The organism is Carnobacterium sp. (genome assembly GCF_040274945.1).
Classification (GTDB): domain Bacteria; phylum Bacillota; class Bacilli; order Lactobacillales; family Carnobacteriaceae; genus Carnobacterium_B.
Genome location: NZ_JBEMAR010000001.1, coordinates 57,672 through 288,357 on the forward strand (window position 1 = coordinate 57,672; position 230,686 = coordinate 288,357).

The 230,686-nt window shown below is 35.3% G+C and carries 217 protein-coding genes, 1 other RNA gene, 1 riboswitch and 3 other annotated features (2 of these 222 only partly in view); of the genes, 25 read left to right on the forward strand and 193 right to left on the reverse strand.

Annotated features, from left to right (window positions below; genetic code table 11):
* Positions 1-218, forward strand: the final stretch of a protein-coding gene (locus ABS916_RS00295) for an endonuclease/exonuclease/phosphatase family protein (protein WP_350450025.1). Its footprint begins 604 nt before the window's first position; only the last 218 of its 822 coding nucleotides appear in the window; its start codon lies off the left edge, out of view; the stop codon is at positions 216-218.
* A 201-nt stretch (positions 219-419) separates the two neighbouring features.
* Here ABS916_RS00295 and addA read toward each other — a convergent pair whose 3' ends face one another.
* The 11 genes from addA to ABS916_RS00350 all read right to left on the reverse strand — a co-directional run bounded on the left by addA (position 420) and on the right by ABS916_RS00350 (position 16,748).
* On the reverse strand, positions 420-4,223 hold the full coding sequence (addA, locus tag ABS916_RS00300) for a helicase-exonuclease AddAB subunit AddA (protein WP_350450026.1): 3,804 nt from the start codon (positions 4,221-4,223) through the stop codon (positions 420-422).
* Positions 4,220-7,840 (reverse strand): PD-(D/E)XK nuclease family protein, encoded by a 3,621-nt coding sequence (locus ABS916_RS00305; RefSeq protein ID WP_350450027.1) that lies wholly within the window; start codon positions 7,838-7,840, stop codon positions 4,220-4,222. The genes addA and ABS916_RS00305 overlap by 4 nt, the downstream gene beginning before the upstream one ends.
* Positions 7,841-8,193: 353 nt before the next feature.
* Positions 8,194-8,454, reverse strand: a complete 261-nt coding sequence (locus ABS916_RS00310) for a DUF1294 domain-containing protein (protein WP_350450028.1) — start codon at positions 8,452-8,454, stop codon at positions 8,194-8,196.
* A gap of 2 nt (positions 8,455-8,456) precedes the next feature.
* Complete coding sequence (gene pepT / locus ABS916_RS00315; protein ID WP_350450029.1) at positions 8,457-9,692, reverse strand: peptidase T; 1,236 nt, start codon at positions 9,690-9,692, stop codon at positions 8,457-8,459.
* A 29-nt stretch (positions 9,693-9,721) separates the two neighbouring features.
* Positions 9,722-10,846, reverse strand: coding sequence for a Nif3-like dinuclear metal center hexameric protein (locus ABS916_RS00320; RefSeq protein ID WP_350450030.1), 1,125 nt, complete (start codon positions 10,844-10,846; stop codon positions 9,722-9,724).
* Entirely contained in the window at positions 10,843-11,547 is a 705-nt protein-coding gene (locus tag ABS916_RS00325; RefSeq protein ID WP_350450031.1) for a tRNA (adenine(22)-N(1))-methyltransferase, read from the reverse strand. Before ABS916_RS00325 ends, ABS916_RS00320 begins: the two co-directional genes overlap by 4 nt.
* A 32-nt stretch (positions 11,548-11,579) precedes the next feature.
* Positions 11,580-12,047 (reverse strand): hypothetical protein, encoded by a 468-nt coding sequence (locus ABS916_RS00330; protein WP_350450032.1) that lies wholly within the window; start codon positions 12,045-12,047, stop codon positions 11,580-11,582.
* A 121-nt stretch (positions 12,048-12,168) separates the two neighbouring features.
* Positions 12,169-13,290: an RNA polymerase sigma factor RpoD gene (rpoD, locus tag ABS916_RS00335; RefSeq protein ID WP_350450033.1), complete on the reverse strand. Its 1,122-nt coding sequence runs from the start codon at positions 13,288-13,290 to the stop codon at positions 12,169-12,171.
* A gap of 48 nt (positions 13,291-13,338) precedes the next feature.
* A complete protein-coding gene (dnaG, locus tag ABS916_RS00340; protein WP_350450372.1) occupies positions 13,339-15,192 on the reverse strand; it encodes a DNA primase in 1,854 nt (617 codons plus the stop codon).
* A 374-nt stretch (positions 15,193-15,566) separates the two neighbouring features.
* Positions 15,567-16,133 carry a hypothetical protein gene (locus tag ABS916_RS00345; protein WP_350450034.1) on the reverse strand — a complete coding sequence of 189 codons (567 nt, stop codon included), beginning with the start codon at positions 16,131-16,133 and terminating at the stop codon, positions 15,567-15,569.
* Positions 16,134-16,229: 96 nt separating this feature from the next.
* Entirely contained in the window at positions 16,230-16,748 is a 519-nt protein-coding gene (locus tag ABS916_RS00350; protein WP_350450035.1) for a transcription repressor NadR, read from the reverse strand.
* Between the two features lie 153 nt (positions 16,749-16,901).
* Between ABS916_RS00350 and ABS916_RS00355 the strand changes: the two genes are divergently transcribed.
* Positions 16,902-17,738 (forward strand): metallophosphoesterase, encoded by an 837-nt coding sequence (locus ABS916_RS00355; RefSeq protein WP_350450036.1) that lies wholly within the window; start codon positions 16,902-16,904, stop codon positions 17,736-17,738.
* Positions 17,739-17,797: 59 nt separating this feature from the next.
* Here the strand turns inward: ABS916_RS00355 and ABS916_RS00360 are convergent, their stop codons facing one another.
* The 14 genes from ABS916_RS00360 to ABS916_RS00425 form a co-directional block, all read right to left on the reverse strand.
* On the reverse strand, positions 17,798-19,513 hold the full coding sequence (locus ABS916_RS00360) for an ABC transporter ATP-binding protein (RefSeq protein ID WP_350450037.1): 1,716 nt from the start codon (positions 19,511-19,513) through the stop codon (positions 17,798-17,800).
* 46 nt (positions 19,514-19,559) lie between these two features.
* Positions 19,560-19,934, reverse strand: a complete 375-nt coding sequence (locus ABS916_RS00365) for a DUF488 domain-containing protein (RefSeq protein ID WP_350450038.1) — start codon at positions 19,932-19,934, stop codon at positions 19,560-19,562.
* 91 nt (positions 19,935-20,025) lie between these two features.
* Positions 20,026-22,110, reverse strand: coding sequence for a glycine--tRNA ligase subunit beta (gene glyS / locus ABS916_RS00370; RefSeq protein WP_350450039.1), 2,085 nt, complete (start codon positions 22,108-22,110; stop codon positions 20,026-20,028).
* A gap of 1 nt (position 22,111) precedes the next feature.
* Positions 22,112-23,023 (reverse strand): glycine--tRNA ligase subunit alpha, encoded by a 912-nt coding sequence (gene glyQ / locus ABS916_RS00375; RefSeq protein WP_035022930.1) that lies wholly within the window; start codon positions 23,021-23,023, stop codon positions 22,112-22,114.
* An 82-nt stretch (positions 23,024-23,105) separates the two neighbouring features.
* Positions 23,106-23,283: a binding site (T-box leader), on the reverse strand.
* A 39-nt stretch (positions 23,284-23,322) separates the two neighbouring features.
* Entirely contained in the window at positions 23,323-24,138 is an 816-nt protein-coding gene (gene recO / locus ABS916_RS00380) for a DNA repair protein RecO (protein WP_350450040.1), read from the reverse strand.
* Between the two features lie 85 nt (positions 24,139-24,223).
* Entirely contained in the window at positions 24,224-25,132 is a 909-nt protein-coding gene (gene era, locus ABS916_RS00385; RefSeq protein ID WP_350450041.1) for a GTPase Era, read from the reverse strand.
* Positions 25,132-25,536, reverse strand: coding sequence for a cytidine deaminase (locus ABS916_RS00390; RefSeq protein WP_350450373.1), 405 nt, complete (start codon positions 25,534-25,536; stop codon positions 25,132-25,134). Before ABS916_RS00390 ends, era begins: the two co-directional genes overlap by 1 nt.
* Before the next feature lie 21 nt (positions 25,537-25,557).
* Entirely contained in the window at positions 25,558-25,953 is a 396-nt protein-coding gene (locus ABS916_RS00395; protein WP_350450042.1) for a diacylglycerol kinase family protein, read from the reverse strand.
* A complete protein-coding gene (ybeY, locus tag ABS916_RS00400) occupies positions 25,937-26,413 on the reverse strand; it encodes an rRNA maturation RNase YbeY (protein WP_350450043.1) in 477 nt (158 codons plus the stop codon). The genes ABS916_RS00395 and ybeY overlap by 17 nt, the downstream gene beginning before the upstream one ends.
* A gap of 51 nt (positions 26,414-26,464) precedes the next feature.
* On the reverse strand, positions 26,465-28,594 hold the full coding sequence (locus tag ABS916_RS00405) for an HD family phosphohydrolase (protein ID WP_350450044.1): 2,130 nt from the start codon (positions 28,592-28,594) through the stop codon (positions 26,465-26,467).
* An 86-nt stretch (positions 28,595-28,680) separates the two neighbouring features.
* A complete protein-coding gene (locus ABS916_RS00410; protein WP_350450374.1) occupies positions 28,681-29,691 on the reverse strand; it encodes a PhoH family protein in 1,011 nt (336 codons plus the stop codon).
* Positions 29,692-29,873: 182 nt separating this feature from the next.
* A complete protein-coding gene (locus tag ABS916_RS00415; RefSeq protein ID WP_350450045.1) occupies positions 29,874-30,320 on the reverse strand; it encodes a GatB/YqeY domain-containing protein in 447 nt (148 codons plus the stop codon).
* Positions 30,321-30,355: 35 nt separating this feature from the next.
* A complete protein-coding gene (gene rpsU / locus ABS916_RS00420) occupies positions 30,356-30,529 on the reverse strand; it encodes a 30S ribosomal protein S21 (RefSeq protein WP_007725241.1) in 174 nt (57 codons plus the stop codon).
* A 177-nt stretch (positions 30,530-30,706) separates the two neighbouring features.
* Positions 30,707-31,129, reverse strand: coding sequence for a Fur family transcriptional regulator (locus ABS916_RS00425; RefSeq protein WP_274413432.1), 423 nt, complete (start codon positions 31,127-31,129; stop codon positions 30,707-30,709).
* Positions 31,130-31,292: 163 nt separating this feature from the next.
* On the opposite strand from ABS916_RS00425, the gene ABS916_RS00430 reads away from it, so the two are divergent.
* The gene (locus ABS916_RS00430) at positions 31,293-32,126 is read left to right on the forward strand and encodes a pyruvate, water dikinase regulatory protein (RefSeq protein WP_350450046.1); all 834 of its coding nucleotides are present in this window, start codon (positions 31,293-31,295) and stop codon (positions 32,124-32,126) included.
* A gap of 184 nt (positions 32,127-32,310) precedes the next feature.
* On the opposite strand, the gene truA is transcribed toward ABS916_RS00430, so the two are convergent.
* The 8 genes from truA to hisS all read right to left on the reverse strand — a co-directional run bounded on the left by truA (position 32,311) and on the right by hisS (position 41,057).
* Positions 32,311-33,051, reverse strand: a complete 741-nt coding sequence (gene truA, locus ABS916_RS00435; protein ID WP_350450047.1) for a tRNA pseudouridine(38-40) synthase TruA — start codon at positions 33,049-33,051, stop codon at positions 32,311-32,313.
* Between the two features lie 194 nt (positions 33,052-33,245).
* Complete coding sequence (locus tag ABS916_RS00440; RefSeq protein WP_350450048.1) at positions 33,246-34,076, reverse strand: TPM domain-containing protein; 831 nt, start codon at positions 34,074-34,076, stop codon at positions 33,246-33,248.
* Between the two features lie 32 nt (positions 34,077-34,108).
* Complete coding sequence (locus ABS916_RS00445; protein ID WP_350450049.1) at positions 34,109-34,696, reverse strand: LemA family protein; 588 nt, start codon at positions 34,694-34,696, stop codon at positions 34,109-34,111.
* A 241-nt stretch (positions 34,697-34,937) separates the two neighbouring features.
* A complete protein-coding gene (locus tag ABS916_RS00450) occupies positions 34,938-35,840 on the reverse strand; it encodes a deoxyribonuclease IV (RefSeq protein ID WP_350450050.1) in 903 nt (300 codons plus the stop codon).
* 88 nt (positions 35,841-35,928) lie between these two features.
* Positions 35,929-36,726 (reverse strand): RDD family protein, encoded by a 798-nt coding sequence (locus ABS916_RS00455; protein ID WP_350450051.1) that lies wholly within the window; start codon positions 36,724-36,726, stop codon positions 35,929-35,931.
* 1 nt (position 36,727) lies between these two features.
* Positions 36,728-37,765, reverse strand: a complete 1,038-nt coding sequence (gene sppA / locus ABS916_RS00460; RefSeq protein ID WP_350450052.1) for a signal peptide peptidase SppA — start codon at positions 37,763-37,765, stop codon at positions 36,728-36,730.
* Positions 37,766-37,929: 164 nt separating this feature from the next.
* Entirely contained in the window at positions 37,930-39,699 is a 1,770-nt protein-coding gene (gene aspS, locus ABS916_RS00465) for an aspartate--tRNA ligase (protein ID WP_350450053.1), read from the reverse strand.
* Positions 39,700-39,731: 32 nt separating this feature from the next.
* The gene (hisS, locus tag ABS916_RS00470) at positions 39,732-41,057 is read right to left on the reverse strand and encodes a histidine--tRNA ligase (RefSeq protein WP_350450054.1); all 1,326 of its coding nucleotides are present in this window, start codon (positions 41,055-41,057) and stop codon (positions 39,732-39,734) included.
* Between the two features lie 69 nt (positions 41,058-41,126).
* Positions 41,127-41,336 (reverse strand) — a binding site (T-box leader).
* Positions 41,337-41,539: 203 nt separating this feature from the next.
* Between hisS and ABS916_RS00475 the strand changes: the two genes are divergently transcribed.
* Entirely contained in the window at positions 41,540-42,856 is a 1,317-nt protein-coding gene (locus ABS916_RS00475) for an N-acetylmuramoyl-L-alanine amidase family protein (protein ID WP_350450055.1), read from the forward strand.
* 47 nt (positions 42,857-42,903) lie between these two features.
* On the opposite strand, the gene dtd is transcribed toward ABS916_RS00475, so the two are convergent.
* From dtd to ABS916_RS00540, 13 genes are all read right to left on the reverse strand, one after another.
* On the reverse strand, positions 42,904-43,350 hold the full coding sequence (gene dtd / locus ABS916_RS00480; protein ID WP_350450056.1) for a D-aminoacyl-tRNA deacylase: 447 nt from the start codon (positions 43,348-43,350) through the stop codon (positions 42,904-42,906).
* Positions 43,351-43,562: 212 nt separating this feature from the next.
* Entirely contained in the window at positions 43,563-45,773 is a 2,211-nt protein-coding gene (locus tag ABS916_RS00485; protein ID WP_502880566.1) for a RelA/SpoT family protein, read from the reverse strand.
* A 237-nt stretch (positions 45,774-46,010) separates the two neighbouring features.
* A complete protein-coding gene (deoC, locus tag ABS916_RS00490; protein ID WP_350450376.1) occupies positions 46,011-46,655 on the reverse strand; it encodes a deoxyribose-phosphate aldolase in 645 nt (214 codons plus the stop codon).
* An 84-nt stretch (positions 46,656-46,739) separates the two neighbouring features.
* Complete coding sequence (locus ABS916_RS00495) at positions 46,740-47,501, reverse strand: 16S rRNA (uracil(1498)-N(3))-methyltransferase (protein ID WP_350450057.1); 762 nt, start codon at positions 47,499-47,501, stop codon at positions 46,740-46,742.
* Complete coding sequence (gene prmA, locus ABS916_RS00500; RefSeq protein WP_350450058.1) at positions 47,502-48,455, reverse strand: 50S ribosomal protein L11 methyltransferase; 954 nt, start codon at positions 48,453-48,455, stop codon at positions 47,502-47,504.
* Positions 48,456-48,500: 45 nt separating this feature from the next.
* A complete protein-coding gene (locus ABS916_RS00505) occupies positions 48,501-48,995 on the reverse strand; it encodes a DUF3013 family protein (protein WP_350450059.1) in 495 nt (164 codons plus the stop codon).
* Positions 48,995-49,633, reverse strand: a complete 639-nt coding sequence (locus ABS916_RS00510) for a DNA-3-methyladenine glycosylase (RefSeq protein ID WP_350450060.1) — start codon at positions 49,631-49,633, stop codon at positions 48,995-48,997. Before ABS916_RS00510 ends, ABS916_RS00505 begins: the two co-directional genes overlap by 1 nt.
* 185 nt (positions 49,634-49,818) lie before the next feature.
* A complete protein-coding gene (locus ABS916_RS00515) occupies positions 49,819-50,307 on the reverse strand; it encodes a P-loop nucleotide/nucleoside kinase family protein (RefSeq protein WP_350450061.1) in 489 nt (162 codons plus the stop codon).
* A gap of 64 nt (positions 50,308-50,371) precedes the next feature.
* Entirely contained in the window at positions 50,372-51,253 is an 882-nt protein-coding gene (locus ABS916_RS00520) for an AAA family ATPase (RefSeq protein WP_350450062.1), read from the reverse strand.
* Between the two features lie 175 nt (positions 51,254-51,428).
* Complete coding sequence (locus ABS916_RS00525) at positions 51,429-53,300, reverse strand: ABC transporter ATP-binding protein (protein ID WP_350450377.1); 1,872 nt, start codon at positions 53,298-53,300, stop codon at positions 51,429-51,431.
* 4 nt (positions 53,301-53,304) lie between these two features.
* Positions 53,305-55,041, reverse strand: coding sequence for an ABC transporter ATP-binding protein (locus tag ABS916_RS00530; RefSeq protein ID WP_350450063.1), 1,737 nt, complete (start codon positions 55,039-55,041; stop codon positions 53,305-53,307).
* A gap of 17 nt (positions 55,042-55,058) precedes the next feature.
* Positions 55,059-55,505: a MarR family winged helix-turn-helix transcriptional regulator gene (locus ABS916_RS00535; protein ID WP_350450064.1), complete on the reverse strand. Its 447-nt coding sequence runs from the start codon at positions 55,503-55,505 to the stop codon at positions 55,059-55,061.
* A 209-nt stretch (positions 55,506-55,714) separates the two neighbouring features.
* Positions 55,715-56,695: an aldo/keto reductase gene (locus ABS916_RS00540; RefSeq protein ID WP_350450065.1), complete on the reverse strand. Its 981-nt coding sequence runs from the start codon at positions 56,693-56,695 to the stop codon at positions 55,715-55,717.
* A gap of 536 nt (positions 56,696-57,231) precedes the next feature.
* On the opposite strand from ABS916_RS00540, the gene ABS916_RS00545 reads away from it, so the two are divergent.
* From ABS916_RS00545 to ABS916_RS00560, 4 genes are all read left to right on the forward strand, one after another.
* Positions 57,232-58,530, forward strand: a complete 1,299-nt coding sequence (locus tag ABS916_RS00545; RefSeq protein WP_350450066.1) for a Y-family DNA polymerase — start codon at positions 57,232-57,234, stop codon at positions 58,528-58,530.
* A complete protein-coding gene (locus ABS916_RS00550) occupies positions 58,527-58,916 on the forward strand; it encodes a hypothetical protein (RefSeq protein WP_350450067.1) in 390 nt (129 codons plus the stop codon). Before ABS916_RS00545 ends, ABS916_RS00550 begins: the two co-directional genes overlap by 4 nt.
* Positions 58,913-59,224, forward strand: a complete 312-nt coding sequence (locus tag ABS916_RS00555) for an ssDNA-binding protein (RefSeq protein ID WP_350450068.1) — start codon at positions 58,913-58,915, stop codon at positions 59,222-59,224. Before ABS916_RS00550 ends, ABS916_RS00555 begins: the two co-directional genes overlap by 4 nt.
* 195 nt (positions 59,225-59,419) lie before the next feature.
* The gene (locus tag ABS916_RS00560; RefSeq protein WP_350450069.1) at positions 59,420-59,908 is read left to right on the forward strand and encodes a hypothetical protein; all 489 of its coding nucleotides are present in this window, start codon (positions 59,420-59,422) and stop codon (positions 59,906-59,908) included.
* Between the two features lie 151 nt (positions 59,909-60,059).
* On the opposite strand, the gene ABS916_RS00565 is transcribed toward ABS916_RS00560, so the two are convergent.
* On the reverse strand, positions 60,060-60,254 hold the full coding sequence (locus ABS916_RS00565) for a hypothetical protein (RefSeq protein ID WP_350450070.1): 195 nt from the start codon (positions 60,252-60,254) through the stop codon (positions 60,060-60,062).
* Positions 60,255-60,555: 301 nt separating this feature from the next.
* On the opposite strand from ABS916_RS00565, the gene ABS916_RS00570 reads away from it, so the two are divergent.
* Together ABS916_RS00570 and ABS916_RS00575 are read left to right on the forward strand one after the other, a co-directional pair.
* Positions 60,556-60,846, forward strand: coding sequence for a hypothetical protein (locus tag ABS916_RS00570; protein ID WP_350450071.1), 291 nt, complete (start codon positions 60,556-60,558; stop codon positions 60,844-60,846).
* Between the two features lie 426 nt (positions 60,847-61,272).
* Positions 61,273-61,572 carry a hypothetical protein gene (locus ABS916_RS00575; protein ID WP_350450072.1) on the forward strand — a complete coding sequence of 100 codons (300 nt, stop codon included), beginning with the start codon at positions 61,273-61,275 and terminating at the stop codon, positions 61,570-61,572.
* A gap of 120 nt (positions 61,573-61,692) precedes the next feature.
* Here the strand turns inward: ABS916_RS00575 and ABS916_RS00580 are convergent, their stop codons facing one another.
* From ABS916_RS00580 to ABS916_RS00600, 5 genes are all read right to left on the reverse strand, one after another.
* Positions 61,693-61,815: a putative metal homeostasis protein gene (locus ABS916_RS00580; protein WP_198022524.1), complete on the reverse strand. Its 123-nt coding sequence runs from the start codon at positions 61,813-61,815 to the stop codon at positions 61,693-61,695.
* A gap of 108 nt (positions 61,816-61,923) precedes the next feature.
* Positions 61,924-62,193, reverse strand: a complete 270-nt coding sequence (rpsN, locus tag ABS916_RS00585) for a 30S ribosomal protein S14 (RefSeq protein ID WP_350450378.1) — start codon at positions 62,191-62,193, stop codon at positions 61,924-61,926.
* 91 nt (positions 62,194-62,284) lie between these two features.
* Positions 62,285-63,190, reverse strand: coding sequence for an NAD(P)/FAD-dependent oxidoreductase (locus tag ABS916_RS00590; protein WP_350450073.1), 906 nt, complete (start codon positions 63,188-63,190; stop codon positions 62,285-62,287).
* Between the two features lie 159 nt (positions 63,191-63,349).
* Positions 63,350-63,499 (reverse strand): 50S ribosomal protein L33, encoded by a 150-nt coding sequence (gene rpmG / locus ABS916_RS00595; protein ID WP_350450074.1) that lies wholly within the window; start codon positions 63,497-63,499, stop codon positions 63,350-63,352.
* 357 nt (positions 63,500-63,856) lie between these two features.
* Positions 63,857-64,213: an SRPBCC domain-containing protein gene (locus tag ABS916_RS00600; RefSeq protein ID WP_350450075.1), complete on the reverse strand. Its 357-nt coding sequence runs from the start codon at positions 64,211-64,213 to the stop codon at positions 63,857-63,859.
* A gap of 582 nt (positions 64,214-64,795) precedes the next feature.
* Between ABS916_RS00600 and ABS916_RS00605 the strand changes: the two genes are divergently transcribed.
* Positions 64,796-65,008: a glycine zipper domain-containing protein gene (locus ABS916_RS00605; RefSeq protein WP_350450076.1), complete on the forward strand. Its 213-nt coding sequence runs from the start codon at positions 64,796-64,798 to the stop codon at positions 65,006-65,008.
* A 56-nt stretch (positions 65,009-65,064) separates the two neighbouring features.
* On the opposite strand, the gene ABS916_RS00610 is transcribed toward ABS916_RS00605, so the two are convergent.
* The 33 genes from ABS916_RS00610 to ABS916_RS00770 form a co-directional block, all read right to left on the reverse strand.
* Positions 65,065-65,232, reverse strand: a complete 168-nt coding sequence (locus tag ABS916_RS00610) for a hypothetical protein (protein WP_350450077.1) — start codon at positions 65,230-65,232, stop codon at positions 65,065-65,067.
* A 503-nt stretch (positions 65,233-65,735) separates the two neighbouring features.
* Positions 65,736-67,649, reverse strand: a complete 1,914-nt coding sequence (locus tag ABS916_RS00615; protein ID WP_350450078.1) for an FtsX-like permease family protein — start codon at positions 67,647-67,649, stop codon at positions 65,736-65,738.
* Positions 67,636-68,448 carry an ABC transporter ATP-binding protein gene (locus ABS916_RS00620; protein WP_350450079.1) on the reverse strand — a complete coding sequence of 271 codons (813 nt, stop codon included), beginning with the start codon at positions 68,446-68,448 and terminating at the stop codon, positions 67,636-67,638. The genes ABS916_RS00615 and ABS916_RS00620 overlap by 14 nt, the downstream gene beginning before the upstream one ends.
* A 100-nt stretch (positions 68,449-68,548) precedes the next feature.
* Positions 68,549-69,571, reverse strand: a complete 1,023-nt coding sequence (locus ABS916_RS00625; RefSeq protein WP_350450080.1) for a sensor histidine kinase — start codon at positions 69,569-69,571, stop codon at positions 68,549-68,551.
* 14 nt (positions 69,572-69,585) lie between these two features.
* On the reverse strand, positions 69,586-70,269 hold the full coding sequence (locus ABS916_RS00630; protein ID WP_350450081.1) for a response regulator transcription factor: 684 nt from the start codon (positions 70,267-70,269) through the stop codon (positions 69,586-69,588).
* Between the two features lie 167 nt (positions 70,270-70,436).
* Positions 70,437-70,760 (reverse strand): lipoprotein BA_5634 family protein, encoded by a 324-nt coding sequence (locus tag ABS916_RS00635; RefSeq protein WP_350450082.1) that lies wholly within the window; start codon positions 70,758-70,760, stop codon positions 70,437-70,439.
* Positions 70,735-71,112, reverse strand: coding sequence for a pyridoxamine 5'-phosphate oxidase family protein (locus ABS916_RS00640; protein WP_350450083.1), 378 nt, complete (start codon positions 71,110-71,112; stop codon positions 70,735-70,737). The genes ABS916_RS00635 and ABS916_RS00640 overlap by 26 nt, the downstream gene beginning before the upstream one ends.
* Positions 71,113-71,497: 385 nt before the next feature.
* Positions 71,498-73,321 carry a translation elongation factor 4 gene (gene lepA / locus ABS916_RS00645; RefSeq protein ID WP_350450084.1) on the reverse strand — a complete coding sequence of 608 codons (1,824 nt, stop codon included), beginning with the start codon at positions 73,319-73,321 and terminating at the stop codon, positions 71,498-71,500.
* A gap of 446 nt (positions 73,322-73,767) precedes the next feature.
* Complete coding sequence (dnaJ, locus tag ABS916_RS00650) at positions 73,768-74,925, reverse strand: molecular chaperone DnaJ (RefSeq protein ID WP_350450379.1); 1,158 nt, start codon at positions 74,923-74,925, stop codon at positions 73,768-73,770.
* 129 nt (positions 74,926-75,054) lie between these two features.
* On the reverse strand, positions 75,055-76,893 hold the full coding sequence (dnaK, locus tag ABS916_RS00655) for a molecular chaperone DnaK (protein WP_350450085.1): 1,839 nt from the start codon (positions 76,891-76,893) through the stop codon (positions 75,055-75,057).
* Positions 76,894-76,939: 46 nt separating this feature from the next.
* The gene (gene grpE / locus ABS916_RS00660; protein ID WP_350450086.1) at positions 76,940-77,497 is read right to left on the reverse strand and encodes a nucleotide exchange factor GrpE; all 558 of its coding nucleotides are present in this window, start codon (positions 77,495-77,497) and stop codon (positions 76,940-76,942) included.
* Positions 77,498-77,515: 18 nt separating this feature from the next.
* The gene (hrcA, locus tag ABS916_RS00665) at positions 77,516-78,553 is read right to left on the reverse strand and encodes a heat-inducible transcriptional repressor HrcA (RefSeq protein ID WP_350450087.1); all 1,038 of its coding nucleotides are present in this window, start codon (positions 78,551-78,553) and stop codon (positions 77,516-77,518) included.
* 219 nt (positions 78,554-78,772) lie between these two features.
* Positions 78,773-80,152: an argininosuccinate lyase gene (gene argH, locus ABS916_RS00670; RefSeq protein WP_350450088.1), complete on the reverse strand. Its 1,380-nt coding sequence runs from the start codon at positions 80,150-80,152 to the stop codon at positions 78,773-78,775.
* A gap of 41 nt (positions 80,153-80,193) precedes the next feature.
* On the reverse strand, positions 80,194-81,408 hold the full coding sequence (locus tag ABS916_RS00675) for an argininosuccinate synthase (protein ID WP_350450089.1): 1,215 nt from the start codon (positions 81,406-81,408) through the stop codon (positions 80,194-80,196).
* Positions 81,409-81,666: 258 nt separating this feature from the next.
* Complete coding sequence (gene ribF, locus ABS916_RS00680) at positions 81,667-82,644, reverse strand: riboflavin biosynthesis protein RibF (RefSeq protein ID WP_350450090.1); 978 nt, start codon at positions 82,642-82,644, stop codon at positions 81,667-81,669.
* A 15-nt stretch (positions 82,645-82,659) separates the two neighbouring features.
* A complete protein-coding gene (gene truB / locus ABS916_RS00685) occupies positions 82,660-83,580 on the reverse strand; it encodes a tRNA pseudouridine(55) synthase TruB (protein ID WP_350450091.1) in 921 nt (306 codons plus the stop codon).
* A 200-nt stretch (positions 83,581-83,780) separates the two neighbouring features.
* Positions 83,781-84,335: a DUF421 domain-containing protein gene (locus ABS916_RS00690; RefSeq protein ID WP_350450092.1), complete on the reverse strand. Its 555-nt coding sequence runs from the start codon at positions 84,333-84,335 to the stop codon at positions 83,781-83,783.
* Positions 84,336-84,517: 182 nt separating this feature from the next.
* Positions 84,518-84,865: a 30S ribosome-binding factor RbfA gene (gene rbfA, locus ABS916_RS00695; protein WP_350450093.1), complete on the reverse strand. Its 348-nt coding sequence runs from the start codon at positions 84,863-84,865 to the stop codon at positions 84,518-84,520.
* A 23-nt stretch (positions 84,866-84,888) separates the two neighbouring features.
* Positions 84,889-87,261 carry a translation initiation factor IF-2 gene (gene infB, locus ABS916_RS00700; RefSeq protein ID WP_350450094.1) on the reverse strand — a complete coding sequence of 791 codons (2,373 nt, stop codon included), beginning with the start codon at positions 87,259-87,261 and terminating at the stop codon, positions 84,889-84,891.
* A gap of 15 nt (positions 87,262-87,276) precedes the next feature.
* Positions 87,277-87,582 (reverse strand): YlxQ-related RNA-binding protein, encoded by a 306-nt coding sequence (locus tag ABS916_RS00705; RefSeq protein ID WP_350450095.1) that lies wholly within the window; start codon positions 87,580-87,582, stop codon positions 87,277-87,279.
* Positions 87,579-87,863, reverse strand: a complete 285-nt coding sequence (gene rnpM, locus ABS916_RS00710) for an RNase P modulator RnpM (RefSeq protein ID WP_350450096.1) — start codon at positions 87,861-87,863, stop codon at positions 87,579-87,581. The genes ABS916_RS00705 and rnpM overlap by 4 nt, the downstream gene beginning before the upstream one ends.
* Positions 87,864-87,878: 15 nt before the next feature.
* On the reverse strand, positions 87,879-89,156 hold the full coding sequence (gene nusA / locus ABS916_RS00715; protein ID WP_350450097.1) for a transcription termination factor NusA: 1,278 nt from the start codon (positions 89,154-89,156) through the stop codon (positions 87,879-87,881).
* A 36-nt stretch (positions 89,157-89,192) separates the two neighbouring features.
* A complete protein-coding gene (rimP, locus tag ABS916_RS00720) occupies positions 89,193-89,666 on the reverse strand; it encodes a ribosome maturation factor RimP (protein ID WP_350450098.1) in 474 nt (157 codons plus the stop codon).
* Between the two features lie 197 nt (positions 89,667-89,863).
* Positions 89,864-94,204, reverse strand: coding sequence for a PolC-type DNA polymerase III (locus ABS916_RS00725; RefSeq protein WP_350450099.1), 4,341 nt, complete (start codon positions 94,202-94,204; stop codon positions 89,864-89,866).
* Positions 94,205-94,338: 134 nt separating this feature from the next.
* On the reverse strand, positions 94,339-96,045 hold the full coding sequence (locus ABS916_RS00730) for a proline--tRNA ligase (RefSeq protein ID WP_350450100.1): 1,707 nt from the start codon (positions 96,043-96,045) through the stop codon (positions 94,339-94,341).
* Between the two features lie 59 nt (positions 96,046-96,104).
* On the reverse strand, positions 96,105-97,379 hold the full coding sequence (rseP, locus tag ABS916_RS00735) for an RIP metalloprotease RseP (protein ID WP_350450101.1): 1,275 nt from the start codon (positions 97,377-97,379) through the stop codon (positions 96,105-96,107).
* 185 nt (positions 97,380-97,564) lie between these two features.
* Entirely contained in the window at positions 97,565-98,350 is a 786-nt protein-coding gene (locus tag ABS916_RS00740) for a phosphatidate cytidylyltransferase (protein ID WP_350450102.1), read from the reverse strand.
* A gap of 21 nt (positions 98,351-98,371) precedes the next feature.
* The gene (uppS, locus tag ABS916_RS00745; RefSeq protein ID WP_502880567.1) at positions 98,372-99,178 is read right to left on the reverse strand and encodes an undecaprenyl pyrophosphate synthase; all 807 of its coding nucleotides are present in this window, start codon (positions 99,176-99,178) and stop codon (positions 98,372-98,374) included.
* 404 nt (positions 99,179-99,582) lie between these two features.
* Positions 99,583-100,140, reverse strand: a complete 558-nt coding sequence (gene frr / locus ABS916_RS00750) for a ribosome recycling factor (RefSeq protein ID WP_350450104.1) — start codon at positions 100,138-100,140, stop codon at positions 99,583-99,585.
* 2 nt (positions 100,141-100,142) lie between these two features.
* A complete protein-coding gene (pyrH, locus tag ABS916_RS00755; RefSeq protein WP_013710712.1) occupies positions 100,143-100,865 on the reverse strand; it encodes a UMP kinase in 723 nt (240 codons plus the stop codon).
* 237 nt (positions 100,866-101,102) lie between these two features.
* Positions 101,103-101,984: a translation elongation factor Ts gene (gene tsf, locus ABS916_RS00760; RefSeq protein ID WP_350450105.1), complete on the reverse strand. Its 882-nt coding sequence runs from the start codon at positions 101,982-101,984 to the stop codon at positions 101,103-101,105.
* A gap of 154 nt (positions 101,985-102,138) precedes the next feature.
* A complete protein-coding gene (gene rpsB / locus ABS916_RS00765) occupies positions 102,139-102,927 on the reverse strand; it encodes a 30S ribosomal protein S2 (protein ID WP_350450106.1) in 789 nt (262 codons plus the stop codon).
* A gap of 187 nt (positions 102,928-103,114) precedes the next feature.
* Positions 103,115-106,342, reverse strand: a complete 3,228-nt coding sequence (locus ABS916_RS00770; RefSeq protein WP_350450107.1) for a DEAD/DEAH box helicase — start codon at positions 106,340-106,342, stop codon at positions 103,115-103,117.
* A 269-nt stretch (positions 106,343-106,611) separates the two neighbouring features.
* Between ABS916_RS00770 and ABS916_RS00775 the strand changes: the two genes are divergently transcribed.
* A complete protein-coding gene (locus tag ABS916_RS00775) occupies positions 106,612-107,232 on the forward strand; it encodes a lysophospholipid acyltransferase family protein (RefSeq protein WP_350450108.1) in 621 nt (206 codons plus the stop codon).
* 94 nt (positions 107,233-107,326) lie between these two features.
* On the opposite strand, the gene ABS916_RS00780 is transcribed toward ABS916_RS00775, so the two are convergent.
* The 5 genes from ABS916_RS00780 to ABS916_RS00800 form a co-directional block, all read right to left on the reverse strand.
* Positions 107,327-109,135: an ABC transporter ATP-binding protein gene (locus ABS916_RS00780; protein ID WP_350450109.1), complete on the reverse strand. Its 1,809-nt coding sequence runs from the start codon at positions 109,133-109,135 to the stop codon at positions 107,327-107,329.
* Positions 109,135-110,886 (reverse strand): ABC transporter ATP-binding protein, encoded by a 1,752-nt coding sequence (locus ABS916_RS00785; RefSeq protein ID WP_350450110.1) that lies wholly within the window; start codon positions 110,884-110,886, stop codon positions 109,135-109,137. The genes ABS916_RS00780 and ABS916_RS00785 overlap by 1 nt, the downstream gene beginning before the upstream one ends.
* A 102-nt stretch (positions 110,887-110,988) precedes the next feature.
* Positions 110,989-111,225 carry a YneF family protein gene (locus tag ABS916_RS00790; RefSeq protein ID WP_013710705.1) on the reverse strand — a complete coding sequence of 79 codons (237 nt, stop codon included), beginning with the start codon at positions 111,223-111,225 and terminating at the stop codon, positions 110,989-110,991.
* 163 nt (positions 111,226-111,388) lie between these two features.
* A complete protein-coding gene (gene tkt, locus ABS916_RS00795; protein WP_350450111.1) occupies positions 111,389-113,392 on the reverse strand; it encodes a transketolase in 2,004 nt (667 codons plus the stop codon).
* A 133-nt stretch (positions 113,393-113,525) separates the two neighbouring features.
* Positions 113,526-113,765, reverse strand: a complete 240-nt coding sequence (locus tag ABS916_RS00800) for a DUF896 family protein (RefSeq protein WP_350450112.1) — start codon at positions 113,763-113,765, stop codon at positions 113,526-113,528.
* 161 nt (positions 113,766-113,926) lie between these two features.
* Here ABS916_RS00800 and lexA point away from each other — a divergent pair, with 161 nt between their 5' ends.
* Positions 113,927-114,550, forward strand: coding sequence for a transcriptional repressor LexA (lexA, locus tag ABS916_RS00805; RefSeq protein ID WP_350450113.1), 624 nt, complete (start codon positions 113,927-113,929; stop codon positions 114,548-114,550).
* A gap of 96 nt (positions 114,551-114,646) precedes the next feature.
* Here the strand turns inward: lexA and rnhB are convergent, their stop codons facing one another.
* The 14 genes from rnhB to ABS916_RS00875 form a co-directional block, all read right to left on the reverse strand.
* Positions 114,647-115,420 carry a ribonuclease HII gene (rnhB, locus tag ABS916_RS00810; RefSeq protein WP_350450114.1) on the reverse strand — a complete coding sequence of 258 codons (774 nt, stop codon included), beginning with the start codon at positions 115,418-115,420 and terminating at the stop codon, positions 114,647-114,649.
* Between the two features lies 1 nt (position 115,421).
* Complete coding sequence (ylqF, locus tag ABS916_RS00815; RefSeq protein WP_350450115.1) at positions 115,422-116,285, reverse strand: ribosome biogenesis GTPase YlqF; 864 nt, start codon at positions 116,283-116,285, stop codon at positions 115,422-115,424.
* Between the two features lie 71 nt (positions 116,286-116,356).
* The gene (gene lepB, locus ABS916_RS00820; protein WP_350450116.1) at positions 116,357-117,022 is read right to left on the reverse strand and encodes a signal peptidase I; all 666 of its coding nucleotides are present in this window, start codon (positions 117,020-117,022) and stop codon (positions 116,357-116,359) included.
* Between the two features lie 21 nt (positions 117,023-117,043).
* The gene (lepB, locus tag ABS916_RS00825) at positions 117,044-117,592 is read right to left on the reverse strand and encodes a signal peptidase I (RefSeq protein WP_350450117.1); all 549 of its coding nucleotides are present in this window, start codon (positions 117,590-117,592) and stop codon (positions 117,044-117,046) included.
* 159 nt (positions 117,593-117,751) lie between these two features.
* A complete protein-coding gene (locus ABS916_RS00830; RefSeq protein ID WP_350450118.1) occupies positions 117,752-119,245 on the reverse strand; it encodes a S41 family peptidase in 1,494 nt (497 codons plus the stop codon).
* Positions 119,246-119,331: 86 nt separating this feature from the next.
* Positions 119,332-120,042: a purine-nucleoside phosphorylase gene (gene deoD, locus ABS916_RS00835; protein WP_350450119.1), complete on the reverse strand. Its 711-nt coding sequence runs from the start codon at positions 120,040-120,042 to the stop codon at positions 119,332-119,334.
* A gap of 33 nt (positions 120,043-120,075) precedes the next feature.
* Positions 120,076-120,297, reverse strand: a complete 222-nt coding sequence (locus ABS916_RS00840; RefSeq protein ID WP_350450120.1) for a YozE family protein — start codon at positions 120,295-120,297, stop codon at positions 120,076-120,078.
* A gap of 4 nt (positions 120,298-120,301) precedes the next feature.
* Positions 120,302-120,817, reverse strand: a complete 516-nt coding sequence (msrA, locus tag ABS916_RS00845; protein WP_350450121.1) for a peptide-methionine (S)-S-oxide reductase MsrA — start codon at positions 120,815-120,817, stop codon at positions 120,302-120,304.
* 30 nt (positions 120,818-120,847) lie between these two features.
* Entirely contained in the window at positions 120,848-121,456 is a 609-nt protein-coding gene (locus ABS916_RS00850) for a YpmS family protein (RefSeq protein WP_350450122.1), read from the reverse strand.
* Positions 121,457-121,488: 32 nt separating this feature from the next.
* A complete protein-coding gene (locus ABS916_RS00855) occupies positions 121,489-122,325 on the reverse strand; it encodes an SGNH/GDSL hydrolase family protein (RefSeq protein ID WP_350450123.1) in 837 nt (278 codons plus the stop codon).
* Positions 122,326-122,412: 87 nt separating this feature from the next.
* On the reverse strand, positions 122,413-122,904 hold the full coding sequence (locus ABS916_RS00860; protein ID WP_035022726.1) for a dihydrofolate reductase: 492 nt from the start codon (positions 122,902-122,904) through the stop codon (positions 122,413-122,415).
* Between the two features lie 24 nt (positions 122,905-122,928).
* Positions 122,929-123,876: a thymidylate synthase gene (locus tag ABS916_RS00865; protein ID WP_350450124.1), complete on the reverse strand. Its 948-nt coding sequence runs from the start codon at positions 123,874-123,876 to the stop codon at positions 122,929-122,931.
* Positions 123,877-123,894: 18 nt separating this feature from the next.
* Entirely contained in the window at positions 123,895-125,796 is a 1,902-nt protein-coding gene (locus ABS916_RS00870; protein WP_350450125.1) for an ABC-F family ATP-binding cassette domain-containing protein, read from the reverse strand.
* Positions 125,797-125,885: 89 nt separating this feature from the next.
* A complete protein-coding gene (locus ABS916_RS00875) occupies positions 125,886-126,527 on the reverse strand; it encodes a uracil-DNA glycosylase (RefSeq protein WP_502880572.1) in 642 nt (213 codons plus the stop codon).
* 204 nt (positions 126,528-126,731) lie between these two features.
* On the opposite strand from ABS916_RS00875, the gene ABS916_RS00880 reads away from it, so the two are divergent.
* The gene (locus tag ABS916_RS00880; RefSeq protein ID WP_350450126.1) at positions 126,732-126,938 is read left to right on the forward strand and encodes a cold-shock protein; all 207 of its coding nucleotides are present in this window, start codon (positions 126,732-126,734) and stop codon (positions 126,936-126,938) included.
* A 73-nt stretch (positions 126,939-127,011) separates the two neighbouring features.
* Here the strand turns inward: ABS916_RS00880 and ABS916_RS00885 are convergent, their stop codons facing one another.
* A complete protein-coding gene (locus ABS916_RS00885; protein WP_350450127.1) occupies positions 127,012-127,509 on the reverse strand; it encodes an EbsA family protein in 498 nt (165 codons plus the stop codon).
* Positions 127,510-127,547: 38 nt separating this feature from the next.
* Between ABS916_RS00885 and ABS916_RS00890 the strand changes: the two genes are divergently transcribed.
* Complete coding sequence (locus ABS916_RS00890) at positions 127,548-127,955, forward strand: ribonuclease HI family protein (RefSeq protein WP_350450128.1); 408 nt, start codon at positions 127,548-127,550, stop codon at positions 127,953-127,955.
* A gap of 58 nt (positions 127,956-128,013) precedes the next feature.
* Here ABS916_RS00890 and ABS916_RS00895 read toward each other — a convergent pair whose 3' ends face one another.
* The 4 genes from ABS916_RS00895 to ABS916_RS00910 form a co-directional block, all read right to left on the reverse strand.
* A complete protein-coding gene (locus ABS916_RS00895; RefSeq protein WP_035024144.1) occupies positions 128,014-129,159 on the reverse strand; it encodes a THUMP domain-containing class I SAM-dependent RNA methyltransferase in 1,146 nt (381 codons plus the stop codon).
* An 87-nt stretch (positions 129,160-129,246) separates the two neighbouring features.
* An RNA gene (rnpB, locus tag ABS916_RS00900) (RNase P RNA component class B) lies at positions 129,247-129,622 on the reverse strand.
* Between the two features lie 44 nt (positions 129,623-129,666).
* On the reverse strand, positions 129,667-129,999 hold the full coding sequence (gpsB, locus tag ABS916_RS00905; RefSeq protein ID WP_035022704.1) for a cell division regulator GpsB: 333 nt from the start codon (positions 129,997-129,999) through the stop codon (positions 129,667-129,669).
* 160 nt (positions 130,000-130,159) lie between these two features.
* Positions 130,160-130,702: an SLOG family protein gene (locus tag ABS916_RS00910; protein WP_035022701.1), complete on the reverse strand. Its 543-nt coding sequence runs from the start codon at positions 130,700-130,702 to the stop codon at positions 130,160-130,162.
* Between the two features lie 71 nt (positions 130,703-130,773).
* On the opposite strand from ABS916_RS00910, the gene recU reads away from it, so the two are divergent.
* Positions 130,774-131,415 carry a Holliday junction resolvase RecU gene (gene recU / locus ABS916_RS00915; protein ID WP_350450129.1) on the forward strand — a complete coding sequence of 214 codons (642 nt, stop codon included), beginning with the start codon at positions 130,774-130,776 and terminating at the stop codon, positions 131,413-131,415.
* A gap of 71 nt (positions 131,416-131,486) precedes the next feature.
* A complete protein-coding gene (locus ABS916_RS00920; RefSeq protein ID WP_350450130.1) occupies positions 131,487-134,093 on the forward strand; it encodes a PBP1A family penicillin-binding protein in 2,607 nt (868 codons plus the stop codon).
* Between the two features lie 75 nt (positions 134,094-134,168).
* Here the strand turns inward: ABS916_RS00920 and nth are convergent, their stop codons facing one another.
* The 9 genes from nth to dapB all read right to left on the reverse strand — a co-directional run bounded on the left by nth (position 134,169) and on the right by dapB (position 144,046).
* On the reverse strand, positions 134,169-134,807 hold the full coding sequence (nth, locus tag ABS916_RS00925; RefSeq protein ID WP_350450131.1) for an endonuclease III: 639 nt from the start codon (positions 134,805-134,807) through the stop codon (positions 134,169-134,171).
* Positions 134,808-134,821: 14 nt separating this feature from the next.
* Entirely contained in the window at positions 134,822-135,538 is a 717-nt protein-coding gene (locus ABS916_RS00930; RefSeq protein ID WP_350450132.1) for a DnaD domain-containing protein, read from the reverse strand.
* A 103-nt stretch (positions 135,539-135,641) separates the two neighbouring features.
* A complete protein-coding gene (gene asnS, locus ABS916_RS00935; RefSeq protein WP_350450133.1) occupies positions 135,642-136,940 on the reverse strand; it encodes an asparagine--tRNA ligase in 1,299 nt (432 codons plus the stop codon).
* Between the two features lie 101 nt (positions 136,941-137,041).
* The gene (locus ABS916_RS00940) at positions 137,042-137,518 is read right to left on the reverse strand and encodes a cell wall elongation regulator TseB-like domain-containing protein (RefSeq protein ID WP_035024142.1); all 477 of its coding nucleotides are present in this window, start codon (positions 137,516-137,518) and stop codon (positions 137,042-137,044) included.
* 116 nt (positions 137,519-137,634) lie between these two features.
* Positions 137,635-140,463, reverse strand: coding sequence for an ATP-dependent DNA helicase DinG (gene dinG / locus ABS916_RS00945; protein ID WP_350450134.1), 2,829 nt, complete (start codon positions 140,461-140,463; stop codon positions 137,635-137,637).
* A gap of 129 nt (positions 140,464-140,592) precedes the next feature.
* On the reverse strand, positions 140,593-141,069 hold the full coding sequence (locus ABS916_RS00950) for a hypothetical protein (RefSeq protein ID WP_089974917.1): 477 nt from the start codon (positions 141,067-141,069) through the stop codon (positions 140,593-140,595).
* 206 nt (positions 141,070-141,275) lie between these two features.
* A complete protein-coding gene (locus ABS916_RS00955) occupies positions 141,276-141,878 on the reverse strand; it encodes a nitroreductase family protein (RefSeq protein WP_350450135.1) in 603 nt (200 codons plus the stop codon).
* Between the two features lie 174 nt (positions 141,879-142,052).
* The gene (locus ABS916_RS00960; protein ID WP_350450136.1) at positions 142,053-143,258 is read right to left on the reverse strand and encodes a CCA tRNA nucleotidyltransferase; all 1,206 of its coding nucleotides are present in this window, start codon (positions 143,256-143,258) and stop codon (positions 142,053-142,055) included.
* Positions 143,255-144,046: a 4-hydroxy-tetrahydrodipicolinate reductase gene (dapB, locus tag ABS916_RS00965; RefSeq protein ID WP_350450137.1), complete on the reverse strand. Its 792-nt coding sequence runs from the start codon at positions 144,044-144,046 to the stop codon at positions 143,255-143,257. The genes ABS916_RS00960 and dapB overlap by 4 nt, the downstream gene beginning before the upstream one ends.
* A gap of 207 nt (positions 144,047-144,253) precedes the next feature.
* On the opposite strand from dapB, the gene ABS916_RS00970 reads away from it, so the two are divergent.
* Positions 144,254-145,144: a YitT family protein gene (locus tag ABS916_RS00970; protein ID WP_350450138.1), complete on the forward strand. Its 891-nt coding sequence runs from the start codon at positions 144,254-144,256 to the stop codon at positions 145,142-145,144.
* Here the strand turns inward: ABS916_RS00970 and ABS916_RS00975 are convergent.
* Positions 145,141-145,716 (reverse strand): ReoY family proteolytic degradation factor, encoded by a 576-nt coding sequence (locus tag ABS916_RS00975; protein WP_350450139.1) that lies wholly within the window; start codon positions 145,714-145,716, stop codon positions 145,141-145,143. The genes ABS916_RS00970 and ABS916_RS00975 overlap by 4 nt on opposite strands.
* Positions 145,717-145,763: 47 nt before the next feature.
* Complete coding sequence (locus ABS916_RS00980; protein WP_350450140.1) at positions 145,764-147,029, reverse strand: tetratricopeptide repeat protein; 1,266 nt, start codon at positions 147,027-147,029, stop codon at positions 145,764-145,766.
* Between the two features lie 188 nt (positions 147,030-147,217).
* Here ABS916_RS00980 and ABS916_RS00985 point away from each other — a divergent pair, with 188 nt between their 5' ends.
* Complete coding sequence (locus tag ABS916_RS00985; protein ID WP_350450141.1) at positions 147,218-148,195, forward strand: GGDEF domain-containing protein; 978 nt, start codon at positions 147,218-147,220, stop codon at positions 148,193-148,195.
* A 243-nt stretch (positions 148,196-148,438) separates the two neighbouring features.
* The gene (locus tag ABS916_RS00990) at positions 148,439-148,660 is read left to right on the forward strand and encodes a glycine zipper domain-containing protein (protein ID WP_350450142.1); all 222 of its coding nucleotides are present in this window, start codon (positions 148,439-148,441) and stop codon (positions 148,658-148,660) included.
* 399 nt (positions 148,661-149,059) lie between these two features.
* Here ABS916_RS00990 and hbs read toward each other — a convergent pair whose 3' ends face one another.
* The 22 genes from hbs to dnaE all read right to left on the reverse strand — a co-directional run bounded on the left by hbs (position 149,060) and on the right by dnaE (position 174,891).
* On the reverse strand, positions 149,060-149,335 hold the full coding sequence (hbs, locus tag ABS916_RS00995) for a non-specific DNA-binding protein Hbs (protein WP_013710665.1): 276 nt from the start codon (positions 149,333-149,335) through the stop codon (positions 149,060-149,062).
* Between the two features lie 268 nt (positions 149,336-149,603).
* On the reverse strand, positions 149,604-150,917 hold the full coding sequence (gene der / locus ABS916_RS01000) for a ribosome biogenesis GTPase Der (protein ID WP_350450143.1): 1,314 nt from the start codon (positions 150,915-150,917) through the stop codon (positions 149,604-149,606).
* Between the two features lie 188 nt (positions 150,918-151,105).
* The gene (gene rpsA / locus ABS916_RS01005) at positions 151,106-152,326 is read right to left on the reverse strand and encodes a 30S ribosomal protein S1 (protein WP_350450144.1); all 1,221 of its coding nucleotides are present in this window, start codon (positions 152,324-152,326) and stop codon (positions 151,106-151,108) included.
* Between the two features lie 103 nt (positions 152,327-152,429).
* On the reverse strand, positions 152,430-153,107 hold the full coding sequence (cmk, locus tag ABS916_RS01010; RefSeq protein ID WP_350450145.1) for a (d)CMP kinase: 678 nt from the start codon (positions 153,105-153,107) through the stop codon (positions 152,430-152,432).
* A gap of 87 nt (positions 153,108-153,194) precedes the next feature.
* Positions 153,195-153,812, reverse strand: coding sequence for a LysM peptidoglycan-binding domain-containing protein (locus ABS916_RS01015; RefSeq protein ID WP_035022655.1), 618 nt, complete (start codon positions 153,810-153,812; stop codon positions 153,195-153,197).
* Positions 153,813-153,876: 64 nt separating this feature from the next.
* On the reverse strand, positions 153,877-155,322 hold the full coding sequence (locus tag ABS916_RS01020) for a RecQ family ATP-dependent DNA helicase (RefSeq protein WP_350450146.1): 1,446 nt from the start codon (positions 155,320-155,322) through the stop codon (positions 153,877-153,879).
* The gene (locus ABS916_RS01025; protein WP_350450147.1) at positions 155,315-156,385 is read right to left on the reverse strand and encodes a YpbB family protein; all 1,071 of its coding nucleotides are present in this window, start codon (positions 156,383-156,385) and stop codon (positions 155,315-155,317) included. The genes ABS916_RS01020 and ABS916_RS01025 overlap by 8 nt, the downstream gene beginning before the upstream one ends.
* A 184-nt stretch (positions 156,386-156,569) precedes the next feature.
* Positions 156,570-157,151 (reverse strand): ECF transporter S component, encoded by a 582-nt coding sequence (locus ABS916_RS01030; protein WP_350450148.1) that lies wholly within the window; start codon positions 157,149-157,151, stop codon positions 156,570-156,572.
* Between the two features lie 136 nt (positions 157,152-157,287).
* A riboswitch (FMN riboswitch) is annotated at positions 157,288-157,411 on the reverse strand.
* Between the two features lie 77 nt (positions 157,412-157,488).
* Positions 157,489-159,285 (reverse strand): sensor histidine kinase, encoded by a 1,797-nt coding sequence (locus tag ABS916_RS01035; RefSeq protein ID WP_350450149.1) that lies wholly within the window; start codon positions 159,283-159,285, stop codon positions 157,489-157,491.
* Between the two features lie 8 nt (positions 159,286-159,293).
* Positions 159,294-160,019: a response regulator transcription factor gene (locus ABS916_RS01040; RefSeq protein WP_350450150.1), complete on the reverse strand. Its 726-nt coding sequence runs from the start codon at positions 160,017-160,019 to the stop codon at positions 159,294-159,296.
* Between the two features lie 222 nt (positions 160,020-160,241).
* Positions 160,242-160,973 (reverse strand): pseudouridine synthase, encoded by a 732-nt coding sequence (locus tag ABS916_RS01045; RefSeq protein WP_350450151.1) that lies wholly within the window; start codon positions 160,971-160,973, stop codon positions 160,242-160,244.
* Between the two features lie 32 nt (positions 160,974-161,005).
* Positions 161,006-161,578, reverse strand: coding sequence for an SMC-Scp complex subunit ScpB (gene scpB, locus ABS916_RS01050; protein WP_350450152.1), 573 nt, complete (start codon positions 161,576-161,578; stop codon positions 161,006-161,008).
* Between the two features lies 1 nt (position 161,579).
* On the reverse strand, positions 161,580-162,353 hold the full coding sequence (locus tag ABS916_RS01055) for a segregation/condensation protein A (protein ID WP_350450153.1): 774 nt from the start codon (positions 162,351-162,353) through the stop codon (positions 161,580-161,582).
* Complete coding sequence (locus tag ABS916_RS01060) at positions 162,354-162,761, reverse strand: GNAT family N-acetyltransferase (protein ID WP_350450154.1); 408 nt, start codon at positions 162,759-162,761, stop codon at positions 162,354-162,356.
* Positions 162,762-162,813: 52 nt separating this feature from the next.
* Positions 162,814-164,127, reverse strand: a complete 1,314-nt coding sequence (gene lysA / locus ABS916_RS01065) for a diaminopimelate decarboxylase (protein WP_350450155.1) — start codon at positions 164,125-164,127, stop codon at positions 162,814-162,816.
* Between the two features lie 209 nt (positions 164,128-164,336).
* Positions 164,337-165,158: a purine-nucleoside phosphorylase gene (locus ABS916_RS01070; protein WP_350450156.1), complete on the reverse strand. Its 822-nt coding sequence runs from the start codon at positions 165,156-165,158 to the stop codon at positions 164,337-164,339.
* Between the two features lie 23 nt (positions 165,159-165,181).
* Positions 165,182-166,351, reverse strand: a complete 1,170-nt coding sequence (gene deoB / locus ABS916_RS01075) for a phosphopentomutase (RefSeq protein WP_350450157.1) — start codon at positions 166,349-166,351, stop codon at positions 165,182-165,184.
* A 92-nt stretch (positions 166,352-166,443) separates the two neighbouring features.
* The gene (xerD, locus tag ABS916_RS01080; RefSeq protein ID WP_350450158.1) at positions 166,444-167,334 is read right to left on the reverse strand and encodes a site-specific tyrosine recombinase XerD; all 891 of its coding nucleotides are present in this window, start codon (positions 167,332-167,334) and stop codon (positions 166,444-166,446) included.
* An 87-nt stretch (positions 167,335-167,421) separates the two neighbouring features.
* Positions 167,422-168,330 (reverse strand): CvfB family protein, encoded by a 909-nt coding sequence (locus ABS916_RS01085; RefSeq protein ID WP_350450159.1) that lies wholly within the window; start codon positions 168,328-168,330, stop codon positions 167,422-167,424.
* 225 nt (positions 168,331-168,555) lie between these two features.
* On the reverse strand, positions 168,556-170,313 hold the full coding sequence (gene pyk / locus ABS916_RS01090; RefSeq protein ID WP_350450160.1) for a pyruvate kinase: 1,758 nt from the start codon (positions 170,311-170,313) through the stop codon (positions 168,556-168,558).
* Positions 170,314-170,372: 59 nt separating this feature from the next.
* Complete coding sequence (gene pfkA, locus ABS916_RS01095; RefSeq protein WP_350450161.1) at positions 170,373-171,335, reverse strand: 6-phosphofructokinase; 963 nt, start codon at positions 171,333-171,335, stop codon at positions 170,373-170,375.
* A gap of 217 nt (positions 171,336-171,552) precedes the next feature.
* Positions 171,553-174,891, reverse strand: a complete 3,339-nt coding sequence (gene dnaE, locus ABS916_RS01100; RefSeq protein ID WP_350450162.1) for a DNA polymerase III subunit alpha — start codon at positions 174,889-174,891, stop codon at positions 171,553-171,555.
* Positions 174,892-175,088: 197 nt separating this feature from the next.
* On the opposite strand from dnaE, the gene ABS916_RS01105 reads away from it, so the two are divergent.
* Positions 175,089-175,277, forward strand: a complete 189-nt coding sequence (locus ABS916_RS01105) for a YjzD family protein (RefSeq protein ID WP_350450163.1) — start codon at positions 175,089-175,091, stop codon at positions 175,275-175,277.
* Positions 175,278-175,324: 47 nt separating this feature from the next.
* Here ABS916_RS01105 and clpB read toward each other — a convergent pair whose 3' ends face one another.
* From clpB to ABS916_RS01120, 3 genes are all read right to left on the reverse strand, one after another.
* Complete coding sequence (clpB, locus tag ABS916_RS01110) at positions 175,325-177,937, reverse strand: ATP-dependent chaperone ClpB (protein ID WP_350450164.1); 2,613 nt, start codon at positions 177,935-177,937, stop codon at positions 175,325-175,327.
* Positions 177,938-178,107: 170 nt separating this feature from the next.
* Positions 178,108-178,437, reverse strand: a complete 330-nt coding sequence (locus ABS916_RS01115; RefSeq protein WP_350450165.1) for a metal-sulfur cluster assembly factor — start codon at positions 178,435-178,437, stop codon at positions 178,108-178,110.
* Positions 178,438-178,522: 85 nt separating this feature from the next.
* Positions 178,523-179,284 carry a prolyl oligopeptidase family serine peptidase gene (locus ABS916_RS01120; RefSeq protein ID WP_350450166.1) on the reverse strand — a complete coding sequence of 254 codons (762 nt, stop codon included), beginning with the start codon at positions 179,282-179,284 and terminating at the stop codon, positions 178,523-178,525.
* A gap of 135 nt (positions 179,285-179,419) precedes the next feature.
* Here ABS916_RS01120 and ABS916_RS01125 point away from each other — a divergent pair, with 135 nt between their 5' ends.
* A complete protein-coding gene (locus ABS916_RS01125; RefSeq protein ID WP_350450167.1) occupies positions 179,420-180,232 on the forward strand; it encodes a Cof-type HAD-IIB family hydrolase in 813 nt (270 codons plus the stop codon).
* 68 nt (positions 180,233-180,300) lie between these two features.
* Here ABS916_RS01125 and ABS916_RS01130 read toward each other — a convergent pair whose 3' ends face one another.
* On the reverse strand, positions 180,301-181,197 hold the full coding sequence (locus ABS916_RS01130; protein ID WP_350450168.1) for a YitT family protein: 897 nt from the start codon (positions 181,195-181,197) through the stop codon (positions 180,301-180,303).
* Between the two features lie 166 nt (positions 181,198-181,363).
* Between ABS916_RS01130 and ABS916_RS01135 the strand changes: the two genes are divergently transcribed.
* Positions 181,364-181,855, forward strand: coding sequence for a YajQ family cyclic di-GMP-binding protein (locus tag ABS916_RS01135; RefSeq protein ID WP_350450169.1), 492 nt, complete (start codon positions 181,364-181,366; stop codon positions 181,853-181,855).
* A gap of 75 nt (positions 181,856-181,930) precedes the next feature.
* On the opposite strand, the gene ABS916_RS01140 is transcribed toward ABS916_RS01135, so the two are convergent.
* The 19 genes from ABS916_RS01140 to ABS916_RS01230 all read right to left on the reverse strand — a co-directional run bounded on the left by ABS916_RS01140 (position 181,931) and on the right by ABS916_RS01230 (position 201,802).
* Positions 181,931-182,353, reverse strand: a complete 423-nt coding sequence (locus ABS916_RS01140; RefSeq protein ID WP_089974836.1) for an OsmC family protein — start codon at positions 182,351-182,353, stop codon at positions 181,931-181,933.
* A 41-nt stretch (positions 182,354-182,394) separates the two neighbouring features.
* Positions 182,395-182,826 carry a hypothetical protein gene (locus ABS916_RS01145; RefSeq protein WP_035022582.1) on the reverse strand — a complete coding sequence of 144 codons (432 nt, stop codon included), beginning with the start codon at positions 182,824-182,826 and terminating at the stop codon, positions 182,395-182,397.
* A 138-nt stretch (positions 182,827-182,964) separates the two neighbouring features.
* Complete coding sequence (gene rplS, locus ABS916_RS01150; protein WP_013710634.1) at positions 182,965-183,312, reverse strand: 50S ribosomal protein L19; 348 nt, start codon at positions 183,310-183,312, stop codon at positions 182,965-182,967.
* Between the two features lie 168 nt (positions 183,313-183,480).
* Complete coding sequence (gene trmD, locus ABS916_RS01155; RefSeq protein ID WP_350450170.1) at positions 183,481-184,230, reverse strand: tRNA (guanosine(37)-N1)-methyltransferase TrmD; 750 nt, start codon at positions 184,228-184,230, stop codon at positions 183,481-183,483.
* Entirely contained in the window at positions 184,230-184,745 is a 516-nt protein-coding gene (gene rimM, locus ABS916_RS01160) for a ribosome maturation factor RimM (RefSeq protein WP_035022576.1), read from the reverse strand. Before rimM ends, trmD begins: the two co-directional genes overlap by 1 nt.
* Before the next feature lie 122 nt (positions 184,746-184,867).
* A complete protein-coding gene (gene khpA / locus ABS916_RS01165; protein ID WP_035022574.1) occupies positions 184,868-185,110 on the reverse strand; it encodes an RNA-binding protein KhpA in 243 nt (80 codons plus the stop codon).
* A 14-nt stretch (positions 185,111-185,124) separates the two neighbouring features.
* The gene (gene rpsP / locus ABS916_RS01170; RefSeq protein ID WP_013710630.1) at positions 185,125-185,397 is read right to left on the reverse strand and encodes a 30S ribosomal protein S16; all 273 of its coding nucleotides are present in this window, start codon (positions 185,395-185,397) and stop codon (positions 185,125-185,127) included.
* Between the two features lie 125 nt (positions 185,398-185,522).
* Positions 185,523-186,950 carry a signal recognition particle protein gene (gene ffh, locus ABS916_RS01175; RefSeq protein ID WP_350450171.1) on the reverse strand — a complete coding sequence of 476 codons (1,428 nt, stop codon included), beginning with the start codon at positions 186,948-186,950 and terminating at the stop codon, positions 185,523-185,525.
* 17 nt (positions 186,951-186,967) lie between these two features.
* Positions 186,968-187,312 carry a putative DNA-binding protein gene (locus ABS916_RS01180; protein WP_089974827.1) on the reverse strand — a complete coding sequence of 115 codons (345 nt, stop codon included), beginning with the start codon at positions 187,310-187,312 and terminating at the stop codon, positions 186,968-186,970.
* Between the two features lie 261 nt (positions 187,313-187,573).
* Positions 187,574-189,463 carry a PTS transporter subunit EIIC gene (locus ABS916_RS01185; RefSeq protein WP_350450172.1) on the reverse strand — a complete coding sequence of 630 codons (1,890 nt, stop codon included), beginning with the start codon at positions 189,461-189,463 and terminating at the stop codon, positions 187,574-187,576.
* 172 nt (positions 189,464-189,635) lie between these two features.
* A complete protein-coding gene (gene ftsY, locus ABS916_RS01190) occupies positions 189,636-190,634 on the reverse strand; it encodes a signal recognition particle-docking protein FtsY (protein ID WP_350450173.1) in 999 nt (332 codons plus the stop codon).
* Positions 190,635-190,666: 32 nt separating this feature from the next.
* A complete protein-coding gene (locus ABS916_RS01195; RefSeq protein WP_350450174.1) occupies positions 190,667-191,476 on the reverse strand; it encodes a Cof-type HAD-IIB family hydrolase in 810 nt (269 codons plus the stop codon).
* Between the two features lie 82 nt (positions 191,477-191,558).
* Complete coding sequence (gene smc, locus ABS916_RS01200) at positions 191,559-195,131, reverse strand: chromosome segregation protein SMC (RefSeq protein WP_350450175.1); 3,573 nt, start codon at positions 195,129-195,131, stop codon at positions 191,559-191,561.
* 24 nt (positions 195,132-195,155) lie between these two features.
* On the reverse strand, positions 195,156-195,851 hold the full coding sequence (gene rnc, locus ABS916_RS01205) for a ribonuclease III (RefSeq protein ID WP_350450176.1): 696 nt from the start codon (positions 195,849-195,851) through the stop codon (positions 195,156-195,158).
* A gap of 184 nt (positions 195,852-196,035) precedes the next feature.
* Positions 196,036-196,278 carry an acyl carrier protein gene (acpP, locus tag ABS916_RS01210; protein WP_350450177.1) on the reverse strand — a complete coding sequence of 81 codons (243 nt, stop codon included), beginning with the start codon at positions 196,276-196,278 and terminating at the stop codon, positions 196,036-196,038.
* A gap of 127 nt (positions 196,279-196,405) precedes the next feature.
* Positions 196,406-197,416 carry a phosphate acyltransferase PlsX gene (plsX, locus tag ABS916_RS01215; RefSeq protein ID WP_350450178.1) on the reverse strand — a complete coding sequence of 337 codons (1,011 nt, stop codon included), beginning with the start codon at positions 197,414-197,416 and terminating at the stop codon, positions 196,406-196,408.
* Between the two features lie 81 nt (positions 197,417-197,497).
* Positions 197,498-199,546, reverse strand: coding sequence for an ATP-dependent DNA helicase RecG (recG, locus tag ABS916_RS01220; RefSeq protein ID WP_350450179.1), 2,049 nt, complete (start codon positions 199,544-199,546; stop codon positions 197,498-197,500).
* A 152-nt stretch (positions 199,547-199,698) separates the two neighbouring features.
* Entirely contained in the window at positions 199,699-201,372 is a 1,674-nt protein-coding gene (locus ABS916_RS01225) for a DAK2 domain-containing protein (RefSeq protein ID WP_350450180.1), read from the reverse strand.
* Positions 201,373-201,439: 67 nt separating this feature from the next.
* Positions 201,440-201,802, reverse strand: a complete 363-nt coding sequence (locus tag ABS916_RS01230; protein ID WP_035022540.1) for an Asp23/Gls24 family envelope stress response protein — start codon at positions 201,800-201,802, stop codon at positions 201,440-201,442.
* 247 nt (positions 201,803-202,049) lie between these two features.
* Between ABS916_RS01230 and rpmB the strand changes: the two genes are divergently transcribed.
* On the forward strand, positions 202,050-202,238 hold the full coding sequence (rpmB, locus tag ABS916_RS01235) for a 50S ribosomal protein L28 (protein WP_035022537.1): 189 nt from the start codon (positions 202,050-202,052) through the stop codon (positions 202,236-202,238).
* A 62-nt stretch (positions 202,239-202,300) separates the two neighbouring features.
* Here the strand turns inward: rpmB and ABS916_RS01240 are convergent, their stop codons facing one another.
* The 23 genes from ABS916_RS01240 to ABS916_RS01350 all read right to left on the reverse strand — a co-directional run bounded on the left by ABS916_RS01240 (position 202,301) and on the right by ABS916_RS01350 (position 225,475).
* On the reverse strand, positions 202,301-202,948 hold the full coding sequence (locus ABS916_RS01240; protein WP_350450181.1) for a thiamine diphosphokinase: 648 nt from the start codon (positions 202,946-202,948) through the stop codon (positions 202,301-202,303).
* 1 nt (position 202,949) lies between these two features.
* Positions 202,950-203,600, reverse strand: coding sequence for a ribulose-phosphate 3-epimerase (gene rpe, locus ABS916_RS01245; protein WP_350450182.1), 651 nt, complete (start codon positions 203,598-203,600; stop codon positions 202,950-202,952).
* A gap of 10 nt (positions 203,601-203,610) precedes the next feature.
* Complete coding sequence (rsgA, locus tag ABS916_RS01250; RefSeq protein ID WP_350450183.1) at positions 203,611-204,513, reverse strand: ribosome small subunit-dependent GTPase A; 903 nt, start codon at positions 204,511-204,513, stop codon at positions 203,611-203,613.
* A gap of 147 nt (positions 204,514-204,660) precedes the next feature.
* Positions 204,661-206,652, reverse strand: a complete 1,992-nt coding sequence (pknB, locus tag ABS916_RS01255; protein ID WP_350450184.1) for a Stk1 family PASTA domain-containing Ser/Thr kinase — start codon at positions 206,650-206,652, stop codon at positions 204,661-204,663.
* Positions 206,639-207,400: a Stp1/IreP family PP2C-type Ser/Thr phosphatase gene (locus tag ABS916_RS01260; RefSeq protein WP_350450185.1), complete on the reverse strand. Its 762-nt coding sequence runs from the start codon at positions 207,398-207,400 to the stop codon at positions 206,639-206,641. Before ABS916_RS01260 ends, pknB begins: the two co-directional genes overlap by 14 nt.
* Positions 207,401-207,729: 329 nt before the next feature.
* A complete protein-coding gene (gene rsmB / locus ABS916_RS01265) occupies positions 207,730-209,106 on the reverse strand; it encodes a 16S rRNA (cytosine(967)-C(5))-methyltransferase RsmB (protein ID WP_350450186.1) in 1,377 nt (458 codons plus the stop codon).
* Positions 209,096-210,049, reverse strand: coding sequence for a methionyl-tRNA formyltransferase (gene fmt / locus ABS916_RS01270; protein ID WP_350450187.1), 954 nt, complete (start codon positions 210,047-210,049; stop codon positions 209,096-209,098). The genes rsmB and fmt overlap by 11 nt, the downstream gene beginning before the upstream one ends.
* Positions 210,046-210,540: a peptide deformylase gene (def, locus tag ABS916_RS01275; protein ID WP_350450188.1), complete on the reverse strand. Its 495-nt coding sequence runs from the start codon at positions 210,538-210,540 to the stop codon at positions 210,046-210,048. Before def ends, fmt begins: the two co-directional genes overlap by 4 nt.
* A gap of 48 nt (positions 210,541-210,588) precedes the next feature.
* Positions 210,589-213,003, reverse strand: a complete 2,415-nt coding sequence (gene priA, locus ABS916_RS01280; protein ID WP_350450189.1) for a primosomal protein N' — start codon at positions 213,001-213,003, stop codon at positions 210,589-210,591.
* Positions 213,004-213,017: 14 nt separating this feature from the next.
* A complete protein-coding gene (gene coaBC / locus ABS916_RS01285; RefSeq protein WP_350450190.1) occupies positions 213,018-214,223 on the reverse strand; it encodes a bifunctional phosphopantothenoylcysteine decarboxylase/phosphopantothenate--cysteine ligase CoaBC in 1,206 nt (401 codons plus the stop codon).
* A gap of 197 nt (positions 214,224-214,420) precedes the next feature.
* Positions 214,421-214,636, reverse strand: a complete 216-nt coding sequence (gene rpoZ / locus ABS916_RS01290; RefSeq protein ID WP_350450191.1) for a DNA-directed RNA polymerase subunit omega — start codon at positions 214,634-214,636, stop codon at positions 214,421-214,423.
* A gap of 4 nt (positions 214,637-214,640) precedes the next feature.
* Complete coding sequence (gene gmk, locus ABS916_RS01295) at positions 214,641-215,255, reverse strand: guanylate kinase (protein WP_013710605.1); 615 nt, start codon at positions 215,253-215,255, stop codon at positions 214,641-214,643.
* Between the two features lie 75 nt (positions 215,256-215,330).
* Positions 215,331-215,546 (reverse strand): YdbC family protein, encoded by a 216-nt coding sequence (locus tag ABS916_RS01300; protein WP_013710604.1) that lies wholly within the window; start codon positions 215,544-215,546, stop codon positions 215,331-215,333.
* Between the two features lie 221 nt (positions 215,547-215,767).
* Positions 215,768-216,394, reverse strand: coding sequence for a V-type ATP synthase subunit D (locus ABS916_RS01305; RefSeq protein ID WP_350450192.1), 627 nt, complete (start codon positions 216,392-216,394; stop codon positions 215,768-215,770).
* A gap of 6 nt (positions 216,395-216,400) precedes the next feature.
* Complete coding sequence (locus tag ABS916_RS01310) at positions 216,401-217,777, reverse strand: V-type ATP synthase subunit B (protein WP_035022498.1); 1,377 nt, start codon at positions 217,775-217,777, stop codon at positions 216,401-216,403.
* Positions 217,778-219,553, reverse strand: a complete 1,776-nt coding sequence (locus ABS916_RS01315; protein WP_350450193.1) for a V-type ATP synthase subunit A — start codon at positions 219,551-219,553, stop codon at positions 217,778-217,780.
* A 12-nt stretch (positions 219,554-219,565) separates the two neighbouring features.
* Complete coding sequence (locus ABS916_RS01320) at positions 219,566-219,877, reverse strand: V-type ATP synthase subunit F (RefSeq protein WP_013710600.1); 312 nt, start codon at positions 219,875-219,877, stop codon at positions 219,566-219,568.
* Complete coding sequence (locus tag ABS916_RS01325) at positions 219,867-220,871, reverse strand: V-type ATP synthase subunit C (RefSeq protein ID WP_350450194.1); 1,005 nt, start codon at positions 220,869-220,871, stop codon at positions 219,867-219,869. The genes ABS916_RS01320 and ABS916_RS01325 overlap by 11 nt, the downstream gene beginning before the upstream one ends.
* A gap of 15 nt (positions 220,872-220,886) precedes the next feature.
* Entirely contained in the window at positions 220,887-221,468 is a 582-nt protein-coding gene (locus ABS916_RS01330) for a V-type ATP synthase subunit E (RefSeq protein ID WP_350450195.1), read from the reverse strand.
* 48 nt (positions 221,469-221,516) lie between these two features.
* Positions 221,517-221,993, reverse strand: a complete 477-nt coding sequence (locus tag ABS916_RS01335) for a V-type ATP synthase subunit K (RefSeq protein WP_013710597.1) — start codon at positions 221,991-221,993, stop codon at positions 221,517-221,519.
* Positions 221,994-222,022: 29 nt separating this feature from the next.
* Entirely contained in the window at positions 222,023-223,984 is a 1,962-nt protein-coding gene (locus ABS916_RS01340; protein ID WP_350450196.1) for a V-type ATP synthase subunit I, read from the reverse strand.
* A complete protein-coding gene (locus ABS916_RS01345) occupies positions 223,971-224,297 on the reverse strand; it encodes a hypothetical protein (RefSeq protein WP_350450197.1) in 327 nt (108 codons plus the stop codon). Before ABS916_RS01345 ends, ABS916_RS01340 begins: the two co-directional genes overlap by 14 nt.
* Positions 224,298-224,343: 46 nt before the next feature.
* Positions 224,344-224,392, reverse strand: a sequence feature (sodium ion sensor (DUF1646 type); this cis-regulatory element may regulate processes involved in with the transportation of sodium ions).
* A 213-nt stretch (positions 224,393-224,605) separates the two neighbouring features.
* A complete protein-coding gene (locus ABS916_RS01350; protein ID WP_350450198.1) occupies positions 224,606-225,475 on the reverse strand; it encodes a DegV family protein in 870 nt (289 codons plus the stop codon).
* Positions 225,476-225,630: 155 nt separating this feature from the next.
* Between ABS916_RS01350 and ABS916_RS01355 the strand changes: the two genes are divergently transcribed.
* A complete protein-coding gene (locus ABS916_RS01355; RefSeq protein WP_350450199.1) occupies positions 225,631-225,957 on the forward strand; it encodes a hypothetical protein in 327 nt (108 codons plus the stop codon).
* 136 nt (positions 225,958-226,093) lie between these two features.
* Here the strand turns inward: ABS916_RS01355 and ABS916_RS01360 are convergent, their stop codons facing one another.
* The 5 genes from ABS916_RS01360 to cls form a co-directional block, all read right to left on the reverse strand.
* The gene (locus tag ABS916_RS01360; RefSeq protein WP_350450381.1) at positions 226,094-226,762 is read right to left on the reverse strand and encodes an ABC transporter permease; all 669 of its coding nucleotides are present in this window, start codon (positions 226,760-226,762) and stop codon (positions 226,094-226,096) included.
* A gap of 2 nt (positions 226,763-226,764) precedes the next feature.
* Entirely contained in the window at positions 226,765-227,709 is a 945-nt protein-coding gene (locus ABS916_RS01365) for an osmoprotectant ABC transporter substrate-binding protein (protein WP_350450200.1), read from the reverse strand.
* A gap of 13 nt (positions 227,710-227,722) precedes the next feature.
* On the reverse strand, positions 227,723-228,358 hold the full coding sequence (locus ABS916_RS01370; protein WP_350450201.1) for an ABC transporter permease: 636 nt from the start codon (positions 228,356-228,358) through the stop codon (positions 227,723-227,725).
* Between the two features lie 14 nt (positions 228,359-228,372).
* Positions 228,373-229,557 (reverse strand): betaine/proline/choline family ABC transporter ATP-binding protein, encoded by a 1,185-nt coding sequence (locus ABS916_RS01375; protein WP_350450202.1) that lies wholly within the window; start codon positions 229,555-229,557, stop codon positions 228,373-228,375.
* Positions 229,558-229,716: 159 nt separating this feature from the next.
* Positions 229,717-230,686, reverse strand: the 3' portion of a protein-coding gene (gene cls / locus ABS916_RS01380; RefSeq protein ID WP_350450203.1) for a cardiolipin synthase. It continues 482 nt past the right edge of the window; only the last 970 of its 1,452 coding nucleotides appear in the window; the start codon falls outside the window, past its right edge; the stop codon is at positions 229,717-229,719.

The following is a 230,686-nucleotide window of genomic DNA, read 5'->3' on the forward strand; positions in this document are numbered from 1 at the left end:
TCGATACCTATCATTTGGCAGAACAAAAGGACAATGGTTTTACAGTTGCAGAAGCTATAGATGGATGGGCAGAAAATCAAAGCGGGTTACGAATCGATTATATTTTTGCCAATCAACCGGTAAAAACAATTTCTTCTCGAGTGATTTTTAATAACATCAACGAACCGATCGTTTCTGATCACTTCGGGGTTGCCGTTGAGATAGCATCATCTATTTAAAAATTTTTGCCAATATTAACCCTTTTTTAAAACTTAAGAGTAACTTTTAGCCTTGAATAACTATAAAAAAAGACTGACTCAATAGTCGAGTACTCCTCGATTTTTTGAATCAGTCTTTTTTTAATTGTTCATATAGAAGCAGCTTATTTTTCTCTAATTATTCTGGATTTTGGGAATATTAAAGAGTCACTTGAATCTTGCTTATGATGGAACGGATACGATCTCTCCTGTATCTAATAGACACAGATAGGTTTCAGTAACTCTTTTATCTAAGATAGATTCTAATGCAGATCGATATAAATTCATTTGACCTTTGTACTTTTCTAACATTTTCTCTCCTGATTGTGGTCCGTAATGACTGACTCTATCTGTTTTGTAATCAAATAAAATAATGTGATCCTCTAACTCGATATAGCCGTCAATAATTCCGTGAATCAATATTTTATCTTCAGCGTCGCCATTCATATCTGTAAACAGTTTTTCAGCATCTAATAAAAGTGAGAATGGTTCTTCACGATGGACATCTTTCGAAAAATCAATGATCATTTTCCCTAGCGGTGTTGTAAAAAACTCCTCTACTTGTTCAACATTAACTTTTGCAGCAACGTCTTCTTTTAAGACGCCATTTTTTATCAACGAAGCAACTAGGATTTCCAGTGTTTCTTTGGTAGGAGCCGTGCTTAAATCAATAGCTTGCATCACGGAATGCGTTGCCGTTCCTATCTCTGCATTTGAAGGAGCGGTTAATTCAGCCATAAACAGTGGTCGATCTAGCGTTTCTTCAACATACCGGTTTCGATTTCTCGGTTGATTGATATCGATTTTAACCATTTGATCGCTTTCGGGCTCTTCAAATAACCGTTTGATTTCTGAAACCGATTGATAACTGGTTGTATGAGAAGCCCCTTCATGCTCGTAAATGTAATTCATCAATTCTAACGCTTTTTGGACGGTACTTTGTTTTGGTTCAGTCTCAGAGATTGTGTCTTGCAGCTGATTCAATTTCTCTAACCAGTTTTCATCCGTTCCATTGTCTTTTGAAATCAATTGTTCTTGAATCGCACTTTCATCATAAAAGTGGATACTAAAATGGGCAGAATGATTGGTAATGGCTCCATTTCTGGCACTGACAGCGATCTCCTCATTTTGACTTGAAGGATGACGAACAAGGGATAACCCGATCCACTTCATTAAACTACTAGCGGTAAACCGAATATCGGCTGGCAAAACGGTTGGATTGTGGGAACTAACGACACCCCATTCTTTCCATGCTGCTGCTTCATCTTTATACGAACCCACTAAAAACAATTTTTCTTCTGCACGTGTCAATGCTACATATAATTTTCGCATTTCTTCAGATAACAATTTCGTTTTCTTCTCCACTTTTAAAGCGATTTCCGGTAAAGAAGGGTATCGAATGCGACGGTCCAAATCTTTAAAGTCCGTCCCCACTCCATATTGTTCGTTAAAAATATAACTTTTTTTGATGTCTTGCAAATTAAATTTTTTCGTTAAATCTAATACAAAGACGACTGGAAACTCTAACCCTTTACTTGCATGGATCGTCATCACTCGAACAGCGTTCTCATCTTCAGATATAGCGGTAGGCTCTGCCAGATCTTTGTCTTTTTCTTGCATTTTTTCGATGAATCGTACAAATTGAAACAGCCCTTTAAAACTTGTTTTTTCATAGCTGGATGCACGCTCATATAAAGCGTGCAAATTAGCTTTGCGCTGTTTACCCGAACTCATTCCTCCAACATAGTCTAAAAAGCCTGTATCATCATAAATCGTCCATATTAGCGCGACTAAATGGTCTCGTCGAGCAATTTCACGCCATTTGTTCAAACGTGTTAAAAACACTTCGATTTTTCCATATAAATGTGATGTAAAACGACTAGCCTTTTCTACACCTGGGTAAGATTGATAGAACGTTTTTAAGGCATCAAAGTAATCCCCTGTTTTTTGGCTGATCCTAATTGAGGCCAATTCATTTTCATCTAACCCAACAAGCGGCGAACGCAACACTGCGGCCAAGGGAATATCTTGATAAGGGTTATCAATAACTTTCAGTAAAGACATCATGATCGTGATTTCAGTTGTTTGAAAGTAATTTTGCGTGTCATTTACTTGAAGTGGAATAGCCAATCGTTTGAACATTTCCATTAACACCAAGTTATTCTTTTTAGTCGGTGTCAACAAAACAATGTCTCGATAATTGATTGGCCGCGTTGTTTTAGCTCGTTTATCATAAATTGGAAATTGCGTTTGGATCAACTCTTGGATTTTTTGGCCGACCATCAATAATTCGCCTTCCGTTTTATCTTCAATCCGCATATCCCAATTAACCGACTCTGTTTCTTCTTCCTCATCTTCGGTATCATTGGTGCCTTTTTCGTAGATTAAAAGTTCCGGTTGGTGTTTTTGCAATTCTGGAAAACCCCTAAAGCCTTGCACGAGTTTAGCAGCTTCATCATAGTCCATTTGTCCGACTGCTTTATCCATTAGTTGTTCAAAGACTAAATTAGTAAATTGCAGCACTTCACCTCGTGAACGAAAGTTTTCAGCCAGTATAATTCGTTCACCTAATTCGTGATGTTCATACTGTTCGTATTTTTTTAAAAATAATCCTGGATCAGCTAAACGAAACGAATAAATAGATTGTTTCACATCCCCTACCATGAACAAGTTTCCTTGATCTGATTGGTCATGGGCCAACCAACGCAATATATTTTCTTGAAGTTGATTGATGTCTTGGTATTCATCAACCATGACTTCTTTAAATTTGTCTCGATAATGCTTCGAAGCTTCAGTTGGAATCCAGTTTTCCTCATTGAACTGAGCCAGAATTTGAAGAGTCAAATGTTCTAGATCATTAAAATCTAATAGGTTCCGTTCATCCTTGCGCTGGCGAAAAGCCTCCGTGAAGAGTTGTGTCACACGTGCCATTTCTTCAACCAAGGGAGCAGCACTTAACATTAAGTCGATTTGTTCTTGAGGGGAAGCAGAGAAATAATCATTAGCTAGTTCCTTAAAACGAGCTTTATACTGATCACGTAACCCCTTCATTTCCTCAGCGGTTTCTTTTATTGCTTCATCGGTTCCCTTTTTAATTGCTTTCCATCGAGCAAATTCAAAGTTTTTACAACAATTATACGCTGCTTGATAGTTGTGTTCGTTGATATGTGCTTGAATTTCTTGCAACGCAATCCATTCTCCGCGAACCAAATCGGTTTGGTTTTTTAGCTCTTCAGTGCTTTCACCTAGTTGAGCAGCAACTTGAGAAAGCTCGACCAGACTGTCTAATACCGATAAAATCTGAGGTTTTAACAGTTCTTTAAATAAAACACCCGTCGTTAAATCGTTATCTTCTACTTGGTATAAATAGGATAATTGTTCTAACCACACAGCAGGTCTAGGGTTAGCTCTTGAAAATTCGTACAATGAGAAAATCAAGTCTGTTAGCCCTGCATCGCTTCGATCATTAGAGTACGAAGCGGTCAAATCTTTAAAAAGGGAGTCTTCTTCTCCGTATAACTCTTCTCTTACTTCTTCCCAGACACTTTCCTTAAGTAAAAGAATCTCTGTTTCATCCGTCAATAGTCTAAAAATGGGATCTAAATTGATCAAATAATAATAACGACGGATCACTTGAAGGCAAAAAGCATGTAGCGTACTGATTGACGCTTGATGGATCAAGGTTACTTGTCGAGTAAGGTGTCTTTTTAATTCTAGGTCGCTTTCAGATGTGACTGCTTCTTGGATTGCAACTTGGATCCGAGCTTTCATTTCTTTCGCGGCTGCTTCTGTATACGTCACGATCAACATCTCATCGACATTGGTCCCAGATTTTATTTTTTCGATCACACGTTGGACAAGAACCGTTGTTTTACCTGAACCTGCTGAAGCAGACACCAGTATATTGTGGCCTTCTTCATAGATTGCCTGCCATTGTCCATCGGTAAAATGACTGTTTTCAGGTTTTAGTGGAAGTGGGTTCATCATTCTTCATCTTCCTCCTCTTCTTGCATTTTCTTAAGAATGTCTTCTCTTTTTAACGATTCCATCCGACGATAATTGTTTTCAGGCAACATCGCATCAAATTGTGAAACCGCACGTAATGGTCCATTAACGGTCGGAATAAACTGCCTTTTTTCATAGAAAGGATTTAATGTATTTACTCCTTCGACGATTTTATTTCCAGCATCAACAATCAGTTTTTGATTGTGTTGTCGTAACGCAGTCATTTCATCCAGCGTGACAAATTTGTTCGATTTTAAGGCTTCACTTTTCAATTGATTAAAGGGATACACAAGCGAAGCTTTTGTCGGTTCAATCGTTGGATCTAATGACAAGAGCATGTCTTCATCTTCAAGCAACAATCCATCCATTTTATAGGATTTTAACAACTCATTGATATACGCATCTTCATCTAAAAATGTTCCTTTTTTCATAAACGGATTGGATACATGCAAATAAAACGCGCCTGCAGGTTTAGCTTCATGTCCAATCAATCCAACAGCATTTTGAAGGGCCGTATCCAAGTACGTGATCATTTGCATGGCTAGACCATAATAAGCATCCTGATAATTGAATTTATGCGCGCTTGACTTGTAGTCTACTACACTCAGGTAATAATCGTCGCCTAAGTTCATAGCATCCACTCGATCGATTTTCCCACGTAAGTGTAGGGTTCCACCATTATTAAGTGGAAAAGATAATCCTTCAATGCCGGTTTGATTTGCAACTTGGCCAAATAAAACTTCTGTTTGAACATTTTTCATATTTGTCCGTCGGCTTTGATTGCCGATGACCCACACCATTTTTTTAATCGTTTGCCCTAGTTGGTCACGAATATACTTCATGCGATTTGAGGCATTTAAAATGGAGAACTTTGGTTTCCCATAAAGTTCTGTTAACACTCCTGACGTCAATTGTTCCAGCATGTCTTCCGTTAATTGATCAAAGCTGAGGTTCTTTTGAATAATCTGTTTAAACAAGTGATCCAACGCATCATGGAAGAATTCTCCCGTACCGGCTGGAGACAGCTCAAAGACATCTCGTTCTTGTAATTTCAATCCATAGGTCAAGAAATGGCCATAGTGATCTGCATAAAAAGCTTCTAAACGAGAAACAGATAAATAGAGATCTTTGCCATACAAGTCTGTTGCAATATCACTTTTCAAGGGTATAGGCAGGTTTTTCTTAACTAAACTAACCAGTAAATGGTTAAAATCGCGAGCCACTTGTTTATCTCGTTTAAAGAACGTATATAAATTTTGCCAAAATAAACTTAACTGACCTTTTTGGTCTTGCTCTTTGCGCAAAATCATCAACAGCTGACTGATCGTCGTTTTTTTCGTTCCAATAAAATCCATTAATTCTTTATCGGATGGATTTTCTAGTGATGTGACGTCCATCAATTTGGCTTGGATTGGAAGATGGAACGCTTTCGCTATCCTGTCCACATAAGGTGATAATTTTGGACCATTTTTTGTTTCATCGCTGGTCGGGTAACTAAAAATCAATTTCTCAGAAGAATCTAAAAAGGCTTGATAAGCAATAAACGGTTCAGAAGCCATAACCGCTTCAACAGTTGGTTTTAAATATTTTGTATCGTCTAGGAATTGTGAAAAGAAATCCCGGTCTTCTTCCGTTAAAATACTTTTATTTTCTGTTTTAGCCGGCAAGTGGGCATCTGTTACTCCCAGCATAAAGGTGACTTTGGCTGTTCCGATACGTGTTCCTTCAATACCTGAAAAAGTTACTTGATCAATACTTGGTGGAACCATACTGTAAGTCGCATTATCAAATCCAGTCATTAAGATCGCATAGAAACTATCCAAGTCGAACGGTTCTTCTCCCAAAACTTCTACATATTCATCTAAAAGCTGCAAAAATGTTTGCCATGTTTGTTCGTGTTTGCGAGCTTCTTCAAGATCATTGTCTTCAATCGCTTGATCTCTCCAAAAACCTATTTGATCTTTAACTCCAATAGTTTCCATAAATACATACAGTTCTTTTGCAGCATCTTTACTGGTTTGCGCTTTTTCTAATCGATTGAAAAATGGGACCAACAGTCCTGTCAGATCTGTTTTAATGGAATTAGCAATCTGTTCAATCCGCTGATCATTGTCCGACTGAAACTCGGCATCTTCATAGAAGTAACGCGTGTAGTGCCAAGGATCTGATTTAGTCCATTGATACCCCTCATAACCATAACACAATAACACATTTTCCGTTACATCTACTCGTTCTCTAAATTGTCGTGCACGTTGTACATGCTGATTCACCCGTTGTGCGCGTTCTTTTGAAAGAGCTTCTTCCCCTTCGCTTTTTGGAATCACTAACTCCGTTCTAAGAAGTCGCATCACATCTGCGTATCGCCAATTGCGTTTGTAAATGCTGACTAAAGAGTCAATCACTTCAATAAGCGGATGTTGATTCATCAATTCTGCACTATCAACGAATGACTCTATCTCGTGACTACTAAATAACGGCTCTATGATGGCTAAATAATCATCCATATTGCGAGTCAAGACTAAAATATCCTTATAACGGTAATTACCAGTGGAAACCAATTTACGAATTTCTTTGGCCACATGGGTGATTTCTGCTTGTTTATTCTCTGCAGCCCATATCTCGATGCAATTGCCCATCGCGTCAAGTCCGTCTACTCGCTCATTTTTTGCAGGAGTCAGTTGGCTAGTCTCAACCCAAAATTCTTCCAATTGATTTAATTCTCCACAGTATGCCTCATCAATTTCTTGGATCAGTTTGTCTTTGTAGACTGGAACATTATTTTGGCGTGCCAGTTGATACAATTTATAATAGGTTGCTCCCGATGTCTGAAACAAATTATGCATTTCTGGTTTTTCGACGGCATATGCTTTATCTGACGTCAGTGCGATCGTTACTTTTTTAGCAGCTTTCATTAAAGCCAAAATAAGCGCTTGTTCTTGAGCAGTAAATTGATAGTAACTCTCAATGTAAAACGTGGTTTGGGACAAATTCAACTCTTCCACTTTTTGAATCAGCGCGGATACGATATCTTCAGACTCGATATATTTATTCAGTAATGCTGCATCAAAAGCTTGATAAATCAAGGATAGATCTTGTAACTTCAATTTGAAATCGGCTTCTTTAGGTGAAGTACCTAGACTAAACATCATATGATCCAAATCTGCTTGTGCAATCCGTCCACTGCGCAATTCTAAAAACAGATCTGTCATTTGCTGAACAAATCCATCTTTGCGGACTTCACCGCGATAGATAGTCAACTCTTCTTCATGTTCGATCAATAGTTTACGGATCAGCATCGATAATCCTGTTGTGGTTAATTGCGGCTTAGCATAAATATCGGTGTCTTTTAACCAATACCATGCTAATCGTGTAAAACTGAATACTTGTAAATGCATCATGCCCATAATTGGTTTCTTTTCAAAATAAGGATAGTGACTAAGTTTTTCCAAAACGGTCATTTCAGCCTGAAATTTAATATGGTCCGGAACTAAATAAAAAATAGACTCTTCCGTTTGTTTCGTCAGGCTTTCTGCTATCTCATCCAGTAGTACCGAACGTTTGTCACGATTCGCACGGCCTAATACAAATTGCAATCCCATCGTATTTCGCACATCCTTTCATTCAACTTCTCTGTCTCTCATTTTAACATACGCAAAAAAATAACGAGAGAAGAAACTTAATCTAACATCAACATTCAATTTTTTCCTTTTCATGGAAGAGTGAGTGTTATTTTCTGCTTCACTTGTTCGTGAAACCACTTTTAACGGAAGAGTGACGCTCATTTGGTCTGTCACTCTTCCGTGTAGAGCCGTTTCATGGCAGAGTGACACTTATTTTATGCTTCACTCTTCCATGAACAAACATTTTGTCGTCGAATTTGTTAACCGAATAGCTTCTGGACTAATTTTCTAGACAAAAAAAGGCTGAGACAAATGTCCCAACCCACTATTTATTAACGATTAACATATACCAATAAGAAAACAGCAAAGGCCGCTCCTAAAGTATAGACCACCTTAAACGATCGCTTCATCGTTTTATGTCGAAATGCATTCATGCTTATCAGACCACCAAAGCCACCGCCAATGAGACCTAAAAGCAATAGTGTCTTTTCAGGAATTCTCCATTGTCTTTTTACGGCTTTTTGTTTATCTACATACATCAGCACAAACAAAAGGATATTGCATATAAGAAGATAACTCATTACAAAAATCATTCTTAAGCTCCTTTTAAAGCATTCAAGCGCGCGATTTCTACGATTACTGCCGTAGCTTTCTCCATGCTTTCAACAGCTACAAATTCATAACGGCCATGGAAATTTTCTCCACCAGCAAAAATGTTCGGCGTTGGCAGTCCCATAAAGGAAATTTTAGAACCATCTGTACCGCCACGAATAGGTTCGATGATTGGTTCAATAGACAGGTTTTTCATCGCTTCTTCAGCTAGATCCACTACAGTCATATCTTTTTCAATAATCTCACCCATATTGTAGTAAGAATCATTTAAGTCAATTGTGATTCGTTCGCTGCCATATTCTTTATTTAACGTAGCCGCTTGTTCTAGCATAAAGGCTTTGCGCGCTTCGAATTTTTCACGATCATGGTCACGAATAATATAAGTCAACGTTGCTTCATCTACTTCACCCGTTATTCCAACTAAATGGTAGAATCCTTCACGGCCTTCAGTTTTTTCAGGAACTTCATCTTGAGGCAATAACGCATCAAAAGCCATTCCAATTTTCACTGCATTTACCATTGTGTTTTTTGCAGTACCTGGATGAACATTTTTACCCTGAATCTTAACGATTGCTGAAGCTGCATTAAAACTTTCAAATTCTAATTCTCCAATAGGACCACCATCCATTGTATAAGCAAATGTGGCATTGAACCCCGGAACGTCAAATCGATCTGCTCCGATACCGATTTCTTCATCTGGTCCAAAACCAACACGAATATCGCCATGTTCAATTGAATCATCATTGATCAAAATTTCCATAGCTGTCATGATTTCGGCAATGCCCGCTTTATCGTCGGCTCCTAATAACGTTGTACCATCGGTTGTGATCAACGTTTGGCCAATGTAATTTTTTAGGTTAGGAAACTCTTTAGGGTCTAAAACGACCTGTTGTTCTTCATTTAAAACAATGGCTTCTCCATTGTATTGCTCATGGAATTGCGGGTTTACATTTTTCGCATTAAAATCAGCTGTATCCATATGAGCAATAAACCCAACAGTTGGCACTTTTTTAGCTGTGTTACTTGGCAATGTTGCAGTCACATATCCATTGGTTTCATTATAAGAAATATCACTTAAACCAATGTCTTCTAATTCTTTCATTAACGTCTTAGCAAATGCCACTTGGCTTTGCGTTGATGGAATAGTGGTGCTATTTTCATCAGAACGTGTTTCTGTTTTCACATAACGAATAAAACGAGGGACTAGATTTTCATACATAAGAGGTAACTTCCTTTCAACATCGTTTTTTAGATAAATTCATAAGGATCTGTATTTAATTCTGATAGAATGATGTCAAAATCCCATTCAAGATCAGATTTCCACTCCGTAAATAATTCAACCAATTTTGGTTTACATATGCTTTCAATGTGATGACCAGGATCGATGACGCTTAACCCGTCTGCTAACATATCATGAGCTGTATGGTAATAAACATCTCCAGTGATAAACACATCTGCATTTTTGCTTAAGGCATCTGGGTAATACCCCCCTGCATCCCCACCACAAACTGCAACACGTTGAATCAGTTTATCTTTATCCGGTGTTACGTAGCGTAAGCCCGATACACCAAACGTTTCTTTTACCTTTTGAGCAAACTCCTGAACAGTAACAGGCTCAGCTAAATTCCCTATCCTTCCAAGGCCATATTCATCAACAAAATTCTCAATTGTATACAAATCATACGGCGGCTCTTCATAAGGATGAGCTTCAAATAGGGCTTTTTCAATTGTTTGCGTTAGATGTTCAGGGAAAACAACTTCAATCCGAACTTCTGCTACATGTTCAGGTTCATCGATTTCTCCAATGGTTGGATTAGCATGATTAATGGGTGTGAAGCGTCCAATCCCCTCAAATGTATACGTACAATCTTTGTAATTCGGACCGATTTGACCCGCTCCTGCAGCGGTTAGCGCTTTTCGAACTTCTTCTTCATTTTCTTTTGGAACAAATACTGCAATCTTTTTATAAGCCAGTCTTTTCGTGACATGTAAAATCTCTGTTTCTGTTAAGTTCAACTCATCTGCTAACCACGTATTCATCCCATTTGTAGCAACATCTAAATTTGTATGCGCAGCATAAACGGTTATATCATTCTTCAAAAGATCCGCATACATCTTCGTTTGTGCATCATCTGTGGCCAAATTTTTAAGTGGGCGGAAAATAGGTGGATGATGTGCAAAGATAAAGTCAACGTGTTGTTCAATGGCTTCTTGGACCACTTCTGGACGAACATCTAGCGTCACCATCATTTTTTTTATGGGTTTTTTTAACGTTCCAACCGCTAAGCCAACCGGGTCTCCAGCTTCAGCTAAATATTTTGGAGCAAATGATTCAAATTTTTGGATAAATTCACTTCCATAAGTCTCAGTCATTTTAGCACCTCTTCTATTTTTTGAATTTCTGCTTGGATTTTTTGGATTTTAGTTGTTTGATCTGCACTTGAATGCGTTAAACTATCTAAAATATAACGGTTTTTTTCAAGTTCTTTTTGCCATTTCTTTTTAAAGATAGCAGAATTTTCCTCTTTTAAATGAAAACCAAACATTAAGTAAAGTTCAGTTACAGTTTGATTTAGTAATGGATCTTTCACGGCCACCATTACTTCATAAATTTTATTGTTTTCTTCAATGATTTCTTCAGCCGTAATCGTGTACTCATGATCGACCAACCATTCACGCAGGGTTCTTTCTCCTACGTTCGGCTGCAAGATCAAGCGTTCCTTGCCTGTCAAATGGCCTTTTTTTAATCCGTTGTCCAAGATAGAGGTAATTAAGGAACCTCCCATGCCACATATAGTAATCGCGGTTACATTATCTTCAGGAGAAAGGACTTCTAATCCATCCCCTAAACGTACACTGATTTGATCTGTTAAACCAAGACGTCGCACTTGGTTTTTTGCTGCTTGGAAAGGGCCTTCGACAACTTCTCCTGCAATAGCAAACGTAATGCGATTGTTACTCGCTAAAGCACAAGGCAGATATGCGTGGTCAGAACCGATATCGGCTAAACGATCACCCGGTTCGACATAAGACGCCGCTCTGCTTAAACGCAGCGATAATTGACTTTCGTCCATACTCATCACTTCTTTCTTTTCATGATCATTGTTTATCCTTGGAAGAACTCTTCATCCATTAAATAACCTTCTGCAGCATCTTTTGAATGAAAAACTCCTTCAACTTGATCGTTCGGTAAGGCAACGACCCATGTCGGATTATCATAGACTAAACGTAAAACATCGCCATTATTGTCAAACCATAATTCAGAATAGCCTTCTTCATATCCGTCAGCTGTTTTCTTTAAGTGAGCAATTGCTTGATCCACTAAAGAACGAATTGTCGCTTCATCTTCGTCTCTTACAGAAATGTAGCCTTTATCAGTTTCATCTTTAGGCAAATAACCTGCATAAATCAAAGCATTTCCATTCGGGTGAAGAAAGCGCACTGCCATTGTTTTAGGTACTGCACTGTCTTTAAAATGGTAATTCAAACGATTCATTGATACTTTTGTTGCCGTTAATTCTTCGTAGCTATCAAAAATAGCCTTTTTTTCTTCAAATGATAACATGTCATTCATCCCTTCATTCCTACATCGTCTATTATTATACCAGTTTTTTCTTTCATTCGTTGAGTTTTATCTCTCAATACGAAAGAAGGCCGTCCAAATAATGTTAATTTTGGACGACCTTCATCTATTTTTATTCTAAGAAGTCTTTTAATTGTTTTGAACGGCTAGGGTGACGTAATTTACGAAGTGCTTTAGCTTCGATTTGACGAATACGCTCGCGTGTTACACCAAATACTTTACCCACATCTTCAAGAGTACGATTGCGTCCATCATCTAAACCGAAGCGCAAACGGAGTACATTCTCTTCACGATCTGTAAGAGTGTCTAGTACATCCTCTAGTTGTTCTTTTAGCAATTCATAAGCAGCGTTTTCTGCTGGACTTGTCGCATCGTGATCTTCAATAAAGTCGCCTAAGTGAGAATCATCTTCTTCTCCAATAGGTGTTTCTAAAGAAACTGGCTCTTGTGCAATTTTTAGAATCTCACGTACTTTTTCAGTTGGAAGATCCATTTCTGCTCCGATTTCTTCAGGAGTTGGTTCGCGTCCTAAATCTTGTAGCAATTGACGTTGGATACGAATCAATTTATTGATTGTTTCAACCATATGCACTGGAATACGAATCGTACGTGCTTGGTCAGCAATCGCACGCGTAATAGCTTGACGAATCCACCAAGTCGCATAAGTTGAGAATTTAAATCCTTTTTTATAGTCGAATTTTTCAACAGCTTTCATCAATCCCATGTTTCCTTCTTGGATCAAATCTAAAAATTGCATACCGCGCCCAACATAACGTTTGGCAATACTAACAACTAAACGTAAGTTAGCTTCTGCAAGGCGTTGACGTGCTTCTTGGTCGCCTTCTTCTATTTTTATCGCTAGTTCGACTTCTTCAGCAGCCGTTAATAAATTCACTCGTCCAATTTCTTTCAAGTACATTCTAACGGGATCATTAATTTTAACTCCTGGAGGAGCCGTTAAGTCTTCCGGTTTTTCTGCTTCTCTTTCAGCTTTCATTTCTTTGAGTTTCAGTTGTCGAGCTGTTGGACCACCATCGTCTCCAACTACTCCAACACCTGCATCTTCAACCGTTTGGATCAATTGATCCATTTTTTCAGCATTTAAAGAAAAAGGAGTTGCTATTTTATTTGTTAACTCATCGTAATGAATAGTTCCCGCTGCTTTATACTCTTTGATCAAACTCTTTACTTCACTATCATACGCCTTTTTTGTTGTCAGTTTTTTTTCAGCCATTAAAAAGCCTCCTCTTTCAATCTTACTCGTACATATTATGAATCATTTTTATTTATTTTTCAATAACCGAGATAAATTAACTACTTCAATCATCAACACACGCAGCTGCTCTTTATCGCCTCGTCTGGATGCTTCTTTCAATGCATCTTGTTTTTCTTTCAATTGCAATTGAAGACCGGATTTCCTAGAGATTACGTCTAAATAATCTTCTATTTCTCTTGTCGAAACTTCGTTGCTTATCGACAACAGTTCAACTTCAACAATTAAATTTTTCAATTCCGGTTCTTTTACAAAATCAAGAAACGCATCGATCGTACCTTCATTAGCTGTATGTTCTCGGAAGCTTTCATACAAAATAAAGATCATTTGATACTCATCATGTACAAAATGAAATTCATCTGCAACATTTTTCAAAATAATCCACGCTTCTTCAAAATGAAATAACCGATTTAATAACAATCGCTCTGCGTGTTCAATATTAGTCGGTTTCCTTTTTTGGGTCTGCACTTGCGGGTAATTTGCCTCAGCAGGATGATTCTGCTGACTCTGCTGCTGTTTTTCTTTTGTTCGCTTATTACGAGACTCATGGAATTTCTGTTGAAACTGCTCTTTTAAAGAATCAATCGAAAGGTCAAATTCCGTTGCTAATTGCTTAAAATAAAGTTCACGTTCAACAGCTGAAGTGACGGAAAGCAGTTCGGATAATATCTTTTCAATGTATCCAAGTCGTTCACTCTCATTTGATAAATTAAGCGACTTACGGTAATAAGACATCTTGAACCCAAAAAGTGTTTCTCTTCCGTGAGCGATCAGTTCTTTAAAAGCATCTGCACCATTTTTTTTAATGTATTCATCGGGATCCATTCCTTCACCGAATCGAATGATATCAATATCAAAATTGGTCTCTGTCGCTAAAAGATCACTAGCTCTTTTGGTGGCTTCAATTCCAGCAGAATCTCCATCATAAGCAATTACGACATGATCTGTAGTTCGGTCAATCAAATGAATTTGTTCGTTGGTAAGACTGGTTCCCATTGAAGCAATTCCATTGGTTATACCGGCCTTCCAAGCTCCAATAACATCCATAAAGCCTTCAAACAAAATAACTTCTTTTTCTCGTCTGATTGAAGAACGTGCAAGATCAAAATTAAACAGAATGGTTCGTTTATTGAATAATTGGGTCTCCGGACTATTTAAATATTTTGGTGCACCCTCATCAGCATCTTGCTGAAAGATCCGACCTGAAAAAGCCACGGTTTTTCCTTGTTGATTGCGAATGGGAAAGATAATCCGATTGTAAAATCGATCAAGCAGTTCCCCACTATCTTTTTCAACAAACAAACCCGTTTTTTTTAATAATTCTTGCTCATAATTTTTTCCAACTAAATATTGATGAAGCATGGTTCGTTCTCGTGGAGCAAACCCGATATTAAACGTATCAATTACTTCACGAGTCAATCCTCTTTCAGTTAAATACTCTAAAGCTTCTTCTCCTATTGTGGTATTCAATAGAATATGATGAAATAATTCTGCACTTTCTTCATGGACACGGATCAGTTTTTCTTTAGCTGAGTCATTTGGCTGGTTTTTATGATCGTGGTCTTGTACCAAGGATTCATCTAATTCAAATTGACTCAATTCAGCTGTTTTAATGACGGCTTCTGGGAAAGTTAACCCATCGACTTCCATTAAAAAAGTAAAAACATTCCCACCACGTCCACAACTAAAACAGTGAAAAATTTGTTTCTCTTCTGTTACAGAAAATGAAGGAGTTCGCTCTTCGTGAAAAGGACAAAAACCAAAAAGATTTTTACCTTTCTTTTTTAATTGAACATACTGACTGACAACATCCACTATATTGGTTTCTTGTCGTACTTTATTGACCGTTTCTTCTGGAATCATTATCGCCAAGCTGTTCACCTCTTAATCAAAAAAATAAAGAACGTTAGGCTCTATCAGAAATTACATTTAGGCTCTAAAAGTCGCACTCAAATACTAGTGCGACTTTACTCTCAAAATCTATTCTCAGACAGAACTATACATGTTTTATAATAGCACACTCTCTATAAGAAAACAAATCTTTAAATTGATTATTTAAAGAGTCCCATATCGCCTTTAAATAACTATTATTACCAAAAAAATAATAAAAGTTATTTATTTTGCTCTAAGTTTATTTGCTAGCATCTTTTTATTACAGACAAACGTAAAATAAAACAATTGGTTTGGAACATCGCATAATGCGTTATTCCAAACCAATTGTTCACTTCATCGCTTTTTTATTTTAATTTTGCTACTGTTGCCGAGAATGTCGAGCGACTCATTAAAGATTTCCATACAACGTGTGCAAGTGTGAAATCAATCATACTGTGAACGATTGTACCTGCTCCTACCAATAGGAAAACCGATTGTAAGAAACCTTGCGTATAATAAGCAGTAGTCATCTCACCACCAAAATAAAAAACAGAAACTACAGCAACTTCACAACTAGCATGCAGCAAGCCGATTAAAAACGAAAAGAGTTGCGTTTTAGCAGTCGATTGCAAGATTGAAGGTTTTTTCAGGAGAACATAAGAACCTACTCCCGCAAAGACAACATGGGTTAAAGCTCTCAAAGCGATAATAATCGGGAAACCACCAAGCAAAAATCCAAGTGCCGTTCCCAAAGCTACAGTCAGTGCAATCATAGGCGAGATAAACATCGCAATGAAAATCGCCACATGACTGGCTAATGTAAAGGATGCGGGTTCCAAGACTAATTTAACTGGTGAAACCATTGGAATTAAAATACCTACAGCTACCAACAAAGCTGCAATCGTTAATTTATGAACTCTATTCGTTTTCATTTCAACAACTCCTATCATCAAATGCGCATTTACACGTGTCAAGACACGTTAGCAAATTTAATTATAGGTGTTTTCAAAAAGATGTCAAGACACCTTTTAATTTTTGTATAAAAAACCTAATGTATTGAGTTCTTTCTTGATTCGATCAAATGTTTTTTTGTCTGGACATGCTATTGTATGCAAATGAACACCATCGGTTAATTCAGATAGTAAGTTGGCTTGTTTATTTTCGATTGCTTCCATAAATTGATCTGCATCATATCGGGAAGAAATCATTAACCGCCCTTTTAATTCTCCATATATTGGGTGCTCAACGATAACATCAACCACTTCTCCTCCATTATCGACTACCGCATACAATTCAGTTTTTGTTTCTGCTGCACTATGCGAACTAGCTAATTGCCCAAGATATTTGTTCGTCATAGAAGCAGATTCCAACACGTAACCTTTTGGGGTAGCAATGACATCAACCCCGCTCGCTCTTAACAAAGCTACATCGCCCACAATAATTTGACGACTCACATTTAATCGAGCAGCCAGATTTCTTGCACTTATGGGTCTGTTTTCTTGTGATAAAATCGAAATAATACTGTCTCTTCTTTTCGTTGCCTCCATAAAAATCAGTCCTTTTCCATTAATGCGCTCGTTTTAATCTTATTATACCTTAACTGATCACGTTTGAAGACTTTAAACAAAACTTCTTATCTATATAGGAACTATTTCTAAATATGCTATACTTAAAAAAATGATTTCAGTTAGGAGATTCAAATGAAACTTTTTAAACTTAGTTTACTCATCCTAATCAGTTTAACTCTCGCTTTTTGTCTATATGGTTACTATCAAAACCGTTTATTAGACATTGAATACCAAACGATTGCACTGAATGATCTGCCCCCAGAATTAAATCAATTAAAAATCGTCCACGTATCGGATACCCACTTTGAAAAAAACCGCATCTCAATTGAAACATTGCTTTCTGAAATCGAACAAGCTCAACCAGATCTGATTTTCTTAACTGGAGATTTAATTGACCGCACAGCTGACTTAAGCAATGTACCGTTAGAAGAATTTGGCCGCTCCTTGAGTGCTCTTGCGCCAACTTATGCCGTATCGGGAAACCACGAAACGAGCAGCGGACAATTAGATGAATGGGATCAAGACATCAATCAAAGCGGAGTTAACTTATTAAACAATGAACAGATTACCATAGAATTTAATGGTGCTCAGCTAGCTTTGGTCGGGGTTAAAGATGAAGAGTATCCTATTGATGTGCCTATGATAAATCCTATAAAGGACATTCCCGTATTGTTACTCGCTCATCACCCTGAATATTTTGAAGACTATCTAACTTCTAACCCTCTTATTGAACCAGATATCACATTTAGCGGTCATGCTCATGGTGGCCAAATAAGAATCCCTCTTATCGGTCCGATGTACGCTCCTGGTCAGGGCTTTTTTCCTAAATACACCACAGGAATCTATAATAGCGAAGTAGACCCCTCAAAAAAATTAGTCGTGAGCCGAGGAATCGGAAATAGTCTATTTCCTTTTCGCATCAATAACAAACCCCATCTGTTAGTGATCACCCTTGAACGCACTAAATAAAAGAAACCACTTATAAGGAATCCTGTTACTTCCTCATAAGTGGTTTCCTTCTACCTATTTTATTGACTAAATTGTGCCTCATACAATCTCTTATACGGCCCATTTTTTGCTAATAATTCTTCGTGACTGCCTTGTTCGGCAATTCCTTCTTCATTTACCACGATAATGCGTGTCGCATGCTTGATCGTCGCTAAACGATGCGCAATAATCAACGTCGTACGGCCTTCTGCTAATGAGTTTAAAGATTCTTGAATCACTTGTTCTGTTTCAGTATCCAAAGCTGATGTCGCTTCATCTAAAATCAAAATCGGTGGATTCTTTAAAAACATACGTGCAATTGATAAGCGTTGTTTTTGACCACCAGATAATTTTACGCCTCTTTCTCCAATGATTGTATCCAGTCCTTCTGGCATCTCATCCACAACTTTTTCTAAATGAGCTAACTGGACTGCTTTGCGTATTTCTTCTTCACTAGCATCTAGTTTCCCATAGGCCACATTTTCTCTGATGCTCCCCGGAAAAAGGTACACGTCTTGTTGAACAACCCCGACTTGGTCTCGCAAAGACTGCATCGTCATATCTTGAATATTGATTCCATCAATCATTACTTCTCCTTCACTAACCTCATAAAAACGTGGCAATAAATTACAGATAGTCGTCTTCCCTGCGCCACTGGGGCCAACAAATGCCACCGTTTCACCTGCACGAATCGATAAATTGATTTTGTCCAACACTTTTTTAGATGAGTCGTACCAAAATGAAACTTGTTTGTACTCAATATCCCCTTTTAAGCGGTCGACTTCAATGGCATTTTCTTTATCTTGAATAGTAGGTTTTTTATCAAGTTCTTCTGTTAATCTCTTAAATCCTGCAATTCCTTTAGGATAACTCTCAATCATCGTGTTCACTTTTTCAATCGGACGAACAAATACATTGGATAATAAGATAAATCCTACAAAATCACCATAACTTATTTCACCTTGGATCGTATAATACGCTCCAAAAAATAAGGCAAATAAATTAATTAAACGAATCAGTAAATAATTATATGAAGAGCTGATTGCCATCATCTTATAGAATAAAATTTTTGATGATCGGTAAGCTTGATTAAGTAACTCAAATCTTCCGGCTTCATGTTCTTCATTTGCAAAGGCTTGAACCACACGTATCCCACTAACGGACGACTCAATACCTGCACTAAATTCGCCTAAATCATTAAAGATCTTTGTATTGATTTTGGTCATGCGCTTATTAAAAAATACTAGTGCAATTGTGATAAAAGGAATCATTACAAACGTTGCCAAAGCTAATTGAACGTGCACTGTTAACATCAATAAAAACGCCCCGCCTAAAGTAATGATGGTAATAAACACATCTTCGGGGCCATGGTGGGCAACTTCCGATATTTCGAATAAGTCCGTTGTCAAACGAGTCATTAACTTCCCTGTCTTTTGATTGTCATAATAACTGAACGGCTGCTCTTGCAAGTGTCCATATAATTCGCGACGCATATCTGTCTCGATATTCACACCCAGTTTGTGCCCGAAATAAACAACGACATACTGCAAATAAGTGTTTACAACATACAAAAACAATAAAGATAGCGAAACTGTAACAATCAATGTCCAATTTGCTGAAGGCAAAAGGTCATCGACTACTCGATTAACTACTAGCGGAAAAGACAATTCTAAAACAGCTGCAAGTATCGCACAGCTAAAATCTAAGATAAATAATTTTTTATACGGCTTATAATAACTAAAAAAACGATTTAACATAGAATCCTCCAATCTAGTTTAGCTCATTTGATTAATAAAATATTTTTTATGTACCTTGTTTAGTTTGAACATACTCCATCAAGATGACCACATGATTGTATTGTTCATCTTTAGCAGCGTAGATAAACGTCACCGGAGTGTGTTGCAATTGCTCAAAGATGTGCTGTTTAAACTTTTTCGCGTGTGAATTGGCTTCTAATTCAGCCCAATAAGCTTGTTTAAACGCATTAAACTTTTGCGGTTGATGGTTAAAAGCTTTGCGTATCGTTGGAGTTGGAGTAATCTCTTTTGCCCATTCTTTTATATAGGCTTCTTCTTTCGCTACTCCTCTTGGCCATAGTCGATCTACTAAAATACGGTACCCATCTTCTTTATCTACTTTTTCATAAATCCGTTTCATTCTTAAGGGATAGTTAAGCATAGCTGTTCACTCCTTTATCCAATTAAATAAAAACCCCACTAAGGAAAATTCTATCCTTAATGGAGTATAAAGTAAACTTATTTGCTAAAGGTTATTTAACAACTAATTTGTCTACACTTGCAAAAGATAACACAAAATCAGAAATCTGCATCAATAACGCTAATCGATTATTTCGAATAGCTTCATTGTCTGCCATAACCATATTTTCATTGAAAAAGGCTTCGATCAATGGTTGTAGCTGTTCAAAAGCTTCATAGCTCTGACTGCTGTTTTCTTGGCTAGACTCTGTTGCAATTGCAGCAAATGATTCATGCAAGTTTTTTTCAGATGGTGTTTCAAATAAAGCAGGATCTACTGATGCTTGTGTTTGATCAAGAAGTTGTTCCCCTTTAGCAGCTAAATTTAAGACACGAGTCAACGCTTCGATGGTTGGTTTAAAAACAGCATCAGATAAATGACCATTGATGATTCGACTAGCTTCGATCAATTTCAGTACATTATCTTGACGAGAATTTAAAGCCGCATCGATAACATCATGACGAATGCTCTCTGCCATTAATAATTGACGTACACGTGCTTTAATAAAATCAGCGACTTGTGGAGTGCTTGATTGGTAACCTTCTACCAAAGCGCTCTGTGTAATAACTGGAGCAGCTAAAATACCGTCTTTAATTGAATCCATAGGAAAAATCCAATTTTTTGATTCAATAATGCGTACAATACCGTATGTCTGACGTCTCAAGGCATATGGATCATTAGACCCAGTTGGAATCATTCCAACTGCGAAGAAACTCAAGACACTTTCTAGTTTATCGGCAATCGCTAACACGGCTCCGACAGACGATTGTGGAAGTTCTCCTTCACTTGAGATCGGCATATAGTGTTCTCTGATAGCAGCAGCTACAGTTGGATTTTCTCCTTGCATCAAGGCATACTTTTCGCCCATGATTCCTTGCAATTCTGGGAATTCTCCTACCATATTGGTTACCAAATCAAATTTATAAATTTCAGAAGCACGTTTTAAATCTGTTAACTCAGTCGTCGTTAAGCCAACTTGTTCTCCAATCAATTGAGCTATAGCTTGTACTCGGTTCATTTTTTCATAAATCGAACCAATTTTTTCATGAAAGGTTACTTGTTTTAAGCGGTCCACACAAGAAGCAATTGTTAATTTTTGATCTTCTTCAAAGAAGAATTGACCATCATCTAAACGGGCAGTCAATACTTTTTCATTTCCTTTTGCAACTGTCTCAATGTGTTCAGCATTACCATTACGAACAGAGATAAAGTAAGGCAAAATACTTCCTTCGCTGTCTTTCACTCCAAAATAACGCTGATGGTCTTTCATCGATGTAATCAATACTTCTTCCGGTAAATCGAGGTATTTTTTATCAAATGAACCATAAAAAGCAGTTGGGTATTCAATCAAATTGTTTACTTCTTCTAGTAATTTTTCATCAAATGTAACAGACCATTGATTTTCTTCCATCAACTCTTCAATTTGACTCACGATCATTTGTTTACGTTTGGCACTGTCCGCAATCACAAAAACATTTTCTAATGTTTTTTCATAGTCTAATGCACTAGTAAAAGTGACATCTTGTCCTAAAAAGCGGTGTCCGCGTGAGGTATTTGACGTTTGAACATCCAAGATTTCAAAAGGAATTACTTCTTCATCCAACATCGCAGTCAACCAATGAAATGGGCGAATGTATTTAAAGGAGTGGCTGCCCCAATGCATGCTTACTGGGAAAGTCATAGAGGTAATCACTTCATCTAACCCAACTAAAATTTCTTTAACGGTTTTACCTGAAATAAATTTATCTACATAAACATACTCAACGTCTTTAATTGATTTGAAATAAATGTCCTCAGTCGTTGCCCCTTGTCCACGCGCAAATCCTATAGCTGCTTTACTCCAATTTCCCTCAGCATCTTGAGCTATTTTTTTAGCAGGGCCTTTTACAGATTCTTCAATGTCTTCTTGTTTTTCGGAAATATCCTTCACAATGACCGCTAGACGACGTGGCGTTGAGAAAGGAATCACTTCTCCATGTGCTAATCTATTTTCTTTTAAAAAGGCAGCTACTTTTTGTGTTAATTGTTTGCTGCTTGGGGTAACGATATGAGCAGGTACTTCTTCTAAACCGATTTCTAACAACAGATTTTTAGTCATGTTACTTTGCCTCCTTATTTTCGATAGATTGACCTTGAAGCAAAGGGAATCCTAATTTTTCACGTTCGGTAACAAAAGCTTTTGCAATCGAACGAGCCATTTTACGAATACGAGCCAGATATCCGGCACGTTCAGTAACCGAAACGGCCCCTCTTGCATCTAACAAATTAAAAGTGTGACTACATTTTAAAACATAATCATAAGCTGGATGAACCAGACCTGCTTCAATTTGAGTAGTCGCTTCTTTTTCATATTCATTAAATAACATTAGAAGCATTTCTTGATTGCTATTTTCAAAAGCGTATTTTGAATGCTCGTATTCAGGCTGAATAAAGATTTCACCATATTTTACGCCTTTTGTCCATTCAATATCATAAACACTGTCGACATCTTGAATATAAGAAGCTAAACGTTCTAAACCAAATGTGATCTCACTGGTTACAGGATTACATTCTAATCCACCAACTTGTTGGAAATACGTAAATTGAGTGATTTCCATTCCATCTAACCAAACTTCCCAACCTAGACCCGCGCATCCCATAGAAGGATTTTCCCAGTTGTCTTCCACGAAACGAATATCGTGTTCTAAAGGATCAATACCTAATAAGCGTAGACTTTCTAAATAAAGTTCTTGAATGTTATCCGGTGAAGGTTTCATAACGACTTGAAATTGGTGGTGTTGGAATAAACGGTTTGGATTTTCACCATAGCGACCATCTGCTGGACGTCTTGAAGGCTCCACATAAGCTGCGTTCCATGGTTCAGGTCCAATGGCACGTAAAAACGTATAAGGACTCATTGTTCCTGCACCTTTTTCTGTGTCATAGGATTGGAGTAACAGGCACCCTTGATCAGACCAATAGTTTTGTAAAGTCAAAATAATTTCTTGAAATGTTAAACTGTTTTCTTTCATTACGCATTCTCCTTTTCATTTCAAATCCTAATGGATAACTAAAAAATAAGACAAAAAAAGTCCCTATGCTGATCAGGATCAGCATAGGGACGATAGTACAATCGCGGTTCCACCCTAATTCTAGTTTAAATAAAACTAGCATCTCTTTTAGTAAACAGCTCCAGAAGGCCTTTCAAAACTTTGTCTATACTTGGCTTTCACTATCCCAAGTTCGCTTTTATAGAGGTAAAATTTTTACTCTTTTCTTTCATCGCTGGTTATTCAGTTGTTACTATCATAGCTTGTCATAAGAACTTTTGTCAATCATTACTTTCATTCTTATCTGGCGTTTCATTCGGAGGAACTCTCTTATCTATTAAAAGGTTACCCCAAGTGTACATTTGATCGATAAATTTTTTACTTTTCAACTTGATTCCGACAGACTCTTCATAGATAAGGTCAATCAACGTCCTGATTTCACGTTTCGTCTCTTCTTTAACCGTAATAGCCCCTAATTGATCCAATGAAACCACTGAAAACAAACGAATAAAATGAATCGCTCTTCTGCTTGCATGGTAACGATGGCGATCTAAATGCCAATGATTTTGGCACAGTAGGCCACCATAACTTCCTGAGTAATCAAAAGGGCCCTCTGTATTTCCGCATACACGGCAGCCTCTTAATTCAGGCGAAACACCAAAGTATGGAAGAATCTGAATTTCAAATATATTGACAACGATTTCTGGATCCGTTTCTTCATCAATTTCAGTTAAACACCGGTCTATTTTATGAAATAATGTACTATCCACAATCCCATCATCTAAAGCTGCGTCAGCTAAATTTAAAATATAGGTTGCATAAGCATTTAAAAAAATATCGGTCTGCATACTTTTATACTGATCAACTTCTTTTGCATCTCTTATAAAACAAAGCCCAGTATCACGAATATCCGCAATATACGTTGCTTTCGTAAACGGCAACACTGCAGTTCTGAGCTTATTCTTTTGCTTTCTGGTTCCTTTAACAAAAAACATTCTCTTGCCAAAGCGATTCGTAAATAATTTAACTAATTGATCGTTTTCGCGATGATTTCGCACAGATAACACAATGCCTTCTACTTCTTCTACTTGAGCCATTTAGAATCCTCCTACGAGATACAATCTCCGCTTAAAAAAACAAACCATAAAAATATGGTTTGTTTTTTTAAGCGGTTCGTGCTAATTAATAATCATCTTTGCGGTAACCATAGTCTTGTAAATTTGTTTGACGATCACGCCAATCTTTTTGAACTTTTACCCAAAGATCGAGGTAAATTTTGTCTCCCAACAATACTTCGATATCTCTTCTCGCACGGATACCAATATCTTTCAGCATTTTTCCGCCTTTGCCAATAATAATCCCTTTTTGACTTGAACGTTCTACAATAATCGCTGCATGAACTTGAACTTTCCCCAGTTCATTGCGTTGCATACTCTCTACTACTACCGCCACAGAATGAGGAACTTCTTCTCTAGTCAACTCTAATACTTTCTCACGAATCAATTCAGAAACGATAAAATATTCGGGATGATCGGTCACTTGATCTTCCGGGTAGAATTGAGGTCCAGCAGGTAGATATTTTGTAATTTCTTCTAATAACGTATCCACATTATTACCTTCAGAAGCTGAAATGGGGATAACTTGTGCAAAATCTACTAGTGAACGGTAATCTTCAATAATTGGAAGCAATTGATCCGGATGTATCTTATCAATTTTATTCAATATTAAAAACACGGGGCTTTTTACTGTTTTTAATCTTTCAATGATAAAATTGTCTCCAGGACCGCGTTTTTCTGCAATATTTACCATAAATAAAATCACATCAACTTCTCTAAAGGCACTAAAAGCTGATTCCACCATGAAATCTCCTAGACGATGTTTTGGTTTATGAATACCAGGAGTATCAATAAATACGATTTGTGATTCTGGAGTTGTATAGATCCCTTGAATTTTATTTCTTGTTGTTTGAGCTTTATCACTCATGATTGCTATTTTTTGTCCTACTATTCTATTTAACAACGTTGATTTACCAACATTTGGACGTCCTACTATAGAAACAAAACCTGATTTGTGCTCATTTTTATTTTTCATTAAACCATATCCTCCGATTTAAAAGCTCCGGGTAGCAATTCGCTAACCGTTGTTATCTGTTTATTTCCTTTATTGTTCGTTAGTAAGACAGGCATATCTGGACCACAAAATTCTGCTAGTACTTGTCTACAAGCCCCACAAGGTGAGATTGGTGCATCTGTATCGCCTGTAACCACCAAATAGTCAAACTCTTTTTTTCCTTCAGAAACAGCTTTGAAAATCGCTGTACGCTCAGCACAATTGGTTAAACCAAAAGAGGCGTTCTCAATATTACATCCTGAAAATACTTCTCCCTCTTTCGTTAAAAGAGCTGCTCCAACTGGAAACTTAGAATAAGGAACATAAGCTTTGTCTAACATATCCGTTGCTTTTTGAATTAATTCTTCGACTTTTTGTTCTGCAATGTGCATCAATGGTGATCCCCTTTAAAATAATATTTGCCATAATTTAGGTAATATAATAATTGCTGCTACCACAACGGAAAATCCTGCTGTCATCAGAACAGCTGCTGCAGCCATATCTTTCGCTTTCTTTGCCAAAGGGTGATACCGTTCTCCAGCAGCTAGATCAACCACATTTTCAATGACTGTATTCCAAACTTCCATTATGATCACTAGAAATATACTGAAAATAACCCATAACCATTCATTGACAGCTAAATTAAGGAACAGACAGAACAATAGAACTATTGAGCCAATCACAATATGAGAACGCATATTCCGTTCTTCTTGAAATACCGTTAGAACTCCTTTAAATGCATATTTAAAGGAGTCTAAAAATCTAGCGTTTTTCACTACTTCCTTTTTATCTTTTAAGTCCATAGGCTTTCAATATCTCTTTCTGCAATCCAAACATTTCTTTTTCATCTTCAGGGGTCATGTGATCGTACCCATTCAAATGTAAGAAACCATGTAAGGCCAAAAATCCTAATTCTCGATCAAAAGAATGTCCATATTCATCGGCTTGGCTTGCGGTTTTATCAACAGAAATAATAATATCGCCAATATTTCTTGGCATCGGTTCATCTAAAGTGTCAAAATTAATCATTAATTCGTCTTCTGCCTCATCTTCAATAGCAAAACTAATGACGTCAGTTGGTTTATCTTTTCCACGATACGTCTTATTGATTTTTTGAATATTTTCATTATCAACAAACGTCACTGACATCTCAGTATCCTTTGGCAACTCTAGATGATCTCCAGCAAATTCTAATAATGACTGGACCAATTCTTTTTGTTCAGTAGTAATTTTGTTGGTTTCATCATACAAATCTAATTCCATGAGTACTATCTCACTCCTTTTTTATTCCTCAATTGTACCCCTCATTTGATATTATTTATTCAATGTGGGGTATTCGATCCTCGAATGGAATGTACCATTCAATCCTTCACAAATCGCTTTTTCAACTACCTTCAATTCACGTAAAGAAATCGAACATTCATCAAACTGACCATCTGTAATTCTTCCATTAATTAAATTATGAACGAATTTTTCAATGGATTCTTTAGTCGGATGCGACATAGACCTTACAGCTGCCTCAGCACTATCTGCAATATTAATGACGGCTGCTTCTTTTGTTTGCGGTTTTGGTCCCGGATACCTAAAATCACTTTCAAGTACGGATTCATCTTTCTCTTTAGCCGTAACATAAAAATATTTCATAAGGGTTGTCCCATGATGCTGAGCACAGATATCAATAATCGATTGAGGCATTTTAGCCGCTTCAAGCATTTTGACTCCTTCACTAACATGTCCAAAAATAATTTCTTTACTTTCAAAAGGCGTTAATAAATTATGTGGATTTTCCATCCCAGGCGGCAAATTTTCCACAAAAAAGAGAGAATGACGCAGTTTGCCAACATCATGATAGTAGCAAGCCACTCGAGCAAATAAGGAATCTCCTCCTATAGCCCCAACTGCATTTGCGCTTAAGTTCGCTACCATCAAACTATGGTGATAGGTCCCTGGAGCTTTTGTCAGCAGCTCTTTTAGCAATGGGCTATTCGGGTTAGATAATTCAGTTAACGTCAATACGGCATTTTCTTCAAACAAAACTTCAATATACGGCGATAGAAGTACAGCCAGTAAGTAAGAAATGATTCCACTCAAGAGAGCGTAGAAAATCATTAGAAAAACTTGTTGTGACCAAAAATGCATATTTAAGTATAAAATAAAGGAACTGATAAACAAGGCATTGAATACAGTGACCCAAATAAAACTAGACCAGAATTGGTTGGTAATTTTAGTTCGCGTAATCATTGTACCCATCATACCGCTCAATAGATAAAACAGCACTAATATGATACTAAAACTAGTGCCTGAATCTGAGCTAAAAATAAAAATAGAAAATGCAGCTGTAAATCCATTTGCCAATATTCCAAAACGTCGTGAGCCAAATGCCGTTAATAACGTTGAAGCTAACGCAGCTGGATACAATAAACCGATGTAATCAACATCTGAACTTTGAAGCAACTGCAAGCTTTTCATTAGCACTAACGAGACGATCATAATAATAGAATAGAACGTAATTTGACGTCCATGGTCGATTCTGTCAATTTTTCTAGATTTGCCTAAATAATACAAAAGCAACGCTTGCGTAAAGATCAATACTATCAAACCATATAAAGATTGCTTTGAAGAAGAATTGTCTAGCACGCCTAGTAATTCAAGCTGATGCATATCATTGCTGTCAACAACATGACCTTCTTGAACGATTACTTGACCTTGCAAAATCAGCGAAGGAGGAACATTAGCCATCTCTTCAACTTTCTTTTGCTCTGTAGCATTTGTATTGTACGTATTATTTTCAACAATGGCATTATCGATGATCAGACTTGCGATGCGTTGGTTATTTGAATCTAAATCAGAATAATCCAAATTGTTATTGGCTTCTACTTTAATTTCACTTACTTCTTCACTTTTAATGGGGTGAGTCATGAATTGTGATACCACAGAAATAATTGATTCTCTCATACCTGCTAAGGTTGCTTCATTTGTAGACAACAAATCTGAAACAGCCCAATCCGGAAGCATATCGATAAATTCTTTTGTGGCATCGTCTAAGTTATTTAATTTTTCTTTAAATAACCTCAGCATCTCGTCTTCTGATGTTCTGGATACTTTTATCTCTGACAATTCCTCAGCACTTATTTCAGGATTGTCTTCGGTAGCTTTTTTTCTTGCTTCTTTTAAGTCAGCTTCATATTTTTTATCTGTTTCTTGAACCACTTCATCTATCGTAGCAAATAAAACTTCTACTTTTGATGTTTGGATAGCCTTCAAGTCTGGGTTATACGTGTACACAGGAGAAACCGTCGCTGCGACAGTTTCTTTGTTTTCTTTTGTCTTTTCTGTATCTTCTACAGTTGCATTTGCACGTATGGTCTCTTCTGCCACTTGAAACAACTCAATATCTAAAGCAGTAGGTTTAACAGTGCTGTACATGATAAATAATATAATCACAGAAGTAACCAAAAGAATAGAAGGAATATATAGCTTGCCCAGTTTTTTCTGAAGGCGTATTAAATTTCTTCGCATTCATTCACTTCCTATTCTTTTTTTTCAGTACTCAGTTTTTCAATTTCATCTTTTTTGATTTCACTTATTGTTTTTTCTTCGCTGTAAGCATTTATAATACTTGCAACTACTGGATGACGTACGACATCATTCGAGTCAAATTGAACAAAATCAATCCCTTTAACTTTATGCAATACTTTTTCAGCATGAACCAATCCACTGATAGCTCCTCTAGGCAAATCAATCTGAGTAACGTCGCCATTTACAATCATTTTAGAACCATAACCAAGACGAGTTAGGAACATTTTCATTTGAGCTTTTGTCGTATTTTGTGCTTCATCTAATATAACAAAAGAATCTTCCAACGTACGTCCTCGCATATAGGCTAACGGAGCAATCTCAATAACGTTGCGATCCATTAGACGAGTAGTATGCTCCAAGCCAAACACGCTATACAAAGCATCATAGATTGGGCGCAAATACGGATCGACTTTTTCTTTTAAATCTCCAGGTAAAAAACCAAGATTTTCGCCTGCTTCAACAGCTGGACGAGTCAGGATGATTTTTTTAACTTCCCCTTTTTTCATAGCAGCAACTGCCATGACAACAGCTAAATAAGTTTTACCTGTCCCAGCTGGACCGATACCAAAAGTAATATCATTTTTTTTTATGGATTGAATATATTGGCGTTGGCCAAATGTTTTTGCTCGTATTGGTTTGCCGCCATGATCTTTCCCAATTTCTTCTTCATACATGCTGATGAAAAACTGCAATGTATTCTTTTTCGCCATCTTGATGGCAGTAACCACATCTGATGGTCCTATTTGAATGGAGCGTTTGATCAACTCTTCTAATTGATTAAGGATTTCCTCAACTATAGCTGTGTTTTCTTCAGAGCCAATAATTTCTAGATGGCTTCCACGGCTGTTAATGATAACTTCCATTGATTCTTCTAATAACGTTAAATGTTTATCTTGAGTACCAAATAGAATAGCTGTAGTATTTTCATTTTTCAAATTTACTAAACGTGTTTCATTCGTCAAGTTAGTCAACCAAACAACACTCTCCTTCTTCTTTCTATACTTTAAAGAATAGCACATTTTTTGTCTAAAATGAAGCTTTCCTTCTTAGATAGAAATCCAAATCTTAAACCTTAAGAGCAAAAAAAAGATAAAGTTAAGAATTATCTTAACTTTATCTTTTTCAACGGATAATTGCTTATCCTTTATGCATTCAAAAGTTCTTTTACTAATCGATTGACTTCATTACCGTCTGCTTTACCTTTTGTTAAAGGCACAACAACTCCCATAACTTTTCCAAAATCTTTCATAGACTTAGCATCTACTTTAGTAATAGCTTCTTGAATAATCGCTTTAAGTTCGTTTATAGAAAGTTGCTGAGGTAAATAGTTACCAACGATGTGCATAGCTGCTTCAGTTTGTTCAACTAGGTCTTCTCGACCAGCTTCTTTAAACTCCGCAAGAGATTCACGACGTTGTTTCATTTCGCGAGAAAGAACTGTTAACTCTTCATCCTCACTTAATTCATTACCTTTGCTGATTTGATCATTTTGCAATGCAGCTTTTAACATACGTAGAACAGCTAAAGATTCTTTATCTTTGGCTTTCATCGCAGTTTTAATGTCGTCATTAATGGTTTCTAAAAGTGACAAGACTTTCCCACCCTCAATTCTAAAAGCTTTTTTTACTAGAATTTACGTTTTCTAGCAGCTTCAGATTTTTTCTTACGTTTCACACTTGGTTTTTCATAGAATTCGCGTTTACGAGCTTCTTGTAAAGTACCTGTTTTTGAAACGGAACGTTTAAAGCGACGAAGAGCATCATCAAGAGATTCATTTTTCTTAATAACTGTTTTTGACATATAAATTCCCTCCCTCCGTGCTTGAAAAAGTAACTGTTATTTTAGAACACATTAATAAAATTACTGTATTCTTAAACACTGTCCTTCCTTATTATATCGAATGTATTTTTTTACGTCAATACAACATTTCCATATTTTAATAAAAAATAAGCAGTTTTTTGGTTTTTATACCATTTATTAAGAACAATTTTCACATTTCCCAAAAATTTCAAATCGATGAGATTCAATCTGGCACCCATTTAGTTGAGTTTCAAAAAAATTCATTGGGCACATTTCGATTTGTTTTGTTTTTCCGCAATTTGTACAAATAAAATGATGATGGTGTCCAGTGTGTTTACACCCAAAACGGAACATTTTTTCCCCATTTAATTCAGTTTCTTCAAGTACCTCTAATTCTACAAAGGTATAAATGTTTCGATAAATCGTATCGTAACTAATAGAAGGGTATCTTTCTTTCAAACCAAGTTGCACTTCTTTTGCGGTTAGATATCGATTTTCAGCTGCAAATACGGATAACATGTTCTCACGTTTGTCTGTGTATTTATATCCGTGTTCTTTTAACGTTTCGATTGCTTGTTCAACTGCTGTCATATAAGTGATCGCCTCCTTTACATGATCCAATTACCATCACATAGTATAACGCATTTGCTACAGCTTAATCAAGTTCTTGATATCACCTTTTTTTAAAGTGATTTATTGTTGTTTAGTTGGCGGTTCTTGTATACTATTAATAAAGTAAGCAGATACAAAAAGGAGGAACAACATGTCTTCAAAATCAACTATTAATTTTTATATCATCTCCGATTCAGTAGGCGGAACAGCTAGTCAACTTGGACAAGCTGCTATGACTCAGTTTCCTGATGCAGATATTAAAGTTTCAGCCTACCCTTTCATTCGCGGATCAGATACTCTTTTATCTATTTTAGAAAAAGCAGAAGTCGATAATGCGATCGTCCTTCATACATTGGTAGATGAAACTTTAAATGAAACAGCTAAAACGTTTTGTGAATCGCATGAGTTGGTTTGTTTTGATCCGCTCTCTCCAATCATAAGTGAACTTGAAAAACGTTCTGAAATGGCCCCTATACAAAAACCAGGAGCTTTACATCTTCTAGATGAAACCTATTTTAATCGAATTAAGGCAATTGAATTTGCTGTTAAATTTGATGATGGTCGTGATCCTAAAGGCTTTTTAGAAGCTGACATCGTATTGCTAGGAATTTCTAGAACATCTAAAACACCTTTAAGTATGTTTTTAGCTAATCAGAATTATAAAGTTGCTAACTTGCCTCTTATTCCTGAAGCACACATACCCGAACAAATATGGGAAGTAGATCCGAAAAAAATAGTTGGTTTAACCAGTGACCGTGAAGCATTGAATTCTATTCGTCGTGAAAGAATGATTACTTATGGAATGAATCCAGATACGGAATATTCTAAATTAGATCGAATTGATAGAGAACTCGTTTTCGCAAAAGATTTGTATGATAAATTAGGATGTTTAGTGATCAATGTTTCAAAAAAATCGATTGAAGAGACCGCTGCTATCATTATTAATACTTTACAAATCGAACATAAGAAATACGAACAGAACTAATTATAGACCTACTCTTAACTGAATAAACCAGGTGATCTCTCTATTCGCAACCTAAAAAATAAACCTAAAGAACTAAAGCTCTTAAGCTATAATTTTTTAGGTTTATTCTTTATATTCTGAAAAAAGTCCACTATCTAGATGATCTTTAGCTAAAGTTAGAAATGGTAAGCGGCAAATAGTCTAATTAGTCATAATATACTTCATCTAGGAACAATCCTTGAGAAGGTACTGTCATGCCGGCATCACTTCTGATCCCACTCTTAAAGATAGCATCTATAGATGATGGTTCTGCCATACCTGATCCAATTTCCAAGAGCGTTCCCATAATGATTCGAATCATTTTATATAGGAAACCTTCACCTATGAAGGTAAAGTGAAGCAGATCCCCTTCTTTATGGATCTTGATTTCATTGATTGTTCTAACTGTCGATTTTTTAGATTTTTTGAGCGAAGAGAAACCTATGAAATCATGAGTTCCAACAAGCTTGTTGCAAGCCTCGTTCATTTTATCCATATCAAGTTCTCCAGGAAAATCATAGCTGAAATTACGTTCAAACACAGAAGGTACACTATTATTCCAGACATAGTAGCTGTATTTTTTTCCATTGGCATTATACCTAGCATGGAATCTTTCTGGGACTTCCTCAAGTTTCTTCACGACAATATCACGTGGAAGATAACGGTTTAGATGGTCCAACATCGCTGGGAATTCCATAGTAGATGTTGTTTTGAAATTGGCTACCTGCCCCTTAGCATGAGCTCCCGCATCCGTACGTCCTGATCCGATTATTTCAGTTTTTGTTCCTGTCATCGCGGTCAAGATATTTTCTATTTTCCCCTGAATGGTTTTGTCTGAATCACTGAGCCTTTGCCAGCCTAAATATCTACCGCCATCATACTCAATCGTCATTTTAATATTTCTCATTATATCCCTCTTAATCATCTAATTCTGTCCTATTTCCATGCCGTATACTTCTCTATTAGACCTATAATTGTTTATTAGATTAGACATTAACAGTACTTGTTACTCATATTGCTTGATTGTTTATGCCCCTCTATACGATAGGGGCATTTAAGATTTTTTTGCTACTGATTTAGTTCAAAGAGTCTTGCTATACTTTAGAAACCTCGGCTTGATCCTCCACCACCGGATGATCCACCGCCTCCAAAGCCGCCTCCACCACCGAAACCTCCGCCGCCAAAACCGCCACCGCCTCCACGGTAACGACTTCCGCCAGACATTCCAAGTAAGAAAGGCCACATGCTGCTTCGTCTTCCTCTTCCTCCGCCTGATCCGCCGCCGCCAAAAAAGCTGCTGATAACAAAGAAGATAAGCACCACTATAAGAATAGCTGGAAAGTCTCCTGAGTCATCTTCGTAATCTTCGGCATTGACATCGTAGCCAGAAAAAATTGTATCATTATCAAACTGATATTCTTCATTTACTTTTATAGCTGTTTCAGTAAAAATATTCTTCAATGCTGCATTGTAATCATCATTGGATAAATCTTCAAGATTTCGATCTAAGATCGCTCCAGTTCCGCTATCAGTCAGAGCACCTTCTAATCCATAGCCAATTTCAAAACGGATTTCACGTTCCTCAGCAGATAAAAGAATCAAAACTCCATTATCTAACTCAGCATTACCAATCTTCCACTTTTCAAACAGTTCTACCGTGTACTCTTCAATTGTCACACCTTGCAAACTATTTACAGTAGCAACAACTATTTGCGGCTTCTCTTGGGTATCTTCATAATGTTTATTGACATCTATAATAAATTTTTCTGTTTCGTCAGAAAGCAAATTTGCTTCATCATAAACATAAAATTCAGTAGAAGGTTCTGGATAATCAACAGCCGCCTCGGCAGTTAAAGGAAATAGTAACATAAGCAACAATCCGAAAGAAATCGAGAAAAAACTCAAAATTGAAAAACGATCAACTTTTCCCACTAATTTTCCTCCTAACACACAAGACTTTAAGATTATTCCTCATCATTATCAAAATCAACTTCAGGGGCTATCTCTGCACCTTCAACTGCTTCAAAGTAAGGTTTTTCTGAGAAACCAGTCATACTTGCAATAATTGAACCTGGGAATCGTTTCACACGATTGTTGTATCCTTGGACTGTCTCATTGTAACGTTGTCTTTCAACGGCAATTCGATTTTCTGTACCTGCTAATTCATCCATTAAAGCTGTTACATTTTCATTAGATTTTAGCTCTGGATAACTTTCAACCACTACTAATAATCGTGATAAAGCTGAATTCATTTCGTTATTTGCTTCTACTTCTTCTTCCATCGAACCCGCTCCACTTAATGAAGCACGTGCATCTGCTATTGCTGTAAATACTTCTTCTTCTTGATCCATCGCGCCTTGGACGGAATTAACCAAGTTAGGAATCAAGTCATTTCTACGTTGCAATTGTGATTCAACTTGTGACCAAGCAAGATCCACGTTACTTTCTTCTTTAATCAATCCGTTGTACGAACTAATTAACGGAATAGCGATAATCACTACAGCTACGATAATTCCTATAATTATTTTTGTGCCACTTTTCATATTTTTCATTTTGTCATCCTTCTTTCTTATATTATTCTATTGCTTTAATTATACTGTATATTTTTGATTGGTGCATCCGTCTTAAGGATGAAAGCCCTGTATTTAATCTTAAAAACAACACTTTATTTTCCTATGATGTTATACACTTATTAATTATGTCACAAATTTCATTATTTAGGAAATAATCGAGTTAAGAAAAGAGAAAAAGAAAGATTGCTTTCTTTTTCTCTTTGGATTACTACCTGCTTGATTAATAGCCTACTTGATTTAAAATGTCCTCTAACAAATTTGGGTTAAAAGTTTGTTCTTTTAGCATTTTGATTTCATAGCCATATGGTGCTTTTTTATCTTTCTTATCTTCTCCAACATAAGGGGTTTCCAATATTTTAGGCACATTGGTTAATTGAGGATGGTGAACAACTTTATTTAAAGCGTCAAATCCAATCGTTCCAAAGCCAATGTTTGCATGACGGTCTTTATGACTGCCCTGAGGATTTTTCGAATCATTCACATGAACCACTTTAAGACGTTCCAATCCTACAATTTTATCAAACTCATTTAAAACACCATCAAAATCTTCTTTCACGTTATATCCGGCATCATTTATATGGCATGTATCCATTGTTACAGAGAGCTTATCATTTAACGTTACACCCTCAATAATTTTAGCGATTTCTTCAAAATTACGTCCTACTTCAGTTCCTTTTCCAGCCATTGTTTCTAAAGCAATCTGTGCTAGTTGATCTTTATGCAAAACTTCATTCAATCCTTTAATAATTTGAGCAATACCTGCCTCTGATCCAGCACCGACATGTGCGCCTGGATGCATAGTAATTTGTCTAGCACCTAAAGCTTCTGCTCTTACAATTTCTGCTCTTAAAAACTCAATCGCAAATGTGAAATTTTCAGGTTTGATGGTATTGCCTAGATTAATAATATATGGAGCATGAACAACCATATTAGACAGATTATTTTCTTCCATATAGGAAGTACCCAGCGGGATATTCATATCTTCAATTGATTTGCGTCGCGTGTTTTGTGGAGCTCCAGTATAAATCATGAACGTTGTAGCGTTGTAGCTGCTCGCTTCTTCAGCTGAACCCAGCAACATTTTTTTTCCACCCATTGAAACATGTGAACCTAATAAAACCATCTTTTTTTCTCCTAACATTAAATGCATTTTCTTTTATTCTAAGCTAGTTGCTTCAAAAGAACAACCAAACTTGAACTTGTTCTTCTGTTTATTGCTTCTCAAATGACAACTGGTTTGCCCGAATTAAGTTTTCAGAAACAACGGATGTATCACTGAAAAAATCACCTAAATGTTGTTTTTCTTGTGTGAACAACACCATTAGATAGATAAATGGAAATGTTTTTAAAATATAGCGACTAAAGCACTCTCGGATAATTACTGTTGCCCAGCTTAGTTTTTCTTCTTTAAAACTAACTACTCGAAGCCCAAAAATAATTTTTCCAATTGTTTGTCCATTTGTTAATTTTGTTGTTAATACAAAATAGAGTACGTAGATAACCAATTTACTTAACGAAAACGCTGAAAATGCATCATCATTTAATGGATACCTTAATAATAAGAACAGTGGTTGAACAATTAATCGATTGATACTTGAGATTACGAGTAAATCAACTAAAAAAGCAAAAAATCTGAACCAAAATCCTGTGTAAAAAAATGCAGGATAACTATGAAAAGGTTTACGCTTGCGCTCTTCTTCTTTTTGTTTTTCTTGCCAATACTTTCGTCTAGCATCTCGAAGATCTTGTGAACTCATTTTTTCTGCTGATTTATCTTGAGATTCTTGTGAAACTGGTTTAACAACTGAATCTTCCTCAATAATTGTTGCTTCCATTTGTTCTTTCTGTTGTTCTAAACGTTTTAATCGTTTTGCTCGTTCAAGTTCCGCTTCTTCAGTAGCTAATGCTTTTTTTAACGCATGTAAATCCAGCTCTTTTGTATCACCTTTTTTTACTTGGGCTGATTCTTTCAAGTGTTCGTGCTCATTATTATTGGAAGGTGTACTCATTCTACTCACCTCCATAATAGTACATCATCTTAGGAGACTCGGGTGTTCCAATTGCAGTCATCAATTTATTGATATCTGAGTTCATTGTCTCACTTGTTTGAAATAGACTGCTTACTTTAGAACTAAATAATGAAGAAAATGACATGGAAGGACCTTGATAGGTAAATAATTCTGCATCTTCTAAATCGTAATCTTTTTTAATTGCATCCAGTGCATCTTCTTGATAGCCGATTTCATCAACTAAACCATTGGAAACAGCTTGTGCACCATCGTAAATACGCCCATCTGCTATTGTCCTAACAACTTCTTCATCCATTCCACGTCCTTCAACAATAACGTCTACAAAGCGATCAAACGACGTATTTACCATTGTTTGTAAAATTTCTGCATCCTCTTCAGTCATTGTTCGAGTTGAAGATCCAATATCTTTAAACTCGCCACTTTTGATAGTCGTATCATCGACCCCGATTTTTTCAAACAATTCACTAAAATTCGTTCCGGACATAATGACACCAATTGATCCTGTTAGAGTCTCTTCAGAAGCAAATATTTTTTCTGCTGAAGCTGAGATATAATATCCACCACTAGCAGCCATACTTCCCATCGAAACATAAATAGGTTTTTCGGTTGTTTCTTGAATTTCAACTAATTTGTCTTTGATTTGAGCACTTTCATATGTACCACCGCCTGGAGTATTAACGGATAAAACAATGGCTTTAATCGTATCGTCTATTAATACTTGTTCCAACTGTTGTAAAAACAAGTCATGATCGTACACTGAATCTCCTGTTAAGGTGGATGTCTGACCGTCTAAAATTGTTCCATCTACTGACAACAAAACGATTCGTTTAGAAGTATCCCCAGCTTCTAATAGACTTTCTTCCAGTACAGTAGTACCTAAAAACCCTAATAAATTATCACTTAATGATTCAGTTGCTTCTTGTTTTTCGACAATATTAGAAAAATAATTACTGAAAAATAGTGAGAAAATAAAAATACCTAGTGCAACGCCAATCGCACTCCATCTTTTTGCATTCATCTATAAACCTCCCAAATTTTGTTTCCTTAGTCTATTTTGACAAAATTAAATATGAATAACAAGCTAAATTTATATTCTCTCCTGCTAAGTTATTTTCAGTGAACGAAAAAACGTGAGCAACAATCGTTTGCTCACGTTTTTTACTGTCAAAGAAATTTTACAGTTTAATCTTCAATTTTTGTTGTATGAATCGATAATTCATCTAATTGTGCTTCACTAACCAAACTAGGTGCAGAAGTTAATGGATCTGTCGCTTTTCCATTTTTAGGGAAAGCAATCACTTCACGAATATTTTCTTTACCTGCCAATAGCATAGCAAAACGGTCAAGTCCTAAAGCAATTCCACCATGTGGAGGGAAACCATAGTCAAGTGCTTCTAACAAGAAACCAAACTGTTCTTCTGCTTCTTCTTTTGAAAATCCTAAAGCTGCAAACATTTTTTCTTGTAAGTCACGAGTATGAATTCTAATTGAACCTCCGCCTAGTTCGTAGCCATTTAAGACAATATCATATGCTTGAGCGTAGACTTTTCCAGGATTAGTTTCAAGTAAATCAATATCAGACTCTTTTGGCATTGTGAACGGGTGATGAGCAGCTGAGTAGCGTCCTGCTTCTTCATCGTATTCCAATAGTGGCCAGTCAACGATCCACATAAAGGCATAAACAGATTCATCGATTAATTCTAATTCTTTTCCTAATTTCGAACGCAGTGCGCCTAATGAATCATGGACAACGGATTTTTTATCAGCTACAAACAACAACAAGTCTCCTGTTTCAGCTTCCATTTGTTCAATCAATGCTTCTGCATCTTCTTTAAAGAATTTAGCGATTGGTCCTTTTAAGCCATCATCTTCGACTTTTAACCATGCTAGACCTTTAGCTCCATAGACAGAAACGAACTCGCCTAAAGCATCAATATCTTTTCTAGAATAGTTGCTGGCAGCTCCTTTAGCGTTAATGGCTTTAACAGCTCCACCATTTTCAATTGCTCCACTAAAGACTTTGAAACTAGAATCTTTCACTAGATCACTAACGTCTACCAATTCTAATCCAAAACGAACATCTGGTTTATCACTACCATAACGACTAATGGCTTCGTCATATCCCATACGTGGGAACGGTAAAGTCAATTCAACGCCTTTTGTATCTTTTAGTACTTTAGCTAATAAGTCTTCAGTAAATGATTGAATCTCTTCAGGTTCCAAAAAGCTGGTCTCAATATCGACTTGAGTAAACTCAGGTTGACGGTCTCCACGTAAATCTTCATCTCTAAAACAACGCACGATTTGATAATAACGATCAAATCCAGCACCCATTAGAAGTTGTTTAAATAACTGTGGCGATTGAGGCAACGCATAAAAATGACCTGGATGAACACGAGACGGTACCAAATAGTCTCGCGCACCTTCTGGAGTTGATTTTGTTAAATACGGTGTTTCAGTATCAATAAAGTTATGGTCATCTAAATAATGACGAATCGATTTTGTCATTTGGTGACGCAAAATCATATTCTGAGTCATCTCTGGACGTCTTAGATCAAGGTAACGGTATTGCATTCTTTTATCATCTGATACGGCTACACCATCTTCAATATAAAAAGGTGTTGTTTTTGAAGCGTTAAGAACCTTCACATCGTATACTTCGACTTCTAATTCTCCTGTTGAAATATTCTTATTTACAACAGCTTCTTTTCTCTCAACAACTTTCCCTTTAACTTCAAGGACATATTCACTACGTATGTCTTCAGCGATAGCTAATGCTTCTTTTGAAAAAGTAGGGTTAAAAACGATTTGAACGATTCCTTCGCGGTCGCGTAAATCAATAAAAATCAAATCTCCTAAATCTCTTCTTTTTTGTACCCATCCTTTTAAAATCACTTCTTGTCCTAATAAATCACGCGAGACTTTCCCGCAATATTCGGTTCTTTTTCCCATTTGCTCCAGCTCCTATCACTAGTTGTTCCTATTTAATCTTCTTTGTTGAAAAAGTCATTAAAAGCTGTCATATCTGCTACTTTTAAATTGAATAATTTTTCAAAATCTTTGTAGATCTCTTTTAATGTAACTTTTGATTCATTTCCAGTCTTCATAACTTTAAAATTCACTTCTTTTTGCTCTAATTCTGCATCGCCTAAAGTAATGACCACTTTAGCATTTAGTTTTGAAGCAGTTTTAAACTGGCCTTTTATTTTACGGTTCATGTAATCCCGTTCAGCAGATAACCCAGCTCCTCGAGCAGCTTGAACAATCTTAAGTGACTCAAGATTTGTTGCTTCTCCTAAACCAATAACATAAACATCTACTTCATGGGTATCCGGTATTTCAATTTCTTCTGCTTCTAATGTCATCATTAAACGTTCTAAGCCTAACGCGAAACCAAAACCAGGAGTAGCAGGACCACCGACTTCTTCTACTAATCCATCATAACGGCCACCGGCACAAATCGTTGTGATTGCGCCAAATCCTGGAGCATCACTCATTACTTCAAAAATCGTGTGCGTATAGTAATCTAATCCTCTAACCATATTGCTGTCGATTACAAAAGGAATATCTAAAGCTGTTAACATTTCTTTAACGGCTTCAAAATGTTTTTCTGAATCTTCACTTAAATAATCTAGAATAGATGGAGCATTTTTGACGATTTCTTTATCTTTTTTATCTTTACTATCTAATACACGTAAAGGATTTTTGTGCAAACGTGTTTGCGAATCGGCACTTAACTCTTCGAAATGAGGTTCTAAATAAGCAATTAAAGCTTCTCTATAAGCTACACGACTTTCAGAGTCCCCCAATGAATTGATCACTAAAGTCAATTTTTCTAGGCCCAGTTCTTCAAACAAAGCCATAGCAAGAGCCATTGACTCGACATCTGTTGCCGGGTTTGTACTACCAAAAACTTCAACACCTAGTTGATGAAATTGTCTCATTCTGCCACCTTGAGGACGTTCATAGCGGAACATTGGGCCTTTATAATAAACTTTGTAGGGTTTATTGTGTTCAGGTCCGAATAGTTTGTTTTCAACAAATGCACGTACAACTGGCGCTGTTCCTTCTGGACGAAGCGACATATGACGTTCGCCTTTATCATAGAAATCATACATTTCTTTTGAAACGATATCACTTGTTTCTCCAACACCGCGAGAAAATAAATCGTAGCTCTCAAAAATAGGTGTTCTTATTTCTCCAAATTGATAGTCAGCCAATACCATATTTAAAATTTCTTCAACGTATTGCCATTTTCTTGCATCTTCGGGTAATAAATCTGCTGTCCCTTTAGGTTTTTGAATAGCCATTAATCAACACTCCTTATTTTTTACAATTATCTTAAAAAAATACAAAAAAAACGCCCTTATTCTAAATAGAATAAGGACGAATGATTAGTTATTATCGTGGTACCACCTTTGTTTGAAAGCATAAGCTTTCCTCAACGATTAACGCTCGTAACGTAACAGCTTTTCACTGCTAACCCTCAAGAATGTCTTTCAGTTAACTCTACGGGAATTTCTTTCAGCCAAGGAAATTCTCTCTATTCACACGTCAGAATTGCTTACTTTTTCTCTCATTGGGTGTTATATACAATAATGTAAGATTACAAGAAAGGATAAACAATGTCAAGACTAGAAAGTAAAAAGGTCTTGTTCTGTGCATTCGTAAAAAAATTGAAGGAATATTAGGATTTAATTGCATATTAAAGCGCATCATTGCTATAATTGAAAAGTACATATATTCTATAGTTGGTTGCGTTACCGCCATTAAGAAAGTAGTGAAACTATCAGTGAAAAATAAATTAACATTAAAAAAGCAAAAAAAGATTGTTACATTGTTCATCATTGCATTGTTTATCGGCTTAACTGCTTTCGCCACCGTCGTTCTTGCTAATCAAGGAACCATCAAAGTGGATGCAAGTGTTGTCAATGTCCGAACAGGTCCAGGATTATCTTACGACATTATGACACAGGTTACTGGTGGAGAAAAAGTAACCATGTTAACCGAAGAAAATGAATGGTATAAAGTACGTTTAAGCAATGATCAGATTGGCTGGATCGCCAGTTGGCTTATTGAGAATACCGAAGTGAGTGCTGCAACCAATAAAATTGGTGTAGTTACTGGAGAAGAAGTAAATATACGTAGTGAAAGCAATGTGGACTCTACTATTCTTGGAAAAGTAGTCAATGGAACAGAGTTAACCGTATTGTTCCAGCAAGAAGGCTGGACACAAGTTCAATACTATGGTCAAGTTGCTTGGATCAGTTCAGAGCTAATTGACATTACTGAATCATCTACTGAAACAACCACTGTTGCAGTAGCAGAAAAAAATTCAGCGCCTATACAAACCGTTACAACTCGTAGTGCTAGCACGAATATTCGTACCAGTCCTTCTGTTGAAAGTAGCGTTGTGGCAACTGCTGAAAAAGGAGAAAGTTTCACTTATCTCTCTACTGAAGGCGATTGGTACCAAATAGAGTTAGCAAGTGGTGAAACGGGTTATGTAGCAAACTGGGTGGTAGACTTATCAGCCAACCAAACACCTGCACCAACTGCCAATATTACTTCCTTAGCTGAAGCAACGATTGTAATCGATGCCGGACATGGTGGAAATGATCCTGGTGCTTTAGCACATTCATTTTATGAAAAAGAGGTTACGCTAGATACAGCTAAGCTCGTGGCTAACCGGTTACGTGATGCTGGAGCAAATGTTATCTTGACGCGTTCAGATGATGAATTTGTCAGTTTAGATGAACGAGCAGTCATCAGTAATCAATCAAATGCAGATGTGTTCATTAGTTTACATTATGATTCAACTGAAACAGCTAATGAAATCAGTGGTACTACAACGTACTATTACCATGACAAAGACATGCCATTAGCTGAGATCGTAAATGCTAATTTGAAACAAAATGGCTTATTGCCAAATAATGGTGTGCGATTTGGGGATTTCTACGTCACAAGAGAAAATACTCAGCCTGCCATCCTGCTTGAATTAGGTTATCTAAATAATGATGTGGATCAATATACGGTCAATTCCGCGTCCTATCAATCTTCTATTGCAGAGATCCTTTATCAATCATTGAATCAATACTTTATTCCGTAAACAAAAAACTGGCCCTACAAGGAATTTTTCTTGTAGGGTCAGTTTTTTTAACGTTGTTTACTATCTATGATAATGGTTACTGGGCCATCATTTACAAGCGAAACTTGCATGTCTGCACCAAAGGTTCCTGTTTGAACCGTTAGACCGGCCGCTCTTAACTGATTATTGAATGCATCATATAGTGGAATAGCTATATCTGGTTTTGCTGCTTTAATAAAGCTTGGCCGATTCCCTTTTTTAGTGTCAGCATGTAGTGTAAATTGAGAAATGGAAAGAATTTCTCCACCAACGTCCTCTATGCTTAAATTCATTTTCCCTTGTGTATCTTCAAAGATACGCATTTTACTAATTTTACGTACAAGGTATTCGATATCCTCTTGTTGATCCTCTTCTTCTATTCCAACCAAGAGAACGAACCCGTGAGTAATCTCTCCCACAACCGATTCTTCAATACTAACACTTGCTTGCTTTGTTCTTTGTATGATAACTCTCATCTTGAACCCACCTTTTTACTTTCTAAGAATTTTGCTTGTCTATCTTCTTGTTTAACAATTGTATCGGACCTGGTACTAATTTGAAAGATAAGATTACTTCTATTCTAAAAGAAATATTCTTTAGAGTACTATCATCATTTGTCAAACAACCCAATAAAAAAAGCAGAAATTTCCTATAAGATAGGCAATTTCTGCTTTTTATTTACTATCGATTAAGAAGACATTCTTTTCACATTGTATACATCAGGAATCGATTTTATTTTTTCAACAATTTTATCTAATTGTTGAATATTTTGAATACCTACTGTTAATGTAATAGTAGCCATTTTATTATTGTCTACTTTTCCATTCACATTGTTTAAATTTTTGGTCATACTGTTTACAACTTGCAATACTTCATTTAACAAACCGGAACGGTTATAACCAATAATCTGTAATTCCGCATTGTATTCTTGACTCTTGGATGTCGTATCTTCCCACTCAACATCAATTAATCGATTTTCAGCATCTTTTGCTGCTAAAACATTTGGACACGTTTTTCGATGAATCGAAACCCCACGGCCTTTTGTAATATACCCCACAATTTCATCACCCGGAACAGGATTGCAACAACGACTGATACGAATCAGTAAATTGTCTATTCCTTGAATGACAATGCCGCCCTCATGTTTTATTTTAATTTTTTCAGGCTCTTTTTTAGTTTTCAATTCTATTGACGTAGTATCTTGGATTTTCTTTTCCAGATCTCGATCTCTACGCTCTTTCTCCGTTAAGCGATTGGCTACTACAAGAGCTGTTAACTCACCATATCCTACAGCAGCGTATAAATCATCTTCTGAAGTGAAATTAAATCTTTCTAACAGCATTTTGATATTATTTTTCGTCAAGAAATTTTTCGGCGGAAACTGCATTTCAGTTAACTGCTTTTCAACCATTTCGCGACCTTTTATGACATTAACTTCACGATCTTGTAGTTTAAAGAAACGTTTTATTTTATTTTTGGCTTTGCTGGTTGATACTAAATTGATCCAATCACGACTTGGTCCATAAGAATTTGGAGAAGTTAATATTTCAATGATGTCACCCGTTTTTAATTTGTAATTTAAGGGAACGATCTTTCCATTAACTTTAGCACCCGTTGTCTTATTCCCTATTTCAGTATGAATATTGAATGCAAAATCTAACGGACCAGCACCAGAAGGCAATTCGCTGACATCGCCTTTTGGTGTGAAGACGTAAACTTTGTCTTTAAAAATATCTTCTTTGACACTTTCCATAAAGTCACTTGCATCACTAGATTCATCTTGTAATTCAATAATATCTCTAAACCAAGAGATTTTTTTACCATCTGAATCATCTTCAACTTTTCTGGTAATGCCTTCTTTATATGCCCAGTGAGCTGCAACTCCATATTCCGCAACTGCATGCATTTCTTTTGTGCGAATTTGAACTTCTATAGGTTTACCAAATTCTCCTATAACGGTAGTGTGAATGGACTGATACATATTCGATTTTGGCATGGCAATATAATCTTTAAATCTACCAGGCATCGGTTTCCAACGTGTATGAATCGCGCCTAACACTGCATAACAATCTTTAATCGAGTCTACAATAACGCGTATAGCTAATAGGTCGTAAATTTGATCAAATTGTTTCTTCTGGTCACGCATTTTACGGTAAATGGAATAGATGTGTTTTGGTCTACCTGTAATATCTGCAGATATGTTTAATTCCTCTACAGACTCTTCAATTTTTGAAATAGAATCCGTGATATATTTTTCTCGTTCTTCTCTTTTAGAATTCATTAAATGAACAATACGGTAATATTGTTGAGGATTTAGGTAACGCAAAGAAGTGTCTTCTAATTCCCATTTAATTAAATTGATCCCTAATCGATGAGCTAACGGAGCATAGACTTCAAGTGTTTCATTTGCGATGCGTCTTTGTTTTTCAGGTCTATGAAATTTTAATGTGCGTAAATTATGCAACCGGTCAGCTAACTTAACCATGATAACTCTTAGGTCTTTTGCCATGGCCAGCAACATTTTACGGTGATTTTCTGCTTGTTGTTCTTCGTGTGATTTATATTTAATTTTCCCTAGTTTAGTAACGCCATCAACGAGCATAGCTACTTCAGGTGAAAATTCTCTGGAAATATCTTCAAAAGTATATTCAGTATCTTCTACAACATCATGAAGAAATCCCGTTGCCACTGTTACAGGGTCCATTTTTAATTCAGCTAAAATACCCGCTACTTGTATTGGATGAATAATATAAGGCTCTCCAGATTTTCTGAATTGATCTTTATGGGCATTCTTAGCAAAATCGCATGCTTTTTTGACAAAAGCCACATGACTGCTATTCATATAAGTAACAGTTAAAGCAATTACTTCTTGTGCAGTATAATCTTTGTTTTTAGGCATCTTGTCACCTTCTTTTCATTTATCCCTAGCTTGTAAAAAATTCATTACAAAATAAGCACTCCAAAATGAGTGCTTTAATTCCTGTATTCTCATTATATTATACTCATTCTAATCCTTAATTTCAATATAAACCAAAAAATCAACTAAAACAGTGATTATTTTTTGATAAAAAAGAATACGAGTCAATCGTTCGACTCGTATTCTTTCCAATTAGTTAGTTCATTTATTAGAGACCTATTAACCTTTAACGATTGCTAGTCCATTTGAAGAACCTAAGCGAGTTGCTCCAGCTTCAATAAATTGTTTAGCATCTTCAGTTGTGCGAACACCGCCACTTGCTTTAACGCCCATATCTGGCCCTACAGTAGCACGCATTAATTTAATATCTTCAAGTGTTGCTCCACCTGTTGAAAAACCAGTAGATGTTTTCACATAATCTGCTCCGGCTTTTTTAGCAAGTTCGCATGCACGTACTTTTTCTTCATCCGTTAATAGAGCTGTTTCAATAATAACTTTTGATAAAGCTTTTCCTTTTGAAACATTTACTACACTTTCAATATCACGTTGAACTAAAGCGTCATCTCCGCCTTTAAGAGCGCCAATATTGATAACCATGTCTACTTCTGTTGCGCCATTTTTAATCGCATTTTCTGCTTCAAAAGCCTTAACTTCTGGTGTATTAGCTCCTAAAGGAAAACCAATAACTGTACATACTTTTACATCTGTACCCTTAAGTAATTCAGCGGATTTTTTAACCCAAGTTGGATTTACACATACAGACATAAAGTTATACTCTGCAGCTTCTTCACAAAGTGTGATGATTTGTGCTTCTGTTGCTTCTGGTTTTAATATCGTGTGGTCAATTGTTTTATTTAATTCTATTGTCATATTATATCCCTCTTTCTTATACTGTTGATAGCATTTTCATTATACCCGACTTTTCATTTTGGAACAAAAAGAAATTTCTCATTTATGCATTAATTCAAAATGATACGAGGTTGCTGCTAAAGCATATAACGGAGCAGTTTCCGTTCTTAAAATTCTTGGGCCTAATGCGCAAGGTAAAAAACCATGTTGAAGGAAAATATCGATTTCTTCTTTTGATAACCCACCTTCTGGACCAAAAACAATCAATAACTTACCGCCAACTGGAACCTGTTTCAATCCTTTAACAAAATTTTGATCTTCTCCCGCTTTAGCACTTTCTTCATAGGCTACTAAGCAGACATCGAAATTTCCTTTCATCTCTACCAACTGTTTTACTGAAGAGAGCGACTCAATTGTTGGGATTTTTGTACGATGAGATTGTTCAGCAGCTTCTTGCGCAATTTTTTGTAACCGTTCAATTTTTTTTGCCGCTTTTTTAGTGTCCCATTTTGTAATTGAAAAAGAACCTGCAAAAGGAATAAAGGCACTTGCGCCTAACTCTGTTCCCTTTTGTATGATTAGATCTAATTTATCGCCTTTAGGAAGTCCACTTGCAATCATTACTTCAATTGGCAATTCTTGTTGTCTAAGGTCATCTTCTACCCAATTCAACTGAACTTCTTTCTCTTCTATAGCACTGATTCTAGCAATGAAAGCTTTTTGATCTTTTGTGACAAGATACACTCGATGATCAACTTTCATGCGCATAACTTTTACCATATGATGGAAAGCATCTCCGTTAATTGAAATGGTTTGGTTTTGATAATCTGTTAAATCCTCTTTCAAAAAATAACGTTGCATTTATTCATCCTCCGCCAACGGTTTTTGAGCGACAATACTACACCAATCTTTCATTTGTTGCACTTGAAGAATGATGAAACCTTGTTTCTTTTGCTCAGAAAGAATGAGTTCTTTTTTATCTTCAATAATTCCAGAAGTTAAAAATAGACCGCCTGGTTTTAAAACGTCATAAGCTTCTGGGATAAGCGGTACAATAATTTCTGACAAGATATTAGCTACCACAATATCTGCTTCGATCGTTACACCTTTCAGCAAGTCATTAGCTTTTACAGTAACATCTTTAGCATAGTCATTTAACTTAATATTATCCATGGCTGATTTTACTGCAACATCATCTAAATCATACGCATGAACATGCTTGGCGCCTAGAGCTTTACTGGCAATACTTAATACACCTGAACCTGTTCCTACATCTAAAATCGTTTCATCTCCGCGAATATAGGTTTCAAGAGCTTGTAAGGACAGCATAGTAGTTGGATGAGTTCCTGTACCGAAAGCTAAGCCTGGATCTAATCGAATCACACGCTCATCTGCATGTCTCAATTCATACTCTTCCCAACTTGGAACAACCGTTAAAAATCGTGTTACTTGCAAAGGATGGTAATATTTTTTCCACGCAGTAGCCCAGTTTTCTTCCACAACTTCGTCTACTTTTACGATATTTGGCGCAATAGTTAAACCAAACGTTTCCAATTCATTGATGCGAAGTTTAATGCTTGGGAGCAATTCAGGTAAGAAGAGTGTATTTGGAAAATACCCTTTTATAATTACGCCTTCTTGAGAAAAATCGGCTTCATCTAATGCCCAGATTTCACCAAATCCATCATCTGGAGAATTTAAAAAATCTTGAATATCTTCAATAGCTACCCCTTGCGAACCTGCTTCAATAAGAATATTTGACACCGCATCTAAAGCTTCATTTGATGTTTGTATTTGTACTTCTGTCCATTTCATCTTGTTACGTGGCCTCCAATAAAAAATATAGTTGATTCTACTCGTTCAGTACTTCGGATAGATTAGCTTTTCCTCACTGTAGCGATTAACATCTTTCAACGTTTTAATTGTTCCGTCAAAATTCGTATCGTTCCAATTTAATTCAAATGTATCAATTGCTGGGTCAGTAGCAAAGTCTAACAGATCTGATTGCCCTTCCGTTACTACTATACGCAAAGTTTTTAATACTGCATCAATATACCCTTTTTCAATCCCCATTTTAAAATCAAATGGAAAAGCTTTTAAGTAGTTGTCCATTTGAATTTTTGATTTTTTAGGATCAAAAAAGCAAATAGCGTCTTCAAATTGAATAATCTCACCTTCATTTGCAGTTCCTTCAACATCTTCAATCACAACATGATTTTCTTTATTTTCAGCAAAAATCGAAAAGTATAGTTCAATAGCGTGTTGACGCTTATTCCACTCTAATTTCCAATCAAATTCAAAATCACTTTCTTCTAATGCTTCTCCTAAATAATCTAATACTGTTTCTTGTGCCATTATTTTTCGCCTCCATTAGTTGTCGGTTTCTTCCAACCGAAATCTGCATCTATCTTGCCTTTTTTTCTTGATACATATGGATTACCTGCAACCGTATACCGAAGCAAAGCTTCTGTCCATTCTCCTTTATTCGGAATACCTATTCTGGAAGAAACGTCAATTTTTTTAGGAATTTTTCTCGTTTCCACATCAATGGTCAATGGTGGTTCTGTAGCCAGTGTACCGTCGTCCAATTTTGTAATGTTCATCGCTTTTGTTATTTTTCCTGGTCCATCTGTTACTATGAATCCAGATTTTCCTCGTCTTTCTGTCATTAACGCTAATCCTTTTTGAGGTTCAATGGCTCGAATCAAAATAGCTTCCGGTATCCCTTTATCTTGAACCACAACGTTTAACATCAAATGAGTGTGCATACTATAGATATAAATCGTACCTGATTCTTTGTACATAGAAGCTAGGCGAGGTGTCTTTTTTAACCCGTAACTGTGAGCAGCTTCATCCACTTCACCCAAGTAAGCTTCGGTTTCTACAATCCAGCCAGATGTCACCCCTTCGTCCGTTTCGTTGATCACCAAACACCCAAGTAAGTCTTGAGCAATTTCTTGTGTTGTTTTTGTCCGATCTGTCCAAAAATTCATTTCAATCCTCTTTCTAGTTTAGTGCACATTAAATGCTACTTTATTCACTTCTTAGTATACAATAAAATAACACTTAGATAAAAAGAAAGTCATTTTTACGATTGACAATTCAATATGTTATCTTGACCTTTTTATTGTATTAATTTATAAAAATGTCCAAAATATTTTTTTTGCTAACTTGAATATTAGTAGCCATTAATGATTGTTACTTCCCCTTCATCAAGTGTTGGTGGCTGAAAATTTTCGTAATATTGAGCTGCAGTTTTTTCGTCTATCATAATATCATTAGAATTTTTTCCTTTTCGGTCGTGAATTCTTTGTAAAACAATTTCTTTAGGAGTAACGATTACAATGATTTCTGGTTTTATTCCGAATGGAACCAGCATATTTTTATATTGATCACGCATTTTACGTGACCAAAAGGAATAATCTAGAACAACATCTTTATTTTTTCTAATTAGTACTTTTAATTTTAGATCAAGAAATGTTTTGATTTCATTGTAAACATCAGTTGGCAGCGGGTGAATTTTGTATCCTTTATTAAATGACTCTACATCATAAGATAAACGAACGAATCCTTGTTGTTCTAGTATCTGTGCATAAGTCGACTTTCCTGATCCTGCTGTTCCACACATAAGAATAACTCTACTTGTTGAATGGTATGGCTCTTTCATCTAAGATACCTCCATAATTTATAGTTTACTTCAAGGGTTGGTCATCTATCTAGTTATTCATTTCTTAGTCCTTATTTTTATTCTCAGATAAATGAAATTCTTCTTGATGCTCTTTGAAGAAATTATAATAGGTTTGGACATTTTCTAATTCTGTCCATTTTTTCACGTCTACCGGATCTGAGTCTAAATCATAGATTTTTGCCTCGCGAAGTGCTAAAAAAAATGGTGAATGAGTAGAAATAATAAATTGACATCCAAAAAATCTAGCAGAATCTTCGATAAATTGCATAAGTTCCATTTGACGAATAGGTGAAAGACTATTTTCTGGTTCATCTAATACATAAAGTCCATTTTCTTCGATCTTATTTGTGAAATAACGAAAGGCATTTTCACCATTTGAGTATTCTCGAACATTATTCATCAACTTACCTTTTACATAACGTGACTGACTTTTACTTCTAGCATCCGTTACTTTTCGCAATTGATCGGAATCTTCTAATGACTGCATTTGAAATTTAGAATATTTTGCCTCTAAATACTCTTCAAATAGCGCTTCACGCTTTAAATCAATACCTTCATTCAACGAACGAATAGTTAAGATATAATCAAATACATCATCACTTGTAATGATCCTACTATGAATAGGAATTGTTTCCACAATGTCTATAGCACAAAGAGAAAGATAATTCACAAAAAAATTGGATTTATTGAAACTAGAATCTCGCTTTAATCCTAATTTTTCAGCAATGATATTTAAGACTGTAGTTTTGCCAGAACCATTTCCCCCATAAAGAATGGTAATTGGTTCAAAATCAATTCTTTCAAAACTGTGTTTCGGTAAAACTTGAAAGGGATAAAAAGAATCATAGACTGTTCGTTTAATTTCGAGAAAAAAATCAAATTCTACCTCTTTATCAGGAAATGTGATTGAGTTTAAATGCTTCATGATACTCTCCCCTCCAGAACATTTTAGCTTTATTCTCATTATGCAGGAAGATTATTATGAAGTAAACTAGTCATATAGGCTAATTCAATTTCTAACCCTTTTTGGATAAATAATATAATCATTTTTGATGACTAAAGGCACTCTCCAAATTGGAAAGTGCCTTTAGTCTGTTTATTTAATCCATTTCAAAAGCGCCAGTATAAAGTTGGTAATATTCTCCTTTTTGAGAAATCAGCTCTTCATGGTTTCCTCTTTCAATGATGCGTCCTTGTTCCATTACCATGATGGCATCCGAGTTGCGGACAGTTGAAAGGCGATGAGCAATTACTAATACTGTTCTACCCTTCATCAAAGCATCCATTCCACTCTGTACAACCGTCTCTGTACGTGTATCGATACTAGACGTTGCTTCATCAAGAATCAAGACAGGTGGATTTGCAACAGCTGCTCTAGCAATTGCCAGCAGTTGTCTTTGTCCTTGAGAAAGCGAACCGCCATCTCCTGTTAATTCTGTATCATACCCGTGTGGCAATTGTCTAATGAAGAAGTCCGCATTAACTAATTTTGCTGCTGCTTCAATTTCTTCATCCGTAGCATCTAATCGTCCGTAACGAATATTGTCCTTAATCGTTCCTGAGAATAAATGCGTGTCTTGTAGAACGATTCCTAACGATCTTCTTAAGTCGTCTTTTTTGATATTTTTAACATCGATCCCATCGTAAGTGATGGTTCCTTTTTGAATATCATAAAAGCGATTGATCAAGTTGGTGATGGTTGTTTTCCCAGCACCAGTTGCTCCAACAAAAGCAAGTTTTTGCCCTGGTTTTGCAAATAAATTAATGTTATGAAGAATCGTTTTATCTGAATTATAACCAAAGGTCACATCTTTAAAACGCACATCCCCGGTTAACTCCTTGTACACAACTTCATTGGCAGTAGTAGTTTGTTTCCATGCCCAACCACCTGTCCGTTGTGTAGATTCTACAAGTGTACCATCCGCTTGTTTAGTAACATTTACTAACTCAACCGTTCCACTGTCTTCTTCAGGTTTTTCATCCAATAGATTAAATATACGTTCTGCACCTGCAAGGGATAAGATAATCACATTAAACTGTTGTGAGATCTGAGCTACAGGCATTGTGATACTTTTTGTAAATTGAACAAAAGACGCTATACTACCAACCGTTAAAGCTGTTAATCCGGTGATTGACAACGTAGCTCCTATGATAGCTGTTAACAAATACATAAAGTTCCCAATATTCCCCATGATTGGCATTAGGATATTCGCATACGTATTGGCTTTTGTAGCATTCTCTCTCAAGTCTTCATTTAATTTGCTAAAGTCAGCAACTGCTTCTTCCTCATGATTAAATACTTTCACGACTTTTTGTCCTTCGATCATTTCTTCCACATAACCATTCAACGTACCCAATGCGGCTTGTTGAATCGAGAAGTAACGACCACTTTTCCCACCAATCGTACGAATAACAGCAACCATGATCCCTACCATAAACAAAACCACTAAGGTCATTGGGATATTAATAATAAACATGGCAATAATAATCGATAAAATCATGATCAGCGAAGAAAAAATTTGTGGAATGGATTGACTGATCATCTGTCTTAACGTATCCGTATCATTTGTATAGTGGCTCATGATATCGCCTGTTGCATTGCTGTCAAAATAGCGAATGGGCAAAGATTCCATATGCGTAAACATTTCATCACGAATGTCTTTAAGGATTCCCTGTGACACTGTAACCATTGTGCGATTGAAAATATAGGTGAATAGAGCACCGGTCAAATACAACATCGCCATTAGCCCAATAGTACGTGCTAAATTCGAAAAATCAGGTGTTTCTTGAGTAAGAAGTGGCGCAATGTACTCATCAATCAAAGTCTTTGTAAAACTGATTCCAATCGCATTAGTTGCTGCACTAATAATAATACTGACAACTACGACAATGATTCGTAATTTGTATTGCTTCGTCGCGTAAGACAGAATTCTTTTGAATATTTTTAATGGACTAACAGTTGGTCTCATCATCGAATTATTCTTCAACTATAGTCCCCCCTTTTACTTGAGAATCAAATACTTCTTTATAGATCTCATTATTTTTCAATAACTCTTCATGTGTACCAACTCCACTGATTTCCCCTTCGTCTAAGACGATAATACGGTCAGCATCTTGAATGGAAGAAATGCGTTGTGACACAATAATTTTTGTTGTATTTGGAATTTCTTCAATAAATGCTTTTCGAATATAAGCATCTGTTTTTGTATCTACAGCACTTGTTGAATCATCCAAAATTAAAATCTTTGGTTGTTTCAATAAGGCACGAGCAATGGTTAACCGTTGTTTTTGACCACCAGAGACATTTGAACCACCCTGGTCCAGCATTGTTTCATATTTATTTGGAAAGTCTTGAATAAAATCATCCGCTTGGGCTAATTTCGCAACACGGCGAACTTCCTCTTCAGATGCCTCTTTATTTCCCCAACGTAAATTGTCGATGATCGTTCCTGAAAACAACGTATTTTTTTGCAATACCATTGCAATTTGATCACGCAAGGTGACTAAATCGTACTCTTTTACGTTACGCCCTGAAACGTATACCTCGCCTTTAGTTACATCGTATAGGCGCGGTATCAATTGAATCAGTGACGTTTTACCACTACCTGTTCCACCGATAATCCCTATTGTTTCACCAGATTTGATCGTAAAGTTAATATGATTTAAATCTGGTTCTTCTGACAGTTCATTGTATTTAAATTGAACATTCCTAAACTCAATTTCGCCATTTTCAATTGTTGTAATTGGGTTTTTAGGATTTTTTAAAGTTGCTTTTTCTTTTAACACTTCCGTTACACGTTCTACTGAAGCTTCAGAGATGACGATCATGATAAAGATCATAGAAATCATCATGATACTGCTTAGAATCTGCATCATATACGTGATAAAACTCGTTAATTCACCCGTACTCATTGTTCCGCCTACAACGTATTTCGCCCCAAACCAATAAACAAGAAGCAAACAAGAGTAAATAGCAATCTGCATTACTGGAGCATTCAATGCTGTGATTTTTTCTGCTTTTGTAAACAGATTTTTAATATCCTCAGATGCTATTTTGAATTTTTCGATTTCTTTCTCTTCACGAACAAACGATTTCACAACACGTACACCATTGATATCTTCTTGTACGGTTTGATTCAACCGGTCATATTTCTTAAAGACTTGTATAAAATAAGGGTGTACGCGATAAATTAGTCCAACTAAAATAAAACCTGCAATCGGAACAATAATTAAAATAGTTAAAGATAATTTCAAATTCGTATAAGAGGCCATTGCAAATGCAAATGCAATCATGAATGGTGCTCGAATAATTGTTTTTAGAATCATTTGAAAGGCCATTTGAATATTGGTAATATCCGTTGTCAGTCTTGTGATCAGACTAGATGAAGAATATTTATCAATATTATCAAAGGCAAAGGTTTGAATATTTTCGTAGATATCTTGACGCAGATTCGTCGAAAGTCCTACAGCGGCATCTGAAGAAAATTTCCCGCCTAGTACTCCAAACAACATAGACATGCAGGCCATCAAAAACATGAGTGATCCGATTTTAAAAACATAATCTAAATCACCTGCTATCAACCCTTTGTCAATAATTTTTGCCATAAGAAATGGAATGAAAATTTCTGTAGCAACTTCTAATGCCATAAACAGCATAGTTAAATACGACGGTTTCTTGTATTGTCGCAATGATTTCATTAATGTTTTATACATTGTTAGCTTCTCTCCTTTTAATTGAGCGAATGTTCCTGCTCCATTAAATCATATATTCGGTAAATCGTTTTTATCGTTAGACGGATATCTTCTTCCGGAATACCTTTTAGAATCTGACTATTTTTGTGATGAAACTCATAGACCACTTTTTGATACAACTCTAGTCCTTTTTTAGTTAATTTGATATTGACTACCCGTTTATCCTCAATATTGGCTACTTTTTTTATATAACCCAAGTCTTCTAACGAGGTTATGTTTTTTGTGATACTTGGCAGCGTTACGCCTAGTGTCTCAGCAATATCACTGATACGTACCTCCGTTAACTCTTTTGATAAATTATATAATGTTTTGATGATATAAACGTGTCTTTGTTGGACTTCAGGAGGAGGTTCAGGCAAAAACCGCATCGTGTGTTTCGCACTTAAACATGCATCGATATATTCTTCAGATAGTTGACTATCCATTGCTCAGCCCTCTTTTCTAATTAGTTTACCTAGTATAATTACTACAGGTAACTATATTAGCAAAAAAAAGAATAAATAGATAGTGAAATCTACTTATTCTTTCAAAGTAATTTTATTTAGTCTTTATTTGCTTTTCCCTAAGCCTGTTAAAAACTTAACGGTTTCCATTTAATCTGCCTCCACTTTCTACTTTCAAGTTACTTATTTCCCTATGAAAAACCAACAATGCGATGTGGAATATAAGGTTCTTCTAGAAATTGAACATCTTCTGGAGTAAGTTTAAAATCTACTGCAGCAACAGCTGTTTCTACATGTTCGAGTTTAGTTGCTCCAATAATCGGTGCAGCTACTCCCTCTTTTTGCAAGAGCCATGCAAGTGCTACATGCACTCTACTGACTTCGTAACGTTCCGCTAGTTGTGCAACTCTTCCAATAATTTCAAGGTCCTGGTCAGCTGTTTTGTCATATTTAAGACGTGCTATCTTATCCGTTTCTGTCCGTTTTGTTTGAATGGATAGATCTCGTGTTAAGCGCCCTGAAGCTAAAGGACTGTATGGTGTCAGAGAAATTTTTTCTGATAAGCAGTAAGGAATCATTTCGCGTTCTTCTTCACGGTAAATCAAATTTAAATGATCTTGCATAGAGATAAATTTAGTCCACCCGTTCCGTTCTGCAATAGTTTGTGCTTTTTGAAATTGCCAAGCATACATTGAAGAAGCCCCAATATACCTTGCTTTACCAGATTTAACGATATCATGAAGTGCTTCCATCGTTTCCTCTATCGGCGTATCATAATCCCAGCGATGAGTAATGTACAAATCAACATAATCGGTTTGCAATCGTTCTAAACTTTGGTCAATTTGAGAAAGAATAGCTTTTCTTGATAAACCTCCACCATTCGGACCGTCAAACATTTGACCATGAACTTTTGTTGCTAATACAATTTCATCTCGATTGGCATACTCTTTTAATACTTTCCCTAAAATTTCTTCACTTTTCCCAATCGAATAGATATTAGCAGTATCAAAAAAATTGATCCCCAGTTCCAATGCTCGTCTAATAATGGGACGACTTTCCTCTTCATTTAATACCCATTTATGAATCCATTTTTCTGGATCTCCAAAACTCATTGCTCCTAGACAAATTCTTGAAACGTCCGCTCCTGTATTTCCTAGTTTTGTATATTCCATCATCTCACTCCTTCACTAATCATGAATCTACCTCGTAAAGTTAATCTTACTAAATCACGCCTGTTCTTTCTACTCAAAAGTCTTTTCAGTAAAAAATCACTTTATTAAGGATTAGGATACACCTTGTAGTGAACTTTAAGTCAAGTAAAAACAACTTTTTTATGTAGCTTCCCCAATCATTGTACCTTCAATTTTCAGCCTCTTCCCCAAATGGTGTGGATACAATACATTAGAATTTCTTCTGGAATAGACGGGCTTGCTTGTGAAAATCCATGTGACCGTCTGAAGCCAGAGTCTTCAGACTTTCAAGCCTTAAACAAAGCGTAACCGCTGAAGCGTTAACGCTCTGTAATTCGCATTGAATCCTTAGACATGGCTACAAGCAGCCCTTATTCCTCCAGAAATATTCTGTACTCGATTTAACGAATCCTTCTATAAAATTGTAGAGCCCAATTTTATAGAAGGATTTTTTTATGGAGTGTTCGCTTTACAAACAGAACAAACGTTCGTATAATAGAATGAAAGGAGGGGTTCTTATGTCATTCAATTATGCTAAAGAAAGAAGCGATGATATTTTTTGTATTGACGTTAAATCTTTTTATGCTTCTGTGGAATGTGTTGAACGTGGCTTACATCCTCTAAAAGCTCTACTAGTTGTTATGAGTAACGCAGATAAACCAGGTGGCATCGTACTAGCTGCTTCACCAAAAGCTAAAGAAGTATTAGGCATTAGAAACGTTACTAGGAAATGGGAAATCCCTTATCACCCCGATTTGGTTATCGTACCACCTAGAATGAGCTATTATATTAAAAAGAATACTGAAATCAACGATATCTTTCGTAAATACGTTTCTGATGAAGATTTACATATTTATAGTATCGACGAATCGTTTATTTCTGTCCGAGGAAGTCTAAAACTTTTCAAAAAAAAGAGTGCTTATGAATTGGCCAGAATGATTCAATACCATATTTTTAAGAAGACCGGTCTATACGTAACGATTGGCATTGGCGATAATATGCTAATGGCTAAACTAGCTTTAGACAATGGGGCCAAATATAATAAAGGCCTTATTGCTGAATGGCGATATAAAGACGTTCCAAACACGGTTTGGAAATTAGAAAACTTAACCGACATGTGGGGTATCGGAAGTCGAACAGCACTTAGATTAAACAGTTTAGGAATTAAAACAGTCTATGATCTAGCCCATGCAAATTTTTATCAGCTGAGAGATTCAATGGGTTTAATTGGTGAACAATTATATGCAAGTGCTTGGGGCATCGATCGCAGCGACATTAGAGACTCCTATCGTCCTTTAGAAAAAAGTTATGGCAACTCTCAAATTCTCAAAAAAGACTATTATAAAAAACATGAAATTAAAATTGTTATTCGTGAAATGGCTGAACAAGTTGCTACCCGAATTAGAAAGCATCATTGTCAAACAGGATGTGTCAGTCTTTCTGTTAGTTACTCTAAATATGAGGAACAAGATGGTTTTTCGCGCCAATTAAAGATACCAAGTACTTCTAATACAAAGAAATTAGTTGACTCCTGCTTTGAAATCTTTAATAAGTATTACGAGGATGACAAAGCCGTCCGGCGCATAGGCATTACCTATTCAAAATTATCCTATACGAGTGATATTCAATTGGATCTATTTGAAGATCCGACTGAACAAATTACAAATGAAAAATTAGATTTACTAGTCGATAAAATAAGAGAGAAATATGGTTTTCAATCATTAGTACATGCTAGTAGTCTTATGGATGGTGCCACAGCTATCGACCGTAGTTCTCTTGTTGGTGGCCATGCTGGCGGAATGGAGGGTATAAAATGAATGACTTAAATGATGAATACCGTGATCGGGGTATTCAAAAATGGGCAGGATTTTATTTGTCCGAACATACAGCTGCTCAAGAAAAATTAACGAATGAGAAAAAGAAATTCAATCCACAAAAAAGACAAATGGACTCACAAGAAATCACATCCGTAATCAATGAAGCTGTACTCAAGAATAAGTCCATTGCTATACAAATTGAAGCCGTCGACCAAAATGGGCATTATAAGGACGATGTTGTTGGTCTAGTTATTGGTGGAGATGAATTAGGTATCTACGTAAACGATACAAAAGTTGATTTCGATGAGATTCGCAATATTCAATTTATCAGTCTAAAAAAATGGACTGATCTTACTAATGACAAGGAAATGGAGGGGAAAATATGAATACGGCTATCATTACAGGAAAAGTTGATTCAGATGTTAAAGTAATCAATACAAAAAACGGCACACCCTTCTGTAGGTTTACTCTACTCTCGGATGGTCGCAAGTTTAATTGTTTAATAGCTGGTAAAAAAGCTTTTAGTTTTGTGTATGAAGTAAAACTCGGTTCAAAAATTACAATTGAATCTGTCATTAACGATCGCAATCAATTAGTGGTGCAAAAGTTCAAACTATTAAGCCCACCTAATTACTTTGGGCAAGTATTTGATTATAAAGGTCATCGAATGCCACACAAAAAGGTGATGTTTTAAGATTCATTCTTAGCATTTTTACTATTAAACAGGTCAGCAATTTCAATAAGTTGGTCAGCCTAATTATTTTTAATACAAGTTTGGTAGTGATATACTCCAACTAGGTAATAAAAATTATCTAATCAAAAAATAACACTAACAGAATAGTTTACTTCTTCTTTTCTCAAACTATTCCTATTACGAAAGGAGAAAAAAATGAAAAAATTAAGTATGACTCTAACTATGCTAATGGGGTTATTTATTTTAACCAGTTGCGGTACTAGCAATGGAGATGAAGAAGCTTCTTCACAATCTTCTGTTGCACAAAGTGTCTCATCAAGTTCAAGCAGCTCGGAGGAGTCGTCAGAAAGTGCTTCAAGTACACCTACTTCTGATGGACAATCGAGTTCAAGTAGCTTGGAAGAACCAGCAGAAAGCACTTCAAGTAGTTCAGAAGAAACTACAGAGAGCACTCTAGGTACATCAGAAAATGTCATCAATTCTGAAGAAGAAGCTTTTACTTTTATCAAAGAAGAAACTGGAATTGAAGCTGATAACACAGACATCATCTATGAAGTTTTAGAATCAGACGAAGACTCTTACACTTTGAAATTAATAAGCCAATCTTTACAAGAACAAGGCGGCTCTGGAGCTGCTGGTATATATAAAGTTTATAAAGATGGTACTTATGAAATAGTAGCTTAACTAAGTTAACCAATAGACACATTAACTGCCCTGCACATGAAGTGTAGGGCAGTTTCTTATTTTATTATAAGTATTATTTTAATAGTAGTTCAATTATGACACTAATGAATTAGTTCCATATAAAAAAGACCCCCAAAAGGAGTCTTGAAGTTTATTGCACTTTATAAACAACTGTTGTAAGTAAAACATGCGGTTCAGTCATCACTTGGTTGACAGAAACAATTTCTCCTTCGTTCTCACTTACTTCTCCTAACAATAGTTCTAAATCGTTTTGTACAGTTTCGCGCCCTTCAAATTCTCCAATAGGATTACTCGTAACAGTTAAAACTCTATAGTTATACATCATATTTCTCCCTCCTTTCTGGTGCCTATATTATACCAGAAAGTAATCTTAACTCGATGCAGTTAGCTTGGTAAAAATTCCAACTAAACGAATGCTCTTATACTAAACTATGAAACTCAATAGGTAGCTATGTTTAAAAAGATATTTTTTTATTTTCAGATACACAATGTACTTTTATAATGCTAAAATCAATTATATACATTCACTGACATAGAACCAAAATATTTAAAAAACAAACTAGAATAATTTTCCAAGGAAATATTATACATACATAAAATGAACGCATTATCATGGAGGTTCTTTAATGGGAAGATTTATAGATATTTTATCGTCAATTGCTATTATAATTTTACTGATTCGAGCTTTAGTTTTATTTATTAAAGGTCAAAGTAATAAATATCAATGGTTCAATTTACTAAGTTATGCATTAATTTTCTTTTATCTACTACTTCCTGACTCTGATTCGTTATTTTTCGCGAGTTGGCTAACTTTAATGTATTCTATTTTTCTTGGCCATATTGCTGATAAATATAAAGAGGGAGTAAATGTGTTTGATTCAAAGGATACGTCTAAGAAAAAAGCTACATTACACTAAATTACTCTATATTCATTTCCAATAGTAATCCTATTCTTGATTTCACTTTATTTTATACTTCCTAAAAACTATTAAGAACAATAAGAGTTTTCTATTCTCTTTTTGAAAACAAAAAATTTATAGATTTTTTAAATACGCTGCCTAACACTTTAAATTTTTTTATTTTTATCTTTTTCTTGTATCGAATTCTAAAAGTAATATTGAACAAATAAAAGAATACAAAGAACTTCTAAATCTGGATATCATCAACCAAGAAGAATTCAACAAAAAGAAAGTAGAGCTATTAGACCTATAAATAAAAATATGTATTTTATCGTGAGTATGGCTACTTTGACTATGTTTTTCAACTTAAATTTTAATAAAAGGTCATAATAATTCGTAATTCTGATATTGTGTGCAATACTCCTAGAAAGGAGATGTTCTAACATGAAGTTAGTTATTACATTTATTAATGGAGAAGAACTTGAACTGATTGAGTCTTCTATTCTTAATGGTTACGTGAATTCACATAAACAAAATACAAAACATGGACTCGAAAAAATGTTTTCAAACTCATTTGATAGTTTGCATACAAATGTTTTTTCTTTAATCGCTACAAGTACACCTCAATTAGGCTATGCTAGTTTAATTAATGAAGCAGATTGGATTACAGTAGGAAAAAACAGTGAATTTGCTACTTTTTATAAAACTTCATCGATTAAATCTATTTCACGAAAATTAATGTGACTATAATCGTTAAATATAAAGCACCCAAAAATCTAACTTTTTGGGTGCTTTTCTTTGTGCTCTTAGTTAGAATCAACTCATTTATCTAGCTTGATCGTACATTCGACGCAGAATAAACATTTATTTAATTCCTTTTTTTCTTCGTTTATCGTCTAAAATAATTTTTAATGCACGTTTCTTTGTTTTAATATTTGGACTTTTCATTCTTCGTCTAGCACTCGCTAAATCTTCTTTTTCAGACATCCTATCTTCTCCTTGTCTTTAATTTCATTAAATATGGTTAACTAGTAACTATTTATATTTTCTAAATGATGCTGTTTTTTATTTAATAGCTTACTAAAACCTAAAGTATTACCAGCTGGCTTTTTTTACACCGGGTATAAGTCCAGCATGAGCCAAATTTCTAAATGTAATTCTTGACATACCGAATTTGCGCATGTAACCTCTTGGCCGACCATCTATAAGATCACGATGATGTAAGCGCGTTGGTGAAGCATCGCGAGGCAACTTCTGTAAAGCTGCATAATCTCCATCTGCTTTTAACTCTTTTCGAATAGCAGCATATTTTTCAACTGTTGCTTGTTGGCGTTTATGTTTTTCAATTTTACTTTTTTTAGCCATCATTCATTTCCTCATTTCCTATTTATATAACATTAGCACCTAAAAATTGATAAACCAGTAAACCCAGTTTATAATCAATGATCTTTATTTCTTATATCTCCGAGATGAAATTCTCAAAAGCAATCTCTCTTACGATTCCTGATGCTACCTTACTTCCGGAGCTTGCTGAGTGAACGAGTTGTTCTCCAAATGTTGCATTAATATCTCCAGCTGCATAAATATTTTTGAAAGATGTACCTCCAAATTCATCCGTTTGAATTCTTCCAGCATCATTTAATTTCACTGAAAGATTTTTAGCAAAAATCATATTCAATTCAAACCGAGGTACTAAAAATCCTCCATAAACTTCTATCGATTGGCTGTTGTGTAAATTGATTTTACCTTTACTATCCTTTTTTTCAATGGATTCAATTTTATCCTCAAACAATTCAATTTCATTTTTGGCAAGAATCGATTTAATAGAATCAGCAACTTTCATACCGTTCGTGAAAATAGCTAATTGTTTGCTCCAATGAAAAATCATTGTTGAAAAATGTAATATATGTTCTTCTTGTTCGACAATGATAGCTAATTTCTGATCCTTCAACTCCCAACCATCACAAAATGGGCAATTAAAAAATAAATCGCCATATACTGACTCTAACCCTTTAACATTAGGAAGGGTTTCTTTCAAACCTGTTGCTAAAATAATTCGTTTTGTTTCAAATTTATTTTTTAGCGTTTCAATGATAAAAAAAGAATTTTGATCAGAAATATCGGCAACAGTATCAGATATCAGTTGAATGTTCGAGTATTTTAGTAAGTCATTTTTTGCTTTTTCTCTAATAGCGAACGGAGATAAGCTGTCATTCGTGATAAAGCCATGTGATTCATTTGTTACTTTATTACGCGGGTCGTTATTGTCAATCAAAAGAACATTAAGTTTGGCTCTTCCTAAAACAAGTGCTGCACTAAGACCTGCAGGGCCTCCTCCAATAATCACGCAATCGTATACCATAAATTTCTCCTTTTTTATAAACAGTTTATGTGATTCGCACTTTTTACTTTGTTACCTTATTGCAACTCTAAGTTAGTATTTACAAAAAAGATAAAATAAATTTATGTATAAGAAAAAAGACTTATACAAAACTGATTAAAAATTCTGTAACCAAATGAACTAACGAATTTCTTTATACAAGGTTTTCTTTCTTAATTTAGGAGAGTACTTCATTAATTCTAACCGTTCTGGTTGAGTTCGTTTGTTTTTAGTTGTGTGATAATTCCTCTCACCTGTTTCAATACATTCAAGTATCACTTTTACTCGCATATAAGGTCCACCTTTCTTTTTAAAACGTAATGATTACGTTTTAAAAATATCATAGATTAATAACCTCGTCAACTTAAATATCCAAAAGAGATTTATTTTTTAAATTGAGCGTCTGTTTACGATGACCCCTACATTACAAGTTTGCAACCTGATTTTTATTTGCAAACAAATAAACCTTCCGATAAAAATTAATTTTTATCGGAAGGTTTATCGAAATGATGGCATTTATTGCCATTATTTAAATACTGTTATATCAATATCTTAATCGTCATCCAGCTCAAATCCTTGACATACTATTCTTGCTGTCGATAACTCAAGTTCTCCTGAAATCCTTTGAGTATATCATATAGGATACATCTAACTTGTCTTTACAAAACGTTCCAGATTTTCCAATGTGGAATTCAACCCATCAAGATGATCTTCCTTTTTGATGCCTTTAGGGACATTTTCAGCGACAATTGTTACTTTTGTGCTTGGGACAACTTCCTCAAAGTACCAGGTCATCACCATATTCCCAACAAAGGCAGGGTCATCTGACTCAAATACACCAGTTTCTACGATCTTCTTATCGGGTATCAATTCGATAAAGGTACCTTCTAAAGTATCTGAGTTTGCAGTTGTTTTACCTTGAACAGCATATTCATCCTCGTAGATGAGTGTTAATTGAAATCTCCCACCTATTACTGGTTCAAACAGACTTATTTCTCCTCTCATACCCTCCGGTGGCAACTATTTAACTAAAGAATTCGGATCCATAAATGCTTGATAAAGTGTTTGTGGCGAAGCATCAATTACTTTTGAGACTGTGTCAATTCTTCCACTCTTCGGATTGTTTTCCATGATAAACGCTCCTTTGTAAATACAATCGACTCTTTTGCTTTTTTTAAAGTATATCACCATAGTTAGAGAGATTCTTCTAGAATGATCTAACTTTCAAAAATATCAATATATTCTTATGTCAGCAGCAAATTGAGTATGCTAGTTTTCGTTCACAAAAAAGAACTGCCATATAGACAGTTCTTTTTAACATACTACGTTATTTTAACATTTTGAGTATTGAGACGCTGTAGGAGCTTTTCTTAAGACCTGGTTTCTTACGAAATATCTACAAGCTAAGTTAATTGAAAAATTCTATTATTCTTTTCCTAATGGAACCTTAAAATTCATAAAAATAAAGATAGATTTTTGTTTTAACTTTTTATTTTCAATCCCACATAGGTATGTTATTTTTTAAACTAGATTAATAGACTCTCCTACCCTATATGCTAAAATAAAGATATAAGGAGGGATTTTCTTATGGGAGACTTAAATAATGACAACAAACAGAAGCACAATGAAGAGGAGACAGATGAAACATCTTACATTGCTTTGGGTATGTCTTTAGGTATTTCATTTGGTGTTGCTTTGGGAGTAGTGTTTGATAATATAGCTATTGGAACTGCTATAGGTATTGCTCTTGGTGTGGCAATTGGTGCAGTTATGGAAAACAAAAAAAATAAAAATAAGTAAAAAAACCTATCTTATTTTTAAGAGGTAGGGTTTTAATCTGAACTAAATCAAGTAGTTTAACCTATGTATTTATAAATTAAAAATCCTATTATACCTATTATTGAAATTCCTATAAAACCTATGATAATACTTATAGCTATTTTAGCAATATCCAGAATGTCCTCCAAAAAAGCATTTGGCTTTCTAACATTTACTATAATCTTATCTTTTGTACTCATTTTCATGTCTATAGCTCCTTATTCTTTAATAAACCAATATAACTAATTTAGCAATATTTGATTAGTAAATCAATATTATCTTAATATCAAGCAAATTCCATTGTGATAAACGACTACAAAATTTTTCCCCATACTGACATCAAGGGCTATACATCCATTTTAATCCCACCTTTATAATTATTTGAAGTCTTCACTCATCCTTATCGATTCCACTTTCCTATACACGATCTCAATGAACCCAGCATACTTAAATCTGATTCCTATAAGGCGATGAAGCAGACCAGTTTTTGATAGGAGTTCATGACCCACGAGATTGTCCCGTCTGTTCTTCACTCCTACTATAAAGAAAATAGCAGTATAGATACCACCGTCGTGGTTTCTATACTGCTAATCTTAGTATGTTTTTTTGGAAATTATTATAGAAATTAACTAGTTTCTACAAACAAGGTATAGTTATTGTTAAGAAGCAACTAAAAATTCGATTACGTTTCCTTCAATAACTTTGTTTGTTACGAGGCCGCTTTTACGGTTTTTCGATAATAACCAATCGTTAGCAAAGCGAATAGCAGATAGATTAATGTATATAAGCCCATCGCAATCGAAGCAGGGAAAGTGATATCAGATTGGAAAAGGAATGACGCTGCTTTAATGGCAAACACGGAATGTACCAAACCAACAGCTAAGGGTAAACCAAAAACAAAAGCCTGTTTGCGGATAATACCACTCATAATATCATTCACGGTAAAACCAAGTTGACGCAATGTCGCATAACTTTGCTTCTCCTGTTCAGCTTCGGTCATTTGTTTGAAATATAAAATACTACCTGTCGAAATCAAAAAAACGAGCCCTAAGAATCCAGCGATAAAAATAAGCAATCCATTTGCCTGTACAGCCTCTTGATAAGACGAGTAGTAGTCCACATGCAGATCACCAGATGTATATTTGGGCTGTTGAAAAATTGAGGAAGCTATTTCTTTATCTTTTTCATCTGGAATATGGAATCCATCAATCCGTCTGACTTCAGCTTGTCCATCTGATACAAGAAGTTCCCTCAGATTTTCATACATACTCTCATTAACAACTAATTGAGAGTAAAATGACGACCAATTGATTACATTGATATCCCCAATCGATGAAACTTTTACTTTGGTCCGCTGATTATTTTGGAGTTCGATAGAAAGAGGGAAATCTATCGAATCCTTAATCATAAAAATAGATGAGACATCATAGAAACTGGCAGTGCCATCTTCTGGAGCTTTAATATCAATTCCAGCTTGTTGCAACTGCTTGTCACTCAAAATCGCTACTTTCAATTCAGTTAACGGAACACTAAACGTCCCTTCTTTAACTTTGCCAGGTAACACGAGCATCTCCATTTTTTCATGTTGATAGGAAATGCCTTTTTCATTCATTTCATTGCTGATTTCATTAGCAAATGCTTCATTCTCTTCAAACATAAAATCAAATGGCATTCTTGCTTGAGTATCTCGCTCAGTTGAATAATAAAGTGAATAAGAACTGGCAAGCATTGTCAATGTCATTGCTGAAAGAACAGTAATAATCGTAAGTGAATTTGCATTTTCTTTCAAACGATGCATTAAAGGAGCCAATGATAAACTATTCATCAATCCAAGATATCCATCTTTACGCTTTCGAATTTGATAAAACAACCAACTGATTGTTACTCTGAAAATTAGATACGTTCCCAAAATGACAGTTGCTAAAACAACTAAAATATTTACAAAAAACAATTCGTTTAACATACGCCCTGATAGCCAATAGCCAAATCCAATCAACAGTAAACTCAATATAGCAAGGATAGCAGAAACCCATGTTTTTGGTTTTTTTGGATTCTCACCTTTTTTTTCAGAATTAAATAAGGAAAGTAACGTACTACGATAAACAGTGTATATCATTTGAATTGACGTCAAAATGAAAATGGCAATAAATACAAAAACTGTTTGTAGGATAGCTGCCAGTGAAAACGATACTTTGATAAACGTTTCGTAGCCGATCAGCTTCATTAGAAGCAGTAAAAACACACGAGAAACAAGCATTCCAATAGCTATCCCAATGATTAAAGCGAAAATCCCAAGAAGAACATTCTCAACAATTAACAACCGAGCGACTAAGCGTTTCGTTAATCCGATTAATTGATAAAGCCCTATTTCTCGACTTCTTCTTTTCAAGAAGATCGCATTAGCATAAATAACAAAGATGCCAGTAATAAACAATAGTAAGATTCCAGCTGCTTGGAAAGCGGATCCTAAAGAGCCACTGCTTTGCTCAGTGACTGCTGGATCATGCTGCAACGTAGCAAAAACAAAATACAAAATCACACTTAAAATAAGGGCAAAAAAGTATAAATAATAATGTTTAATATTTTTCACCATACTGCGGCGGACAAGGTCAAAGAGTGTCAACACTATCACCCCCTAGAACAGCCTGAACATTTAAAATCTCTTGGAAAAAGGCTTGTCTCGATTTGTCTCCTTTGTATAATTCAGAGTAGATATTACCATCTTTTAAAAATACGACACGGCTACAATAACTTGAAGCAAGTGGATCGTGGGTAACCATCATAATAGTCACTCCACGTTTTAGATTAACATCCGCAATCGTTCCAAGTAGCGAAGCTGCAGACTTAGAATCCAGAGCACCGGTTGGTTCGTCCGCGAAGACCATTGAAGGTTGGTTGATGAGTGCACGAGCAGCTGAAGTTCTTTGCTTTTGGCCACCAGAAATTTCATGAGGATACTTATCTGCAAGTTCGGAAATACCTAAGATATTCGCGATTGATTGAAATTCAACTTCTGCTTGTTTTTTCTTCATTTTTCCAAGCGAAACCGGCAACAGAATGTTTTCTTTTACTGTTAAAGTATCTAGTAAATTATAATCTTGGAAAATAAATCCAAGTTGATTTCGTCTAAAAGCAGATATTTCAGTATCTTTCATCTTTGAAATATCAGAACTACTAATCAATATAGTTCCTTCCGTCGCACGGTCAATCGTTGCAAGCACATTGAGCAAAGTCGTTTTTCCTGCTCCAGATGCGCCCATAATGCCAACAAATTCACCTTCAACGACTCGCAAATCGATTCCTTTTAATACTTGTTGCACATTGCCACGCGTTCCAAAAGATTTCCGAACACTTTGAGCTTGTAATACCGTTTGATTTTTTGCTTGTTGCTTGTTTTTAAGATTTATTGTTGAATCAGTCATACCATTACCTCCCAGTTTTTTATATCTCTATCATACTTCGGGAAAGTCTCTTGGTCGTTTGATTTGCATGACAAACTGGACGTACAACATGACAATAATGTCACTTTAGTATTTTATCGAATTCATTTTCTAACGAGAATACCATCTCAATAGTTGCTCCTTTAGTATTATTGGACATAGCTAAAAGGCTTATACCAATTTTATCAGCAATCTTTTTTGCTAAATAAAGTCCGAGACCGGTCGCTGCATTATGGAGACGCCCTGTACTACCAGTAAAACCTTTATCAAATATTCTTGGTATATCATGATTTGGTATGCCAGGCCCTTCATCAGTAATTGAAAGAACTCTATGTCCGGTCGTTTCAACATGAGTTGAAATGTAAATTGTTCCGCCTTCTGGGCTATACTTTACTGCATTCATTAAAATTTGTCGCAAAACAAAACGACTCCATTTTCTATCCGTGACTACTTTTTCTTCTAACTCTTCTATTTCAATAGCTATATTTTTTTCTCTACACCAAGACCTTAGTTCTCGAATTTCACTTGATACTATTTCATTTAGCCCTACTTTTTCTGGCATATAATCAGATTCAAGTGTAGGTAAGCGGGAAATGTATAATTGCTGATCAATCAATAAATAGATGCGTAACCACTCTGTTTCAACCCTGCGAATTGTAGGGCTGTTATAATTCGAATCAATTAGAATTTTCATAGCCGTAAGCGGAGCTTTTACTTCGTGAACCCAAGCAGCTGTATAGTCCCCTTGATTCACATTAGTTTGTCGAATGTCATTTAATTGCCTTGAAAAAAAGATACCCACTACTTTTAAGATTTCATTAACCTGTTCATCACGCATGAAACTTGTTTTCGGCAATGCTTCATACCAATCTGTTACTGGTTCTTCTTTGAGTAACATTAATTTTCGGGTATAGGCTGTTTCTTTCCAGAATCGCCAAATAACAAAAGAGGAAAAGGCAACCCACAATAATAGATTCAGATAGAATAGAGAAGACATTTTCACTCTAAAACCTGGATCTAACCAAAGTAGTAAGTCTGCTGAAAATAGAGATATTAAAAAAAATAAAATCCAACTTTTCATATCATTCAGATAATTTAAAAACATAGAATTCCTCTTTTCTATAAAGTGATAGCAACATAACCCAGCCCTTTTTTCGTTAGTATTGCTTCTCCTAATCCTAAATTTGCCAATTTTTGACGAAGCCGTGTAACGTTAACTGTTAATGTATTATCATTTACAAATCGTTCATCATCCCATAGTTTCCGTATCAATTCATCACGAGAGACGATTTTATCTTTTGCATCTACCAACACTGTCAGAATAAAAAACTCATTTTTTGTTAGTTCCGCTTCCTTACCATCCAACCGAATCATGCCACGCTTCAAATCAATCATCGCACCGTTCCATTCCAGTATATCCGAAGTTTCTTCTCCATATGAATAAACCCTTCTTAACGTTGCTTGAATTTTCGCAAGTAGCACCTCTGAATGAAAAGGTTTTTGCACGTAATCGTCAGCACCCATCTGCATAGCCATGACCATATCTAATGGATGATCACGGGAAGATAAGAAGATAATCGGAACTTTTGATAGTGAACGAATTTCACGACACCAGTGAAAACCATCATATACTGGTAACTGAATATCCATAATAACCAAATGGGGTTCTTCGTTGATAAAATCACTTAAAACATCTTGAAAAGACTTAGGTCCAGAGACTTGCATTCCCCATTTTTCAAAATTTTCTTTTAACGATTGAAAGATTGCCGTATCGTCCTCTACAATAAAAATTTTCATTTCCATTTTGTCTTCTCCCCTTTTTAACTTCATATTACGGGAAACTGAAACCGCAAGCAATTGAAAATAATAAAGACTAGTCCTTGATAGCGACTAGTCTTTATTCTATCTATTCACTTATCTTAACAAGTTGAGTCCCTTCGACTTCAAAATCACTCATTTTTTTGCTTGGATCACTTTTGTATTCCATGATAGCAAGTTTTTTCTTTTCCTTTTATAGAAGGCCAGTCTGTATCATCTACAATTAAAAGCATGTCAACATATGTTCTGCCATCCCCGATAATGTTATTACCTTCATATTTCACGTCAAAACTTTGTCCTTCTATACTTATTTCATTCATCTTTTCCTTTGCAAAAAGAATACTTTGTTCTTGAGCCAATGTAGAAATTGAACTAACTGCTTCTGACTCATTATAAGTTCTTTTGTACCGTTTATAGTTTATAGGGTTACTATCAGTTAAATAATTTATTTTAAAGCAGTTGTTTAGCTGATTCAACCGTTATTTCAAGTAATTTATTCATGAAAGGATATTCTTTTTGCATTTGTTCAAATTCAGCACCGTAATCCGTGAAACACGCCCGTCCTTCTATTAAGAAACCAGTTCCTTGATAGTTATTAAATCCTTCTACTTCACGACTTCCTAATGTTAAAATTACTCTATCATTTTTAGAAACATCGCCTTGAACACTTGTGAATCCTGCAATAGGAGCTAAAATACGTTTATCCTTTGTAATATGTAGATATGAATTCCAAGTACACCGGACATTTGGCTGATCCCCATTTCCCCATGAAGTTATGGATACAACTCCCTCATTTTGGATTACCTCAAAAAACTTTTTACTTAACATACTTTACCTCCTTATATTATCTTGTTATAACATTTTACTATAGCTCATATTAAACATATGTTCTAAAACAGACAGTGAAATATTATATTTTCTAGACTCAACTATCAAAATCCCACCATTTTTAAACAAGAAAAGTTCTTATATTATTCTACTTTCTTTGTTCAAAAATACACAAATCCAGGTAAGCAGAAATCCAACATATTAATTGTAATATATTTTTTTTAATATCTACTTGATTTAAATCAAGTAACCTTAAAAATGAAAATAAAGCTCTAGGAATCAGTGCTTGATTCTAAGTTGAAACAAAAAATAAGCCTTCTGACGAAAATAACATAAAAGTTATCTTCATCAGAAGGTTTTAGTTATTATTTAATTATACGATTTTTTACTCGTCATCCATCTTAAGAACAGACATGAACGCTTCTTGAGGTACTTCAACTGATCCGACTTGTTTCATACGTTTTTTACCAGCTTTTTGTTTCTTCAATAGTTTTTGACGACGGGTTACGTCACCACCATAAAGCTTAGCTGTAACATCTTTACGTAGGGCTTTGATGTTTGAACGCGCAACAATTTTTTGTCCGATTGCTGCTTGAACTGGGATTTCAAATTGATGTCTTGGAATAATCGTCTTCAATTGATCAACGATCGCTTTTCCACGGTTGAAAGCAAAGTCTTTATGGACGATAAATCCTAAAGCATCTACTTTTTCGCCGTTCAATAGAATATCCATCTTAGATAGATTACTCTTCTTATAGCCGATCATTTCGTAATCTAATGAAGCATATCCTTTAGTACTTGATTTTAATTTATCAAAGAAATCATACACGATTTCAGATAATGGAATTTCATAAACCACGTTTACACGGTTATCATCCATGTAATCCATTGTTAAGAAATCGCCACGTTTGCGTTGTGAAATTTCCATAACCGCACCAACGTAATCATTTGGAACCATGATCGTTGCTTTTACGTAAGGTTCTTCAATAGATTCAATTACACCTGGTTCAGGCATTTCAGCCGGATTCGCCACAATTTTTTGAGTACCATCTGTCAAGTTTGCATGATAGATAACTGATGGAGCTGTTGTAATCAAATCTAAATTAAATTCACGTTCAAGACGTTCTTGGATAACGTCCATGTGTAAGAGTCCTAAGAACCCACAACGGTACCCAAATCCAAGCGCTTGTGAAGTTTCAGCTTCAAATTGAAGTGCTGCATCGTTTAATTGTAATTTGTCTAGAGCGTCTCTTAAATCGCCATAACGAGAAGAATCAATTGGATACATTCCACAATAAACCATTGGCGTCATTTTACGGTATCCTTCTAATGACTCTGTAGCCGGATTATCAGCTAATGTGATAGTATCCCCAACTCGAGTATCTTGGACTGTTTTGATATTTGCAGTAACATATCCAACGTCTCCTACCATTAGGAATTCGCGTTTGATCGGTTTCGGTGAAAAGATCCCAACTTCAGCTACTTCAAACGTTTTCCCGTTACTCATCATTTTCATAGTATCGCCAGGTTTGATCATACCTTCCATCACACGGATGTTTAAGACAACTCCACGATAAGCATCGTAAGCCGAATCAAATATCAATGCTTTCAAAGGACTGTCTGTATCACCAACTGGAGCAGGAATTTTTTCTACGATTTGTTCTAAGATATCTTCAATCCCAATACCTGCTTTAGCACTTGCAAAAACGGCTTCACTTGCATCGATTCCAATTACATCTTCAATCTCAGCACGAACACGTTCTGGATCTGCAGCTGGTAAATCGATTTTATTGATAACAGGAATGATCTCAAGGTCGTTATCTAAAGCAAGATAAACGTTCGCCAGTGTTTGTGCTTCGATTCCTTGTGCTGCATCAACAACTAGGATAGCTCCTTCACACGCTGCTAAACTTCTTGAAACTTCGTACGTGAAATCGACATGTCCTGGTGTGTCGATCAAGTGTAGTGTATACGTTTCGCCATCTTTTGCGGTATAGTTCAATTCAATCGCATTTAATTTGATGGTGATTCCACGCTCACGTTCAAGATCCATAGAATCCAATAATTGTACTTGCATATCACGATCAGCAACTGTGTGCGTCATTTGTAAGATACGATCTGCTAAAGTCGATTTTCCATGGTCAATATGGGCAATAATGGAAAAATTCCGAATGCGTTTTTGTCTTTCATTTAATTCCTGTTTATTCATCTAGTCGTGCCTACCTTCTTTATTTATTCCGAAAAAGTGTCACTATAAATTATACCAGTGAAAAGCTTGAATTACAATGCGTTGACTCAAACTAGCTCTTAAGACGAAAGAAAAACCTAAGCATTAGCTCAGGTTTTTCTTTCACATTATAAACAAAGCTCATATTAATTAGGTAGATAAATTTTAGTGTTGGTAAACTAGTTCAACCACTTAACCAAAATTTCTGGAGGAATAGAGTTTGCTTGTAGCTTTTAAGGAAGCACTGTGGGCAATAACGCCCAAGTGTATCATGTTTGTATGCTGCTAAAGCAACAACAACCATGACAATTATAAGCTTCAGGCGGTACCATGGCTTTTTACAAGCAAATCCGTTCATTCCAAAAGAAATTTCTTTTGAAAACACCAACACCATTTTTTAATCAATCTACTTATTTAAAAAAATCGGTTCATTTTTTTTTCTTATCTGCTTTAAATGCATCTTTTACTTTATCAAAAATCGAACCATCTTGTTCTTCAACTTCCATACCGCTAGATTTAGCGAATTGTCTCAACAAGTCTGTTTGTTCTTTTGATAAGTTTTTCGGAGTCATTAATTTAACTCTTACATGTTGGTCTCCTGTACCTGTACCACGTAATTTTGGTGCTCCTTTGCCTCTCAAACGGAAATTCGTTCCTGTTTGTGTTCCAGCAGGTATTTTTAATTTCACCTTACCATGAACGGTTGGAACTTCCACTTCATCCCCTAAAGATGCTTGGACGATATTGATTGGCAATTCGTAATAAATTTCTGATCCATCTCGATCAAATTGATTGCTAGCTTTAACACGGAAGACAACATATAGATCTCCGTAAGGTCCACCATTTTTACCGGCTTCTCCTTGTCCGTTTAAGCGCATTTGATTTCCATCTTCAACACCTGCAGGAACAGTTACTTTAACCGTATGTTTGTCTTTCGTATGTCCAGAACCATGACAAGTTGGACAAGTTTCTTTGATTTCTTGACCTGTACCATGACAAACATCACATGTTTGACGCGTCATTACTCGGCCAAGTGGCGTGTTTCTCTCAACGTTCAATGAACCTGTACCATGACATTTAGAACATGTTACAGGGTGTGTTCCTGGTTTAGCCCCATCACCATGACACGTTTTACATTCTTCTTCACGGTTATAACTGATGGTGGTTTCTTTCCCAAAAATAGCTTCTTCAAATTCAAGATTGATTGTGTATTGTAAATCGTCTCCTTGACGAGGAGCGTTTGGATTTTGCGAACGACCGCCGCCTCCAAAGAATGATTCAAAGATATCTTCGAATCCACCGCCGCCGAATCCGCCAAAGCCTCCGCCGCCGTAACCGCCGCCACCTGCTCCAAAGTTTGGATCTGTACTTGCATGTCCATATTGGTCATATGCCGCACGTTTGTCAGGGTTACTTAATACTTCATAAGCTTCCGCAACTTCCTTAAACTTTTCTTCAGATCCAGCTTCTTTATTAATATCCGGATGGAACTTTTTTGATAATTTTCTGTATGCCTTTTTTATTTCATCATCGGAAGCACCTTTTGATACTCCTAATACTTCATATAAATCTCTTTTAGCCATAATTTCCCTCCATCGTCACTTGACAATTTTTAATGTATCCTCAAATTCACCTTCATGAGCATAGCATATCTAGAAGAAAAAGCCAAAAGCAATTTGCCTTGGCTTTTCCATTCCATCCTTAAATTATGAAGGTTATTTAGCGTCATCATCGATTTCTTCAAAATCAGCATCTACAACATCTTCAGATCCATCTTGTGCTTGTTCTGCAGCTTCAGGATTTGCTTCTCCTTGTGCTTGAGCAGCTTGTTCATATAATTTAACTGTTAAAGCTTGTACGATTTCATTTAATTCATCGCGTTTTGTTTTCATTGCTTCAATATCATTTGCTTCGACAGCAGCTTTCAATTCATCACGAGCTTCTTCAGCTTTTTTAACTTCAGCTTCATCAACTTTGCCTTCTAATTCACCAATAGTTTTATCTACTTGGAATAATAATTGATCCACTTCGTTACGTAATTCTACTTCTTCTTTACGAGCTTTATCCGCTTCAGCATTAGCTTCTGCATCTTTAACCATACGTTCGATTTCTTCGTCTGTTAAACCTGAAGAAGATTTGATCGTAATTGTTTGTTCTTTTTGAGTACCTAAGTCTTTAGCACTTACGTTAACAATTCCGTTTTTATCAATATCAAATGTTACTTCGATTTGAGGAATTCCACGTGGTGCAGCAGGAATATCTGTCAATTGGAAGCGACCTAATGTTTTGTTGTCGGCTGCCATTGGACGTTCCCCTTGCATTACGTGTACGTCAACAGCTGGTTGGTTGTCAGCAGCAGTTGAGAATACTTGTGATTTACTTGTTGGGATCGTTGTGTTACGTTCGATCAATTTAGTAAATACGCCACCCATAGTTTCAATACCTAATGATAACGGAGTAACATCTAACAATACGATGTCTTTAACGTCACCAGTGATAACTCCACCTTGGATTGCAGCACCCATTGCTACAACTTCATCAGGGTTAACTGATTTGTTTGGTTCTTTTCCAGCTTCTTTACGTACTGCTTCTACAACAGAAGGGATACGTGTTGATCCACCAACTAAGATTACTTCATCAATTTCTGATGTTGATAATCCAGCATCTTTCAATGCTTGGCGAACAGGTCCTTTAGTACGTTCTACTAGGTCATAAGTTAATTCGTCAAATTTAGCACGAGTTAAGTTGATTTCCAAGTGTAATGGTCCAGCTTCTCCAGCAGTGATAAATGGTAAGCTGATTTGAGTTGAAGTTACGCCTGATAAGTCTTTTTTAGCTTTTTCAGCAGCGTCTTTCAAACGTTGTACAGCCATTTTGTCTTTAGATAAGTCAACGCCGTTTTCTTTTTTGAATTCAGCTACCAAGTATTCCATGATTTTGTTATCAAAATCATCTCCACCTAATTTGTTGTCACCTGCAGTAGATAATACATCAAATACGCCGTCTCCTAATTCAAGGATTGAAACGTCAAAAGTACCACCACCAAGGTCAAATACTAAAACTTTTTCATCTTTGTCTACTTTGTCTAAACCATATGCTAATGCTGCAGCAGTTGGTTCATTAACGATACGTTCCACTTCAAGACCAGCAATTTTACCAGCATCTTTTGTTGCTTGACGTTGTGCATCATTGAAGTAAGCAGGAACAGTGATAACAGCTTTATCAACTGTTTCGCCTAAATAGCTTTCAGCATAACCTTTCAAGTATTGAAGAATTGTTGCAGAAACTTCTTGTGGAGTATATTTTTTACCATCAACTTCAACTGAAAAGCCAGCTTCGCCGATATGACGTTTGATTGAGCTAATTGTGTTAGGGTTTGTTACAGCTTGGCGTTTAGCCACTTCCCCTACTTGCATTTCTCCGTTTTTAAATGCAACAACTGATGGAGTCGTACGATTGCCTTCTGGATTCGGAATAATTTTTGCTTCTCCGCCTTCTAATACAGCAACTGCTGAGTTTGTTGTTCCTAAGTCAATACCAATCATTTTACCCATTATAAATCCCTCATTTTTTTATTATTTTTTTACAGTTATCTAAATTTTATTGAGCAACAATTACCATTGCGGGACGTAATACGCGTCCGTTTAAATCATAACCTTTTTGGAAAACTTGTACAACTGTTTCGCTTGCTTGACCTTCTTCAACAGGAACAGTTTGAATCGCCTGATGGAAGTTTGGATCAAAAGGTTCATTTAAAGGATCAATCACTTCAATGCCTTCGCTTTTCAATGCAGCATTGAATGTTTCCATAACCATTTCAATTCCTTTTTTCAAACTTTTCCCTTGCTCATCTGTTACTTCAATAGCTAGAGCTCGTTCTAAGTTATCAATAACGGGAAGTAATTCTGTTGCTAAAGATTGAGCACGGAATTTAGCAGCATCTTCACGTTCTTTTGCATTGCGTTTTTGGATATTTGCCATTTCAGCTTGCACACGCAAATATTTATTTTCCATTTCTTCTAAATCAGCTTTTACTTTAGCAAGTTCATCAACTTCTGGTTGTTCCACTTCCACAGATTCAGTTGTTTCTTCTACCAATTCTGTTGGTGTTTCTTCAACCATTTCTTGTTCTTGCTTTTTATCTTTATTTCTAGACACAACAACAGCTCCTTTTGATTAATCGTCTACAGCTTGATAGTAGTCGATTATTTTTTTTGAAAGCTCATTTCGAAATACATCCACCAAACCAATCATTTTAGAATACGGCATATTTGTTGGACCTAATAATGCAATAACACCTGAACTATATCCTTCAATGTCATAACTTGCTGTAATTAAACTGAACTCATTAAAAAGCTCATTGTTTAACTCCGTACCAATTTTCACATTGATTCCGGTAGTACTTGGAACCAATAAAGAAGATAAGTCATGAGTACCATCCATTAAGGAATAAATAGACTTGAATTTTTCGACATTTAATTCATTCGAGAAATCGAGTATATTCATTCTTCCACCTACGTGCATCCTATCTTGTCCAGCTTTCAAAAAGACATCTTCGAAGATATTCAACATTCCTTCATTTGTTCGAACATATTTATTCAACAATATCGGAATTTCTGTCTTCAGTCTTTTAAATACTTCCATTAGCGAAAGACCAACTAATTGTTCATTAAAAATACGAACAATTTTTTCTAGCTCGTTAACATCCATTGACCTAGGAATCGTTACTATTTGGTTTTCTACATGGCCCTTATCGGTTACTAAGATAGCCATCACTTGATAATCATTTAATGGCACCAATCGAAAACCAGTTAGAATACTTTCTTTGATTTCAGAACCTAACGTAATCGCCGTGTAACTGGTCAACCGAGAAAGCAATTCAGCCGATTGAAAAACAATCTCATCCAATTGCCTGAACTGATTTCCTAAAGCACTCTTTATGATCGCAAGATCTTTTTTTTGAATTTTCGCTGGATGTACCAGATGGTCCACGTAAAAACGGTACCCTTTTAAAGATGGGACACGACCGGATGACGAATGCGTTTTTTCAATGAAGCCTAATTCTTCAAGACGCCCCATTTCATTACGAATGGTTGCTGAACTAAAATTGATTTCAGCTTCATTCATTAAGGTTTTAGAACCAATGGGTGTCTCATATGAAGTGTATAAGCGAATGATAGATTTTAAAATTAAAATCTGCCTTTCAGTTAACATATTGCATCACCTCTTTTTTAGCACTTGAAACTATTGAGTGCTAATACATTTATTAATTTACCAAATATAACTGTATCTGTCAATAATTTTTGCTTATTTTTTGACTAATTTTGACGTTTCTCTAAAAAGCCGGTATAACGCTTGATTTATCCTACTTTTACTAAAAAGACAGTGTCAAAAATGGAAAGTTCCATCTTCAACACTATCTTTTAATTCTTCTTATATTAGATTAAATTCTAGTTTAGCTTTTTCAATTTCATTTCTAATTTGTTCGAATCCAGTACCACCTAATGAATTTCTACGTTCAACAGCTATACGAGATTCCAATAAGGTATAAACGTCTTCCTCGATAATAGGAGCGACTTGTTGAAATTCGGTTAAAGGAATATCTTGTAAATAATGGCCATTTTTCAAGCACTTCAACACAAGTTTTCCAACAATTTCATGTGCTTCTCTAAATGGGGTACCTTTTGAAGCCAGATAATCCGCTAATTCAGTTGCGTTCGAAAAATCTTTCGTTGTCGCTTCACTCATATTTTCTTCATGCACAATCATGTCTTCCAACATACCAGCAAATATTTCCAAACAATCTTTAACCGTTTTTACCGTATCAAACATGCCTTCTTTGTCTTCTTGTAGATCCTTGTTATAGGCAAGCGGCAAACTTTTCATTGTCGTTAACAACGAAAATAAATTGCCGTACACTCTACCTGTTTTTCCACGAATCAATTCTGCCATATCTGGATTTTTCTTTTGCGGCATAATGGAACTACCCGTCGAAAAAGTATCCGTTAAACTAGCGAATTGATATTCATGGCTGGTCCAAAGAATTATTTCTTCGCAAAAACGTGAAAGATGCATCATCAGTATACTGCTGGTGGATAGAAATTCTAAGATAAAGTCTCGATCGCTAACGGCATCCATACTATTGGAATAGATAGAGTTGAAACCTAACTGTTCAGCAGTGTACAAACGATCGATTGGAAATGTTGTCCCTGCCAAGGCAGCTGCTCCTAGTGGAGAGCAATCAATTCGTTTCAAACTGTCTTGATACCGTTCTAAATCACGTTTAAACATATTGTAATACGCCAATAAATGATGAGCAAAAGAAATGGGTTGTGCATGCTGCAAATGCGTATATCCAGGAACAATCGTTTCAACATGTTTTTCTGCTTTCAGTAAAATAACTTTTTCCAGATCCTCAAGCGATACGGAAATTTCACCTACTTGACGTTTTAAATACAGGTGCATGTCTGTAGCTACTTGATCATTCCGGCTTCTTGCAGTGTGCAACTTTCCTGCAACAGGACCAATTTCTTTATGGAGAAGCGTTTCAATATTCAAATGAATATCTTCATTTTCAATAGAGAATACCAACTCTTTCTTTTGGGCTTTTACTAAAAGACTTTCTAACCCTTTGATGATTTCATCTGCTTCTTCTTGAAGAATAATCGCTGTTTTAGCCAACATGTCAACATGTGCCAAACTTCCTAAAATGTCTTCTTCAGCTAAAACTTGGTCTACTTCAATTGAAGCCCCAAACTCATCAATCCAATTTTGGTTTTCTCCTTCAAAACGACCGCCCCATAATTTTTTCATATTTGTCATCCTATCTTTTATTAAGTGTACTTTCTTCGATTTTACTTGGTTTTAATGGCATCTTTTGGCTTATTTACTTCTGCGTGTACTTTTGTAGGCAATCCCCATAATTTGATAAAGCCAACAGATGACTCTTGGTTAAATGTATCTGCAGAAGTATAAGTCGCCAAGTTCTCATCATACAATGAGTTAGGTGATTTTCTGCCTTCTACAATGGCATGTCCTTTAAACAATTTCACCCGAACGGTTCCGTTAACGTACTTTTGAGTAGATTTCAAAAAGGCAATCAAACTTTCAGTTAATGGGTTGAACCATAATCCGTTGTAAATCATTTCAGTTATTTTTTGTTCGATCATCGGCTTAAAGTGCGCGATATCTTTAACAAAAGTAAGATCTTCTAGCTCTTTATGTGCCGTCATTAATGTTACTGCTCCAGGAGCTTCATAAACTTCACGAGATTTGATCCCAATCAATCTGTTCTCAATATGGTCGATCCGTCCAACTCCATGTTTCCCAGCAATGCTGTTCAACTGTTGGATTAACTCAGACAATTCATATTTTGAACCATCGATCGCTATCGGTACACCTGCTAAAAATTCAATTTCAATCATTTCAGGAATATCTGGTGTATTTTCTAAACTAACGGTTAAGTCATACGCAACTTCTGGTGGAGCAATCCATGGATTTTCTAAAACCCCACACTCATTGCTTCTTCCCCATAGATTTTGATCGATAGAGAAAGGGTTGTCTAAATCAATTGGAACAGGAATAGAGTGCTCAATAGCATAATTGATTTCTTCTTCTCTTGACCATGTCCAGTCACGAACTGGTGCAAGTACTTTTAAATCTGGTGCTAAAGAATGAATGGCAACTTCAAAACGAACTTGATCATTCCCTTTTCCTGTACATCCATGTGCTACTGCTACAGCTTCTTCTTTTACAGCTACTTCAACTAATTTTTTAGCAATTAAAGGACGAGATAACGCTGAGATCAGCGGATACTTACCTTCATAATACGTGTGCGCTTGTAACGCGATTAATGCAAAGTCATTAGCAAATTCATCTTTAGCGTCAATCGTATAAGAAGCTACCGCTCCAATTTCGATTGCTTTATCTTTAATAAAATCTAAGTTCTTTCCTTCTCCAACATCTAAACAACAAGCTATTACATCATATCCTTCATCCATTAACCATTTAATAGAGACTGACGTATCCAGTCCTCCTGAGTAAGCTAAAACAACTTTTCCTTTATTCATAAAAACACCTCATCCGATTAATTTTATTGCATGAAAGTATCCTAACATGGCAAAAAGATTAAAACAAGCAAAAAGTGTTTTTTTATACCGTTTCTTGTATTATTTTGCTTATTAAAGAAAAAATATTGTATATAAACATATTATATTCATTTAAAATGTATAATTGGATAAACGTAAAAAAATACTGACTCATGATTTTTTCATTTTTATATACAAAAAAAAGACAAGATTGTTCTATCTCGTCTCTTTTTTATTCGTTTAGTGTTCACTTAAAAAGTTCTTATGAGTCAATCCTTTATACTCTTCAAAAAAATGTGCAGTATCTAATTCATCTTGTTTCAATTGAGCGATCAGAGCATCAATCGAATCAAATTTTTCCTCATTGCGTAAATAATCGTACCAGAACACCGTTACTTTTTCACCATAGATATCTTCATTAAAATCAAGAATGTACACTTCAACTGTTAGCGGACGATTCGGTTCAAAGGTTACATTATGACCGATAGAGGCCATTCCTTTATAAACTTGATCACCTACTAAGATTTCAACAGCATATACGCCTATGCGTGGCAATTTAACAAAGTTCTCAACTTCGATATTCGCTGTTGGGAATCCTAATAATCTTCCTCTTGCATCCCCATGTACGACCCTTCCAGGCGTAGCATAAACATAACCCAGTAAATTATTTGCAGCAGCCATATCTCCAACCTCTAGAGCTAAGCGAATACGCGTAGAACTGATTTTGTCTTCTTTTGAAAGTTGTTTCTCCACCACTACGATTTCAAAACGATCTTTAGCATATAGCGGTAAGTGCTCCATAGAGGCCACTTCTTTTTTTCCAAATGAATAATCAAAACCGGCTACAACCGTTTGGGCATGTAAACCAATAATGTATTGTTCTACAAACTCTTGAGGAGTCAATCCTGCAAAAGCAGACGTAAAGTCTACTTCATAAAGAAAATCAACACCAATTTTTTCCATTAACTCTTCTTTACGAGAAACAGTGGAAAGATATTTATGATGATCCGGGTTTAATTTTTTAAATACAATTGACGGATGCTGATTAAATGTCATAACTGCTAATTTCAACTGATTTTTTTCGGCAATTTTTTTTGCTCTGCCGATTACTTCTTGATGACCTCTGTGGACGCCATCAAAAAAACCTAAAGCTAATACTACTTTATCTTTAGGGATTTCACCTTCCTCATATGGATGATGTAATTTAATGATTTCCATAATGTGAAAACTCCTCTATAAATTATTTCGTAATACTTTAATTGGTTTTAAATACTCTTTTTTTTGCGGGTGAACGGCATAAATACTGACAGCTTTTTGAAGATACATAAAAACGATCGGCTTAGACAATAATTCTTCGGGTACAGTATTGATTGGAAGCAATGTGCCATTTTTAACTTTATCCCAAAGCTCTTGATCAATTTCAAAAGAAGCCAACTCTTTCAAGCCAAATTCCAAAGGAAATAAAGCTTCTTCTATTTCTTGTTGTTCCATTTTTTCAGCAACTTGCGCTAAAGTTAAACAATCACTGGCTTTAAAAGTTCCGCTTAAGATACGTGTTAAGTCTGACATATGAGCAGGATAACCCAAATTTGCGCCTAGATCCACTGCTAACGTACGAACATAAGTCCCTTTACCACAAGCTACTTCAAATTTCCACGAAACAGTTCCTTGCTCTTCATCTACCAAAAGATCCGAAGTGCGCTTAAATGATTTTATGTCAGCAATTCTAACCGGTCGCTCAACCGTTTCACCAGCACGAGCATACTCATACAATTTTTTCCCATTTACTTTTACAGCAGAATACATTGGCGGAATCTGAGTAATTTTTCCCACTATGTTATTCATAGCTGCATCAATGCTTTCCAGTGATGGAATGTTTCTAACACGGACTTGTTCAACAATTTCTCCGCTGCGGTCTTCTGTTGTAGTGGAATACCCAAGTGTGATTTCTCCTATGTAGCCTTTACCCGTTTCCATCATATACTCAACAACTTTTGTGGCTTTGCCCACACAAATAGGCAACACGCCATCTACATCTGGATCTAACGTACCTGTATGCCCAATTTTTTTAGTTTTTAAGATCTTTCTGAGTTTAAATACACAATCATGGCTGGTCATGCCACGTTCTTTCCATAAAGGGAGAATACCTTCCATAGCTAAATCCCAACCTTCCTTTTTTTAACTCTCCTAGTATACCATAATTACCAAAATACCGTCATCCATTTGTTAACTGTATATTAGTTCATTCATCTGTTTAATCAATAAACTTAAACGAAAGTTTTTTTACAATGAATGGATACGTAGAAAAGGGCAAGAATGCAAAATCAGAGACCAGGAACTATGCCCTAGTCTCTTTAGTTTAAATATTTTAAAATTTCTTCTTCATAGCCTGGACTAACTTCAGTCACTACTGAAAAATTTCCATTTGATTCTAACAGTACCGCAAAAACCTTATCAGAAGAACACCTTGCTTGAGATCGAATAGCAGAATAAATATTTTCTTTTGTTACTCGACTCTTTTTCATTGTATGTTCTAAAAAATCTCCTTTTAAAAACAATACTTTTGGAGGCGGATTAATATAGTTAGATAAAATTGGCCATTTGCTAATGATTTTTGAAATAAGAAACTGTAAGAATAATAAGAGAACAATGGCTAAAAAGCCATTAACGATTGTTACTTCTTTTAAAATCAAAGTAGAAGAAATCGTTGATCCTATAGTAAATGAAGTGATAACATCCTGTATACTAATATTGGAAACACTTCTATTACCAAATATTCTTAAGCAGACAAGCAACAATATAAAGGTAATGATCGTTGCAAAAAAGATTCTAATAACTGGTGTCCAACTTTCAAATAAAAGATTCGGCGCTCTCATTTCTGTTTGCATATTTATTAAAAAATCTGACATAAAAATACCTCCCTTACACATTAAGTGTAAAGAAAATGTTTTAAAGAGTAAAGAAATTGAAATTAAAGAAATTTTACTAAATTCTTTAAATAAAAAACCCCCAAAGATTACCTTTGGGGGTTTGAACTTAGTCTCATATTTTAGTAAGATTTCTTATCTCACTTAGTTTATTGAGAACCTATTTAGTCTTTATTTAAGTTGCGCAATAATTCATCAATATGATTACCATATTCAACAGATTCATCACGCTCAAATTTAATTTCTGGTGTTTTGTAAAGTGATAAACGTTGGCCTAACTCACTTCTAACTAAACCAGAAGCTTTATCCAATCCTAGCTGTGTTTTTTCACGATCGCTAACTTTATCAGATAAAATACTGTAGAAAACCGTTGCTTGTTGTAGATCACCTGTTACACGTACGTCGGTTATATTTACATCAGCAACACGGGGATCTTTCACACGTTTTTTCAAGATATCATTTACTTCTCTTTGAATTTCTTGAGAAACGCGACCAATTCTATGATTTGCCATGTTTAACCCTTCTTTCTTACATATTACTTACGTTTAATTTCAACCATTTCATAAGCTTCGATAACATCATCCACTTGAACTTCGTTGTAATCTTTAACCATAAATCCACATTCGAATCCTTTTTTAACTTCTTTAGCATCGTCTTTAAAGCGTTTCAAACTTGCTAATTCGCCTTCAAAGATAACAATATTGTCACGAATCAAACGGATGCTGCTGCTACGAGTGATGTAACCATCTGTAACAAATCCTCCGGCAATTGTTCCAACTTTAGATACTTTGAATGTTTCACGAACGACTGCTTGTCCAGTTATTTTTTCTTCGTATTCAGGATCCAATAGACCCTTCATAGCTGTTTCAATTTCATCAATAGCATTATAGATGATACGGTGTAAACGAATATCAACTTGTTCTTGATCAGCTTGAACCTTAGCTTGTGGAGTTGGACGAACGTTAAATCCGATAATGATTGCATTACTTGCAGCGGCCAAAGTGATATCACTTTCGTTGATTGCTCCTACTGCTGTATGAATCATTTTCACACGAACGCCTTCTACATCAATTTTTTGTAAACTTGATGATAAAGCTTCTGCAGAACCTTGTACGTCTGCCTTAATAATAACATTAACGTCTTTTAATTCGCCTTCTTGTAAACTAGAGAATAAGTTGTCAATGGTTACACGGTTCGTTACCGAACGTTGTTCAGCCATTGCTTTCTTCTCACGAGTTTCTCCAGCTGTACGAGCTGTTTTTTCATCTTCAAAGACAACGAATTGATCTCCTGCTTGAGGAGCATTGTTTAAACCAGTAATTTCAACTGGAGCAGAAGGGCCAGCATGTTTAACACGACGACCATTTTCGTTAACCATTACACGAACACGTCCGTAAGTATTCCCAACAACAATAGGATCTCCAACATTCAATGTTCCTTCTTGAACAAGTAAAGTAGCAATTGGACCTTTTGATTTATCTAAACGAGCTTCAATAACTGAACCAAGTGCTAAACGAGTAGGGTCTGCTTTTAAATCTTCCACTTCAGCTACAAGTAAGATCATTTCTAATAATTCATCTAAGTTTTGTCCGAATTTAGCTGAGATTTCAACAAAAATAGTGTCTCCACCCCATGATTCAGGAACCAAACCATATTCAGTTAATTCTTGCATAACACGTTCAGGATTTGCATCTGGTTTATCAACTTTGTTTACTGCTACAATAATTGGAACTTCAGCAGCTTTAGCATGGTTGATTGCTTCAACTGTTTGAGGCATAACGCCGTCATCTGCAGCTACCACAATGATGGTGATATCCGTTACATCTGCACCACGAGCACGCATTGTTGTAAACGCAGCATGTCCTGGAGTATCAAGGAAGGTAATGATTTTTCCATCAACATCAACTTGGTAAGCTCCGATATGTTGAGTAATTCCACCGGCTTCGCCTAAACTAACTTTTGTATTTCTAAGAGAGTCTAGTAATGTTGTTTTACCATGGTCAACGTGTCCCATAATTGTTACTACTGGTGGGCGAGAAGTAAGATTTTCTTCAGCAGATTCTTGCTCAAAGTACACATCTAAATCAGATACGTCTACTTGAACTTTTTCTTCCGTTGCAATACCGTACTCTTCAGCCAATAATTCAATAGTTTCTTTACTTAAGCTTTGGTTCAATGTTGCTACGACACCAAGTAGGAATAATTTTTTGATAATTTCAGCTGGTTCGCGGTAAATCTTTTTAGAAATATCTGCTACAGTCATACCATCTGTATACACAAGTACTTCTGGCAACTCTTTAAATTTACGTGCTACTGGTGGTGCTACTGGTTTAGTTTCACCTTTTTTACCTTTTCTCTTACGTTTGTTAAATCCGCCATGTGTTCCCACACTACCACGGTTAAACGGTCTGTTACCCGTGCGTTTATTTTTATTACCTGCTGGAGCTGCTGCTGCACGTTGTGGTGCTTGATTTCCAGTTCCGCTTTGAGCAGTTTGGCTGCTTGTTTGCGTTTTTGGTTTTGCTGATGCAGCTGGTTTTGCAGCTGGTTTGTTTGTTGATGCCGGTTTTACAGTTGTTGTATTTTTCGGCTTATTTGTACCAGCTTGGTTTTCTTTTGCTGGACGGTTTGGTTGATTGGATTGGTTCTTCTGATTCGTTATAGTATTACCACCTTTTTGATTTTTTGTACTTGAAGTACTCGTTGATTCTGTTTGAACACTCTTGCTAGGAGCTGTAGTGCCTTTTTTATTTGAAACAAATACTTGATTTAGTTGTTCAACTTGTTTGTCTTCCATTGAAGACATATGGCTATTGTAATCAATCCCAAGTTCTTTTGCTTTATCAATAACACTTTTAGTTGGTACATCTAATTCTTTAGCGTACTCATATACACGTTTCTTAGCCATGTTATCACCCTCCAATTAAATTGATAATAATTCTCGGAATTTTTTTCCAAAGCCATTATCCGTGATGGTGCAAATGGTTCGTTCTCTTCCTATTGCTTGGCTTAATTCACTTCTCGTAAAGTGAATTATAAAAGGAATTTCATAATAACTACACTTATCCGAGACTTTTTTCTTCGTATTTTCACTTGCATCAGTCGCTACAATCACAATTTTAGCAGACTGATTTCTGATTTCTTTTAAACTTAAGTCTTCACCAGTGGTTAGTTTCCCTGCTCGTGTTGCCATGCCTAAAAGATTTAAAACTTTTTGTTCTTCTATCATAAACTCATCCTAGCTTTTTGATGCGTAACATAGTCCAAAAGTTCTTGATAAAAAGCATCGTCCAATGTTGTACCTAATACTTTATCCAGCACATGTTTTTCCCATGCAGATTGTACGATTTCAGGTTCAATTGAGACATAAGCTCCTCGCCCAGGCAATTTTCCGCTTGGATCGATAGATACTTGATTTTCTTTATTAATCACAATTCGAAGCATATCTTTTTTAGGTTTCATTTCGTTGGAAATAACACATTTCCTCATAGGAATTTTACGTTTTGGCATCATTTTCACCTCTTGTTAGTCTTCCACGTTATCCCGTTCTTCAGCTAATTCAATCAATTCTTCTGCCGATTCAGCATCTAAATTACCTTCTCCAATGTCATCAGCAATTGTGATTTCATCAAATTCAGAATCTAGGTCTTCAACAGATTCAATGATTTCTTCATCATTCATTTCTTGTTCTTGACTTTCAATCGTTTCAATTACTTCAGCATACTTAACATCTTTTTCTAAACCAGTTTCTTCTTTAGCCAAATTGATAGCCTCCATGTCTGTTTCAGATTTGATATCGATTTTATAGCCTGTTAATTTAGCCGCTAATCGAGCATTTTGTCCGCGTTTCCCAATTGCAAGAGACAGTTGGTAATCGGGAACAACTACTAAACAGCTGCCGGCAGATTCATTGAATGTCACACTGACAACTTGAGCAGGATTCAAAGCATTTCCAATATAAGTTGCAGGATCTGCATCCCATTCAACGATATCCATGTTTTCACCTTTTAACTCATTTACGATCGCTTGAACACGTTGTCCTTTAGGTCCTACACATGTTCCAACTGGATCAATGTGTTCTTCTCTCGAACGAACAGCTACCTTAGCACGGTCTCCCGCTTCTCTAGCGATTGAAACAATTTCGACCACTCCATCATAGATCTCAGGAACTTCTTGTTCGAATAAACGTTTCAATAAATCAGGGTGGCTACGACTAACAAAAATTTGTGGTCCTTTTGATGTATTTTCAACTTTTGTTACGTATACTTTGATACGATCATGAGGTTTGTATACTTCATTAGGAATTTGTTCTTGTTTAGATAAAACAGCTTCAATTTTACCTAAATTAACGTAGATGTAACGGTGATCTTGTCTTTCAACAATTCCTTGCATAATATCATTTTCATAAGCAATGAATTCATTGTAGATAATGTTTCTTTCCGCTTCTCGTACACGTTGCATGATGACTTGTTTAGCTGTTTGAGCAGCAATTCTTCCGAAATCTTTAGGAGTTACTTCAAAACGAATTTTGTCGCCTAGTTCATACGCTTTGTTTAATTCTAAAGCTTCTTCTATGCCTACTTCAAGACGAGAATCATAAACAACATCTACCACTTCTTTAACAGAATAAACATGGATATTCCCTTTTTTTAAATCAAATTCAACTTCAACGTTTTGTGCTTGACCATAGTTTCTTTTGTACGCTGAAACTAAAGCAACTTCTAAAGCTTCGATAACGAATTCTTTTGAAATTCCTTTTTCTTGTTCCAAAGCCTCAAGAGCATTTAACATTTCTTTGCTCATTTTTCACTTCTCTCCTATCCCTAACAATGATTTAATTTAAAATTGAATCGCTCTTCTAGCTTTCGCAATTGTTTTTCGACTGAATTCGATATCTTTCACTCTAGTTTTAACGCGAATAGTCAATGTCAACGTTTCATTGTTTACTTCTTTTAATGTGCCTTCATAAATTTTTTCGTCATCTACAGGTTCGTATAAAGAAATATGGATGTATTCCCCTACTGCATTAACATAATCTTCTTCTTTTTTTAGTGGTCTTTCAGCTCCAGGAGATGAAACCTCTAAGAAGTATGCTTGTGGTATTGGATCCGGATCGATTTTATCCATGTGTTCGCTAATTTGTTCGCTAACCAATGCACAATCCTCTAAATCAATACCTTCTGGCTTATCAATATAAACTCTCAAGAACCAGTTTTTGCCTTCTTTTATAAATTCAATGTCTTCTAATTCAAACTGATTTCTTTCAACAATAGGTTGCACGATTTCAGTTACTGTTTCTACCACATTACTCAACTTTTTCGCCTCCTTATAGTTAGTTTTCTAACTTACTGCCGAAAAAGAGTGAGCGTCACCGCTCACTCTCAACAGAATATCTAAATCCAAATAAATAGTACCATAAATTCAGGTAATAAGCAACAAAACACCATCAAATAAGTCTTTCCAGTTGTCTTTGACTTTAAAAACCTTTCTGCTCTAAACCAGTTGAGTTCTTAAAAGAGATCAAATAAGGATAATTGATTTTCATCTGGTAATCCTTTTAAGACACCATTTTCATTTAAAAACTCAATAACAGTTTTAGAAACTTTCCCTCTTTTAGCTAAATCTTCTTTAGAAAGGAACGGTTTATCATTTCTGGCTTCTTTAATTTGTTTGGCTACATTGGCTCCTAAACTCGGTACAGCTCTAAATGGCGCGATGAGTGAATTGCCTTCAATAACAAAATTAGTAGGATCCGATTTTTCTAGATCTACCATTTTAAAGTCAAATCCACGTTCAACCATCTCATTACACAATTCTAAAACGGTCAGTGTATTTTTTTCTTTGGTTGAAGCATCTAATCCTTTATCCGTGATTTCTTTCATCTTTAATTTTAAGCTCTCTTTTCCTTTTGCCATAGCGACTAAATCAAAATCATCGGCACGTACAGAGAAGTAAGCCGCATAATAAAGGATTGGAAAGTGTACTTTATAGTAGGCTACTCGCAAAGCCATTAAAACATATGCCGCAGCATGGGCTTTAGGGAACATATACTTGATTTTCAAACAAGATTCAATATACCATTCAGGTATTTTTTGATCTCGCATAGCTTTTTGCCAATCATCAGGGATGCCTTTTCCTTTACGAACTGACTCCATGATATTGAAGGCTATCCCATCTTCTAACCCATTGTGAATAAGATAAACCATGATATCATCACGACAACCAATTACTTCTGACAAAGGAATATTATTCATACGAATCAATTCTTCCGCATTTCCTAACCATACATCTGTTCCATGCGATAATCCGGATATTTGAAGCAACTCAGCAAAAGTTGTTGGCATGGTCTCTTCTAGCATCCCTCTTACAAAACGTGTACCAAATTCTGGTATACCTAATGTACCCGTTTTTGATTGGATCTGTTCTGGTGTTACGCCAAGAACGTCAGTCCCACCAAAAATCTTCATAACTTCTGGGTCATCAGTCGGAATGGTTTTAGGATCAATCCCAGATAAATCTTGCAACATTCTAATAACGGTTGGATCATCATGACCCAAGATATCTAGTTTTAATACATTGTCATGGATAGAATGGAAATCAAAATGGGTTGTTTTCCATTCTGAATCTTGAGCATCTGCTGGAAATTGTATAGGAGTAAAATCATATACATCCATATAGTCGGGTATAACAATAATTCCGCCTGGATGTTGACCAGTCGTCCGTTTGACTCCAGTTGATCCTTTTGCCAATCGATCAATTTCTGCAGCACGTAAGGTCAAATTGTTGTCACGTTCGTATCCTTTTACATAACCAAACGCTGTTCTGTCTGCAACAGTACCAATCGTTCCAGCACGGAATACATATTCTTCACCGAAGAGTTCTTTCGTGTAATTATGTGCTTTTGCTTGATAGTCACCTGAGAAATTCAAGTCAATATCTGGTACTTTGTCCCCATAAAAACCCAGGAACGTTTCGAATGGAATATCGTGTCCATCTTTGTGCAGACGTGCTTCACATTTCGGACAGTTTTTATCCGGCAGATCATACCCCGAACCAACAGAACCATCTGTAAAGAACTCAGAAAACTGACAACTTGGGCAAGTATAGTGTGGCGGCATTGGGTTAACTTCTGTGATCCCGGTCATTGTTGCAACAAAACTAGAACCAACTGATCCCCTTGAACCAACTAGATAACCATCTGACATACTCTTATGAACCAATTTTTGTGAGATCAAATAGATAACCGAGAACCCATTTCCTATAATACTGTTCAGTTCTTTTTCAATCCTTTTTTCAATGATTTCTGGTAAAGGATTGCCATATAATCTATACGCTTCATCGTAACTCAATTGACGTATTTCATCTTCTGAACCTTCAATTTTTGGCGTGTATAGATCCGTTTTGACCGGTGTAATATCATCTTCCACCATATCAGCAATCTTATTCGTATTTTCAACAACAATTTGTTGTGCTGTTTCTTTTCCTAAAAAGGAAAAAGTTTCTAACATTTCAGTTGTTGTTCTAAAATGAACTTCTGGTAATTCTGCCCGATTCAACGCATTCGCTCCACCTTGAGAATTGATCAAAATTTTACGATAAATACTGTCTTCCGGGTTTAAATAATGTACATTTCCCGTTGCAACTACCGGAATATCTAACTCTCCGCCTATTTTAACAAGATTGCGAATAATTTCTTCTAAATCTGATTCATTTGTAACCAACTCTTGTTCGATTAAAGGTGCATAAACTTCTTTTGGCATGACCTCAATATAATCATAAAATTTCGCTTTATTTTTTGCTTCATCGTATCCTTTTTGCATCATGGCTTCAAAAACTTCTCCTTGACTGCAAGCTGTACCAATGATCAATCCTTCTCTAAGCTTATTCAGTTCAGAGCGTGGCAATCGTGCCGTCCGGAAGAAATAATTGACCATGGATGAAGAAATCAATTTAAAGAGATTTTTTAACCCAACTTGAGAAGTTGCGATAATGGTTGCATGAAATGGTCGAGCCCGTTTATAAGCATCGCCTTCACCAATGTGTTCGTTTAATTGATCATGATAAAACATCTCATGTTCTTCTCTAGCCTCTTTTAGAAAAAGCCAGCACAATTGTCCAGTCGTTTCAGAGTCAAAAATAGCACGGTGATGTTGTTCTAAATTAATTCCGTACTTTTTAGCTAAAGTGTTTAACCGATGACTCTTATATTGTGGATGTAAAAAACGCGACAATTCAAGTGTATCAATTACAGGATTTGTGGCATCTGGAATAGTGTATTTAGCGTTACTTGTGTTTAAAAATCCCATATCAAAACTAGCATTATGAGCAACGAGTATATGATCGCCCGCAAATTCTTTAAATAACGTTAAGACTTCTTCTTCAGTTTTAGAGCCCTGAACCATTTCATCCGTAATACCCGTTAAATTAATCGTTGTCTGTGACAACGGATGACCGGGATCAATAAATTGTTCAAAAGACTCAATAATATTGCCTTTGTGCATTTTAACTGCTGACAACTCAATGATGCTATTATAAACAGCTGAAAGCCCAGTTGTCTCCACGTCAAAGACGACATAAATGGCTTCTGATAACTCAATGTGTTCAGGATTATAGGCAATCGGTACACCATCATCCACGATATTCGCTTCAATTCCATAAAGAATTTTAATGCCATTTTTTTGACCCGCATGGAAAGCATCTGGAAAAGATTGTGCACCAAAGTGATCTGTTATTGCAACAGCTTTATGACCCCACTTAGCTGCTTGATCCACTAGATCTGTAACCGTATTCGTTGCATCCATTTGACTCATATTGCTATGCAAATGCAACTCAACACGTTTATTGTCCTCTGAAGCAGTATCTTTACGTGTCTCATGATCCCATTCCGTAATGTCTTGAGCATTCAACACGAGATCCCGCATAAAGTTGTCTTCTTGAACACTACCTCTTACTCGGATCCACATTCCTTTTTTCACAGCCGCAAAAGCTGCTTCATCTTCAGGAGAGTTAGAGAATTTTTTTACTGAAAAAGAAGACGTATAGTCAGTCATTTTTAGTATAAGTAATTGTCTTTCAGAACGTAATACCCGTACTTCAACGTCAAAAACATATCCTTCGATTGTAACACGACGCTCTTCTTCAACAATTTGATCCATTTGTTTGACTTCTTCTTTAGCCGTAATTTTCCGACCTAAAACGATAGGACCTTTTTGAGCTTGAACTTGATTTTTATTGTGTTTCTTTTCTTGCTCTGCTTTTTGTATATTCTCATTTGCTCGAATAGCTAACAACGTTTCCGATTCTTCTTTTTTCGCCTGGAATTCAGCTATTTTCTTCAGATGAGATTCCTCATCAATAACCGGTTCAATTTTAAATCTTGGAAAACCTAAAGAAACATACGCTTCTTCAACTGGTGGCAAATACTGATTCATTAAATGTCCTTTAACAACTTCATTTTCAACATAAAATTGAATCTTTTTCCCATTCAAAAGTGGAAATTGTTCTCTAAAAGGTTTATCACAGATTGGCGAAGAAACTGCACTTAATTTCACTGCGGATGACCAATAATGTTCAAGCTTTTCAATGGTCATTTTTGGTTGAAGCGTTTCAATCGTCAGCTGTACACTGGCAATTGGATTAAAAGCCAATTGCATTTTTTCAGAAAGATTTTGATAAACTTCAAATGGCAAAATATCTTGAAATTGCAAATGGAAGTTCCAACATTTGGATAATTTATGAACCGTTACCTTTAAAACTTTTGCTTGAGAAAAATGAATTTTGTAACGGTCTTCATGTTGTAAACCGATTTGTTCGAGTAATTTTTGAAATAATTCTTCTTGATTTAAACTCATGAGAAACTCCTTTCACTTACTAAGGGTAGTACTAAGAAGCAAAACGAACAATCAAAGTACAATTGTAAAAGGAGTACAGACAAGTGGATGTGCGTACTTGTTTGAACTCCTTTAATAGTAATGTCTTCGTGCGATCAAATAGAACTTAGGAGAATGTTTAATGTATCGATTAGTTCTTCGGTACGTACTTCTAAAGCTTCTCCAGTTTTTCTAAGTTTCAATTCAACAATGTTTTCTTGAGCTTTTTTACCTACTGTAATTCGGATAGGCATTCCGATTAAATCTGAATCTTTGAATTTTACACCGACACGTTCATTACGATCGTCTAATAAAACTGAAAAACCAGCACTTTGTAATGACGTATATAGCTCATTTGATAAGCTAACTTGATCATCAGCTTTCATATTAACAGGAATCAAATGTAATTCATATGGTGCTAAGTGTCTTGGCCAGTTCAAACCTTCCTCACTCGATTGTTGCTCGGTAATAGCAGAAAGTAAGCGACTAACACCAATCCCGTAACAACCCATCACTACTGGTATAGAACGTCCATTATTATCTAAAACCGTAGCATTCATTGATTCTGAATAACGAGTTCCCAATTTGAAGATATGACCTATCTCGATTCCTTTAGTGAATTTCAATACTCCTTGTCCATCAGGCGATAATTCTCCTTCTTGAACAAAGCGTAAATCAACATAGTCTTCAATCGATGAATCACGATTTAAATTAACATTCAAGTAATGATAGCCATTTTCATTCGCTCCAGCAACAGCATTGACCATGTCTTGGATATACACATCTGCAAGGACTCTTACCTCTTCACTAATGCCAACTGGGCCAATCGAACCAGCGTTTACACCAAGATAGTTAACTGTTTCTTCATCGGTTGCTAACTCTAAAAAGGCAGCATCAAGATAGTTTTTTAATTTAACATCATTTACTTCATGATCGCCTCGGATGATAACTAAAACAGGCTTTTCATCTGCAATGAATAATAGACTCTTCATAATTTTTTCTGGTGCTACTTGCAAAAATTCAGAAACTTCAGCAATCGTTTTGCTAGTTGGTGTTTCAACTTTTTCTAAAGCTTTTTCATTCTCAAGCGATTTTTTATGCATATGGAAACTTGTAGCCATTTCTAAGTTTGCAGAATAATCACTTGAATCTGAATAAACGATTGTGTCTTCGCCGATATCCGATAAAGCCATAAATTCTTTCGAATTGCTGCCTCCCATTGCACCAGCGTCACCAATAATACTTCTAAAATCCAGACCACAACGTTCAAATATTCTTGTATAAGCTTTTTCAAAATCTTGATAAGTTGCATCTAAGCTTTCGAAGCTATCATGAAAAGAGTAAGCATCTTTCATAATAAATTCTCTTCCTCTTAACAAACCAGAACGAGGACGTTTCTCATCTCGGAACTTTGTTTGAATTTGATACAAAGAAAGTGGTAACCGTTTATATGAAGAAATTTCATCACGTATCAAAGTTGTAAAAGCTTCTTCATGAGTAGGACCTAAAAGATAGTCACGTCCATGACGGTCTTGTAATGTCATCAAGTCTTCGCCATATGTTTCATAACGCCCAGATTCTTCCCATAGTTCACGTGGCAATAATGAAGGCATCAACATTTCAACTGCATTGATTTTTTCAAATTCTTCACGCATAATATTTTTCAATTTTTCTAATACACGTGTTGCCAATGGCAGGTAGCTATAAACACCACTTGATATTTGTCTGATGTATCCAGCCCTTAACAACATTTTATGGCTAAGAACTTCTGCCTCATTGGGTACATCTCTTAAAGTTGGAATAAATAATTTTGATTGTTTCATCGTTTGCTGTCTCCTTTTTGACACATTAAATTCATCTCTATCAATTTTTTCGTTATTCTTTAATTAAAAAAATACGTTTGGATATCGTTCCATGTAACTAACACCATCAATAGCAACAATAAGGCGATACCAACCAATGTGATAATGCCTTCTTTCTCTTCACTTAATGGTTTGCCTCGTACACCCTCTACAATGTTTAATATCAGTTTCCCACCGTCAAGACCTGGAATAGGCAACAAATTTACAATTCCTAAATTTACACTTAAGACGGCTAACCAATTGACTATTCCTATTAATCCTGTTCTAACAACTGTCTCAGTCGTTGCATAGATAGCAACTGGACCACCAAACATGTCAATTGAGAATCCTTTTGTAAACATCGAACCTAACACAGTAAATAATTGAGTCATTAAGAACCAAGTTTGAGTAAAACCAAAACCGATTTTTGCCCAAAATGATGTATTCAAACTATTTTCTACACCTATTTGTCCTATTTCGGTTCCATCAGCCGTTTCATTAGCAGCTGGTGTTAGTGGTACTGTTTTCTCAGTTCCATCAGCTGACTCGATATGAAATAGCAATTCCTTATCAGGATTCACTCGTACGATTTCTACCATTTCAGTCCAGCTGGTAATTTTTTCATCATCGATCTGAACGATACGATCGCCATCTTTTAAGCCAGCTTCCGCTGCCGGGCTATCTGGAACTACCGTGCCTAAAATATTTTCTTGGCTGACTACACCACCTTGCATGAAGGCAAGCACTATAAATGCAACCACAGCTAAAATAATATTGTTCATTGGACCTGCAAAGTTTGTCATCATTCTTTTTGGCAAACTAGCAGATTGAAACTGAACGTCAAGCGGAGCGATCTGAACTTCTGTTCCATCTTCTTCTATAATCATGGCATCTCTTAGTACTGGGTAGCGGACCAAGTTTGTTTCATCACCAGCTAAGTAACCCTCTACAAATAAGTCTTTTTCTAAATCAATAGCACTTATTTCCATTGGGACTGCATCTAATAATTGCTTTTTCTTATAATTATTGATTAATGTCACTTCATTATTATCGTTTACTATTAAGCCAATCGGTGTACCTGGTTTTATTTCAGTTTCTTCTTCATATCCCGCCATACGAACATATCCGCCCACTGGTAAGATGCGAATCGTAAACGTTGTTTCACCTCTACGATAAGAAAATATTTTAGGTCCAAATCCAATAGCAAATTCTCTAACTAAAATACCTGCTTTTTTTGCAAAATAATAATGTCCGAATTCGTGAAAAATAACTAAAATACTAAACACTATAATAAAGGTAATAATGGTAGTGATCATATACTCTCTCCTTTAGTACTTCATTAAAAATTAAAATTTAATTTTATCGTTAATACTGCGTACAAAACAAGTTTAATTCTATCATAATTTGAGTGTAATAACCAATCGACTTATCAATTTATTGTCTATACAAGAAAAGTAGCCATCTCAATAAAGGACAACTACTTTCTTATTTCATATAAAGATTAAATCAATCCTGAAAAATAGAGGATTGGCAAGACGAACAACAAGCTGTCAAAACGATCTAAAATACCGCCATGACCAGGAAGTAAATTACCAGAATCTTTCACATTGTAATACCGTTTAAATGCAGATTCAACTAAGTCGCCTAGCTGACCAGCTACTGAAAGAACAACGGTTAGAGCTAACATCCATCCAGTATTATAATTTTGTGGATAGTAAGTCAAATAAATAAATCCTACAATCAGGGCCATAACTACTCCACCCAAAGCACCTTCAATAGTTTTATTAGGACTGATTGATGGAGCAAGTTTGTGTTTACCCAATTTTCTACCAATCAAGTACGCTCCAATATCCGTTGCCCAAACTACAAATAAAACAAATAACAATAAATCTAACCCTGAATGTCTTGTTAACAACAAGAATCTAAATCCATACCCTATGTACATTATTCCTAGAACTGAAACCGCAACGTCATCAAATGTAAAATTGTTTTTTGAAAATACGGTACAAACTAATAACAATAAGATAAAGAGATACAAAATCACTTGTGAGTTCATATACTCTGGCAAAAACATGGATACATAATGTGGAAATAATAATACTAATAATGCCAAAATAGAAATAATGCCTTCAATTGTAAAGAGCTTATTGCCCTTCATTCTAAATAGTTCAAATAATCCAATTATCCCTAGACCAGCAACTACAAATTCTAGAATCCAAGAACCCATATAAACGACTGGAACAAAAAGAATAAGAGCAACAATTGCCGTTATAATGCGTTGTTTCACCTGTGTTTCCTCCTAACTTAATTATAATCCCCCAAAACGTCGGTGTCGTTTTTGATAAACTCCGATAGCTTGTTCTAATGCTTGTTCATTAAAGTCCGGCCAAAGCTCTTGAGAAAAGTAAAATTCACTATATGCATTTTGCCATAACATAAAATTACTGATTCGCTCTTCACCACTTGTGCGAATCATGAAATCAACATTTTGATAATCCTTTAACGCATGTGTCATTAAAGATTCTTCAAATAAAGATTCTGTAATATCTTCAACCTCAATTTCTCCAGCTTTCACTTTTTCAGCGATAGCTTTAGAAGCTTCAATCAATTCACTGCGTCCTCCATAGTTGAGCGCAAAATTTAATACCATACCTGTATTTTCTTTAGTATCTGCTATGGCCTTTTCGACAGCGTTGCGAGTATGTTTAGGGAGTTGTTCTATAAAACCCATAACTTGTACTTGAACGTTTTGCTCCATTAATTCAGGTACAAACGTGTCAAAAAAATCAACCGGTAATTGCATTAAAAAGCTTACTTCATCATCAGGACGTTTCCAATTTTCAGTTGAAAATGCGTAAAGCGATAATACCTTTACACCCATTTGACTTGCTCTTTTGGTTACTTTTTTTACAGTATTCATTCCTTCTTTATGACCAGCGATTCGAGGCATGAATTTATTTTGAGCCCAACGTCCGTTTCCATCCATAATAATAGCAATATGTTGTGGAATTTTTTCATCAGCATTAAAAGAAACAGCTGTGATTTCTTTTTGATTTCTTTTCTTAAATAACCAATTCAAGAGTTTCCCTCCACTTCGTAATTCACCATTACTCATTGTAGCAAAAAAGGGGGTAAAATCCTATTAAATTTAATAATAAACAATTTTTTTAGTAAATCCTTAAGAAATAGCAATAGTTATGTCATTGGATTCTTTTATAAAATTCGTACACCCTCTTATTTATTCACTAAATGATAGCAATGAGAGCCTTTTAGTGGGCTCAAAAAATGAATAATGCTATAATAAATTATACTCAGTTAGTTACTTAAGGAGGACACTAAAATGAACAGAAGAATTAAAAAATTCATAGTCGGTTTAATTATTTCCGCTATAGTAACCAAGTTAACGAGTTTGTTAATGGGTGACGATAAAAGAAAAGCTTAATTTAAACTGCTTTTCATAAATAAAAGCACTACAGAACCTTACGTAAAGGTCTGTAGTGCTTTTTACTTGTTCCAAAATTATACGTCTAATAATTCTTTTTCTTTATCTGCAGCGATACCATCAATATTTTTAACACTATCATTTGTAATTTTTTGGATATCTTCTTCAAAAGTACGCAAATCATCTTGAGTAATTTCGTTATTTTTTTCTGCTTTTTTCAATTCATCAATTGCTTCACGACGAATGTTACGAACAGAAACTTTAGCATTTTCAGCTTCTTTACCCACTTTTTTTGCTAATTCTTTACGACGCTCTTCTGTTAGTTGTGGAATGACCAAGCGAATAACATTTCCATCATTTGCTGGGCTGATTCCAAGATCACTTTGCATGATTGATTTTTCAATATCAGAAATAGATGTTTTGTCAAATGGTGTAACCATTAACACACGAGGTTCTGGTACTGAAATTTGAGCCAATTGTTTTAAAGGTGTTGGCGCTCCATAATAGACAACATTAATTCTGTCTAATAGTCCTGCATTAGCACGGCCTGCACGAATTGTTCCTAGTTCACGTTGTAAAGCACCTTCTGTTTTAACCATTTTTTCTTTCATTGTTTCTAAAATTGCGTTTGTCATAGTTATTTCCCCCTAACCGTTGTTCCAATAGTTTCACCTAATGCAACACGTTTTATATTTCCAGTTTCATTTAAATTAAATACGACCAATGGAATGTTGTTGTCCATACTCAAAGAACTTGCAGTTGTATCCATCACTTGTAAACCTTTATTGATGATCTCCAAATGCGTTAATTCTTCAAATTTTGTAGCTGTTTTATCTAGTTTAGGATCCGCTGAGTAAATACCATCAACGTTATTCTTAGCCATCAAGATAACATCAGCATCAATTTCTGCCGCTCTTAAAGCAGATGTTGTATCTGTTGAGAAATAAGGATTTCCAGTTCCACCAGCAAAGATGACAACTCGTCCTTTTTCTAAATGACGCACTGCTTTTCTACGAATATACGGTTCAGCAATTTGACGCATTTCAATAGATGTTTGCACACGAGTTGGAACTCCTTCATTTTCAAGGCAGTCTTGCAATGCTAATGCATTCATAACTGTAGCGAGCATTCCCATATAGTCTGCTTGTGCTCGTTCCATGCCCATTTCAGAACCAACTTGACCGCGCCAAATATTTCCGCCTCCAACAACGATGGCAATTTCTACACCTAATTCTTTTACTTCTTTAATTTCTTTACAAATTTCTTTTATTGTTGGTGGTTTTATTCCAAATCCTGTATCACCAGCTAAGGCTTCACCGCTTAGTTTTAAAACAACACGTTTGTACTTTGGTTCATTCATTTATATTTCCCTCCATTGGCTCGTTCACTTTTACTATTTTACCATACTCTGACAGAAACTTCATTTAAAAGATGGACCTTGTACCGGTTCCTTTAGTAAAATCACTATGTATCAAAAATTTACAGAACGAACAAGTTTGGCCACTCTTAACTAGCTCGGTCAAAAGCAAATGAGTCAACAAAAAACTGTAGTAAAAAAGGAACGCAACTGTTGCGCTCCTTTTTTACTAAAATCGATTTATTTATTCACTTGATTCATAACTTCTTCAGCAAAGTTATCTTCACGTTTTTCAATTCCTTCGCCAACTTCAAAGCGAATAAATGATTTAACTGAAGCACCTTTAGATGCAATATATTTACCAACTGTTAAATCAGGATCTTTAACAAAAGGTTGGTCAACTAAAGAAATTTCAGCTAAATATTTATTTAAACGGCCTTGGATCATTTTTTCAACGATATTAGCTGGTTTGCCTTCATTTAAAGCTTGCTCAGTCAATATTTTTGTTTCGTGATCGATTTCTTCTTGAGAAACTTGGTCGCGAGAAACGTATTTAGGGTTGATAGCAGCAATATGCATAGCAATATCACGAGCAACATCTTCGTCAGTTGTTCCTTCAAGAACAACTAATACAGCAATACGTCCTCCCATGTGAGAGTAAGCTCCAAAAGCGTCTGCATCAGTTTTTTCAACGCGTGCAAAACGACGTAATTCGATTTTTTCACCGATTTTAGTTACTCCTGCTAATATTTCAGTTTCTACAGTACCATTTCCTGCTTTAAGAGATTGAGCCGCTTCAACTGTTTCAGGATTTCCTTCAGCAATTGCTTCAGTTACATCTTTAACTAACTTTTGGAATTGTTCATTTTTAGAAACAAAGTCCGTTTCAGAGTTGATTTCTGTAATAGAACCAACATTTCCGTTAATGTATACGCCAGCTAATCCTTCAGCAGCGATACGATCAGCTTTTTTAGCTGCTTTTGCCATACCTGTTTCTCTTAAGTGATCCACTGCAGCGTCGATGTCTCCATCAACAGCAACCAATGCTTTTTTAGCGTCCATCATTCCAACGCCTGTCATATCACGTAATTTTTTAACTAGTTGAGCTGTTACTTTTGCCATTTTATATTTCCTCCTAGTGAGTTATATTAGTCATTTTTTAAGTTAATTTTCATAAAAAAAGGCTGTCTCGTCATGAAAGAAATGACGCCGCTTCGCAAAAAGTCGCTTCTCACTTCTCCCTACTCGAGACAGCCTATATCAATTTAATTAGTTATTATTCAGCGTTATTTCCTTCAACGACTTCAACGATTTCTTCAATTGAAGCAGTTTCAGAAGCTTCTGGTGCTTCTGCTGTGAAAGTTTCTTCAACAACTTCATCTTCACCTTGGTTTCCTTCGATCATAGCATCAGCCATTTTTGAAGTAATCAATTTAACAGCGCGGATAGCGTCATCGTTTGATGGGATGATAACATCAATTTCATCTGGATCACAGTTAGTATCAACCATTGCTACTACTGGAATGTTTAATTTGTGTGCTTCTTGAATCGCAATACGTTCTTTACGAGGGTCAACAACAAACATTACATCTGGAATTCTTGGCATATCTTGAATACCACCTAAGAATTTTTCAAGACGGTCACGTTGTTTGATCAAGATTCCGACTTCTTTTTTAGGAAGTAAATCAAAAGTTCCGTCTTCTTCCATTTTGTTGATAGCTTTCAAACGTTTGATACGTTTTTGGATAGTGTCCCAGTTTGTTAATGTTCCACCTAACCAACGGTGGTTTACAAAGTATTGTCCAGAACGAGTTGCTTCGTCTTTAATAGCTTCTTGTGCTTGTTTTTTAGTACCAACGAATAAAGCGATTCCGCCATTTTCAGATACTTCTTTCATGTAGTTGTATGCTGTATCAGCTAACTTAACCGTTTTTTGTAAGTCGATGATGTAGATACCGTTTCTTTCTGTAAAGATGTAACGTTTCATTTTAGGGTTCCAACGACGTGTTTGGTGACCAAAATGAACTCCTGCTTCAAGCAATTGTTTCATTGAAATTACTGCCATAATATATTTCCTCCATTGGTTTTTTATTTTCCTCCTTCAAATTCAACTGTAAGGAGACTTGACTAATCAAGCACCGTCCTTTACATCCTTTGAAGTGTGAAATAATTTTCAGTGCTTTTAGCACCGTTAATAATTGTATAGGATATAGATAAAAAAATCAAGCCTAACTATCGTTTTTTATTTCTTATTACATCCCGATACTCAAAATTTCACGAATGTCATCTTCACTTAACTGACTTCCTTCTTTTTGTATCGTTCCGTCTTCTGTAATAATTTGATCAAACAACGCCTTCTTCTCTTGTTGCAACTGGTCGATTTTCTCTTCAATAGTTCCTTCAGCAATTAGACGCAGCACTTGGACAACTTTTTTCTGTCCGATTCTATGTGCACGGCCCGCTGCTTGTTCTTCAACTGCTGGGTTCCACCATAGATCATACAGAATAACCATATCGGCACCGGTAAGATTCAGTCCTGTTCCACCTGCTTTAAGGGAAATAAGAAATACATCTTTTTCTCCAGCATTAAATTGATTCACCATTTCAATTCGTTCTTTTGGTTTTGTTTGACCACTTAAATAAAAGGTTTCAACTTCTTGCTCATCTAATTCTTTTTCAATAATTGCCAGCATAGAAGTAAATTGAGAAAAGATTAAAATACGTCTCCCATTCTCTCTTGCAGTTTGAATCGTTTCTTTAAGTTGCTCCAGTTTTCCGGAACTGCCTTCGTAATCATCAATGAATAATTTAGGATCACAACAAATTTGTCTGAGACGTGTTAATCCTGCCAATATCTCGATGCGATTCTTTTTAAACTCTGCTCCATTCATGCTATTTACACTTTCTTGGATACGTTGTAAATACGCAAGGTAGACAGTTTTTTGTTCTTTTGTCATTTGACTGTATAAGTTGGTTTCAATTTTATCTGGTAACTCTTTCAGCACATCTTTTTTGATTCGTCTTAATACAAAAGGACGAATCATTTTAGCAATCTGCTCATTTGGAAGAGTTTTGAACTTTTTGATTGAAGGGAAAAATCCTGGCATAATCAATTGGAAAATTGCCCATAATTCTTCAATTTTATTTTCAATAGGTGTTCCACTTAATGCAAACCGTTTTTTTATGGTCAGGTCTCTTAACGCTTGAGACGTTTTCGTGTTATGATTTTTCACCATTTGCGATTCGTCTAAAATCAATGTGCTAAACGCCATTTTCTTATAATGAACAACATCTTGCCTAAAACTAGGATAGGATGTAATCAAAACTTGATTTGGCTTAACATTTTCAATCAACTGCATTCTTTCTTCAGCTGTACCAGAAATCACGATACTTTCAACTGAAGGAGCAAATTTTTCAATTTCAAAATGCCAATTATAGATCAATGACGCTGGAGCAACGATAAGGAAAGGATCATTTTGCCCTTTTTCCTCAATTTCAGATAAAATGTAAGTGATAACTTGAATGGTTTTCCCCAGTCCCATATCATCCGCTAAGATACCGCCAAATCCATATTGAGACAACATTTTTAACCACTGAAATCCTGTTTTTTGATAAGGTCTTAATTCAGCGTTTAAAGACTTAGGAACGTCAACCTCGAATTCCTCTGGGAAATTTAAATCGCGTATCAAGTTTTTGAATTTCTTTGATACGGTTCCTTTGGTTTTTTCATCCAGTGAAAATTTTTCATTCAGTTCTAATCCACGGTAGCTTGGCAGTTGGACCCCACCATTTTGAAATTTCTTTGTGACGCGCAATTCGTTCAATACGTCGCTGACTTGCTTGAAGCTTTCTGATTCTAATGAAAGGATAGTTCCATTATCAAATTTATGAAAAGCTTTTTTCTCTACTAAACTTTTCAGTACATCATCTACTTCTTCAGGTGTAATTCCTTTAATGTCAAAACGGACATCAAGAAATGACCCTTCATTTTGCAAGTCGATAATCGTTTCAGGATCAATTTGATTCAAGAACATACTGTCCAACAAATCATCTACATAAACAGTAGCATCTAATTCAAGTGTTGGAATCTCTTTTGTAAATAAGGTATAAAAATCATCATCACGAACCATACGTTTCGTATAATTTGTATCTGTACGGTGGTAATCAAATCCAACAAGTTGATTAATAATTTTCATTTCTTTTTCACTGTCTCGAATAATTTGTACGCCTTCTTCAGGTAATTGATTTTTAGAAGGGTCAGTAGACAAAATCATGTGTTTATAATTAAACTCTACTGTCGCATGTACTGCCTCATTTCGATATTCAAAATAAACGGATGTTGCTAAAGGTTCTTGAACAAAAGAATCTTTCAATTGATCATCAATTGAGACATTTCCTATCTTCACAAGTAATGGCATGACATAGGCAGTGAAATCTGGCATATCCGCAGGTTCTATTGTAATGTTGTCGCTATCGTACCGTTGTAAAAACTGTTGTAGCGGACGATACGCACGCATTTGTTCTAATGTTGGCTGGAATACAATATTGTCCGCAACAAACCAATCGTATTCTTTTAGATGGCTGTCTGCTAGACTTGTAATGGATAACATTACCGTATTATTTTTTTGTGAAATATCAAAAGAAAACGGCATTTTATCCTCTACAAACATAACCGTTTTATGCGTGCTATTTGTTGCGACAAATAGTAGGTTCCCGCTGTCTTGTAAATCTAAAAGCGTTTCTTCCGCTAAAGCAGTCATCAATATCAAATAACGACTGTTTGACAATAATGATTTTGCATCTTTATTTTCTCCAGAAATCAATTGAATAGATTTCTGTTGCTTGTATAGATTTGTTAAAATTTCATTGTCTTCTTTTCTAATCGAAATATCTTTAAAATTAATTTCTTGACCGGCTTTTAACTCTACCGTTTCCTTTTTAATAAAACTCTCTAAAAATAAAGGCAAGTCTTTTATAATATACAGTTTATCTGTTCCAGCCTTAAGACTTAAGGCTAGTACATCAAATGAGGTTCTTATAAGTGCAGTAGTCATTGGCTTTACTTCTACTTTATATTCTAATTTCAATGATTGTTTTTGTTTAGCAGAAGTCGTCATTTTCCTATTTTCATTTAAAAATATGCGTGTGAAAGACTCCGTTAACTCTTGACCTGGATTAGGTGAGTCAATAGCGACTTTTTTTGCATTCTCAGCTGTCATTACTCGACTGATTTTTCTGTCTCTCAATTCCAGTTCAACAGCAACTGTATGTTTGCAATAGCCATGATTTTTCCAATAAAGACATTCACAAAAATCATCTTCTTTTGTTGAACCATCTAATTCAACATGAAATATGTCGCTTCCCATGACTTCGGCAGACCATATTTTTTTCTCTAATATTGAGTTGACTGAAAGGACGCGTTTTTCTGCAACATATTGTCTTCCTTGCTCAATCACGCGTTCTGGTATACTCCATTTCATTCAACATTCCCCTACTTTCTTGCTTTTCATAAAATAATTATTTTTCAAGCACGTTTTTTTCTATCTCTCTATTGTACGTCATTATGGGTAAAAAAGAAAATTTTTTCTTTTAAATTTGTCGGGTTCTGCCGTTTTCGTTCTGCAAGCATTTTATATATTCTAACCAATAATGGTTAAATTAAAAATAACTTGCTAAAATACAGGTTATGAATCATACTATTAGTATAAAAATGTACTAGAAAATTGAATTAATGAGAGGTTGAATCATTTTGTTTTATAGAATTTTACGCGGCACGTTACGCTTTTTGTTAGCGATTTTAAATGGCAATGCCCATTATGAAAATCGTGACAAACTTCCAACAGATACATCATATATATTAGTGGCACCCCATAGAACATGGATTGACCCAGTTTATTTAGCCCTAGCTGCTAGCCCTAAACCATTTACATTTATGGCAAAAAAAGAATTGTTCAAAAATCCTATCCTTAGTTGGATCATCAGACACGCAAATGCTTTTCCTGTCGATCGAGCTAATCCCGGTCCAAGTGCTATTAAAACGCCTGTAAAGATCCTTAAAAAAGGCAATTTAAGTTTAATGATTTTTCCAACAGGAACAAGACACTCAAATGAAATAAAGGGTGGTGCTGCTACAATTGCTAAATTAAGCGGTGTGCCCATTATTCCAGCTGTTTATCAAGGTCCCATGACTTTAAGCGGACTGTTAAAAAGAAAAAAAGTGACCGTGCGTTTTGGAGATCCAATCACTATTGATCGCACAGTAAAACTTTCAAAAGAAAACTTAAAGGCAATTGATGAACAAATTCAACATGCTTTTGATCAATTAGATATGGAAATTGATCCTTCATTTAAATACGACTTTACAAAATAACAAAAAGGAGCTGGGACAATTTGTCTCAGCTCCTTTTTTGTTATAGCTAGCATACCGCGTTCATTTTACACTCATTTTTTCATTTGATGAGAGCCTAAATGTTTTCAGATGCACTTTCTTCATTCTGAAGACCATTATTTTGCAATCGATACATATCATAATAGATGCCATTCTGTTGAATTAATTCATCATGGGTGCCGCGTTCGACTATTCTTCCATGATCCAAGACAAGAATTAAATCGGCATCACGAATGGTAGATAAGCGATGAGCAATAGCCAAAGTTGTACGCCCTTTTCGCATTTTTTTGAGTCCTTCTTGAATAAGAGCTTCAGTTTCAGTATCAATATTTGCCGTCGCTTCATCCAAAATCAGAATTTTAGGATCGGTAACAATTGTACTCGCAAAAGAAATCAATTGCTTTTGCCCTGTTGAATAACTAGCTCCTCGCTCAATAACTTTAGAATCATATTGATTCGGCAATTTCTCAATAAAGGTATCTGCTTGGACAAATCGAGCAGCTTCTTCTATTTGAAAATCTGTTATAGTTGGATTTTTCAAGCGAATGTTGTCTTTGATTGTCCCATAAAATAAAAAGGAATCTTGTAAAACTAACCCCATTTTTTTCCTTATTTCCTTTATCGGGTAATTCCTAATTGGAACATCATCAATCAAAATCTCACCTTCGAAGAATTCGTAGAAACGCATCATGACATTAATTATAGAACTTTTCCCGCTCCCAGTGTGGCCTACTAAAGCAATCGTTTGTCCAGGTAAAGCTACAAATGAAATATCATTTAGCACATTATGTTTTCCGTCATAAGAAAAACTCACATGTTTAAACTCAATTTTAGCAGCCTGAATTTCAGTGTCTGCTGTTTTGTGTTGTTGTGGTGTATATTCATCATTATCTAATACATTCAACACTCGACTGCTTGAAACAATACCATCTTGAAAGATACTCAAGCTATCCATCATACTCGTCATAGGATTGAAGAAATTGCGCGCATAGGATGTAAATGCATAAATCACCCCTACACTTACAGGTCCGTTTAACGAATCATATCCAAAAAAACCTAAAATAAGAATTAGTGAAAGGGTATATAGAAAATCGATAACTGGACTTAATAAAATTGAATTTGTCTTCACCATTGCATAACGTAATTTGTAATAATCCATATTCGTTTCATCAAACTCTTTTTGCAATCTTTTTTCTTGACGAAATTGCTGGATAATACTCATTCCATTAACTGATTCAGCTAATTTTGCATTTAATAAACTTAGTTTTTCTCTCATATTTCGGTACAATCTTGAACTAAACTTTTGATAATACCATATGACCACACCTAATATCGGGATCAACGCAACGATCCATAGAGAAATCTGAACATTTAGAAGCATCATAGCGATAAGGGAAGTGATAACACCCAGCATCCCTTGTATGATCGTTAGAAATACCGACCAAAACTCTTTAATGGTTTCTGTATCATTCGTCACTCTCGTAACAATTGAACCCGCAGGCGTTTGATCAAAGAAACGCATGCCCAAAGTGTGCAGCTTTTTAAAAATTGTGTTACGAATATTCTCCACTGTTTGTTCAGAAGCCATATTGTATAAATAAAGATTAAGGTACCAAAAAACAATTTTTACCAGCGTCATGCCAAAATAAATTAAAGCAAACATTCCGATAATTTGATTGGTGGCCGTTCCCTTTGATAAATAATTGTCAATAAATACTTGAAGGATTCTTGGCAAAATAATATTTGTGACAGCTAATAAAACACCAAATAAGATACCTGCTGCGAATTGAAATTTGAAGGGCGATGCAAACGTAATGATCCTTCTTAAAATAGTCACTTGTTCTTTAGTGGTAAATGATTTTGACCAGGCTGATTCTTGTTCCATTAATCTGCACCTCCTTCAATTTTCTGTTCAAGTTGCTGACTATCAAACATCTCTTTATACCATCCATTTTGAATGAGTAAGTCAGCGTGTGTGCCTCGTTCAACAACCTCACCATTGTCAATAACAATAATCTCATCTGCATGCATAACACTGCTAATTCGATGAGCAGCTATAATCGTTGTTTGTTCTGAACGCTCTTTTTTCAAAGCGGATAATATTCTCTCTTCAGTTTTAGCATCCACTGCGGATAAAGCATCATCTAGAATTAACAACTCAGGTTTAATAATCAGCGCTCGAGCAATTGAGATCCGTTGCTTTTGACCTCCTGATAATGAAACTCCCCGTTCTCCGACTACCGTATCATACCCATTAGGCATTTCCATAATATCAGTATGAATGGCCGTTAACTCTGCAGCTTTTTCGACTTCTTCTTGTGATAGTTCTGGATTAGCGAAGCGAATATTTTCTTTGATACTCGTCGAAAACAAAAATTGATCTTGTGGTACATAACCGATTTGCTGCAGCAAGGCATCTAACGTGTAATCTCTAATGTCTTCATTCCCATATAGAATATGCCCATGATAACGATCGTATTCTCTTAAAAGCAATTTGAAAATGCTAGTTTTCCCCGCTCCTGTTTTCCCTACTACACCGAGCGTTTGACCACGTTTTAATTCAAAATGAATCTCTTTTAGCGCCGGAACATCGGATTTAGGGTACGAAAATTTATCAATGGAATACTGAATATCCCCTCTTATTTTTTTCGTTAATGCTGAGGGTTTTTCAATAATTTTTGAACGCTCTAAAAGTAATTTCTCTACCCGATTGTAGCTTGCACTTCCACGTTCCAAAATATTAAATAATCGCCCAATAGCAAACATCGGCCAGACTAGCATAGCTATATAATTAATAAAGGAAATTAATTCACCAATAGTGATGGTTCCTGAGTTTATATATCTTCCACCCATTACGATGGTCAGTACATAAGAAATCCCCATGATAAAAGTGATCGTAGGGTCAAACAGCGAATCAATTTTATACACTTTTCGATTTTCAGCAACTACTTGTTCCGTTTTTTGCTTAAATTCTTCTACATCTTCGTCTTCTTGACCGAATGTTTTTAAGACTTTCATGCCTGATATACTCTCTTGCGCTTTATCATTCATATTAGAAAAGGCCGCTTGCGCTCCTCTAAATCGCTCATGGAGCTTTGAGCCCAAAACACGTGAGGCTATAGCAAGCAATGGGAGGGGAATCAATGCAATCAACGTTAATCTCCAGTCAACCACTAGGGCCATGGCAATAATCGTTGTGCCCCCTGTAATAATTGAATCAGCTAAGGTCAATATCCCACCACCTGCAACATTTCGAACCGCCGTTAAATCATTTGTTGCATGTGCCATTAAATCCCCTGTACGGTATTTTTGAAAAAAACTATTGTCCATTTCAGTGAAGTGGTTAAATAATCTTGTTCTAAGTATCCGTTCCAATTTAGCAGATGTTCCCCAAATATTTACACGCCAAATGTAACGAAACAGATAGCTCGCAATTGCCGCCGCTACTAAAACACTTAACCATTGGATCAATTTTTTAAGCGTTAACGTTCCTTGACCAACTTCATCTACAATAATTCCCACTATCCTAGGCGGGACTAATTGAATAATTGCTACAAGAAACAAAAATAGTACGCCCGTAATATATGCCTTTTTTTCTTGTTTAAAAAACCAACCTAATTTTTTGTAAATCCCCATTTTCTTCCCTCGCTTCTTTACTCATTAATGAACCTTTTAATCAAAAAACGCGAACAGATAAATATCTGCTCGCACGTTAGTATTATAAGGCTGTATGTGCCCTTATTTTTTTTTAGTCGTTTTTGTTGTTTGTGTTTTCATTGACGACATCATTTGTTTAATTTTCTTTTCTGATGGTTTTTGTCCCATTTGCATCATTAACATACGCAACATATTTTCGTCAACTGGCGGATTTTTTTTAAAATAATCCATCATGTATTTTCTTGCAAGAAAGAAACCACCGACTGCTCCACCAACTAAAGCTAAAATAATTAAAAAGATAGCAAGACCTAAATTCATTTTTGATTCACTCCTTTCGAACCTCTCAAGTCTTAATTGTACTAAATATTATTGGAAAAATAAACTAAAATTCTACTTCTTATACTAAAAAGTCGCATTTCATCCCAATTACTCACAAAAGAAAGCCATGTAAGTTAAAATTCAACTTACATGGCCATTTTTTTTATAAGTTGTTGTATGTTTTTACAACATTTTCAACTGTAAAGCCATAGTTTTCAATAACTGTTGCTCCTGGAGCACTTGCACCGTATTTATCTATGCCTACTGAAGCACCATCTAAGCCAACATAACGTTCCCAACCAAATGTGGCTCCCATTTCAATAGATACACGTTTGCGAACTTCTTTTGGTAAGACCGTTTCTTTGTATGCTGCATCTTGTTTGTCGAATAAATCAAAACTTGGAACAGAAACAACAGAAACATCTTGTCCGCTTTCTTTCAAAGCTTTTTGAGCTTCAATAGCTAATGCTACTTCAGAACCGGATGCCAACAGAATTCCTTCTGGTTTTTCACCAGCTTGAGGAGAAATAACATAAGCTCCTTTAGCAACATTCGTACGCGCGCCTTCTTTAGTTCCTGGCAATACAGGTAAATTTTGACGAGATAAGACCAACATTGTTGGGTGATCAACTGAAGTGATCGCTAATTCCCAAGCAGCTACAACTTCATTTCCATCTGCTGGACGAAAAATAGATAGGTTAGGCATACTGCGTAAGCTAGATAATTGTTCGACTGGCTCATGAGTTGGGCCGTCTTCTCCTACAGCAACTGAATCATGTGTGAACACGTAAGTTACCGGCAACTTAGATATAGCCGCTAAACGAACTGCCGCACGCAAGTAATCTGTAAAGACAAAGAATGTCCCACCGTAAGTTCTAGTTCCACCATGTAAAACGATTCCGTTCATTGCAGCTGTCATTGCAAATTCACGAACACCATACCAAATGTTTCTTCCATCATATTGACCAGCTTGGAAATCTTTTACATCTGCTATCATTGTATTATTAGATGATGACAAATCAGCAGAACCACCCCATAGATAAGGAACTTTTTTTGCAATAGCATTTAATACTTGGCTACTTGTAACACGAGAAGCCAATGCATTGTCTCCAACTTCATATGTTGGTAATTCAGCATCCCAGTCTTGTGGTAATTCATTTTTTAAAGATAACTCGAATTGTTCTGCTAATTCTGGATATTCTGTACGGTAAGCTTCAAATGATGCCTTCCATTCTTCTTCCACTTTAGCTCCTTGGTCAACCATTGTTTCTTTAAAACGTTCTGCTACTTCAGTAGGAACAAAGAAGTCTTCGCTTTCCCAGCCATACGCTTTCTTAGCTGCTTCAATTCCTTCTGCTCCAAGTGGTGCACCATGGACTTTATGTGTTCCAGCATTCGGAGCACCAAATCCAATAATCGTTTTCACTTCGATTAAAGTAGGTTTTTTTGTCTCAGCTTTTGCAGCTTCAATTGCTGCATTAATTTCTTCTAAATCATTTCCGTCTTTTACAAGAATATGTTGCCAACCATACGCTTCAAAACGCTGTCCAACATTTTCAGTAAAGGCTTTAGATGTCGGTCCATCTAAAGAGATATCGTTTGAATCATAAAGAACAACTAATTTCCCAAGTTCCAAATGAGCCGCTAAACTAGCCGCTTCAGCTGAAATACCTTCCATTAAGTCGCCGTCTCCACATAAAGAATACGTAAAGTGATCGACAATAGAATGACCTTCTTTGTTGTAAACTGCAGCTAAATGAGCCTCTGTCATCGCCATTCCAACAGCATTTGCAATTCCTTGACCTAATGGGCCAGTTGTTGCTTCTACTCCATCAGTATGGTTCACTTCTGGATGTCCAGGTGTTTTACTGTCCCATTGACGGAACTGTTTTAAATCATCAATTTTAACGTCATATCCTGCTAAATGCAGCAAGCTGTACAATAACATTGATCCGTGTCCAGCTGATAATACAAAACGGTCACGGTCGAACCATTTCGAGTTTTTTGGATTTACTTTTAATTGTTTAGTCCACAAAGTGTACGCCATTGGAGCAGCTCCCATAGGTAATCCTGGGTGTCCAGAGTTGGCTTTTTGTATACCATCCATACTTAGTGTTCTTATTGTATTTACTGCTAATTGGTCTGTGTTATCAAACAAAAAAATCATCCTTTCGATTTTAACTCTCTTATAGTACTCTATTAGTTTACTATTATTTCACTTCAAGTGCAACGCTTTCACGATAGGAATGTTATTAAATGGGAGAACTTCATGGTTATCACATTAATGAACAAACACTCTATTATCTTCCGTGAAGACCTTTGTCTTTTTGTATGTCTTTCAATTTATCAGGAGTTACATCATTACCTTCTTCATCTACAATTTTGACACCTTCAATGGTCTTTCTCATTCCGCCACGAAAAGCTGTTATATAATCATCTCTTAATTTTTTTTGTTCAACTTGTTCTTGAATAGTCAATCCTTGGTTTTTTGATTTTTTTGCTAATTCATTTATTCGTTCCATTTGATCTTTTGGTAACATCGAATCACTCCACTTTTTTATTTATTATTCAACTATAACAAATTTCTTTGAAAAAAACACCTTTTAATCCTTTAAATCTACGAACGTTTGTTTGATTTGTTCTATCATATATGGTAATCTTAAAATGATAAAATAATAGAAACGAGGTGTTTATATATATTATGAGTAAAAATCCCGAATCAAGACAAGTTGAAGTTCTACAATATATATACAGTCAAGTTAAATTGAAAGGATACCCTCCAACTGTAAGAGAAATAGGAACGGCTGTTTCTTTATCTTCTACATCGACCGTTCATGGTCACCTTTCTCGTTTAGAAAAAAATGGTTACATCCAAAGAGATCCCAGCAAACCAAGAGCAATAGAACTAACACAACTAGGATTATCAAAATTAGGCATTGCACTTGATAAAATACCTTTACTGGGAACTGTAACCGCTGGTGAACCAATCTTAGCTGTAGAAGAAGCAACAGATTATTTCCCACTACCTCCAAATTTACAATTCGAAAATGATTCTCTTTTTATGTTAACTATACGTGGAGAAAGCATGATCAATGCTGGAATTTTTGATGGTGACGAAGTGATTATTCGTAAGCAAAGCACAGCAAATAATGGCGATATTGTCATTGCTATGACCGTAGAAGATGAAGCAACGTGCAAAAGATTTTATAAAGAAGAAGATCATTATCGCTTAGAACCAGAAAATGACACTATGGGTCCTATTCTACTTAATGAAGTAACCATTTTAGGCAAAGTAATTGGATTGTATCGTAGTCATATTCAATAAAAAAACGAAGGAACGGGGTTATCCCGGTTCTTCGTTTTTTTATTTTATCATTTTAAATGTACAACAATTTAGTTTATTATTGCGCTAAAAATTTCTTCAGCCTAATAAATTCTTAACAGGCGCAAAAGTTTTTCGGTGAATAGGACATACTCCGTGTTTTTCTAAACCTTCTAAATGGACTTTTGTTCCATAACCTGCGTTTTTAGAAAAACCGTATCCCGGATACACTGTATCGTATTCGGCCATCATTCTATCTCTTGTTACTTTTGCAATAATACTAGCAGCAGCTATAGACAAACTTTTTGAATCTCCCTTGATGAAGCTTTCTTGGGGAATAGTGACCGGTAGATGCATTGCATCGATCAACAATTGTTCTGGCGATTGAGGCAGTTGCTCAATCGCTTCAATCATAGCCAATTTAGTTGCTTCATAAATATTAACTTTATCAATTACTTGATGGTCTTTTATGCCAATTCCAATAGCTAATGCAGATTCTTGAATTTGGTCAAATAACATTTCTCTTTTTACACTTGATAATTGTTTAGAGTCATTGATTTCCAAGACATTAAAGTCTTGCGGCAAGATGACCGCAGCTGCAACAACAGGGCCAGCCAATGGACCTCTTCCTACCTCATCGATTCCAGCAATAAATTGTGTTCCTTTTTCCCAAAAGAATTGCTCTATTTGAAGCATTTCTTGTTGTTTTTCGAGAATCAATTGTTGCTTTCTTATTTGGTTTTCCCAAGATTTATACGCATTTAATACACCTTTACGAGAATCACTCTTGATTAAAACCAACCGTTCATCATCCGGATGGGTGATGGTCGCTAAAAGTTCCTTTATTGCCGTAATGGTCAGTGGTTTTTCCATTTTAGCTATCCTGCCTTTTAGGTAAAGAAACCGGTGCTATATCTAACGTATACTTCCCGATTTTACCGCTTCTAATTTCAAAAACAATTAATTCAGCTGCACGAGTATAATCATCTCTATACCCTTTTCGCTCACTGATCAACATAAGCAGGTCTGGCGATTCAAGATTTAATTCTTCTTCTGTCAATCTGTATCGTTTAGCAAGTAGTTCGGGATTTCGAGTTTTCATTTCTTCCAATCCATACATAGCAATTTCATCTAACTGTAAAATAGTATCTTTAATGGCTCCAGTTAAAGCTAATTTCTTTCCAATTTCAGGATCTTCAAACTTTGGCCAAAGAATTCCTGGCGTATCCAGTAATTCCAATTCTTTGCCTAACTTCAACCATTGTTGTGCTTTTGTTACACCCGGTTTATTTCCTGTTTGAGCAATGTTTTTCTTTACAAAACGATTGATCAATGTTGATTTTCCAACGTTAGGAATTCCAATACTCATTGCTCGAATGGCACGAGGTTTGATGCCTTTAGCGGCTCTACGATCAAATTTAGGTTGTAAAAGCTCTTTTGCTTTTGCCATCAATTGTTTCATGCCTTTTCCTTCTTGAGCAACAATTGGGACAGCCACAATTCCTTGATCATTAAAATAAGCTACCCATTTTTTGGTTTCTAATGGATCCGCTAAATCACTTTTATTTAAAATAACGATTCTTGGTTTTTCTCCAATGATTTCATCTAATATTGGATTACGACTTGATAAAGGTAATCTTGCATCTACTAGTTCAAATATAATGTCGACTAGCTTTATTTTTTCTGTTACTTGGCGTCTTGCTTTTGCCATATGCCCTGGGAACCATTGAATGGTCATTTAATTTTCACCTTTCTATTTACACAAAAAAAAGAACCACATTATTGTATTCTTTTTTTTTATTTCATTTGTTAATTCTCGTCAATCGTACCAATTTTTTTAAGTGGCCAAATACGAAGATTTGTTGTGCCACTAACAGTGGACGCATCTATAAACCCTACTTCACTAAATCGGCTATCTTTTGAATTTTGACGATTATCTCCCATTACAAAATAAGTACCCTCAGGAACAGTTTCTTCTCCTGTTTTAGCAGCTAATAAGAAGTCCTCTGTAAAATTATCTCCTGGTGTCATATTTTCGATGGAATTTTCTAAATACTCTTCTTCAATCGGTTCTCCATTAATATACAACACATCATCTTGATACCGAATCGTATCTCCTGGCAGACCGATAACCCGTTTGATATACTGTTTATCCGGCTCACTTGGAGCTGGAAAAACAATCACATCAAAGCGGTCTATCTTGTCGATTTTATTTAAAATCAAACGATCTTGATCTTCTAAAGTAGGTGCCATTGATTGACCGTCTACGCTTACCGGAGCAAAAAGAAAATGTCGGATGAGCAGAAAAATAATGAGTGCTACAATACAATACAGTAAGGTGCTTAGAAATTCACTGCCGCGGCCTTTATTTTCTTTGCGTTTTTGACTTGGAGAAAGATGACGCGTGTTTCTCGGTTCGAAAGTATCTTCATTCTTGTGTTGATTATCAGAAAAATTAATTTTACTCAAGTGCATCTCCCTACCTTCTTATACTATTTATGGAATAAACTTTATACGATTAAATGGATAGTAAGTAAAGGATGTTTCGCCAATAATCGAATCTAGTGGAACGCTGCCGAAATAGCGGCTGTCATTACTTGATCTGCGGTTATCTCCTAATACAAAATACTCATCTTCTGGAACTATTTGAGTTCCAGTTAATTCTTCTAAAGTGAAATCGGATGTCCATACCCCACCAGCATGATTAACTAAATTATTATCAAGAAATGTTTCCTCTATTTTTTGATCATCTATATACAACTGATCATTTTCGTAGCGAATTTCTTCTCCCGGTAACCCAATGACTCTTTTCACAAGTGTTCGATTTGACGAATCATGAAATACAACTAGATCGAATCTTTCTATATTATTGTAAATAGTTCTAACTATGATCTGGTCGTCCTGTTGAAAAGTTGGTATCATAGAAGAACCTTCAATAGTCATAGGAATAAAGATAAAATTTCGTAGTAAAACAGTGATTGACCCAGCTAATAAGAAAGCCTTAAACCATTCCCATGAAAATTCCTTCCAAGACTTTTGTCTCATTACATTCGCTCCAAATCAATCTATTTATTCTATCATACAAGAAAATCAAAAAAATAACTATTTATTTAGAACAATGATTCAACCAAAAGAGAGATAGCAAATTCCTATCTCTCTTTTGGCATCAAGTTATTAACAATCGTATTTCTTAGCTATTACTGTTTATTCAGCAGTTGTACTAGATTGCAATTCTTTGATAGCTGCCTCATATTGAGTATCATTTTCATCTATTAAAGTTCTTAATGATTCAATGAGTTGAGTAGCTGTTTCGCCTGTTACAATACCATCAACAGGTAATTTTTTTTCTGTTTGGAATTGTTTGACGGCTTCTTGAGTAGCTTCATCAAAGTATCCATCAACTGATTCTACAGGATAACCTAACGCTTCTAATACTTTTTCTAAGTTTTCAACTTCAGTGGAAACGTCTTTTAATTGATACGTTTTTGAACTATCAATAATCAATAAATTGGCGTAATCCGGTAAAGGTACTTCAATAGTTGGCTTTATTCCTTCTTCATTGATCCACTTACCACTTGGCGTTAACCATTTTGCAACCGTCATTTTCAATTCACTATTATCATCAAATGTAGCTACATTTTGAACAGTTCCTTTTCCAAATGTCTGAGTACCGATTAATTTGACATTACCAGATTCGCTAACCGCACCCGCTAATATTTCAGAGGCGCTGGCACTTCCTTCATCTACTAATAAAACGGAAGGTTCCGTCACTTTAAAGTCACCCATTGTCGCATCATCAGAAACGATTGGAATCGGTTCTTGATCTTTCTCCTGTGTTTGTAAAATAGTGTCGCCATTTTCTAAAAATAAATTAGAAATACTCAACCCGGCATTTAATAACCCACCAGGATTTTGACGAACATCGAAAACAAAAGATTCAGCCCCTTGTTCTCTTAGATCTTCAATCGCAGACACTAAGTCATCATAAGTTGGTGAAGAAAAACTTGTGATAGCAATATAACCAATTGTTGGATCTTCTTCATCTAATTGGTAAACAACTGTCTCAACAGGTATGGTATCCCGTACAACAGTCACTTCAAAAGTAGAATCACCACGTTTGATGGTTAACACCACTTCTGAGCCCTTTTCACCTCGAATATGCGAAACAGCTTCATTTAAGTTTAAACCTGTTAGTTCTTGATCATCTGCTTTTAAAATAATATCATTCGGCAGCAATCCTGCTTTTTCAGCTGGAGAACCTGCAATCGGAGACACAATCATAACATTATCTCCTTGTTTCATTACTTCAGCACCAATTCCTTCAAAAGAAGCCGAGATACTTTCATTTAAAGAAGTTGATTCTTCTACATCAAGGTATTGCGTATAAGGGTCTTCGACAGATTCTGTCATACCGGTGATAGCACCTTCTATAAGTGTTTCTCCTTCAACACCTTGATAGTAATCCGACATTAACGCATCGTATACCTCTTGGATTTTCCCAAATTCATCTGCATTCATTTCTATGCTTGCTTCTGATGAACTCAACTGATTTTTAGCAGGTGATTCATTATTATCATTTGCATTTGTAACAGCCATGGTTCCACCAATTGAAAGTGCAGCAACTACTATGAGAGAAGCGCCATATGCCCAAGGCTTAATGCCTTTTTTATTCTTTTCTTTGTTTGGTTCATTCTCCATGTGTAAGCTTCCTCTCTGATTTCAATTAATGCATAGGATGCGGTTAGTTGATTTTACTGCAGAAATTATTTTTAAAAACTGCTGATTTATTTAAATTTTAAAGCCGTTTCTAATGCTACGATCATCATATCATTAAATGTTGTTTCACGCTCATCTGAAGATGTTTCTTCCCCCGTAATCAAATGATCACTTATGGTTAAAATAGCTAAAGCGCGACGATTGTGTTTAGCTGCTAGAGTATATAGACCAGCGGCTTCCATTTCAGTTGCCAATACACCATAATCTGCAAGTTTCTTTTTGTCTAGCTCTTCATTATAAAAACGGTCAGCAGACAAGATGTTTCCTACTTTAACATCCATTCCTTGTTCGACAGCAATATCATAAGCTGTTTTTAGTAAATCAAAATCAGCGATAGGAGCAAATTGAACTTGATCATTAAATGTATTTTTGACAACAGCCGAATCTGTTGTTGCACCTTGAGCTAAAATCACATCACGTACTTTAACGTCTTTTTGCATTCCACCAGCAGTTCCTACACGTATTAAGTTTTTCACGTTATATCCTGTAATCAATTCTTCAGCATAAATCATCATAGAAGGAATTCCCATTCCAGTTCCTTGAACAGATACTCGGTGACCTTTGTACGTTCCTGTGTAGCCAAACATGTTTCTCACTCGATTGTATTGTTCTACATCTGTTAAAAAGGTTTCTGCGATATATTTTGCTCTTAATGGATCTCCTGGTAACAATACTGTTTCTGCGATTTGGCCTTCTTTAGCTTCAATGTGTACACTCATGATTATTTCCTCCTAATTGTATGGTAGTTTGTTTTAGTTATCTTTGTCTAAATAAATTTCCCAAGCTGTGTCAAAAGTTGTCATTTCTTCTAAGTATGTGCCATTTAATTCTAGATAATGACTAACTTCATGATAATCTTCTGATTGTTTTGGGAAACCGTCATCTAAATAAACAGCATTTGCAAATAAAGTGACAGCATCCTTTTTATGTGGATCTCTTTCAGTCATTAAATAATGATAAAACGGACGTTGCATTGAACTAATTCCTTTCTTTACTTTGTTGATAATGCAGACGATCTTCTTTTTCTTGAGCATACTTTTCTGGATTTTTTTGATAAAACTCTTGATGTTGTTCTTCAGCTGGATAAAAAGGTTGAACCTCTTCAATTACTGTTACAATAGGATTTTTATACTTTCCGCTTTCGCTTAACTGTTGTCTGGATTTCTCCGCAATGTTTCTTTGATTCTCATTTAGAACAAAAATGACGGGACGATAGTTGTCTCCCCTATCTTGAAATTGACCCATTGCATCTGTGGGATCCGTTTGATTCCAATAGATGTCTACCAATTCCTCATATGAAATAACTGAAGGATCAAAGGTTATTTCAACTGCTTCAGTGTGCCCAGTTGTTTGGGTTAACACTTCTTCGTAAGTAGGATCAATAGTATGACCTCCAGTGTAGCCTGATACAACTTTTTCAATTCCAGGTTGCTCATCAAAAGGCGAAACCATACACCAAAAGCATCCTCCTGCAAAAATAGCTGTCTCTTTCACTTATCTCATCCTTTCCCACTTCTTTTCACTTTAATCAGCTGGAACGAAAACGTTCACTCGAATATCATTTTCAGCTAAATTAATTTTATCCACTGAAAAATGGATACCGCTATCTAAAGTGAATTCATTTAAATTAAAAACAATCGTTTCTTTTTCACTATCAATCGCTACCCAATCCGGAATATTCAATTGATTTTCAATTTGATTCATTGCAAAGGTAATCGGGACGTTAAATTTCCCAATTGAAAGACCAGTTGCTTTAAATTGTAAATTACCATTTTCCATAACAAATGGTTCTAAAAATAACTGGAATTGGATATCATGACCAAACAATTGGAAAGTACCCACTAATTGTGCTTGCTCTTCCAATCTAAACTGGTAATTAACGGGACCTTTTACAATTTTTTCATCTTTAAGATAAGAAGCTACCAATTGATTAACGTCATCTTTTTTTGTTGACACTTGAAACCTGACTTCATCTTTGGTGTCCATGGTCTTAAGATTTGGTTCTCCTATTATAATAGGAGTCATTTGAGTAAAGGCCCAGATGATTATGCCTACTACCACTGAAAGCAATCCCAGAAAAGCCCATTTCCAACCATTTACTTTATTCTTTTGCTGATCTCTTTTTTTCTCCATAACACACCTTTTACTTTCAAAAAAAATTCTTTTTAATTATTTACGATAGCCTTAAACAATACCTCACCCATCAATTCATAACCGGCTCTATTAGGATGAAATAAGTCTTCTTCGTACAAATACGGATTAACAACTTTTGTCGCATCACTATTTTGGTCATTCAACAACTGATTTTCTTTTCCTTCTGATTCTGAGGATTGATTAAATAAGTTAGATATTGAAAGAAAAACAGCATTATCTGTTTCATTTACAATTGATTGCGTTTTTTCATTCCATTTATCTACTATCATTTGCATTTCAGTGATTTCAGGAAAATAAACATAATAAGGATTATAGATACCAAAAACATAAACTTCAATCTGAGGATTTAATTTTTTCATTTCCGTTAAAAGACTCTTCAAGTTTTGTTCGTACGTTTTTTCTGGAGCAATAAATTTTTGCTCATCGATAGTCAAAAAATCCTTTTTAAATGTTTGGATAATATCATTTCCACCAATAGTTAAAACCACCATATCAGCAGTTTGAATGTCTTTTTGCATCGTTTCATCTTCGTAAAATCGTTTTAATATTTGGTCACTTCGATCTCCACTTTTTCCATAATTACTAGTGGTCACTTCTTGATAAATTTGAGTTTCTTCTAGTAATTCATCGACAATCGAAACATATCCTCCACTGTTAGTAGAATCTCCAACACCTTCAGTTAATGAATCACCAATTGCTACAATATGAAGCGGTACTTTCTTTATTTCTGTTGTCTCTTGATCATCATTCGAACGAGTTCGGAATAAGACTGTCAGAATACCCACCACTAAAATAATTCCAATAATTAAAAAAAGGAAGCTTTTTAGAATTGATTTTCCTTTTTTCATGATAAAAACTCCTTTACCTGTAAATATATGGAAATAGTATACCAGATTCTTTATTCTTCGTATACCTTCTGTAAAGGAAGAATGTGTTTACTTCTTTCGTGCAAATGTTTCAAAAATATGAGGATATTTATTGCGGTCATCCAAGATACCCTCTTCTGTTTTTTCAAGTTTCCATTTTGTCCAATCTATTTCTGGAATAAAAGTATCTCCTTCAAACTCGCCTTCAATCATTGTGCGGTGCAACACATCAACGTCATCCATAAAGAAACTAAATACATTCGCTCCTCCAGTAATCAAGGTATCTCCAGAGTAGTCTTTTGCAAAATCCAGCACTTCTTCTCGGCTGTGCATGATTTTGACCCCATCTGCCTGGTAATTAGGATCAGTAGTTAAAATAATATTGATACGATCTGGTAAAGGACGTTTGTTCATCCCTTCAAATGTTTTTCTGCCCATCACCACAGCGTTATTTATAGTCATTTGTTTGAAAAATTTTAAATCGTTTGGTAAATACCAAGGCAAAGTACCTTTGTACCCTATTACACCATTTTTATCTTGAGCCCATAAAAAAGCAATCATTTCGTTTCCTACTTTCTCTTCAGATTAAACAGCTATTGGAGCTTTTATTCCTGGATGAGGATCATATCCTTCAATTTGTATGTCCTCCATCTCAAAATCAAAGATACTAGTCTTTGATCTATTCAATGTGATTGACGGAAAATCCCTAGGCTCTCTTGCTAATTGTTTTTTCATTTGTTCAAAATGATTTGAATACAGATGTGCGTCACCTAATGTATGAACAAATTCTCCAACCTCTAAACCAACCTCATGAGCTATTAAATGTGTTAATAGTGCATAGCTCGCAATATTAAACGGCACACCTAAAAAGATGTCTGCACTTCGTTGATACAATTGGCAGCTTAATTTTCCATCAGCAACATAAAATTGAAATAATGTATGACAAGGAGGCAAGGCCATATTAGGAACGTCTTCTGGATTCCATGCTGAAACAAGCATACGCCTTGAATCTGGTGTTGTTTTGATTTGTTGAATGACATCTTTCAGCTGATCTATAGTCTCTCCTTGGGTCGTTTTCCATTTTCTCCATTGAGCTCCATATACATTTCCCAGCTCACCGTATTTAGCAGCAAATGTGTCATCTCCTAAAATACGTGTACAAAAGGCTTCTTTTTCACCATCATAAACAGCTTTAAATTCTTCATCAACTAAGGCTCTTCTGCCGAAATCAGTCATATCAGGTCCCAAATATTCTTCACTTTTGACAAAACGTTCAAAAGCCCATTCATCCCAAATATGGTTATTGTGTTGCAATAAATAACGAATATTTGTATTGCCTTTAATAAACCAAAGCAATTCACTTTTAATTAAACCAAAGGGGACTCTTTTCGTTGTTAATAATGGGAAACCTTTTTGTAAATCATAACGCATTTGATAACCAAAAAGACTTTTAGTTCCTGTTCCTGTCCGATCTGTCTTTACATGACCATCTTCCAAGACTTTTTTTCCTAAATTTAAATATTCTAATTCCACCATTTTACCTCCTATAAATTAATCATTCGCATATTGGCTTAAATATTCCCAACGATTCATTTTTTCTTCTAACTCTTTTTCTAAAGTGGCTACTTGTTCTTGTTGTTCTTGTAATAAACTAAAATTACTGCCCGCTTTTAACATTTCTTCTTTAAGCGTTTCTATTTTATTTTCAAGATCAAGCATTTCTTCTTCAATCGTGCTCCACTCTTTTTGTTCTGTAAACGTTAACTTCACTTTTTCATCAACACTAATTGATTCAGGTTGTGTAGCAACTTTTGCAACTGAACCACTATTTTGAACAGAGCGACCTTGTTTTTTCTCTTGTTCTTCTTCTATATAATCTGTAATACTTCCATAAAATGGTCTGATTTTTCCATTACCATCAAATATCAGCAATTTCTCTACGGTTTTATCTAAGAAGTAACGGTCATGGGAAACTGAAATAACTGCTCCAGGGAATGTTTCAATATAGTCTTCTAAAACCGTTAACGTTGCGATATCTAAATCATTTGTCGGTTCATCAAGCAATAATACATTTGGTTGTTGCATTAGTAACTTCAATAGATACAGGCGTCTTTTTTCCCCACCGGATAATTTACCGATAAGTGTACCATGCGTATGGCGCTCGAATAAGAATTGTTCCAATAGATTTGTTACGCTGATTCTTTCACCATTGGTTGTTTCCACTTCTTCTCCAACTTCTTGTAAATAAGAAATTACACGTTTATTGGGATTCATTTCTTCAATTACTTGCGTAAAGTATGCGATTTTTACAGTTTCACCGACAACTATTTCTCCTGAATCTAATGGGAATCTACCAGCTAATGCATTTAAGAAAGTTGATTTACCCGCTCCATTTTCACCGCTGATCCCAATTCGATCTTTCGTTTGAATCAACATGTTGAAGTGATCTAGAATTACTTTCCCACCTAAATTAAGGGATGCATCCTTCAACTCGAATACTCTTTTTCCTAAACGAGAACCTTCTAAATTCATTTCAACTGATTCGTCTACATTTGATTGATTTAAATTGTCTTCTAAGTCTTTAAAGCGACCGATCCTAGCTTGTTGTTTTGTTGAACGTGCTTTTGCTCCAGTACGCATCCAAGCTAATTCTTTCGTATACATTTGTTTTCTTTTATGGTCTGCTACTACAGCCGCTTCTTGTCTTTGAGCTCTTTCGACTACGTATTGTTCATAATTCCCTGTATAAAAAGTCGCATTTCCATGGAACAATTCAATCATTCGATTAACGATACGGTCCAAGAAATAACGGTCATGAGTTACTAGCAGTAAAGCTCCTCGATACGAACTTAAATAGCCCTCTAACCAAGTAATCGTTTCAAAGTCTAGATGGTTTGTAGGTTCATCTAAAACAAGTAGATCCGGTTCTTGAATCAACACTTGCGCTAAGCCAACACGTTTCCTCTGTCCACCAGATAGCGTTCCTACCAATTGCTCTAAATCAATGACTCCAAGTTTGTTTAAAATCATTTTTGCATTTGTATCAGCTATCCAAGCATTTTCATCATTCATTGCCTGTTCAGCTCTTGAATATCTGTTTTGGCATTTTTCATCCATTGGATCTGCTGTTAATAAATCTAAAGCTCTTTCGTAGTTTCTAACAGCGGCTAAAATAGGAGTGTCTCCCTCAAAAACAGCATCGAAAACGGATTTATCTGGATTTAAATCTGGTTCTTGCATCAAATAACTGATGGTATAATCTTTTGGTTTTTGGATACTGCCTTTTTCAGCACTATCGTTTCCAGTAATCACATTCAGTAGATTTGTTTTACCAGAACCATTTACACCAATAAGGCCGATTCTTTCGCCTTCCATTATTGAAAAATTGATTTCATCGAATAATACTTTTTCTCCGTAGGTTTTTGTTAAATTCTGTACTTTTAATTCTTTCATTTTTTATCTCCACTTTCCTCTATTAAACATTTTCATTCATCTTTAACATTCTACCATTTTTTATTCATAATATCTGTAAGTTGCTCTAATTAAGTTTTATTAATCAGTTTTTTGAATTGTGCCAAATCCTCATGGATGGTTTCAACTAATTGTCGATTGTAGAAAATCGACGCCGGATGAAACGTTGGGAAAACGGCATAGTGTTTTTCAGTCCAAGTGTACGTATTGTCTTCTGAAGAAACTAAACGCATTACTGGGCCATGATAAAGTTTCCCATGCTGTTCAGAAACTTTCATTTTTGGACCGAGCAACCTTTGTAATCCAATATTTCCCATCGTCAGAATATAAGGTGTCTGGATTGTTTCTATTTCATAATCTAATAAAGGAGCATGAGCAATCAGTTCTTGTTTAGTGGGTGGGCGATTGTATTTTCGAGAAACAAGTTGCTGAGTTTTGCGATCCATTTTTTCTTTATAACGGTAAGGCCGACTTCTAAAAGCACTTGAAATATAAACTTCAGTACGATCAACTTCCAATAATTCAAAAAAACGCATAAGTTCTTTACCAGCTCTTCCAGAAAAAGGGATACCGTTCACTGCTTCTGTTTCTCCCGGAGCTTCCCCTACTAATAAAAATTTTGGGTGAATAGGTCCTTGCCCATAAACAAAACCTTCAACGTTAAACTCCTGAGATCGTTTCTTAGCCATTTCAACTAAATGGTTTGTTAATATCGTATTCAAATCTATCAACCTCCTACAGTTAGTTTAACCTATTTTATTTAAACAGGTGAATCATTTTGCGCATTCTATTTTTAAACCACACATCATTGACGAATGTAGCGTTTATTTCTATAATAACATTAGGTCCTTTCCTATATTCTATTAAGAAAAGTGACTCGATTCTACTTGAACAGCTTATTAGAGAGGGTGTCGTAGATGGAAAAAGGAACAGTCAAATGGTTCAGTAATGAAAAAGGTTACGGATTCATTGAATACAACGAAACCGAAGACATTTTTATTCACTTTACAGGAATCGCTAATGGAGAAGAGTTTAAATCGTTAAGCAGCGGACAACACGTTTCTTTTGAAATTTTAGAAGGTACAAGAGGCCCTCAAGCAACTAAAGTTATTGTTTTGGACTAACCACACCCTCTTAACTAGATTAATGTTTAAGCAGCTAAAAAAAAACGATACACCTTAGGCGTATCGTTTTTTCTTATTCAATTTTAGACAACTCGTCCCATTTATTTTTCTCCTCTAAAAAAATCAAAGGTGCATTCTTTTTTAGATACTCATAAAATTTCTTTTTGTTTTTTATGTTTAAGTAAATATGAACCACTTTATCTTGATTTAAACATAAACTAACTTCTCTTTTAGCAGAAAACGTTATTTTTTTTACTTCATTTAATGGAATGTACTTGTTGCGGATTCCTCTATAATAACTAAGGTTTAAGCTATTATTTTTTATTCGCAGAGTAGAACCTAGCCCATAAAATACAAGTATTCCAACAAGAATCGTCAAGAAAATCAGTATTAAATTAAACGTTTGTGTTTCCAAAGCTACAATAAGTAGCGAAAAAAATAGTAACCAGCAAATTGACCAATAAATAACTTGAAAAGCTGGTTCTAATGAAAGGGAAAATTTTACTCGAGAATTCTCATCCAATACGTTGCGCTCCTTATACGAAAGTACTGTTATTCTAACATACCCCATCTTAAAAACCCATTTAAAAGAAAGGAAATGAATGAAATATGATAAAACTGTATACAGACGCCTCTACAAAAAATAACCCTGGTCCCAGCGGTGTTGGAATTGTCATCAGTGCTGAAAACAGATATGAACAATTAGCTATTCCACTTGATAAAGTAATGAGCAATCATGAAGCTGAATTTGAAGCACTTATAAAAGGACTTGATTACTTAATTGACCATCAACTAACCGTTGAAACGTTAATGGTGTATACAGATAGTAAATTAGTAGCTTCTGCAATTAAAAAAAACTACGTAAAAAAAGATATCTTTAAAACCTATCTTGTCCTTATTACAGAAAAACTCCATCACTTCCCTTTATTTTTTGTTCAATGGATTCCACAATCTCAAAACAAAGGGGCAGATCAATTAGCAAGACAAGCCTTACAAAAAATACTTTTAAAAAACTAACCCTTTATAAGAAAGAAAATTTTCTTATAAGAGTTAGCTTTTTTATTCTTATTTTTACTTATGCACGTGGCGCTCTAGGAGGACGTTCGCCCCAAAATTGGAATAAGTCCGTTCTTAAAGCTCCATTATACAATTTACGCTTCTTAGTAGCTTTTTCACCATAGAAGGTTTCAAAAGCTAAATCACTTGTAATAATGTATTTGCTCCATGTTTTTAACGGACGATAAACTTGTCCCATTTGTTTGTACAAGTAGTGAACTTCATTTTCTTCACCTAATCGTTCTCCATATGGAGGATTAGCTAAGATCACACCGTATTCTTTTTCTGTCGTAAAATCAGCTACCTGCATTTGTTTGAATGTAATGCTGCTGCCTACTCCAGCTTCATTTGCATTTTCTTTCGCAATTTCAATCATAGTTCCATCGATATCTGAACCCATAATATCCAATTCGATATCATGATCTACTGCAGCTTCAGCTTCCGTACGTACTTCTTCAAAAACACTTTGATCAAACCATTCCCACTCTTCACAACTAAATGAGCGATTAATACCAGGTGCAATGTTATGTCCAATCAATGCAGCTTCGATAACGATCGTTCCTGAACCACATACTGGATCATAGAAAGGTCGGTCTTTACGCCAATTGGTCAATTGAACCAACGCAGCAGCCATATTTTCTTTTAATGGTGCACCACCTTTAGCAGAACGGTATCCGCGTTTAAATAAACTTGGACCAGTTGTGTCTAAGGTTAATGTAACTTTATCTTTTAATAAGGCTACCTCAAGCTGATACAAAGCCCCTGTTTCAGGTAATCGAGTATTACGGTGATAAACTTCGCTCAAACGGTTAACAATTGCTTTTTTTACAATTGCTTGACAATCCGACACACTATATAACTTTGATTTTATAGATTTTCCAGCTACAGGAAAATGAGCATCCATTGGCAATAAATCTTCCCATGGCAATGCTTTTGTTTTTTCAAACAATTCATCAAACTCGTAAGCATCAAATTCACCAACGATAATTTTCACACGATCAGCTGTTCTTAACCACAGGTTTGTTTTAGCTATATCTTTTTCAGTTCCTTCAAAAAAGACTTTACCGTTCTCTACTTGGCACTCATAACCTAATGCTTTGATTTCTTTTCCTACTAAAGCTTCTATTCCGCTGGCTGCTGTTGCAACAAGTTGAAATTTTTTCATATCATTAATTTCTCCAATTCTTCTCAATTTCTTTACATAAATATAAAACCCTCCAAAAAGGAGGGTTCTATACCTGAATCTGTAAATTTCTGTAAGCCATGTTCTGTCTCAGATAAAAAGTCAGGTCTGTTTTATCCGGAGGTAATTATCTGTCTGCAATTACTGCCTCTTCCATCGGTTCAATTCCCTAGGAAAAGTGCCCCTACCAAAGTTTGGGTTGCTCGCTCGAGGGGTTTACCGCGTTCCACCAATACCGTTTCCCGTATTGCTTCGTCACTGTGGCACTTTCAAGAATACTCAAGCATAGTTTTGCAACCTTAGCTCTTTTTTCTGCCGTCTCTCTATACTTAAATAGAGGCCCTGGCTTATGATTTCGCCAGGCACGAACACTACAAGCATCGCAGCTTGTGCGAGCATGGACTTTCCTCAGTTTAGTCAAGCTAAACCGCAATTACCCGAAATTTACAAATATTTTTTACTTGCGAATCATTTTAAACACTTTATTGATTAAAGTTCATCTTCTGTTTCATCTAATTTTGACCCAAATACATGACGTTCTAAATTAGATAAACGTTTTAAGATATCAAAATTAGTCACCGTACTATTCGGTTGAGAAGAATAACTAGGTTTACCAATTGAAGCTTGTTTTGTTAACTCATCAATTTTACTTAATAAACGATCGTTTTCAGCTTTTAATTGAGTAATCTCTTTATTGTAGGATTCATAATCACGAATCACTTCATCTAAGTATTCATCTACCTCAGTTGGGCTGTAACCGCGCATATTTGTTTTAAATTCTTTTTGAAGAATATCCTTTGTTGTTAATGATCTATTTGCCATGTTTACACCTCTTTGTTTGCTTCATCTTCTAACAAAACATTGTTCTTATTTCTCATTATAACAAAGATTATGAGAAATAAAAACTTATTTTTACATTTATATTGCTCTTGCAAAAATAAACTACTAAAAAGACTTCGTTTCATAAAAATAAATCACTCCATTAATACTCTTCTTCAATACTGCTATTTTGTAATTGGTCAACATCTATTAATCGCATTTCAAATTCCGTTGTTTCTTGTTTCTTTTTTATTGCTTGATAGACAAACTTAGTTTTCCCTTCAAATTCAGGATCATATACCAATAGCGCTGCTTGACAATGATCTAATAGAAATGCTTGATGGTTCTTTAGTTGAGATGGATCTTGATATGTTTTATGAGAAGTTGCTTCAACATAGTCTGCTATTTTTTTCAACTCCATCAATTTACTTTGGTTCTTTTCATTCCAATTTGAACCAAACTCTAAAAACGGAAAAATAATGCCAACTTTTATGGTTGGATACTCCTTTTTTAATTCATCCACAACTTCAATAGCCCATTGTTCTGTGCCAAACTGCGCACTTGTTAGAACCCATTCAATTCCTTCTTCAATAAACTGACTAATTTCTTGTTTTAAACATTTTTTTATTACTGCTACTTTCGGATCATCATCTTTAAATACACCTAGTTCGAATGTCCGATATCCGCTAATATATAAGTTTCTCATAAACTCATTTGATTCTCCTTTTCTTTAAAGGCCGTTCTTTGATATAATGAATCTTAGGAGTGTGATTTCATTTGGCTATAAGATATCCTAATGGTAAAACCTATATCCATAGTGACAAAGTTCCACCAAAAAAGCAACTAAACAAACAGATGACTTCATTCAGTAAACGAGGTATGTCCTTAGAAGATGATATTAATGCGAGCAATCAATATTATTTAGCAAAAGGAAATGCTGTTATTCATAAAAAGCCTACCCCTATTCAAATCGTTAAAGTAGATTACCCAAAAAGAAGTGCAGCTGTCATTAAAGAAGCTTACTTTAGACAGGCATCTACTACCGACTACAACGGGGTTTATCAAGGTTATTATCTGGATTTCGAAGCAAAAGAAACAAAAAACAAACTTTCTTTTCCTTTGAAAAATTTTCATGACCATCAAATCGTTCATATGCAGCAATGTATCGAACAACATGCTATTTGTTTTGTTATCATGCGTTTTACTACAAGTGAACGTCTTTTTTTACTGGAAGCAGTCCATTTGATTGAGTATTGGAACAATCAACAACAGGATGGGAGAAAATCGATTCCATTAAAAGAACTTGAAAAGAGCGGATATGAAATGTATTATGAACTCTCGCCGCGCATTCCCTATCTAAAAGTCGTGGATCAGCTAATTGCTAAGCTAGAAAATGTGGACACATTAGCAATAGAATAAATATTAGTTCATATAAGAAAGAAATAGTTCATTCTCTTATTATATTAGAGAATTAAAGGAGTAGATTTAACATGTCAGAAAAAAAAGAAATGTCGCGTGTCTCTAAGAAACAAGCACAAAAATCAAAACATACAAAAAAAGGTAAAAAGAGTAAAAAATCCTCTTCTCCCCTTTGGAAAAAAATCCTTATTGGAATTTTAGCCTTAATAGCAGCAGTGTTGATTGGAGGTATGGGATTATTTGCTTATTACGTTTCTTCTGCACCTGATGTCACAGAAAATAATTTAACCGATACAGTTTCTTCAACATTACTAGATTCAGAAGGAAATGAATTTTTGACTCTTGGAGGAGAAAATCGTGAACTGATATCAGAAAATGATGTTCCCCAAGTTCTAAAAGATGCAATCGTCGCTATTGAGGATCAACGTTTTTATACCCATATCGGTATTGACCCTATTCGTATTGCAGGAGCAGTGGTAGCGAACATCACGGATGGTTTTGCTTCAGAAGGTGGAAGTACGATTACACAACAATTAATCAAGCTTTCTGTTTTCTCAACAGGTGCCGAAGATCAAACGTTAAAACGAAAAGCTCAAGAAGCTTGGTTATCCCTGCAGTTAGAACAAAAATATTCAAAAGAACAAATTTTAACTTTTTATATCAATAAAGTCTATATGTCCGACAATCAATATGGAATGGGAACGGCCAGTGAGTATTATTTTGGTAAACCATTAGCTGAATTAACTTTGCCACAAGCAGCATTACTTGCTGGAATGCCACAAGCTCCAAATGCATATAACCCGCTTACCAATCCAGAAGATGCCACAAAACGACGCAACTTAGTATTAGATATGATGGTGGAAAATGAAGCTATTACCTCTTCAGAGGCTCAAGAAGCTAAATCAGTTGATGTTTCAGAAGGTTTAATCGACCATTCTGGAGAAGAAACAAATAACCTTGTGTTCGACCCATATGTCAAAGAAGTTCTTGCTGAAGTTGAGAGAAAGACTAATTTAGATCCTTATACATCAGGATTGACTATTTATACGAATTTGGATATGGATGCACAACAACGCCTTTACGATATTGTAAATTCCGATAAATACGTCCTTATTGAAGATGAAGACATCCAAACGGGTATTTCTTTAGTGGATGTCAATACAGGACAGTTAAAAGCTCTAGGTGGCGCACGTGATCAAGAAGTTCAATTAGGAACCAATTATGCTACGGAGTTAAATCGAAGTGTTGGATCGAACATCAAACCATTATCAGCTTATGGTCCAGCTATTGAGTATTTAAATTACTCTACTTATGAACAAGTAGTAGATGAACCTTATACGTTTAAAGATGGCACTCCTATCAACAACTACGACAATAACTACGAAGGACAAATTAGTTTACGTAGAGCATTGGTTGATTCACGTAACGTGCCTACTACTAAGATTTATAATGACGTCCCTAGAGAGCAAGCAGATGAATTTTTAACAAATATCGGTATTGATACTTCTACTTTAAATCCTGGAGCAAATAATTTAGTTGAATCAAATGGATTTACTGGAAATATTACTCCTGTTGATTTATCTGGAGCCTATGCTGCATTTGCTAATGGTGGAACGTACACTGAACCTTACACCGTTTCAAAAATTGTTTTAGAAGATGGCGAAGAAATCAGCTTGAAACCTGAGTCAAATAAAGCTATGGAAGAATCAACAGCTTATATGATCACAGATATGTTAAAAGATGTCGCTAGTAATAATTCTTCTAGAGTCGGTTTGAACGGTATCCCTCAAGCCGGGAAAACTGGTACAACAAACTATACTGAAGAAAAGAAAATTGAACACAACATTCCAGAAAATGGCGTGCCCGATAAATGGTACACGGGTTATACAACAAATTATGCCTTGTCAGTTTGGGTCGGAAAAGACGATTACTTTGACTCAATCGATAATACAGGCAGCGAACGCTTATTGCCTCAACAAATTTATCAAGCTTTGATGTCATATGTTTCGGAATCCGTTGAATCCAGTGACTGGACAAAACCGAGTTCAGTTGTTGAAGTAGCTGTTGAAAAAGGTTCAATGCCTGCAAAACTGGCAGGACCTAATACACCTTCAGACAAAATCGTTACAGAATTATTTGTTAAAGGAACTGAGCCAACCGCAGTAGCCGTTGACAGCTCAGAAGAAGAAGAAAAAGAAGAAAGTGAAGAAGAAGAAATCGAATTAAATGCACCGGAAGGCTTAACAGCTACCTATGATGAAGAAACAGATGCTCTATCGATCAAATGGAATGCTTATTCCGAAAAAGATATTTCTTATCTGTTAACGATAGGATCTGAGTCTTATTCTACTAATGATCTTTCTTACATTTTACAGAATCCTCCTGAAGGTGAAATCTCTATTACACTCGCTGTTCAGGCTGGGGATCAAACAGGTCCTGCCGCCTCAACAAGTGTTCTCATCCCTCCTAAAGAAGAGGAAGAAGAGCCTGAAGAGGAAAAACCTGAGGAAGAAAGCAGCGAAAATTCTTCCTCAAGCAGCAGTTCTGAAGAAAGCAGCAGTACTCCACCTGAAAGTTCTTCATCGAGCAGCAGTTCTGAAGAAAGCAGCAGCGCTCCAGATGAAAGTTCTTCATCAAGCAGCAGTTCTCAACCAAGTAATAGTGCTCCAGAAGAATAAAGTCTATCTATTTTTAAAACCTATAAAAAAAGCAAGAAGGTGCGTATCTAAAACGATACACCTCTTCTTGCTTTTTTATTGTACCTTTGCAGGTTTATTTTCTTTCAATAATTGAATACAGATGTCATGATCGTGGTTCCTTGCCGTGCATTGATAACGCCCAAAAAAGATCAATCGATGATGTGCAATACTCCAAAGTTCTTTTGGCAATTGTTGCATCAAGATCTCTTCTACTTCACGAACAGTAGCTTCTGGAGGGCAAATCCCCAATCTCTTCGTCACCCGTTCAACATGTGTATCAACAGCAATTGCTGGAAAATTAAATGCCACACTCAGAACAACGTTTGCTGTTTTCCTACCGACACCTGGTAAAGATTCTAATTCACTTCTTTTATTTGGGACCGTTCCATTAAATTCATCAATTAATTTACGGCAACAGCCTTTAATAAATTTTGCTTTATTACGGTATAAGCCAATCGTCTTTAATTGTTCCATAATATCTTCTACAGGTGCATCTAAAAAGGCTTCTGGTGTAGGATACCTACGAAATAATTCTGGTGTGATTTTATTTACAGAAACATCTGTAGTCTGTGCACTTAACATAACAGCGATCAATAATTCAAAAGCATTTTTATGAACAAGTTCGCAAGTTGCATGAGGAAACAAATTTCCCATTGCCTCAATCATTTGAATTGTTTGCTCTTTAGGTAGCATCTCTTCACCTCTTGTTAAGGATTTTCGTTATTATTTAACCAATTGTGCAAAGGTACTTTAGTAGTCGGTTCTTTAGATACTGAATAAGTTTGCGTTTTAGTGCCTGCTTTTCTGCGACGACTTGCTTCTTTTTCAACTTGATCTTTGGTTCGAATATTCTTTCTTTCCCAATTTAGTAAGATACGATCTACATATTTCAAACTGTATACTTGATTCAAAACTGCTTCTCTTAACGCTAACTCAATTAATTCAATGGCATAATGATCTTCATCCAGCCACATCCCTATCGTCTGCATTTCTATTGGCGACAAAGGCCTACCAAATTCAGCTTCAAATAATTGAAATAAGTCTTGTTCAGATAAATGCTGTTTTTCAAAACGCTGTTGGTTTTCTTGCTGGGAAATAACCATTGCCAGTTTATCCCATAATAAATCCAACCGATAACTGTCACGCGTTTTTCCTTCATTATTTTTTTCTGTTTCAATGATGATCAATTTTTTATTGATTAATTCATGAATCATTTGAAAGGCATCTGAAGAAGAAATTTGCATTCGTTTTGAAATAACTTCTGTGTCTGGAAAATCATTTCCAGCATCAATAAATGATTTTAACTGCAAAACTAAAATCAATTGTTCATTACTTAAACCAAGACTTTTATAATGGGTTAACAAGACATTTGATATCGTCGTATTTCCTGCTTTCAGCCATTTTTGTAATAAATGATTATTCATTGAGTTCTATCCTCCTTATTGTTCTCAATTAAAGGGGTCTTTTGTTGTCTTATACGATTAAAAAACAGCAACTTAGAAAGACTCAAGTTGCTGTACTCGTTTTTTATGGGTAAATACGATTTAACAAGCGCGGGAATGGAATAGATTCACGAATATGCTCTGTTCCACTAATCCATGTTACTGTACGTTCTAGTCCTAATCCAAATCCTGAATGAGGTACACTGCCGTATTTACGTAAATCCATATACCATGCATAGTCTTCTTCTTTTAGGCCAAAGTCTTTAATCCGTTGAGACAATGCATCAAAATCAACTTCACGTTCACTTCCACCAACTATTTCTCCATACCCTTCAGGAGCAATTAAATCAGCACACAACACAACGTCTTCTCTTTCAGGATGTGGCTTCATATAGAAAGCTTTTATAGCTTTAGGATAATTCAAAATAAATACAGGTTTGTCGTATTGAGTTGCAATAAAGGTTTCATGAGGTGATCCAAAATCATCTCCCCAAGTAATATCGTCAAACCCATTTTCATTCAATAAAGTTACTGCATCATCATATGAAATTCTTGGATAAGGCAATTCTGTGTATTTTTTCAACGTTTCTTTGTCACGTTCTAATGTGTTTAACACATCATCACAATTATCAAGAACACTTTGGATCAGATAAGCAACATATTTTTCTTGTACTTCTAAACTTTGCTCATGATCCATAAAAGCCATCTCAGGTTCAATCATCCAAAATTCAATTAAATGACGACGAGTCTTCGATTTTTCTGCTCTAAAAGTAGGACCAAAAGAAAAGACTTTCCCAAACGCCATTGCAGCTGCTTCCATATATAATTGACCACTTTGTGAAAGAAAAGCTTCTTGGTCAAAATATTCTGTGTGGAATAATTCTGTTGAATCTTCCGCAGCATTTGCTGTTAATATTGGTGGATCAACCTTGATGAATCCTTCCTCATTGAAGAAATTATAAGTAGCACGAATAATTTCATTACGAATACGCATAATTGCATGTTGTTTTGAAGAACGTAACCATAAATGACGGTGATCCATTAAAAATTCTGTCCCATGTTCTTTTGGAGTAATAGGATAATCATGACTTTCACCGATTACTTTGATCGATTTCACAGCAATTTCATAACCGAATTTTGAACGTGCATCTTCTTGAATAACACCAGTTAATAGAATAGAAGTTTCTTGATTCAACGATTTCGCTAATTGGAAAACTTCTTCCTCAACTTCACTTTTTACTACGATTCCTTGAAAAAATCCAGAACCATCACGTAATTGTAAAAATGCAATTTTACCACTTGAGCGTTTATTTGCTACCCAAGCTCCGATCTCTACTTCTTCTCCAACATGATTTTTGGATTCTATAATTGTAATATGTTCCACAGTTAAAACTCCTTTAAATAAATTTTGATGGTCACTTATTTTTACTGCCTTGATTATTATACAAGAAAAACAGACTCTATAACGGTCTTTTTTAAGAATCTTTAAATATTTTCAATATCACTTACCCATTTGCCGGATTTAGCGGTCAAAACATAATAACCTAGTCTTCCATTCTCTTGTTTGTAAGAAATCTCCCAAATAGGTGTTTCACCATCAAGGCCGATACGAGCTTCAAGAATATCAACTGCTCCTTTATCTTCGCGTGTCAATGCTTTAGCCTGTTGTTCGGTAATGAATTCATCTTGATTCAAAACCGTTGTGGCTCCACCATCTTTAGCTACTATCACCATAATTTCCTCATCAGATTCGTTTACTCCCGAAACGGAAAAATAAGTCTTATCGCGATTGTACCAATAAAAATCAGTTGCTTTCACTAGACCAGCAGATTCTTTTGCAATGGCAATCGTCTCTTTTTCTGCTTTTTTAATTGGGTCTTGACTAATCAACAAAAGGGTAATTGAGCAGACAAGTATCACACTCATGACAATTGCTGAAGTGATCAGTATTCCTTTTTTCATAAGTATCCCTACTTTTAGTTTATTCTTTTGTTCTTCTTTCATCTGTTGCTTTTAATAGTCTATTATAACAGAAAATCCTTCTTTTTACTGAACATTCCGTTATAAAATTAAATCGTTTAGTTCATTTCCTTCTCTTCAATAGTTAAAAAATGAGACAACTTTTCACCGATTTTTTTAGTTGGTATTTCTTCTATTGGCAATTCTTTCGGTAGTGCAGCTAAAATCTGTTTGCCATAACTTGTTTGGATCAAACGATTATCCAATACAATCATGATCCCTTTATCATTCTCAGAACGAATGAGCCTTCCTAAACCTTGCTTTAAACGCAAGGTTGCTTTTGGTAGTGAATCGATGGTAAATGGATTTAAATGTTTTTGTTCCAAATAGCGATGTTTTGCTTTAACAAAGGGTCTGTCTGGAGATTCAAATGGCAATCGGGTGATGACGATCACACTTAACGATTTTCCAGGCAAATCAACGCCTTCCCAAAAACTATCTGCTCCTAGTAAAATACCTCCTGTAGATCTAAAGAAGCGTTTCAACATACGTTCCCGACTACCTGAAAACCCTTGTGCTAATAACTCACGTCCAGAAACGGAAGATTTTTGTTGAAGTGAAAAATACACTTCTTGTAGCATCTCATAAGAATTAAATAACACCATTGTATTTTCATTTGAATGTTCAATAATATTTTCTACTTGTTCTACGATCATTTGGACATAATCTTTCTTTGATAATGCCTTAATGGGTTTAAGCTCTTTAGGAATCCACAGTCTAGCTTGTTTTTTATAATCATATGGCGAATCAATAACTAATTCCCTTAACTGTGATTCTCCTAGCTGTGCTTCAAAATAACTGAACGAACCGCTAATTTCTAATGTAGCCCCTGTATACAAAATAAAGGGCGTATGATCTAACAATTTTTCTTTTAAAAACTTACTACTGTCTACTTTTGAACGCTTAATAGTGAAGGTATTTTTAGGACTTTTCTCTTTATAAGAAAACCAAGTCACTTCATTATCTTCATTTTTTTGAAAAACAGCATAAAAAATATCTTTTTGAGTTTCAAATTTCGTCAATACATCAAAAAAATCTTCAAGTAAATAGCGTTCTCTTTGGGTTAATTGGTGTTTTTCATTTAATCCATGGTTGACTAATTCAAGCCCTAAATAATTGATTTCATTCATCAATGTCAAAACATTTTTTGACGCTTTTTTTAATGCCAGATTCCAGCTGGTTTCTCTGTTAAATTGAATATCTATTTGTTCTTGTTCGTAAAGCTTATTGGCTGTAGTATTTTTACAATACATCAGTAATTGATGAACAAAATCGGATAGTTCATCCTCTAATGAAAGTAAGTTCAACTCCATATTTTCTATATGAGAACGGTCCATTTCAGGAAGCTGTTGAGTGAGTTGACTCAGTCTACCTAAAAAGCTTTTCTCATCAGGTATACGCCCGATTAGCTTTATTAATTGCTGCATACCGTAATACCCAAAAATTTCGCTGGAAGCTTCTGTTGCTACGTCTGGCAAATGTTGAGCTTCATCAACAATCAGTTTGCCAATCGTTGGCAACTCTTTTTCTTTACGGTTTAAATCATGACATAAAAAAGAATGGTTCGTAATAATCACACTAGCATGCTTGATTTTTTGTTGGGCATGCACATAAAAATCTTCATTGTGCCACAAGTCTTCTTCTGGTTTCGTCAACCAACCACGATGGCGAATTTTACTCCAAAACACATGATTGTAATTGGTTAAATTCAACTCATCTAAGTCTCCAGTCTCTGTTTCAGTCAACCATGTCAGTAACTTCATTTTATAAATGGCTTCTACTTTTTGCTCTATCGGGTCTCTTAATACTTCTTGAAATTTCGTTAAGTGAATATAATGATTTTTACTTTTTAATATGGCTGCTTGCACAGTAAAAGGCAAAATCGTATTTAATTGAACCATGTCTTTTTCTAATAGTTGCTTTTGTAATAAGGTAGTATAAGTGCTGATGACTACTGGTTCTTCAACTGTTGCAATATAAGCTAACGGCACTAAATAACCCAGTGTCTTACCAACCCCTGTAGCAGCTTCAATTGCAAAATGACCCTTTTCATTAGTCGTAAAATAATCAAACACTGCATCCATCATTTTGATTTGTTGGTTTCTGGTTGTCAGCTTCGTCTGAAACAACTGTTCCTTCTTCGCTACAGTTGTTGGGTAACTTACCTCTTCGCGGTAAGCTTTCTGTTCAAAAATAGGTTCCTTGATCTTTATTGCTAAACCATTTTTAATCATAATAGATTCAGAGAGCGGTAATCGCTCCTGTTTCATTTCAGCTAAGAATTTTCCAAAGAAATAAGATGTTTCCATAGTAAGGTGCTCAGAAATTTCAACCATTTTTTCTACAGTAACTAAAGGAAGCTCTTTTAATCTATTCTTCAATTCAAGAAAAAGTTCTGCAGTAACTGCTGCATCGCTATCTGCTTGATGCGGATTAGTGTGTTCAATATTAAATTTGCTGACTAAATCATTTAGCCGGTAACTTGATTCAGTAGGTAATAGAATTTGTGCTAATTCAACGGTGTCTATTCCTTTATTCTTCAATGCTGGCATTCCACAACGCTGCAATTCTCCTGAAAGAAAAATATAATCAAATTGGATATTGTGTGCGACGATAATGCAATCTTCCAATAAATTATAAATGGTTGCTGCAACATCTTCAAAATATGGTGCTAAGGCAACTGATTTATTTGAAAGGCCCGTCAAATGCTCTATTTGTTTTGGGATACTGGTTAGAGGGTTGATTGTTGTTGCGAAACGATGAACAATTTTATCGTCTTCTATTAAGACACAACCAAATTGAATCATACGGTCCCCACTGGCTACATTACCGCCTGTTGTTTCAATATCCACTACAGCATATGTATCTTTATGGTTCAATTTATTCACCTAATTCTTTAGACATAGTATTTTCTTTACCATCATACTATGAAGCTAAAAAAAAAACAAAAAAAGCTCAAGAAAAAATGGACATCCAGCCATTTTCTCTTGAATCATTTAAGTACTAACTATTTATTTTTAGAATTTATCTTTATAGATATCTTTTACTGTCTTTTCTTTATCAATGACAATGTACAACACATTATCTTGAGAAACAAATGAACTTTGATATGCATTATCAATTCGATCAGAATCAATTGCTTCATAAGGAAAATAAACGGTCTCTTGAGCCATAATTTCTACAGAATCTGAATTTTCACTATCTCTATACAGGATATCCATTTTTTCAATATCTGGATATTTCACTGCACGATCAAACATACCCATTTCTAAACCGCCAAGATTAATGTCGCTTGAATTCACTTCATCAGCTTCTGGGAAAATTTCAATTTTTAAAGATTCACACGGGAAAATTTCTTGAAGTTCGCTATTGCCAATGCGCCCAAAGCTTTTTGAAATGTGTTTAATCCATAGATCTCCAATAAACTCTTTATCGATTGTCCAAGTTTCTCCATTTTTAAACGTCATTTTTAATGCCTTAACTTCTTTTTTCATTATTTTCGCTCCCTTTTTTTACTATTTAAAAAGTTTGTGATTCTTTTACTAGTTTCATTCTACCATAAAATAACCATATGTAAATAAAAAAGATTGTAATTTGTGATTTTCTTAACAAGATAAAACAAAAAAAGGAATAGGAAGTTCACCAAACTCCTATTCCTTCATTTACTTCTTAATAGACTCTTTGTTTAGTTCATTAATGATTAGTTAAATACAAGAACTCTTTCAGAATCATCCATGTATTCTTTTTCACCAGCTGGAGCTTCAATTGAACCAATCGGCATTTGACCAGTTAATTTCCAATCTGCAGAAAGATTCCATTCTTTTTGAACAGCATCATCAATTAACGGGTTGTAATGTTGTAAACTTCCGCCAATATTTTCAACAGCTAATGCTGTCCATACAGAGTGTTGAGCAATCCCAGTAGATTGTTCAGACCAGATAGGGAAGTTATCTGCATATAATGCGAATTGCTCTTGTAAAGCTTTAACAATACTTGTATCTTCAAAGAATAAAATTGTTCCGAATGCTGCACGGAAGCTATTTAATTTTTCTTTAGTTGGAGTAACATCTTGTCCTTCTGGAATAGCTTTAAGTAAAGCTTCTTCAGTAATGTCCCAAACTTTGTTGTGAGCAGCTCCAAATAATACTACTGCACGTGAAGTTTGTGAATTGAATGAAGACGGGCTTTCTTTAATCGCTTTTGCAACTAATCCAACGATATCTGATTCAGGTAAAGAAACATTTTTTCCTAAAGAATAAATTGAACGACGTTCTTCTAATAATTTTGTGAATTGATTTTCCATAATTTAAAAATTCCTCCTTTAATTAACTTACTTTATTAGTATAGCAACTTATTTTTTGTGCGTAAACCTTTTTCTTACTATTTGTTAAAATAATTACAAAAAATAAGTAAGAGGATAATCATCTCTATAAATTGATGACTATCCTTTTACTTAAATAACGGTATAGCAACTTTTTCAAGCATCTTTAGTATAATTAGTTGAAACCCATTCAACTATGATTGATTTTTCATTTGGCAATTCACCAGATAAAATAGTGGCTTCAATTTCTGTCATCAAATCTCCTAACCATTTGCCAGGTTTTCGATTTAATACTACTTGTAGATCATTGCCATCTATTTTCATGTCATTTTTACTATAAATTGGCAACTCTTGGTACAAAGTCTGAACAGTCTTAAAATTAATGGGGTATCCTAAACACTCCATAACTGTTTCAACATCTAAAGCAATTTGAAGTCCAGTTTTGTAAAGAATTTGACGATTAAACTCCTCTTTCAAGCGATGCTCTAAAGCAATCATTGCTGATTTCACCTGATTAATTTCCTTTTTTGAACATTTCCAATCTCTTAAAAAATGGTCAACCTCATCACTCGTTTTGCTCAAATGATGAATTAACAACGTCCACGCAACGATCCGGTTCTCAATCACACAATCTAGTTTAGCAAATTCTTCTAATTCTTTTTTAGAATCTTTCAGTCCTGGACAATAATAAAAGAGATTCGTTCGGATAAATAACTCAAGCCCTTGTTTTCTTCCACTTCCTAAAAGAAGCTTTACAAATTCAACTTGAATGCGTTCAACTGCTATTTTTTCAAGTAACGAATGATTTTTGTGAATCGCTGCTTCTGTTTCACTATCCATGCTAAAATTTAGTTGGCTAACAAATCTTACTCCACGCATCATACGTAAAGCATCCTCAAAAAAACGTTCTTCAGGAATACCGACTGCTTTGATCAATTTGTCTTCTAAGTCTTTCTGACCATTGAAATAGTCAATGATTTCTCCATCTCGATTCATTGCTAATGCATTAATTGTGAAATCACGGCGTTTTAAATCTTCTTTTAATGAACGAACAAATTCAACACTGTCGGGACGTCTAAAATCCTGATACGTTGATTCCGTTCTGAATGTAGTGATTTCATAGCTTGCATCTTTCCATAACACCATTACAGTTCCATGTTCGATACCAACGTCAATCGTTTTTGGGAAAATCTCTTTGATCTCATTTGGTTTTGCACTTGTGGCGATATCCACGTCATTGATTGGCTTCTTTAAAAGAGTATCTCTGACACTTCCACCTACAAAATAAGCTTCAAAACCAGCTTCTTCTATTTTATCTATAATTGGCAACGCTTGTTTAAACTGATGATCGAACAAAATCATAAAATATTTTCCAATCCATAGGCTAGTTCATTTAATGACATTACCTTTTCACAGCCTAAAGCCACACCTGTCATAAACGAAGAACGATCAAATGAATCATGGCGGATCACTAACCCTTCACCAACGCTTCCAAATTGCACTTGTTGATGAGCCACCAGACCGGGTAAACGCACACTGTGAATTTTCATGCCTTCATAGTCCGCTCCACGTGCTCCTTTGATCAATTCTTTTTCCTCAGGGTTTCCTTGTTCATGATGTCCACGCTCAGCAAAGATCATTTCAGCTGTTTTAATTGCTGTACCGCTTGGTGCATCTAATTTATTATCGTGATGCATCTCAGTTATTTCTACATCTGGGAAATACTTGGAAGCTTTAGCAGCAAACTCCATCATCAAAACCGCTCCAATAGCAAAATTAGGCGCAATTAATCCACCAAGATTTTTATCTTTCGCTAGTTGCTGAACTTCTTTAACTTCACTTTCTGTAAAACCAGTTGTCCCAACTACTGGACGGATTCCATTTTCTAAAGCAAAACACGTATGTTTGAAAGCAACGGCGGGAATAGTAAAGTCGATCCATACATCTACTTGGACTTCTTTCACCATTAGTTCTTTGTCTTGAAACACAGGTACATCTACAGTTGAAAATTCGCTCAACTCATTTAATTTTTTTTCAGAAGAATGTGGATCAAGTACGCCTACTAAAGAGAACTTTTCATTTTCTAGTACCATTTTCGTGGCTGTTAAACCCATTTTACCTTTAAAGCCTGCAACTACAATTTTAATCATTTTTATTCTTCCCTTTCAATCGGCTTTTCCACCGTAACTTCTTTATTACATTATCTATTTTATCTATGCCAAATGACTATAACACTCTTCATTTCATAGCCTATTATTCTTTAAGTCTACCAAAAAGTGAGAAGGTTGCAAGACTTGTTGCTTGTTTTTCAAAAAAAATGTATTCTTTATAAGATAAATCAAGTCAGGAGTGAAGGTATGTTAAACGAAAAAATAGCTGTAAAAGATATACTGATTATTACAATCGGCTGTGCACTTTATGCATTTGGACTAGTGTACATCAATATTGCAAACGAATTAGCTGAAGGTGGAATGACCGGTGTTTCTTTATTGTTACGTTACTGGTTTCACATTGATCCAGCTCTGTCTACATTGCTCCTAAACATTCCAACGATATTAATTGGATGGAAAATGTTAGGCAACCGTTCATTAGTTTACACTATATACGGAACAGCTATGTTGTCCTTCTTCTTATATATATGGCAACGAACTTCAATTGCTATTGATTTAGAAAACGACCTTTTTATAGCCGGTATCTTAGCTGGCTTATGTGGTGGAGTGGGTAGCGGTATGATCTATCGTTCAGGTGGAACAACTGGCGGCAGCGATATTCTTGCTCGCATTTTAGAAAAGAAAAAAGGTATTTCAATGGGAAAAACATTATTGGTTTTTGATGTTTTTATTTTAACGTTATCGTTAACTTACATAGACTTGCCTCATATGATGTATACGTTGCTTGCTTCTTATGTATTTTCTAAAATCGTTGACTTTATGCAAGATGGATCTTATGCAGCAAGAGGACTACTTATTATTTCTGAGAAAAATGATCGTATCGCTGAAACGATTATGTCAGAAATGGAACGAGGCGTAACGTTCTTCAAAGCTGAGGGTGCTTATTCAAAAGAAGAAAAAAAAGTATTGTATTGTGTTTTAGGCAGTCACGAAATTGTCATGGCTAAACGAATCATTCATGAAATTGATTCAAAAGCTTTTTATTCTCTTCTAACGGTGCATGAAGTTTTAGGAGAAGGTTTTTCATTTGACCCTAAACCAAAGCAACCAATGTTCAAAAAAAAAGCCAAACCTTAATGGTTTGGCTTTTTTTGTTCGTTTTTTAGATCCTCTTCAATTGCTTTTAATTGTTTTGACAATTGAATAAATTTTTCACGATCCTCTTTTTCTAAAGACAAATCAATTTGATGGAGTGTATTTTGTTTTCGTTCGGTTAATGAGAATGTCTCAAGTGCAAGTTCGACTTCTTCAACGAGTTGCATACTGATGGTTTCATTCCATTTGTAATAGGGATTATCTTCTAATACAGTCAGGTACTCGGCAGACTTCCAGGGATTTAAAAAAACTAGTTCAATATACATCTCTTCTTGCCAGTTTAATCGAACTTCATGGAAAGCTTGTTCTGGATCGCTAAACACTGTCCCATTTTTATAAAATAGAAATGCTTCACTGTTCATTTCGGTTGCAGACATCATCATACCCCGTGGAGTTTTATCTACAGCCTCTACAAAATGGACTTTATTTAATACTATATCATGATTTAGTAAGTAGTTTAGGATCCACATAGATTCTCTTCTCTTCAATTGGTATCGGTCCAAAAACCAGCCAATAAAAATCTTTTTAGCTTCTAAAGAAATTTGGATGTTCATGTAAAAAACCTCCTATCTTACCCTTTTTCTCATTATAACTTAATCAATTAATAGTTGCTATTTATTTCTTCTAGTATTTCTAATATTTCTGCATCTGCTGGCTCAATAAGCAAATAATCGTTTATGACGTCCTTAATAATGGTACGTTCTCCTTCTTCACGTAGAAAATAGATATAAGATTTTAAGAAATCTTTATTCTGACGAAGTGACGGATAAGCTTTTTGATAGGCCGTACTCGCTGCTGAATATTCTTCCAAACCTTCATTGGCTAAGGCTAAATTCCAATAAAACTGAGGATCGACTTCATTTTGCACGAGCATTTTTTGAATCCAATCGACTGTTTCATCAAAACGTTCTTGTTTCAGCAATAAATTCGTATACGCTAACTGCACCGTTGAATTTTCTGGAACAAGTTGAACAGCTTTTAAATAATAAGCTTCCGCTAAAGATTCATCTTCTAACTTGATAGCTATATAAGCGCCATAATAGAAAAGTTCATAATTGTATTCATCAACTCTTAATCCTTCTTTAATGATTTCAAGAGCCTTATTCAGTTCATTTTCTTCTTCAAGTCCTTTAGCTAAATAAGGATACAACGTTGTGTAGTTCGGATCTAATTCTTTTAATTTATTTAAAGCTTCAATTGAGCGACGGTATTGTTTGTCTTGTAAATATGAGAAGCCCAATTGGAATAACGTATCAACGTTCTCTTTTTCTTCCAAACTTTGCTCTAGGTATAGTATAGCTTGCTCCAAATCACCTAAAGCACTGTATGAGCTGCCACATCGAGCTGCAAGGTTGATGCCTGAAAAATCGGATAGACCTTGGTTCATCAATTCTTCATAGCCATGAATCGCTTGAGCATATTTCCCCATAGAAAAATGTAGTTCTGCTAAGGCAAAATCTATAACCGGTTCATCAGATAAGATTTTTTTCGCTGTGAGCAGCTTTTGCTCACTCACTTCATAAAGACCTTGAACTTGGTATAAATCGGCTAAAACAAGCAAAGTTTGAGGATAAACAGCACTGTCTTCTGTGACTTCTAGAAGCCAGTCCATTGCTGTATCTAATTCATTAGCTTCAATAGCTATTTCTGCTAAGCTTATTCTTAATTCATCGTCTTCAGGATAACGTTCCAGTAAGTGCAGATTTATTTTTTTTACTTCATTTAAAAAACCAAGGTGATAAAGAGAATCTGCAAGATTATACAGTTCTTCATCTGTATCTTGTTTTAAAGCTTGTTCAAAATAATTCATCGCTTCTTCTAATTGATTATTTTGAAGCGTGTCGATCATCATTTGTCCATATGACATGTCAAAAACCTCTTTCATTTTACAATCTTCTATATCTTCTATTTTAACATAAATTAGAACAAGTAGGGTCCTACCCTTTTTCTATTTATTAAAGTGTACAAAACTTATTGAACTCAACTCTAATATAAAGTAAGCTTAAAAGGTTAATATTTTCAGTCAACTACATTTTTAACAAAGGGGATAGTACTTTGCAAGAATATACTAATGAAGAGCTCATCTTACAAATGACTTCTTTAAAAAGATTGAATAAAGAACTATTGGTAGCTCTTCAAGAAACAGAACGTTTAGAATTTGAATGGACACAAAATTTAGGGCAATGGTTCTGGGATTTTACATTGAATGAAGTCACCTTTAATCCACTAAAAGCAGAAGCAATCGGATACTTAAAAGAAGACTTACCGGAAAAAGTTCCTTATCATTTTTTTACAGATAAAATTCACCCTGATGACAAAGATGAAGTGATGCAACTAATGACAGACCATCTTAAGGGAGAAATACCTACTTGGAATACAAAATACCGCATTCAAGCCAAAGATGGTTCATGGAGAGTTTACCGCGATTTCGGAAAAGTCACAGAGCGAAATGAACAAGGAGCTCCACTATTTCTTAAAGGAATTGTATTCGACATTACACAGGAAGAACAAGAACGAGATCAACTAATGATCAGAAACCAAAATTTATCCAATCAAATGAAAAAGGATACCCTCACCTCTCTATATAACAGAACAGCTGTTACAGTAGAGCTAGCAAAGCATGCAAACCATTCAAAAAAATATGACCTTCCTTTATCCGTAATGTTTTTAAAAATTGATAAGTATTCCGAATATGAGGAATTGTTTGGAGTGGTCCTAAGTGAAGAAATACTAAAAGTTACTGGTCAGATTATACAAGTAGCCATTCAAGAAAATAGACACGTTGCTGGTAGATACAGAGAATCCGTATTTTTGATTTTATTAAATGATACTCAAAAAGAAGAAGCTTATATCCTTGCTGATACAATAAGACAAACTGTTTTAGAAACCCTATTCGATGTTCCTAAGCATGTAAGCGTAAGTGTTGGTATATCCGAATTCAATAAAGAAGAAACAATCAGTGAGTTAGTTAATAGTGTATCAAAAAAATTAGTAACCGCCGTTAAAAATGGAGGAAACCAAATTATTATGTAAAAAAGTTTCATTTCGTAAATCAATTTACGAGATGAGACTTTTTATTACTTTAAAACAGCAAAAACTCCTGACTTCTCGAGTATTTTAAAAACTGTATTAATTAAATAGTTCCATTTAATATACTGGAGCTTCATCACAAGTGGGAATATTGAATTCCTGTATTAGAATGAGATAGTTTAATTTCAATTGATAGATTATCTTAACTAATATGCTAAAATAAAAAATATAAGGAGTGAGTTACTTATGGGAGACTTAGATAATAAAGATAGTAAACGGGAAATTAATGGAAAGAACACAGATCAAGCATCTTACATTGTTTTAGGCATGTCTTATGGTCTTGCATTTGGTGCTGCTTTAGGACTAGTATTTGATAATTTGGCTGTAGGAATCGCTATAGGTATTGCTATCGGAGTTGCAGTTGGTGCAGCTATGGGTAGTAAAAAATCAAAAAATAAATCAAAATAAAAGTCACCTCATTCAAGAAGTGGCTTTTTTAGTTATATTTTTTATAGTTTATGTACTTAACTGGAACACCGATTCAAAAAAATCGTTTAATATCACTCTAAAATCAGCAGGACAGCGCGTTGGGCTAGAAGGTAAGGAATTATCCTCTCACATTTTCAGACACTCTCACCTCTCCTTATTGGCCGAAAAAAACACACTCTTAAAAGCAACATGGATAGAGATAGTCATGATGATGCCGATATTACAAATCGCATTTATACACACGTCACTAGTTCGATGAAAACAAACATAATAGAACAGCTTGAAGCTAGCGGTTTATAAACAATTGCTGTTTTTCTAAGTAAAAGCACCCTATAAACAGTAAAAACCCCTGATTTCTCAGGGGTTTTAAGTACTGTATTATTTAACTGCGTCTTTAAGAGCTTTACCTGGTTTAAATGCAGGTACTTTGCTTGCAGCAATTTGGATTTCTTCCCCTGTTTGAGGGTTACGACCTTTACGTGCAGCACGATCGCGAACTTCAAAGTTACCAAAACCAATAATTTGAACTTTTTCACCTTCACTTAATGAAGTTTGAATTGATTCAAAAACAGCATCTACTGCTGAAGTTGCATCTTTTTTAGTAAGTCCTGTTGAAGTAGCAACGTTTTCGATTAATTCTGCTTTGTTAGCCATGTGTATTTCACCTCCCTCGGAAAGAAGAATTGATGCTTTATTTTTAAGCAAATAAACATCATTTAGACATTTTTGAGTGGCCCAAAAATGAATCATTGCGAAATGTAAAATTAGTATTTCTAAATGACATTTCATTTAAAAAGATATCATATAAATACTGATACTGCAATGATTTTTAGCGTTTCAGGAAATTTTCTTATGCATTTTATAAATAATGATTAAATTATTTGAAACCCCTTAAGACTTATGTTAAAATGCCAATTTTTTTTTATTTTCTTCTTCTTGTGATTAAATGAATCGGTGTTCCTTCAAAAGTAAAGGCATCACGAATGCGATTTTCTAAGAAACGAGCATAAGAGAAATGCATCATTTCGGGTTCATTCACAAATACTACAAACGTTGGCGGTTTAACAGCTACTTGAGTAGCATAATAAATACGCAATCGTTTCCCTTTATCAGTTGGAGTAGGATTCATAGCTACCGCGTCTAATATCACTTCGTTTAAAACAGCTGATTGAATACGTAAGTTTTGATTCATACTTACTCGCTCAATAATTTCAGGAAGCTTGTTTAATCGTTGTTTTGTTAAAGCGGAAACAAATATGATGGGTGCATAACTTAAGTATGCAAATTCGCTTCTAATTTGTTCTTCGAATTCTTTCATTGTGTGGTTATCTTTTTCAAGAGTATCCCATTTATTTACAACAATGATGATTCCTTTTCCGGCTTCATGAGCATATCCGGCAACTTTTTTATCTTGCTCTCTGATACCTTCTTCTGCATTCAATACACATAAGACGACATCAGAACGTTCGATTGCTCTTAGGGCTCTTAAAACACTATATCTTTCAGTGTTTTCATAAACTTTCCCTTTTTTACGCATTCCAGCAGTATCGATCATAACAAATTCAGTACCATCTTCACCTTCAAAAGCTGTATCGATAGCATCACGAGTTGTTCCTGCTACACTCGAAACAATTACTCGATCTTCTCCTAATATAGCATTCACAAGTGATGACTTCCCTACATTTGGTCTACCAATCAAGCTGAATTTTATAACAGAATCATCATACTCTTCTTCTTCCTCTTCTGGGAAGTGGTTGATTGCTGCATCCAACAAATCACCGATTCCTAAACCATGACTTCCTGAGATTGGAAAAGGTTCACCTAATCCTAAAGAATAAAAGTCAAAAATATCGTTACGCATTTCAGGATTATCTACTTTGTTAACAGCTAATAATACTGGTTTATTTGTACGATAAAGAATTTTTGCTACATTTTCATCTGCATCTGTTATGTGTTCTTTTACACTTGTAATAAAAATAATCACATCTGCTTCATCCATAGCTATTTCAGCTTGATGTTTAATCTGTTCTAAAAATGGTTCATCACCTAAATCGATCCCGCCTGTATCAATCACATTAAATTCTTTTCCTAGCCATTCTGCTGGTGCATAAATACGATCACGGGTTACTCCTGATACGTCTTCTACAATTGAGATGCGCTCTCCAACAATACGATTAAAAATAGTTGATTTTCCTACGTTAGGGCGACCAACGATGGCTACAACTGGTTTTGCCATTGTTTTTGCCTCCTTTTTTATATTCTCTTGTAAGTTTATAGAAATACCTCAAAACATGCAAGCTTTTGCTTAAGGAATAAGGCAAACTCTCATAAATCCTTTAGTTTTTCGTTACATTTTACTCAATAAATGCAAAAAAAAAGAACATGAGAACAAAAAATGCTCACATATCCTTTTTAACGATTTCATTAGTTCTCATCATCGGTTGTAATATCAGACAATTGATCGCCTAAAATATCACCTAGAGTAAACCCAGTATCTTCTTCAGGCAAGTCGTAATTGGTTTCTTCTTGACTTGCTTTCGGTTGATTCGGTTTCTCTTCTAATGCTTTAATACTTAAAGAAAGTCGTTGATCAGTTGGATTAACTTCTAGTACTTTCACTTTGATTTCGTCGCCTTCATTTAAAACTTCATGTGGAGTTGCAATATGATTGTGCGAAATTTGCGAGATGTGAACAAGTCCTTCAACTCCTGGGAAGACTTCAACAAATGCTCCAAAACTAGTTAAACGTTTAACTAGGCCATCTAGAACAGACCCTACAGCTGCACGCTCTTCAATATCATCCCATGGTCCAGGCAATGTTTCTTTAATAGAAAGAGAAATCCGTCCCTCTTCTTCGTTTACAGAAAGAATTTTCACGTTAACTTCTTCTCCGACTGTTAAGACATCGGCAGGATCTTTTACATGCTCATAAGCAATTTGTGAGATGTGGACAAGACCATCTACACCGCCAAGATCAATAAATGCTCCAAAGTTTGTTAAACGAGCGATTTTCCCTTTTACAATATCGCCTTCAACCAAATGACTAAGCAACCCTTTTTTCTTTTCTTCGTTTTCTGCTTCAACAACAGCTTTATGAGAAAGGATCAAGCGGTTTTCGCTAGGTTCAATTTCAACGATTTTGAATTTCAACGTCTGGCCTTTATAACTAGAAAAGTCTTCTACAAAATGAACATCTACCATAGAAGCAGGTACAAATCCTCTGACACCTACATCTACCACTAAACCACCTTTAACTACTTCTTTAACAGGTGCTTCAATAATGGTTCCTTCATCAAATTCTTTTTGAACTTTTTCCCAAACTTTTTTAGCATCAATACGGCGTTTTGATAATAAGTAACTACCGTTTTCTTTTTCTTTAATTTCTTTGATAACAACTAAATCTACGACATCTCCAACATTTACGATATCTGTAACGTTTTCAAATGGAGCAGCTGATAATTCATTGTTCGGAATGACACCTTCAACTCCGCCGCCAATGATGCCAACTATAGCCTGCTTATTATCTTGAATCGTTAAAATTTCACCTTTAACAATAGCTCCAATATTAATTTCTTGAACACTATTCATTGCATCCATCATTGATTCTTGTTCGTTGATCTCTTGGTTTTTTTCATTTTCCGTCATATGTTTGCCCTCCTATAACTAGCCAATAAAATGCTTTCTGTCTATATTTTAACCAATTAGTTAAATTATTGCCACCAAAACGACTGGAAAAGTAATAAAATCCTTAATTAATAAGTTTTGTTTGGATTAATTCTCTGATTTTACCCACAACTTGTTCAATAGATAAGCTAGTTGTATCCAAACGAATAGCATCTTCCGCTTGTGTAAGTGGAGAAACTTCACGGTGTGAATCTTTGTAATCTCGATCTGCTATTTCTTGCTTTAATACTTCTAGTGAAGTAGGTATACCTTTGCTTAAATTTTCTTTGTAACGTCTTTCTGCACGTTCTTCAACACTAGCAATAAGAAAAATTTTCACTTCCGCTGTTGGTAAAACGGCTGTGCCTATGTCACGTCCGTCCATAACTACTCCACCATGTGCTGCTATTTCTTGTTGTCTTTTTACTAGCTCTTTTCTAACTTCGCCATGTGCTGAAACAGCTGAAACGGCATTTGTTACATCTGTTAAACGAATAGCATCGGTTACTTCCTCACCATTAATAAACACTTTTTGATTACCTTTGTTTGGTTCAAAAGAAATAATCATTTCTTTCAACAAATGAACTAATTGTTTTTCATCTGTTACTTCGATGTTATTTTTGATTGCTTGATACGTTAGAGCACGATACATTGCTCCAGTATCGCAATAAATGTACCCTAATTCTTTCGCTAATATCTTAGCGACTGTGCTTTTTCCAGCGGAAGCCGGCCCGTCAATGGCAACTTGTATTGTTTTTTTCAATTTTTTTCCTACTTTCTTTTCATATTAAAAAGGCTAGGTTAACCCTAGCCTTCTGTCAATTATAAAAAATCCAACTCTAAAGAACGTTTACTTAACTTTCAAGACTGTTCCGACACTAACTGAATCGCCAGCTATACCATTTAATGCTTTCAGTTCATCTGTTGTCATGTTGTGATTCAAAGCAATACGGTAAAGGTTATCCCCAGGTTGTACAGTATAAGTATTGGTTGTTTCTTCTACCACTTCAGACTCTGGTTCTTCTACACTTTCAGGCTCCTCAATTACAGGCTGTTCTGCCACTTGCGATTCAGGCTCTTCTGGTGGTACAACTTCACTTTCAGATGACTCTTCTTCTATACTTTCAGATGTAATTTCTGATTCAGATTCCGACTCAGAAACCGATTCTTCTGAGCTACTTGATTCACTACTGCTATTTTGTGTTATGGTCATTCTTTCTTCCGTTTCGTTCTGTTTTTTACTACTATCGGAGTCTACATTAGACCACCAAAGATAAGCAACACTCGGTAAAATAATAATCAATAGTAAGAAAATAACCAACGATGTTATAACAGGGTGTACACTTTTCTTCGCTTTTTTCCTTGCTGTTCTAGAATATTTATCATCCACTAAACTATCGTCATCATCAAATTTACGATTCCATGCATTTTCTTTTTTAGGGTTATTTTTAGAATTTCTTTTACTCATATTTTAGTACTCCTCCTAAACTAAACTCGCTATTATTGTATCATTTTTATATAGAATTGTCCTATTATTTTCCAATTAAAAATAATGCATTCAAGGTTTCTTCCCAGTTTTTTTCATTTTGAGAACTTATTTTTTGTTTCAAATCAGATTCACCATAATAATCAGTAATCTCAAGATTGCAATTAGAACAACAACTATCTGGTTTGCTCTCTAATTTTTCCTCAAAATAATGCAAGAGAAAACGTCGTTTGCAACTAGAAGTTTCCGCATAATCGATCATGTAATACAATTGCTGCTGTTTGTATACAATTCTACTTTTTATTTGCTGCTTAGCTATTTCAATAGATAAATTAGATTTTAAATAGTTTTCTAATAGTTGCTTTTGGGAAGGACTACAACTACCTTCTGGAATCACGCCTTTTTTATACCCGTATTCCAACATCTCAACTGTCGGTAATGTATCTTCTTGCAAACGAAATTGAATCATACTGTCTCCTTTTTCGTATAGCAATAGAGCTAGACTGGGTTTTCCATCTCTGCCACATCTTCCGACTTCTTGCAAATACGCTTCGGGACTGCCGGGAAGATGATAATGAATAACAAATCGAATATTGCTTTTATTGATACCCATTCCAAATGCGCTTGTCGCACAAATAATATCAATTTCATCATGAACAAACTGCTGTTGTATTTTAATCTTATCTTCTGATTCTATATCAGAGTGGTAACTTTCTGCAACAATGGTTGTTTTAGATCGAATCAATTCAGCAATTTCATCGGCTGTTTTCTTACTAGAAAAATAGATAATTCCTGGTTTTTTCAATTTCTCAATTTGATTCATCAGGTGTTGATTCTTATCTCGGTCACAGATAATAGTAGAAAAAGCAATGTTTGAACGATCAACTGAATAAACAATTTTCTTTGTGTTTTCATCATCGATATGAAGTGACGTTAAAATTTCTTCTCGTACACGTTTTGTAGCTGTAGCGGTTAACGCCATGGTTAACGGGAAGTTTAGTTGTTTACGAACCATTCCTAAATCTAAGTAATCAGGTCTAAAATCCAATCCCCACTGAGAGATACAATGGGCTTCATCAATGGCAAAAAGACCAATTGGGACTTTTTTCAAATACGCCATCACATATTCCTGTTGAAGCATCTCAGGTGAAAGAAAAATAAATTTATACTGAGATAAATGTTTTAGAACCCATTCTTTTTCCTGTACATCCATCAAACTATTGATAGCTGCGACTCTTTTCTCACCATTCAGTTTCAACTGTTCTACTTGATCTTGCATTAATGACAGTAGAGGCGAAACAATCACTACAAGTCCATTCAAACAATAACCTGTTAATTGGTAACAAATTGATTTCCCTGTACCTGTTGGCAGCATAACTAAGGTGTGCCTTCCCTCCAAAGCTGCTAAAACAGCTTCTTTTTGTCCGTTTCTAAAAGAGGTGTACCCAAAATATTTCTCTAAATTTTGTTTGATGAGCTCTTTATTATTCATCGGCACGACTCCTTTCAACTTGGATCAATCTGTACCATGAAAAAGGAACATGTGGCATCTCTTTTTCTAATTCCTCATAGGTAATTTTTTCGTTAGACTGAAATACTGTAATTAAACGCTGATAATCGGTGTCAGGTATTACATTAGAAACATCGAAATCCGAAAAAATAATAGCTAATTCAATAACGTGTTCTGAAATAGTATTCGCCTTTAAATTCCTTTTTAGTGCAATATTTTCTATAGAAAGACCTTTGTCTAAATAATAAGCGGTCAATTTTGTACTTTGGCTTAGACTACTGTAAGGATCTCCAATACATTCTTGATAAATCAAATAAAATAAAGGATAGATTTCTTTTTTACGAACGATTTGATCCATTAATTGAATAGTAACATTTTGAAGTAAAAAAGCTATTTCTAACGCTTCAATTTTATACATAGAAGCTAATTGAGTGATCGTTTTTCCAAATTTTTCATGTCCAGTTAATTGCGATACCACTATTTCTGCAGAAAATGAATCCAAATTAGCTAACACTTGAATCCATTCTTTTCCAAAAGATAGAGCAAGTTCTTGTTTATCTAATGGTCTATTTTTCAACCAATTTTTTACCCAAAGTTGGTTTTTCCATTCCTTATCAAGAGGCAAGTAACGTTTATTTTGATAGCGCAATTCCGAAAGAACTTGGGTCAAAAACACTATTTTCTTCCAAAATTCCTTAGTAGCTTTTCCATTTAGCAATTGATTTAAACGTTGGGGATAAAAATGTTCAGAAAAATAGACCTCTACTTCTGCCTTTCCTTGTTCAGAAAGATAAAATTCCTCACTCACACCGTTTGCTTTGATCCAACCTCTAGCAATGAACTTTTGAATCATCTGATTATACTGCTCTCGTTTTAAATTAGGAAAAATTGAAAAAAACTTTGTTAATTGGTACGTATGCGCTTTGAATAAAATCGAAGCGGTTCTTTTTCCAGTTAAGATATGGTATAACGTTGAAGGCTTAATTGGATAGTCTTTTGAGTATAATGACAGACAGAAAAATTGACTGTATAACGATTGATCCAAGACATTCACCCTCATTTCAAATACTTTAACAAAAGTAACAGCAATACTGATACCTCATTAAATCTAATATACCAAAAATAACTAATTTTAGGGTATTCTTTTATAAATTTTAATAAATATTAATCAGGAGTGTATATAAGGTTAAATAAAAAAAGAAACCGCAATTTTTTGCGGTTTCTTTTTTTTATTTAAAACTGATTTTTGTCATCTGGTTACGAAGCAACCAAGTTTTTAATTTTCCAAAAAGTAAGATAAATACTGTGCTAACTATTGCTCCTTTTATTATATTAAATGGTATAACACCCATTAAAAGATACTCTCTAATAGGCCCTACACTAAAGTTTAATACTTTTAAGTATAAAGGAAGTAAAAATAAATAATTTACAACGGATAGAACAACCGTTAAAGATGCAGTTCCAATCACATTTGCAAACACAATATTTTTCGTATCATGAATTTTAGCCTTCATGATTAAATAAATTGGCAATGTGTAAGCGACAGAAGCTATGAAGCTTGCAGTATCCCCAATAGGATATCCTGCGTCACCGCCCGTTTGGATATAATGAAGTAAAGAACGTATAAACGCCACCATTACGCCTCCAACCGGACCGTATAAAAACATTCCAATCAAAACAGGTATATCACTAAAGTCTACTTTAAGAAAAGTGACTCCTGGAATTATTGGAAAACCAAATGAAATCAAAATGGTCGCAAAAGCAGCCAACATGGAGATTCCCACCATTTTTTTCGTATTACTAGTTTGCATAAAAATCCTCCTAAAAGGATTCATCAGCATAGGCATTACTGAGTCTATTTAAATAAAAACAATATAAAAATGCTCGTCCTAATTATCTTCAGATAACTAAACAGAGCACTTGAACAATGAGACCTATTCAAATAAACTCCATCTTCTTTATTCAGACTTTACTGTCGGTACTGGAATTAAACCAGTTCAACTAAATAATGCTATTTAGCTCGTGGACTATACCACCGGTCGGGAATTTCACCCTGCCCCTGAAGACGAATCTTTATATTTTTTTAACATCTTGATTGTATACCATAATAAAAGAAAAATCAATGGTTACTTACTTTTTATTCGTGAATTAATCAATATAGGGTAAATGAACAATAAAAGCAGTGTGTTCATGCACAACACTTTTCACTTCGACAAAGCCACCATGTGCTTCTATAATATTTTTAACAATGGACAAGCCGATACCCGTTCCTGTTTTATTGCCTTTCATTACAGTACGTGATTTATCAGCTTTATAAAAACGATCAAAAACATAAGGGACATCTTCTTCAGAAATTCCTGTTCCGTTATCCTTTACTTCGATTAGAACCTCATCCATGATTCTATCCAAATGAACCCAAATTTCAACTTTTTTATGTTCTTTATCAGACAAACTAGTATGTCTAATAGCATTATTGATCAAATTTACAAATACTTGATTCATTTTATCTTCATCCATATAATAAGAATCTAAATTAGGGTCAATCGTCAATTTCATTTCAATATTATTTTTTTCAGACATCGTAGCAAATCGTGTAAATAATTTATTGAAAAAGTCGTCTAACTGAACATCCAGCTTAATTAAACTTATAAAGCCAGCTTCCATTCTTGAACTATCAAGCATTTCATTAACCATACGGTTCATTCGAATAGATTCTTCACCAATTATCTTAGCCATTTCTTTTTTCTCTTCTTGCGTTTCGGCAACATCATCTAGAATAGCTTCACTGTAGCCTTGAATCATAACTAAAGGTGTTCTTAATTCATGAGAAATATTATTAATAAAATCATTTCTCATAATATCAAGACGTTTTTCTTTAGTAATGTTCTGAATAGAAACCAGTACGCCACGAACACTTTCTAAATTTTCATCAAAAAGTGGTATCAACGTTATATTGTAATAGTAATCATCAATACTATTTTCATAACTTACTTTTTCAGGAAACCTAATAACAGTATCAATTCGATATTCTAATACTTCAGGAATGACTGTTTTCATTACTTGATCTGATCTATACAAATGTTGCAGGTATTCATCTCCAAGTGGATTAGACATCAACAATGTTTTATCCTGATTGTAATACAATACTCCAGTTGAGATGGACGTCACAATATTTTCCAACAATTCTTTTTCTTGTCTAGTTGCCGCTCCGGTTACTTCCAATGATTTACCCATTTTATTCATAGCAAGCGCTAATTGAGCTAACTCATCTTTGTAATTCGATTGCGTTTGCTTTGAAAAATCATTTTTAGCATAATCATAAGCAATATCTCTTAATTGAGTTAAAGGATGGCCTAATCTGCGTTGGAAGTAATAAAACAATAAAATTCCTATCATGATATAAAGAATCAAGCTCGCAACTGACCACATCGCCATTCTATTATTGGTTTTATTTAAAAAAGATAAATCTCCATAAATGTACAGTTGACCATCTTGATTATTAAGGTTAAAATGATGAATTTTCATAATAAAAGGAGTTTCTAATTCTCCGTCAAATTTTACTTCATCCGTAATTAAAGCGTCTTTACCACTATTTAATGCAGCGTTCACTTGACTAGTGGCTGCAACTTTTTCAATAGCTTTTAATTGTTGATCCAGATCAACGTTCGAAGAATACGCTATAGGTTCATTCTCTTGTTGAATGATCAAAAAAAGGTGGGAATTAAAAGATCTTATTTTATCCAAATTTTCTATTAAAAAATTTGGATCTTCATCAGACATGGTTGCAATAGCATCCATTGAACTCTCAAAATCTTTTATATAGTTTTCTTCAATATTTTTTTTATAAATCATTCCATATACTTGAGTTGAGGTAAAAAAACAAAAACCTATAGCTAACATCGTTACTACCCAAGTACGGGTTACAAGGCTATTTAATTTAAACATATTCTAACCTACTTTTCTGATTCTTCAGGAAAAGAATTAAATTTATATCCTAGACCCCATACGGTCACAATCATTTTTGCAGCCGGTTCAGAATGCTTCGTTAATTTTTCTCTTAAGCGCTTAATATGTGTATCGACCGTTCTTAAATCACCAAAAAACTCATACTTCCATACTTCACGCAAAAGTTGCTCTCTTCCAAAAATTTGATCTGGAGATTGTGCCAGATACAACAATAAATCATATTCTTTAGGAGTTAGATTGACTGGGTTCCCATCTGCCAAGACACGATGAGATTGATCGTCTATTTCGAAATGAGGCATTTTAATTAGATCCGGGTTTGCTTTTTCTTTTGGTTTTCCACTTTGGGTTCTTTTTAGAATAGCCGATACTCTTAAAACGACTTCTCGTGGACTGAAAGGTTTTACAATATAATCATCTGCCCCAACTTCGAATCCCTCTATCCGGCTAACTTCTTCCCCTTTAGCGGTCAACATCATGATTGGAGTATTTTTAGTTTCTCGTATTTTCTCAGCTACTTGGATACCATCCATTTTAGGAAGCATCAAATCTAGCAAAATTAAATCGTAATCATTTTCTAAAGCCATCTTAACGGCATCTTCACCATTATCTGCTTCAAAAATGACATAATTTTCTCTTTCTAAATACATTTTTAATAGTCTACGAATACGATCTTCGTCATCTACTACTAATAGATGCATTGCATCATTTTCCATTATATTTCCACCTCATCATTTTCCTTTACACTTACATACAGAAATTTAGTCTGATATTAGTATACACAACATTTGTTACAAGATTCAACTAATTGACATGATTCCTTGTTAAAATATTAAAACGTTCTCAAAAGAGAGTACGTATTCTAAAAAAATAAAAAGCTAAAATGTTATTTGTCTATAAAAAAAGAGCTTGATTTTTCATTCAAGCTCTTTACTCGTTTAATTATTTTCTTCTTGAATTGCTGAATTACGCAATTGATAGATTTCAAACGTCTTTAATTCACGCCATTCGCCTGGTTGTAATCCATCCAACGTCAATGTACCATAAGATTCTCTTTTTAATTTTTCTACCGGATGTCCAATAGCTTGAAACATATTTTTCACTTGTCTATTGCGACCTTCATGTATGGTTAATTCCACCATAGTGATGTCTTTTGCTCGATCAGATGAAAGGATCTTAGCTTTAGCTGGTGCGGTTTTTTTGCCTTCAACAACGATACCTTTTTCAAGTTTATTCAGTGCTTTTCTATCAACTAAACCTTTTACTTTAGCAACATACGTTTTATCTATTTGATGCTTAGGATGCATCAATAATTGGGAAAGTTCTCCATCATTTGTTAACATCAATGCCCCGGTTGTGTCATAGTCTAATCGACCAACTGGATAAATTCGTTGTTCGATATTAGCAAATAAATCCGTTACTACAGGTCGTCCCTTATCATCTGAAACGGCTGTGATCATATTTCTAGGTTTATTTAATAAAAAATAAACTGGTTCTTCTCTATAAATTGGAACGCCGTCTACTTCTACTACATCAGAATTCCCAATTTGAATTCCCATTTCCTTAACAACTTTTCCATTTACTTTAACATGTCCTTTAGAAATAAGTTCCTCTGATTTACGACGAGAAGCTACTCCGGCATGAGCCAAAACTTTTTGCAATCTTTCCATAATTTCTCCTTCATACAACTCTATTTTTATTCTTATTCAAACTGCTGATTAAAACGTTCAAAAAATAAATCTGACTCTTTTTCACTAGTCTCAGTTTCTAATTCGGTTATCTTTGGTAGATCATTTAAATCTTTAAGACCAAAATAATCCATAAAGTAGCCCGAAGTTCCATATAAAATAGCTCTTCCAGGACCTTCTGCTCGACCCTTTGGTTCAATCAATCCTCTAAGCGTGAGTTTTTGCAGTGCTCCGCTTGTTTGTACTCCTCGTATCTCATCAATCTCCATCCGAGTCAAAGGCTGCTTATAGGCTATAATGGCAAGTGTTTCTAGTGCTGCTTGTGAAAGATTAGTGGTCAAAGGCGAAATAGCATATTTTTTTATGACATCTGCATACTCTTTTTTAGTCGCTAGTTGATAGTGATTTCCAACTTCCAGCAACATCAACCCTCTGGCAGTCATCGTTTCATACTCTTTTTGAAGTCGCATTAAAAATTGATAGGCTTGTTGAGTTGAACACTCTAAAAGAGTTGAGATTTCCTCTAGTGTCATCCCCTCATCTCCAGCTACAAAAAGAAGTGCTTCAATTACTGCTAATTCATCCATACTACTCATCACCTATTTCTTCTGTTTCTGATGGATAGACAATAATATCTCCATAGGTTATTTCTTGTTGAATGTAAATATCTTTTTCCTTGATGAGTTCAAGTAAAGCCATAAAGGTCGTTACCATCTCATTTTTTGTTGGTTTTTCAAAAAAACCTGCAAACAAAACCCCTTGATTAGCTTTTACATTTCTCAGTTTTCCCATGATAAAATCCATTTTTTCATTAATTGAAGTCTCTTCAGCTTTAATTTTTGTTTGTAAAGGGACCTTTTTCATTTTCTTATTAAACATTTCTTGAAAAGCAGCTACTAAATCAAATGTACTGATTTGAAGAGGTTCAAGAGGAACCTTTTCTTGTAACAACTCTAAATTAGCGGGCTCTTTAGAAAAGTAATAACTTCGTTCTTCTTCTTTTACTTTTAACAAAGCGGCTGCTGATTTGAATTTTCGATATTCTAACAATTGCTCTACTAAGGCATCTCGGGGATCTTCACCAGAATCATAAAATCCTTCATCTTCTTGATCTGCATCGATTTCCTGTTTGGGTAACAGAAGTTTACTTTTTATAGCCATTAATGTAGCGGCCATAACTAAATAATCGCCCGCAACATCTAGCTGCAATACTTTCATTGCTCGAATGTAATTCAAATATTGTGACGTTACATCAGCAATTGGGATATCGTAAACATCGATTTCTAAATGTTTGATCAAGTGCAACAATAGGTCTAGCGGCCCTTCAAATGCATCAATTTTTATATTTATATCAGATGACATTTAATCCTCGCCTTTTTCATCAGCTACTGAGAACTGTTGTTGGTTCCGTTTACTTTTTTCTTGCTCCCACTTAGCAACTAAAGTGGACGTTTCTAATGTTCCCAGTATTTTTTTTGGTAGAAAACGACGTTCTAAAGCTTCTAACATTTTATAACTAATCCCTTCATTTCTAAATGAGGGATTGATTGAGATATGTCTTAACAATATCATTTCGTTTCCAATTTCTACGCCTACTACAGCTATGATATCCTGAGTGTCCTCACTTTTCCATAAATAAAGTTTACGATCTTCTTTACTTTGATACCAATCCATTTCGTCTTGCAAACGTGAAACGTCTTTTAAATCTGGAACGAATGAGAGCAATCCCATTGAAATTTTTTCATAATCATTTTTGTAATCGAGTAACATAATTTCCTCCTAGCGCTTTAAGCATGCAATACTAACTATTAGCGCATATCTATTAATAAAGAGAGCAATCTAATCTCATTAAGTCTGCATAACTTTCTCGCTTAATAGCCAAAAAATCTTTTCCATTTTCAACAAATACTACGGGTGGTCTTGGAATACGGTTATAATTGCTTGCCATTGCATAACCATAAGCACCAGTACTAAAAACAGCTAAAATATCAGTGGCATCTGCTTTTGGCAGTGGCAAATCCCAAATTAGCATATCGCCAGACTCACAACATTTCCCAGCAATAGAGTAAGTTTCTTCTACTGTATCTGCTACACGATTCGCCAAAACTCCCGTATATTTCGCATCGTATAAGGCAGGTCTGATGTTATCCGTCATACCACCATCAATGGCTAGGTAGTTTCGAACATCTGGTATCTTTTTTTGCGAACCGACTTGATATAAAGTGATCCCTGCATCCCCTACTAGACTACGACCTGGTTCAATCCAAATTTCAGGCATTGGCAATTGAATTTTTTCTGAAACAGACTGAACTTCATCAATTAAGTTATTTATATAATCTTCAATTGGCAACGGCTCATCTTCAGATGTATATCTAATACCAAAACCTCCACCAACGTTTAAAACACGCAATTGAAAGTCAAACAATACTTGCCATTCTTTTGACTGTATCATTAATTTATCAACCGCTAGACTAAAACCGTCTGTTTCAAAAATCTGTGAACCGATATGACAATGCAAACCCATTACATCGATATAAGGCATTTCCAAAGACATTTTTAAAGCTTGCTGCGCCTGACCATTTTCCAGATCAAATCCAAATTTAGAATCGGTCTGTCCAGTAGTAATGTATTCATGAGTATGAGCTTCAACTCCAGGAGTTACCCTTAATAGAATAGACACTTTTTGTTGGCGCTGTTTAGTATATTCATTCAATTTACTTAATTCATAAAAATTATCGACAACAAAACAACCAATGTCATAATCCAAAGCTGCAATAATTTCTGAATCTGACTTATTGTTCCCATGAAAATGGATTTTTTTATTTGGGTATTCTGCTTGGATAGCTGTAAATAACTCTCCACCAGAAACAACATCTAATGACATTTCTTCTTTTGCCATCAACTGATAGACTGCCAAACAAGAAAATGCTTTACTGGCATAGGCAACTTGAGCTTTGATGTTACGATCTTGAAAAGCTTTTTTGAATGTCCGTGCTTTGTATTTCATTTGAGAAATATCGTATACGTAGACTGGTGTTCCATATTTTTCAACCAATGAAACTGTGTCTACACCGCCAATTTCTAAATGGTTAGCTTCATTCATTCTCATTGTGCCTGTTAGTAATCTTTCATCCATTAATCGACTATCCTCATTTCAATTTCTCTTGTTTTTTGCTTTACTTACTTTAACACAAAAAAAAGCATTTCTCAATGTAGGCTTGTACCTTGAATAAGCCTGCATTGCCTCATTCTTTAACTTGCTTAAGAGATGAACAAAAGAGAAACTGATTAAAATTATGGCTAATAAACCATAGCTTTTCACAGTTTCTCTTTGTATTTGTCTGATTACATTTCTGAAAGGATATTTTTTACAAGTGCTTTAAATGTATGTTTAACACGTTGAGTAGTTTCAACAACTTCTTCATGATTTAATTGAGCTTGCATACCTGCTGCTAAGTTAGTGATGCATGAAATACCGATTACTCTCATATCAGCGTGTTTTGCTACTATAACTTCTGGAACGGTTGACATCCCTACTGCATCGGCTCCGAAAAGACGAACCATTCTTATCTCTGCAGGTGTTTCGTAAGTAGGTCCAGAAAAACCGATATAAACACCTTCTTTTAAGTCGATATTCATATCTTTTGCTACAGAACGGACAGTTTCTTGATACACTACATCGTAAGCATGGCTCATATCCGTAAAGCGTGGCCCCATAGAGGCATCATTTGGTCCAATTAAAGGATTTACACCTGTATAGTTAATTTGATCTGTAATCATCATTAATTCCCCAGGTGTAAAGTCAGCATTAACTCCACCTGCTGCATTTGTAACGATTAGAGAATGAATACCTAAAGCTTTCATTACACGTATCGGAAAAGTTACTTCTTCTAAAGAATAGCCTTCATAAAAATGAAAACGTCCTTGCATAGCTAATACTTTTTTACCACCAAGTGTTCCATATACTAACTGTCCAGCATGACCTTCAACAGTTGAAACGGGAAAATGAGGAATTGTACTGTAAGAAATCGCAATTGCGTTTTCAACTTCGTCGCCCAATTCACCTAATCCTGATCCTAAAATTAAGCCGATTTCGATATCTTGAACGCCTTTTTCTAGGATATAATTTTTTGCTTCATTTATTTTATTTAACAATGCGGTAGTCATAACCGTCCTCCATTAATTCTTTTTTAGTTTAATTCCTTTAAGAAACTTTCCCCAAAACCAGTATCTTGAACAGTGAAGTTTTCTGCAATAGTTGCTCCAATATCAGCAAAATGTCCTTGAGGAATTTCTCCGTGCCCTTTCATAGAAGGGGAATATGCTAATAAAGGAACATATTCTCTTGTATGATCTGTTCCAGGAGCTGTCGGATCATTTCCGTGGTCAGCTGTAATTAATAATAAATCGTCTTCTTTTAATTTCCCAACGATTTCATCAATTCGATTATCAAACTCATCTATTGCTTGACCATAGCCAGCAACATCACGACGATGTCCAAACTTGGCATCAAAATCAACAAGATTTAAGAAGCTAAGACCTTCAAAATCTTTGTCCATAACGGTCAATAATTTGTCCACACCATCCATATTGTCTTCCGTACGTACAGAATCAGTAATACCTTTTCCATTATAAATGTCATTGATTTTACCAATTGCGATTACTTCTTTCCCAGCTTCGCTTAAATGATTTAAGACGGTTTTTCCAAAAGGATCTAACGCATAGTCATGACGTCCACTTGTTCTTGAGAAATTACCCGGTTCCCCAATATACGGGCGAGCAATAATTCTACCAATCATGTAAGGATCCTCTTTTGTAATATCTCTTACAAATTGACAAATACGGTATAACTCTTCTAAGGGAATAACTTCTTCATGAGCTGCAATTTGTAACACAGGATCTGCTGAAGTATAGATAATCAGATCTCCTGTTTCTAATTGGTGCTGTCCATATTCATCAAGGATAGCTGTCCCACTTGCTGGTTTGTTTCCAACAATTTTACGGCCAGAAAAGTCCTCTATTTTTTTTAATAAATCATTTGGAAAACCTTCTGGGAAAACACGGAAGGGAGTTTGAATGTTCAGCCCCATAATTTCCCAATGTCCAGTCATCGTATCTTTACCTACTGATACTTCTTCTAATTTAGTATAATACCCTAGACTATCTGACACACTGCGAACATCTTTCAACGGCTTAATATTTCCAAGCCCTAATTGTTCTAGATGAGGTATTGTCAAACCAGCCTCTTGCGCAATATGACCTAAAGTATCGCTTCCTAAATCATTAAATTTATCAGCATCAGGCGCTTCACCAATACCAACTGAATCCATAACGATTAAATGCACTCTTTTATATGACATTCGTTCTTCATCCTCCTAATAATAGGTTTCTACAGTTTCATTATAGTAAAAAGTATACAAGAAAGCGAGTAAAACTCTGAATACTTTATTTTTTAAGCTCTGGGATGATAGGTTTTGTAAACGCTTGACATCCTTTGTTTGGTAATATGCGTATATATTTGAGTTGTGGAGATATCTGAATGACCCAACAACTCTTGCACCACTCTTAAATCAGCTCCATTTTCTAATAGATGTGTCGCAAAAGAATGACGTAAGGTATGAGGTGTCACTTCTTTTTCAATCCCAGCTTTTTTGACGATTATTTTCAAGTTTTTCCATACGCCTTGTCTGGTTAGTTTGCGCCCATGGTGGTTTAGAAATAAGTACGGTGAACGCTGACCTTCTTTTTCTAACTTTGTCCGACTATAGCGCAAATATTTTTCAATCCATGTGATTGCCAGATCTCCTAAAGGAATGATTCGTTCTTTATCCCCCTTACCAATTGTTTGAATTAATCCAAGTGATAAATGCAAATCATCTAATTTTAATTCTGTTAATTCAGAAACGCGCAAACCAGTTGCATACATTACTTCAAGCATTGCCCGATCTCTTAATCCTAGAGTCTCTCCTGTATTCGGAGTTTCTATTAAACGATCTACTTCTTTAATCGATAATACTTTTGGTAATTTTTGTGCTTTCTTTGGTGTGTCGATATGTAGCATCGGATCACTTTGGGCTATTTGTTCCTGTTTTAAAAACTGATGAAATTGTCTTAGGCAAGAAATCATTCGAATAATCGTACCTGCTGATTTTTCTTTCTCCTTTAAATCCTGCAAAAATGACAACACAGTATACCGATCAATTTGATTCCATTCAGTTACCTTAATTTGTTCAATAAATACCAAGTATTGTCTGATATCTCTTTTATAGCTTTCAATTGTATTTTTTGAAAGACCTCGTTCGATTGTAAGAAACCGTATATATTCTTCTATATCTTCCTTCAATTTCTTCACCTCTATCACATTAAACATACTACATTGAGTAACATACAAAAAGAAGGCAAGAACACTTTGTGAACTGCCTTCTTTACTTTATTCATTGTCTAGTTCTATTTGATCTTCTTCATTTTCTATTTTAGTTACGGGTGCAACAAGTTTTGTTTCGCCATCTTCTTGTACAATTAAACGTTGTTTCATTAAATTTCCAATAGCACGCTTAAATTGACCTTTACTGATTCCAAATCGATCAGAAATATCTTCTGGTGAACTCTTGTCGGTATAAGGGAAACTACCTGTTTTTGTTCTTTCTAAAATGGCCATTAACATTGCAGCATCGTCTCCGATAGCTTCATAGGCACGTGGCATTAAAGACACATTTATAACACCATCTGGTCTGACACCAATGACACGCCCAGATACAACTTCTCCTAAACGAGGTTCGTCTTTACGTTCTGAAGGATGGATGAATCCAATTTGGTTATCTTCTGTCAAAATAAAAGTTCCAATCATTTTCAGGCGGTAAGCTGTTCCTTTAATATTTTGATTAATTAATTCTTCTGTTCCTTTTTTTGCTAACGATTGATAGACTTCATCACTTGCCAGTTCTCCCCACATACGGTCTTTATCATCTACTCTTATTGTTATCAACAAACGGTCACCTTTTTTAGGCCACAGTTGTTTAATCGTAGGCAACTCGTCAAGTGAAACAACTAATTCTTTGTCAGGTAAACCTACATCTACAAATACACCTAAATCTTTACGTGTATCTATTACTGTTCCCCACGCGTAATGTCCAACTTGAGCTTTAGGTATATCTTGAGTCAACATAAAGTCTTTATCCATTGAGATATAAGCAAAACCTTCTACGGTATCTCCAAGTTTGTACTCCATTCCTTCTGCTTTGTCTAATTTATAGGTTACTCCATCTTTTTGTACAAAAAACGCATCTTCGTTTACATCTGTGACAAGTCCTGTAATAACTTTTCCTAATGATTGATTCATATTTTTTCCTCCATAATTTTCAAAATAATCTTCGCATTTTTGTTCTACTAATCCATCTACTTTATTTTATAGGAAAATGAAGTAGATGGAAAGTAAGGAACAATTTACCCAAATCAAGTTTACCATATTTTTTTTATGTAAACTAAATAATAAATTTTTCAAAAAAAAAACTCCCTATCGGATCTAAAATCAATCCTCAAGAGAGTTTTGTTTAGTTAATTGTGATTAGATTGCTGTAGTAGCTCCACGGTAAACAATTCCGCGACGTGAGTCAACAGTAATTAATTCATCATTTTTAATAAGTGTTGTTGCATTTTCAACATTCACAATTACAGGAATGTTCATTGCAATAGCAATAACAGCTGCATGACTAGTCAAACCGCCTTGTTCTACTACTAAAGCTGATGATTTTTCAATTGCTGGCAAGTAGTCTTTATCTGTTGTTTTAACAACTAAAATTCCACCTTCAACAGCATTTTTATTTGCTTCGTCAGCACTTGTTGCGACAGTTGCTTTACCAATAACAGCATCTGATCCAACACCTTGACCACTAGCTAATTTAGTTCCAATTAATTGGATCTTCATTAAGTTAGTTGTTCCACGTTCTCCAACTGGTACACCAGCAGTAATGATAATTAAATCTCCTGCAGAAGCAAATCCAGTTTCTTGAGCAATTTTAGTAGCAAGATTAAACATATCATCAGTTGAACCAGGTTTTTCAGAAACGACTGGAGAAACACCCCATGTTAATGCTAAACCACGCATTTGACGCTCTGTAAACGTAACAGCAACAATGTTAGCTTTTGGACGGTATTTTGCAATCATGCGTGCAGTATGTCCAGATTCTGTTGCTGCAACAATTGTTTGAATGTTCAAGTTACGAGCAGTATGTCCTACTGATTGACCAATAGCTTCAGTCATATCTGTTTGGCTGTAAGCTTTTAATGCAAATGCATCTTGGTTTACTAATGCTTCTTCTGTACGAATAGCAATGCGTGACATAGTTTGTACAGCTTCAATTGGGTAATCCCCAGCAGCAGTTTCTCCAGAAAGCATAATAGCATCTGTACCATCAAAAATAGCATTTGCAACGTCACTTGCTTCCGCACGAGTTGGACGTGGGTTTTGTTGCATTGAGTCTAACATTTGTGTAGCTGTGATAACTGGTTTACCAGCTTGATTACATTTTTGGATAAGAGCTTTTTGAACGATAGGAACTTCTTCTGTAGGAATTTCAACTCCTAAGTCTCCACGTGCAACCATTAATCCATCTGAAACTTTCAAGATTTCGTCAATGTTATCTACGCCTTCTTGATTTTCAATTTTAGGAATAATTTGAACGTGTGTCATGTTTTCTTCTTCAAGAATTTGTGTGATTTCTAATACATCACTTGCACGACGTACGAAACTTGCAGCAATATAGTCAACATCATTTTCTAAACCAAAACGAATATCAGCAGCATCTTTATCAGTGATACCTGGTAAGTTAACAGATACGCCTGGTACGTTAACACCTTTTTTGTTTTTCAATGTTCCTGGGTTTTTAACTAAAACAACAATTTCACCATTTGCATGGTCTAAGTCTGTTACTTCAAGATCCACTAAACCATCATCTAATAAGATGTGAGTTCCAGGGTTTACATCATTGATCAATTCAGGGTAACTGATTGAGAATTTTTCTTTTGTTCCTTCAACTTCTGTCATTGAGATACGAACAACGTCTCCTGCTTCAAAATCCACACGACCGTCTTTCATGTTATGCGTACGCATTTCAGGACCTTTTGTATCTAATAGAATTCCTACCATTTTGCCAGTACGTTTTGAGGCTTCGCGAATGTTTTTGATACGCGCACCATGCTCTTCAAAATCACCATGTGAAAAGTTTAAGCGGGCTACATTCATACCTGCATCTATCATTTGAACCAGTTGTTCAACTGTTTCACTTGCTGGACCAATCGTACATACAATCTTCGTTTTTTTCATTCTATTATCTCTCCCAACAGCAATTTTTTATTACAATTTTTTTAAAGTTTGTAATTCGTTTAATAAGATATTTCTTGATTTAATTTGTATAAGCTAACATCAGGCATATGTTTTTTTGTTTTCAAGGTTTCAACAATATCATTTTCAACAATTTTATTGTCTACGATTCCTATGCATAATCCACCTTTACCAACTTTTAATAAATCAACAGCTCTCGCACCAAAAACACTTGATAATACTCGGTCACGAGCAGTTGGAGAACCTCCACGCTGAACATGTCCTAGAACCGTAACACGAGCTTGATAATCACCAAATTTTGATAATTCATCTGCAAAGTCGTTTCCGTTCATTACGCCTTCAGCTAAAATAATGATACTGTGTTTTTTACCACGTTCACGACCTTTTTGAATCGTGCTTGCAATTTCTTCCATATTAAATTCTGTTTCAGGAATAATAATTTGTTCTGCTCCTCCTGCTACACCAGTCCATAATGCAATATCTCCTGCATTACGTCCCATAACTTCAATAATGAAAGTACGCACGTGACTTGTTGCTGTATCACGAATTTTATCAACAGAATCTAATACAGTATTAATGGCCGTATCAAATCCGATACAGAAATCAGTACCTGGAATATCGTTGTCGATTGTACCTGGTAAAGCTATAGTTGGATAGCCGTGTCTAGTTAACGCAGCAGCACCCATGTAAGAACCGTCTCCGCCAATAACTACTAAACCTTCAATTCCAAATTTATTTAGTTGTTCAATACCTTTTAATTGACCTTCTTCAGTAGCAAATTCAGGATAACGAGCAGAATAAAGAAAAGTTCCACCTCTCGAAATCTTATCACCTACATCTCTACGAGTTAATTTACGTATATCACCTGCCACCAAACCAGCATAGCCATAGTTAATACCGTATACTTCCATACCTTCATAAAGACCTTTACGCACAACAGCTCGAATAGCTGCATTCATTCCTGGAGCATCTCCACCACTTGTCAAAACAGCAATACGTTTCATATTGACTTCACCTCATAAAATAGATTAAAGTAAACAGCTCTTCTAAACAACTCGTAACTAGTATCATCTAAAAAATCTTTTTACTCATTACACTTATATATTCTAGCACAAATCACTCTTAGTTCAAACTTACAAACATAAGCTCAACTGCTATTCTACCATTTTTATAACGTCTTGTCTTTTTAAAAATCAGTTTTTATTAAAAAAATACCTATATTTAACTATTTTTGATCACAACATTTTCTTTCCCCAGTAGTTCTTCCAATTGTTCCATCAACTCGGGGGTATCATGGATCCAATTTTCTTCTGCTAAAACAATTTTTTTATTTGTTTGTACATAGTAAAGAACGACCGGTATGTTGCCCTTTGCCTTCATCATTATTTTTTTCATTTGTTCTAATGTATCGTTAGTATTCTGTACCTCTTGTATCCGTATAAAACATTTCTTAGTGGTATAACTGTCCATTACTTTCTCAACATCTTCTATTTGACTAACGATCATTTGAGGTGTATCTTCTCGCTTTGAATCAACTTTTCCAGAAACGTATAAAATTGTTCCATTATTAAGAAGATCAATAAATTGACGATATTTTGTTGGGAAAAGTGTGAGCGAACAATCTCCAGAAGTGTCACTGATTGTTACGAAAGCCATAGATTCGCCTTTTTTCGTGCGGATTTTATGCACATTTTTTATCATCCCGATAATTCTACTTGTTTTTCCAACCGTCAACTCGCTCGTATACTCAACTTGTTTCCATTGTCTCAGCTGATCATACTTTTCAGTTGGATGACCTGACAAATAGGTGCCTAAATATTGTTCTTCTGTTTCTAGTTTTTCCTCAAGCGTTAGATCTGGAGCAAATTCATATTTAGGTTTTAACAATTCAAACAAACCAATATTGTTTCCGCTCATTTTTATACTTTGAACAATTCCATCAACCGATGCTAAAAGAGCGCCTCTAGAGTAATCAAATTGATCGAATGCTCCTACGTAAATTAAAGGTTTAATGTATTCTGGCTTCAACCATTTTTTATCCAATCTTTTGAGAAAATCAATCAAATCTAAATATCTCCCATCGTTTTTCCGATTTTGGATCATTTCGACAATCATATCTCTTCTTAGACCTTTGATTGAATTGAAACCAAATAAAATATCATTTTCAGTTAATGTAAATCCACTGAAACTCGTATTGATATTAGGTGGGATGACTTTTATTTTCCTTTTCTTTGCTTCAATAATGTATTCTTTCATCTTAGCAGAACTATTTAGGGCTGAATTTAATAGCGCCACAAAAAAAGAATTCGGGTAGTGCGCTTTTAAATAGGCCATCTGATACGCAATGAACGAGTAGGCCACTGCATGGGAACGGTTAAACCCATAATTCGCAAATCGTTCGATATAATCATAAACTTGCATGGCCACTTCTTTAGTGTATCCTAATTGGTTTGCACCAGAAATAAAATGGTGTCTCTCTTTATCAATAATGGATTTTTGTTTTTTCCCAATCGCTCGTCTTAAAATATCCGCTTGACCTAAAGTGTATCCACCCATTTTAGCAGCCACCTGCATGACTTGTTCTTGATAAACCATTACACCATAAGTGACCGCTAAAATTTCTGACAAGCTTTCATGAGGGTATTCTATGGGAAGAACACCTTTTTTCCTTTTAATAAAGGTATCGATCTGTTCCATTGGACCTGGACGGTACAAAGCATTTACGGCTGCGATATCTTCAATTGAAGAAGGCTCTAATCTACGAAGAACGTTTTTTATTCCAGTCGATTCAAACTGAAAAATTCCCACCATATCTGCTTGACGGAATAAGTCCAGAGTCTCTTGGTCTTGCATAGGAATAACAAGAAGATCCAATCGTTTGCCAGTTTCCCTTTGAACCAATTTTAACGTATTGTCAATGATCGTTAAATTTTTCAACCCTAAAAAGTCCATTTTTAACAATCCAATTTCTTCTACATTTCCCATCGGGTATTGTGTTAATAGAATCTCTCCTCCACCTTTTTGCAAAGGAACATACTGAGTTAATGGGTTATCACTGATAACGATTCCGGCTGCATGTGTCGATATATGACGAGGCAAACCTTCAATTCTTTTGGCTGTTTTAAAGAGCAAACTATTTTTATCATTTTCTTCAACTAGTTTTCTGAGCGTTGCTGATTCTTTATAGGCTTTTTCTAAAGTGATGCCCAATATTTTGGGAATGGCCTTTGACCACACATTTGCTTCTGAAGGACTTAACCCAAATACTCTTGCTACATCTTTTAGAGCCATCTTAGCTGCTAACGTTCCGAAAGTGGCTATCTGAGCAACATGATTTTGACCATACTTATTTTTTACATAAAGCAAAATTTCTTCACGTCGATTATCAGGGAAATCCAAATCGATATCAGGCATTGTATACCTTTCTTCATTCAAAAATCGTTCAAATAATAAGTTGTACTCAATCGGATCAACGTCTGTGATTTCTAGTAAATAAGCCACCAAAGATCCAGCTGCTGAACCTCTACCTGCACCTGTAACAATTTTCACTTTATGAGCATACGCCATGACATCCCACACAATTAAAAAGTAATCTTCAAACCCCATTTTTTGAATAACGGCTAATTCATAATTTAATCGCTTTGTGTATCGTTCATCTGATTGAGGCACTCTCACTGCTAAACCTTTTAAGCACTGTTCTTTTAAAAACTCCGTTGTCTTTGTGTCTTTAGGTAAAGGAAATTTTGGCAATAATTGTTGATGCAAGGATATGTCCGCATCAATCATTTCAGCTATCTCGTTGGTTCGTTGAGCAGCCTGTTCCAAACCGTTATCTTTAAATAACTTTTCTACCTCAGTGCTTTCAGGCAAATAATACTCGCCTACTTCAGTTTCCTGTTGAAGGGAGAGTATCTCTCCCTTATTGATCGCTCTTAATACTGTAGTACTAAAGTCATCAGCTGCATCGATGTACCGAATATCGTGCAAAGCAACTGTTAAAGTGCCCGTTTCATTTGCTAGTTCATTTACTGCATCTTTGATTACCTTAAGTTTTTGATGCAACTGTATGCCAAGATAAAATTGTTGCTTAGGAAAAGCCGCTTGCCATTTTTCGACAACTGTTGCTGCTGCTTTTTTTTCATCTTGAAGTAAAAGAGATTCTACTTCTCCTTTTTCCCCAGGTGTTACTGCGATTAAATTTTGACTGTATTGACTTATTTGTTTAATTGTAAGGCGTTCATTTTCAGCTAGTAACATTTTTTCACTTGAAAGAGCCATCAAACTTTCATATCCTTTAGCATTTTTAGCTAATAGAATAATTGAATACGTCTCTTCACTATTTACAATACCGCCAACATCTAACGTTAACCCTAAAATGGGTTTGATCTGATGTTTTTTGCACATTTTATAAAAGTCAACCATTCCATATAAGACATTGTGGTCGGTTAAAGCAATCGCTTGATAACCTCGTTCTTTTGCTTTGACCACTAATTCTTCAATTGAAGTTGTACTTTGTAATAAACTATAAGAACTAATAACTTGTAATTGTACAAATGACATTTTGTCACCCCATTCTAACTCATTACTATCTATTATACCCTTCTAAGATTCGGATACGCAAACCTTCTAAAAAGAACTTTTTATTCTTGCCGCATTATCCTAAAGTAACCCACAATCAAAAAAATTCCTACTTACTTTTGCTTTACAAAGTTTTTGAAAGTGCTAAAATGAACGTGTAAAAGAAGAGAGGTTATATCATGAAATATTTAGTGACATTATTTTGGGGATTCCTTATAGGACAAGCTGTCAATTACATTGGTAGTTCATTATCAAGCGGCTCGTATGACTTTGTTACAGCATCTGCTATTGGATTATTTATTGGCGTTATGGTTATTTTAATTGCCAAGTCTTTTCCTAATCAAAAACATGGACATCCAGCTAAATAAGCTTTATATAAACAAAAAAAGACATTCTAATGAATGTCTTTTTTTGTTTAGTCATTTAAAATTAATGTCTCGTAAGATAATTGATCCTCATTTAAGGTAATCGTTACTTTGGATTTTGGTGGGATTTCTCCAGAAATGATCCCTTTAGCTAAAGGTGTTTCCACTTCCTTAGTAATAAACCTCTTCAATGGTCTCGCACCATACATAGGATCGTAAGCTTTTTCTGCTATCCATATTTGTGCCTCATCTGAAATAGTCAGTTCAATATCTTGTTCTGCTAAACGTTCTGACAAATTGTGTACTAATTTGAGAACAATCTTCTTCACAACTTGTATGCTAAGTGGTGCAAATAAAATTGTATCATCGATTCGATTTAAGAACTCTGGTTTAAAAGATGTTTTTAACAATGACATCACATGTTCTTTCGTCTCTTCTTTTATTTGACCATGTTCATCTGTGCCTTCCAACAATAGATCAGAACCAATGTTACTTGTCATGATTAAAACTGTATTTTTAAAATCGACCATTCTGCCTTTAGAATCGGTTAGGCGTCCATCATCTAATACTTGTAACAGAATATTAAATACATCGGGATGAGCTTTTTCAATTTCATCTAACAAGACAATAGTATACGGACTTCTTCTTACCGCTTCGGTTAATTGCCCTCCTTCATCATATCCAACATAACCCGGAGGTGCTCCTATCAATCTTGAAACAGTATGTTTTTCCATATATTCGCTCATATCGATTCGCACCATATGATCTTGCGAGTCAAATAAATTTTCGGCTAAAGCTTTAGCTAATTCGGTTTTTCCTACACCAGTAGGTCCTAGAAACAGGAATGAACCTAGTGGACGATTAGGATCTTGTATGCCAGCTCGAGCTCGGATAACCGCATCTGATACACTTTGTACCGCTTCATCTTGACCGATAACGCGTTCACTTAATGACGTATCTAAGTGCATCAATTTTTCACGTTCTCCCTTAACTAATCTACTAACAGGAATACCAGTCATTCGACCAATAACGACAGCAATTTCTTCATCCGTTACCGATTCTTGCACAAGTCTGATTGAATTGCCTTGGGCAGCTAATTGTTCCTCTTCCAGCTTTTTCAATTCTTTTTCTAAAGCAGGAATTTGCCCATGTCTTAAAACAGCGGCACGTTCTAGGTCATAGTTACTTTCAGCTTCTTCTAATTCATGACGCGCTTTTTCAATTTCAGCACGTTTGTTACGCAATTTAGTGACTTCTTCTTTTTCAGTTTCCCATTTCATTTTTAACTGATTGGCTTCTTCACGTAGATTAGATAATTCTTCTTGAATAATCTCTAATCTTCGGATGCTAGCATCATCTTTCTCTTTTTTCAACGCTGCTTCTTCGATTTCCAGCTGCATCAAACGACGCGAAACTTGATCCAATTCAGTAGGCCGTGAATTCATTTCCACTCGAATCGTTGCACAAGCTTCATCTATCAAATCAATGGCTTTATCCGGTAAAAAACGATCCGTAATGTAGCGGTTAGATAAAGTTGCAGCAGCAACTAAAGCATTATCATGAATATTTACACTATGGTGAATTTCAAAACGTTCTTTTAATCCCCTTAAAATACTGATGGTCTCTTCTACCGTTGGCTCATCAACGAGCACTTTCTGGAAGCGTCTTTCAAGCGCTTTATCCGTTTCCATGTATTTCCTGTATTCATCTAGTGTGGTTGCACCAATACAGTGCAATTCGCCACGAGCTAACATAGGCTTCAATAGATTTCCTGCATCCATGCTGCCTTCTGTTTTACCGGCACCTACAATAGTGTGGATTTCATCAATAAATAAGATGATTTGTCCTTCACTTTTTTTCACTTCTTTTAAGACGGCTTTTAAACGTTCTTCAAATTCACCACGGTATTTAGCTCCTGCAATCAACGCGCCCATATCTAATGAAAAAATAGTTTTTCCTTTTAAATTTTCGGGAACGTCTTTTCGAACAATTCGTTGAGCTAACCCTTCTACTATAGCTGTTTTACCGACACCAGGTTCTCCAATCAATACAGGATTATTCTTTGTTTTACGAGATAAAATACGAATCACATCACGAATTTCATCATCTCTTCCAATGACTGGATCTTGGTCTCCGCTTCTTACCGCCTTGACCAAATCAGTTCCATATTTTTCAAGTGCTTGATAGGTTTCTTCTTGGTTTTGTGAGGTCACGCGATCTCCTCCTCTTATTTTTTCAATTTCAGCTTTTAATGCCTTTTCAGTTAATCCATTTTTGGTTAAATACTTTGTTAAACTGTGGTTCTTTAATTTCATAAGTGCTAGCAAAACAATTTCGGTTGAAAGGAAATCATCTTGAAATTCAGCCCTTAAAGTATCAGCTTCCGTTAGCAATCGAAATAAATTTTGGCTCATTCCTTGTCCATATTGAACATTTGAGCCTTCCACAGTTGGGTAATTGTCTAATTCTTGGTCTACAAAAAATTCAAAATCATCTGTATCGATTCCGAGAGATTGATAAAGTCCACGTGCAAAATGGTCAGGAGTCAAAAACACTTTCCATAAATGGAGAAGATCAATTTCTTGATGCTTTCTCGTTACGGCAATACTTTGAGCTTCACCAAGAGTTTGCTGCATTGTTGTGGTCATTTTTTCTATATCCATTGGAACCCCTCCTTGATTTTTCTAACCTTATTATATTCAATTAGTCAGTAAAGGTCAAACAAAAATGATTGAATTTTCATACTCATTTTTCGGACTTATGGGAATAGAACTTACTTCCAATTACTAGAGTTAAAAAAGTTTACTCTAACTTTTGTAGAGTAAACTTTTCTTTATCTAACGCCTAATGCAATTCTTGCATAACGGCTCATTCTGCTGGTATCCCAAGCAGGGTACCAGACTAGCTTAACTTCGGTTGAAGTAATTTTAGAGATTGATTGCATAGCTGTCATAATATCATTAGTAATGGTATCTGCTAATGGACAGCCCATTGTTGTTAACGTTAACTTTATCACACAGTGATTTTCATCCATTAGTTCAATAGCGTAAACTAACCCTAGATTGACAATGTCAATGTTCAGTTCTGGATCGATAACTTGTTCTAAATCTGTCATTATGCATCCTTTAAGCTCTTCTATTTGATTTTCACTAGTTGGTTCCATTGGGTAACCACCTTCTCATTTTTGACTTTATTTTACCTCTTATAAGAGGTGAAGTAAATCATTTCAACGAGAGATTGTGATTTTTTTATAAATGTTTATTGAAATATTCAGCTGTTTCAACCGAAATCATATAAGGGACATGATGACCATGTCCTTCCGTCGTTGTAAAACTCACATGTTGTCCATAATCTTGATCTTTTATTTTTTTATAAAAATCAAAAGTTGGTTGATAAGGTACTAAATCATCATCTTCATCATGCCAGAAATGAACAAATTTACCATCAATTTTTTCAGGTTGTAAATCGAGTGAAATAGCTTTTAACGATTCGATAGCAGGAGCAAATTGTTCTGACTCAAAATCGATTTCGACCCCTTGTTGCCATTTAGATGTCAATAACCATTTAGAAAACGGAATCGGTGCAGGACTTCCCATCAAGACAACCGCTGTTTTTATCCAAGGATATTGTGTCAATAAAGCTGAAGTTGTTACGCCGCCCATAGAAAGGCCAGACACACCTATGCGATTTTGATCTGTTAATCCCGCCTTTACATAATGGTCGATGATGGATGGAAATTCCACTAGACTATGTTGGACAACATCCCAAAATTCCATACTTCTTTCGTTTACTGGTGCTCCTTGACTTCTTTCTCCATGTAAATAAGCTTCAGGGATCAATACTCTGAATCCTTTTTTAGCAATTTCATACCCATGGACTAAAGAGCTTTCTTTAAAATTTGTCCACCCATGATAGAAAACAACAGTTGGTAAAGTTTCATTTATACTTTCTGTTGAAACAACTTCTAATATAGGGATGCCATTCACATTCTCTTGTTTTACCGTTATCATCTATCTAACCTCTTTCTATATTTATTCTCATAGACTTTGTGGTACACTATTCGTAAAGGTTCTTGCAGTAAGTGTAGCATAAAAGAAACATAGAAGCTTTTATAAAGACAAATGAAGAATAGTCGGAGGATTTTGATGAATAAAAAATTAATTGCTCTTGATTTAGATGGCACCACCCTGAATAATCGTTCAGAAATTTCAGTAAGAACACAAAATGTTTTAACAACTTTAAGAAATGCGGGTCACCTTGTTTCAATCGTAACCGGCAGACCTTATAGAAACAGCAAACAGTTTTATACTCAATTAGGTATGGAAACGCCCATGGTTAACTTTAATGGAGCGTTGTGTCATTTGCCAGACCAATTAAATTGGGAATCACAATACCACAAAACATTAGATCGTGAAATTGCCTTAGATATGCTGACTTTAAAAAAAGAGTTAGATATCCATTTAATTGCAGCTGAACTTAGAGATACGGTTTTTGCGGATAACTATTTCGTTCCTTATAGCGATTTCTTTCCAGAAGGAAAAAAAGGCGCTTCAAAACTTACATCTTCTAGTTTAAAAGAAGACCCTACTGCTGTTTGTGTATTTACGGATAAAGAAAACCAAGCTTATATCATTGAAAAAATTTCAGCTCGTTATGGCGATTCAGTCGAAATTAGAACTTGGGGCGGACAAACACCTTGTTTAGAAATCGTAGCAGCAGGTGTACAAAAAGCATTGGGTGTCGAGCGCATTGCTCAAGTATATGGTATCAATCAAAAAGATATTATTGCTTTTGGTGATGAAGACAATGACTATGAAATGATTCAGTATGCAGGTCATGGCGTAGTAATGAAAAATGGAATCGATTCTTTAAAACAAATTTCAAATGATGTAACAGAGAAAACCAATAACGAAGAAGGTTTGGCTCATTATTTAGAAAATTACTTTAAATTAGTCTAATTTCTTACCTTAATTAAACGTAAAAAAAGACAAGGAGTCATTCAATCTGAATGGTTCCTTGTCTTACTTTATTTTTTTAATTGAGATTCTTTTTGTCGATCAGAACTCCAAAACTCACCTAACACCTTATTCGTCTCCATGAAATTAACAAACGCTGAAGCATCTGCTTCTCTGACCGCTTGTTCAAGTTCATACATCTCGTAGCGAGTGATTACCACCATTAAAATAGAACGATCCATTCCTGAATAAGCTCCTTTTGCAGGAATAATGGTGATACCTCTGATTAACTTTTCGTGAATGACTTTTACTAAAGCATCTGGTTCATTGGTCACGATCATGGCCGTCACTTTTTGATGACTAGTATGAATCGTATCAATCACTTTAGTCATGACGTAAATCGATACCAATGTATACAGTGCATATTCCCATCCGTATAAGAAGCCGGCTGACGAAACAATCAGCAAATTCATGGCAAACGTTAAGGTTCCAATTGATCTCCCAGTTGTTTTAGCTAACACCATTGAGATAATATCCATTCCACCAGTTGAAAAACCGTATTTCAAAGCAAATCCAATTCCGGCTCCACTAATGATACCTCCAAATAAAGCATTCATCATTGGGTCTGTACTCAGCGGGTTAATGGGCAAGATAACTGTAAACATCGAAATCAAAATAGAGGTCAAAAAACTATATAATGTGAAATTTCTTCCTACTTTAAACCATCCAAGGATTGCAATTGGAATATTAAACACAAGGATCAAGACACCTGTATCAATGACAATTCCTGAATTGTTGCTAAGAACATCTGATAATAATTGCGAAGTTCCATTAATACCAGCAGCATAAATGTTAGAAGGTATTAAAAAATTATTTAATGCCACTGCACTTGTAATAGCTGCAAAGAAGATAAAAAAGATTTTTTTTGCGTGTTCGATCCAAAAATTTGGTGTTTTTAATTTTGTCATTTTGCAACTCCCTACTTACTTAATCAAACAAGGATAACAAGTTTTTCTTTATAAAGAAAGCAAAAAATAGTTTTATTCATTACGCTCTCATTTGTATCCGTTTCCTTCTCCTGCACACGTCTTTGTGGTACAATTTAAGAGCACAATGTAGAAGGAGGAAATAATTATGGCAAAAGAAGCAAGTTTTGATATCGTTTCAGAAATGAATATGGAAGAGATAAAAAATTCCATCCAGTTGGCAACAAAAGAAATCGCCAATCGTTTTGATTTTAAAGGTACCATTAGCGAGATCAAATTAGAAAAAGAAAAATTGGTTTTAATTTCAGATGATGATTTCAAATTAGAGCAAGTAAAAGACGTATTGTCTAACAAATTAGTTAAAAGAGGCGTTCCCACAAGAAATCTCCACTATTCTGCAACTGAAAAAGCTTTTGGTGGAAATGTTCGTCAATTCGCTGACTTAATTAATGGAATCGATAAAGAACACGCAAAAACGATTACTCAACTGATTAAAAAATCTGGTATTAAAGTTAAAACTCAAATACAAGACGATCAAATACGAGTAACCGGTAAAAATCGTGATGATCTACAACAAGTTATTGCTCTATTAAGAGATACAGATCTCCCAATTGATTTGCAATTTATCAATTACAGATAGTGCAACACCTTTTTAGTGAGTAAAATACAAAAGACCTTCAAATATGAACTTGAAGGTCTTTTTAGCGTTTTTTATTTAAAATTGTTCAACTGCTGTTACAGAAACTGTCTGGCTTCCTGCCAATAATTTAGATACAGGACAACGATTTTCAGCTTCTTCTACGATTTTTTCGCTTTCTTCAAAAGGTAGTCCCTCAATTTTTGCAAAAGCTTCTACATTAAAGAAAAATCCGATTCCACTAGGTTCACGCATATAGTCAACATGAACTTCAACGCGGCTTTCATTCTCTTTTCCTCTTGCTTTTAGCAAGGATTGAATCGTAGCATTAAGGCATGTACTAAACGATAATCCAAGTAATTCTTCAGGATTCGTACCTTCCTCATCACTTAAGGGACTGGACAGTTTAACATTCAGTCCGCCATTTTTTACAAATGCTTGACCATTCACGCCTGTTTCGTTAACTATCTCAGCATGAAATAACGGTTTGCGGTCTTTCATGAAATCCCTACTCTCTTTTCATGATAACGATTCTATTGAATCTATTTTTTCCCTACAGCTTCTTCTATTTTAGGAAGAATACTTTTAGCGATTGTTGATCCTACGATCATCATTTCATAAGCTGCTCTTACATCTTCTGTTGTCCGTGAAAGAAGTCTCATATAAATTTCCCCATCTCCAGCAAGACAAACACGATAGTAACCTGTTTTCATTTCATTTAATTCATTTAAAACTTCTAACACTTTTTGTTTTGCATCAAAGTTTGTTACATAAGCTAGTTTATGGTACACAATTTGAAAATCAATGATGCCTTCTTCTTTATTATCAAAAACAACCCCAAATGGCAAAGCTTGTTGATCATTCAGTTTAAATTTACCATTATACAAAATTTGTCCATTTTTTATTTCTTTTTTAGCTAAAGGCACATGCTTCGCCTTCAAGATGGCTTCAAAGTTTACTAATGCTTTATTCACTCTACTATACCCCACTTTTTTTAAGTTCTAATCGCTTTTTCATTTTCAATTATAACGTACTCTATTCATAATTAACAGCGTATTTAAGAAAACAAAAAAAGTTCTAACTCAAGAGAGTTAGAACTTAAAAAATTCATCTTAACGACGGATTTCTTTAATACGAGCTGCTTTACCGTGTAATGCACGTAAGTAGTACAATTTAGCACGACGTACTTTACCAAAGCGAACAACTTCGATTTGAGCAACACGTGGTGAGTGTAATGGGAATGTACGTTCAACGCCGATTCCATTAGAAATTTTACGAACTGTGTAAGTTTCGCTAACTCCAGCACCACGGCGTTTGATTACAACACCTTCAAATAATTGGATACGTTCTCTAGTACCCTCAACGATTTTAGCATGAACACGTACAGTATCTCCTGGACGGAAAGCTGGGATGTCTTCACGTAATTGTTCGTTAGTGATTGATTCAATTAAATTACTCATTATGTTTTTCTCCTTCCAACAAACCTTCATATATCACATATGGATACAGCGGAACATCGTTTTAATGGCAGGCTTTACCCGCTCACCAAATAATTCTAACATAAGCACTAAAGGGTGTAAAGTAAATTTCCTTATTTCTCAGAAAAAACTCTGATAAACTTGGTTTCTTTATTCTTTAGAAACTGCTTTTTCTATTTTTAGTTCTTCTAAATATTTTTGTTGTTCAGCTGATAATGAGACGTTTTCAAGCATATCTGGACGTCTTTCCATTGTACGTCTGATTGATTCTTTGTCTTGCCACTCTTTTATTTTTTTATGATTTCCGCTAATGATCACATCAGGAACTTTCATACCACGGTACTCAGCAGGTCTAGTATATTGAGGATGTTCCAATAATCCAGTGGAATGTGAGTCCGTTTTAGCTGATTGATCATTTCCTAAAACTTCTGGTAATAAGCGTACCGTCGCGTCGATCATCACCATAGCCCCTAGTTCTCCACCAGTTAAAACATAATCGCCTAGCGAAATTTCATCCGTTACCAATGTCCGAATTCGTTCATCATAACCTTCATAATGGCCACAAATAAATACTAGATGTTCTTCTTCTGATAGTTCTTCCGCTACCGTTTGAGTAAACGGAACACCCGCAGGATCTAGTAAGATCACTCGCTTTTTAGTATCAGGCGCCTGTTCATTGATTGCATCTATGGCAGCAAAAATAGGCTGCGCTTTTAATAACATTCCTGCACCGCCGCCATACGGATAATCATCTACATTCTGGTGCTTGTTATCTGTATAATCTCTAAAATTCATCACATTTACTTGTAGCAGGTCTTTATCAATTGCTTTTCCAATAATGGATTCGGTCAATGGTCCTTGAAACATTCGTGGAAACAATGTTAAAACATCAATTTTCATTAATCATCTAGCCCTTCCATCATATGAATCGTTACCATTTGGTTTTCTAGATCAACCTCTAATACGACCTCTTCAATATACGGAATCAAGAGATCTTTCTTTTTCGGACGTTCAATTACCCATACATCATTAGCACCTGGAGACATCACTTCGCTGATTTTACCAATGACACTTTTTTCTTCATCCTGTACAGTCAATCCAACTATTTGATGCAAATAGAATTCATTTTTTGGCAATTCTGTTAAACGGTCTTCGCTAACTTTCAATATGCCATCACGGTATTTTTCTACATCATTGATATTTGGGTGATTTTCAAAAGATAGGATATCAAAATTCTTGTGTTTACGATGGCTTGCAACAGTTAAATCCGTTACTAACTTACCATCTTGAAATAAGGATAACGTAGACCCTTTTTTGTATCTTTCTTCGGGAAAGTCAGTTTTTGAAATAACTCGAACTTCACCTTTTATCCCTTGTGTGTTAACAATTTTTCCTACATTGTACAATGTTTTCATTGCGTTCCCTCATTTACAATTAATTTTTTTCATTTAAGTATCTATTTAGCTGGATGTCTAATAAAATCATTTATAAAAAAAGAAACCATCTCTTATTGAAGAAATGATTTCTTTTCCGGAATTTAGCTATTGGCAATTGTCAATCTTACACGTTTGGGTCCAAGAACTCTAACACTGTAAACAATTGTACGAATAGCTTTTGCTACGCGACCTTTTTTTCCAATTACTCGTCCAACATCATCAGGGTGAACAGACAATTGATATTCTAAAAACTCTTCAGTTTCTACTACATCAATTGTCAACTCATCAGGATGACTTACAAGAGGACTTACAACTGTAAGAATTAAATCTTTTATGTCAGCCATAGAAAACATCCTTTTTATTTAATGTTTTTTGATTCATGGAATTTTTTCATAATGCCTTCTTTTGAAAGGATGTTACGAATTGTATCAGAAGGTTGAGCACCATTAGCTAACCATTTTAATACTGCTTCTTCGTCCACTTTTACTTCTGCTGGATTAACAACTGGGTTGTATGTTCCTACAGTTTCGATGAAACGTCCATCACGTGGAGAACGTGAATCTGCAACTACGATACGGTAAAAAGGATTTCTTTTAGATCCCATGCGTTTTAAACGAATTTTTACTGCCATATTTCTTACACCTCCATTAACTATCTCACAATAAGTAGTTTACCAGTTTATTTATAGCTTGTAAAGTGTTTTTTCTTTACAGCTTGTTTTTTTTTTATAAAGTAGTTATTTACTATTTCAAGATATTATTTGCGACTTTTTTTATTCTTTTTCTTCATTTTTTTCTTGTTTTTACGAACCATAGAATTCATAGCCATTTTTCCAAGCTTGCCTTTTGCACCTTGTCCAAATAGATTTTCCATACCGTTCATATTTCCTTTAGACATTTGACTCATCATTTTTTTCGATTCATTAAATTGCTTGATCAATCGATTGACTTCGGCTATTGGACGAGCTGATCCTCGAGCAATCCTGCGACGTCGGCTTTGAGATAAAAGATCAGGATTTTCTCTCTCTTGCGGTGTCATAGACAAAACAATAGCTTTCATTCGAGCAGTATCTTTTGGATCGATTTGAAGTTTATCTAATCCAGGAACATTGCTCATGCCTGGAATCATTTTTAAAATGTCTTCCATCGGCCCCATATTGCTGACTTGATCCATTTGTTCAATGAAATCATTGAAGTCAAAACTATTTTCACGTAATTTTGTCATCATTTCTTCTGATTTCTTTTCGTCAAAATCTTCTTGAGCCTTTTCAATCAGAGTTAGCATATCTCCCATACCTAAAATACGGTTAGCCATACGCTCTGGGTAGAATGGTTCTAAAGCATCTAGTTTTTCACCAGAACCTGTAAATTTGATAGGTTTACCAGTGACAGCACGGATAGAAAGGGCTGCTCCTCCACGAGTATCTCCATCTAATTTCGTTAAGATGACACCGGTGATATCTAATTGTTCATTAAAAGATGAAGCAACATTTGCAGCTTCTTGACCAGTCATTGCATCAACAACTAAGAAAATTTCTGTTGGCTGTGTTGTTTCTTTAATATCGCTTAACTCTTGCATCAATGTTTCATCAATTTGTAAACGACCAGCAGTATCGATCAACACGAAATCTAAGTGTTCTGCTTTTGCTTTTTCGATTCCTTGTCTTGCAATTTCAACTGGACTGACTTGATCTCCCATAGAGAATACAGGAACGTCTAATTGCTTACCAATGGTTTCTAATTGTTGAATGGCTGCTGGACGATAAATATCGGCAGCAATCAATAAAGGGCGTTTGTTTTGATTTTTGCGTAAATAGCTAGCTAATTTACCAGCTGTAGTCGTTTTACCTGCTCCTTGCAAACCAACCATCATAACAACTGTAGGTGCTTTAGGTGCTGTTTGAATCGTGGCTTGTTCTCCACCCATCAACTCGGTCAATTCTTCATTAACAATTTTAATTACTTGTTGTCCAGGAGAAAGGCTGTCCAATACTTCAGAACCTACTGCACGAACACTCACCGTTTTAACAAAATCTTTTACAACTTTAAAGTTAACGTCAGCTTCTAATAAGGCTAAACGTACTTCTCTCATCATTTCTTTTACATCAGCTTCTGATACTTTCCCTTTGCGACGCATTTTTGTCATCGCATTTTGGAGACGTTCAGTTAAACCTTCAAATGCCATTCTACTTCACCATTCCTTTATTTCTCATCTCTGTCTTTTTTTAATAACTCAATAAACTGTTCTAATACCTCATCTTTTGGATAATGACTTTTGATGTAACTTGACATATCCTCTATGACGGCCTTTGTTGTATTGAAATCTTCCAATAAATGTAGCTTTTTTTCATACTCAATTAAGCTGTTTTCAGTTCGCCTGATGTTATCATAAATTGCTTGACGACTAACTTCAAATTCTTCTGCAATCTCACCCAGAGAAAAATCGTCTGCATAATATAATTGCATATAACTTTTTTGTTTATCAGTCAATAAAGAGCCATAGAAATCGAACAAGGCGTTCATTTGATTTGTTTTTTCAATTTCCAATCGTAACCCTTCTTTCTCTGCTTAACAACTGTCAAGGAAAACACGTTTACACACCTTAATAGCGTACCTGTTTTTGCCTAAATAATCAATAGTTTGTCTTGTTTTTACAAACATTTCTTTAATCCATTTAGTCATTTTCACTGTTTTTAAATACTATTTTATAAGGTCATTGCATAATGCACAAAAAGAACCCCTTTAACGGCAAGACAATCACTGTCCGTTAAAGGAGTTCTTCACTAGTTTAATTACTTAAAAAGCATATTAAAGCTTACCATTACGGTATTCTTCAATATTTGATTTAATGTTTGCTACTTTTGGTCCATAAATGACTTGAGCACTAGTGCCTTTGACAACAACTCCAGCTGCACCAGTTGATTTTAATTTAGCTTGATCAACTAATTGACCATCTTTAACAGTAACTCTTAAGCGTGTTGCACAATTGTCAACATCGATTAAATTTTCTTCTCCGCCAAGTCCTTCAATAATATCTGCAGACATTTCATCAGCAGGATTAGAAGGTTTAACAGGAGATGCAGATGCGTTACTTGTTGAGCTAGCTAAATATTCATCTATATTTGATTTAATATTTGAAACTTTTGGTCCATAAATAACTTGGGCACTATTTCCTTTTACAACGACTCCAGCTGCACCAGTTGATTTTAACTTAGCTTGATCAACCAACTGACCATCTTTGATCGTTACTCTTAAGCGTGTTGCACAATTGTCAACATCGACTAAATTTGCTTTTCCACCCAGTCCTTCTATAATATCATGTGACATTTCATCTTGAACGGGTTCATTAGATGTAGTTCCGCCAGCTTTTTTAGCTTGGTAATCTGCTTTTGTATACATTTTTGTTTCAGCTACTTCATCTTCGCGACCTGGTGTTTTCAAATCGAATTTTGTAATAAAGAAACGGAAAACAAAATAGTAAACTAGCGCATAAACAATTCCTACTAAGACAACTGGTATCCAGTTGGTTATTCCTTGTCCTGGTAAGATACCATACAATACAAAGTCAAGTAAGCCACCTGAGAAAGTTAACCCTACTCCAACATTCAAGAAGTGCATAATTACAAATGAGAATGCAGCTAATACACAATGTACTCCGAAGTATAAGAAAGGTGAAGCAAATAAGAATGAAAATTCAAGCGGTTCTGTGATTCCTGTAAAAATTGACGTTAGTGAAGAAGACATCATAAGTCCCTTAACGTCTTTTTTTCGTTCTGGTTTAGCCGTTTGGTACATTGCAAAAGCTGCTGCTGGGAATCCGAAAATCATGAACGGAAATAATCCAGAGAAGAATTTTGCTGCTTCAGGATCAACAACTTGTCCATTAGATAATTGTGAGAAGACGATGTTTTGAGCTCCTTCAACAATTGTTCCATTAATTTCAGCTGTTCCTCCAAGTGCTGTCTGCCAGAAAGGAAGATAAAACACATGATGTAAACCTAATGGAATCAATGCACGATAAATAAAACCGTACAAGAATGTTCCAATGTACCCAAGTTCAGCTACAACTGAACCTAACCATGCAATACCTGCACCAGCATATGGCCAGACAAATGCAAGAATCATCCCTACGATTACAGCTGCAAATGCTGATACGATTGGTATGAAACGCGTTCCAGAAAAGAACGATAAAGCGTCTGGTAATTCAATTTTATAAAAGCGATTGTGCAAGGCAGCAACGATCAATCCCATAATGATTCCGCCAAATACACCTGTATTCATTGTTGCATCAAAACTAAGTACCGAAGCAATTAATCCCGGTGTTTGTTGCAATTTTTCTATATTTCCAAAGTTCGTTATGGTACTTGTTAAAGATGCATACATCATAAAGTACGCTACAACAGCTGATAAAGCCGCAACCTCTTTAGCAGCTTTAGCCATTCCTAAAGCAACCCCAACTGCAAAGAGCAGTGGTAAATTATCAAACACGATCGTACCACAATCTTTTAATACTGTTAAAATACCGTATAAAACAGTACCTTCCCCTAGTAACCACTCTAAGTCATATAGACTTACAAATGAATCTCCAGTAAAAGATGACCCTATTCCTAATAGCAAACCTGCTACTGGAAGCAATGCAATAGGCAGCATAAAGGTTTTACCCATTTTTTGCAGCCCTTCAAAAATTTTATCTTTCACTTTTTTTCCTCCTTAAAATCTAAAATAAGTGCTTGTATGAATGTAAAATAACAGCATACTTTGCAATACTATCATATTGGTGAACCAGTTTCAAAATGTAAACGCACACACGTTCGAGAAAAAAAGAGCAACCTTTTAATTTTACTTAAAAGGCTGCTCTATAAAAATTTTATTAAATCGAATTTTGAATTAATTCGCTGAATAATCCATAAATGTATTCATTTGGATCAAATAGCTGCAAGTCATCCATACTTTCACCTAATCCAACAAATTTCACAGGAATATCCAACTCTTTACGAATAGCTAAAACAATTCCACCTTTTGCTGTACCATCTAATTTAGTTAACACGATTCCAGTTACATTGGTCGTTTGTTTAAACTGTTTGGCTTGGTTCATCGCATTTTGTCCAGTTGTGGCATCTAATACAAGTAATACCTCATGTGGACCACCTGGTATTTCACGTTCTATAATACGTTTCATTTTTTCTAACTCATTCATAAGGTTTACTTTATTTTGTAAACGTCCAGCTGTATCTACGAATAAAATATCCGCTTGTTGCTGTTTAGCTTCTTTAATCGCATCAAACACTACAGCTGCTGGATCTCCGCCAGCTTTACCACTGACTACTTCTACGCCAACACGCTCACCCCAAACATGCAATTGTTCTATCGCACCAGCTCTGAAAGTATCGCCAGCTGCTAAGAGTACTTTTTTTCCTTCTTGTTGGTAAAGATGCGCCATCTTGCCAATTGTTGTAGTTTTCCCTACACCGTTTACGCCAACCATCAGAATCACCGTTAAACCATCAGGATTGATAAGAACTTCAGGTTTTTCAGTGTTCCCTTTTTCATAAATTTCAACCATTTTTTCAATAATAACTTGTTGAACCTCATTTGAAGCTTTTGCATTTTTCAATTTTACTTCTTGGCGTAAAGCGTCTGTGATTTCCATTGTCGCTTCAAAACCAACATCTGCCCCAATTAAAACTTCCTCAAGTTCATCAAAGAAGTCTTCATCGACTGTTCTAAAATTAGCAAACAATTCATTCATGCGTTGAGAAAATGTTTTCCTCGTTTTCTCAAGACCTTTTTCATACTTTTCGGTTACTTCTGTGGTTTCAACTTTCTCTTCACCTGTAAAAGCTTTTTTGATTTTGTCGAATAATCCCATTATACACCCTCTTTTCTTGGCAATGTTACTGTTTAATTGAGCACGAATTTTTGAATGGCATGTGCCACACCATGTTCTTCATTTGTTTTAGTAATATACTGAGCCATGGATTTGATGTCATCCGTAGCATTTCCCATGGCTACTCCCATACCTGCATATTCAATCATTGCTGCATCGTTAGCTTCATCCCCTAATGCCATTACCTCTGATGCTTCAAAACCTAGTAAATCAGCTAAAACAGCTATTCCACTCCCTTTATCTACACCCTTAGGCATTAGTTCTAATAATATTGGACGAGATTTCATTATCGTATATTTTTTATAAAAATGAACTGGGATGTTTTTGATTGCTTCATCTAAATCAGTTTGAGTGTAACAAAACACTGTCTTATTGATGGCAATATCTTCTGGTACTTCTTCCATTGCTATTGGAACATATGATAATGCTGACATGACTGTTGGATAGAGCGAGTCTCTCCCTTTAGGGTATGGCGGCTCATAAATTTTTTCTAAATCAATGAAGTTACAAGGGAGATTGATCTGTTTGCTTAGTTCAAAAATTTCTTCTGTTTCAGCTTTTGTTAATGTTGTCTTAGATAATACTTCACCAGTATCTGTACGTTGTACTAGACCACCGTTGTAAGTAATACCATAATCTCCAGCTTCTCTTAAATTTAACTCTTCTAAATAGGCGATCATTCCTAACAAAGGACGGCCGGTACAAAGGACTACTTTTACGCCTTGTTCTTTTGCTTGTTTTATTGCTTCTTTATTTTCATCTGATATGCCATGTTTTCCATTCAATAATGTACCATCCAAATCAATTGCAACTAATTTAATCATGCTTTAACTCCAATCTCTTTAATAACTACTTTAAAAGGGAAAAAAAGATCGACACTAATCGACCTTTCCTCCTCTATCGTTTCTAGGTTATTCCTACATGTGCTTCTGTTAATTCTTCTAAACGAACAGATACAACTTTAGAAACACCAGATTCTTGCATGGTTATGCCATAAAGAACATTAGCTTCTTCCATTGTTCCTTTACGGTGAGTAATGACGATAAATTGAGTATCTCCATCAAAACGCTTTAAATATCGTCCAAATCGGATGACGTTAGCCTCATCTAGGGCGGCTTCAACTTCATCTAAAATACAGAACGGTACTGGCCGGACTTGTATAATTGAAAACATTAGAGCAATTGCTGTAAATGCTCGTTCCCCTCCAGACAAGAGACTTAACTGCTGTAGCTTTTTACCAGGAGGCTGAGCGATGATCTCAATACCGGTCGTTAACAAGTTTTTAGGATCTGTTAACCGTAATTCAGCTGATCCTCCGCCAAACATCTGCGGGAAAACTTCGGAAAATTTCAGTCGAATATCTTCAAACACTTCAGAAAAGCGAAGCTTCACTTCTTCATCCATTTCATTCATCGTGGTATACAAACTAACTTTTGCTTCTATCAAATCTTCACGTTGATCCACAAGGAAAGAATACCGTTCATTCACACGTTCAAATTCTTCGATAGCACCAAGATTAACAGAACCCAACTCTTCAATACTTTGTTTCAGAAGTTTCACTTTACGTGTCGCTTCTTCTAAAGAGACCTCAAGCAAATGGCTTTCTTTAGCCGCTTCAAAAGTCATACTGTACTCTTCATTTAAATAAGTTAAGCGATTTTCAATTGCAACATCTGTACGATTCATTGAAACTTCAGCTTTTGCCTTTTCTTCTAACAGATAATGTTTTTGATTATTCGTTAATGTCGTTAATTGTTCAATTTCATTCAATTGCTCTTCAATAAGCACTTTTTCTTTTTTTATTTTTGATAATTGATTTTCTAGCGTCTGTTTTGTCGCTGATAATTGCGCTAACTGGTCGCTTAATTCTTTTTTAGTCATCTGATGTGTACCATCAGAATGCGTCATTTGTTCCATTCGGCTAATGATGGTCGTAATGTCTTTCTGTTGATCATCTAATTGACTAGAGACCGCTTTTTGTTCTTTTTTCAAACTAAGCAATTGCTCTTTTAAAGCAGCCAATCTCGTTCTTAGTTGTTGTTGCTTTTCATTAACCAATGTATGATTTTTTTCACGCTCTTCATTTTGAGAAGAAGCTAGTAAAATCTGATGATTGATGTGCTCCATTTCTTTTTTGACCGTTTGCAAAGATTCCGTTAACTCCGTTTTTTTCAACTCATAGGATTCTACTTCTTCTTTTGCTTCATTGTATTCATATTGGACAGCTTTTAACTCTCTTGTTAACCGGATTTGTTTTTCTTCCAATGTTTCCGCTTGGTTTTTTAGTTCTTGTTCTTTCAAGCGTTGTTTTTCTCCAAGTTCACGTAATTCGTTTAAGTTTGCCTCTTCTATTTTTATTTCTTGTTTCATTGTGCGAACTTCTATTTCTTTTTCCGTCAAAGTTGTTTCCATTTGAGCGATTTGCTTAGTTAAATTTGTTAATTCATTTTTCCTAGCAAATAAACTCCCCTGATTACCAGACTTGCTCGCTCCACCAGTCATTGAACCCCCGGCATTCATCACATCGCCTTCAAGAGTTACTACACGGTACTTAAATTGAATTTCACGTGCAATGGTATTAGCAGAGGACAAATCTTTGGCAACAATGGTTGTTCCCAATAAATTTTGCATAACTGTTGCAATAGCTTCAGGATAAGCAATCAATTTACTTGCAATTCCTAAGAAACCATCACAACTGCTAGCCTTATTTTCTACAGACGTTGGTAGATAACGAGCTTTTATTGTAGTTAAAGGTAAGAATGTTGCTCGGCCAATACGTTTTTGTTTTAAATATTGAATACCTTTACGTCCGCTTTGCTCATCTTGAACGATAATGTTTTGGCTAGCTGCACCGAGTGCAATATCAATAGCTAACTCAGCTTGTTTGGGTACTTCAATCAATTCAGCAACAGCTCCGATGATCCCACCGATGTCTTTTTTGCGCTTCAGAACTTCTTTTACCCCTTGATAAAAACCAGCATAATCTTCATTTAATTCTTTCAAACTTTCTTTTTTTGCTTTTGCCTGCTGCACAACTTTTAAAGCGTCATACATACGCGTCTCGTTCGCTTCTAATTCTTGTCGTTTAGTTTGAATGCTCGCTTGTTTCTCTTGATAAAACAACAATTTCTGAGCAATCTCTTGTTGTGTAGTCGTTAATTCTTCAGCAATATGTGTGAAATCTTCCGTAATTTTTCCAATTGTTTGTTCAAGTTCCCTGACTGATGCGGTTGATTTCAAGTTCTTTTGTGCCATTTGATAAGAGCTTCGCTCAAGATAGGTTTGCTCATTGCGCAAACTGGTTTGTTTTTGCATTAAATCAACATATTCATCTCGCAAACTCTCAATCGTCTCTTTTGAATTTCCAGAAAGAGACAAGGCTTCTTTTTCAACAGCTATAAGTTCTGACTTTAATTGTCGTTCTTGTTTTGTTTTCTCGGCAAGGTTTTCATCGATCCCTTTTAATTGTTGCTCTAATTGAATCACTCTCTGGTTTGCTTGCTCTTTAGTAGCTTCAAGTTGCTGCAGATTTTCAGTGGTGTATTTATTGCGTTCAGATAAAACATTGTTTTGACCATCAGTCTGTTCAAATAATCGAATGGTTTCAACCAATTTTTGCTGAGTTTTTTCAATTTCATCAGTCAATTCAGCTTTTTGTTTCCGTTTGTGTTTCAATTGCGTTTCACAATCCGATAAACTTAGTTGCTTTTCAACTAATTGTTTCTCAAACGAACTCATTTCATGTTTGCTTTCATCCCAATTTACTTTCAAACGTTCAATTTCAACAACCGTTAAAGCAATGTCCATTTCGGTCAATTGTTCCTTATAAGATAAAAAGTCTTTCGCTATACTGCTTTGTTCTCTCAAAGGTTCAACTTGCCCTTCCAGTTCATAGACAATATCTTGGACACGATTTAAATTTTCTTCGGTTTCAGTTAATTTTTGTTCGGCTTTTTTCTTACGTGTTTTGTATTTTAGTACACCGGCTGCTTCTTCAAAAATTGCTCTTCTTTCTTCTGGCTTACTGTTGAAAATACTTTCAACTTTCCCTTGAGAAATAATCGAAAAAGATTCTTTTCCCAATCCCGAATCCATAAAAAGGTCAACAATATCTTTCAAACGACAAGCTTGTTTATTCAAATAGAATTCACTCTCACCGTTTCGATGCAATCGTCTCGTAATGCTTATTTCGCTAAATTCTAAAGGCAAAAAATAATCTTCATTTTCTAGTATCAACGTAACTTCAGCTAAGTTGACTGGTTTTCTTGTATCAGATCCTGAAAAAATAACATCGTTCATTCTTCCACCACGTAGGTTCTTTGCTGATTGTTCCCCTAAAACCCAACGAATGGCTTCTGTTATATTACTTTTCCCACTTCCGTTAGGACCTACTACAGCTGTCACGCCATCATGAAACTCAATTGTTGTTTTATCCGCAAATGATTTGAAACCAGCGATGTCTATTCTTTTTAATTGCACAACTACTGGCTCCTTTCTCCTGTACTATTTTTCTTGCAAAGCAAGTAATGCATTTTCTGCAGCCACTTGTTCAGCTGCTTTTTTAGTTTTCCCTTGTCCTTGTCCAAGTACTTGCCCTTCAGCGAGTACTTCTACCACAAAGGCCTTTTGATGTGCCGGACCAATTTCATCAACTAATTGATAGTCGATTCCAATTTCACCTTTTTGTTGTAAAAACTCTTGTAGATTAGTTTTATGATCCATCACATGTGAGAAAGCACCGGACTTGATTTTTGGAAAAATCGTTTGTTCAAGAAAAGATAGTACGCTATCTATTCCTTGATCTAAATATAACGCTCCAATAAAGGACTCGAATAAATCGCAAAGTAATGCTGGACGTTTTCGTCCATTCATACGTTCTTCGCCTCTACCTAAACGGATAAATTGATCGAATTCGTATTCTTTTGCGAATTGACTCAAACTAGCTTCACAAACAATAGTCGCTCTCAATCGTGTTAATTTTCCTTCAGGCAAGTTAGGATATAATTCGTATAAAAATCTTGATACGGTTAATTCTAGTACCGCATCTCCTAAAAATTCAATTCTTTCATTATCCTTTAATTCAAGATTCCTGTGCTCATTCACATATGATGAATGGGTGAATGCTTCTTCTAAATAAGAAAGGTCGTGAAAAACCAAATCAAACTTAGTCTTTAATTGTGTTAAAAATGCGTCATCCATTGTATTCTTCCTTTCTATAAAAATTTCTCCATGCTCTTTCATTATACTGTGTTTAGTCATAAAAATAAACCATTTCTAGGTTTATACTCTACCGTTCAACAAGAGTAGGATCTCTCTGTATCAATTATATCAAAAGAAAGAGTCGCTAAACTCAAAATAAGTTAAGCGACTCTGGATAACACTATTAGTCTTTGTGTTGATCGATATAGGTTACTGCATTTCCAACTGTAGCGATTTGTTCAGCATCTTCATCAGATATTTCTGTTCCGAAGACATCCTCTAATTCCATAACTAATTCTACAACATCAAGAGAATCAGCACCTAAATCGTCTTTAAAAGTAAGTTCTTTAGTTACTTTTTCTTCATCAATGCCAAATCTTTCAACAATGATTTTTTTTATTTTTTCGAAAGTTTCATTAGTAGACAATTTGTTACACCTCCGCATTTGACTTTATTATTATTGGTAAATTAATATCACTTTACTCATTTTAACGATATTCACAAATATTGTCCAACTATTTTTTAGGGCTGCCTTTTTCTTTGTTCAGAAAAACTTATTCAGCCGTTAGTTCTTTTGCTTCAAAATAGTGAACTAAGTCATCAATAACATGTGATTCCAACATTTCGTGAATTTGCTTAATTGTATGGTACACAGCATCTTTTTCTGTTGATCCGTGAGTTTTGACAACAGGCGCTTTAACTCCGAATAACACTGCTCCGCCATGTTTTGAGTAATCCATAACATCTTTCATATTAGAAAAACTATCTTTTAATAATAATCCACCTAATTTAGCTTTTGTGCCATTTTCATATACAGCATTTTTAATAAGTTTCATCATAGACATAGCTGTACCTTCAATTGTTTTTAATACAGCATTTCCAGTAAAACCATCAGTAACGACTACATCCGCTGCTCCACCTAACAATTCACGTGCTTCAACGTTTCCGATGAAGTTAATATCTGTATTATTAGCTAACAGTTGGTAAGCTCTTTTTGTTACATCATTTCCTTTGTTTTCTTCTGTTCCGTTATTCAAAAGGCCAACTTTTGGATTTTTGATTCCTCGAACGAATTGAGCATAATAACTTCCCAATATCGCATATTGGTGAATGTTTTCTGGTTTAGTGTCTGCATTTGCACCAACATCCATTAAATTAAATGTTCCATTTTCTGTTCCAATTATAGGTAATGAAACTAACAATCCTGGTCGATCAATACCTTTAATTCTTCCAATGATCAATAATCCAGCAGTCAATAATGCGCCTGTATTTCCTGCAGAAAACAAAGCATCTGCTTCCTTATCTTTTACAGCTTGCGCCGCTAAAACCATAGAAGCGTTCTTTTTGCGACGAACTGCACGAACAGGATCGTCATCACTCGCTATTTTTTCATCTGTATGAATAATCGTAATATTTGTTTCATCTGTTAAGTATTTTCTTATTGACTCTTCTTTTCCATATAAAAGAAATTCAATATCATTGTATTCTTTAGCTGCCATCATGACACCTTCAACAATTGCTTTTGGTGCGTTATCTCCGCCCATAGCATCTACTGCAATTTTCAAATCATTTGCCTCCCTAGTTAACTTCCAACATTTCTAAACTTTACGTTCCTAATAGATATTACCACTAATCATGATTGAACCTCAATTAAAATCTAGTCCTTCTAACTCATTAAACCCAACAGCTTCTCTAATCGGTTGATAAAGTTCGTTTGTTAGAAAGTCTTTTTGATTGATCAATTGAACTGCTTCTTGTCTAGCTGCTTCCAAAGCTCCAAAATCTCCCACGATATCCCCGATTTTAAAATCAGGTATCCCAGATTGTTTATTGCCAAACAAATCTCCAGGACCTCTAAGTTCTAAATCTTTTTCACTTAGTAAAAAACCATCTGTTGTTTCCGTCATGATTTTCATCCGTTCCATTCCATTTTCAGTTTTTGGATTTGCAACAAGGATACAGTAGGATTCTTTATCTCCTCGACCAACCCGACCTCTTAACTGATGCAATTGAGACAATCCAAATCGATCTGCATCGTAAATAATCATAGTCGTTGCATTCGGCACGTTTACGCCTACTTCGATTACTGTAGTGGAAACAAGAACTTGTAGTTTTTTTTCTTTAAAATTTTCCATAATGCTTTCTTTATCGGCTGACTTCATTTTCCCATGCAACAAACCCACTTGAAAGCGATCGCCATAATAAGCTGATAATTTTTCATAAATATCAGTCGCATTTTTAACATCGATGCTTTCCGATTCTTCAATCAACGGACAGATTACATAGGCTTGTGATCCTTTTTTTAACTGAATTTCAATAAATTCTAGCGTTTTTTCAAAATTTTTCGGTTTAATCCATGTGGTTTGAATCGGAATTCTTCCTGCAGGCATTTCATCAATAATGGAAACGTCCATTTCGCCATATGTCGTAATCGCTAGGGTACGAGGTATAGGGGTAGCCGTCATAAATAAAACATCCGCATCTTTTCCCTTATCCCTTAATAATTTCCGTTGATTTACGCCAAAACGATGTTGTTCATCGGTAATAACTAACCCTAAGCGAGAAAAATAAACATCTTGTTGAATCAATGCATGCGTGCCTATAAGAACATCTAATTCACCATTAGCTAATTGTTCCAATATATTACGTCTCTCTTTTGTTTTTGTTGAACCTGTCAACAATGCAATTCTCACTTCAAGTGGGTCGAATAATTCTGTTAAACTCTCCATATGCTGTTCAGCAAGAATTTCTGTAGGCACCATCAAGGCCGATTGAACGCCAACGTTCGTGGCAGCGTATAAAGCAATCGCAGCTACGATTGTTTTTCCGCTCCCAACATCTCCTTGGAGTAAACGATGCATGTGAATCGGTTGCCTTAAATCACTGCAGATTTCATTCACTACTCTTTTTTGTGCTTTCGTTAATTCAAAAGGCAAGGTCTCAATAAAATTTCTCAAATCATTCACATTGTAATTTAGTGTATTTCCTTTACCCATAGCTTTTTGCTTTTTTCGTACAATCTGCATGCGCATTTGGTACAATAAGAATTCTTCAAAAACAACTTCTCTTCTGGCTTGCTTCTTTTGTTCTTCTGAAGCTGGAAAATGCATCGCATAAACAGCATCATGATGAGAGATCAAACGATATTTTGTTCTTAATTCTGCAGGAATAACCTCTGGGATATGCTCTTGATAGAGTTTAAAAGCTTCTGTGATCAATTGCAATATCGTACTTTGTTTAATGTGTTTATTTGCACTGTAAACTGACTCAAAATCTCCCTGCTCAGAACCTGATTTGGTGCCTAAAATTTTCATGCCAGTCAAACTTTTTCTTTTTGCATCCCATTTTCCAAATACAGCAATTTCTTCTCCAGTAACGATTTTACTTTTTAAGTAGGCTTGATTAAAAAAAGTCACCGTTATTACTGCATGCTCAATGATTAAACGAAAAGACAATCGATTCTTTTTGGGTCCAAATCGACTGACTACTGCTTCTGAAACCACATTTCCTTTTAACGTTACTTTCTCTTGGTCTTCTATCTCTAATAAATCTTTTTCTTGAATATCCTCATAACGAATTGGATAATGAGAAAGCAAATCAGAAATAGTATGGATACCTAATTGATGCAAAGCCTCTAAACGCTTTTCACCAACGTAAGGGAGGACCGAAACAGAATCATAAATTGATTTAGCCATAAATTTTTAAACAGATTAAACCGCTTCAGCTTTTTTAACCTGTCGCTTACCTCCCTTTAGTGTAATAACTACTTTATTTATTTTCTTTAAACTGACTAAAAAAGACAAAAATAGGCTAGGAATAACATCCGGTTCTATTTTTGTCTTTTTAATTATTCTACTGACAAGATATACGGATAAACTGGTTGTTGTCCGTCATGAATTTCAACTTCTACTTCTTCAAAGAGATTTTCAATTTCGGCGGCAATCTCAGCGGCTTCAGCTTCGTCTCCATCTTCTCCAAGTAAAATAGTTACAATTTCACTATCTTCTGATATCATTTTTTTCAAGGTTTCAATCGTAACATTTTTACGGTTGGATTGAGATACTTTGATTTTACCTTCAATAATCCCCATAAAGTCGTCTTTTTTGATTGCCATCCCATCGATTTCAGTATCTCTTACTGCATTTGTTACTTGTCCACTAACAACATTTTTTAATTCGCTCATCATTTCAGCTTTATTAGTATCTAAGTCATTCAACTCATTAAATGCTAACATTGCAGTCATACCTTGAGAAATAGTCTTACTAGGAATAACGACTACTGACAATTCGCTTACTTCTGCAGCCTGATCAGCCGCCATAAAAATATTTTTGTTGTTTGGCAAGATAATAATTTTCTCAGCATTTACTTCTTCTATTGCTTTAAGAATATCTTCTGTACTTGGATTCATGGTTTGTCCACCACTAATGACATAATCTACGCCTAGGCTTTTGAACAAGTTTTGAACGCCTTCTCCTGCTGCAACCGCGATGATACCATAAGGTGTTTTAGCTGCTTTTTCAACAGGCTGAGGGGATTCATTTTCAAGAATCGTTTCATGTTGAACACGCATATTATCCACTTTAATTTTCAGCAATGAACCAAATTTTTGTCCATAATTCATTACTTCTCCTGGATGTTCTGTATGAACATGGACCTTAACGATCTCGTCATCAGAAACCACCAATAAAGAATCCCCGATGTCGTTTAGGTGATTACGGAATGTATCATAATCAAATTCACTATCAACGGTTTCACCTTTACCAATTTGAACCATAATTTCTGTACAATAACCGAATTTGATGTCTTCAGTATGGATATGGTTTGACACACTTCTATGATGTTCAGCATTAACCAACTCTGTCATTTCTTCAGCAGAAGGTTGATAAATATCTTCTTCTACAATTTTACCAGACAATACTTCTAAGAATCCTTCATAAATAAACAAAAGACCTTGTCCACCACTGTCTACAACTCCTACTTCTTTAAGTACTGGTAATAGATCAGGCGTTTTAGCTAAAGATTTTTTAGCCCCACGAACAATGGCTTCCATAACTTCAACAATATCATCTGTTTCTTTTGCTTTTTTTTCACCAACTTTAGCTGATTCGCGAGCTACAGTTAAAATGGTTCCCTCAACAGGTTTCATAACGGCTTTATATGCTGTTTCAACACCCTTAGTGAATGCTTCTGAAAACTCTTTAGAAGACACCGTTTCTTTATTTTCAATAGCTTTGCCGAATCCTCTAAATAATTGAGATAAAATAACCCCAGAATTTCCACGAGCCCCCATCAATAACCCTTTAGAAAGGGCTGCTGACAAATCGCCAACACTTTCAGAAGTTGTATTTGCAACTGCCTTAGCACCACTTGCTAAAGATAAATTCATGTTGGTACCTGTATCGCCATCTGGAACCGGAAAAACATTCAATGAGTTTACATATTCCGCATTCTTATCTAAACGATTAGCTCCTGTTGCTATCATCAAACGAAACTGCTTACCTTCTAATTTTGTAACTTTCACTACATATATCCTCCTTAGTTACTTTTTAATAAGTATTAGTAACTATTTCTTCTTTGATTAATCATTTTTAATCATTTAATACGCGAACACCTTGAACATAGATATTTACAGTGTTAGCTGTAACACCTAACATTGTTTCCAAATTGTATTTCACAATTTCTTGCACATTACGACTAACTTCAGAAATTTTTATTCCGTAACTAACAATAATATAAATATCAATTGCAACACCGTCGTCTTCTTGACGAACGACTACTCCACGTGAATAGTTTTCTTTTTTTAGTATATCATTTAAATTATCACGTATTTGGCTTTTACTTGCCATACCAACGATTCCAAAAATTTCGGTTGCGGCACCACCAACAACGGTCGCAATAACTTCATTTGAGATATCTATTGTTCCAAATTGTGTTTTGATTTTAACTGCCATGTTAAAAATCCTCCTCTTGGCTAGCAAGCCATAAATTACTACTCTACATTTTATCATAGCAGACCTAATAAGAAAAGAAAAACTAAGTTTCCTCATTTTTAAATAATACTAAGGAAACAATAAAAGGCTGTCAAGTAAATTTCCTTGAAAGAAGTTCTTGCAAAGGCAACTAAATTATGATAAATTATTGAAGTATGAGTATTGATTGAAGCTTTGCTTCGATATATCGGCAAAGGAGGAAAGACTAATGGCTAAAGAATGTGTAATTACAGGACGTAAAGCAAGAAGCGGAAATAACCGCTCTCACGCTATGAACAAAACAAAACGTACTTGGGGTGCAAACTTACAAAAAGTTCGTATCATGGTTGACGGATCACCTAAAAAAGTTTGGGTATCTGCTCGAGCACTTAAATCTGGTAAAGTTGCACGCGTATAATTTTACTTAAAAAAGAACCTTTCCCGTCATCATGGAAAAGGTTCTTTTTTGTTTATTCTTTTTCAGTCTTTACTTTGAATAACGGCTATCATTCCCGATTCAAAAGAAAATTTTACTGTATCTGTAATAAATTCATTACTTGCCAACGAAATCGGATGAGAAAAATCCGCATCAGTTAATTGATATTTGGCATCTTGTATCGATAATTTTTCTACAGGAGATAGGCAAGTGAATGCAAGATATTTCTTATCTTGCTCTTTTGCTATAGTATGCGTACCTGGCAAAAAGTATAAGATGGTATTTTGCACATCTAGTAGACGTATTTTAGCAGCATGATCGAACAATTTAGACTGGAAGATCATATAAATATTGTTTAATAAATGGTCCATTCGTCCACCAGTTGCTCCATAAATAGAGACACTGTCTGGTTTGAATTCATCGAAAGCTATTTGGACAGCCAGCTCTGTATCGGTCTCATCTTTTTCCGCTTTGTAAACGCGAACATCAGCAACTTCTTTTTTTATTATTTTTAGTTCTTCCTTTGTGACTGAATCAAAATCTCCAAGGGCGATCTTAGGAACAATTCCGTGCTCCAATAATCGCAAGGCCCCTCTATCAACACCAATCCAAATGAGTTCTTTTGATTGGCTATTTTTTATTGCTGGAATGCGCTCATAAGGTCCGCCGACCATAATTGCTATGTGTTCCATCTTATCTTACCGCATCCATTAATAAGTTTAGTTGGTTCAATGGATCTTCTGCATTATAAATGTATGAACCCGCAACAAAAACTGTCGCTCCCGCTTCTTTACATTGTTTAGCGGTCTGCTCAGCTATCCCTCCATCTACTTGTATTTCATAAGTATAGCCTTCTCTATCTTTTATTTCTTTTGCTGTTTTTATTTTTTTTAACATTCCAGGAATAAAGCTTTGTCCGCCATAACCAGGATTAACTGTCATTACTAAAACTAAATCTACCATTCCTAACACATGCGCCATCGTTTCAATCGGTGTTCCTGGATTCACAGCAATCCCTGCTTTAACACCTTGGTCCTTTATCAACTGGATGACACGATGAATATGAGGTGTGCTTTCAGGATGCACAGTGATGATATCTGCACCTGCTGCAGCAAATTGTTTAATGTAATTTTCAGGATACTCTACCATTAGATGACAATCCAGCGGTAATTTTGTTACCGGACGAATAGCAGCTACAGTATCTGCACCAAATGTAATATTTGGTACAAAATGTCCATCCATTACGTCAACATGAATGTAATCTGCCCCTCCATCTTCTACTAACTGAATATCTCTTGCTAAGTTTGCAAAGTCTGCACTTAAAATAGATGGTGCTAATTTCATTTTTTCATCCTCATTTCTTATGTTTATTGTCGTATCTTGGTTTACGACTTTCAATTTCATCTAAAAACTGCAAGTAATGTTGGTAACGGTATGCTGGTATTGTCTTTAATTCTACTTCTTTTTTCACTTGACACCCAGGTTCTTTTTTATGCATACACCCTCTAAATCGACAGTCATCTTGCACTTCAACAAAGTCAGGAAAGCATGCGGATAGTTCTTCTGCTTCGAGTTCTAAAAAATCGATTGAACTAAAACCAGGAGTATCCGCCACTAATCCCCCGTATAAAGGCAATAATTCAACGTGTCTAGTCGTATGCTTTCCCCTGCCAAGAGAACTTGAAATTTCAGCTGTTTTCAGTTCTAGATCAGGTGCAATACTGTTCAGTAATGTTGACTTCCCTGCACCAGATTGGCCCATAAAAACAGACAATTTATTAGGGAAATAAGAAGTTAATTCCTCTAAAGATTTTTTGTTGTCCGTTTGTTCAGGCACGATAATGGGGTACCCCATTTTTTCATACTCTCGCTCTTTTTCTTTTAGTTGTTGCAATAGTTCATCTGTTAACAAGTCAATTTTACTTATGTAGATGATAGCTTGGATTCCTTTACTCTCTAAAGTGACCAAGAAACGATCTAATAAGTTTGTTGAAAAGTTAGGTTCGATAGCTGACATCACTACAATACCAATGTCCACATTGGCCACAGGTGGACGGACCAATTCATTTTTTCTAGGTAAGAGATCTTGTACCACACCTTCTTTTAAATTGCCACTTTCAAATAAGACATAGTCGCCAACCAAAGGCGTTAATTCCCTTTTTCGAAAGTTCCCTCTTCCCCTTGTTTGATAGGTTTCTCCTTGATAATAGACATAATAAAAACCACTTAATGCTTTTCTGATTTGACCTTCCGGCAATAAAACCCCTCCTATAACGCGTTCTCTTTTATACTCTACTGAATGAAACCCAAGAAAGCAAGATTTTAATCATAGTTAATAAGTTTCATGAACAGCAAAAAAAGGCTTGAAAGACTGTTTTTTTCAGTCTTTCAAGCCTTTTTTTGTTTATTCTGGTGTTACATTGGTATTTTCTTCTATCACTTCTCCATCACGTTCAATTCGATACGTACCTACTTCGCCCTCTTGAAGAACAAATGGTATAACTGTTTCAAAATCTTCGGTAATAGTGAATTTCTGAAATTCATTTTCTAAAGAATGTTCTTTGTCTTGGATATAAATAACAATTTCATTCGGTACGGGTGTTGATTCTTGTGAACCACTTTCAGTACTTGATTCATCAGGTTCTTCTATTTCTGGTTCAGCATACGGTATAGTTACCGTTTTAGAAAATTTTTGTTCGGGTGCTTTACCTAGTGAAATAACAACGGAGAATGACGAGCCACTTGATAACAATGTTCCTGCAGAAGGATCTTGTGATATCACTTGACCTTCTGAAATTTCTTCAGAATACTCTTCATTAATTGTAACCGTCAACCCATTTTCATTGGCATAGTCTTGTACACCTTTTTCAGAATACCCAGCCAAATCTTTCATTTCAATCATGGCTTCGCCGGTACTTACAGTCAATGTCACTGTTGTTTCACTGGGAACTACTTCTTCATCTTCAACTACACTTTGTTCAATAATCGTTCCCTCTGGGTAAGTATCGCTGCTGGCATCAACTCGCTCAGTTTCGAATCCTTGATCAATCAGTTCTGCTCGAACTTCTTCATAGGGTTCACCTGTATAGTCTTTGAAAGAAACTGTCTCTTTTCCAGAACTGATGTATAGAGTAACATCGGTCTCTTCTTTAATACTGGAACCTGTTTCAGGATCAGTTCTCGTGACCAGTCCCTCTTCAACATTTTCACTTGTCTCTACGATCGTCTTACTGATTTGTAATTTAGCTTCTGAAAGTACCACTTCAGCTTCATCTTCCGACAGCCCTACTACATCTGGCACTGAGATATCTTTTGGAGCTGTAAGTGCAAATGCGACCACACTACCGGCAGCAACTAATAAAAGTAATAACAGTGTCAACCAAATAATTTTTCTCTTTTTCTTCTTAGGCTTTTTCTCTTTAACCGTTTCATTTTTTGGTTTACCCTTTTGTCCCTCTTTATCTTCTGAGGTTTTCCCTTCTACTAGAGTAGTAGGGGCTACCGGAACAATTGGTTCCAATACTTTTGTTTTTTCCATTAAACTCGCTGGAACAAATTTTGGTTCATTGATTCTTTGCGGCGATAACGAGGTCGCTAAGTCAGAAGCCATTTCTTGCACCGAACGGTATCTATCAATTGTTTCTTTTGCTGTTGCTTTAAGAACAACATTCTCTAAAGCTTGTGGAATTCGATGATCAAAATCCTTCACTGAAGGGAGAGATTCTTGAAAATGTTTTAACGCAATCGATACGGCTGATTCGCCTTCAAAAGGAACATTTCCTGTTAACAGTTCATATAAAATAATCCCTAATGAATAGATATCAGATTGATTGGTTGCCATTCCTCCTCTTGCTTGTTCTGGAGAAAGGTAATGGACCGATCCTAATAAAGAATTTGTTTGAGTGATCGACGTTTGTGATAACGCTACTGCTATACCAAAATCAGTTATTTTTACGACACCTGATTCATCGATTAAAACATTTTGCGGTTTTAGATCTCTATGAATGATCCGATTATTATGCGCTTCTGCTACAGCTGCCAAAATTTGTCTCATAATATCAAGAACTTTTTGATAAGGAATAGGAAAGTTGCTGTGGATATAGTGCTTCAAATCCATTCCTTTAATGTATTCCATAACAATGTATTGATTATTTTCTTCTTCACCAACATCATACACACTAACAATATTAGGATGGATCAATTCAGTCGCAGCTAGCGCTTCTCGTTTAAAGCGGCGAATGGTGTCTTGATCATCTCTGAAATCAAAACGCAAGACCTTAACAGCCACATCTCGTTCTAAAATCAAGTCTCTGGCAAGATAAACATTTGCCATACCGCCCGAGCCGACCGTACCAATTATTTTGTAACGTCCGTTTAATTTTTTACCCATTTCCATGAATGCTATCCCTCCTTTCTGCATTTGTATGAACTAATATAATGGTTATATTGTCGTTGCCTCCATGATCATTAGCCATAGTAACTAACGTTTCAACTTTTTCATCTAGTGGTTTTTGGGTACTTAAAATTTCTTTTATCTCTTCATCTTCAACCATATTCGTTAACCCATCTGAACAGAGCAACATTTGGTCGTTAGGTAAGGCTGGTAAAATCGTTACATCAATATCTATCTCATCTGTAACACCCAACGAACGAGTCAATACATTTTTTCTAGGATGATTTTCAGCGTCTTCTGAAGAAATTTCTCCACTTTTAACCAGTTCATTAACTAATGAATGATCTTCTGTCACTTGAGTTAAACGCCCTCCAGTATAGTGGTACCCTCTACTGTCGCCAATATTCGCTATCACAAATTCTTGTTCTACAAGTGCTGTCGCAACAAGTGTTGTTCCCATTCCTTCTAAATCAGAAAATTTGCGTGATTTTTCAAGGATGCGTTTATTTTCACGACTGATGCGTGTTAACATCCACTGTGTGATCTGCTCAGCATTGTGTACATCTGATTCTTCCCATGAATGACCTAAATGCGAGACGGCCATTTCACTAGCCACATCCCCACCTCGATGTCCACCCATCCCATCACACAAAATTGCCAATGTAATATTTTGTTTATTTATAAAATAACCGGCGAAATCTTGATTGTTTTTCCTCTTCTTGCCGGTATCACTGCGAAATACAACTTCCATTGTTTCACCACATACCTTTCAATAAGTCATTCCATTATTTTTAACTGATCATCAACGCTCTGTATCATTTCACTAAGGCTTGAATAAGCAAGCCTTAGTGAAATGATACAGAAATTTAATCACTCAACACATATAAAAAAGACAACACAAAAGGAAATAGAAGAAAGTATCAAACATGGATCATACTGATCGACTAACCATTTTTAGTTTTAGACCTCTCTCTATCCTGAAATAGTATAGAGAACGTCTGTATCGAATAATTCAGACCCAAATATTTATTCTTCCATTTCCAATGTTAGTTGTTTTTTACTAGTTGATTTAAACTAAATTTAGTTCTGTATTTTTCTTAGGCAGCTAATAAAAAAGCCGTCTGTTCCAAAATCATGCGGATAAAGTTGAAGAAATCCGTCTTTCAGGCAACCTGATAGTGATTCTTCAGTTCTAACAGGAACTTTTTCAAAATCAGCATGTGCCGCTAGAAAGTTCTCAACCGTTTCTTTATTTTCCTCATTTGCTATTGTACACGTACTGTAAACTAAAAGTCCACCTACTTTTAGTTTTGGAGCTACTTGTTCTAAAATACCAAGCTGTATTTTTTGAAGATTCAACAAATCTTTTTCTTTTTTAGTGTACTTGATATCAGGCTTACGTCTCATTAATCCTAAACCAGAACACGGCGCATCTACTAATATACGGTCAAATTGTTCGTCTGAGAACTCTTGATCTACATTCCTAGCATCTAATTTCATTGCTGTTACCACATCTTCCACATGCATTCTTTTAGCATTTTCGGTAATCAAAGCTACTTTGTGTTCATGAAGATCAAGTGCCGTTACTTTTCCACCCTCTTCAACAGATAAGTAAGAAGCAATATGTGTTGTTTTACCACCTGGAGCAGCACAAGCATCCAATACTTGATGATGTGGTTCAAGTTGTAAAGCTGGTGCAACTAATTGAGATGATTCGTCTTGAATCGTTAATTGTCCAGATTGAAACAGTGGTGAAGAAGCAAAGTGTCCACCATCACTGACGATACCAACTGGAGAAATCATACTTTTCCGAACATCAAATCCTTCTTCTTCCATAGCTTCTAACGCTTCTTCAACCGTCAAAAACTTCTCATTTACTCGTGCGCTTGAATGGCTCGGACGGAGTAACGACTCACCTAATTTTTTAGTTTCTTCTAATCCAATATCTGCAGTGAATTTTTCTACTAGCCATCTTGGCATGCTCAACTCAATGCTTAAACGTTCAATTGGGTCTGCGATTTTCTCAACACTAGGAAATCCATTACGGTCAGCATTTCTTAGAACGCCATTTATAAACTTACTGATTCCAACGTGACCTTTTTTCTTAGCTACTTCAACAGCTTCAAATAAAATAGCATGAACCGGGATTTTATCTAAATAAATCATTTGATAAATGGACAATCTTAGTAGATTTCGTACCCAGATATCAATTTTTTTATCTTCATTTAAAAATGGAGACAAGTAAAAATCCAATGTTAATTTACGCTGTAGAACACCATATACCAATTCTGTTAATAAGCGCGCATCAGCTGCACTTAGTTTGTTTTTTTGAATGGCTTCGTTGATCAACAAATTCGAATACGAACCCGTTTTATCTGTTCGTTCCAAAATCGACATCGCTAAATAACGACTTGTTTTCTTAACATTTCTTTTTTCAGGTGTTTGATTAGTTTCCATTTGACCCTACCTTTTCTCCAACTTTTAGTTGGCTGCCCACTCCACTTAAAAAAGCCATGACAGTCATTTTACTTTTCCCAGCTGGTTGAACTTCATTTATTTTTACAACTGTTTGATTCCCACAAGCTATATAGATCGCTTCTTTTTCAATCCGTATAATGGTTCCGGGAACAGCTGTTGTTTTTTCTTCAGTAGGTGTCACATCCCATAACTTCAGTCTGCTTCCCTCTAATAAAGTATACGCTACTGGCCAAGGGCGCATGCCACGAACTTGATAATCGACTTCGGCTGCTGTTTTAGTCCAATCCACCAATTCTTCTTCACGTTTAATGTTTGTCGAATAAGTAACTTCCTCTTCATTTTGCTTTACTGGCGTGATATCTCCAGCCAATAACTTAGGCAAGGTATCCATTAATAAGTCTTTACCTAAGGCACTTAAACGATCAAATAACGTTCCAACATCGTCATTCCGAGTAATGTCTAAAGCTTTTTGTGAGAGTATATCTCCTGCATCCATTTTTTTCTCCATGTACATAATAGAAACACCAGTCTCTTTTTCGCCTTTCATAAGAGCATAGTGGACTGGAGCGCCACCACGATACTTAGGCAACAAAGAAGCATGTACATTGATTGCGCCATATTTAGGAACAGATAATAATTTTTGTGGTAGAAATTGACCAAACGCTGCAGTAATGATCAGGTCTGGTTCAAGAGCGATTAGTGCCTCCATTTCAGAAGAACCCGAAATTTTTTCTGGTTGAAAAACGGGCAAACCGTGTTGAACAGCAGCTGCCTTAACAGGTGAAGCCGTCAAGGTTTTCTTTCTTCCTACCGGTCTATCTGGTTGAGTGACCACTGCTATCACTTCATACTCTGAATCAATCAATGCTTCTAAAATTGGAACGGAAAAAGCAGGAGTTCCCATAAATACGATTTTTATCATTCTAGATTCGCCTCCATATAACTTTCTAAATCTTCGGGTTTAATTTTTTGAATAATCTTATCTGTAAATAACTTTCCATCTAAGTGTTCCAACTCATGCTGGAATGCACGTGCAAGATAATCATCAGCTTCCACTTCAAATTCATCTCCATTACGGTCATAAAATCTTAACACGATAGTATCGGCTCTTTTTATTGTCCCGTATACTTCTGGAAAACTTAAACAACCTTCTACATCAATGGTTTCACCAGTTGATTGTACAATTTGTGGATTGATCATTTCAAACAATCCTGATTCTTCGTCAATTTCTACTAAAGCTAGTCTAAGATTGCTGTTTACTTGTGGAGCTGCAATTCCAATACCATCATTTGCAACCATAGTATCATGCATATCTTCTAATAATTGGATGATTTCATCTGTAATTTCCTCTACTTCTTTTGTAGGAGTAGTCAGTAGTGCATTTGGGTAAGTTAATATTGGTAATACGGACATGATTGACCCTCTTTCTTTTAAACTATTTAATAACATAAAGCTTAAGTGCTAGATAAAATTCATTGGCTCCGAGTCAATAGCAATTTGTAACCCTTTAGCCATTTCTCTTTGAGATTCCACTAAGATCGTTTGCAAAACAGCCTTTAAATGCGGCTCGCTTTTGTATTTAATAATTGTTTGGTAATAATAGCGATTGTTCATACGAGCAACAGCTTTTGGTGTTGGCCCTAACATAATGGTCTCTGGTTGCAACTGTGGCTTAATGTGTTGAACGATTTGTTGCATTTTCTTCGCAGCTTTTAGTTCTTCTTCATGACTAGTTGTGATCAAAATTGTATAGAAATAAGGCGGATAATTCCCACGATGTCGTAACATCATTTCTTGTTTATAGAATGTATCGTAATCATGTTCTTTAGCTAACTGAATCGCATAATGCTCAGGATTAAAGGTTTGAACGATTACTTCACCTGTTAGTTCAGCTCTTCCAGCACGTCCACTTACTTGTGTTAACAACTGGAATGTCCGCTCACTCGCTCTAAAGTCAGGCAAGCCTAATCCTGTATCTGCATTCAAAACACCCACCAAAGTAATATTGGGGAAATCTAACCCTTTTGCAATCATTTGTGTACCCAATAAAATGTCCGCTTCGCCATTTCCAAAAGAAGCTAACAACTTTTCATGCGCCCCTTTTTTACGCGTTGTATCCACATCCATGCGAATCACTTTTGCTTCTGGCAAAACATCTCTTAATTCTTCTTCAATCTTTTGCGTTCCAGTACCATAATAGCGTATCTTACTTCCTCTGCAACTTGGACAAGTATGTGGAATGTTTTCTTCATGACCACAATAATGGCATTTCATTGTTTTTGTATCCATGTGCAACGTTAAGGATATATCGCAATTCGGACAAGGCAAGACAAATCCGCAGTCTCGACACATCACAAAAGAAGAATAGCCACGTCTATTCAATAACAACACAATTTGTTCTTTTTTTGCTATTCGATCTCGTATCTTTTCTTGTAAAAGAACTGAGAAACTGCTACGATTAGCGTTTTTTAATTCTTCTCTCATATCGACAACTTCAACATCAGGTAAGCCTTTTTGATTGACTCGTGTTGGCAATTCCAACAATTTATACACGTTTTTTTGCGCTCTGGCTCTCGACTCTAATGAAGGAGTAGCACTTCCTAAAATAACAGGACAGTTATGGTAATTTGCTCTCCATATTGCTACATCCCTAGCATGATACCTTGGGTTTTCATCTTGTTTATACGTAGCTTCGTGCTCTTCATCAATAATAATCACTCCGATATTTTTAACCGGTGCAAAAATTGATGACCGAGCACCTACTACAACCCGAGCTTCGCCACGTTCAATTTTTCGCCATTCGTCATATTTTTCACCAACAGACAACCCACTGTGCAAAACGGCTACTTCTTCTCCAAATCGCCCTTTAAAATGATTCACCATTTGTGGAGTCAATGCTATCTCAGGAACAAGCATCAAAGCACTTTTATTGTTTTGAAGGGTCTGAGCAATGGTCTGCAAATAAATTTCCGTCTTCCCACTTCCAGTTACCCCTTTTAGCATGAAAACTTCCGTTCTTTCTTCAGATACAGCTTTCAAAATAGGTTGAATCGCATTTTGTTGTCCTTCATTCAGTTGAAAGGATACGGTTTGTCTAAAGGTCTTATCTTTAAACGGATCACGGTAAACCTCAACTTCTTCAATCGTTAACCACCCTTTTTTTTCACCTGTTCGAATATCCGCTGCTGTAAGCTCCGTATTTTTAGTAAGTTCATTCACACTGATTGTTTGCTCATTGAATGATTGCAATACATCAAGAAGAAGGCGTTGTTTTGGACCTCGTTTGCCTAAAGTTAGTTTTTCATCTTCAAACTGCTCAAAGGATAAATTCGCTCGAACCATTCTTTTTTTCTTGGTCTTTGCCTGATTTTTAACTTCGTATATTACTTCAACAGCATCTTTTTTCTTTAACTCGATCAACTGCGGCAAGATGGCTCTTTCTTCCGCTTCTTCCCATTTGATTTCATTTTTTCCTTTGAACAGTTCAAAAAATAAGTCTTCAGAAATTTCATCAATGAGTCGGATTTTTTTTTCATATTTTGCTTTTAATATAGCTGGCAACATTGTTTGGTAACACGTTATTTGAAAGGCATACGTTTTGCGCGCCATTTCTTTGCCCAATAACAGCATTTCTTTATCAAGAACCGCTGTTAAGTCCATTAGACCAACAATGGGTTTTAACTCGCCTTCATAATCTGTTGAGTGAGTAATATCAACAACAAAGCCTTGGACTTGCCTAGTTCCTTGACCAAACGGAACGGCCACACGCATTCCTTGAACAATATCTTGTTCGAATTCAGAAGGAATACGATAATCATAAGGTTTGTTTGTCTGCATTGTTGGAACATCCACAATTACTTTAGCAATTGAAACCACTCATTCTCACACCTTTACTTTTTCATTTTAGTAAGAGCAACGGCTAAAATTTCTTCCGCTATTGCTTGCTTACTATTTACTTTCAATTCTATTGGCTGTTCATCTGTCATAAAAATAGTTACTTCATTTGTATCTTTATTAAATCCTGCATAGGGTTTAGATACATCATTGGCTACAATCATATCTGCATTTTTCTTTTTTAGTTTTCCTTGAGCATACTCTTCAACATTGTGCGTTTCAGCAGCAAACCCAATTAAAAATTGGTCGTTTTTCTGACTCCCTAAAGTAGCTAGTATGTCTGTATTCTTGACCAATGTCAGTGTCATTTCTTGTTCACTTTTCTTAATTTTTTTATTCGCAACATGATCTGGACGGTAGTCAGACACTGCTGCCGCCATAATAACGATTGCTGCCTCTTTAAATTCAGCATTTATTGCTTGATGCATTTGTTCAGCAGTCTCAACAGATACTATCTCTACCCCATAAGGTGTCTTTAGTGTCTTGGAAGTAGAGATCAAACAAACTTCTGCTCCTAGATCACGAGCAGCACTAGCTAAACTGTATCCCATTTTACCCGAAGAATCATTTGTAATATAGCGAACAGGGTCGATTCTTTCTTTAGTTCCACCAGCTGTTATGACAACTTTTTTATTTTTTAACGGCAAATGAGTTTCTTTTTGGATTAAAAAATTTTGAATGGTTTCAACAATCTTTTCTGGTTCAGGAAAACGCCCTTTTCCCTCGTATCCTTCAGCTAGAAAACCTGTGTCTGGTTCCATAATAAAATGTCCATCGTTTTCTAACGACTGAAAATTTCTTATCGTGGCTGCATTTTCAAGCATATGCTCATTCATAGCAGGTACAATAAAAACAGGTGCTGTGGTAGCCAATAATGCAGTAGTCACAAAGTTGTCTCCAATGCCATGCGCTATCTTCGCTAACGTATTGGCTGTTGCTGGAGCAATTACGGCTAAATCTGACCAGTCCGCCAAATGAATATGACTAACTTTGTCGCCCTCGCGTTCATCAAATGTATCTGTATATACATGGTACTTGCTCAAAATTTGAAACGTTAAAGGGGTAACAAATTCTGTTGCAGATTCCGTCATAGCTACTCTAACAATAGCTCCTGCTTTTATTAAACGCCTCACCAAATCACAAGCCTTATAAACCGCAATACCCCCGGTAACGTATACAGCAACTTTTTTTCCTTTTAACAACTGGCATTCCTCCTGACAAAACCTTGAAATTAATGTTGCTTCTCTTTCCTATTTTACTAGAAATAAAAGCATTTGTCTTAACTATCCGCCAATTCTTAGTATTAATGAATTTACCCTATTTAGTATGGCTAGATTTCAAAATAAAAATGCTTCAAAGTAAGAAAACCATTACTTTGAAGCACTTTTTGTTATGTGTCTTATTCTTCTGGTCCAACCGTTACTGGATCAATAACTAAATCTCCATTATTAATTTCTTCTAATGCACGTCCAACATTTTTATGTGAACGATAGTTTTCTAACATCGGCATTGAACCTTCATCCAGTTCATGCGCACGCTTGCTTGCTAACGTAACTAATGAATATTTAGATTCAATTTTTTCTAATAAGCTATCAATAGATGGTTCTAACATCATGATTTTACAACTCCTTGATCATTTTTTTATAACGCTGTATAACGCGTGAAACTTTTAAGTGTTCACTTTCAATGATTTGTTTGACTTTTCTAACAGCATTTTCAACTTTATCGTTTTCAACCGCATAATCATAATAACGCATTAAATCAATTTCTTCAATTGCTTTTGTCATGCGTTGTTCGATTATAGCCATTTCATCTGTTCCACGACCAACAATACGTGATTTTAATTCTTTTAAATCTGGCGGTGTTAAAAAGATAAATATTCCTTCAGGCATTTTTTCTCGAACTTGAAGAGCTCCTTGAACTTCAATTTCTAAAAATACGTCTTTGCCGCTCTGTAGCGTTTTTTCAACATATTCAAGAGGAGTTCCATAATAGTTTCCTACATATTCAGCATATTCCAATAATCCTCCACTTTCAATCAAAGCTTCAAATTCTTCTTTTGTCCTGAAAAAGTAATCTATTCCATCTCGTTCTCCTGCTCTTTGTTTTCGAGTTGTCATTGAAATTGAATAATCAAAATCATTATCGCCGCTCTCAAATATTGCCTGTCTTACTGTCCCTTTTCCTACCCCAGATGGTCCAGAAAGAACAATTAAAAGTCCACGTTCAGTCATGTCAAAATCCTTCCTATCATCAAAATGTTCAACTATTCGTTGCCTATTATCAAAATCTAACAAATTCCAACTTGTTTAAGTAGTTAAAAACTGTTTAAGAGTATCCATTTCTTCATTTGTGAATGTAAGGCCTTTTCCCATCTTATCGTGGTCAGGACTCCACTCACGAATATCAAATTTAGGAGGATTTCCATTCCAACAAACTAAATTTAATTCTTTGCGCCATCCTTTAGCATTTTCAGAAAGTACGGCTAATTCTTCAACAATCTCAAAAGAAAATTTTTGATCCATTTATAAACACCTCAACAATCTTTAGCTACTTCTAATTTTTATCTGTTAAAGATAACTTATTCTCCAGTTTAGCATAAAATGCCATTTTCTTATAGCTTTTTATTTGCAGAATGGTTTTTTTTACGTACTAATCCCCACTTTCCAAGTATACCAATCAAATTTTTACGCTAAAAAATAAACGTCAGACCAAGAATCGTATCCTTGATCTAACGTTTGCTTTCTTAACCCATATCTTTAACTTTCATCAAACGCGTAATCGCTGCTCGTTCACTTTCATCTAATTTCATTTGAATAAAGTAGATGGTTTCTTCATAACGAGGAATCGTCATGTATTCAAGAGCATTTACTCGGCGACGCGTTTTTTCTATTTCATTTGCCATTAATTGACAAGTTTTTTCTATTTCAGATAACTCTAACAGTTGCGTCATAACGTCAGCCATTTGTTCAATTGACGTATCCAGCTCACTATTGGAGTTCAGATAACCATAAACCAACTCTTTAGAATCGTCATCATCATTGTAATTAAAATTCATTACGGGCACTTTAACACTCATAATATTTTTTTCATACAAGTCAAGACTGACACTGCGAGGTGGAATAGCCACTAATTCTTCAATAAATTTTTCGTTCAATAAAGCTTTTGCCATGACAAAAGACTGCATAGCTTTTGTCAATTTTGCTTCAACTTCTGCACGCAACTCATTATTTTTACGGATAAGCAGGATAAATTGTCTCATAAGTTCATCTTGCTTATCTTTTAATAATTTATGACCACGGTTTGCTGTACTCAATTTCCCTTTTAGTGACGCTAATTCCATCCTTGTCGGATTGACATTTAATTTCACCATTTAGACTTACTCCCCTTTCGGCAGGTATTCGTCTAACATATCGTCTTTAATACGTTTCAATTCAGTTCTTGGAAGGATAGATAGCAATTCCCATCCTAAGTCCAATGTTTCCTCAATTGTACGATTTGTGTAGTTCCCTTGGTTTACGTATTCTTTTTCAAAACGATTTGCAAATTCTGCAAACATTTTATCTTCTGCTGACAATGCAGAATCTCCTAAAACTACTGCTAACTCTTTAGCTTGTTTTCCTTGAGCATAAGCAGCGAATAGTTGGTTCATTGTTGCCGCATGGTCTTTTCTTGTTTTGCCTTCTCCAGTTCCTTTGTCTTTTAGACGAGATAGAGAGGGCAATACATCGATAGGAGGTTGAACACCACTATTGTATAGTTCACGTGATAAAATCAATTGTCCTTCTGTAATATACCCCGTTAAATCTGGAATAGGGTGCGTTTTATCATCTTCCGGCATGGTTAGGATAGGAATTTGCGTCACTGAACCTTTTCCACCTACTAAACGACCTGCACGTTCATATAACGTAGCTAAGTTTGTATAAAGATACCCAGGGTATCCACGACGACCTGGAACTTCACGTCTGGCAGCAGAGATTTCTCTTAATGCTTCACAGTAGTTTGTCATATCTGTCATGATAACCAATACGTGCATATCTTTTTCATAAGCCAAATATTCAGCCGCAGTTAGAGCCATTTTTGGTGTTGCAATTCTTTCAATAGCTGGATCATCTGCTAAGTTGATAAACATAACCGAACGATCGATTGCTCCAGTTTTTCGGAAATCTTCCATAAAGAACTCTGCTTCTTCAAAAGTAATTCCGATTGCTGCAAAGACAACGGCAAACTTTTCATCTGAATTTTTAACAGTCGCTTGTCTAGCAATTTGTGCAGCTAATTCTTTGTGTGGTAGACCAGAACCTGAAAATACAGGCAACTTTTGTCCACGAACTAGTGTATTCAAATGATCAATAGAAGAGATACCCGTTTGAATAAATTCATCTGGATAGTCACGTGCCATTGGGTTGATGGCTTCACCATTGATGTCTAAAGTTTTTTCAGGAATCAAATCAGGACCGTTATCGTTAACACGTCCCATCCCATCAAATACTCGTCCAACCATATCTTCTGAAACATCTAAAGATAATGGTCTTCCTAAGAAACGCACCTTTGTGTCTTGCAGATTAATTCCGCTTGACCCTTCGAAGATTTGAACCATAGCTTTATCGCCATCAATTTCAAGAACTTGTCCACGTCTCTTTTCACCGTTTTGCATTTGAATTTCAACTAACTCATCGAATTTAACACCTTCTACGCCTTCAACGGCCATTAAGGGTCCAACAACTTCATTTATCGTACGATATTCTTTAAGCATCTATTCCATACCTCCTTTTGAAACAACTTCATGAATCGCCGTTTTGATATCCGTTCTTAATTCTCCAAATTTGCTAATTTGTTCTTCCGGGAAATATTTAGACTTAGCAATTTGTTCACGAGCTGCTACAGTGCCTTTCATAATTTCAGCAAAGTAAGCACCAAGTTCCATTCCAGCTCTTGATTCATCCTCAAAGCTTAGAATAGTAGCTAGCATTTCGTATTGTTTTTCTCTTGATGTGTAGGTATCTACATCATCAAAAGCATTTTGTTGCAGAAAATCTTCACGAATCATTTTAGCCGTTTCTAATTTTAAGCGATCTTTTTCTGATAAAGAATCGACTCCGACTAGACGCACGATTTCTTCTAATTCAGATTCATCTTGTAATAAAGCCTTTGTTCTTGTAACCATGCCTGCCCAATCTTTATCTAAGATCTTTCCGACATACGCATTTAACTCATTTGAGTAGAGCGAATAAGAAGTTAGCCAATCAATGGATGGGAAATGGCGTTTTTGAGCTAATAGATTGTCTAAACTCCAAAAGACTTTAACAACACGTAATGTATTTTGAGTTACCGGCTCAGATGTGTCCCCTCCAGGAGGAGACACTGCTCCAATGGCTGTTATACTGCCTTCTCTGCCTTCTGATCCTAAAGTAATCACTTTACCTGCACGTTCGTAGTATTCCGCGATACGGCTACCTAAGTATGCTGGATAACCTTCATCTCCTGGCATTTCTTCTAAACGACCAGACATTTCACGCAAAGCTTCAGCCCATCGTGAAGTTGAATCTGCCATGATAGCTACACTGTAACCCATATCACGGAAGTATTCCGCAATCGTGATTCCAGTATAAATTGACGCTTCACGAGCGGCAACTGGCATATTCGATGTATTAGCAATCAAGATCGTTCTTTCCATAATCGATTCCCCAGTGTTTGGATCAATTAGTTCAGGAAATTCATTGATTACATCTGTCATTTCATTTCCACGTTCACCACAACCTACGTATACAACTAAATCAACGTCTGCCCATTTTGCAATTTGGTGTTGAACAACTGTTTTTCCTGCCCCGAAAGGACCTGGTACAGCTGCTGATCCACCTTTAGCAACCGGGAACAATGTATCAATTACACGTTGTCCAGTTACCATAGGTTCAACTGGATTTAATTTTTTAGCCGTTGGACGACCATGTCGCACAGGCCATTTTTGCATCATTGTAAATTCTTTTACACCATCATCTGTTTCGATACTGTAAATAATTTCATTAATATCAAATTGACCTTGTTCAATTGATTTGATGGTTCCTTCAACTCCATGTGGAACCATAATTTTGTGAGAAATAACCTTTGTCTCTGGAACAGAACCGACAATATCTCCTGTAGAAACTTTTTGTCCAACTGTAACAGTTGGTGTAAATTCCCATTTTTTTGTACGGTCTAATGCCTTGATGCTAACTCCTCTAACTAAGAAGTTGCTTTCTGTTTTTTCCATGAATTTATCTAATGGACGTTGAATTCCATCAAACATTTGCGCGATCATTCCTGGAGCTAATTCAACAGATAATGCATCTCCTGTTGTTTCAACTGGTTCTCCGGGTCCAATCATGGATGTTTCTTCATAGACTTGTATAGAAGCTACATTCCCACGCATTTCAATGATTTCGCCTATTAAGCCCAACTTTCCGACTTTACAAATATCTTGAATATTTGCTTCTTCCATCCCTTCAGCTGTAACTAAAGGACCGGAAACACTAACAATTTTCCCAATTTTCAAACTTGTAACCTCCTATAAAATATTCTGTCCAACCGCTTTTTCAACATTCTCTTGGATACGATTTTTCCCGATATCTAATGATCCCATATGATTAGGAATCAATATAATAGCCGGTGAAATCTCTTCATCGTATCGTTTTATGGTATCCGGAATCAATTTGCCTAATGGTTCTGTTAAATAGATAATGCCATAATTTTCTGTTGCTAATCGATCAATCGTTTTTCTGGCTTCTTTAGCCTCAGATGCGAAAAAAACGTCAAAACCTAACATTTTAAATGGCAAAATAGAATCTTTATCTCCTACTACACCAATTTTATGAGCCATAGTTCATTCGCATCCTTTCTCTGATAGCTGAAATTGGAAGATTATTTTCTTTACCAACTAGAATAAGTCTTAAATTTTTCACTTCATTCTCTTTAGCGTAGAGATAAGCGACAATCGGTAATGGTCCAAAAACTTCAAGTTTAGCATCTTTTATACGATTGATAAAAGCATTATCGGTTTCTAAATCTATTTTTTCTGGGGATAATTCTTTTGTTTCATCATTAATAGACGCTAGTATAATGTTTTTGTACTTAGATTCTGCCAGTTTTTTACCTGCATTAACTAAATTATCAGCTCCAACTTGAACCAGTTGATCTTTAGGTATTGTTCCAGAACTAGATAGAATAGTTGTTAAAAAGTTACGCGTTCTTTTTTGACGAATAGCTCTAGTTAAAGTAGATAAATTATTCATATCAATATAAAAAGTTACTAAATCCAAAATTTTCTTATCGTTTAATTTTTCAGCAATGTGTCTTAAATGAGTGAAGAACCGACGATCAAGAATAATATCTACGGCTTGACTATTTTTATATTCTTCATAGGAATCAGTTGCCTCTTGTATACTGATTAAATAGTCTTCATCTAAATCGCTCGACTTCGTTGTTTCAACTGCTTGTCTTAATACTGAAATAGGTTCTTTACCAATCTTTATAAGCAGAGAATCAAAATCCTTTTTAGTAACTTTTTCTTTTAACAAAACTTTCAAATTATGATAAGAGTAGCGCAATGAAAATAACTCAATCAAATCATGATTAGGAGTGATTTTAAATAAATCAGTATAGACAGATTGCAACTCATTCATCAATAGCGTATCGTAATTCTTAGTCTCCTTTAAATCTTCAACATCATTTCGATAAGGAGTATCTTTTAAAACGTTTACCGCTTCATCAAAATTACTTGCTTGTAACATCCGCTCATATTGATCATTTCTAAGGAGACTACTTTCATATACACGAATACGTGTATTTGCGCCAACAAAGTCTGTTGATTTCATTTTTTCCTCTCCTTTTTAATCAAATAATTGTTTTGAAACTGATGAAACAAGTTGTCCTTTGATATCTTTAACCAATTCATCAAACAAGTAATTATATTCTATTCCATTCTTTTTAAGAATAAATCCATTCTTTTTAGAAATAGTCTCAGTAGACAACTGGACATTCACTACTTCTTTAGCTACTTTATCGATCCAGTCATTTGTTACTTTGTCGACCGAATGTTGCCCTACTATCAATTCAATAGATTCACTGTCTTTATGTTGTTTTAAGACAGACAATAAAAACTGTTGAAATTCTGAATCTGTCCATTGATTCATTTGTTCTTCAGCCTCATTAAAAACGACAGTTAGCACTTTTTGCTTTTCAGAAAGCAATTGATTTCGCTTGTTGATCTGTAACGTATGTTTATCTTGTTCGAATTTCCTTGCCAATCGTGAATCGATTAAGTTAATTTGTTTTGCTTTTTCTTCAGCTAGATTTTCATCAGATTCTGAAAGCAATTGTTCTTTTTCTATTTCAGCTTCTTTAATTTTTTCTTGTACTTCAGCTTTTTTACTTTCTATCAAACGATCAGTTAATAATTTTAAGTCTGACATTTTTACGCCTCCATTCTTTCTTTTTTACTATAAATGGAATAGATAAGATTAAGCGTTAAATATCATTAAGAATGAAATAACAAAACCTAATATCGCATATGTTTCAACCATCGCTGCATATACAATCCCTTTAGTAGCATGTTCTGGTCTTTTAGCTAAAATTTGGATACCTGCAGCGGCAACACGTCCTTGGGCAACACCAGAAGTTAATCCAGTAAATGCAATTGGTAGAGAAGCCATAAACATATACATACCTTCAGCTAAACTTGTATCTAAACCAGTATTCAGGAAAATTAAAAACGCGATAACGAAACCGTACAAACCTTGAGTTCCCGGTAATAACATTAAGATTAATGATTGTCCAAATTTTTCAGGTTGTTCTGTAGTTAATGCTGCTGCTGCTTCCCCTGCAATTCCGACCCCTTTAGCAGAACCTGTTCCTGCAAAGAATGTAGCAAAAGCTATACCTAAAGCTGCAAATACTATTCCGCCGTTTTCAATTAAATAACTTGTAAAAGTTTCCATTATAAAATTCCTCCATTTAAATTCGTTTTTTATTTATTGGTTCTTTTTTTTAAATAAATATGTTTTTCGAAGGTTTTAAAAGGATTTAATGATCGTCCTCCACCTTCATAAAATTTACCGAAAAATTCAACATACTGAAGTCTTATTGTATGAATATAAGCACTTAAGTAGGTCAAGAAAATATTTAATGCGTGTAAAACAATAAAAAGTAATGCACCAATCGTAAATTTCATTACTGGTGGAAAAATGTCTACAATAGAATTAAACGCTACCGCAATACTCCCACCAGAAACTCCTAATGCCATTAAACGAGTATAGCTGACCAAGTCTCCAACATAATTGGTTGCTCCATAAATATTGTAAAGTCCTAGTCCAAAACCCATTACTTTATTGTCAGATGCCAGCATAGTTACTAATATAATTCCAATGACATTAGCAATGATGACAACTAAAGAAATGGTTTGTATAAGGTCATTATTCCAAAGTACCATATTGATCACTAGGAGACCTATACCTAATAGGATAAGAGCCCAAGCTGTTCCATCAATATAACTTGATGATCTTTGTTGTTTACGCCATTTTATACCACCATTTAAAAGCAATCCATAAACTAACTGGATAAAACCAAATACTACAGATAAAATCAAAATGGTAATGACATCATTCGTAATCGACAACAATTGGAAGGGCAAGTCGTATCCAAAGAAACTTCCATAAATAAATCCCCAAGCAATCACTGAATAAGATAGATAGTGAAAGAGTTGGACAAAGTTTTTCATGCCCTTTTCAAACTTGAACACTTTAGATCCCACTAAAGTTGCAAGCCAAAGCAATATTCCATACCCTAAATCTGCACTCATCATTCCGAAAAAGACGAAGTAAAATGGCATCATAAATGGTGTAGGATCTACATCATCATATTTAGGCATACTATACATCTCTGTAATACTTTCAAAAGGTTTAACCAATTTATTATTTTTTAAAACTACCGGTACTTTAGCATAGTTTTTAGATTTAATTTCATCTGCAATAACAACGTAACTTTCTTTACCAACATGTTCATCTAAAAGATCCGTTAATTCAGAAATTCGTTCCTCTTCTAACCAACCATTTAATATAAATAGATCACTACCATTTAATAAAAGGTTTTTTCCAATTTCTCTTTCAACTAAATTATAGTAATATTCCTCACCTAGTTGTAATTCTTTTGTTTTTTCTTTAAAGGTCTTTATTGTATTTTTTAACGTCTTCTCTTCTTTTTGCACTTCTTCAATTTCTTTAAGCGTTGTCTTCAATTCTTCTTGAGGCTTCATGCTATACGAATAATTAAGTTTTGATAATTGAAATTGATCAAATACTTCTTCCAATAAAGATTCTATTTTTGATGGTACAAAAATCAAATAAGAAGCTTCATCTTTATGATGAAATATTTTTTCTAAATAACTATTTTCTATCGCTTCAACTTTTTCTTCAAATTTTTCTACATTTCCAGAAGCTATACTTCCAACAGTACCAGAGATCAATTTAAATGATTTTAAATCATTGGGGTTAAAATCCATATTCTGCCATTTCCGAAGAAACTCTTCTTTTTCCCTAAGATTTTTTTTCATCTGATCAAGTTCAACCAGTCTTTTTTCAAATTTTCCTAGCTCAACAATTATTTGGTTTACATTAGAATGACTAACGTTCTTTTCAAGTTCTGCGAGAGTATACTCTTCACGACCTTTTTTCAGCTTTTCAATCATACCTGGTTGAGAAATATGTTGGTTCAAAAAGCTTAATGCTGCTTGAACCTCTTTTAATTTTTCTTCATATTCAACACGTTTTTGAGGTTCTGTATCCGATGAATAATAATCAAGAAATTCAGATTCTTCCAAAGTAGATAATTCAACCATTTCAAGTTTTTGCAATTCTTGTACTGCTTTTAATAAAGAATCTTTATTTACTTGTCCAGCTAAAAGTGTCATCTGTTTCATTTTAGCTATTGCCATAGTGAGTGCTTACCTCCTTTACAATATGATCAACAACACTGTTTTGCTTGTTCTCTACTAATTTAAGCATTGCTTCTATTTCAATAGACAGTTCTTGATCAACTGTTTGCTTTTCTTTTGCTAAACGATTACGATACAGATCTTGTTGATTAGTTTCATAATCATATAACTCTTGTTGCATATTTTGATTGCTTTCTTGAATTCTTTGTTTAATGGACTGATTAATTTCTTGAACTTTTTTTTCTCCATTAATTTCAACTTGGCGGGCTCTTTCTTCTGCTTCTTTTACATATTCAACTGCTTCCAAACTCATTTCTACACCCCCTTAAAATACAAAAAAAGGCATCACTTAAGAACTCTTCTTCTCACCCCTTGAAGAAAATATCCTTGAAAGCAACTGCCCCAACCATTATTTTTAATTTAACTACTTATAATTTACCATAACGTTTTCTTGTTGTCAAAACATAAAACCTTAATCAGTAACGATTTGTAACGGCTTTCTAAGATGAAGAAAACTTAATAAACTACTTAATAGATGAAGAAAAAAGTAACAACTACTTCTAACTATTATATCGACTGTTTCTCTCATTTATTAAGCGTCCTCCTACCAAAAAGTAACCTCTATTTTCTTACGTCTCCAAAAGAAAATAAAGCAACTGATCCAAATCCAGTGTGCGCAGCAATAGTAGGACCATAAGGGTGAACTTGTATATCTTTTACCTTGATTTTTGATTCGATTTCTTTTTTAATCCATTCAGCTTCTTCGGGAACACCGACATGTCCAATAAAAATCGTTTGAGTTTCAGGATCTACCATACCCTCAACTGTTTTATTGATTAAATAATGCAATGATTTTTTTCTTCCACGCACTTTAGCAGAGGGCACTAAACCACCTTTTTCATTCATTACGATAATCGGCTTAACATTTAAAACACTTCCAAGTGTTGCAGAAACGGAAGATATTCTCCCACTACGTTCAAGATGTCTGATATCATCAACTGTTACCCATGAATGAAGTTTCATTTTATATTCTTCTAGCCAATCCACTACTTCTTCTAACGATTGACCTTCTTTTTTTCGATTTACCGCCTCATACACTAAAAGACCTTCTCCTAAACAAGCAGCTTTGGAGTCTACTATCGTTATATTTACTTGATCATATTCTTCTTTCAACATCTTTACAGCTGTTACAGCATTATTGTAAGAACCACTTAATGCAGAAGACAGTCCTAGAAATAGAACAGGTTGACCTTTATCAACATATTTTTTAAATACTTCTAAAAATGTGCCAATATTAACTTGAGAACTAGTTGCCGTTGCGCCATTTTTTAATGCTTCAAAGAAGGCATCACGGTCAAAAGTTTCTCCCATGTCATCTAAATAATCTTTTCCGTCCATGTTGATCATTAAATTGATAATTTCAATGTCATTATTTTTTATAAAATCTAATGGCAAATCGCAGCATGAATCTGCAATAATTTTATAATCCATTGTTCAAACCCCTTTTTCAGAAATCTATACATACTTATTTCATTATGCCATTTTTTAAGAAAAATAGAAACTTTAAAAAAATAATTAAACAGCTTGCTTTGTTGAACGTTTGTTCGTATAATAATATTATCAAACAAACGTTCGGAGGAATAAAGATGAAAAAAAATACTTTAGAAGAACCAGTTCATCCCTTTACCTTTCTGCAAAAAAAATTCTTTTTGTCTAACACGACTAATGAATTGGAATTTTTGCCTCAAATGCCTGAATCACAAATCATTCTTTTCTTAAATCAAGCTTTCACTAAAAAGAAGAAAATAATTTTACAGATCAACCAACTAAAAAACCAATCTCAACTAACAGAAGTTACAGGATTTATCAGGTATACGCCTTTTAAAAGACCACAAATCGTTTTAGAAAACACTCTGCTTCATATGACCTATCTTATTCAACCAAGTGATATAAGACATATTCGTTTGTCTTAAAATAATCTGTATTTATTCTTTTAAGTATAGAACGATACGAAAAAAGCTCTCCTAATGGCAATTAGATATACAACTATCTAATTCGCTCAAAAGGAGAGCTTTTTTATATTGAACTGATTTTATTCTTTTCTGATCATTACGATAATATTTTTTTATTTTTTGTTGGATCTAATTTTTTCTCAATCCAACCTAACAATAAATCACTGATAACTGCCATGAAAGCTGTAGGAATAGCTCCTGCAAGAATAATAGCTCCACCATCAGTTACATTGACTCCTCTAGTGATGATATCCCCTAAACCACCGGCTCCTATAAAGGTTCCAATCGCGGTTACTCCAATACCCACTACCATAGCATTACGAATCCCTGCCATAATAATTGATAAAGCTAATGGAAGTTCAACCATATAAGTCAGTTGCCATCTTGTCATGCCCATTCCTTTACCAGAATCTAAAATGTTTTTATCTACGCTTTGAACTCCAGCGTAAGTATTTTTAATAATCGGCAATAAAGAATACAAGAATACTGTAGAAATAACGGTATTCACACCTATCCCCAAACCTAACATTAGAATAGACAACATGGCTAATGAAGGAATTGTTTGGATTACATTAGCGGCTCCTATAACCCAATCAGCTAACTTCCCATGTCGAGAAATCCAAAAACCGAGAGGAATTCCTACAATCGCTGCAAATAAAACGCCATAAATTGAAATTAAGAAGTGACGAAAAAATTGACTCCAGATGTAAAGTCCATTTTCTGAGAAGTAATAAAGTAATTGTTCCCATAAATTCATGTCTGCCATCATTATTGTTCGCCCCCTTCTTCATTTACTTCAACAGATTCAAAATAATTGTTTTCTTTCAAAAAATCGTCCGCTACAACCTTAGGTTCAATTAAATTGTTGTCTGAAATATAATTTAACTCTTGCATTTTTTCATCCGATATTGTATTTTTCAACTTTGTTAATACTTCATTCAATTCAGGATACGCTTCTAAAACTTCAAAAGTTGCAACCGGACTTGCGTCATACGGAGGGAATAGTTGTTTGTCATCTTCCAATACGACTAAGTCATAACTTTTAATACGACCATCTGTTGAATAACCCAACACAACATCCATTTCACCAGCTTGTAACGCATTATAAACTAAACCGATTTGCATAGGATAGACACGGTTAAAATCAAAACCATAAGTCTCTAGAAACGCATCATAACCATCTCCTGCACGTTGAATCCAAGAGGAATCTACTCCAGCATCAAGTTCACCAGCAATGTCTTCTAAATCACTAATTGTAACCAAGTCATATTGATCTGCTAGTTCTTGTGTCACCATAAAGGCATACGTATTAGCAAATCCATATGTCGGAAACCATTTTTGATCAAACTCAGCCGCAAATCCCTCTACAACTAATTCCAACGCTACTTCAGGATCCGTAATTGGATCTTGTCCTAACTCACCAGTTAACGAAGTTCCAGTATATTTTATTGCAGATACATTCGCATCTTCACCAATTAGAGCTTGATGATTTAGGGAAGAGGAACCTAGATTATTAACAATTTGAGCATCTATATCAATGTAATGCTCCACCATACCTTCAACAATATAACCCATAATTTGTTGTTCTGTTGTTGAACCACCTGTAATGGTGATACCTTCTTCATTAAATCCGCTGCCTAGTCCAGGCAATGAACAACTGCTTAATAGTATTGCTGCTAAAAAAAGGGCAGCAATTTTTTGAATCTTCTTCATAGTTGAAGCCCTCCTATTCAATACCTTGCACAACTCTAGGCGTTACTTTTTTTTCTAATTTTCCTAGTGCATAATCTGTCAATAATGCAAGAATAGTTACAGGTATAGTTCCACCAATAATTAAACTAGGAATATAAAGAGTTAATCCGTTAAAAATAAAATCACCTAACCCACCTGCTCCGATGTATGAAGCTAAAGCAGCCCATGAGATAACGTAAACTCCGGACAATCGAATTCCTGCCATAATAACCGGTGCTGCTTGAGGCAACTCCACATTACGAATTAGTTGAATGTTTGTCATTCCCATTCCTTTTCCTGCATCTCTTAAGTTAACATCTACTCCATTCATTCCTATATAAGTATTCCTTAAAATAGGCAACAAAGAATAGATAAATAATGCCACAATCGCAGGGACCTTACCAATTCCAAATAATGGAATCATTAAAGCCAGCAGTGCTAATGAAGGCACCGTTTGTAAAATAGTAGATAAACCAATAATAAATTTAGCACTTTTCTCAAACCGCGTTAATAAAACTCCCAAAGGGACAGCTACAATAACACCTAAGGCCAATGCAATTGCAGAAATATAAAAATGTTCCCATGTTTTTAGGAGTAAATCAGAGCCGTTTGTTGCAAAAAATTCAGCCATCGTCTTTTCCTCCTCTATTCATTGCTTTCTTTAGGAATGGTTGTTTCAAAAACACTGCTGTTTGTCAGCTCTTCTTCTTGCTCTTCACCCCATATTGTATCGTAAACAACATCTACTAACGAGGTACGAGTAACTAGACCAATTAAACGGCCTTTATTATCCACAACGGGGATGTTTTTAAAGCCACGTTTTAAAATTCTTTGAACAGTGTCTCTTAAAAGTGTACCTTCTCGAACGAAATAAACTTTGTCGATCATAATATCTCCAACACTTGTAGCGCGCTTGCGGTTACGGTCAATTTTTTCGATATCTACATACCCTTTTAACACACCTGAATCATCCGTAACAAATAACGAATCCACACGTTTGTCTCTCATTAAACGTATAGCTTCTGAAATAGATTTTCCAGGAGTTACTGAAATCGGATTTTTTATCATGACTTGATCTACCGTTTGAATATTTGGTCTAGCTTGAATTAAGCGGTCTTCACCGATAAAATCTTCAACAAATTGATTAGCCGGTTCAGCTAATATATTATCTGGTGTATCAAATTGCACCACGCGTCCGTTTTGCATGATAACAATACGATCCGCTAATTTTAAAGCTTCATCCATATCATGAGTAACAAAAATAAAGGTTTTTCCCATTTCGACTTGCAACTCTTTAACCAATTCTTGTAAAGCATCTCTAGTAATAGGGTCTAATGCTCCAAATGGCTCATCCATCAATATCACATCTTGATCGGCAGCTAAAGCACGAATAACTCCAATTCTTTGTTGTTGTCCACCAGAAAGTTCAGCTGGGTAACGTGACAAAAATTCTTTTGGTAAATCGACTTTCTCTAGTAAACGTTCTGCAGATTCTCGTTGCTTATCTTCGGACCATTTTAATAATTTAGGAACCATTACAATATTGTCATAAATAGTCATATGTGGCATTAGACCGATTTGTTGGATAACATAACCGATTTTACGTCTTAACTGAACAGGATCTTTCTTCATAATATCTTCCCCGTTAATTAAAATCTGGCCTGATGTTGGTTCAATCATGCGATTGATCATACGCATAGATGTTGTTTTCCCACTTCCACTCGTACCAATAAAAACAATAAACTCTCCATCATTAAATGTGAGGTTAACATTGTCAACAGCTTTTTTTCCACCTTTGTAGACTTTGGAAACATTTTTAAATTCTATCACTACATTCACCTCTTATATAGTTTCATATTTTGACCATACTCTCATTTATTATCTCAGACTAGATTCATCATATCAAATTTCATGCTTTTCAATTAAATTTTTTTCATAAAAAAAGGGTTAAAACAAAAAATACTTGTTTCAACCTTTTTAATTCATTGTTTATAAAATTGGAGAAAATAACCGTGAAAAAATTTGTTTAAATTTTAACCATTTAGATTGATTGTCTAGCATTTCTTTAGTTAATAAGTAACTTTTTTTCATATCTTCGTAGAAAAATTGTTCCTGTTGCTTTGCAATTTTATCATCGTAAATAAAGACATTTACTTCAAAATTTAATTTAAAACTTCGGATATCAAAGTTAGCTGTACCAATAGAACAGATGTCCCCATCAACAACTACTGTTTTTGCATGCAAGAATCCATTATCATAGATATAAACTTCTGCTCCAGCATCGACCATCGCTTGTGCATAATAGATTGTTGCACGGTAAATAAATGGGTGATCTGGTTTATTCGGTATCATAATTTTTACATCAATACCCGACATGACTGCAATTTGAATAGACTCTAATACTGAGTCATCAGGAACAAAATAAGGTGTTTGTATGAAAACTGATTCTTTTGCCATACTGATCATTTTGATATAACCTTTTTTAATTTGTTCAAGATCTGAATCTGGACCGCTAGACACAACCTGGATATTTGTGTGTCCTTTTTTATCGATCAAAGGAAAATAATTTTCTTCGTATTCCAACTTATGGTTTGAAACCGCTGCATTCCAATCCATTAGAAAACGAGTTTGTAACGCTAACACTGCATTTCCTTGGATTTTTAAGTGGGTGTCTCTCCAGTAGCCAAATTTCTTGTATTCGCCTAAATACTCATCCCCTACATTGAAACCACCTGTGTACCCAATTTTACCATCGATTACTACAATTTTCCGGTGATTCCGATAATTAAAACGTAAATTAATAATTGGTAGCTTTGATCCAAAAAATGGTTCAGCTTTTCCACCTAATTTTTTTAAGGTCTTAAAAAATTTTGGTCTTAATGATCTAGATCCTAACGCATCATAGATGACTAGAACTTCTACTCCTGCAGCTGCGCGTTCTTCCAATGCTTTTAGAACT

What these genes read in the sequence shown, in the direction of transcription:
- ABS916_RS00800 (WP_350450112.1), bottom strand. Translation starts at nt 113,765, where the DNA reads ATGTTACCAAAAGATCAAATGGAACGAATAAATGAATTAGCAAAAAAA.
- ABS916_RS00630 (WP_350450081.1), bottom strand. Translation starts at nt 70,269, where the DNA reads ATGGAAATGAAAATTTTTATTGTAGAGGACGATACGGCAATCTTTCAA.
- ABS916_RS00675 (WP_350450089.1), bottom strand. Translation starts at nt 81,408, where the DNA reads ATGAATAAAGGAAAAGTTGTTTTAGCTTACTCAGGAGGACTGGATACG.
- ABS916_RS00350 (WP_350450035.1), bottom strand. Translation starts at nt 16,748, where the DNA reads ATGGAGGCAACGAAAAGAAGAGACAGTATTATTTCGATTTTATCACAA.
- ABS916_RS00780 (WP_350450109.1), bottom strand. Translation starts at nt 109,135, where the DNA reads ATGGAACAAGAATCAGCCTGGTCAAAATCATTTACCACTAAAGAACAA.
- lepB (WP_350450116.1), bottom strand. Translation starts at nt 117,022, where the DNA reads ATGCACTTGAGTAAAATTAATTTTTCTGATAATCAACACAAGAATGAA.
- rpsB (WP_350450106.1), bottom strand. Translation starts at nt 102,927, where the DNA reads ATGGCAGTAATTTCAATGAAACAATTGCTTGAAGCAGGAGTTCATTTT.
- ABS916_RS00960 (WP_350450136.1), bottom strand. Translation starts at nt 143,258, where the DNA reads ATGATTTTGTTCGATCATCAGTTTAAACAAGCGTTGCCAATTATAGAT.
- ABS916_RS00510 (WP_350450060.1), bottom strand. Translation starts at nt 49,633, where the DNA reads ATGAATTTTTGGACAGATCGGACAAAAACAACACAAGAAATTGCTCAA.
- dnaG (WP_350450372.1), bottom strand. Translation starts at nt 15,192, where the DNA reads ATGATTCCAGAAGAAACGGTCAATAAAGTACGACAAGAAACCAATATA.
- ABS916_RS00485 (WP_502880566.1), bottom strand. Translation starts at nt 45,773, where the DNA reads ATGCCTAAAAACAAAGATTATACTGCACAAGAAGTAATTGCTTTAACT.
- rpsU (WP_007725241.1), bottom strand. Translation starts at nt 30,529, where the DNA reads ATGTCAAAAACAGTTATTAAGAAAAATGAATCTCTTGATGATGCTCTT.
- lysA (WP_350450155.1), bottom strand. Translation starts at nt 164,127, where the DNA reads ATGGATGAAAGATTACTAACAGGCACAATGAGAATGAATGAAGCTAAC.
- rpsP (WP_013710630.1), bottom strand. Translation starts at nt 185,397, where the DNA reads ATGGCAGTAAAAATTCGTTTAAAACGCATGGGATCTAAAAGAAATCCT.
- ABS916_RS01325 (WP_350450194.1), bottom strand. Translation starts at nt 220,871, where the DNA reads ATGAAATCAACAGACTTTGTTGGCGCAAATACACGTATTCGTGTATAT.
- ABS916_RS00535 (WP_350450064.1), bottom strand. Translation starts at nt 55,505, where the DNA reads ATGGATAGTCAACTATCTGAAGAATATATCGATGCATGTTTAAGTGCG.
- sppA (WP_350450052.1), bottom strand. Translation starts at nt 37,765, where the DNA reads ATGAATGCAAAAAGATGGAGTGCGATTGGCGTTGCACTAGGTATTTTT.
- ABS916_RS00730 (WP_350450100.1), bottom strand. Translation starts at nt 96,045, where the DNA reads ATGAAACAATCAAAATTATTTATTCCAACTTTAAGAGATGTACCCAAT.
- ABS916_RS00540 (WP_350450065.1), bottom strand. Translation starts at nt 56,695, where the DNA reads ATGGAATATACAAAACTAGGAAATACAGGAGCGGACGTTTCAAGAATT.
- ABS916_RS01365 (WP_350450200.1), bottom strand. Translation starts at nt 227,709, where the DNA reads ATGAAGAAGATTCAAAAAATTGCTGCCCTTTTTTTAGCAGCAATACTA.
- ABS916_RS00570 (WP_350450071.1), top strand. Translation starts at nt 60,556, where the DNA reads ATGGGAAGATTTATAGATATTTTATCGTCAATTGCTATTATAATTTTA.
- nth (WP_350450131.1), bottom strand. Translation starts at nt 134,807, where the DNA reads ATGCTACCTAAAGAGCAAACAATTCAAATGATTGAGGCAATGGGAAAT.
- ABS916_RS00545 (WP_350450066.1), top strand. Translation starts at nt 57,232, where the DNA reads ATGTCATTCAATTATGCTAAAGAAAGAAGCGATGATATTTTTTGTATT.
- ABS916_RS00580 (WP_198022524.1), bottom strand. Translation starts at nt 61,815, where the DNA reads ATGTCTGAAAAAGAAGATTTAGCGAGTGCTAGACGAAGAATGAAAAGT.
- gmk (WP_013710605.1), bottom strand. Translation starts at nt 215,255, where the DNA reads ATGACTGAACGTGGACTTTTAATTGTTCTTTCTGGACCATCTGGGGTA.
- ABS916_RS00930 (WP_350450132.1), bottom strand. Translation starts at nt 135,538, where the DNA reads ATGAATAATCATTTATTACAAAAATGGCTGAAAGCAGGAAATACGACG.
- ABS916_RS00325 (WP_350450031.1), bottom strand. Translation starts at nt 11,547, where the DNA reads ATGGACGAAAGTCAATTATCGCTGCGTTTAAGCAGAGCGGCGTCTTAT.
- ABS916_RS00555 (WP_350450068.1), top strand. Translation starts at nt 58,913, where the DNA reads ATGAATACGGCTATCATTACAGGAAAAGTTGATTCAGATGTTAAAGTA.
- ABS916_RS01125 (WP_350450167.1), top strand. Translation starts at nt 179,420, where the DNA reads ATGAATAAAAAATTAATTGCTCTTGATTTAGATGGCACCACCCTGAAT.
- glyQ (WP_035022930.1), bottom strand. Translation starts at nt 23,023, where the DNA reads ATGAAAGAAAACAGTTTAACATTTCAAGAAATTATTTTGACTTTACAA.
- ABS916_RS01330 (WP_350450195.1), bottom strand. Translation starts at nt 221,468, where the DNA reads ATGTCAGACTTAAAATTATTAACTGATCGTTTGATAGAAAGTAAAAAA.
- ABS916_RS01120 (WP_350450166.1), bottom strand. Translation starts at nt 179,284, where the DNA reads ATGATAACGGTAAAACAAGAGAATGTGAATGGCATCCCTATATTAGAA.
- ABS916_RS00705 (WP_350450095.1), bottom strand. Translation starts at nt 87,582, where the DNA reads ATGATAGAAGAACAAAAAGTTTTAAATCTTTTAGGCATGGCAACACGA.
- pknB (WP_350450184.1), bottom strand. Translation starts at nt 206,652, where the DNA reads ATGGAAATGGGTAAAAAATTAAACGGACGTTACAAAATAATTGGTACG.
- truB (WP_350450091.1), bottom strand. Translation starts at nt 83,580, where the DNA reads ATGGAAGGTATTCTCCCTTTATGGAAAGAACGTGGCATGACCAGCCAT.
- frr (WP_350450104.1), bottom strand. Translation starts at nt 100,140, where the DNA reads ATGACAAACGCAATTTTAGAAACAATGAAAGAAAAAATGGTTAAAACA.
- ABS916_RS00550 (WP_350450067.1), top strand. Translation starts at nt 58,527, where the DNA reads ATGAATGACTTAAATGATGAATACCGTGATCGGGGTATTCAAAAATGG.
- ABS916_RS00530 (WP_350450063.1), bottom strand. Translation starts at nt 55,041, where the DNA reads ATGTATAAAACATTAATGAAATCATTGCGACAATACAAGAAACCGTCG.
- ffh (WP_350450171.1), bottom strand. Translation starts at nt 186,950, where the DNA reads ATGGCATTTGAAGGTTTAACTGAACGTCTCCAAAATGCGATGACAAAA.
- ABS916_RS00840 (WP_350450120.1), bottom strand. Translation starts at nt 120,297, where the DNA reads ATGCAACGTCCGTTTTATCATTATTTAATGACTGAAAGAGATCCACAT.
- ABS916_RS01040 (WP_350450150.1), bottom strand. Translation starts at nt 160,019, where the DNA reads ATGGAAAATGATGCAATGCATCTATTAGTAGTAGATGACGAAGATCGT.
- fmt (WP_350450187.1), bottom strand. Translation starts at nt 210,049, where the DNA reads ATGATAAAAATCGTATTTATGGGAACTCCTGCTTTTTCCGTTCCAATT.
- pepT (WP_350450029.1), bottom strand. Translation starts at nt 9,692, where the DNA reads ATGTATGAAAATCTAGTCCCTCGTTTTATTCGTTATGTGAAAACAGAA.
- ABS916_RS01130 (WP_350450168.1), bottom strand. Translation starts at nt 181,197, where the DNA reads ATGACAAAATTAAAAACACCAAATTTTTGGATCGAACACGCAAAAAAA.
- ABS916_RS01195 (WP_350450174.1), bottom strand. Translation starts at nt 191,476, where the DNA reads ATGATTAAATTAGTTGCAATTGATTTGGATGGTACATTATTGAATGGA.
- ABS916_RS00600 (WP_350450075.1), bottom strand. Translation starts at nt 64,213, where the DNA reads ATGAGAGGAGAAATAAGTCTGTTTGAACCAGTAATAGGTGGGAGATTT.
- ABS916_RS01355 (WP_350450199.1), top strand. Translation starts at nt 225,631, where the DNA reads ATGAAAAAAAATACTTTAGAAGAACCAGTTCATCCCTTTACCTTTCTG.
- rpsN (WP_350450378.1), bottom strand. Translation starts at nt 62,193, where the DNA reads ATGGCTAAAAAAAGTAAAATTGAAAAACATAAACGCCAACAAGCAACA.
- ABS916_RS00610 (WP_350450077.1), bottom strand. Translation starts at nt 65,232, where the DNA reads ATGAAAATGAGTACAAAAGATAAGATTATAGTAAATGTTAGAAAGCCA.
- ABS916_RS01230 (WP_035022540.1), bottom strand. Translation starts at nt 201,802, where the DNA reads ATGGCAGTTAAAATCAAAACACAATTTGGAACAATAGATATCTCAAAT.
- ABS916_RS00770 (WP_350450107.1), bottom strand. Translation starts at nt 106,342, where the DNA reads ATGAAATGGAGTATACCAGAACGCGTGATTGAGCAAGGAAGACAATAT.
- ABS916_RS00620 (WP_350450079.1), bottom strand. Translation starts at nt 68,448, where the DNA reads ATGACTGATTCAACAATAAATCTTAAAAACAAGCAACAAGCAAAAAAT.
- ABS916_RS01020 (WP_350450146.1), bottom strand. Translation starts at nt 155,322, where the DNA reads ATGAATAATAAAGAGCTCATCAAACAAAATTTAGAGAAATATTTTGGG.
- rpsA (WP_350450144.1), bottom strand. Translation starts at nt 152,326, where the DNA reads ATGACGGAAAATGAAAAAAACCAAGAGATCAACGAACAAGAATCAATG.
- rsmB (WP_350450186.1), bottom strand. Translation starts at nt 209,106, where the DNA reads ATGGAAACTAATCAAACACCTGAAAAAAGAAATGTTAAGAAAACAAGT.
- ABS916_RS01260 (WP_350450185.1), bottom strand. Translation starts at nt 207,400, where the DNA reads ATGGAAGTTGTATTTCGCAGTGATACCGGCAAGAAGAGGAAAAACAAT.
- ABS916_RS00565 (WP_350450070.1), bottom strand. Translation starts at nt 60,254, where the DNA reads ATGATGTATAACTATAGAGTTTTAACTGTTACGAGTAATCCTATTGGA.
- argH (WP_350450088.1), bottom strand. Translation starts at nt 80,152, where the DNA reads ATGAAAAAATTATGGGGCGGTCGTTTTGAAGGAGAAAACCAAAATTGG.
- rpmB (WP_035022537.1), top strand. Translation starts at nt 202,050, where the DNA reads ATGGCTAAAGAATGTGTAATTACAGGACGTAAAGCAAGAAGCGGAAAT.
- trmD (WP_350450170.1), bottom strand. Translation starts at nt 184,230, where the DNA reads ATGAAAATTGATGTTTTAACATTGTTTCCACGAATGTTTCAAGGACCA.
- ABS916_RS00640 (WP_350450083.1), bottom strand. Translation starts at nt 71,112, where the DNA reads ATGTTAAGTAAAAAGTTTTTTGAGGTAATCCAAAATGAGGGAGTTGTA.
- ABS916_RS00955 (WP_350450135.1), bottom strand. Translation starts at nt 141,878, where the DNA reads ATGGAAAATCAATTCACAAAATTATTAGAAGAACGTCGTTCAATTTAT.
- ABS916_RS00880 (WP_350450126.1), top strand. Translation starts at nt 126,732, where the DNA reads ATGGAAAAAGGAACAGTCAAATGGTTCAGTAATGAAAAAGGTTACGGA.
- ABS916_RS00855 (WP_350450123.1), bottom strand. Translation starts at nt 122,325, where the DNA reads ATGAAAAAAGGAAAATCAATTCTAAAAAGCTTCCTTTTTTTAATTATT.
- rimM (WP_035022576.1), bottom strand. Translation starts at nt 184,745, where the DNA reads ATGAAAACATTGTACAATGTAGGAAAAATTGTTAACACACAAGGGATA.
- lexA (WP_350450113.1), top strand. Translation starts at nt 113,927, where the DNA reads ATGAGTAAAAATCCCGAATCAAGACAAGTTGAAGTTCTACAATATATA.
- ABS916_RS00495 (WP_350450057.1), bottom strand. Translation starts at nt 47,501, where the DNA reads ATGCAACGTTATTTTTTGAAAGAGGATTTAACAGATTATCAAAACCAA.
- ABS916_RS00345 (WP_350450034.1), bottom strand. Translation starts at nt 16,133, where the DNA reads ATGAAAACGAATAGAGTTCATAAATTAACGATTGCAGCTTTGTTGGTA.
- ABS916_RS00725 (WP_350450099.1), bottom strand. Translation starts at nt 94,204, where the DNA reads ATGAGTTTAAATCAAGAAGAATTATTTCAAAAATTACTCGAACAAATC.
- ABS916_RS01320 (WP_013710600.1), bottom strand. Translation starts at nt 219,877, where the DNA reads ATGGCTCATAAAATTGGTGTAGTAGGAGATAAAGATTCTATTTTGCCA.
- rpmG (WP_350450074.1), bottom strand. Translation starts at nt 63,499, where the DNA reads ATGCGAGTAAAAGTGATACTTGAATGTATTGAAACAGGTGAGAGGAAT.
- ABS916_RS00505 (WP_350450059.1), bottom strand. Translation starts at nt 48,995, where the DNA reads ATGGCACAAGAAACAGTATTAGATTATTTAGGAGAAGCATTAGAAGAA.
- ABS916_RS01300 (WP_013710604.1), bottom strand. Translation starts at nt 215,546, where the DNA reads ATGGATCAAAAATTTTCTTTTGAGATTGTTGAAGAATTAGCCGTACTT.
- ybeY (WP_350450043.1), bottom strand. Translation starts at nt 26,413, where the DNA reads ATGGAATTAGATTTGTATGATGAAACCAACAAAATTACTACTGAACAA.
- rnpM (WP_350450096.1), bottom strand. Translation starts at nt 87,863, where the DNA reads ATGCCAAAACGTAAAATTCCTATGAGGAAATGTGTTATTTCCAACGAA.
- ABS916_RS00910 (WP_035022701.1), bottom strand. Translation starts at nt 130,702, where the DNA reads ATGAGAAACTTATATATTAGCGGATATCGGACATTCGAACTAGGTGTA.
- ABS916_RS00690 (WP_350450092.1), bottom strand. Translation starts at nt 84,335, where the DNA reads ATGTCAGATTTTTTAATAAATATGCAAACAGAAATGAGAGCGCCGAAT.
- rpe (WP_350450182.1), bottom strand. Translation starts at nt 203,600, where the DNA reads ATGAAATTAGCACCATCTATTTTAAGTGCAGACTTTGCAAACTTAGCA.
- ABS916_RS00455 (WP_350450051.1), bottom strand. Translation starts at nt 36,726, where the DNA reads ATGAGTACACCTTCCAATAATAATGAGCACGAACACTTGAAAGAATCA.
- ABS916_RS00395 (WP_350450042.1), bottom strand. Translation starts at nt 25,953, where the DNA reads ATGGACTTAAAAGATAAAAAGGAAGTAGTGAAAAACGCTAGATTTTTA.
- ABS916_RS01105 (WP_350450163.1), top strand. Translation starts at nt 175,089, where the DNA reads ATGAAATATTTAGTGACATTATTTTGGGGATTCCTTATAGGACAAGCT.
- ABS916_RS00590 (WP_350450073.1), bottom strand. Translation starts at nt 63,190, where the DNA reads ATGGTATACGATTGCGTGATTATTGGAGGAGGCCCTGCAGGTCTTAGT.
- glyS (WP_350450039.1), bottom strand. Translation starts at nt 22,110, where the DNA reads ATGACTAAAAATCTGTTGTTAGAAATCGGTTTAGAAGAAGTACCTGCT.
- ABS916_RS00605 (WP_350450076.1), top strand. Translation starts at nt 64,796, where the DNA reads ATGGGAGACTTAAATAATGACAACAAACAGAAGCACAATGAAGAGGAG.
- ABS916_RS00785 (WP_350450110.1), bottom strand. Translation starts at nt 110,886, where the DNA reads ATGGGGATTTACAAAAAATTAGGTTGGTTTTTTAAACAAGAAAAAAAG.
- ABS916_RS00450 (WP_350450050.1), bottom strand. Translation starts at nt 35,840, where the DNA reads ATGGTTTTATTAGGTTCACATGTTTCAATGGGTGGAAAAAAAATGTTG.
- deoB (WP_350450157.1), bottom strand. Translation starts at nt 166,351, where the DNA reads ATGTCATATAAAAGAGTGCATTTAATCGTTATGGATTCAGTTGGTATT.
- aspS (WP_350450053.1), bottom strand. Translation starts at nt 39,699, where the DNA reads ATGGGAAAAAGAACCGAATATTGCGGGAAAGTCTCGCGTGATTTATTA.
- ylqF (WP_350450115.1), bottom strand. Translation starts at nt 116,285, where the DNA reads ATGACCATTCAATGGTTCCCAGGGCATATGGCAAAAGCAAGACGCCAA.
- scpB (WP_350450152.1), bottom strand. Translation starts at nt 161,578, where the DNA reads ATGGATGAATTAGCAGTAATTGAAGCACTTCTTTTTGTAGCTGGAGAT.
- tsf (WP_350450105.1), bottom strand. Translation starts at nt 101,984, where the DNA reads ATGGCAAAAGTAACAGCTCAACTAGTTAAAAAATTACGTGATATGACA.
- ABS916_RS00850 (WP_350450122.1), bottom strand. Translation starts at nt 121,456, where the DNA reads ATGGAGAAAAAAAGAGATCAGCAAAAGAATAAAGTAAATGGTTGGAAA.
- ABS916_RS01085 (WP_350450159.1), bottom strand. Translation starts at nt 168,330, where the DNA reads ATGAATCAATCATTAGGAAAAGTTATTACAGGACTTGTCACAGATGTA.
- ABS916_RS00885 (WP_350450127.1), bottom strand. Translation starts at nt 127,509, where the DNA reads ATGGGGTATGTTAGAATAACAGTACTTTCGTATAAGGAGCGCAACGTA.
- ABS916_RS01370 (WP_350450201.1), bottom strand. Translation starts at nt 228,358, where the DNA reads ATGGCTGAATTTTTTGCAACAAACGGCTCTGATTTACTCCTAAAAACA.
- ABS916_RS01060 (WP_350450154.1), bottom strand. Translation starts at nt 162,761, where the DNA reads ATGTTACTCGATTACAAAAATGATTATGAAAAAATTTCAATGGGATTG.
- pfkA (WP_350450161.1), bottom strand. Translation starts at nt 171,335, where the DNA reads ATGAAACGTATTGCTGTTTTGACAAGTGGTGGAGATGCTCCAGGAATG.
- recG (WP_350450179.1), bottom strand. Translation starts at nt 199,546, where the DNA reads ATGGCTAAATCAATTTATGATTCTGTTTCGGTCCTCCCTTACGTTGGT.
- ABS916_RS00520 (WP_350450062.1), bottom strand. Translation starts at nt 51,253, where the DNA reads ATGAAGCATTTAAACTCAATCACATTTCCTGATAAAGAGGTAGAATTT.
- hbs (WP_013710665.1), bottom strand. Translation starts at nt 149,335, where the DNA reads ATGGCTAACAAAGCAGAATTAATCGAAAACGTTGCTACTTCAACAGGA.
- rnhB (WP_350450114.1), bottom strand. Translation starts at nt 115,420, where the DNA reads ATGGAAAAACCACTGACCATTACGGCAATAAAGGAACTTTTAGCGACC.
- ABS916_RS00790 (WP_013710705.1), bottom strand. Translation starts at nt 111,225, where the DNA reads ATGAATTTAGGTCTTGCTATCTTTTTAATTATTTTAGCTTTAGTTGGT.
- dnaE (WP_350450162.1), bottom strand. Translation starts at nt 174,891, where the DNA reads ATGTCATTTGTACAATTACAAGTTATTAGTTCTTATAGTTTATTACAA.
- ABS916_RS01360 (WP_350450381.1), bottom strand. Translation starts at nt 226,762, where the DNA reads ATGGCAGACATGAATTTATGGGAACAATTACTTTATTACTTCTCAGAA.
- ABS916_RS00890 (WP_350450128.1), top strand. Translation starts at nt 127,548, where the DNA reads ATGATAAAACTGTATACAGACGCCTCTACAAAAAATAACCCTGGTCCC.
- hisS (WP_350450054.1), bottom strand. Translation starts at nt 41,057, where the DNA reads ATGGCTATTCAAAAACCTAAAGGGACAGCAGATTTATTACCCGAAGAT.
- rpoZ (WP_350450191.1), bottom strand. Translation starts at nt 214,636, where the DNA reads ATGATGTTAGAACCATCTATTGATAGCTTATTAGAAAAAATTGAATCT.
- hrcA (WP_350450087.1), bottom strand. Translation starts at nt 78,553, where the DNA reads ATGTTAACTGAAAGGCAGATTTTAATTTTAAAATCTATCATTCGCTTA.
- rnc (WP_350450176.1), bottom strand. Translation starts at nt 195,851, where the DNA reads ATGGATGACGCATTTTTAACACAATTAAAGACTAAGTTTGATTTGGTT.
- ABS916_RS01055 (WP_350450153.1), bottom strand. Translation starts at nt 162,353, where the DNA reads ATGTCATCTGATATAAATATAAAAATTGATGCATTTGAAGGGCCGCTA.
- ABS916_RS00320 (WP_350450030.1), bottom strand. Translation starts at nt 10,846, where the DNA reads ATGACTGAGACTTATGGAAGTGAATTTATCCAAAAATTTGAATCATTT.
- ABS916_RS00430 (WP_350450046.1), top strand. Translation starts at nt 31,293, where the DNA reads ATGTCTTCAAAATCAACTATTAATTTTTATATCATCTCCGATTCAGTA.
- ABS916_RS00920 (WP_350450130.1), top strand. Translation starts at nt 131,487, where the DNA reads ATGTCAGAAAAAAAAGAAATGTCGCGTGTCTCTAAGAAACAAGCACAA.
- ABS916_RS01070 (WP_350450156.1), bottom strand. Translation starts at nt 165,158, where the DNA reads ATGACTACCGCATTGTTAAATAAAATAAATGAAGCAAAAAATTATATC.
- ABS916_RS01350 (WP_350450198.1), bottom strand. Translation starts at nt 225,475, where the DNA reads ATGGATTATAAAATTATTGCAGATTCATGCTGCGATTTGCCATTAGAT.
- pyrH (WP_013710712.1), bottom strand. Translation starts at nt 100,865, where the DNA reads ATGAATGAACCAAAGTACAAACGTGTTGTTTTAAAACTAAGCGGTGAA.
- lepA (WP_350450084.1), bottom strand. Translation starts at nt 73,321, where the DNA reads ATGAATAAACAGGAATTAAATGAAAGACAAAAACGCATTCGGAATTTT.
- infB (WP_350450094.1), bottom strand. Translation starts at nt 87,261, where the DNA reads ATGGCTAAGAAACGTGTATATGAGTACGCTAAAGAATTAGATGTACCA.
- pyk (WP_350450160.1), bottom strand. Translation starts at nt 170,313, where the DNA reads ATGAAAAAAACGAAGATTGTATGTACGATTGGTCCAGCAAGTGAAACA.
- ABS916_RS00980 (WP_350450140.1), bottom strand. Translation starts at nt 147,029, where the DNA reads ATGTCATATGGACAAATGATGATCGACACGCTTCAAAATAATCAATTA.
- ABS916_RS01345 (WP_350450197.1), bottom strand. Translation starts at nt 224,297, where the DNA reads ATGAGTTTGGAAGCAGTTGAATATGTAAAAGAAGCAGAAGAAAGAGCC.
- ABS916_RS01030 (WP_350450148.1), bottom strand. Translation starts at nt 157,151, where the DNA reads ATGCAAACTAGTAATACGAAAAAAATGGTGGGAATCTCCATGTTGGCT.
- ABS916_RS00625 (WP_350450080.1), bottom strand. Translation starts at nt 69,571, where the DNA reads ATGTTTTTAAATTATCTGAATGATATGAAAAGTTGGATTTTATTTTTT.
- dnaK (WP_350450085.1), bottom strand. Translation starts at nt 76,893, where the DNA reads ATGGGTAAAATGATTGGTATTGACTTAGGAACAACAAACTCAGCAGTT.
- lepB (WP_350450117.1), bottom strand. Translation starts at nt 117,592, where the DNA reads ATGAGACAAAAGTCTTGGAAGGAATTTTCATGGGAATGGTTTAAGGCT.
- ABS916_RS01305 (WP_350450192.1), bottom strand. Translation starts at nt 216,394, where the DNA reads ATGGTGAAATTAAATGTCAATCCGACAAGGATGGAATTAGCGTCACTA.
- ABS916_RS00895 (WP_035024144.1), bottom strand. Translation starts at nt 129,159, where the DNA reads ATGAAAAAATTTCAACTTGTTGCAACAGCAGCCAGCGGAATAGAAGCT.
- ABS916_RS01115 (WP_350450165.1), bottom strand. Translation starts at nt 178,437, where the DNA reads ATGGAACCAACTAGTGAAAATCAAATAGAAGAGCTTAAAGGATGCATA.
- ABS916_RS01035 (WP_350450149.1), bottom strand. Translation starts at nt 159,285, where the DNA reads ATGTTTAAATTAAATAGCCTTGTAACCCGTACTTGGGTAGTAACGATG.
- ABS916_RS01335 (WP_013710597.1), bottom strand. Translation starts at nt 221,993, where the DNA reads ATGGAAACTTTTACAAGTTATTTAATTGAAAACGGCGGAATAGTATTT.
- ABS916_RS00575 (WP_350450072.1), top strand. Translation starts at nt 61,273, where the DNA reads ATGAAGTTAGTTATTACATTTATTAATGGAGAAGAACTTGAACTGATT.
- ABS916_RS01015 (WP_035022655.1), bottom strand. Translation starts at nt 153,812, where the DNA reads ATGAGTAAAAGAAATTCTAAAAATAACCCTAAAAAAGAAAATGCATGG.
- ABS916_RS00975 (WP_350450139.1), bottom strand. Translation starts at nt 145,716, where the DNA reads ATGAACATCCAAATTTCTTTAGAAGCTAAAAAGATTTTTATTGGCTGG.
- ABS916_RS01340 (WP_350450196.1), bottom strand. Translation starts at nt 223,984, where the DNA reads ATGGCAATAGCTAAAATGAAACAGATGACACTTTTAGCTGGACAAGTA.
- tkt (WP_350450111.1), bottom strand. Translation starts at nt 113,392, where the DNA reads ATGATTTTTTTGTTTGATAACACAGACCAATTAGCAGTAAATACAATA.
- ABS916_RS00830 (WP_350450118.1), bottom strand. Translation starts at nt 119,245, where the DNA reads ATGGAGAATGAACCAAACAAAGAAAAGAATAAAAAAGGCATTAAGCCT.
- rplS (WP_013710634.1), bottom strand. Translation starts at nt 183,312, where the DNA reads ATGAGTAATTTAATTGAATCAATCACTAACGAACAATTACGTGAAGAC.
- ABS916_RS01135 (WP_350450169.1), top strand. Translation starts at nt 181,364, where the DNA reads ATGGCAAAAGAAGCAAGTTTTGATATCGTTTCAGAAATGAATATGGAA.
- ABS916_RS01045 (WP_350450151.1), bottom strand. Translation starts at nt 160,973, where the DNA reads ATGGAAAGATTGCAAAAAGTTTTGGCTCATGCCGGAGTAGCTTCTCGT.
- ABS916_RS00870 (WP_350450125.1), bottom strand. Translation starts at nt 125,796, where the DNA reads ATGAAAGAATTAAAAGTACAGAATTTAACAAAAACCTACGGAGAAAAA.
- dapB (WP_350450137.1), bottom strand. Translation starts at nt 144,046, where the DNA reads ATGATTAAAATTGTAGTTGCAGGCTTTAAAGGTAAAATGGGTTTAACA.
- ABS916_RS00515 (WP_350450061.1), bottom strand. Translation starts at nt 50,307, where the DNA reads ATGAAAGAGCCATACCATTCAACAAGTAGAGTTATTCTTATGTGTGGA.
- deoD (WP_350450119.1), bottom strand. Translation starts at nt 120,042, where the DNA reads ATGAGTGTACACATTGAAGCTAAAGAAGGCCAAATCGCAGAAACAGTA.
- ABS916_RS00445 (WP_350450049.1), bottom strand. Translation starts at nt 34,696, where the DNA reads ATGAAAAATATGAAAAGTGGCACAAAAATAATTATAGGAATTATCGTA.
- gpsB (WP_035022704.1), bottom strand. Translation starts at nt 129,999, where the DNA reads ATGGCAAATAGATCATTAACAACAAAGGATATTCTTCAAAAAGAATTT.
- ABS916_RS00990 (WP_350450142.1), top strand. Translation starts at nt 148,439, where the DNA reads ATGGGAGACTTAGATAATAAAGATAGTAAACGGGAAATTAATGGAAAG.
- ABS916_RS00330 (WP_350450032.1), bottom strand. Translation starts at nt 12,047, where the DNA reads ATGAATGACATGTTATCATTTGAAGAAAAAAAGGCTATTTTTGATAGC.
- clpB (WP_350450164.1), bottom strand. Translation starts at nt 177,937, where the DNA reads ATGGATATAGAAAAAATGACCACAACAATGCAGCAAACTCTTGGTGAA.
- truA (WP_350450047.1), bottom strand. Translation starts at nt 33,051, where the DNA reads ATGAGAAATATTAAAATGACGATTGAGTATGATGGCGGTAGATATTTA.
- ABS916_RS00310 (WP_350450028.1), bottom strand. Translation starts at nt 8,454, where the DNA reads ATGATTTTTGTAATGAGTTATCTTCTTATATGCAATATCCTTTTGTTT.
- rseP (WP_350450101.1), bottom strand. Translation starts at nt 97,379, where the DNA reads ATGATCACTACCATTATTACCTTTATTATAGTGTTTAGTATTTTAGTT.
- def (WP_350450188.1), bottom strand. Translation starts at nt 210,540, where the DNA reads ATGTCCGTATTACCAATATTAACTTACCCAAATGCACTACTGACTACT.
- rpoD (WP_350450033.1), bottom strand. Translation starts at nt 13,290, where the DNA reads ATGGCTGAAAAAAAACTGACAACAAAAAAGGCGTATGATAGTGAAGTA.
- ribF (WP_350450090.1), bottom strand. Translation starts at nt 82,644, where the DNA reads ATGGAAATCATTAAATTACATCATCCATATGAGGAAGGTGAAATCCCT.
- ABS916_RS01240 (WP_350450181.1), bottom strand. Translation starts at nt 202,948, where the DNA reads ATGGAACACATAGCAATTATGGTCGGCGGACCTTATGAGCGCATTCCA.
- ABS916_RS00305 (WP_350450027.1), bottom strand. Translation starts at nt 7,840, where the DNA reads ATGGGATTGCAATTTGTATTAGGCCGTGCGAATCGTGACAAACGTTCG.
- ABS916_RS00940 (WP_035024142.1), bottom strand. Translation starts at nt 137,518, where the DNA reads ATGAAAAAAGGAATACTGATCACTTCAGCAATTGTCATGAGTGTGATA.
- ABS916_RS00365 (WP_350450038.1), bottom strand. Translation starts at nt 19,934, where the DNA reads ATGCTTAACTATCCCTTAAGAATGAAACGGATTTATGAAAAAGTAGAT.
- uppS (WP_502880567.1), bottom strand. Translation starts at nt 99,178, where the DNA reads ATGAGTAATGGTGAATTACGAAGTGGAGGGAAACTCTTGAATTGGTTA.
- ftsY (WP_350450173.1), bottom strand. Translation starts at nt 190,634, where the DNA reads ATGGGATTATTCGACAAAATCAAAAAAGCTTTTACAGGTGAAGAGAAA.
- ABS916_RS01140 (WP_089974836.1), bottom strand. Translation starts at nt 182,353, where the DNA reads ATGAAAGACCGCAAACCGTTATTTCATGCTGAGATAGTTAACGAAACA.
- khpA (WP_035022574.1), bottom strand. Translation starts at nt 185,110, where the DNA reads ATGGCTGACATAAAAGATTTAATTCTTACAGTTGTAAGTCCTCTTGTA.
- era (WP_350450041.1), bottom strand. Translation starts at nt 25,132, where the DNA reads ATGAAAAATAAAAATGAGCACAAATCAGGTTTTGTTTCTATAGTAGGA.
- ABS916_RS00360 (WP_350450037.1), bottom strand. Translation starts at nt 19,513, where the DNA reads ATGTTAAATCGTTTTTTTAGTTATTATAAGCCGTATAAAAAATTATTT.
- addA (WP_350450026.1), bottom strand. Translation starts at nt 4,223, where the DNA reads ATGATGAACCCACTTCCACTAAAACCTGAAAACAGTCATTTTACCGAT.
- ABS916_RS00950 (WP_089974917.1), bottom strand. Translation starts at nt 141,069, where the DNA reads ATGAAAAAAGAAGTTAAGGCATTAAAAATGACGTTTAAAAATGGAGAA.
- prmA (WP_350450058.1), bottom strand. Translation starts at nt 48,455, where the DNA reads ATGAAATGGACAGAAGTACAAATACAAACATCAAATGAAGCTTTAGAT.
- ABS916_RS00860 (WP_035022726.1), bottom strand. Translation starts at nt 122,904, where the DNA reads ATGATTGCTTTTTTATGGGCTCAAGATAAAAATGGTGTAATAGGGTAC.
- nusA (WP_350450097.1), bottom strand. Translation starts at nt 89,156, where the DNA reads ATGAGCAAAGAAATGTTAAATGCTCTTGAGGCTTTGGAACAAGAAAAA.
- recO (WP_350450040.1), bottom strand. Translation starts at nt 24,138, where the DNA reads ATGGCTCAAGTAGAAGAAGTAGAAGGCATTGTGTTATCTGTGCGAAAT.
- rbfA (WP_350450093.1), bottom strand. Translation starts at nt 84,865, where the DNA reads ATGGCAAATCATAGAATTGGTCGCGTTTCTCAAGAAATTCAAAGAGAA.
- der (WP_350450143.1), bottom strand. Translation starts at nt 150,917, where the DNA reads ATGGCAAAACCAGTTGTAGCCATCGTTGGTCGCCCTAACGTAGGAAAA.
- dtd (WP_350450056.1), bottom strand. Translation starts at nt 43,350, where the DNA reads ATGAGAGTTATCATACAAAGAACAAAGCAAGCAAGTGTTAGTATTGAA.
- ABS916_RS00355 (WP_350450036.1), top strand. Translation starts at nt 16,902, where the DNA reads ATGAAACTTTTTAAACTTAGTTTACTCATCCTAATCAGTTTAACTCTC.
- ABS916_RS00525 (WP_350450377.1), bottom strand. Translation starts at nt 53,300, where the DNA reads ATGATGAGACCAACTGTTAGTCCATTAAAAATATTCAAAAGAATTCTG.
- ABS916_RS01310 (WP_035022498.1), bottom strand. Translation starts at nt 217,777, where the DNA reads ATGCTTAAAGAATATCGTACGATAAATGAAGTTGTTGGACCCTTAATG.
- ABS916_RS00970 (WP_350450138.1), top strand. Translation starts at nt 144,254, where the DNA reads ATGTTAAACGAAAAAATAGCTGTAAAAGATATACTGATTATTACAATC.
- ABS916_RS00560 (WP_350450069.1), top strand. Translation starts at nt 59,420, where the DNA reads ATGAAAAAATTAAGTATGACTCTAACTATGCTAATGGGGTTATTTATT.